Here is a 230,686-nt window from a genome sequence, read left to right on the forward strand (position 1 = left end):
AGATATGCGGATAGCCCGAACCGGGATTTGCTGATTAATAGTTGTTTGGAATTTTTACTTAAAAATGTCAAATATAAACCCGTTTTTCCCCTCAGCCGGGAAAATCAGACCCCAAAATCTGATAGATTTGCCTTCGCTATCCAAGCAAAAAATAAATGATTATCTAATCGCACAATTTATACAAACAAGTATACGTTTGGGGGGTTAGTTAATATATAATACTACTTAATAATATAATTGTAATTAAGAATCAAAACCCCATGAAAACATTAAAATTTTTGAAATTCCCGCTCATATTAAGCCTTTTTTTTGTGCTGATATCGGCCAAGTCGGCGGATAAAGAAACCGAGCGAGTGCACAATGCTGCCAATGTGTTAAAAGAATTCAGTAAAATGAAGGAGAGTATCCCGCGCCAGTTACTGGAAGAGTACGAAGGAATTGTGATCATTCCTAAGCTGATTAACGCCGGCTTTGGTATTGGCGGCAAACGCGGCCGGGGAGTGGCCATGGTGAAATTAGCCAGCGGTAAATGGAGCGACCCGGTATTTGTAACTTTAACCGGTGGTAGCTTTGGCTTGCAAATAGGCGTACAATCTGTTGATCTGGTATTGGTATTCCGCCATAAAGGTGTATTAACCAAGGTTAAAAACGGCGATTTTACTATTGGTGGCGATATATCGGCCGCTGCGGGCCCGGTTGGGCGCAGCTCAACGGCAAGTACTGATTATAAACTACAGGCCGAAGTTTATTCCTACTCACGCAGCCGCGGTTTATTTGCAGGTATTACTATTAACGGCTCAAACCTGGCTATTGATAAAACGGCGAATGCTAATTTTTATGGTGATGCATCTTCATCGCAGGATATTTTTGCCTCATCAAAAAGCGATAAAGAGGCAGTTACTGTGTTAAAGGAATCTTTAAAGGCTTTTTAAAGTAATAGCTCTGATTAAAAATGCCCGTATGAAGAAACGTACGGGCATTTTTATTTTTTTACTTTTCGAACGCCCGTTTTAACAGCAAACCCGAAAGAGCCGCTAAGCCGCTTACCAAACCGCCAATAATGCCCGTGATAAGCAATAGATAACCCCAGCCGGGCAAGTGAAATAATAGTGCTACCTTTTTCGCCAGGATATGGTCATTAGGGATACTTTTGAACAGGGCTAATACGATCCATACAATAAATACCGATGAAAAGCCCGACCAAAACGCCTGCCCCGAAGTTTTGCCAACAAAAAAGGCGGCCGAAAACGCTGCTATGGCAACAACCCACCAGGGTAAAAAGAAACCACTTGCAAACGATAGTATAAGTATGATGAGAAATAACATGATATGCTTAATTATTTACTGCCTATAGTTAATGTGCTTTTGATACGGTCAGACATTTCATCGCCTGATTGCAGGAACAATAGTTCTTTTAGCTGCCCCTGCTGCCATGTTTTAAGCATATCGCTGTAAAAAAAGCTGCCGGGGTTGCCTGATTCGCCGCCGGGTAAAATACCAAAGCCTTTTACCGTAGGCCCCATCTGTACCACCATACGCCATGAAGGGCCATGGCCGTTATTGAGCGCGTTAACCGTTGATCCTGTACCGCCTGTTGGAAAATTACCCGAACTGAATGCTTCCTGACGGGTAAGGTGCTTGATCTCCAATTTTTTTACTTGTCCCCATTGCCAGCTTTTACCTGGTTTACCAAATTGCTTAACCAGATCATTTATCGCGGCTTTAAAGGATTGGTTTATGACATAGGCACAGGTTTCTTTTGCAGGCGTGTTGATATCATCAAACCATTTTGAACCGGGCTCTTTTAACAAAAGCTGCTCGGTCCTGTCAACCGAGGGATAGTTTTCCTGCAGATCTTTGGCTGCAAAATCATCACTCCAGATCATGTTGTACATTTTTTGCCACCAGGTATTTAATATGGTTGACCCGGTGGAGTTTACGGTGAAATCCTTATTCCAGGTTTTTATCATGTTAAGGGCGGTCAACTGGGTTTTGTTGAGCTTTGACCCATCGATGTATTTTAACATAGTTGGCAAAATATCCTGCGCGCGGATGCTGTACGTATCTGTTTGCAGGATGCGCATACTATCTATGGTAGCATGTTGCATTGCGGTTAGCCTGTCGTTGATCCGTTTGCCGCGCTCATAAGGCGCAAATGACCAATTGATATAGTACGGATAAGACGGATCTGTTGAGGATTGATTAGCCGAGCTTACAAAGCCGCGGGGCGGATTTTTAACCGTGGGGTTCTGATCAAAAGGGATCCAGCCATGCCAGTCGTCGGCAGGGTCTGTACCGTCCAGTATAAATTTACCCTGGTCTTTATATTTTAAAGGATATTTTCCGTTGGGTGTAATAGCTATATCATTGTTCTTGCTGGCAAACACAAAGTTTGATGCCGGGGCGTTAAAATAGGTTAGGGCTTTGCGGTAATCGTCGTAATTTTTGCCCTTGTTTAATATATACATAGCCATCAACTCGTCCGATTCATCATGTGCTATCCATCTTAATGCATCGCCAACAGGTACAAAATCGGGCCCGTCGCCTTTTTTTGCCTTGCTTTCATAAACAACCGGGCCATGGTGGGTGTAAATAACGGTATCATACAAAGGCGCCCGTCCGCGTATATTGATCACCTCAACCCTGCGGTTGGTTTTGTTCCATTGGTTATTGTACCAGTACTCGTCTTTTTTATTGTTCTTGAATTTTATCTGGTACCAGTCAAGCACGTCGGCATCAACATTGGTAATGCCCCAGCTAATGTTATTGTTAAAGCCCAATATTACGCAGGGCGAACCCGGCAATGATACCCCGTAAACATTTACGGATGGAGCGGTAAGCTGTACCTGGTACCATATTGACGGGAAAGTGAGGTCCAGATGCGGGTCGTTAGCCAGAATAGGATAACCATTGGCCGTTTTACTGCCTGATACCGCCCAGTTATTACTGCCTATGCCTTCGGCTTTTATAACGCGTTTGGCGCTGTCATTCATCTGTGCCATAAACCCGGCAGATGGGCTGGGGATAGGCAGCGGTTTAAAATCCCATTTGGTACCGGCGGGGATAATAGGATCCTCGTGCATTGGATAATCAGGGAACAGATCATTTGTGGTAGCGGGGCCAAAGCGTTTTAAAATATTGCTCATGGCAAACTCGTTTGAGCCGCCGGCCAGCGTTTCGCTCATGAGTTTAAGCAGGAACGCGCAGTTGATGGGTTGCCACTCTTCGGGGGCATAATCAAGCATTTTAAACTCAATGGGGTATTGCCGGGGGTGTAAGCGGTGAATGTACGCGTTAATGCCATCGGTATAAGCCAGGATCATTTTGCGTACGGCAGGCTCCTGCATCATAGCCTTTAAGGTTTTCTCGGCGCCGTAAACCATGCCCATGCGGCGGTGGTAACGGTCAACTTCCAGCAACTGCGGACCCAGCACTTCGGCCAGCCTGCCCGCGGCCTGCCGGGTTTGTATATCCATTTGCCAAAGGCGGTCGGTAGCGGTGATATAGCCCTGTGCGTAATACAGGTCATGCTCGTTATCGGCAAAAATATGCGGGATGCGGTTTTCGTCATACTTAACGGTAACCTTGCCAGTAAGGCCTGGCAGCATTAAGTGCGTAGTAGTTAAAATGTTTTTACTTTCTGCATTTTGCCAAAAACCATCTGCCGGACTTAAAAACCGGCCTATAGGCGGCACGGGACCAAATTTGGTTTGCAGCGCCCAGATCAGCAGGAGTGTAAGAGCTATGGATAAGAAGGCTTTGATAAACTTCATAGTATGTTATTGCTATAAAGTTAGTATTTTAAAAGGTATACTCAAGTTTTGGTTTGCGCTTCCTGTAATGTTTTTTAGCAGGCTTATTTTCCTGGCCAGCTGGTTTCTTTTCCCGGCGAAACTCCCAGGGTGGGGTGGGGTTGGCATCCTGCCAAAGGCCCAGTTTATTTTCACGGGCCTGTTGTTCCAGTCTGGCCAACTCCTCGTTGTTTGAGTAAGCCTTATATTGCCAGGCATAACCGCTTTTTACCAGCTGGTAATTTACGTTGGTACCATCGGTTAATATAACAAGGGCCACGGTGCGGCCATACCGGTCTTTTGTATTGCCATCCAGCTTAACATCTTTGCCAAAGCACAGATCTGATGTGAATTTTTTAGCGGCTTGTCCAAAAGCCTGTGTTTTTTCGGGGCAATCAACCTCGGCCAGGCGAACGGTGATCTGCTGGTTATCATTGGTGAGCAGGCCCAAAGTATCGCCGTCTTTTATTTTTACTACTTTATAAAGATTATCGGGCCTGGGGTTACATCCCCATATTGTAAAAAGAAGGATAAGGAGTAGAGCAGAATACTTTTTGTACATTTTTCAAATGTGCAGATTTTTTTTGTCTGAACCACGATTAAACGGATTTATCAGATTTTTTGGATTTGATTTGCAGTCGTGAAAGTCAACTCAATCTGTTTAATCGTGGTTCAGGCAATTTTTAATCAGCATGCAGGCTTACTGTATTGCCATCCGGGTCTTTAACAGCAAGGAATTTACCCCAGGGTGTGGTATCAATATTGCCAACTTCAATTCCCTTAGCGATAAGGTCTTTAATGTCTGCCTCCAGGTCATCGGTTTTAACCACAAAGCCGCGCATGCTTCCCGGCGTCATTTCTGGAAACCAGTTAACCAGCGTAATGGAAACCGCTGAACCGGGGAAGGCCAGTTGCACCCATTGCTGGTTTGGGCCAAAAGGGGCATCAACCAGCACCTTGAAGCCCAGTTTCTGATAAAACTCTTTGGCCAGGGTTTGGTCGGTAACCGGGATTGAAATAATTTCGATCGCTTTCATATTTATTTGGTTTTATGTTGTTGATTTAAAAGGTCTTCCAGGTTCTGCAGTTTGGTTCGCCAGAACTGATCGAAATAGTCGAGCCATTTTTTAACCTCGTTAAACCCATCAGGGTTAAGTTCGCAGTAACGTTCACGCCCGCTATCTTTTATCTGTACAAGTCCTGCTTCGTAAAGCACCTTTATATGTTTGGACACCGCGGGTCTGCTGATATCAAAATTGCCGGCAATGGTATTAATAGATTGCCTGTTTTGCGACAACATCATTAATATAGCCCGCCTGCCCGGATCGGCAAGCGCCTGAAAGGGGTCTGTATTTGTCCTCATTGCATTTCATTTAATAGTTCATTCAGTCTGCGGGTAATGCCCTTTTTCCATCCGCTTTCCATAAATATGCTGGATATAATATTTTTAAATCCTTTAAAGCCACTGTGTTCCAATACCATCCGGGTGCCTCCATCTTCGGCGGTTAGGGCCCAGGTAAGCAGGGTATCCAATCCAATAACACCAGGCCGCGGGCCGCCCTTCCAGGTGTACACCAGCTTTTGGTTTGGGATAACCTCCAGCACTTCGCAGTAAACAATGCCATCCCAGCCCATTTTTGGCAAAGGTTTGCTATGAAACTGGAATTTATGGCCAACAATGGGCTTAAAATCATTTTTCATTAGCCATTGGCTCACCAACTGCGGGCTGGTTAAGCATTCCCATACTTTTTCGGGAGGGTGGGGGAAATGCCATTTAATAACAAGGTCTCTTTTCATAAACGTGTAACTGTTGGGTTACGCAAATGTATATGTAACGTTTGGGTTACGCAAATAAAATTTTATTTTTTTGAAAAACGATGAATTATTAACTATATATTTAGTTTAAAAATATCTGATGAAATCATTAATATCCAAAGCAATCTTCATTGCTATCCTGCTTTTAGGCTATTTTATCACTGTGCCCTACGCCCAATCTGGCAAAATGAATACAGTCCTGATCAAACAAATTGATTCTATGTTTAAGAGCGACCAGTTTTGGCGTAAAGAGTTTGTTAAAGTGCAGCATAAAGAGAGATCGGTTTATAGCGATGAAACTATCCAGAGTAAATGGTCGGAAACCGACAGCATAAATGAATTGAAGGCTAAAGCCATCATAAAAAAATATGGATATCCTGGCTATGACCTGGTGGGTGAGTCAAGTGACAATTTTTGGGCTATAATACAGCATTGTGATGATGATATAGCTTTTCAGGAACACGTGGTTGCCTTAATGAAAAAGCAAGTGGATAAAAATAATGCCAGTAAAAGAAATTATGCCTACCTGACGGACAGGATCTTAGTTAACAAAAATCAAAAGCAAATTTATGGTACGCAACTGTCAAGAGATAACAAGACCGGTAAGTTTTCAGCTTTCCCGCTAAAATATCCCAAATTGGTTGATAAGTTACGCGAGCAGGTGGGATTGGAGCCGTTAGCTGATTATATTAAAGGTTTTGACAGATAGGCATATAGCGCAAAAGGAATTTTATTGTTATAACTTTGTGCAGTTAATGTTAACAATAAATAAATATCCTTATGAGTAAATTTACCATACCGGATAAAGTACTGTATGTATGTACCGGCAGCAAATGTGGCAAAAGAGGTGGCAAGGATATGTACAAGCTGGCCAAATCATACGCCAAGCATCATCACGGACCAGAGGAAATTGAAATAATTGAAACAGAATGCACCGACAGGTGTAAATATGCCCCCGTTTGCAGTATACAACCGGGCAACACCTGGCTAAAGGAATATCATGCTAAAGATGTGTTGAAATTATTGGATCTGATATAAGCGTTATTTATTGTACCTGGCTCTCTTTGGAGGAAATGTGTTTAAATGAAAAAGTCCCTTTATAATGTAAAGAGACTTTTTATAGTTGTTTATAAACTTTTAGTTTTTTGGCAGCGGTTATTACGCTTCGCTATCGTATTTGATCTGGCCAACGTGTTTGTCTATCTGCCACCTGCCGGTACCTTCTTCGCCAATAACGTCAAACAGTTCAAGGGCACGACGGGCTTTGTATTCTTCTTCACGTTGTTCTTTCAGGAACCAGTTTAAAAATTCCATGGTTACAAAGTCCTGCTCTTTCATGCAGCGGGCATAAATATTTTTAATGGAGTTGGTAACGCTGATCTCCTGGTCCAGGGCCTCTTCAAAAACCTCGCGGAACGAGTTATATTCGTGTTTAATGCCGGTTATCTCCGGAGATACCGAATTGCCGCCCATATCCAGTACATATTTATAAAATTTAAGTTGGTGGTGTCTTTCTTCTTCGGCTTGTTTAAAAAAGTATTCAGACGAAAAATCGTAACCATTGCGGTTACACCACGATGCCATTGATAAATATACGGATGATGAGTAGGCCTCTTTTTTTATTTGCTGGTTTAAAAGCATTTCAATTTCACTTGAAATTAAGCTTTTTATGCGGATCAGGTCTTTCATGGTTGCGTTAATTGAATGTGTAAATAAACTTACAGTCAAGTTTATATACAATAATAACGCTATATGTTAACATTAGTTCAATTTAAAAACAATATGAATTTAATCTAAATAACTACGCGGTGATGCTGCAAAGGCGGTCGTGCAGAATATGGTTCAGTTCCAGCATTACAAATGTACCTTCCAGCAATTCTTTCAGGGCAATAATTTGAAGCAGGGATAGTACGTAGCAATGGTCGCAGGCGCAAATGAATATGATCTCCACATCGGGGTCTTTAGTGGTGTTCAGCAGGGCGTGCTCAATATCAATATGATAAACCGCTTTACGTAATTTTAACAGACAGCGATAATCAAATTTGGCAATTTTACCGGCAAAATCAACATACCAGCAGCGTTCAGCATCACTTTGGTAAATGGCACCTGCCGATGTACTAAAAACATCTGTCCATTGATTTATTTCGGTAACGGTGGTAATCATATAGTGGCACAAAGATTATTATTATTTATAATTAATCCAAATAAAGGACAAAAATTTTTTCTCAAATAATCTTACCGGCCAAAATTGGGTGGTCTATGTTATAATTATGGGGCAGTGCGCGAGTTTAGAATTTATTTTTCACTTGTAGCCTCAACCCCGTATCGAATTGCTGCTTCAAGCACTTTAGTGTTTATGTCTTTTAATTTATTGAACCTGATGCAATACCCGGTTACGCTCGCCTTGCCTAATTCTTTCCCGAATGTTTGGGCCAGGTATGTTTTATCCTTAATGCCGAGGACATAAACCGAGATTCCTGTTTTGTTTGCGCTCATACCAATCTGAAAAAACTCCCTGGTTTTTCCACCCGCATATTTTATGGTGTAAAGCCCGTATCCAACAGTAGGGTTGGTAACAGTTTTGTTTTCGTTGTTTTTACCATCATCAAACCATAATTTACATCCTGGCAGTGTTTGAAGTATATGCGTATGCAGCTCCTGCATTTCACTACGTTTTGGTTCGGGTTGGCTGGTAATATAGGCTGTGATTTGTTCTTGTACGTTCATATGAAGTATAAATTATAGGTTGCTTGCTCTGCCTTGTTAAATTTCGCTTTATTTTTGATCATACCCTAATTCACCGCTTTTCTTTAGCTCATCATTAAAATTTCAACCGCTATATTATCATTGTTTGTTGTGAGTGCATTGTAACGAGTTTTTAATACTTTAGGCTCCGCATACAAGATATAAAAATGGATCATATAAAAGCCTGTATTTTTGACCTCGACGGTGTAATTGTTGATACGGCTGTTTATCACTATAAAGCCTGGAAACGCCTGGCCAATGAGCTTGGGTTTGAATTTACCGAACTTGATAACGAGCAATTGAAGGGGGTAAGCCGCATGCGCTCGCTTGAAATTGTGCTCCAATGCGGCGGCATAACCAAAACCGAAGCCGAACAGAAATTGCTTGCGGCTCAAAAAAATACCTGGTATATGGATATGGTGAACCAGATGACGCCAGCCGAAATATTGCCCGGGGCAAAGGAATTTGTGGAAAGCTGCCGCGATGCCGGTATTAAAACTGCTTTAGGATCGGCCAGTAAAAATTCCATGACCATTTTAAATAAGTTAAACATAGCCAACCTGTTTGACGTCATTATTGACGGCAATAAGGTAAGTAAGGCCAAGCCCGATCCGGAGGTGTTTTTAAAGGGTGCCGCTGAGCTTGGCATTGAACCCAAATACTGCGTGGTGTTTGAGGACGCCATTGCCGGCGTTGAGGCAGCCAAAGCGGGCGGCATGAAAGCCATTGGAATTGGCGACCCCGTGTTGCTGCATGAGGCGGATATGGTAATAAGCGGGTTGGATAAAGCCCCCCGTCCCCCTAAAGAGGGAGCGGGAGATTGGGCGCTTAATAAAATATAAATTTAAAATCACTCCTCCTTTACGGGGGGCCGGGAGGCAAATGAAAAACTATATAAAAGCAGACGAATGGAGCATCATTGAAGAAGGCTTTGACGCGCATCATCATCAAATATCTGAAAGCATATTTAGTTTAGGCAATGGCCGCATGGGCCAGCGTGCCAACTTTGAAGAAGCCTATAGCGGTCAATCGCTGTTGGGCAACTATATTGCCGGGGTATATTACCCCGATAAAACCCGCGTAGGCTGGTGGAAGAACGGTTATCCCGAATACTTTGCCAAAGTGCTGAACGCAGCCAACTGGACAACTATTGACGTTAGCCTTGAAGGCGAACAGCTTGACCTGGCCAAATGTGCCGTAAGCAGCTTTACCCGTCAGCTGAACATGAAGGAGGGGTACCTGAAAAGAAACTTCCGTGCACGCACTGAAGGCGGCAGGGAGGTGGAGGTTGAGGCCATCCGCTTTTGCAGCATGGCCGATGACGAAACTGCAGCTATTAAATATACCATAACCCCACTTAATTTTAGCGGAACTATTACCCTGGCCCCAGCTATTGACGGCGACGTAGTGAACAAAGATTCAAACTACGACGAAAAATTTTGGGATGAAGTAAGCAAGGCAAGCCGGCCCGATGGCGGCTACGTGGTAATGCGTACCAAAAAGACCGGATTTGAGGTGGCTACCGGCATGAAGTTTAGCATTGTGCAAAATGGTAAGGCTGTACAGCCGCCGGCTGAAGCCGTTGTTAAAGAAAAATACATAGCATCGCTTATTAAACTGCAGGTGCAGCAGGGGCAAAGCGTTAGCATTGTAAAATATGTAGCAAACCTGTCTTCACAAAATCACCCGGTACAAAAATTAACTGAGAATTTAGAGTTGACCCTTGCCCGCGTCAGTGCCAAAGGCTTTGATACCATGCTGGCCGAACAGGCCGCCGCGTGGGCCAAAAAATGGGAGCGTAACGATATTATTATCGAAGGCGACGTATCAGCGCAACAGGCCATCCGGTTCAATATTTTTCAGCTTAACCAAACTTACACCGGCGAAGACGACCGCCTGAACATTGGCCCCAAAGGTTTCACCGGCGAAAAATATGGTGGCTCAACCTATTGGGATACCGAGGCTTACTGTGTGCCCTTTTACCTGGCAACAGCCCACCCAAAGGTGACCCGTAACCTGCTTTTATATCGCTATAAACAGTTAGGCAAGGCTATAGAGAACGCGGCCCTGCTGGGCTTTAAAAACGGCGCCGCGCTGTACCCAATGGTTACTATGGATGGTACCGAATGCCATAATGAGTGGGAAATCACTTTTGAGGAGATACACCGTAATGGCGCCATTGCTTATGCCATTTTTAATTATGTACGCTACACAGCCGATGAAACTTACCTGGCCGATTATGGCCTGGAGGTGCTGATAGCCATAGCCCGTTTCTGGTCGCAGAGGGTTAACTGGTCGGCCAACAAGGGTAAATACGTGATGCTGGGTGTAACCGGGCCTAACGAATACGAAAATAACATTAACAATAACTGGTATACCAATACGCTGGCTGCCTGGTGTATGGGCTATGCCATGGAGGTAGCCGAAAAGGTAAAGGCGCTGGCGCCAGAAAAGTACGAAGCGCTTATAGCCAAAATAAACTTTGATGAAGGTACCGAAACCGCGAAGTTTAAGGACATCATCGAAAAAATGCACTATCCGTATGATGATGACCTGCAGGTATTTTTGCAGCAGGACGGCTACTTGGATAAGGAGCAGATATTAGTAAAAGACCTGCCGGCTGCCGACAGGCCGCTGAACCAAAAATGGAGCTGGGACAGGATATTGCGCTCCTGCTATATTAAGCAGGCTGATGTGTTGCAGGGCATCTATTTTTTTGAAGACCGGTTTGATACCGAAACCATCCGCCGCAACTTTGATTTTTATGAACCGCGCACGGTGCATGAATCATCCCTGTCGCCCTGCGTGCACGCCATATTAGCCGCCAGGCTTGGCGATGAGGCCCGGGCCTATGAGTTTTATTTGCGTACCGCGCGCCTCGATCTGGACGATTATAATAATGATACGGAAGATGGCTGCCATATTACCTCAATGGCCGGTACGTGGATGTCGGTAATAGAAGGTTTCGCCGGAATGCGCGTACGCGATGGTAAGCTGTCGTTCCAGCCGTTTATTCCCGAAAAATGGGCGTCGTTCTCCTTTCACATTGGTTTCCGCGGGGCGCTGCTGCATATTAAAGTAAGTAAGCACGGCGTACAGATCAGCAACATTTCGGATAAACCGGCTGATGTGGTAGTTTACGGCAAAGGACAGGTGGTTGGCCCAAATAGTGAATTAACTATTAATAAGGATTAAAAGCATGAACCGTTATCAGCGTATTGTGCTGAGCTCAAGCGTTGTCCGAAGTTTCTGATGCGCTGTCCGAAGTCTCTGACTTCGGACGACTATGCCTGTAGTTTGCAACTACAGTAACGCTTTGTTACATTTAACCAAGCTCATTAAATGACACGAAAAGGCTATATTATTCACGATCAGCAGGCAATTTATTACATGACATTCACCGTGGTAGGATGGATAGATGTATTTTCCAGACAGCAATATCGCGACATTATGATCGAATCGTTCAAATACTGCCAGTTGCACAAGGGACTGCATTTACATGCTTATGTGGTTATGTCCAATCATATACATCTTATAGTTTCAGTAGATGAAGGATTTGCAATAAGCGATTTTGTAAGGGACTGCAAAAAATTTACGGCTAAACGTATTCTGGATGATATAGAAGGAAATGATGGCGAAAGTCGTCGTGAATGGATGTTGCATCAGTTTAAATACTACGCTTCAAGACATAGTCGTAACGAGCGATATCAGTTATGGGAGCATGATAACCATTTTATTGAACTTAACTCGCCGGCTTTTATGCAACAAAAGATCGATTACATTCATCAGAACCCTGTTAAGGCCGGTTTGGTTTATCGTGCCGAGGATTTTGTTTATTCAAGCGCGTCAAATTATGCGGGCGTTGATCAGATTATTGATGTTGATTGTTTGTACTTGAATATATTGTAGTCTGAAGACTACAGGCATAGTCTGTTCGAAGTCAGAGACTTCGAACAGCGCTGAATTTAGAAAAGCGCAGCATACGGTAGTCTGAAGACTACGAGCATAGTCGTTCGAAGTCAGAGACTTCGAACAGCGCGAGTCAGAGACTTCGGACAACGCGCTTTTGAACAGCTCAGCGTGGATTTCAAACAATACCGGAAAAAATCTCGATACATGATACTAACAACTTGATACTAACAACATGGAAACAGATCATAAGCTTATTATATACCAGTTACTGCCCCGGCTGTTTGGCAATACCCAAACGCTTAACAAGCCCAACGGCGCTATTGAAGAGAACGGGGTGGGCAAACTGAATGATATAACCGATAAGGCGTTGCAGGAAATTAAGCGCATGGGTTTTACCCATATCTGGTACACGGGCGTGATTGAACATGCCACCATGACCGATTATACGGCGTTCGGCATTGCTAATGATGATCCTGATGTTGTTAAGGGCAGGGCGGGTTCCCCGTATGCTATAAAGGATTATTACGATGTGGCGCCCGATCTGGCCGTTGATGTCAACAACCGTATTGGCGAGTATGAGGCACTGATACAACGCACCCATAACAACGGTCTTAAAGTATTGATGGACCTGGTACCCAACCATGTGGCCCGCACTTACGCGTCTGACGTGAAACCTGCCGGTGTGCGCGATTTTGGGCAGGACGATGACACCGGCAAAGCCTTTGACCCCAAAAACGATTTTTACTATATCCCCGGGCAACATTTTACAGTGCCACCCGGGTACAACCCGGGCGGGGATGAGTTTGTAAGCGAGCAGAAAGACGGCCGCTTTGATGAGTACCCCGCACGTGCCACAGGCAATGATGTGTTTAGCGCCACTCCTTCCATAAATGATTGGTTTGAGACCGTAAAGCTTAATTACGGCGTTGATTATATGGACAACCGCCGCGGCCACTTTGACCCCGTACCGCCGCTGTGGAACAAGGTATATGATATTTTAAACTACTGGAGCCAAAAGGGGATAGATGGTTTTCGCTGCGATATGGTGGAGATGGTGCCTATTGAGTTTTGGGCCTGGGTAATCCCCCGGTTAAAAGCTGCTTATCCGGGTACGGTGTTCATCGGCGAAGCCTATGACAAAAATAAATATTATGACTATATTTTTAAAGGACAATTTGATTACCTGTATGATAAGGTGGGTCTTTATGATGCCGTGAGGCGTTTAACCTGTGCCGAATACGGCGCCAGCACCTGGGAGATCAATAGCGTTTGGAACCACCATTGTCATGATATTGACCAGCACATGCTGCGCTTTATGGAAAACCATGACGAGCAGCGTATAGCCTCCGGTTATTTTGCCGGCAACCCATGGCTGGCCGTGCCCGGCATGATCGTGACCGCCACTTTAAACACGGGCCCGGTGATGATTTATTTTGGGCAGGAGGTTGGCGAACCCGCCGTGGGCAGCCAGGGTTTTAGCGGCGATGACGGGCGCACTTCCATATTTGACTACAGCGCGGTGCCCGAACATCAGAAATGGCTTAATAATGGCGCTTTCAACGACGAAAAGCTATCGGACAGTCAAAAAAACCTGCGCGGGTTTTATCAAACGCTGTTAAATAGTGTACTTAATAATGAGGCATTAAAAAGCGGCAGCTTTTATGAGCTGATGATAGCAAATGAGCGCGAGCCTGGTTTTGATCAGCTGTTGTATATGTATATGCGATACACTAATGACCAGCAAATACTCGTCATAGCTAATTTTAACCGGAGCGAACGGTATATGCGTGTAAAACTGCCGGAAGACCTGCTGACCAAATTAAACCTCACAGGCGAAAAACAGTTTACCGACCTGTTAAGCGGGACTAAATTTAGTACAAATGATATTAAAGAGGGCATTGATGTAAAATTGCAGGCTTCGGGAGGACTGGTATTAAAGATGGATTGAGTGTTATATTGACAATTGTTAATAAAAAATTTTCATCAATGTAATAAATTGAGCTTTAATGGCATGGTTAATGATTTTTCATTAATTCAATTGTTGTATATTGCGTAATAAGTACACATTGTACATATTTGCAAAGAACCCCTAATTAATTTGAATGGAAAGTAATATACCAAATCAGGAACTGATTACCAGCAAGTTAGCCGAAGCTGAAAATTTACTTGAAGAGGAAGAAGAGTTTCACCACTTAAATAATCCTGCTGATGGTATTAAGCCGATCATCAAAAAATACCTTGGCACGCCCAATCATGCCGATCAATTGGGCAATAAATTCTACTTTACCGATGGTGATGCAAAGGTAGAAGTAGTTGTTGTAACTGATGAGATCATTAGGATAAGATTGGCCCCGCATGGTGTTTTTTTAGAAGAATTTTCATACGCCGTACCTAAACTGGAGCATAAAGCCACGGCGTTTACCCTATATGAAGACGAAATTGAATTTCGTGTAGCCACTAAATCGATAAACTGTCATATCCGTAAACAGGATTTCTTTATTTCCTTTTCTGACAATAACAACCACATCACCAGTACCGACGCGGTGCCTATGCACTGGGAAGAGAACGTGAAGTTTGGCGGCTACTATGTTTTTTGTACCAAAACCTGCCATACCGACGAAAGCTTTTTTGGTCTGGGCGATAAACCTACAGAGTTTAACCTGCGCGGAAAAAGATTAAAAAACTGGAATACCGACGCTTACTCGTTTGCCTGGAACCAGGATCCGCTTTATCGCAGCATACCTTTTTATATCAGTGTGAACGAGGGCATAGCCCATGGTATTTTCTTTGATAATACCTTTAAAGCGCAGTTTGATTTCGGAGCCGAGGATAGTACCAAAACAAGTTTCTGGGCCGATGGGGGCGAACTGCAGTATTACTACATACACGGGCCGCATATGATGGATGTGGTAAAAAGCTACCATATTTTAACCGGTACCCACCCCATGCCCCCGCTGTGGGCGCTGGGTTATCACCAATGCCGCTGGAGCTACTATCCCGAAGCTAAAGTGAAAAAAATCACCCGTGGGTTCCGTGAAAACAAGATCCCCTGCGATGGTATTTACCTGGATATTGACTACATGGATGGCTACCGCTGTTTTACCTGGAACCGCAAGTATTTCCCTGACCCTAAAAAGATGATCAGTGAACTGGCTGCCGATGGCTTTAAAACGGTAGTAATTATTGACCCCGGTATACGTGTTGACGATAATTACGAGGTATTTAAGCAGGGTAAAGAGAACAGGTACTTTTGCCGCCGCTGCGATGATTATTTTATGGAGGGCCATGTATGGCCGGGCCGTTGCCAGTTTCCTGATTTTACCAACCCCGAGGTACGTACCTGGTGGGGTGGTTTATTTGATGAGCTGGTGCAGATGGGCGTGGCCGGGGTTTGGAACGATATGAACGAACCGGCAGTGTTTGGCGCAGGCACCTTCCCTGATGATGTACGTCACCAGTACGATGGTTTCCGCGGATCGCACCGCAAGGCGCACAATATATACGGAATGCAAATGGTGCGCTCAACCTATGAAGGCCTGCGCAACATCATGAAAAATAAACGCCCTTTTACAATAACCAGGGCCGGATACTCAGGGGTGCAGCGTTTTTCGTCGGTATGGACGGGCGATAATGTGGCCTCGTGGGAGCATCTTAAATTAGGCAATATCCAATGCCAGCGCTTATCCATATCAGGCATCCCGTTTTGCGGTACAGACATAGGCGGTTTTAGCGGCGAGCCCGATGGCGAACTGTTTACCCGCTGGATACAGATGGGGGCGTTTTCGCCTTTTATGCGTGCGCATTCGGCAGGTGATACCAAGGAGCGCGAGCCCTGGAGCTTTGGCGAGCCGTTTACGGCCATCAACCGTAAATTTATTGAGCTGCGGTACCGTTTGCTGCCTTACCTGTATTCTACCTTCTGGGAACACCACCGTTATGGTTTCCCTATTTTAAGGCCGATAGTGATGCATGAGCAGGATGTGAAGCTAAACCACTTCAGGCAGGATGAATATACCTATGGCGATAAAATACTGGTATGCCCCGTAATGGAAGCCGGCCAAATTCAGCGTAACGTATATTTACCAAAAGGCAAATGGTTCAATTTCTGGACTTATGAAATTATTGAAGGCGGTAAAGAGGTAACCGTGCCAACTCCGCTGGATACGCTGCCTGTATTTATCAAAGCCGGTTCGGTAATACCCGAATACCCCGTAATGCAGTACGTAGGCCAGCATGAGATAGAAGAAGTTAAACTGAATATATATTACACCGATTACGAAGTTAACTCCTTCCTGTTTGAAGATTACGGCGAAACTTTTGCCTATGAGCAGGACATCTACCTTGAAAAAAAGTTTGTGGTTGACGGAAACCTAAGAAAACTAACTATAAGCCAAAGCATGGAAGGTTTATACACGCCGCGCTATGAAGGTTATCACCTTAACCTTATTGGTTTGCCATTTAAGCCGGCAAAAATAATTGCCGATGGCAAAGCGGTGAACGATTTCACCATTAATACCGATGGTACCGTGGAGTTTAAGTTCAGCAAGAATTTTAAATACATCGAGATTCTAAAATAATAAAACAGGCCCCGCTAAACGGGGCCTGTTTTGTTTTAATTGGTGAGAGTTACTCCAATAGCTTACTCGGTTCTTAAGCTTTTTATAGGATTAACAATAGCGGCCTTTACAGATTCATAGCTCACCGTAAGCCAGGCAATGCCCAAAGCTGCCAGGGATACCGTAAAAAATACCAGCCAGCTAACATTGATATGATAGGCAAAACCGGCCAGCCAGCTGTTTACCGCGTACCATGAAAGCGGTATGGCAATAACTATCGCGATCAGGATGAGCCTGGTAATACCGGAGGATAGCAGATAAACAAGGTTTAATACCGATGCCCCTAATACTTTACGCACACCAATCTCTTTGGTACGCTGCTCAGCCATAAATGCGGATAGGCCGTATAAGCCCAGGCATGATATAAAAATACCCAAAATAGCAAACAGGTTAAAAATATTGCCCATCTGCTGTTCCCCTTTATATAAATGAGCCAGATCCTGATCAATAAAATCAAACTGGAAGGGGTAGGCCGGGTTAAGCTCCTGGCTTATTTTTGACAGCGCTTGTATGGTTGCACTGGTTTTGCCGGGCAATGTTCTGACCACTATAAAACGACCTTTCTGATTAAAGGGCATAACCAATGGTTCTATGGTTTGCTGAACAGGTTTAAAATTAAAATCTTTCACAACGCCAATGATAGTACCCTTATTACCCCAAAGCCTTAACGTTTTACCTACAGCAGTGGCGGCATTTAAACCCATAATGGTCAGCATTTTTTCGTTAACCAAGTAATTATTTGAATCAGCTTTAAATGCGCTTGAAAAACTCCGGCCTGCCACTAACTTCATTCTAAATGTATGGATAAAATCCTCGTCAACACCCATTACCGGGATGGTTGTTTGCGAGCGGGGATCTTTACCATCCCACTTAACATTAAAGGTCCAGCTCTCCAGGTTGGTGGGCAGGTCAGTAATAATAGAAAAATCGCTGGTAAGCGGGCTTCCTTTTAACTCGTTTTTTAAAGCCTGCTGTTTGTTCCAGATATCCCCGGTCATCGGTATATACAGCAGATTGGCCTTCTCAAAGCCGGGGTTCCGTTCTCTGATAAATTTAAGCTGGTTGTAAATAACCAGGGTGCCTACCAGCAATACGATGGAGACCGTAAACTGAATGACAACCAAAGTATTGCGAAACAGCAAATTGCCGCCCATTGATCTTACATTCCCCTTGAGTACTTTAACCGGGTTAAAGCCGGATAGAAATAAGGCCGGGTAGCTGCCGGAGATCAATCCGGTTAACAAGGCAATACCAAAAAGGCTTAGCCAAAGATTGATGTCTGATATATCGATGGTGAGTTTCCTGTTAGCCAGTTCATTAAATACCGGCAAAAATAAATACACCAACACAAACGCGAACAACAACGACAGAAAAGAGATAAACACCGACTCACTTAAAAACTGGAGGACCAGCTGCGCGCGTACAGCTCCCGCTACTTTGCGTAAGCCAATTTCTTTGGCCCTGCGGGCCGAACGCGCGGTAGCCAGGTTCATGAAATTGATACAGGCTACTACCAGTATCAATATAGCGATAATAAAAAAGATGTTTACGTATAGCGCATTCCCGTGACCCGGCAAATCTCCTACTCTTTCGGGCGCCAGGTGAATTTTGGTTAAGGGCTGCAATTGAAACGTAGCCTTTGTTCCGGGGCTATGTTTCTGAAATATCTGGTCAATTTGCCTTTCCAGCTTTAATAAATTGGGAGCAGAAAGGTCAAAGCTTTTATCTAACTGAATATAATCGTAAAAATTAAAGTTGTTCCATATATTATTTTTCAAATCGTTATTTGTTGCTGCTATGGAAGCCATTGGTAGGATAAAGTCAAATTGCAGCTCTGAATTTGCCGGTATATTGGCCAAAACGCCGGTTATTACCACATTTTCTTTATTGTCTTTTCGTAACACCTTGCCAATAGGATCTTCGTTTCCGAAGTATTTTGTTGCCATATCCTGCGTTATTAAAACGCAGTCTGCCTGTTTTAATGCTGTAGAGCGGTCGCCTTTCACCAACGGAAATGAAAATATATCCATAAAACCCGCGTCGGCGTAAAACACGCGTTTTTCTTCAAATTTCCTGTTACCTGTTTCAAGCAGGACAGCAGCCGGGGCTAACCGAACGGTATTTTTAATGACCGGCATTTCTGCTTTTAACCCGGCGGGCATGCCTGCCGAATTTGCCGCGGTTTTTGAATCAGCGAATTCACTGTTTATGCGATATATCTGACCGGCATTTTTATGGAACTTGTCATAGCTTAGTTCATTTTGCACCCAAAGCAAGATCAGGATGCTTGCTGCCAGGCCTATTGCCAGGCCTGATATATTGATCAGTGAATAGGCTTTATCCTTGATGATATTCCTGTAGGCGAGTTTAAAATAGGTCTTGAACATGGTGATTCTATTTTTAAAGAGTTCAGTAACTTTAATTTAGGTTGCCATTTTTGTAATTGAGACACGGTTTGCCGATTTGGCTATCCTGGCTGTAGCTGATGCGCTCTATTATTTTTACATGCTGCTTATTTATACCGTTTGCTGATGAATCATACACGGGGCTTGAAATAAATTTCATCTCTGCTATAATACGCAATATCTCCTCCGCGTCGGGATCATTACTGAGCAATTCCTGCAGCTCGTTTAATTCGGCTGTGGTGGCGCCTTTAGCCATTTTCTTTGCAGCAAGCTTTAGGATGCGATGGTCCATGTCATACACGCTTTAAGATCAAACGGATAGCTTATTTTAAGCCCATGTCAAATATGGTTGTGTATTGTTCAAATCTGTGCCAAATGGATAATTCATTAATAGTGAGATTCTTACATATTGTAATATCCCGGTATCGTTCGAAAACGTTACAACGGGTGTGCGGTTTTGCGCGGTTGGTCAATACAAACAATTATAAAAGTTTTGTAGGGATAATTATTGCACTGCTCCGCATGGCGGGCCAAAAAAATCTGCAATGCCGGGGTCTCACAAATATTTTGTATATTTATGCAGAACAGCCCGGTTTTCTCAAAAAGGAGAGTACCGGGCTGTTTGATTAAAGGACCCGATTGTTCCAAAAATGAAGTGTTGGAATATTAGGTTTTGAGTTTCAATAAAGTAATGCTTTTTAAGTTTTCAAAATGGCGTTCAAAATCCATTAAAAAGTGTTAAAATGGATTGCTTTGAAAAGTTTTTGAACGTTTTTTGATCTGTACGTACTTTATTTTAAACCAAAAAGTGTTAAAATAAAGGTTTAAAAAGTTTTTCAGTTGTGTATAGGGTATAAAGCACCTGCAAAAATAAATGTTAAAAACACCCGGTAAATGATACAAAATAATTGATCGAAGTATAATCTTTAAAATCAAATCAAAATCAGTCAAATCCTGTTATATTTGATTATATATAAACCAAACTCATTTCCGTAAATTGGGTTATCCTAACATATATCATGGCCAAACAAACAAAGAAAACCGAAACCCAGTTACCGGAAGCTAAACCCGTAAAAGAGAAGATAAAGGCTGTAAAAGCTGCTGATAAAGAAGTGGTTAGCCCGGAAGAAAAGGCTACATCGGCAAATAAAGCCGCAGCCAAAACCCGGGCTAAAGCTGCAGAACCGGTTACCGGAGCAGCATCGCCTGCTACAAAAGCAGCCAAAGCAAAGCCATCCGCAGTTAAAACACACGTAATGCTAAACGCCGTTGAACCTTATAGCCGGTTTACCGATTTTGATATAAGTTTATTCAGATCGGGCAAACATTATAAGTTATATGAGAAGTTTGGTTCGCACGTGGTGGAGTTTAAGGGTGTGGTTGGTACTTATTTCTCGGTTTGGGCCCCAAATGCGCAGCATGTATCAGTAATAGGTAATTTTAACGGCTGGAACCGCGCTTCACATGGTTTATTGTGCCGATGGGATTCGTCGGGTATTTGGGAAGGTTTTATTCCGAATGTGGGCGTTGGCGAAACCTATAAATATTATATTAAAGCTTCAACTGGCGAGGACCTGGAAAAAAGCGACCCGTTTGCGCTGCGCTGGGAAGTACCACCCCACACGGCATCTATCGTTGCCGATACTTATTATGAATGGAAGGATAGCGGCTGGATGGCCAGTCGTCATGAACATAATTCACTTGACAGGCCATACAGTGTTTATGAAGTGCATTTAGGTTCGTGGGCGCGCAGTTTGGAAAGCCCGGATGAGTTCCTCACTTATACCCAACTGGCCGATAAAATGGTGCCCTATGTAAAGGAAATGGGTTTTACGCACGTAGAGTTTATGCCTATCATGGAGCACCCTTTTTATCCAAGCTGGGGATATCAGATATCAGGTTATTTTGCTGCAGCGTCGCGTTATGGCACACCACAGCAGTTAATGTACCTGATTGAAAAATTTCATGAAGCCGGTATAGGGGTGATCCTGGATTGGGTGCCGTCGCACTTCCCGGGAGATATACACGCCTTGTACAAGTTTGACGGCACACACCTGTATGAACATGCCGATGCCCGGAAAGGCTTTCATCCAGATTGGAAGTCGTTTATATTTAACTATGGCCGCAATGAAGTACGTGCTTTTCTGATCAGTAACGCCCTGTTCTGGCTTGATCGTTATCATGCTGATGGCCTGCGTGTTGATGCTGTAGCCTCTATGCTATACCTTGATTACTCACGCAAGTTTGGAGAATGGGAAGCCAATATTTACGGCGGTAATGAAAACCTGGAGGCTATATCGTTTCTGAAAGAGTTTAATGAGGCTGTTTATAGCTATTTCCCTGATGTACAAACCATTGCGGAGGAATCTACCTCGTTTACAGGTGTTAGTCGCCCGGTTTATATGGGTGGATTGGGTTTTGGTATGAAATGGATGATGGGTTGGATGCACGATACTTTAGGTTATTTTAAGGAGGATCCCATCCATCGTAAATATCACCACAACGAGATCACTTTTAGCACCATATATGCCTTTACTGAAAATTTTATGCTGCCGTTTTCGCATGATGAAGTGGTATATGGTAAGGGCTCTATGCTGCGCAAAATGCCCGGCGATGAGTGGCAGCAGTTTGCCAACCTGCGTTTAATGTATAGCTATATGTTTACGCACCCGGGTACCAAATTGCTGTTTATGGGCGCCGAGTTTGGGCAGGGCGACGAGTGGAACTTTGGCCAGTCGTTACAATGGCATGTGCTTGAGTATGCCAATCACCAGGGTATATCAGAAACGGTAAAAGCACTGAACCACCTTTATCGTGATGAACCGGCCCTGTACGAGAAAGCCTTTGATTTTAGCGGTTTTGAATGGATAGACGGGGGTAACGCCAATGATTCCATACTGGTTTATGGTCGTAAGGGGTTAGATGAGAAGGATGATCTTGTTATTATTTTGAATATGACACCCGTTCCCCGGCATAATTACCGTATAGGCGTGCCTGCGGCCGGAAAATGGAAAGAAATATTTAACTCTGATGCCAAAAAATTCTGGGGCAGCGGCCTCCTTAATACGGAACTTATAACTGCCGAAGCGGAAGCCTGGCACGGCAAGAGTTACTCGGTAAGCATCACTATACCGCCGTTGGGTGCAACCATATTAAAAAGGTTTACTGACGTACCGGCAAAATATGAACTGAAACGTTAACAGGTTAACAATCCAATTAATAATGTAACTATTAACCTGATATAACCGTTTAGTTTACTAATTACATTGTTAATTGGATACCTTATGAATCCTAAATTCCGCTCCCTGTACATCGTTATCGGCATATTATTGTTAGTATCCCTGATAGTGCAGGTGTTTTTAACTTATCCGGATGTGAGCCCTAAGGGCGTTTTGCTGAATGCCGTGCCGGCATTGCTGTTTTTTTACCTGGCTTATAAAACCTATCATGAAAAAAAGGATAGTGAGTTAATGTAGTGCGTTCAATTTGTTTGATATAAAAAAATAGAAATCTTTTCGCACGTTCACTTGCGAACAGCCATTGTAACGAATCCGAACAGCTATTTGGTGTGTTTGTTATATAACTATTTGATTAACAATACCTTAAAATTTAGGCACATTCTTAGTCATACAACGGCATAAACCGATTGTTATGCTTAAAAATTACCTGCTGGTTGCTTTCAGAAACCTTGCTAAAAGCAAAGCCTTTTCGTTCATCAATATAGTTGGACTGGCAATTGGCATGGCTGCATGCCTGTTAATTTTGCAATATGTTAGTTTTGAGTTAAGTTTTGATAATTTTCATGCTAAAAAGGATCGTATTTACCGGATAAACCAGGATAGGTATAATAAAGGTAAGTTAAGTACCCAGTGGGCAGGTGGTGCATTTGCGCCGGGCAGCGCTTTTAAGGCGGTATTGCCTGATATAGAAGACTTTGTAAAAATTGTAAATGCCGGACAAGCTTTGGCCACCTATAAAGATCAAAAAATAGTGATCAAAGATGATTATTACGCAAGTTCTTCATTTTTTAACATTTTTTCGTTCCCATTGATCAGTGGCGATCCTAAAACAGCACTAAAAGAGCCAAATACCGCTGTAATATCAGAGCAGGTAGCCCAAACACTTTTTCATAATATCAACCCGGTTGGGCAAACCCTGTACATTAACACTGATAAACCATTGAAAATTACCGGTGTAATGAAAAATATCCCCGGCAATACACATTTCAAATTTGATTTTTTACAATCGTATAGTACCCTGTTAAAAGAAAACCCACCTAATAAAGATTATAACCTTGATAATGCCTGGTTATCTGATGGTTGTACAACTTACCTTCTGTTGAAACCAGGTGTTGACCCTAAGGTTTTAGAAGCCAAATTTGTACCTATCGTAAAAAAAGTATATGATGCCTATAAAGACGCCGGCGAAGGAGGCGTTTATACACTACAGCCCGTTCAAAGCATCCATCTATACTCCAATCGCATGCTGGAGTTTCAGCCTAATGGCGACGGAAAATCCGTTTATTTGTTATTGGGCATAGCCATATTTGTAATCATCATCGCCTGGATAAATTATATTAACCTGGCTACTGCACGCGGTATTGGCCGGGCCAAAGAGGTTGGCGTACGTAAAACGCTGGGTTCTGCAAAGGCGCAACTGGTTACCCAGTTTATGCTCGAAGCTATGCTGCTTAACGCCCTGGCCATTTTAGTGGCCGTGTTGCTCATTGTTATTTGTATACCGGTTTTTGCCAGTATATCAGGCTTACAAATGGGCTTTTCCTTGTTTGCTAAACCAGCTTTCTGGATAGCGGTTTTGGGGATCTTCCTGTTAGGCTCGTTCTTCTCAGGCTTCTACCCGGCAATAGTACTGTCTGCGTTCAGGCCTGTTGAAGTAATGAAGGGAAAAATACTGGCATCGCCCAGAGGGGTAATTTTGCGCAAAGGCATGGTGGTATTCCAGTTCGCCGCATCTATATTTTTGCTCATTGGTTCGCTTACTGTTTTCAGGCAGCTGCAGTATATGCAAAACCAAAAGCTGGGTATAAAAATTGATCAGACGCTGGTGATTAAAGCACCACTGGTTAAAGTAGATTCATTTTACCGGAGCATGAGTACCTTCAAACAGGAATGTTTAACCCAGCCGTCGGTAAAAAGCGTTACGGTATCTACCAACATTCCGGGCGAACCGGTATTTTGGAACGCGGGTGGTATAAAGTTAACTTCGGCCGACCAAAGTCAGGGTAAACAATACCGTATCATTGGTACTGACTATGATTATCTGACGGCGTATGACATGAAGCTGGTAGCCGGCAGAAAATTCTCTAAAGATTTTGGCGACGAACCGCACAGTGTGGTTTTTAACCGGAAAGCCGTTGAACAGATAGGTTTTAACAAGCCGGAAGAAGCGCTTGGGAAACGAATTGACTTTTGGGGGCAGGTTTATACTATAGTTGGCGTGGTTGATAATTTTCATCAACAATCATTGCGTGATTCTTATGACGCGCTTATTTTCAGGTGTATACCCGATGTAAGAGGGCCCGTGTCCATCAAAATAAGCTCCGCAAATATCACTCAAACCATTGCCGGTCTTAAAAAGACATGGGCCGCGTTTTTTCCCGGCGATCAGTTTGATTATTTCTTTCTTGATCAGCATTTTAATGAACAATACAAGGCCGACCAGCATTTTGGGCAGGTATTTGGCGTGTTTACCGGTATTGCCATATTTGTAGCCTGCCTGGGCCTGTTTGGCCTGGTGTCATACACCATTGTTCAGCGCAACAAAGAAATAGGTATCCGTAAGGTTTTAGGCGCCACAGTGAACAGTATATTAGGCTTGCTGTATAAGGATTTTGCAGTGTTGGTATTGGTTTCATTTATTGTATCGGCACCGCTGGCCTGGTATGCTATAAACAAATGGCTGCAAACCTATGCTTTTCGGATTGATATTAGCCTGTTGCTTTTTATTGTGCCGTTTTTTATAGTGATGGTCATTGCATTTGCTACAGTGTCTTTTTTAAGCGTAAAGGCTGCTTTAACCAACCCGGTTAAGAGTTTAAAAACAGAATAATAACTTAAAGATTCGTGGAGTTTAAAAACTTCCTGAATTTGAAAGTTTGGTTTAACAATTGTTATACTACCTGCAGATGACAGGCTTTGATTGACTATTTTCTTATTTTGGTGTATGGATACTTTAACCGCACCCGAAAAATCAGCAATACCAACCTACTCCCTACAGCAAAACAGTACCACAGGGAGCAGTATGATCGAGGTACGCGAGGCCGTTCCGGGTAGTATGGAGTTTGTGCTCGACCCTGCTTTCCTGATACCTCATCGCAAAGATTATTACCTGTTTGTATTGGTGAAAAAAGGCAATAACCGGCATTGGATTGATTTTATGCCTTATACACTTAAACCCGATACTTTTTACTTTACCGTACCCCAACAAGTGCACCTTAAAGAATATGCAGAGCCGGTGGAAGGTATTATAACCTGCTTTACCGATGAGTTTTTGCAATTGGAAGAGAATCAGACATTAAAGCGGCTTCCCATTATTCAGAACCCCGCCGGAGCTCATGAACTCTTACTTAAAGAGCAGGATGTAAGTTTTGTGGAAGACGTAATGCGTAAAATGCTGGTCGAATTTAATACTGATGGCAGTTGGCGCAACCAGATGCTTAGCTCATGGCTGCGGGTGCTGGTCATATACCTGAGCAGATTATATACGGAGCAGTTCAGTGAAACCTGCTTTACCTTAAATTATTGCCTGCTTAAAAGCTTCCAGGCGCTTATTGGCGAGCATTATGCCACTCAGCATGATGTTGCCGCCTACGCCGAAAAGCTCAATATAACACCAGGACATCTTACGGAGGTTATTAAACAGCAAAGCGGCAAAACAGCCATCGCCCATATTCATAACCGACTTATTGTAGAAGCCAAACGCCTCCTGCTGCATACCGATCTGTCGGCAAAGCAAATTGCCAATGAGTTGGGTTTTGAGGATGCTGCCTACTTTAACCGTTTTTTTAAACGGATTGCCGGTATTACACCTGTAAGCTTCAGAGCCCAAATCCGGGAAATGTACAAGTAATACCCCGCTAAGTGCAGTAGCATTTAAAATGTATTACCCGAGCTTTGCTTTATGAATAAACAAACAGTCTTAATAACCGGCGCCAATAAAGGTATTGGTCTGGAAACCGCTCGCCAGCTGGCAAAAGCGGGCTATTATATTTTTTTAGGAAGCAGGGATCAGGATAGAGGACAAATAGCTGTAGCTCAACTACAATCAGAGGGATATACAGATATTGAGCTACTGCTGATAGATGTTGCTGACGAACAATCGGTGCAACAAGCCCATGATGAACTGGCCAAACGTATTGATCATTTAGATGTATTGATCAATAATGCCGGCATTCCGGGTACTTTTCCGCAAACACCCACAACTGTTAGTGATGATGTCATGAAACAGGTTTTTGAAGTAAATTTCTTTGGCGTTATACGCACGGTACGAATATTTATTGACCTGCTTAAGAAAGCAGAAAACCCAAGAATAGTAAACGTAACCTCAGATCTGGGTTCGTTAACCTACCACAACGATCCTAACTGGGAGTATTACCATTTTAAATCAGCGGCTTATGGGCCGTCAAAAACAGCTTTGAATGCTTACACGGTTGCTTTGGCTTTTGAGCTTAAAGACCAGGTTAAAGTAAACATGGTAAACCCAGGCTATACCAATACCGAATTTAACCATAACCAGGGACCGAAAAAGGTAGAAGATGGCGCGGCGCCTATTGTAGAATATGCAATGTTGGATAAGGATGGGCCTACAGGTAAGTACATTAGTGATTATGGTGAAACACCATGGTAATGTTCTTTGGACAAAGGGTGGAAGAGATAGAAGACTTAATGGCCGTTCTTATCATAAATATCAACGGCTCAAAAGCAATAAAACCCCGACAAAAGCCGGGGTTTTGATATAAATTAAAGATTGGTTACGGTTAATTAAACTTTACCGATTTCCTGAACCAGGTCGATAAGTTTGTTTGAATAACCCCATTCGTTATCGTACCATGATACCACTTTTACGAAGTTATCATTTAAAGCGATACCTGCTTTAGCATCAAAAATTGATGTACGTGCATCACCTTTAAAATCTTCAGATACTACATCATCTTCAGTATAACCTAAGATTCCTTTAAGGTCGCCTTCTGAAGCTGTTTTCATGGCTGCTTTAATATCCTCATAAGTAGCACCTTTTTTAAGGCGTACAGTTAAGTCAACAACAGATACGTCGGCAACCGGAACGCGGAATGACATACCGGTTAATTTACCTTTTAGCTCCGGAATAACCAAAGTAACCGCTTTAGCAGCACCAGTTGATGAAGGGATGATGTTTTGGTAAGCACCACGGCCGCCTCTCCAATCTTTAGCCGATGGGCTATCAACAGTTTTTTGAGTGGCTGTAACAGCGTGTACAGTGCTCATTAAGCCTTCTTCAATACCAAAGCTATCATTCAATACCTTAGCGATAGGAGCAAGGCAGTTGGTAGTACATGAAGCGTTTGATACGATAGTATGCTCAGCAGATAATTTTTTATTGTTTACACCCATTACAAAAGTAGGGGTATCATCTTTAGCGGGCGCGCTCATTACTACTTTTTTAGCACCAGCATCAATATGTTTTTGAGCAGTTTCCTGAGTTAGGAATAAGCCGGTAGATTCAATAATAACTTCGGCACCCACTTCGCCCCATTTAAGGTTAGCAGGATCTTTTTCAGCAGTAACGCGTATGGTTTTACCGTTTACAACCAAATGTCCGCCTTCAACAGCAATAGTGCCTTTGAATGGTCCGTGAGTTGAGTCGTATTTTAACATGTAAGCCATGTAATCAGGCTCAACAAGGTCATTAATACCAACAACTTCAATGTCGGGTCTTTCAATTGCGGCTCTGAATGCCAGACGTCCAATACGGCCGAAACCGTTAATTCCTATTTTCATGATTTTTAATTTTTATTTGAATAGTAGGTTAATAAATTATTTATGGGTTCTTTTATGATATTTTCAATTTGTAGGTTAGCCTCGGCGGCAACTTCAATTAAATGTTCCTGAAAGTTTGAAGCTACAGTGCCTGCGAAATGTATAGAGGCCCCCGGATATTGTTTAGATAAAGGTAGCAAATATGTTGAAATTAGCTTGCTAAAACCTTTTTTTATGACGTTTTGCAGATGATGGTCTTCCCGGTTTTCCAGGTAAAATTCGGTGAATGAACTTAAAAACAAGGCAGGTTGTTTTTGGCGGTAAACTTTTTCAAGCAGTGTTTTGCGGTCGGCTTCATATTTATGAACAAACTTTTTACGGAGGTTTGCCGGCAAGGTTTCATTCATAAACCCTTTGATTAACTGCCTGCCCAGCCAGTTGCCCGAGCCCTCATCTGCCAGTATGTAGCCAAGGCCATAGTTATTGGGTAATACCTTTTTACCATCGTACCAGCCTGCGTTTGAGCCGCTGCCGCAAATACTGATGATACCAGGTGAATTTTTGCAGCAGGCTATTGCAGCCGCAGTAATATCATGCTCAACCGTTACTTTGCCGAATTTAAAAAACGCAGACAGTGCATTATGCACAATTTGCTTACGTTCATTAGATGAGGCACCTGCACCAAAAAAGTAAATGCGCCTTATTTGTTCGGCATGGTGTATCAGGTTTATATTTTTATTAAGCAGTTGCAATATATGCTTCTCGTCGTTAAAATAGGGGTTAATGCCGTTGGTTTTAAAGGAAGCCACAGTTCTGCCTTTATCGGCCAGCCGCCAATGTGCAAAATAAGACCCACTATATACAACTGCAATCATTTACTATATTGATAATATATCAACCATTTCCAGCAAATCAGCCTCCAGTTTAAATTCATGATGGTTCAACGCTTCTTCTAAACTGGTAAGCAAAATGTGGTTGGCCTGCAAACCTACCATTTTTTGTGTTTCGCCCGCAATTAACGCATTTACGGCGGCATAGCCAAGCCTGCTGCCCAAAATACGATCAAAGCTTGATGGACTGCCCCCTCTTTGCAAGTGGCCTAATATAGTTACTTTAATGTCGTAGTCTTTAACTTCCTTTTGTACCGCTTTGGCCACATCATACACGCCGCCATTTTTATCGCCCTCGGCAACAATAACAATACTTGACGACTTTTTGTTAGATGAACCATCTTTCAGGTTCCTGATCAGATCATCAATAGCCGTTTGTTTTTCGGGCAATAAAATAGCCTCTGCGCCGCATGAAATACCAGCACGCAGTGCGATAGCTCCTGAGTCGCGTCCCATTACTTCAATAAAAAATAAGCGGTCATGCGCATCGGCAGTGTCGCGTATCTTATCAATAGCTTCAATTACAGTATTGGTGGCCGTATCAAAACCCAGGGTATAGGTTGATCCGCAAAGGTCATTATCAATGGTGCCGGGCACACCAATAACAGCAATGTCAGGATATTTTTTTGAAAAACGCAATGCTCCGGTAAATGTACCGTCGCCTCCAATAACCACCAGTGCATCAATACCATGCTCCTTTAAATGTTGGTAGGCAGTGACCATACCTTCATCTTCCTTAAAAGGTAAGCAACGTGCAGTTTTTAAGATAGTACCGCCCAAATTAAGTATATTACTTACGGAACGTTTGTCCATTTCGTACATATCGTTCTCAATAAGCCCTTTGTAACCCTGCCGCACACCAACAACCTTAAGGCCGTTATATATCGCTGTTCTAACTACTGCCCTTATACAAGGATTCATTCCGGGAGCATCGCCACCTGAAGTTAAAACCGCTATTTTTGAAATTTTCTGCATCTTTACGTCACTTAAATTTGTGCTACGAAGATACTGTGTGTAAATTACACCATTAAATTTTATTTATTTTTTTTTGGATTAGGAATTAAGGCCATATATTTAACAATTAAACTTAAATCCCTGTATAGTTTTGGAAGTAATGCTACCCAAGTTTGATTCCGTATTCTCTATTGACTGCGTAATTTTTGGATTTGAAGCCGGAGAGCTTAAAATTTTGCTTATAGAACGTAACGAAGAGCCATATAAAGACTGGTTGGCGTTGCCTGGCTACATTGTAGAGCAAGATGAAAGTATTGACGATGCCGCTGAGCGTATATTGTACGAACTTACCGGTTTGCGCGATTTGCATATGCAACAGTTCCATACTTTTGGTGAAGTGAACAGGCACCCGCAAGGCCGGGTTATCACCGTGGCCTATTATGCATTGATACGTATAAACGGGCAAAAGGAAGTAAGACCGGTTACCCAGTATGCAAAAAAGGCATTCTGGCATCCGGTGAGCGAATTGCCAAAACTTGCATTTGACCACAGCGAAATATTTAACACCGGGTTTAACAAGATCCGCAGACGCCTGCATTACCAGCCGATAGCTTTTGAGCTGCTGCCCGAAAAATTTACGCTCACACAACTTCAATCGCTTTACGAGGCTGTATTAAATAAAAAGCTGGATAAAAGGAACTTCAGAAAAAAAATGCTTAGCTATGGATTTTTAAAGGAACTTGATGAAAAGCAAAAAGGGGTGTCATATCGTGCTGCCAAACTATATAAGTTTGATAAACGTAAGTATGGCAAGATATTCCAGGGCGAAATGAATATTGGATAGGGAATTTGGGACTATAAGAGTTTGAGACTTTAGACTATGGGATAAAGGATCATTGGAATAAAAATAAGAGTTTATAAAAAAGCAAGGGCCGGAAGTATTTCCGGCCCTTGCTTTTTTTATCTGATAGTCCTAGTCCAAAAATCTTATAAGGAGCTTGGAGCCAGGTCAAGGTGATATTTTACCAGGTTATCTATAGGCGAGCGGATAATGTTACCAACCACCATTCCGTTTTCGGTAACTACTTCTTCAAGCACGTTCCTGAAGTTATAACCTACTGAACCTATACAGTTAAAGCTGTATTTTTGATAATCAGGATAGTGAGTTACCAGGTTGCGAAAAAAATCTTCAAACGAAGTGCGCACCAGGTTACGGGAGTATTCAATATGTACGTTATTGTCATAAACAAATTTGCTGAAGCTGGCGCAAAAACGGTTTGCGCGGGGCTGGGTGTAAACCTGTTCGTTGATATCATCGGGCGTAAGCTTAAATGTTTCCCAAAACAGGTTGCGTACAGGCTCGGGCATGTACCCGCGCAAATAATCAACTAGCAATTTTTTACCAATATAGCAACCGCTGCCTTCATCGCCCAGGATATAAGCTCCTGAGTCAATGTTGTTTATAACTTCTTTACCATCATAAATACAGGTATTGGTACCAGTGCCTAAAATGGCGGCAAAACCTTCGTTGTTGCCTAAAAGAGCACGTGCGGCAGCAAGCAAGTCATGACCAATATTCACTTTTGCTTTGCTGAAAACCACCTTCATGGCTTCTTCAACAATTTTACGCATTTCAGGTGTTGAGCAGCCTGCACCGTAGTAATTTACTTCAGTTATTTCATCCTTTTCGAGGTCGGTAGGCAAGCTCTCATTTAAAGATTGTATGATATATTCCGTACCAGAAAAATAGGGGTTATAACCCTCAGTGTTAAAATACACTTTTTTACCTTCTTCGGTAACCAGACACCAGTTTGTTTTAGTTGAGCCACCGTCAGCAATTATGATCATAAATTAAGTTTTGTTAAAAAAAATTGGGTTAAAAGTATGATTAACTTATTGTAAAAAAAACACTTTCTATTTTAAAAAACAAAAATGGCGATTTTAAAGCTAATAATACGTTGTTTTTATATAAAAAGAACATTTAAAAGATACTAATTACCGATGCTGGCACCTGTTTATCAAAAATTGTAAAATAATAACAACTGTATGATTTACATGTAATTAGCACGCGTGCAATTAAAGCACAGTAATTTGCAATTGTACGTAATGTTAAATTATTTAACAACAAATATGTTTAGTTGTGTCATATAATCAGGTACAACTGCATTACAAAAACGATAGGGAATTGTTAGCTGGTATATGCGTTGTTTTAATGCCTGGTACTTTTTCATGGAGCCAGGTTGCCATAAATTCTGAGCCTGGTTCTTCGCTGGCAATATGCCCTAATACAATCAGGGATAGTTTTTCGCCTTTTGACTGCGCATCCCGCACATATTCCGCAGTTTCCCATTCCTGTATTTCCCCGCATATCAAAACGTCGGGTTTTTCTTTGCTCATTGCTTGTATTTGTCTTGTACCACCCGCGGCGCCGGGCATCAGTAATATCTTTTTACAACTTTGTTCAGGGCTGCCTATGTACCTCACCTTATTGATAGTCAGTTTTTGCTTTAAGTACCCGATCAATGAACTTAGCGATGTAGCCGGGAGCATTAGTATGCTGCCTGCATCGGAGTTGTAATAACTTAACCAGTTAAGTTGCTTAAGTAGCCCCATTCGTACACCATCAGGGTTAAGGCGATGTATATAATCATGGTTGCGCCATACGGCTATGTTGTGTTGTTTGAGCAGGTTTGCTTTATATTGGTAAACCTCATCGTCGGCCAGCCATGAGGTTTCGTCCGCGTGATTATAAAAAGTAGGCTCATGTGCTATAATGAAGTTGGCTCCTAATGCGATGGTTTTTTTGATCACCTCAATGGTAGCAAACATGGTGGTAACAATACCCGTCACTTTTATATCTCTGCTTCCGGCTTTTAACGTATCAACAGTGCTGCTTAAAGGGCCGCCGGGTACCTGATTGATAAACAGATCCATAATATCGCCTACCGTCAGATCGGTATTTATATCCAAAAAGCTACCGGCCCTACCTATGGCCGGCGCTGTTAACAGTGCTGTAGCACCTGCTACTTTGGTGAGATTACAGATAAATTTACGCCGGTTAGTGTCCTGACTTAGCAGAAACAAGTTTTTTGATGTGCTCATAATTTATACGGATTGATCAAATATAAAAAATGCATTGAATGTGTTTGTGGTGATATTGATTAATATAATGCCTTGGGGGGGTTAGTGATGATTATTTTTCTATTGTTTTTTATCCACCGCTGTAACTTTATGTTTTACTGTGAAAAATACTATAGTTTTGCAATAAACTTGATTGATATTTCAGCATTATTTTGCATCTTTGCACCGCGAAAAAATCGCGATGGTCCCATAGCTCAGCTGGATAGAGCAACTGATTTCTAATCAGTAGGTCTCAGGTTCGAATCCTGATGGGATCACCTGGAAAGCTTCTCAGATAAGATTTGAGGAGCTTTTTCATTTTTAGTTTGGGTATTAATGGGCTGATTAATGCTATTTGCTGGTTTTACTGGGTTTTGAATAACTGACGCTGAAGGGTATGTTTACCGGTGCATTCCATTTGGTATCTAAAGTAATTGTAAATTGTGCTGCCTTTGTAAAAAAGGCTCCGGTATATATATAGTTTGTGTTTCTTTCAATCCAAACTTCATCACCACCCTTACTTGGCAAAACCTTATGATTTATAACATTCCCTATCTTATCTACGCAATCTAAACGTATCTCACTTTCATAGAAAGACCGGTAAGGGAGAACGATTGTACTAAATTCAAAATTAGATTTTCCAATTTGGGAGGTACTAATATTGTAACTAAAGAGCGCGCTATCAAATAGGTCCTCTGTTCCGTGGAATCTTCCATTTCCATTTAATAGATCAAAAGCAGGCGGGTAATCGGTCAGCGTCAAAATAAACTTTGACGCATTAGCGGGTATTGCGTCTGTAATGCGAATAGTGAGTTTGCTTACCATACGCTTAAGCTTGATCACTTTATTGATAGGCGCCTTTATTAGGGTATCGAACCCGCCGAAATATATACCCGAAGTTAAAAGCGCGTTATCAAGGTGGTAAAAGGGAAGCGTCCAGTAACCGCCGTGACCATTTGTCCTTTCCTCATTTATTTTACCTGCTAACTGATCGCCAACTATAAAAAACCAATATTGCCCATCACTTAGAGATTCTTTAAAGGTTCCGAAATTGGCATCTGTCGACTTCTGAATAACTTCTTTAACGGGGCCTGCTGCGAATTGAGGATATTGTTCAAATTGCGGATCTGTTACAATTCCGCTATCCTTATAAATAACCAAATGCAAGTATTTTATTTGATTCTTTAACAATGCGCTTCCCCCGGCGCTGTTAGTGTTTAAACCTTCTGTTGTGCTCTCGAAACCAGGAACCGTAAAGCTGACTGCGTGGAGCCCGGTATTCACTTCAGTAGAAATTGGCTTTTGTGTCGAATCTTTTTTACAGGATAAAGCCACTATGCATACAGCAATGCATGACAGGTAAATATTTTTCATGATAATTGGATATTTCTTTAAAGTTAATTAAAAGAATATTGTAAAGTTATAATATCATGATTATGGGCAGATAATGTATAAATTGGCAGAGAGTTACATACTTTATGATCAATGTTTTATTAATTTTAACGAAAATTCAGTTAAGGAAACAGATTTCATTACAAAAAAAAAGTTCAAATTGGGCGCGAGTGATACAAAGATTTCCGTAGATGCTATGGATGAGCTTTTAGGGAACCGCATATAACATCGTTATATCGTTAGAACAGCATCTATTCAACCGCCAGGCTTAATTAACCTGGCGGTTGGTTTCGTGTTTTATGCGGGATGTTGCACTATAACAGTAGTTACAAGACGGTCAAGAAAAGTAAAAGAGTACTCAGAATCGATTCCTGATTTCATGGCCGTTCAGTTTATTTTAACGACAATTTGCGAATGGTGTTTGTGAATGTGTCTGTGAAATAAATAGTGTTCTCGCCCTCGTTTTTCGCTAACACCAAGCTATTGGCGTGTACATCGGCTTGTAACCCAACACCATCTCTGCCGTCCGGAGTATTCGCATTCGGGCCTGCCAAAATGGTCAGTTTGTTGTCGGTTATTTTTTTGATGTAACCATCAGCTGCGATATATATGGTACGACTGTCTTTATTTGTAATAATGCAGCTTATATTGCCTAATGGTAAATCCGCGTAAATTCTTGCAAAAACGCCGGATGGCGTAAGCTTATACATATGATTGTTTACCCCAAGGTATTTTACCTTATTATATCCCACAAACATGGCACGGTAAGCAGTGCCCCGGTGGTAATCATTTTCGGGTAGTATGCTCGTATCATACGTCACTGGATCTTTACCTATGTATTCACTGGTTACCGCCTGGTGCTTTAATATCTGCATGTGAACGCTGGTCCAGAAAAAATCGCCGTAAGGGTCTTTAGCCAAACTGCTTCGGGTTATATAAACGTCCGATTGGCTGGCTACAAATTCACCGGTAGGGCCAAATATCCATGACTGGCTGTAGGGGTCGCCGTCCTGGTTGACAGCGCATATTACGTGAATAGTACCTATCCGCTGCAAACCTACATAAATTGGTTCATGTATAGTTTCCCCGTAATTGTTGGGTGCCAGGGTTAGGGTAGTTACCTGGCCATTAAGGATTTGACGGATTGCGTTATTACGCGTATCGGCAACATACAGTATTCCGCTTTCGGTAGAAAATAATCCGGTGGGAAAGTTGAAACGCGCAGACAATGCAGGCCCGTCCAGTTTAGTAGAGCCCGATGTATACCGTTGGCCTGCAATTGTGCTAATTGTATTTGGAACAGGTGCATTTGCAGTTGTGGCCAGGGCCACGCGCTGGTCTGTACCGGTTTCCGGAGTTGGTTGTTCGGTTTTTGTACAGCTGGTTACAGCAAATGCCAGTGCCAGTAAATTAATATAGGCAAATTTATTTTTCATAACTGGTTAAATTGATAGATAAATGTAGCGAATTGCGTATACGACAGTTTTACGAAGTATCGAATTGATACGAATTTGAGCAAATTGTGGTATCATTTTGTAAAGGAGGCATACGTGGATAGAAATGGCACATCAGATATCAGCCTGTTTACAGGATTTTATAAAAATATATAGGGTAGTTACAAGTATTTCGTCATTTACCACACTTGACCAATAGCAGGGCTAAGAACCCCATTTTAGAAAAAGTGTCGCAATCGAAACCATCAAATCCTCAAGCTGAGATTGCAAATCATATTTTAAGTGATTATCTTTCGTCTGTAATTCTTTCTGAATGGCTGAACCTGCATCACTTTCGCTGAACAACAAAAAATGGCCTTTTAGGCTTATAATATTGTTTACAGTTGTAATGCTACTCGGGTTTATTCCATGGGAACATATATTCTCAATTCAAATAAATAATAGTACACTGGCTTGGTTCACAGATTTTCCAATGGGCTTATTTGGTCATAACCTATGAAGGCAAAACCTGGCGAGAAGAATCAAAGAAAGAGTGAGATAATAATTTATTGAGCAAAGTTAAGTAGGAGCCTGAGATTAAATGAATTCACAAGAGAAAGTACTAAGCTGTTACAACCAGGTGGCCGACGACTATGCGGCTGACCGCTGGGACGAACTCTTCAAAAAACATTTTGACCGATTGTTATTGAAGGAATTTGCATCTGTCAATAAAGACAAAGGACTATGCGCCGACTTTGGCTGCGGGCCCGGACAAACAACAAAATTTCTATACGATAATGGTTTGGAAAATATCATCGGCATTGATTTATCGCCGGCGATGATTAGCGTTGCACAAAGGCTTTCTCCTCATATTAAATTTGAAACCGGGAACTTGTTGGATATCGTTTATTCGCCAGAGTATCTTGGAAGTGCAATTGCATTTTATGCGATAGTGCATTTTACAAGTGACCAAATCAGGCAGTGTTTCGGAGAAATAAACAGGGTATTGAAAACAGGAGGCGATTTTTTATTTTCGTTTCACGCTGGTGATGAAGTAGTTCATTTCGACAAAGCTCATGACAAAGAAATAGATATTGATTTATTCTTTTTTAAGACAGATCACATAATAAAATTGCTTGATGAAACGGGTTTTAATATAATTGACGCCATAGAGAGGCGTCCGTATGAAGATGTGGAATATCCAAGCCGGCGGGCCTATATTTGGGCCAGAAAAAAATGAAGGACATATACTATGGGGCTTTCCCGGTTTGAAAGCGGGCGCTCAACAAGGCGGTCACTTCTCCGTTTTGGTTAATAATATTATTTCCTGATCACTATTTATTCGTGCTGTTTTTCTCAACTCCTCCATAAGCCGGTTTAAAAAGTGTACAATAACGATTAATTATTAAAATCCTGCTAAAAGCTTCAGAGCAGAATAGGCTTAAAAGCAGGGACGTTTTATGGTAATTATTAAAGCAAGCGGATGAAACTTCTTTATTGCTCTTTAAAGATGTTTTTATCCCATTTTCTGAACTCATAATACTTGCTTTTGGGTTCGCCGGTTAATCCGTTGATGCCCTTTTTTCGGGGTAGATAGTAGGCATGGATATATAGAACCGGCAAGATAAAAACGCTGAGAGTAATCATAGCAACCGCTCTGCCAAAGAAAAAAGAAATTGAAGTAATAATAACAAGTGTAAGTATATATTTTCCAATCCGGCGGGCCTTGGGAGTGCGCTCTTCAAAATGCCCGAAAATAATATTGCCAAGCGCGTAGATGATGCTGACTATGGCTATTTCGAACCAGATTGATGATGTTAACCACATAATTTTGAGGTGATTGATCAATATAAAAATACGATATTTAAAAACCAATCCAAGCTAAAAATCGTTATTGTTCATTCTGTTGCAATGCGTTTTTTTATTTGGTTTGTTATCAGAAATAGGATTATTAACGAAGCGCTGAAAATAGTTTGGAATGGGCGTTTGTTAAGCAAAATTATCATGTATTTATAAAACACAAAAGCCTTTAAGTAGTTATAAATGGTATTTCTGGCTGACTGTGGTCAGATTGACTAAAATATTTTTTTGAATTTATGGAAGCAAATACTCCTCTTAATCCTGCTGATGACCAATTCAGGTTTATTTCAGACCAAACGCCTTTATTGATATGGGCATCAGGTACGGACAAAATTTGTTGCTTTTTTAACACAGCATGGCTAACATTTACCGGCCGGCTTATAGAACAGGACTATGAGGATGGCTGGAAAGATAGTGTTCATCCCGACGATTTGCAGTATTGTCTTTCTGTTTACGATAAGGCGTTTGAAGCGCGGAAAGAATTTACAAGGACATACCGGTTAAAGAGAAATGGCGGTGAGTTCCGGCATGTAACAGAGCGTGCCACCCCGCGGTTCCGTGCCGATGGTACGTTTACCGGCTATGCCGGCTATGGAATTGACATGAACGAATTACTTGAGGACGCTCAGATCCGGCGGGATTTGTTTGCTGCGGAAGCGTGGCGAAAAGAACAAAACCTGAATGAAGAACTTGCATCCACAAACGAAGAGTTGAGTGCGGCAAATGAAGAACTTACTTCAATTAATGAAGAACTGGGGCAGACTCAGGAAGATTTGGCTTCATTGAACCGCGAACTGGAAAATATTGTTGCTGTCCGGACAAAAGCATTAATGGCAAGTGAGGCTGCAGCACAAAAGCTGAACAAGGAATTGGCTGCCACCAATGAAGAACTGGCTGCTGCCAATGAAGAGCTGGTAACCATTAATGAAGAACTGGCTGAAAGCCGGGAAGAGCTTCAAAGGAGCGAAAAGCTCTTTAGAACTATAGCGTTAAATATCCCTAAATCTTTGGTCATGGTGATTGGAAGCAATCGTAGGTTTATGGCCATTGAAGGTGCCCTGATGACAAAAATGGGCTATGATAATAGCAATTACATAGGGAAACACCTTGCAGAAGCTGATCCGGAAAGATATCAGACCAGCAAGCACCTATATGATCGTGTTTTGGCAGGTGAGCAATTTACGGTTGACCGCAAAGGTAGCGATGATGAAGATTTCAGGATGGAATTTGTGCCACTCAGGAACGAATTTCATGAGGTATACGCGGCTTTGATCATAACCCTGGATATAACCGATATTAAGCAGGCAGAAGAAAAAAGCGCTAAATTGGCTGCTATCGTAGCGTCGTCTGATGATGCCATTGTGAGCAAAACGCTGAATGGTATTGTCACGAGCTGGAATGCGTCGGCAGAAAGAATGTTCGGTTATTCAGAAAGCGAGATGATAGGCCAACCTATTTTAAAGATCATTCCGTTAGACCGGCAGGAAGAAGAGCCGCGTATTCTTGAACGGCTAAGAAGAGGAGAACGGGTAAAACATTTTGAAACCAAACGAATAAGCAAAGACAATAAAATATTGGATGTTTCTTTGACAATCTCACCAGTCAGAGACAACGAAGGCCGTATTGTAGGTATTTCAAAGATAGCCCGCGATATATCCGAAAAGAAGCGGGATGAACAACGGAAAAATGATTTCATTGGGATGGTTAGCCATGAATTAAAAACACCGCTTACCTCGGTTAATATACTCATCCAGGTACTGCAAGCTAAGCTCAGCAATAGTAATGATACCTTTGTTCCCGGCGCTTTGAATAACGCTGGTAAACAGATTAAAAAAATGACCGGCATGATCAATGGCTTTCTTAATCTTTCCAGTCTTGAATCGGGCAAAATGCCAATGGTTAAACAGGAATTTATGCTTGATGAATTGCTGAAAGAAGCTGTTAGCGAAACGGAACTTACAATGAACGATCACCACATCCGTTTGAGCTATACACCGGTGAAAGTAAACGCCGATTGGGACAAAGTAGGCTCTGTAATTCTGAACTTATTAAGTAACGCAATTAAATACTCTTCAAAATCCAGCGTTATTGATGTGGATTGTCGCATTACAGATGGAAAGGCACGGGTCACTGTAAAAGATCAGGGGATAGGCATCAAAGCGGAGGACGCAAAGAAGCTATTCGATCGTTATTACCGCGTGGAGAACGATCACACCAGGCACATTTCCGGCTTCGGCATAGGTCTTTATTTAAGCGCGGAGATCATTCGCCAACATCATGGCGAAATCGGCGTGGAAACTGAATTTGGAAAAGGTTCAACTTTTTATTTCACTTTGCCACTTAGCCAATCCTAAAGCTTTTACAATGTCTTAATTTGACAGTATATCCTTTAGATTTATGAGTATATCCTCCGGGCTTTGAAGGTTATTTATTATCGTAACTCCGGCGCATAAGCCCTACTAAAACAATACCTGTAACGATCACAATTCCCCAAACAACATTGTGGTTCCTGGTCGAAAAGTTATTTGTCTTGTCGTGGTTTTGCCCGGTAGCTTTATCAGCGTCCGCTTTTCCAATACCCGATACGCCGCTCTTTCCACCGGTATCCTGTAACATTTTCCTGGTACCTTGAGTTGCGCCGGGCGATGCCTGATCTGCTGTACCTGACTCACTTCGTGACCGCGCACGTTCGGCTGCGGAATCTTGTGGTGTTTGTCCCCATGCGGGCGCGCTGCCTAATAGCAGAACCAAAAGTAAGATCTTAACCATTTTTTCAAAATTTTTCATGATGAAGTGTATTATATAACATAATTAACAAATACTCCTCCATAAGAAATCATAGCCGAAAAAACAGGTACTAATTTAAAAGTACAGGTATTTAACGCCACTTTGTGGTTTTACTACCTGCTATCAATTGCGTTGGTTACCTGCTATTTAAAAGCAAAAAGTGCGAGGTTATCTCACACTTTTGCTTACCTTCCGGGCGGCAGCGCAACCCAGAATGTTAAGAATTATATAATTTATTTTTGAGGAAGCTGATAAGTAAAGGCATTGCTGGCAGTCATCCAATTTTTAGTGACCGGCGTACTGCTGGTTTAACCAGGTTTAGTCGATTATAAAGTTTGAGGTAAAGTACTGTTTCACATACAAAGTGTCTTTGAAATTGGCATTGCCTATTGATTGCAGCATTATTTTTCCTTCCAGCAGCCATTTGGCTTTATCGGCAGGCTGCCCGGGTGTTACGTTGATACCCTTCACATACCCATCAACCATTTTAACCGCGACCATTGAACACGCCGGACATACCTGAGCATATACTACTTTTCCTGTAAGTATGTCTTCCTTGCCAAGTTCAAAGCTTGTGCCCTCCATGGGCGCTTTTATATATATAGTATTCGTTCCACCCGAAAAATTTTCCCTACTCCAGAACAGGCGGTAAATTCCGCTTTTAAACCGGATCGTGCTATCTATATCGGCTTGTTCCGTAAACCTAAATTCGCAGGTATTATTTATGCGGCAGGAAGTTAAATTATTAGGGTCAATCTCCACTTTCTTTTTCACTTCATTTTTTTTGCCACATGATAATAATGCTACCATAAAGCACATTAATAATTGCAGGGTGTAAAGGTTCTTTTTCATATTTTAATTTGTTTAAAAATATTACGGCCGATTTGAATGATACGCTACAAAGGTCATGTTATCAATATGTTAAGTTTTAATATCTGCCAATACAACACAATAAAGCCCGCTGGTTTATCAGCAGGCTTTTATAAGGCTGAGGTTAGGATGTCTTAATAGTAAAAAGCGTTGGTTTGTATATCAGCGCTAAGCTTTTTCAGGCCGGTAGCCGAGGAGAGGCCATGCAGCCACACCGTATAAACCGAGTTGCTGTTCAGCCTGATATCCGATAAGGTAACCAACACAGTGGAGGTGCCTTTTTTGCGGATCTCCAGGGTATAGGAACTGGCGCTTTCTATCGGTACAAAAGGCGAAGCGCCTTTATAGGTTTTGTTGCTTGCCAATACATTTCCGCCCTTTACCGCCAAGTCAACTGCTCCAGCATCCGGACTAACATTTACCAAACGGATAGTAGCTTTTCCAGCATCCGGACGGGTAATCGAATCGGTTAGCAATATTATGTCGGGTTTGCTCGCCAGGTTTGATAAATAGATAGAATAATACTTTTTAGCAGTAAGCGTAATAGTGTCTGATATGATCTTTTGCCCTGAACCTGCAACATAAAAGCTGGCCGTCCTTTTACCGGGGTAAGCCGCTATATAATCCAACCCATGACCGTAGCGAATTGGGGCATTATTAGCCCGGTTCTGATCTAAAAAGAAACTTACCGACTGTGAATCAGGCGATGCATTGATCACCGAAAGTAATGCTACCGGAGGCTCAACATAGTCATTGTCATGATTCTTTAAACAGGAGGTTAGTAGCCCTGTCAGCAAACACATCATCCCGACTATGCCTGCCCGCCTTTTTAAATTTTGTTGAACGTGTTTCATAAACTGAAATAGTATTAGAGTGCCTGATTATTTGAATAAACTATACTTGCTTTACGCAATCAAGCGGTGCTTTGCTACAGTACTTAAAAATTTATGAATGCTAACGTTATTTCTGCAGACGTAATACCATAAGCATAATCATAATTTCATCTGCTGTATATGGGTTTTATCGCTATCTTCATGGCGCCTTACCCGCAATTATTAGTATGCCGATGCCGATAAAAAAAATATTGGTTAAAACGCTTAAAATAAGCGCTATAACAATTGTAAGTTTGTTACTGCTGATGTTTTTGTTACCGTATCTTTTTCCAGAAACGGTAACAAATAAAATAAAGCAATGGGCAGGTGGCAGCATTAACGGCAAACTAAGCTTTACCAGTACGCGACTATCCTTCTTTAAAAGGTTTCCTGCACTTACGCTTACATTAAATGATTTTTCGCTCGGTGGCAGCGCCCCATTTCAAAATGACACACTGGTTGCGGCTAAGGAGGTTTCGCTGGCTATTGATCTTTCGTCGATATTTAAAAGCAAGATCAACATCAATAAAATTTATTTAAGTCAGGCCTTTATCAATATACAGGTAGACAGCAGCGGTCAGGCCAATTATAACGTTTATAGGTCAAAGGATAATAAGCCGGCAAATGCGGCTGATACCAGTAGTGCATCATTAGGGATTGAACAGATACTGGTAGAAAATACCTGTTTGGTTTATAATGACAAATCGCTGCCGATGCTCATTAATGCACGTGGTTTTAGTTATAAGGGCAGCGGCGACCTGAGCAAGGACATTTTTGATCTGTACAGTCATGTTGAGTCTACATCTGTTGATTTTTATTACGGTAATAAGGCTTATGTGGTTAATAAAAAGGTAAACGCCGATTTGGTAACCAGCATCAATACCAAATCGCTGGCCTTTGCTTTCCAAAAAAACGACCTGCTTATTAACCGGTTGCCGGTTAAGTTCAAAGGCCGCTTTGAGTTCCTGAAAGATGGTTATGATATGGATTTTCGCATCACATCAGATCAGAACGACTTGAGTGATATTTTTACAGCTCTGCCTGTTGAGTACACTAAATATGTTGATGATACCGAAATAAACGGCGCGGGAAACATACAAGTGGCCCTGACCGGAAAATACATCGCTTCAAAAAACGTAATGCCTGATCTTAGCTTTAGCATGAAAGTTCGTGATGGTTATGTAGCCAACAGAAAAGCTCCTGCACCGGTAAAAAATCTGTACATCAACATGGATGCCAGGCTACCTGGCCTTAACCCCGATAGCCTGAACCTGAATGTTGATTCGATATACTTTAACATTGATAAGGATTATTTTGGTTCGGTGATAAAGGTAAAAGGGATAAAAGAACCGCAAATATTCGCAAAGATCAATACCGAAATAGACCTTGAAAAATGGAACAGGGCCTTTGGTGTTAAAACGGTTGATCTTAAAGGCCGGTATTCGCTGCACCTGCTGGCCGAAGGCAAATATGCAAAAGGGATAAAAAGGAGCGGGGGCCTGAGGCCGAAGGTTGATACCGTAATTACCAGTATACCTAAGTTTACGCTGCATTCTGTGTTCAGGGATGGATATATCAAATATGCAAGCCTGCCCGAAGCGGTTAAAAGCCTTAGTTTTAATCTGAATGCAAACTGCCCCGACCATGATATAGCACATGCCACCATGCAGGTTTACAATTTAAATATGGTTGCTCTTAACAACTATTTAAAAGGGTATTTAAAGTTTAGTAATACCGCTGGTGCATTAATAGATGCGGGCATTAAAGCTCAATTCCATCTGGCTGATATTAAACGGTTTTTGCCTGCAGATAGCAGTATGGATATCAGGGGCGATCTGAACGCTGATATCCAAACCCGTGGCCGGTTTATCCCGACACGCCGAATATTCCCGGTTACCAACGCCAAACTTGAACTGAAAAATGGTTACGTACAAACCAGCTATTACCCGCATCCGTTACAGGATATACAAGTGAGCGCCGATATTTTCAATAACACGGGCACGTTAAAAGGTTTAAAGGTTAACATAAAGCCGGTATCATTTAAGTTTGAAGGGCAACCTTTTCTGCTCAGGGCCAATCTGCGCAATTTTGACGACCTGGATTATCATATAGCCTCACATGGCCGCCTGGACATCGGCAAAATTTACAAGGTATTTGCCGTCAGGGGATATGACGTAAAAGGGTTCATCAGCACTAATTTTTCGTTGAAAGGGAAACAAAGCGACGCCGCTGCTGGCCGTTATGATCAACTGGCCAATTCCGGCACTATGAAGGTAAGAGATATTGCTCTCAGCTCTGAGTTGTTTCCCAAGCCGTTCCTTATTAAAACGGGTGTGTTTAGCTTTAATCAGGATAAAATGAAGTTTGACCAGTTTACAGCTAATTATGGTAAATCAGTAATTGTATTGAATGGCGCCCTATCTAACGTGATTGATTATGCCATCAAACCAAATTCGCCACTGAAAGGCGATTTTAACCTGACAAGCGGTTTAATTGTTGCCGACGATTTTATGGCCTTTGCCGGTACGCCTGCTTCGGCCAGGCCAACCAAATCAACGGGTGTTATCCTGGTACCCTCTAACCTGAACCTTAATTTTACTGCCGATGTGAAGAAGGTACAATATATGGGGCTTAACATTAGTGACGCCAAAGGGCAAATGAGCATCAGCAACGGGCAGATACTGCTTAAACAAACTGGCTTTAACCTTATAGGCGCACCCGTAGTAATGGATGCCACTTATGGTAGCACCACCCCGCAAAAGGCATATTTTGATTATCATATCAATGCCAAAGAGTTTGATATACAAAGAGCCTATAAAGAGGTGAAAATGTTTCATGACATGGCATCATCGGCCGCGCATGTGCAAGGCATTGTATCGCTGGATTATAAGCTTAACGGTAAGCTCAACGGCGATATGCGACCCATATATCCCTCAATAAAAGGCGGAGGTGTATTATCTGTAAAGAAAGTGAAATTGTATGGCTTTAAATTGTTCACCGCGGTAGGTAAGCAAACAGGCCACGATAGCCTGGCTAAAGGCGATGTTACCAAAGTTGATATTAAAAGCACCATAGCAAATAACATCATGACCATTGAACGCACAAAAATGCGTATGGCAGGGTTCAGACCAAGATTTGAAGGGCAGGTTGGTCTTGACGGGAGGCTCAATCTGCAGTTCAGGCTGGGATTGCCGCCATTTGGCATATTTGGCATCCCGATGACCATTACCGGTACACAGGAAAACCCCAAAATAAAGTTGGGCAAGGCGAAGAAAGAAGATGAACTAAAGGAAACGGCGGACGAAGGGAAGTAGAGAGATATAGCTCTAAGCTGATCGTTAACATCAAGGCTGAATATTCCTGACCTTCAACAGCAAATTATTGAGCGGTAAAATCAAGGTAATTTCTAAATCCGCTTCATCCCGGTTCAGACAATTTAATACTCAAATGTTTCATAATGCTCTACCTGTTCTTCAAAATCAAGCAGGTAATCTTTGTCATCTGGATAGTAGCGGGCTTTCTCATAATCTCTACCGGCAAATTTTTTTATGCTATTGTATGAGTCCCATTTGGTAACAGTCCAAAAATGACAAACATCACCCGTTATCTGTCGCCAAACCTCTGCCGATAAATTACCGTCGATGTTTTTGTAATCGGGGATACCGCTTTTCTCGAGATAGTCTAAATAAATGTCGGCATGTTCAGCCCTTGTTGTACCATGCCATATACGGGTGATAATTGGTTTCATGTGTTTATCTTTATCTTAATAAACAATACTTAAAGCTAAGATAAGTTTGCTTAAAAATCAAGAGGCAGGTGTTGCCATTATTACCTGATACACCCAAGCTTCCGATGGGATTTAAGGGCCAGTGGCCATTTTGCATTAATCAATTATAAACAGGCGTTCCGTTCAGTTCAATGCAATAATCGGTTATCCAGGCACCTGCCGCGTCAATATATAAAATGTTGGGTTTGTTAGCTTTGTTAATAGTGCCGTTGCTTATCCATTCATTAACTTTGGCCGGTAGGTATTTATTGCCGGATATGGCAAGGTCTGTTATACTTTGGTTCTTTTTGATCACGTTGGTAAGTAGCATCATTCCATTAATTACCGGGCTTACTTTCTCGTTTTGAAAATCATTACATATGAGTGCAGCTTCGTCGCCACTTTGGGTAAGCTGCCAGTCTAACCGTACCAAGTCGTTGTTGTTTACACCGTTTTTCATCGATTTAAAGAAAAGTTCTTCCCGAGCCAGCAACTTATTAATCAGGTTGGTAGCAGCATAGGCGCGGCGGAAATTAAGAAAGGTTTTTGCTTTATCAGCAATCGTGTTTGAATCGATCAGTTTATCAGCACGGGCATATTGCTCAAAAGTTACGATCACCTTACCCGCCAGGTCATTCAGTTTAATCTGATCAATACTTTTTGACTGGTTATTGTAAATATGCTCTTTACCAAGCACGCGAATAATGGTATCGGCTACATGCCCTGCGGACGCCTCTGTGGGGCAAAAATGACTGAATGTTAAAATAATGAACTCTTTTTTATGACGATCAAGAAAAGTTTTAACAGAATCAAGTATATCCTTGAAACGTTCACCATAACCACCGCCAACAGCATCGGCCATACAGTCAGACGAACTGTGTTTGGTATAGATCGCATTATGAAATAAACCTACCCGCAGATCAAACATCCGGATACCGGCGTTTAATTGTTTGCCTATATTTTGTGTTTGAGTGAGGGTATTGCAAGGATTGATAGAGCTGCCTTGTGTGCCACCTGTGCCGTTTAAGGCCGACATGCCTGCATCGTGAGAACCGGGAATCACAATATCCTTCAAAGTAAAGTTTCCCTTAGCCGGGAACAGCGTATCTTCCATCCAATTGGCGGGGTTATAATTGGTAAAATAGCTCAGGTAAAACTTTTGGTCTTCGCCAATAAAAGCCATGATGAACTTTTTGGCGTCTACATTACAAATAGATACCGGTACCGCTGTTTTAAAATAATCGGGTAAAGCAGAATCATTTACAGGCTTGTTTTGCTCATTATCGGTAGCGTAATAAATGCGATTGTCTTTTTTATTGCCTTTCCATATATAAAACAGGCGGGTTGTATTAAACGCATGATAAACGGCGGGAGATACTTTTGTTTTTGACCCCGAAACCGGCGCCTGATTAGTCCATACCCCGGTATCTATGTTCAGATCAGCAAAGTAAATGCCCTGGTCGCTATAATCTTTATAGCATATTCTGACCATATTATTATTCAGGGTAACTATAAAAGGATATTCATCGCTTTTTTTATCAGGTACGATTTGCAAAACTGATGGTTTAAGCATGCCGTTGTCATCGGCATCAATTAAAGCTACTACCATTTCATTTTTATTGTCAGCATGTGATGCAATCATAAGTCGGCCATGTATGGTTGTTGCCGTAATGCCCGATCTTAGCCTTTGTGGATTTTTAAAAGCTGCAGTATTGATGTTTTGTGTATTAAAGGTAGTATCGCTGTTATTAACTATATATTTCAATGTACCATCAATACCGATCCATAAAGCGTAGATACGGTTGTTGATCACTCTTAAAACAGGTGCAAAAGCACTTTTTTCTGTACCGGCAGTCGCTTCATTCTGTGAAAACCTGGTATCATACTGCTTGCCTAAATAACACACGTTAATACCTCCCGTAACACCGGCATCTTTCCAGGTGACAAAATATCCGCCTTTGAAATTGGTGATATCAATGGCTTTATCGGTATGGGCTGCCGGTAAAAAATTAAGCGGCTGACTAAAGCTCAGGCTTTGAGCCCCAAGACGGTTAATACCTGATATAAGCAATAAGCAAATAATTATTGTAATGGCGGTAAAAAATTTCATAGCAAGAGGTTAATATCAATAATAGTTTACATAAGTGACTGTAGATTAAAAAAATATGAACGAAATATTTTTTCCTTGTGTGAAATTATAATATTTTTATGTGGAAAAATAAGCCTATGTCAAAAATTTTTATCACTTTTTTGTGCCTCGTAGCGCTCCTGCAGGGCGTAAAGGCACAGGATGCAAACTATTGGTCGTCGAGTTATAACCCCGCCGGTTTCTTAACTCCGGGAGCGGTGATCGCTTTTAACCGCGACAGCGGGGTAATGTTTTTAAACCCGGCTTTGCTGGCCTACAGCACTAAAAGTTCGGCCTCCATCAGCGGGTCCATTTATCAGTATGGCAATATCAAAATCAAGAATGGTGTAGGTACAGGGCTCAATCTTAAATCAACATCTGCAAGTGTTATTCCGCAAATGATATCGGCAACTATAACTTTGAAGGGCAAACATCCTTTTACTGTTGGGTACGCCCTTACTCATAACCCGGTGATGAGCTACCAGGCCACACAGCAGCGTGATGGCAGGTTCAACGTGCTTGATGATTCATATAGTCCGGGTAATGAATCTTTTCTGGGACAGTTTAAAAGACTGAATAGTATCAATGAAACTTCGGGCATTATAAGCGGGGGTTTTAAAGTATCAGATCATTTTGCAGCAGGAGTATCTGCTGAGGGGCAGTTGCGCAAACAAAGTTTCAATTCTGATTTCAGTTCAAGGGCATTATATAACACCAACTCTGGTGGTTTAAGTTTGCCATCAATTGCCAATGCAGAAGAATCATACCTCGCATCTTATTTTCACGCGGGAGTGAGGTTTAAAGGCGGTTTATCATATGACGCAGGCAGGAGCCACGTGGGGCTCACCATTTCATCACCGCTGTTGCACGTAGCTGGTAACGCCAACATACTGAGTGATATTGTGGCCAATAATATAAGATTTGCCAGCGATACGCTTAATGTTTTAGCCAACACCAGACAAGAAAAACTTAAGGCCACTTTTAAAATGCCCGTGAGCTTAGGCTTTGGCTATGCCTATGATTTAAAAAACGGACAAATTTATTTGGCCGCAGAGTATTTTAATAAGATGAATGAATATAACCTGATAACCCCGCGCGATGAAAGTTTTATAAGAGGGGATATTCCCGATCTTGCTACTTCATCGTCACTAAAGTTTAAGGATGCAAGGAAATCGGTGTTCAATTTTGGTATTGGGGCAAGTTATTTGCTGCAGCCTGATGTAACCGGCTTTCTGTCATTACATACCAATTTTAGTTATGCCGACAATAGTTTGTATAAGGATAGTGACGGCCACGCCAGTAATACAGCCTATTACAACATTTACCACTGCCAGGTAGGCGCTAATCTTAAAAAAAGAAAATTTAACTTCCGTACCGGCCTGTTACTGTCTTACGGCGCAACCAATAAATACAAACAGTATATTAATTTTGATGATCCGAACGAGAATAATGTTTTGGGCGGCAATCCAATAAATACCAATGCCTCATATTTCTCAGTTGGGTTAATGCTTTCTTATATTCATAATTTGTAGGCACGCAGGTACAACCCCAGTATTACACCTACACCTTGGGCTCCTTTACACTGCAGATCAGGCAGGTTAGTACGGAGTAGTCAATTTTGCAGCCATTATAGTTTGCTTCACCGGTTTAAGAGGCTTAGTAGCAAACAAAGGACTGTTCCTCTAAAACATTTTACGGATCTCAGGGTTTAAAATGTGCCTTGTTTGTTAAATAGGCAAGTAATTAAATTACAAATTAAATATTTACCGTTCTGAAAACGCAGCATATATCATCATACAGAAAGTTTTATATATTATTGAGGGTTTCATTGTTCCTTTTGATAGTCAATACCCATTATTTTACCTATGCCCAGGTTACTACTCCTACCGATTCCCTGAAGGCCGATTCTTTGCATAACAACGTTAAAATTCAAAAAGGCCCCACGGATACCCTATACAAACAGTACGATATAGGCGATTTGAGCAGGAACATTTTTCATCCGAGCAAAAAGCCCGACTCGCTTCACAAAAAATCAGGGATCACTGTTATACCTAATGTGGCTTCAAACCCAACCATAGGTGCGCAGATTGGAATTAAAGCGGTAGCGGGTAAAAAATTGGGGACCGACCCCAACACGCTGTTATCTGTTGCTGCTACATCGGCTTCTATAACAACAAAGGGCATTATTTATTTTTATGTGAATCATAATGTATATACCCCGGGCAACAAGTGGAACTTTCAGGGTAGCCTGGTAGCCGCCAAAACCGTTACCCCGGACTTTGGCATAGGCATAGGCCACGCGGCTGGTGAAGGCACGGAGGACCGGATATTGACTAATCCCGCTCGCAAAGGCTATGTGCTGCGTTCGCTGTATTTTAATTTCAGAGAAAAGGTATACAAAGAAGTGCAAAAAAACCTTTTTGTAGGTGCCGGAGTATCATTTGATATCAGGAGGAATATTAAAGCTAAGGATACCACCAATAAATTAACCCCATCCCGTATCTATAATGAGCGGTACGGGTTTCCACAAGATCGCTACTCTGCTAATGGCCTGCTTTTTAATGTACAATACACCACCCGCGATAATCAGAACCGCGCTTATAAAGGTATTTATGCTGATGCCGGCGTGCGGGTTAATCAAACATGGATGGGAAGCACTAAAAGTGCCGTACAATTCACTACCGATTTTAGGAAATATTTCAGCCTGTCTGAACATAGTCCTGAGCACGTTATCGCGTTCTGGAACTGGGGCTCCTATTTAGTTAGCGGCGCCCTGCCATACCTGGAGTTGCCGGGTACCGGGCGTGACGGAAGCTTCCGTAGTGGCCGGGGATATACCTCTACCTACTTTAAGGGCACAAAGTATAATTATTCGGAAGTTGAATACCGTTTCCCGATATTAAGGAACAAGTTTATAAGCGGTGTTACTTTTTTTAACCTGCAAACCGCTAATGACGAACTGGGTACCAAGCTGTTCCAGGTGTGGCAGCCAGGCGGGGGAGCCGGCTTACGTGTGCTTTTTAACAAAGTTACGCGCACTAATTTATGCCTTGATTACGCTTTTGGCAAATACGGCTCCAAAGGATTTTTCCTGGGCCTAAATGAGGCTTTTTAAGGGACAGATACCGGATTTAATTCGCCTTTTGGTGGCAGCCCAATTTAATTTTCATACATCTTAGGCTATAAGCGTTTTAAAATCTTATTTTTAGCGCCTCAAATATTGATACATGGTTATCAATTACTTTATGGCTAACAGTAACAAAAAATGAAAGTTTTAAAATTTGGCGGAACATCAGTGGGAAGCCCCGCCCGTATGAAAAACCTGCTCGACATTATCAAACCCACCGAAAGGCAGATCGTTGTGCTGTCGGCAGTATCAGGCACCACAAACAGCCTGGTTGAGATTGGACAAGCCTATTTAACCGGCGATAAGACCAGGGCCATTACACTGATCAATATCTTGAAGGATAAGTATGAACTGTTTATAAAAGAACTGTTTGCTACCGATGAATTTTTAAAACAAGGCAAGGAAGTAATTGACTATCATTTTGCATTGCTTAGTAACCTCGCTAATGACCTGTTTACATCTATTGAAGAAAAGATCATACTGGCACAAGGCGAACTGCTAAGTACCACGCTGTATCACGTATATCTGAAAGAGATTGGTGTGCCATCGGTTTTGTTACCCGCGCTTGATTTTATGAAGATAGATGAGGACAACGAACCTATTGTTGACTACATTACCGAAAAGATAACTCCGCTGCTGGATAAACATCCTGAGGTTAATTTATTTATTACCCAGGGATTCATCTGCCGCAACGCTTTTGGCGAAATTGACAATCTGCGGCGCGGCGGCAGCGATTATACCGCTTCATTAATAGGAGCAGGCATCCGGAGCGAAGAAGTGCAGATATGGACAGATATTGATGGTATGCACAACAACGATCCGCGGATTGTTAAAGGCACGCAGCCTATTGCGCAGCTGTCATTTGATGAAGCTGCTGAGCTTGCCTATTTCGGGGCAAAAATACTTCACCCGCAAAGCGTGTTCCCGGCTCAAAAATATAAGATCCCGGTACGCCTGCTAAATACGATGGATCCGGAGGCCAAGGGTACCCTGATCACCAATACCAGCGAAAAGGATAAGATCAAATCTATTGCTGCAAAAGACGGTATTACCGCCATTAAGATTCAATCAAGCCGCATGTTATTAGCTCATGGCTTCCTGAGGAAAGTATTCGAAGTATTTGAGCGTTATAAAACATCTATTGATATGATCACTACATCAGAAGTGGCGGTATCATTAACCATTGACGACACTACCTACCTGGGCGAGATAACTACAGAACTCACCGCTTTTGGCTCTGTTGACCTGGATGTTAATCATACCATCATTTGTGTTGTTGGGGATTTTGGTGCCGAAAAACATGGTTACGCGGCACGTGTATTGGAAGCGGTGAAACACATTCCATTAAGGATGATATCATATGGCGGCAGCGACCACAACTTATCAATATTGGTAAAAACCGAAGATAAGATAGAGATCCTGAGGAGCCTGCATAACAGGTTATTTTAAGAGATTGGGGATTTCGGAATTTCGATTTCGGATTTTTCCGGGTACAGGCAGGCCTTTACCTTAGAAAAAAACAAATACCGATGGCGGCCAATAAAACCGCGATGCCGGTGTTTAAAATCAGGAGTTTTAAAGTAAGTTTTCTGTCGTGGTACAATTTATAGCAGGACAAAAGTCCGGCAAGTAAAGAAACGGACACGCATAATATAATAAACGGATTATTAATCATTACAATGTTCAGTACAGCTAATATAAATAAATTTAAGCAGTTAGAAACCCCATTTTATTATTATGATATGGAGGTCTTGCGTCACACACTTGACGCTTGCCGCGACGCCTCGGCTAAACATGGCTTTCATGTACATTATGCCATGAAGGCAAACTTTAACCCCAAAGTGCTTGATATGATACAATCCTTTGGATTTGGTGCCGATTGTGTAAGCGGTAACGAAGTAAAGGCGGCTATTGACCATGGTTTTGAGAAAACGAAGGTTGTATTTGCCGGCGTAGGCAAATCAGACAGGGAAATAAACCTTGCCCTTGATGCTGATATTTTTTGCTTTAATGTGGAGTCGGTACAAGAGCTGAACATTATTGATGGACTGGCAGCAGCCAAAGGTAAAAAGGCCAATGTAGCTATCCGCATCAACCCTAACGTTGACGCGCATACCCATCATTTTATTACTACTGGGCTTGACGAGAATAAGTTCGGTATTAATATCTGGCAATTGCCAGATGTGGCCGCTGCTTTGCGCCAATGCCGCAATTTACAGTTTTTAGGTATCCATTTTCATATTGGGTCGCAAATTACCGATCTGGAAGTGTATAAAAGCCTGTGCACCCGTATTAACGAAATGCAGGATTGGTTTGAAGATCATGGCTTTCAGGTTAAGGTATTAAATACCGGCGGAGGCCTTGGGGTTGATTATCATAGCCCTGATAATAACGTTGCCGATTTTGAAAACTACTTCCAGGTGTTTAAAAGCTTTTTAAATATTAAACCGGGTCAGGAAGTACATTTTGAACTTGGCCGTGCCCTGGTAGCTCAAAGCGCTTCGCTTATATCAAGGGTATTGTATGTTAAAAATGGACTTAAGAAGAATTTTTTAATACTGGATGCAGGCATGACCGAACTGATACGGCCTATGCTTTACCAGGCTTATCACCAGATCGAAAATTTAAGCCGGGATTCAAAAATGAATACTCATAGCTTAAAATACGATGTTGTTGGCCCTATTTGTGAAAGCACTGACTGTTTTCAAAAAGATGTTGACCTGCCCGAGTCATTCCGCGGAGACCTGATAGCAGTACGTACGGCCGGAGCCTATGGCGAAGTAATGGCATCGGGCTACAACCTGCGCGATATGGTAGGGAGCGTATATTCGGAATAAGGATTTAAAAATTCAATTTGTCTGAGCGGAGCGAAGAATCTATTGACAAATAGACCTTCTATTCGCTCAGGATAAACTTTTACGTTTATAACTTACCTTGTTAGATAAGAACGGAGCGGAGATTCTGTTATGCGACAAGCATGTTGAAAAAAACATTCGTTTGACAGATCATTTGCCAGATAAATCACAAATACATTTCCAGTTCGCCTTTGCCTTCACGAATGATCTCAAAATCGCCTGATGTACAGTCGACAACGGTGGACGCGATGTTATCACCGTAACCTCCGTCGATCACAATATCTACCAGGTCTTCGTATTTCTCATGTATCAGTTCAGGGTCAGTAGAATATTCTATTATATCATCATCATCTTTAATTGAGGTTGATAGGATGGGGTTACCCAGCACCCTTACAATTTCGCGGGCTATATTGTTATCCGGCACCCTGATACCCACCGTTTTTTTATTGGAGCTCAATAATTTAGGTACCATATGGCTGGCGTTGAATATAAAGGTAAATGGCCCTGGCAAAGCTTTTTTGAGCACACGAAAGGTGGTATTGTCAATCGGCTTAATATAATCAGATATATGGCTCAGATCATAACATATAAAAGAGAAATTAGCCTTTTCGGGTTTGATATTCCTGATCTGACAAATGGCTTCAATAGCCTTGTGATTGGTAATGTCGCAGCCTAAACCATAAACGGTATCAGTGGGGTAGATAATAAGGCCGCCTTTACGCAATACATCAACCACCTGTTCAATAGCTTTGGAATTGGGGTTTTCTGGATATATTTTAATAAGCATAATAAATTAAGACAAATATACCTATAAGTTGGTTTAGAAAAATGACATTTAAATACTAAGTAAAAACGTCAATACAGCGTATAATACAAAAGTCACCTGCCGGTGGCAAGTGACTTTTGTATTTAATGTGTTTAAATATGTTGAGGTTTCAATAATGCCGTGTTGTTACGTAAATAACAACACCGGCATTTTAAATGTTAAAACACAGCAACAGTATTAAAACAATTAAGCTTGTTTAGCAAATTGTACGTTGATCAATAGCTTTATATCTTCGCCTACCACAACTGAACCGGCTTCGGTTACGCCATCCCAGGTTAATCCAAAATCTTTTCGGTTAATTTTTCCTGAAATTTCAAAACCTGCTTTAGTATTGCCATAAAAATCAGTAGCCGAACCGCCAAACTCCGCCTTAAGTGTTACCGGTTTGGTTACATCTTTAATAGTCAGGTTGCCTTTTAATTCATACTCATCATCGTCAGTGTTAGTTAATGACGTTGATTTGAAACTGATCTTTGGATATTTTTCCGCGTCAAAAAATTCAGCCGATTTTAAATGCTCATCGCGCTGGCTTTGGTTGGTGTCAATGCTGTTAATATCAAGCGAAAAATCAATTTCCGCATTTTCAAAATTATCATTATCGGTGATCAGCTCGCCTTCAAAGCTTTTAAAAAAGCCGCTTACTGTTGAAATAACTAAATGTTTTACTTTAAATTGTACTTCGGAATGCATAGGGTCAATAACCCATTTTGTTGCTGTTTCTGTTGCCATGATTTTTTTTGTTTTGTTTGTTGATACAAATATAATAAGAAAATACATGTTTAAACATGTATTTTTATTTAATTACAATTCTCCGACATTGAGTTATAAGTTTAACCATACAATTGTGCTATTGTTTACCTTTAAAGGTTATTTTTATATTAAGTAATCATTTTATGAAAAAGCTTTTCATCACCTCATTTGTTATCGTTTTTGCCCTGCTCATTGCATGGACTATGATATGGAAGCCTGCCGCATGGTCGTTCCTTATTGTAGTACCTATATATGCTGTAGGTTTTTATGACCTGGTTCAAAAAAAGCATAGCATTGTGCGTAATTATCCTGTATTTGGTCACCTTCGGTTTCTGATGGAAGAGCTTCGTCCTAAAATATATCAGTATTTTATTGAGAGCGATACCAATGGGACTCCATTTAACAGGCAAAACCGCAGTGTTATATACCAGCGTGCAAAAAAGGTTGATGATACCCGCCCGTTTGGAACCGAACTGGATGTATATGAAGACGGTTATGAATGGTTAAACCATAGTATTGCAGCCATCGATCATCATAAGCTTGATCTTTCGCCACGAGTAAAAGTAGGCGGCCCCGATTGCAGTCAACCTTATATGGCAAGTGTCTATAACATATCTGCCATGAGTTTCGGATCATTGAGCGAGAATGCTATCCTTGCTTTAAATGGAGGTGCTAAACTTGATAATTTTGCACATAATACAGGCGAAGGCGGTTTAAGCGATTACCATTTACAGCCCGGTGGCGACATCATTTGGCAGATAGGTACCGGTTACTTTAGTTGCCGCCACACTGATGGCACTATTGATTATGAAGCCTTTGCACAACGGGCCATTTTACCGCAGGTGAAAATGATCGAGATAAAGCTTTCGCAAGGTGCGAAGCCCGGTCATGGAGGCATTTTGCCTGCCGCCAAGGTTACGCCTGAAATTGCCCGGATCAGACTGGTGGAAATGGGGCAGGACGTAGTATCGCCGCCATATCATACCGCCTTCAACAATCCTATTGGCTTAATGCATTTTATTAAGAAGCTGCGTGATCTGTCTGGCGGTAAGCCAATAGGGTTTAAGCTTTGTGTTGGTCATAAGAGCGAGTTTTTAGCTATATGCAAGGCTATGGTTAAAACCGGTATCTATCCTGACTTTATTACGGTTGACGGTGGCGAGGGTGGTACGGGTGCAGCTCCTTTAGAGTTTTCGAACTCGGTTGGAATGCCTTTGCGTGAAGCACTCGCTTTTATTTATGACGCATTAACAGGTTTCGATATAAAAAAATACATTAAGCTTATTGCTTCGGGTAAGGTAGCTACAGGATTTGACCTGGTAAAGAACTTTGCCCTGGGTGCAGATATGTGCAATAGCGCCCGTGGAATGATGTTTGCACTTGGCTGCATACAGGCACTGGAATGCAACATGAATACCTGCCCTACAGGCGTTGCCACCCAAGACAAAAGCCTGATGCGTGGCCTGGTGGTTGAGGATAAAAAGGTCCGGGTAGCCAATTTTCACAAACAAACAGTTAGCAGCGCCATACAAATGATAGGAGCGGCGGGCTTAACCAAACCCTGTGACTTGCATCGGATGTTCATATATCGGCGTATAAACCATAGCCAGATACAAACCTATGGTGAGTTATTTCCTTATATTCCCAAAGGGAGTTTACTAAATACACCTTACCCCTCAAGTTTTGAGCTTGATATGGCTATCAGCAGTGAGGATACCTTTATACCTGATTATAGTACCGTAACCAATATTGATTACAGCAACGTGAGTTCGTACATGAGTTGATATTTGTTTGAGCCGGGTTGAACAGACTTTTGAGATTAAAGGATTTTAACAACTTCTTTGATATTATCGTAGTAATCTTTAACCCCAAAAATCCTGGCTCATACAAATTAACCAAGGTTTCAGGCAAAAAACGCGATAAAAGAAAAGGGGAAGTGAAAACTTCCCCTTTTGCAATATATAACGTTGTTATTTACAAAGCCAATACTTCTTTTACTCTCTCGGCAGCTTCTTTTAATAAGATGGCCGAGTATACTTTTAATCCTGAGTGATCAATCAGTTCTTTAGCTTCTTCGGCGTTTGTGCCTTGTAAGCGTACAATAATAGGCACAGGGATGTTGCCAATTTCTTTGTAGGCATCAATAACACCTTGAGCTACACGGTCGCAGCGTACTATACCACCAAAAATATTGATCAGAATAGCTTTTACGTTAGGATCTGACAGGATTATATTGAAACCGGCTTTAACTGTTTGCGCGTTAGCAGTACCGCCAACGTCTAAGAAGTTAGCAGGCTCGCCACCAGCAAGTTTAATGATATCCATGGTAGCCATAGCCAGACCAGCACCGTTAACCATACAACCTACGTTACCGTCAAGCTTCACATAGTTTAAGTTTGATTTACCTGCTTCAACTTCGGTAGGGTCTTCCTCATCAGTATCGCGCATGGCCGCATAATCCGGATGGCGGTATAACGCGTTATCATCAAGATTCACTTTGGCATCAACAGCCAAAATTTTGTTATCAGATGTTTTTAATACAGGGTTAATTTCAAATTGTGAAGAGTCTGTAGCCTCATATGCTTTATATAATGCAGCTATAAATTTGGTCATATCCTTAAACGCCTCACCAGATAAGCCTAAATTAAACGCGATCTTACGGCTTTGAAAAGCTTGTAAGCCAACTTTAGGGTCAATTTCCTCTTTAAATATCAACTCAGGGGTTGAGTGTGCAACCTCCTCAATATCCATACCGCCTTCTGTGCTGTACATAATGATATTGCGGCCTTTAGCACGATCAAGCAAAACACTCATGTAAAATTCTTTGGTTTCACTTTCGCCCGGATAATAAACGTCTTGTGCTACCAAAATCTTCTTTACCTTTTTACCTTCTGGTCCGGTTTGGGGGGTAACTAATTGCATGCCGATAATGTTGCCAGCATGTTCTTTAACCTGATCAAGATTTTTAGCAAGCTTTACACCACCGCCCTTACCACGGCCACCAGCGTGTATCTGCGCTTTTATTACTACCCAGCTTGATCCCAGGTCTTCTTTCAATTTTAAGGCAGCCTCTGCCGCCTGCTCAACAGTATCGGCAACAATGCCTTCCTGAACTCTAACGCCAAAGCTCTTTAATATGGCTTTGCCCTGATATTCGTGAATATTCATGTTATTTGAAGAATTTGCGGTAAATCTACAATTTTGTTTTAAAGGTTCACGAGGTAATTGGAGTTTATTTGACGGTATCTTGATTATTAACATTGTCTTTACAATACAAATAGCACATATCAGTATCAAGATTTTTAATAAACGGCTTTAACAATCAATTGCAGTTGTCTAGTACCTGGTGCCAGTTACTTATACTGGTTTAACTCGCTACTTGATACTAAAAAAACTAACTTTGTAAAATGCTAAAAGCCACTTCTATTCATAAATCATACGGGCAGCTGCAAATATTAAAAGGCGTTGATCTTGAGGTACAGCAGGGCGAAATTGTAACCATTGTTGGTGCATCAGGTGCCGGAAAAAGCTCCTTACTTAACATCTTAGGTACTTTGGACAGGCCCGATTCAGGGCAACTGATTATTAATAATATAGAGTTGAGCAAGCTTAATAACAGGAGTTTAAGCGATTTTCGTAACCGTAAAATTGGTTTTATATTTCAGTTTCACCATTTACTGGCCGAATTTAATGCTGTTGAAAACGTGTGCATTCCCGCGTTTATAGCAGGAACGGCACGTGTTGATGCTGAAAAAAGAGCAACGGAATTACTGGAACTGCTTGGTTTAAAGGATAGGGTCAATCATAAACCCAATGAATTATCCGGAGGTGAACAGCAAAGGGTAGCGGTAGCTCGCGCGCTTATAAATAAACCTTCGTTAATATTTGCCGATGAGCCATCGGGTAACCTTGATTCGGTTAACGCCCTGGAACTTCATGAATTATTTATTAAGTTGAGGAATGACTTTAACCAAACGTTTGTAATTGTTACGCATAATGAAGATCTTGCTAATCTTTCGGACCGTACAGTTTTAATGAAAGATGGTTTAATTGTTCAACAAACTGCACTGTAAAATAACGTGAATGTACTGATAACTGCGGCAAACTCCGCGCCGGCCTATAAATTGAAAAGCCGGTTAAATAATGAAAATATTGTTATGGGCGATTATATGGATCTGCCCGATTTTATGCTAAAACCAGGTAAAATGATCCGCCTGCCTGACCCAAAGTCAGTAAGCTATACTCACGAAATGCTAACATTGTGTTTAGATATGAATATTGAAGTAGTTTATGTATTCAGGTTAGAGGAAAAAGAGCTCATACTGCAGTCCGAAACCTTGTTTAATGAATATAATATAAAAATTGTGGCCGAAGGAAATGAATTATAGGGATATTGATAAGCGTAAGAACGCCTTCATCTTTGAGTTGGATGATGTTCTTTATCCTCAAAAGGATTATTTATATCAGGTTTATTACCTGTTTGCCAATTTATTGGAATATACCGAGCTTGTTGACGCCAAACAAACAACCAATTTGATGACAGCTACGTATGTATCAGAAGGAGAACAGTTTGTTTTTGACCGTGTAGCCGAAAAATTTCCTATAGCCGACAAATACAGAGCTAATTTTGAAAGCCTGCTGATAACTGCCAAGCTGCCGTTAAAGTTGTTGTTGTATCAAAATATACTTACCTTATTACAAGAAATTGTTATTGACCGGAAGAAGTTATTTATTGTAACAAACGGAAATGTAGAGCAGCAGGTAAATAAAATTAAACAGGTGGAATGGCATGGCCTTGAAAAATACCTTATATGCTATTTTGCTGAAGAAACAACTCCCAAACCGGAACCGGATGTGATACATCTGCTAATGAAAGAGCACGATTTACAGCGAAGGGATATCATGATGATAGAAAATTCAGAAACTGACAGGCTATGCGCCGAGGCTGTTGGTTTAGATTTTGTTAACATTGATAATTTTTTGTAATCGGCTTGTAACATAGTTATTTATATGGCGTTAACTAATTAAATTGATCTTATATGAAAAAATTATTTTACTTCATATTCATTTTTTCAGTTGCTGCTATATCGGCTTGTAAAAAAGACAAAGGGCCGGATAAGACAGACACTAAACCTACAAAGCTGCAATTAACAGAAGATTCTGTATACATGTTTGCCAAGGAGGATTATTATTGGAACAGCGTTATACCTGATTATAATGCATTTAATCCCAGACAATATACCGGAAGTTCAGATCTTGACGCCCTTACAAGTGAAATTTATGGATATACCAAACTTACAAAAAACCCACTGAACGGAAACAGATCATATGAATATGATGATTTCAATCCTGGCACCTCAAAATATTCATTTATTGATGATGGTACAATAAATGATGAATTAAACGGCGTCAAAGGCGATTTTGGTTTTAACTATTTTTATAGGGATTATACAGACATCAGGGTAAGTTTGGTATACGCCGGTTCGCCTGCCGCCGCCGCAGGCCTGGTACGCGGGGATGAAATCGTTGCTATCAACGGAAGCTCAGGCAGTGCTATCTACATTACCAATAAAAACGATCCGGCAAATGATGCCGGTTATAAATTTGTTAGTAATGCTGTGGATAATGGTAGTACAATCACTTTAAAAATACAAAAGGCCGATGGTACAACGGTAACCAAAGAACTTACGGCCAAATCTTACACTACCAATCCGGTTATTACTTATAAAACCTATAAGCTTAGCAATGGTAAAATTGCGGGTTATGTGGTTTTTAGCAGCTTTACTTCGTTAGCCAACGCGCAGCCCAAGCTCGACGCGGTATTCACTTCATTTGCGAGCGCGGGAGTTACTGATGTAATTGTTGACCTGCGTTACAACGGTGGTGGTTATGTAGAAACAAGCGCTTATTTATCAAATCTCCTTGTTCCGTCAGGAGCGAGCGGTAGTGTAATGAATACCACCTATTGGACTGCTAATATGCAAAATGACAAGTATCCGTTATTGAAAGCAAAGCTGGGTAATTTGCCAACCGGCTACTTTAAATCAACCAATGCTGACCAGATAGAAAAATTTTCAAAAAAGGGAAGTTTAAATGTTAACCGCGTTTTCTTTATTGTAACCGGTAATACCGCATCGGCCAGCGAACTCACCATAAATAATTTACGGCCCAAAATGGATGTGCAACTAATTGGTGAAACCACCTATGGTAAACCAGTTGGATTTATATCTGACCTGGTTATAAATGGTTATTATTTGTTTACACCTGAGTTTGAGACGAAAAACTCTGCGGGTGAAGGTGGTTACTATGTTGGAATGACCCCCGAAGGTTCAACCCCTAACGGCGGTGTATATGCCGGAAAACATGACTCTGACGATTTAACTAAAAACTTTGGAGATGAGGAAGAAGGGTTGTTACATGATGCATTAACCTATATTGAATCAAATAAATATCCTGCAAGTTCTACAGTGAAGATCCAAAGTTTATCTGCCGGTATAACCATGTCTGCAGCACAAAAGAATGCCTTGGCGGTAAAAACAAACGAGCGTAAATTTCACGGTATGCTTATTAAACTGCCTGGGAGAAATTAAAAGAGTGATCCAATAGGAAAAAATCTTTAATCCGCAAGTTCTCGTAAATCAACCGGCACAACGCGCGATATACCTTGTTCAACCATAGTTACACCATAAATTACATCGGTGCTGGCTATGGTTCTTTTATTGTGTGATACGATGATGAATTGCGAGTCTTTGGAGAAAGTGCGGATAATGTTATTGAATTTATCAATATTGGTATCATCCAGCGGAGCGTCAACCTCGTCAAAAATACAGAATGGCGCGGGTTTAAGCAGGTAAAGCGAAAACAGGATAGCTGTAGCGGTAAGCGTTTTTTCGCCCCCTGATAGCTGGTTGATTGATAGCGGACGCTTGCCTTTTGGCTTAGCTATAATATCTATATCCGACTCCAACGGATGGTTTGGATCGGTTAATACCAGATCGCAGGAATCCTCTTCGTTAAACAGCGACCGGAAAACTTTAATGAAATTTTCACGTACCATAATAAACGCGGTCATAAATTTTTCTTTCGCGGTATCATCAATCTCCTGTATGGTGGCCAGTAACGATGCTTTGGCTTCACTAAGGTCTTTCTTTTGTCCTTGTATAAAGGTGTAGCGCTCATTCATTTCATTATAGGCTTCAACCGCCATAGGATTAATGGCCCCAAAATCTTCCAGTTGTTTTTTTAGCTTTTCAGCTTTTTCGCGCAGGTCATGTTCGCTTTCGCCAAGTGGTGTTTCGGTTTCGGGTAGTTCTTCAATATCAATATTAAACTCAACAGATAATCGTTCTTTTAAGGCATTCAATTCCAGCTTAAGGTTATTGCGCTCTTCTCTTAGTTCATTTTCAATAACTTCACTGTTGTCTTTCTTTCGGCGTAAGGCGGTTATTTCATTTTCGTTCTCGGTTATAGTACCGCGCCATTGGTAATATTCCTGTTCTGCCTGTTGGGTGGCCTTTTCCAGATTTTCCTTTTGTTCGTACATTTCCAACAACCCTTCATCGGAGTTGTCAGCTTGTTTCAGGTTTTCCTGTATGGCTATTTTTACCTTTTCAAATTCAATAGTGTTCTGTTTTATCCGGGTTTCCAGGCTTTCCAGCTGGGTATCTCTATAGTCGAGATCTTTAACCAGGCCCGATACTTTATTTTGTTGTTGATGAAAACGGATATTCTCCTGATTATAGGTATTTGATTGTACGGATACATACTCATTAAGCTCATTAAAAGCTGCCTGCTTTTCTGTCAGCAAATCATTTTGTATCTCTTTTTGCGTTTTCAGCTCGGCCAACATCGGTTGCAGGGCCAATATTTCATCTGTAATGGTTGCAATTTTACGGGCAATATCTTCTTTGCGATTCAGGCTGTTTTCAATAAAGGTCTGATATTGCTCTTGTCTGGTTTTAACAGTGATCAGCTCGGTATTTAAGCGATTAAGGATCTGCTGTCGTTCATTCAGCTCACCTGCCTTGGTTGATGCTTTCAAAGCAGTAAGCTGGTTTTGCAACTCGTCCGACCGGTTTTTTAAGGTACTGATCAAGGTTTCAACAGCCCTGATCTCTTTAGCTAAATTCTCCAGGTTTTTGGCCCTGCCGATCCTTTTACCCTCAAACAAGCCAACCGAGCCGCCAGCCATGGTATGCTTCGATTTATTGAACTTGCCGCTTTTACCAATCAGTACCACATCCTCAGGTAGGGCAGCATTGTTTATTTGCTGGTCGTTATTGTCATCAATCAGGTAAACATTTCTCAAAAGATGATTACAGAGCCTGGCGTAACGTTTATCAACCTCTATCACTTTTAATGCAGAAACAGCTCCGGCATTTTCAAAAGCCGGATTGGCAGGGACTACCTCATCATAATTATCCAGGATAAAGAAATGTGCGCGGCCCCTGGCAGCATTGCTGAGTAAATTAATGGCCTTTATAGCTTCATCATAGTTTTCAACCACATAATGGTTCATGAGGGGCTCTAAATAATTTTCAATGGCCACGCGAAACTCTTCACGACAAAAAAGCACATCGCTAAATAATGGGGCATTTTTGGCCCAGTCGGTATTTTTTTTCAAAAAACGTATCGACTCAGGAAAACCCTCTAGGTTGTCAACCATACTTTTAGTAAGGTTATATTCGTTTTGTTTAGCATCGAGCTTGCGGCTCTCTTTAATAATGGTATCCTTAACCGAGGTGAGTTCTGTATCTGTATCGGTGATTTGCTCTTTTAGTTTATTTTCGGCCTCCAACGATTGCTGGTATTCGTCGTCAAGCGTTTCCTTTCGGGCCTGCAGTTCGGCAACCACCTGGTTAAAGTGCGAAAGCTCTACCTCTTTGTTGGTAGTATCTTCCATGTTACGCTGGCTTTCCTGTTCCAGGGCTTGTTGCTGTATCTGTAATATATCTATATCCCTTTCGGCTTTATAGGCTTGATTTTGCAGGCGGGTGTTGATGGTGGTAAGTTCACTGAGTTCGTTGCGAGCTTCGGATTGTTGTTGCCTTAATTCATCAACGGCTTCTTTTAAGTCGGCTACCCGGCTTTGGATGGTTTGAAGGTTCTCATCTTCCAATGCTTTCTCTTCCGACAGGCGCTTGATATTATAGAGTACGTGATTTAGCTGATTTTTGTCGCGCTCCAGCTCTTCGGTCAGACGGGCTTCTTTATCCTGCTGGAATTTCAACTGTTCGTTCTTGATCTTTTTCTCACTTTCATAAGCCCTGATCTTTGCAACAAACTCGTTGGTGGTTTTTTGCTGAACCGAAAGATTCTTCTCTTTGGTAATGCTATCCAGTTTTTGCTGCTGCAGGGTAGCTTCTAAGGTATCAATCTGGGCTACAATGCCACCTTTTTCGGCCTTTTGCTTTTGCTCCTGTTCCTCAATTTTTTTTAGCGATTCACTGAACGATACGATACGGAAGGAGGCCAGCATAATGCTGAGTGTTTTGTATTGCTCCTTGACGCGGTAATAACGTTCGGTTTTTTTTGCCTGGTTTTCAAGCGTTTTTAGGTTCTTTTCAATTTCAAACAGCAGGTCTTCCACGCGTTCAAGATCGGCTTCGGTATCTTTTAGCTTACTGAATGTTTGTTTTTTACGAAGCTTATATTTGGAGATGCCCGATGCCTCTTCAAATAAATTACGGCGCGAGCCCTCTTTATTAGTAATGATCTCATCAATCATGCGGAGCTCAATAATAGAGTAGGAGTCGGACCCGATACCGGTATCCAAAAAAAGGTCGGTAATATCTTTAAGCCGGCATTGCACGTCATTAAGACGGTACTCGCTTTCGCCGGTACGGTAAAGTTTACGGGTTAAAGTAACCTGCGAGTAATCAGTTGGCAGTACATTTTTGGTGTTATCAAATGTAAGGGAAACCTCTGCCAGGTTGGCTGATTTGCGGCTTTTGGTACCGTTAAAAATAACGTTATCCATTTTCTCCGAACGGAGCATGCGGGTACTCTGCTCGCCCAATACCCAGCGAATGGAGTCGACTACATTTGATTTTCCGCAGCCATTTGGCCCCACAATAGCAGTTACGCCCTCATTAAAATTAATGGTGATCTTATCTCCAAAACTCTTAAAGCCCTTGATTTCTAAGCGGGTAAGCTGCATTTATATTGTTGTGTCCTTGCAAAAATTTAACCTTCAAAGTAATCATAAAAAAATGATTTTATTAAACTTTTTTTGAAGGCTAAGCTTAAGGAAAAGGTTTGAAAAGCCATTAATTAAACAAATATCTCGCCCTTGAGATAAGTGACGGCTTTGCCGCTCATCAGTACGCGTTCGCCTTTGAGCTCGCACCACAGCTCGCCGCGGCGAGCTGAGATCTGATACGCATGTAGCTCATTTTTGCCAAGTATTTTTGCCCAGTAGGGTATAAGGTTGCAATGTGCCGAACCTGTAACCGGGTCTTCGGGGATACCCGCACCCGGAGCAAAAAAACGCGATACAAAATCTGAATTATCACCACGGGCAGTCACAATTACGCCAACGGTGTCCATTTTAGAGAGTGCGAAAAAATCGGGAGTAATGTCTTTTATTTCCTGTTCAGTTTCGTAAACCAGGAAATAATCCCTTGAACGTAAAAAGGCCACCGGTTCTTTTTCGCCAAGTGCTTCTTTTAATCCCATAGGCGGTTCAATAGGAATAGGAGGCCTTGACGGGAAGTCCATGGTATATTTATCACCATTCCTTTTTACTATCAGGGTTCCAGCTTTTACGGTTTCAAAATGAATGGCATCTCCGTCAAAACCCAGTTCGGTAAATAGTATATGTGCAGATGCCAGGGTGGCGTGGCCGCATAAGTCAATTTCGTATTCGGGGGTAAACCAACGTAATTTATATCCGCTGCCTGTTTTTACCAGGAACGCGGTTTCGGCGAGGTTATTTTCTACTGCTATTTTTTGCATAACCTCGTCAGGGAGCCATTCGGTAAGCGGGCAAATAGCAGCCGGATTGCCGCCAAAAAGTTTATCGGTAAAAGCGTCTGCCTGATAGATAGGTATTGTCATAGGAAATGATGTTCTTGATAAAGCTAAATTACTTTTTTATTACGTGAATATTAAATACCTATAACGGATTGTAAGTAATTATATTAGCCCCGGTGCCATTATTATGGGTTAAAACTAATCCAAATGGTTCACATAACCCCAGGTAATGAGATCATCGGTGGTTTTAATGTGTTTGGTACTTCCGTTGCTGATTAATACAATCCTGTCGCTTATATCAATAATATTCCTGTACTGGTGGTCAGTAATAATAAAACCCTTACGCTGAGCACATCTTCTGATGATGGGTTTAAAAAGATCAGCTTGTACGGGTGAAATATGAGTAAAGGGTTCATCCAGTAAAATGAAATCCGCTTTATTGTATACAATCATCAGGGTTTCGAGTTGCCTAAGTTCGCCGCCTGACAGTTGACCAACGGTTTTATTAAAATGATCTTTATAAATGTTAAGGCTGGTAAATTCATCCCAAAACTGAGGGTCAATAAAGTTTTCTGCCAAATGTTTTAACCTGATGCCGTAAGGCAAATAATTGTGCTGGGGTAAATAAGCTATCCTGGCATCATGATAGCCCTTGATTATAAACTTATCATTAATGCTTACATGCTTAAAATCGGGTTTAAGAGTGCCGAAGATAATACGCAATAACGATGACTTTCCGCAGCCGTTGCGCCCCAGCAGGCCCACAATTTCACCTTGTTTACAGTCCAAATAGATATCCTGCAAGATCTTGCGGCCATCAAATTCAAGCTGGACGCTATCAGTTTTTAAGTTTAATGGCCACATAGAGTAATATTTTAAAAATGGTGATCAATAATGCACAGATAGTTATGTCAATTACAAATGCGTTGATAACCATGCGTTTCATTCCAAAACCAGTGTTGCGGAAATAAAAGTAATTTTCTTTGGCAGAAAAATGATGGAGGCTTACCGCGGCAATAAATCCAATTACTTTGGCAAATAAGAATATTTGGGTGTTAATAGCTGCTTTATCAAAAATTAAAATCAACAAAGCCAAAATGGTGAATGCTATATTATATAGCAAAAGCAACCGGTAGTATTGGAGTGTGAGGATGCCTAAACGTTTCAATTGGTAATTGTGACAATTAATCAAACAGATTAATCTGGCGATTATTGTTATCACCATCCTCAATTCTGATTTTATTAACAAGCAGATGTGCCTGCCGGGTAGGCTCGGGGATGCGGTAGCCACGCACGCAGCTTTTAATAACTTCAACACTTTGCTCCATACTTATGCGGTGCCCGGGTGATATATAGATGGGTTTACAATTTTTTTTACTGCGGAGGGCTGTCCCAATAACTTCGCCTTTATCATACATGGGGCTTTGGTTAAACGGTTGATTGCCGGGTTCATCATACCGGCCGGTGAGCCTGCTTTTGGCGCTGCCTATAGAAGGTGTATCAGTAATGAGGCCAAAATGTGTGGCAATACCAGTACGGCGCTCATGGGCGATGCCTTGCCCGTCTAAAACCATCAGGTGGGGTTTAATAGTTAATTTATCCCAGGCATTGAGCAAGGCTGGCACTTCCCTGAAAGCCAGCAGGCCCGATATATAAGGGAATTTAGTTTTACTGATTGCTGTGGCCTGACCTATGATCTTTAACTCCGGATAACTAAATAGCACGATGCCTGCATATACCACCTCTGAATATTTATTGAACGAGATATCAGCTCCGCCAATAATACTGATAGGGCTTAAGAGTGGGGTGATATTGATTTGCCTGCGCAACTCATGCTGGTAAGCAATAGCCTGAGCAGGAGTGAGGTCCTCATAATCGGATGGCTGCATGGTTTATAAAACGGACAGCTGATGTGCTTGTTTGAATTGCCCCAACAAAAAAGCCATTGGTGGTCACCAATGGCTTTTAAATATTTTTTGTTAAGATTAACCTAAATATGATTTCAGGATTTTGCTTCTTGATGTATGACGAAGACGTTGCAGGGCCTTGTCCTTGATCTGGCGTACGCGCTCACGGGTGAGATTGAATTTTTCGCCGATCTCTTCTAATGATAGCGGGTGATTGGTTCCCAAACCAAAGAACAACACAATAATTTCACGCTCACGCTCGGTTAGGGTTGATAACGAACGTTTGATCTCTTCAGACAGTGATTCGTTGATCAGTATAGAATCAGTATTAGGCTCCTGATTTTCCAGTACATCAAGCAGGGTGTTCTCTTCACCTTGAACAAACGGTGCATCCATTGATACATGACGACCGGAGTTGCTTAAGGTATCAGAGATTTTGTCGACAGTGGTTTCCAGTATATCGGCAAGTTCTTCTGGTGAAGGCTCACGCTCATATTCCTGCTCTAATTTTGAAAACGCTTTGCTGATCTTGCTTAATGACCCCACCTGGTTTAAAGGTAAACGCACAATACGCGACTGCTCGGCAATAGCCTGCAGGATAGACTGGCGGATCCACCATACCGCGTATGATATGAACTTAAAGCCTTTAGTTTCGTCAAAACGTTTGGCAGCTTTAATTAAACCAAGGTTGCCCTCGTTAATTAAATCGCCAAGTGTTAAACCCTGGTTCTGATATTGTTTAGCAACAGATACCACAAAGCGTAAGTTGGTTTTGGTTAAACGTTCCAAAGCAGCCTGGTCACCTTCGCGTATTTTTTGTGCTAATATTACTTCTTCTTCAGCAGTTATCAGATCAACTTTACCAATCTCGTGAAGATATTTGTCCAGCGATTGTGACTCGCGATTGGTAATGGATTGCGTTATTTTGAGTTGTCTCATTTATTTATAAACCTTCAGTACTTTCTATTGAGTACAGAACGTGCAAAGTTATAAAATTGTTCTAAAAAAATAGAATTGAGTAATCTATTTTCAAAAAAAATACACGGCAATTTGTGTTTATAAATTATTGATTACGAGGCGCTAATAAAGTAGATATTAAGGAATTGTTCTATTTTTTAATATTAATTGTGTAAACTGCCAAGCGGTATGGTTTTTGTGGTGTTCTTAAAACACCATCTAAATTTCACTTAATTTAAATACATCTTTTGATCGGATGCCTTTCTCGATTTGTTGTAGTGTACAACATTCATTAACAGGGTCATGTTCAAAATACAGGATGTAATCCTTCTCAATCGCCTCGGTTAAAATAAGTTTTTTTTCACCCAGCGTTTTTAGCGGGAACATATCATAAGCCATTACATAAGGCAAAGGTAGATGCCCTATTGATGGTAACAGGTCGGCCATGTATAGGATAGTTTGGTTCTTATAATTGATGAGCGGTAGCATCATGGCATCAGTATGTCCGTAAACAAACCGGATGTTAAAGTTATCTGTAAACCTTACACCATCAGTATTGTCGATAAATTTAAGTTGTCCGCTTTGTTGTATGGGCAATATATTTTCTTTTAAAAAAGATGCTTTTTCACGCTCGTTAGGGTTTACAGCCCAATCCCAGTGTTGTGCGTTGCTCCAATAAGTGGCATTCTTAAATGCAGGGGTCAGGCTATCACCGTTTCTCAGTACTGCACCGCCAACGTGATCAAAATGCAAATGGGTCAAAAATACATCGGTTATATCATCCCTATTAAAGCCAAGATTAGCAAGTGAACTATCTAATGTAGCGTTTCCATGTAAATAGTAATAACTAAAAAAACGTTCATCCTGTTTGTTTCCTATACCTGTATCAATTAATATCAACCGGTTTGCATCCTCAACTAACAGACAGCGCATAGCCCATGTACACAGATTGTTTTCGTCAGCCGGATTGGTCTTGTTCCAAATAGTTTTGGGCACTACGCCAAACATCGCCCCGCCATCTAATTTAAAAAAGCCTGTATCTATGGTATGTAATTTCATGGTAAGTTAAATAGTAAGGTAAAATTAAAAAATCAAAACGAGGTTCTAATGAAGAAAAACAAGTGAATCTGTCAGGTCAAAATACTGTTATGATAGACAGAAAACTAAAAAGCCGGTTACTTATAACAGCGACCGGCTTTTTAGTTTTTTACTTGTGAATTAATTAAAGATGTATTACCTCATCATAAGCGGCAGCAGCAGCTTCCATCACCGCTTCACTCATGGTTGGGTGAGGATGTACCGATTTAATGATCTCATGACCAGTAGCTTCCAGCTTACGTGCGGTAACTACTTCAGCAATCATTTCGGTGACATTGTATCCTAACATGTGAGCTCCCAGGAACTCGCCATATTTTGCATCAAAGATCAGTTTTACAAAACCATCTTTAGCGCCGGCGGCACTGGCTTTACCCGATGCTGAGAACGGAAATTTACCCACTTTAATTTCATAGCCTGCTTCTTTGGCAGCTTTTTCTGTATAGCCAACTGACGCAATTTCTGGTGAGCAATAAGTACAGCCCGGAATATTGTTATAGTTTAAAGGCTCGGGGTGATGCCCTGCAATTTTCTCTACACATATAATACCTTCGGCCGATGCAACATGCGCCAGGGCTTGTCCCTTAACAATATCGCCAATTGCGTATACGCCTTCAATATTGGTGCGGTAGAAATCATCAACAAGTACTTTGCCTTTATCCGTTTTAACGCCGTTTTCTTCAAGGCCTATACCTTCAATATTGGTAGATATACCAACAGCCGATAAAACGATCTCCGCTTCCAGTACTTCGGTACCATTGGCGGTTTTAACGTTTACTTTGCATAGGTCGCCGCTTGTGTCAACAGATTCCACATTAGCGCTTGTCATAATATTGATACCTTGTTTTTTTAGGATACGGTTGAGCCCTTTTGAAACTTCCTCATCCTCTAACGGAACGATATCTCCCAAATATTCTACAACTGTAACCTTGGTGCCTATTGAATTGTAGAAGTAAGCAAACTCAATACCTATAGCCCCAGAGCCTACAACTACCATTGACTTTGGCTGCTTGGGTAATATCATAGCCTCACGGTAACCAATTACCTTTTTACCATCCTGTTTAAGATTAGGTAATTCGCGTGAGCGGCCACCGGTAGCTAATATAATATGTTTAGCAGAAATATCTTTGGTTGTGCCATCGGTGCCTTTTACTTCAACAACGCCTTTTGATTTTAATTTTCCAAAACCAACAACAACGTCGATCTTGTTTTTCTTCATTAAAAACTGTACGCCTTTGCTCATGCCATCGGCTACACCGCGGCTTCTCTTTATAACGGCTTCAAAATTAACCTCACCGGCGCCCACATTAATACCGTAATCGGTGGCGTGGTTAATGTATTCAAACACCTGGGCGCTTTTTAATAAGGCTTTGGTAGGGATACAGCCCCAGTTAAGGCAAATACCGCCTAATGATTCTTTTTCAATAATGGCAGTTTTTAAACCGAGCTGGGAAGCGCGGATAGCAGCAACATAGCCGCCCGGGCCTGATCCTATAACAATTAAATCGTAGTCCATATTTTTAATGATGATACTTTATAATTTGAAATTTTGTTTTGTACCCATTAAAGCTATCCTGTGTGGTATAGTACGGAGGATAATTTTAATGGCCCAAAGCTAAGTAAAACGGGTGAAACGAGAAAATGGAACATGTGCTTAAGCGCATGGATAAATATTATTTACAATAATATGCCATTTATTCAATCAAGTTGAGAGGTAATTGCGAATATTATATTAAATCTACCTGTTTACTTGTAATTAAAGATGTTATTGTTGTGAAATGTTGAAAAATATATAATAATTGTTAACATTAATTTAATATTGACAATCAGGCTATTAGTTATCTTTGCGGCTAATCAACTTAAAAGTATAATTAAAAAAGCAATTTATGAGGAAGCATTTACTTCTTTTATTATTATTAACCGGTTTTACGTTCCTTATTAATAGGAATTCTTTTGCCCAGGGCGTTACCACGGCGAGTACAAATGGTATCGTTACTGACGCGAAAGGAGCAATCCCCGGTGCAACGGTAACTATTACACATATACCTACAGGTACTGTGTACTCAACAGTAACCCGCGCAGATGGCCGTTTTAACATCCCTAACTTAAGAGTAGGTGGCCCATATACCTTTAAAGTAAGTTTTATTGGGTACAAGAATTTTGTTCAGGAGGGTATCAATTTATCAATTGGTCAGGATCAAAAGATCAATGCTAAGCTTGAGGACAATACAACCGCGTTAAGTGAGGTTGTAATTACCGGCTCTCAAGGTAAAGTGATCAACTCGTCACGTACCGGCGCGCGCGAAACCATCAACCGTCAGCAAATTGAAAACCTGCCTACCATTTCCCGTTCGTTACAGGATTTTACCAAATTAACTCCGTCTGCCAATGGTTTAGCTTTTGGTGGTCGTAGCAGTAACTTCAACAATATCACTGTTGACGGTGCATTGTTTAATAACTCTTTTGGTTTATCAGGTACTTTGGGCGGCCAGGCCAGTTCACAGCCTATTTCATTAGACGCGATTGACCAGATACAGGTTGATATTGCTCCTTATGACGTTCGTCAGGGTAACTTTACCGGTGCCGGTGTTAATACTGTAGTGAAATCAGGTACCAACCAGGTAAAAGGTACAGCTTATTATTATGGTCGTGGTGTAAGGTTAACAGGCTACCATGCCGGTTCAACAAACCTGCCCATTACCCCATTTAATTACCATACCAATGGCGTTGCCGTTGGTGGACCGATCATCAAAAACAAATTATTCTTATTTGTATCGGGCGAGCAGGAAAGAATCAGCCAGCCGCCTGCAACTGCTTACGTAGCAGGCCGTACCGGCTTAAGCGGTTCAAACGTTTCAGGTGTGCAGGCCAGCACTCTTGATGCTATCAAAACTAAATTAGCGAGCTATGGCTATGATCCGAAAGGTTATGAAAACTATGTTTACAGAACTTCAAGTGATAAATTAACCGCGAAATTAGACTGGAACATTGATAAGAACAATACCTTAAGTGCTAAATACTTTTACTTAAAATCATTTAAAGATCAGCCTGCAAGTAACTCAGGCATAGGTAATGGCTCATTCCTTGACCCAACAGATCCGACTGGTAAAAAAACTATTCCGGTAGGTTATGGTACAACACGTACTCCTGGTCCAAACACACTACCTTTCTATGGTTCGGGCTATACGATTAATAACAACTTTAATATTGGTATTGTAGAGTTAAATACCCGTATCAGCAATTCGATGTCAAACAAACTGACTGTAGGATACTCAGCATTAAGAGATTTTCGTAATTTCTTAGGTAGCAGCTCATTGCCAATGGTTGACATTGGTAACGGTACATCTGATGATCAGGGTAACATCACCTCTCCAGCATCTGCAACCATGACCAGTTTCGGTTCTGAGCTTTATACTGCCGGTAACTTATTAAATACTAACATTTGGCAGTTTGCTGATGATTTTACCATTTATTCAGGTAAGCATGAGTTTACTATCGGTACAAGCAACCAGATACAAAGCTATACTAACGGTTTTGCCCCTAATTATAACGGTTTATATACTTATAACTCAGCTTCTGACTTTTTGAATGACAGACCGGCTAATGGTTATACCTTACGTTATTCAGCTGTAGGTAGCGGGTTTCCGTTGGCTAAGATCAAAGCATCTATTTATAGCGTATATGTACAAGATAAATACCATGTTACCGATAACTTTAGGTTAACTTATGGTTTAAGAGCCGATTATAATGTATTCCCAACTTCATTAGCTCCTAATGCTAATGCTGCAGCCCTAACCTTCCAGGGTGGTACACATGTTGACGTTTCTAAATTACCAAAAAACAGGGTGCAACTTTCACCACGTGTAGGTTTTAACTGGGATGTGAATGGTGATCAGTCTACCCAGGTACGTGGTGGTTCTGGTTTATTTACCGGCCCGGTACCATTTGTATGGATATCTAACCAAGCCTCAAACAACGGTTTATTATTCGGAGCTTATACCATCAACTCAGATCCTAAAAAGGCCCTTGCGGATCAGGATCCTCGTTTGATATTCAATCCAAACCCAAATGCTAACCGTCCGGCTGCAGGAGCGGCCAGTACAACTTATGAGCTGGACGTTGCCGATCCAAACCTGAAATATCCAAAGATCTGGAGAACAAACTTAGCAATTGACCAGAAATTACCTGGCGGTATCATTGGTACTATCGAAGGTGCTTACACCAAAGATATTCGTGCTATCTATCACCAAAATTTAGTATTGTCTGATGGTTTTTCCACACTTCCGGGTGTTGAAGGTCAAATTCAGTATGACTTAAAAAATACTACACCGTCAGCTGCTAATTCAACTGCTGCCAACCCATCGATCAGTGGGTTATATTATATGAGAAATACCAATAAAGGCTTTTCATACTTTATTACCGGTCAGTTACAAAAAAGCTTTACCAACGGTTTTGCTGCCAGCGTAGCTTATACTTACACCAAATCAAAAGATGTTAATGATGGTGGTTCAACAGCATCTACCATTTGGAGCACTCGTTACGTTGCAGGTAATCCAAATGCAGATAACCTGTCAAATAGCTCTTATGTACAGCCAAACCGTATCATTGCGACTGTATCATATCGTAAAGAGTATGCTAAAAACTACGCTACTACTGTAGGTTTAGTATTTGAAGCATCAAACAACGGCGCTCAATCATACATTACTGCCAATGATCCTAACAATGATGGTGCCACCAATGATCTAATGTACATTCCTAAGAATAAAAGTGATCTTATTCTTGTTGCTGCTCCGAAAGCACAAAACGGAACTGTTGATACACGTACACCAGATCAGATCTGGACTCAGTTAAACAACTTTATTAACCAGGATTCGTACTTGAGCCAGCACAGAGGTCAGTATGCTCAAAGAAATGGTGCTATATTGCCTACTTATAAAAGGCTTGACTTACACTTTGCACAAGACTTTTTTGTAAAAGCAGGCAAGACTAAAAATACCATTGAAGTTACTTTTGATGTAATTAACTTCACTAACCTGTTGAACCGCAATTGGGGTAACTACCAGGTATCGTCAGTAACTGGCAATAACTTTGGAGCGACAACTGTGTTAAGGTACATGGGTAAAGATGCAACAACTGGCAAAGCAACATACGCATTTCCTTATCTTGATGCTAACAACATGGTGCCTGTTACCAATTCATACAAAACAGATATCAGCCAATTTTCACGTTTCCAGGCACAGATCGGTGTTAGATATATATTTAACTAATCGTTTCTGCTGAAACTGAGCTATAAAACAAGAAAGCCCCGGCCAATTTGGCCGGGGCTTTCTTGTTACAAATGATTTTTTTTTAATATTCAAATATCCCAAACTCCGACTGTACAGTTACCTTTTTGGTTTCGTTTTTTTCAACACGACCTATGATTTGCGCATCAACACCAAAACTTTGAGATATAGCGATGAGTTCTGATGCAATTTCCTGTGGTACATATAGTTCCATCCGGTGCCCCATGTTAAAAACTTTATACATTTCCTGCCAGCTGGTTTTTGATTCTTCCTGGATCAGCCTGAACAGCGGAGGAGCCGGGAAAAGATTATCCTTTATAATATGCAGGTTGTCAATAAAGTGAAGTACTTTGGTTTGAGCGCCGCCACTGCAATGCACCATGCCATGTACCTGATTACGATAAGCATCCAGTATTTTTTTAATGATCGGGGCATAAGTACGGGTAGGGCTCAGCACCAGTTTGCCAGCCGTTACCGATTGGCCGTTGCCAATATCAATTTGATCAGTAAGGTTTTTACTCCCGCTGAATATGAGCTCGTAGGGGATGGCAGCATCATAACTTTCCGAGTACTTACTGGCAATAGTTTTGTTAAATACGTCATGACGGGCAGATGTAAGGCCATTTGAACCCATACCACCGTTGTATTCCTTTTCATAACTGGCCTGACCATAAGAGGCCAAACCAACTATTACATCACCTGGCTGAATGCGATGATTGGAAATTACCTCATCGCGTTTCATGCGGCAGGTAACAGTAGAGTCGACTATAATAGTGCGTACCAGGTCGCCAACATCGGCGGTTTCGCCACCTGTGGAGTATATACCGATACCTGCATCGCGCAATTCGCTTAGTATTTCTTCGGTGCCATTTATAATCGCAGCAATTACTTCGCTGGGTATCAGGTTTTTATTGCGGCCAATGGTTGATGACAGCAGGATATTATCAATTGCTCCCACACATAGCAGGTCGTCAAGGTTCATGATAATAGCATCCTGGGCAATACCCTTCCATACCGAAATATCGCCGGTTTCTTTCCAGTAAGTGTATGCTAATGAGGACTTTGTGCCAGCGCCATCGGCATGCATAATGTTACAGTATGCGGCGTCGCCGGTTAAAATATCGGGTATAATTTTGCAGAAAGCTTGCGGAAAAATTCCCTTATCAATGTTTTTTATTGCATTATGTACATCATCTTTTGATGCAGATACGCCACGTTGATCATATCGTTGCGAAGAAATCATGGGCAAAACTAACTAATTTTAACACTATTTGCATCAATTTAAGCCGCCTGACAGGTAAAAAGTGTACGAATTTTGAAAAAAAAGAACAAAAATGGCACTAATTATTAATTAGTGCCATTCCGATAAATTAATGTAATTGAAACGAAATTATTTTATAAATAACAGCTCCCTGAATTTTGGTAACGGCCATAAGGTGTCATCAATCAGTTGCTCCAATTTGTCAACCTGGTAGCGGATTGGCTGAAAGAACGATTTTACCTTTTCGTCATAATCAATAGCACGCTGACGGATATCGTCAATAGCATTGGCTTTTTTGCGCTCGTTAACCATTTGCTCAACATTGCTCTTGATAAAGTTTACATGTTCCGCAATTTTATTGATAATGTCTAATTGGGCAGCGTAAGTGGTATCGGCCAGGCCAAGGTCTTTTAAGCCTTTAACATTTTCAATTAACCTCGACTGATAAGTTATCGCGGCCGGGATGATCACGTTCATAACCAGTTCGCCAATAACGCGGGCTTCTATCTGGAGTTTTTTGTAAAAACTATCCAGCAAAATCTCATGGCGCGCATGGGCTTCGCGCGGGCTGAATACACCGGTTTCGGCAAAGAGTATATCTGATTTTTCTGATAACAGGGCGTCAAGCGCTTTAGGCGTGGTTTTTACATTAGATAAGCCTCTTTCTGCCGCTTCTTTTTCCCAGGCCTCGCTGTACCCGTTGCCTTCAAAGCGGATGTTCTTTGATTCCTTAATGTATTTTTTAATCACCATTAATAAGGCAAGGTCTTTTTTCTCGCCTTTTTTAATGAGTTTGTCAACATCGTATTTGAATTTTTTAAGCTGATCGGCCACTATCATATTCAATATGGTCATGGGGCTTGCCGAATTTGCTGATGAGCCAACAGCCCGCAGCTCAAACTTATTGCCGGTAAATGCAAAAGGCGAGGTACGGTTACGATCGGTATTATCAGGTAAAATTTGCGGTATTTTGGGGATGCCCTGCCATAACAGGTTATCTTCCTTGATTTTTTTGCTGATCCTTGAGGTCTCTATCTCATCAAGCACATCATTAAGCTGGCTACCCAGGAATATCGAAATAATGGCTGGCGGCGCTTCATTGGCGCCCAAACGATGGTCGTTATTTACCGAGGCTATAGATGCCCTTAACAGGTCGGCATGTTCATAAACCGCTTTGATGGTATTTACAAAGAAAGTAAGGAACATGAGGTTATTTTTAGGCGTTTTGCCGGGCGATAACAGGTTTTTGCCTGTATTGGTTATCAGCGACCAGTTATTGTGCTTGCCCGAGCCATTAATACCCGCGTAAGGTTTTTCATGCAACAGCACTTTAAAGTTGTGGCGTTTGGCAACCCTGTCCATCAGGTCCATTAACAGTTGGTTATGGTCAATTGCCAGGTTTATTTCTTCATAAATAGGAGCGCACTCAAATTGCGATGGTGCAACCTCATTGTGCCGTGTTTTTAATGGTATACCTAATAATAAGGCTTCGGCCTCCATATCCTGCATATAAGCATATACACGTTCAGGTATCGATCCAAAATAGTGGTCTTCCAGCTGCTGGTTTTTGGCCGATATATGGCCAAACAGCGTGCGGCCTGTCAGGTACAGGTCGGGCCGGGCATTAAATAAGGCAATATCAACCAAAAAATACTCCTGCTCAATACCCAATGAGGCGTTTACCTTTTCAATACCTTTATCAAAATAGTGGCAAACATCAACCGCTGCCTTATCCAAAACATTAAGGGCCTTTAATAAAGGTACTTTATAATCAAGCGCTTCGCCTGTATAGGATACAAATACGGTTGGTATACATAAGGTACGGGCCATTAAAAATGCCGGCGATGAGGGGTCCCAGGCGGTATAGCCGCGGGCCTCAAAAGTATTGCGAATACCGCCGCTTGGAAAGCTGGAAGCATCTGGCTCCTGTTGCGCCAGGGCATCGCCCGAAAAACGTTCAATCGACCCTCCGTCGGCAGTAGGTTCAAAAAAAGCATCATGCTTTTCGGCTGTAGTGCCGGTAAGCGGTTGGAACCAGTGTGTATAATGTGTTGCCCCTTTACCCAAAGCCCATGATTTCATGGCGGCGGCAATTTGCTCGGCAAGGTCGCGCGGAATTGGCTCTCCTTTTTCAATTGAATTGACAATACCCTCATAAGCTTCGGTTGAAAGGTATTCCTTCATTTTCTTTTTATCGAAAACGTTAGAGCCAAAATAATCTGAAATTTTTGAAGAAGGCGGTTTCACTTCAGGTATGGATCTGCTCAGAACGTCCTGCAGTGCTTTAAATCGGATGTTAGACATAAGATATGCGGTTTAATAAAAGGCAAATTCAAAAATAGAACTATCATTTAAATAACCCATAAAAATTGAAGGAAATATGATGTAAATAACAAATCATCTTCATTGCCCGGGTTTATGCTTTAAATAAATTATTGTTGTTTAAACTGATTGAAAAGTGCTAATTGGATGGTTTTTTATTGGTTTTTTTCGATTTAGCCTGTTTAAAGTGTGGTTTTTTGGATAAAAGATGTGTTTTTGTTAAAATTATTGATGGTAATTTCAATTAATACGCTTTAAGTATTCAAAAGACATTAAAATTAATTCCAATTTTGTGTTTTGATTTACAATTTTCGTAAATGTTTAATAAAATGTTGTTATTTTTTTGTTAAAAATTTGTTATTGTTAAAATAACTACATAATTTCAGAAAATAATTTACAGAAACATGATAATTATTGTGTTTTTAATAAAATTTAAGAAGATTATAGCCTTGAGTTCGGTAATTATGATTTTTTGGGAGACTTTGAGGAGGATTTTTTGCAGTGCAATCAAACAAAATTTATATACACAACAATCAAACTAAATTAATTTAAAAAAACAATCAAACTAAATTAAAAAACAAATGAAAGTAAGTTCAACAAAACACAACCTCCTGAGTGCAGTCCGACAACTGTCACGTGAGAAATGGGCGCTGGGAGCTACCATTCTAACAGGAAAGATGATTGGTTTATTGCTGGTACTTGTGGCAATGGTTAGTTTACCCGGTATATTGGGTACATCGGCCCATGCTGCCGATACCTATACCGCTCATGAAACAGCACTGATCAATACCGTAAACACGGTATGGACCCTGGTTGCGGCCTTTTTAGTATTTGGTATGCAGGCGGGTTTTGTTATGCTTGAAGCTGGCTTTGCCCGCAAAAGAGAAACGGTGAACGTTTTAATGGAATGTATTTTTGATACATGCCTTTGCGGGTTATTGTTTTATGCAATAGGTTATGCCTTTATGTTTGGTAATGGCAATGGTTTTATTGGTTGGGGCGGACTTGGTGCTGACGGAAAAACCATTACTAACTGGTTCTTTTTACAAAACACCCCTGCTACTTATGGCGCAACAGGTATCCCAATTTTGGCACACTGGATATTTCAGTACGCTTTTGCCGATACCTGTTCAACCATAGTTTCGGGTGCAATGATAGGCCGTACAAGTTTCCGCGGCGACATTTTATACAGTATAGGTATTACAGGTTTTATTTATCCAATAATTGGTCACTGGGCGTGGGGTCCGGATGGTTTCCTTGCATTAATGGGAACTTCAGGTATCTTCCAATCTATAAGTGCACAACCTTTCCGTGATTTTGCAGGTTCAACTGTGGTGCATACCATAGGCGGTGTAGCTTCATTGGCTGGCGCTATGGTATTAGGGCCACGTTTAGGACGCATATTTGCCCGCGATGATAAAGAAAAAGGAGGCTTACCTCCGGGTCATAACTTATTAGTAGCCGCCGTGGGTGGTTTCTTACTATGGTTTGGCTGGTATGGTTTTAACCCGGGTAGTACACTGTCTGCAATGGACGGAGCCGGTATAGGCCGTGTTGCTGCCAACACTACGCTTGCTGCCTGCGCCGGTGGTTTTACCGCCATGCTTGCCGCGCTTTGGTGGGGCCCTACAAAAGGCAAATTTGATTTGGCCTTTACTATAAACGGCTTTCTTGCCGGGTTGGTTGCAATTACCTGTCCATGTTACTGGGTAAGCCCGCTGGGTTCAATTTTGCTTGGCGGTGTTGCCGGTTTCATCATATTTGCCGGTGTTTATATTGTTGAGTGGTTCCGTATAGATGATCCGGTTGGCGCATTTTCTGTTCACGGCTTAAATGGCATTTGGGGTACTTTATCTTTAGGTTTATTTGCATCTGGTCAGTTTGGCGCTACAGGCCCAACCGGTGCCGATAACTCAGCTCCCGTTACAGGCTTATTTTATGGTGGAGGTTTTGGTGTACTTAAAGCGCAGGCTATCGGCAGCTTTACCATCACTGCCGCGGTGTTTATAGTAACATTTGCTATGATGTACATCATTAACAAATTGCCTAACCCATGGAGACTGCGTGTTGAAGAGCATGGTGAGGTAGGTGTTGGTGGTCTTGACATATTTGACCACGGTATTGAAGTTTACCCGGCCCAGGAAGAAGAGGTTAGCTTAAGCGGTCTTTTTGACAAAGGAGTAAAATCAACTTCAGAAGTTTAAAAAGAATAGATAACAGTATTCTGTATAAGATAAGTAAAACCTTGTGCGGTTGGTTAGCGGCTTTTTATGATAGCCAGCTGCACAGGGATTTTTTATGCCGACGATAAAAGATCCCTAAATCAATTAAGTTACTGTTCTGTAGTATTTTATCAATCAAAATCAATTAACAATTAAAGTTTATTCACAATTAAATCGTTATCATGAAAAAAACAGCTTTACTTTTATGTTTGTTTTCTATCGCGGCTTTTACAGTTAAAGCCCAGGACAGTACCAAAACAGATCCACCGTTGGTAATAACGGGATCTGTTGACGCGTACTATAAATATGACTTTTCCAAGCACGCTAATATACCTACCAGCTTTGCAACGGACCATAACTCCATGTCGATAGGTATGGTAGATCTTGGACTGAAGAAAAAGGTGGGCAAAGCAGCCTTTGTAGGCGAGCTGTCGTTTGGTCCCAGGGGGCAGTCACAATCAATCCCTAACGCGGGTGACAATGGCGATTCATTCCATATCCAGAACCTGTACATGTCATACGATGTGACCGATAAGTTTGTACTGACCGGTGGTTACATGGCAACCTTTATTGGTTATGAAGTGATAAGCCCGGTAGGTAACTTTAACTACTCTACCTCGTACATGTTTACCAATGGTCCGTTCCAGAATGCAGGTTTCAAAGCCACCTATACCTTCTCAGACAAAGTAAGCCTGATGGCGGGTATCTTTAATGATCAATGGAATGCGTATAAGGCCAATACAGGCTTAAATAACTTTGGCGCCCAGCTGATGATAGCCCCGGTAAAAGGCTGGACAGCATACCTGAACGTGATAACCGGCGGAACAGCAGGTACCGAGTTTGACCTGACCACCGCTTACCAGATCACTGACGCATTTAAGCTGGGATTGAATGCTGCTGATTACAAAGCTACCAATGGCACCAAGGGCGGGTTTACCGGCGTGGCGCTGTACCCTCAGCTGGCCGTATCAAAAGATGTGACCTTGGGTTTAAGGGGTGAGTATTTTAAAACCAAGAGCGGCGACTTTTTGCTGGCAGGCCCAACACCTGGCGAGCATGTAACGGCAGTAACATTTACCGCCAACATCAAGGCCGGTCCGCTATCATTGATCCCTGAGTTCAGGTTAGATAACAACTCGGCCGAAGCGTTTACCAAGAGCTCGGGCGAGCCTTCAAAAAATGCTTCACAGTTTGTTATAGCAGCTGTATATGCGTTTTAAAAAATAAATGATATCTTTTTACCAAAAGCCGTTCCGATTAACCGGAGCGGCTTTTATCTTTATAGCAAAAAACGGAGTAAAAAAAACAACCGGTTCAGGTTTGCTTCGATACTAAAAATAACCCATGCTGATGAAAAATATATTGATGGCCCTTATTGGGATCCTGTTTGCCCAGGCTGCGGCCGCGCAAAAGGATTCACTGTCTTTTGATGAAAATGATAAATACATCTATTATCAAACAGCCAGTCAGCCCGGTTTAAATAAGGATACCTTATATAACAGGGCGCTGTATTTTATGAAAACGGCGGCTCTTAAAAATAAACTCACCCTGGTTACAGCCGATAAGGAACAAGGGGTGGTAACGGGTAAGGGGAGTTTCCCGGTATCAAAAAAAGCATTTATAACGGCCCATGAAGATGGCGCCATAAGCTACACCGCAAGGATTGAGGTTAAAGACTCCAAATATCGCTACTGGTTTACCGACTTTGTGTACACGCCATACCAGCGTAACCGTTACAACGCCTATGAGCCTGTACCTGGCATTAATATAGCCATGGAACACACGCAGGGTAAAATTGAAAAGGACGACTTTAATGAATACCTGAAAAGGATGCTGCTCAACAGTAAACAGGTAGGTGGCGTTTTAAAGGCTTATATGCTTAAAACATCATCCCTGCCTAAGGAAGATAAAAAAATCAAGAAAATATCGACAAAGGAGTGGTGAGATAGTGAGTGGTGAGTTGGTGAGTGGTGAGTCGTGAATAGTGAGTTGCAGTAATGAATGGTGATTCGGTGAGCCTTTATTAAACAATGAAGTCATGCCGAACTTGTTTCGGCATCCCATCATTAAGGCTGTATAATAGAAATGCTAACCGGCCTGAGAGTTCCTGAAACAAGTTTAGGATAACCTGTTCTCTTTTCTGCGAAGGTAGACACCTCATGGCAGCGGAACCAAAGATCTTCGCACGGCTGAGTCCTGGCGGTTCTATCGAAGAAGATGCTTCACTCTGTTCAGCATGACAAACTTCTTTTTATGTCAATTGTGAGCTATGGTGTGGTACTCGCACTCATACAGGGCTAATATGCACCGCTCGCGATTGCCCGGTACCAGCAATGACGGCCTTGTTGACAAACGCTTTTTGCAACACATCACGTGTAAGAAGGAATAAAACCAATCGGGTTTATGAAATAAAAAAGCCGCATTTTTAAAAATGCGGCTTTAGTTTTTTTAGTTATTGGTTTGATTTTGTAAAGAAAGATTAAAGTCCTTCATCGTGCTGACTTGCGTCAAGACCTGCCAGTTCTTCTTCAGGTGTTACGCGCAGCTTGCTGATCATATCGGTAATTTTTAACAATATTAATGAGCCAAAGAATGCAAAGGCGGAAACGCCTATTAAAGTTACGAGGTGAATAAAAAATAAATGGGTTTCGCCGTAATATAATCCATTGCCGGTGGTATTGGCTGAGTTTACATTTTGATGTGCAAATACACCGGTTAATAACATACCAACCATACCGCCTACACCATGGCAGGGGAATACGTCAAGGGTGTCATCAATGCTGGTTGATGTTCTCCAGATCACAACCAGGTTACTTACCACTGCGGCAACAATACCTATAATTAGTGAATGGGGTATGGTTACAAAACCGGCCGCGGGTGTAATGGCTACAAGGCCTACAACTGCACCTATACATGCGCCCATAACGCCTGGCTTTTTACCACGCAGTATGTCAAAGAATATCCAGGCCATTGCAGCGGCTGCCGATGCGGTAGTGGTGGTAGCCAGGGCTGTTGCAGCCAGCGTGCCCGAACCTAATGCCGAGCCGGCGTTAAAGCCAAACCAACCAAACCATAATAAACCTGTACCTAATAGTACATAGCTTATACGGGCAGGAGAGTGTGCCTGGTCGTTACGTTGTTTTAAATACAATGCCGACGCAAGGGCCGCCCAGCCTGCAGACATGTGTACAACAGTACCCCCTGCAAAATCAAGTACACCTTTACCAAAAAGGAAACCGTCCGGGTGCCAGGTGGAGTGGGCAAGGGGGGCATAAATAAATACCATGAACAGGCAAAGGAATATTACATAAGAGTTAAAGCGGATACGCTCGGCAAACGCGCCGGTGATAAGGGCCGGGGTAATTACCGCAAACTTTAACTGGAACATGGCAAACAGCACCAACGGTATGGTTGGGGCCAGTTTCCAGGTAGCATTGCCCAGGGTGCCTTTCATCATAAAAAAGGTACGCGGATCGCCAATGAAACCGCCAATGGAGTCGCCAAAGGCAAGGCTAAATCCAAAAATAACCCATATTACAGTAATAACGCCCATACAAACAAAGCTTTGCAGCATGGTTGAGAGCACATTTTTTTTACTAACCATACCGCCATAAAAAAACGCGAGGCCAGGGGTCATAATCAGTACAAGTGCAGTACTTACCAATAACCAGGCTGTGTCGCCGGTATCAATTTTACTGTCTTTAATGGTTGTAAGGGTAACGGATGGATTTATAAGAGCAAGTATAATTACAATTATAAGTACGCCAAAGGGTATGAATTTTTTCATGTTTCGGGTTTTAGGGAAAGTTATAAAGTTTATTAATACTGCCTGGTACCCAATCAAAATACCAGGCAGTATTAAAGTTAATAAATTACCGGCACCCAATCAAAATGCCGCAAAGTATTAAAACTAAATTTTAAAAAAACAATAAAATCCAGGTGCTTAATCAGGGCATCCGGATGAAATTGTTTTTCTACTACCAAAAAGCGTGAAACGGAAAAAGAATGAGTTTGCGAAACCGTGATAATTCACTTGTGCCGAAGCCGCAAATGAAATTTAAATATTTAATTCCTACCGCATGAAAAGCAGGATCGTGGTAAAAAGCGTGCAGTGAATGCGTTCCGCGATGTTGTTGCTGAATATTAATTATCTGTACGGGTATATTATCAATGCTATACTCGTAATTAAAAGGCTTATGATTTGGATTTGCTGCTCTTATTGCTGCTTTTTTTTGGTCTTTATGATTAAAATGGAAGTTAACTCCCCTTGCGGACGTCGAAAAGCCCGAAAAAAGGAGAAAAATAAAGGCAGTAAATTGGTAAAGCCTGTTAATCATGTTTAAAAGTAATAAAAAATTAAAATAAATACATGTTTTTTATAAATATTTTAACTTTTTATATGTTTGAATGATAAATATGCAGGTAATTGTGCTTTAAATCCTCGTAAATCACAGTAAATGTTAAAAAAAAATAATCTTTTTGGATTTATTTCATCTGAAATAATCATTTATATGAAAAACCGCAAAATGATGAAATTTTGATGAAATTTATTTTAAAATAAATGTTGTTTTATAAAATATTATATATGTATATTCGTTTTATAAGAAATTTAATTCTGATAAATATGAATGTTGCCAAATTTGATTTGTACAACGCCGAGTGGCTCGACCTTGTATTTGACCATCGTAACAAAGCGTACGGTGCTTATGATTTAAGACGGCATTATAGCCGTAACATGGTAAAAGCCATGGGGTTCACCTTTGCGGGTGTGGCCGTATTGGTTGCGGCAAGCATTATTTTTAAGCCAAAGCCCACACCAGCCCTGCGGATAATTGACGTGCCGATAATCGATATGAAGCACATCAAAACAGAAAAGCTAATTGAGAAACCAAAAGTCGCGCCGGCTAAACCGGCCGCTCCGCCAAAGCCAGCGCCTGCATTGAAAACGGTTCAGAATTTGCCGCCTGTTGTTGTGCCTGCCGACCCGCCGGTACAACCCCACACCACCGCTGAATTATTGAAAAGCACAATAAGTAATGTTGACAGCAAAGGTGTAGATAAGCCCGGCAATGTTTTGGGCGACAAGGCTGATAAGGGTGATGGCCCTGGCGTTGCCCAGACTGACAATAAAGTGTATTCTCCCGGAGAATTACTCGAAGTAATGCCCGAACCAATTGGCGGTGCGGCTGCCTGGGCCAAATTCCTGCAAAAAAACTTAAGGTTCCCGGCAGTTGCGCAGGAGCAGGGTGTTTCGGGTAAGGTTTTTCTGAGCTTTATTGTTGAAAAAGACGGTCATTTATCAAACATAGTGGTTGAACGCGGCGCAGGATATGGGTTTGATGAGGAGGCCTTGCGTGTGCTCAAACTGGCCAAAGCCTGGAGGCCCGGCGTTCAAAACGGGCAACCGGTACGTGTTAAATATGAAATTCCAATTAATTTTCAGTTAAGCGAATAACAAGGCAGAGGTATTTATATGATCAAGATAACGTGGTTTTATAGCGCTTCAAAGGGGGAAACAGAAATCGTTACATAACCACAAGGGCAAGCGGATTATTTTTCGCTTGCCCTGTTTATAATATAGAATATGTTATAAAGTGTCATAATGCTTTTTTGAAACAGATGCTATCCGGCAGATCAACATATGGTCCGTATTTAGGGATAGGCTTATAGCCGGCTTTTGGATATAAGCCCAATGCCTCTACTTGTTTAGCACCGGTTTCTAACACGGTATGCTTAAATCCTAAACTGCGCGCCCAGTCTTCCAGCTCGTTCAATATCATCTTGCTGATGTTATTTCCCCGCGCTTCCGGCCTAACAAACATTCTTTTAATTTCCACGGCTTCGGTATCGTACAGTTTAAAACATCCACAGCCTGCAGGTTTATTGTCTAAATAAGCTATAACAACGGTGTCAATTTTTTCAATTATGTTATGCTGATCATAAATGTCCATCATTTCGCCGTTGCGGCGGCGCAGGTCAGCATCAAGTTCACTGATCAGGGTTCTAAAATCGGGGTTATCACTGTTGGTTCTGATGAGGTGGATGGGGTTCATGCAGCAAAATTAGGGAATTGGGGACAAAAGGCACGAGGATAACGGCTTCAAAATGTTTCTCGGCAGTATATGCTTACTTAACCTTAAATCCCCGCTGTTCAAAGTGCCGCTGCGCGCTGTTCGAAGTCAAAGACTTCGGACAGCGGAACTTCAGATAGCGACCTGTAGTTTGCAACTACATTGAAAATCCGGTAGTCTGAAGACTATCTTCATAATGGCCCGAAGTCAGAGACTTCGGACAGCGGAACCGCGATAGAAGTAACTTTCAACATAGCGCACCTGTGCTCACTTACCCGCCCAAAACCTTTCGCCTTTTACCTTTCTCCTTTCACCCTTTTTTCTTAATTTTGCGCATCCTTTCAAATAAAACAATAGTACATTGGAGCACCTGGAATTAACCACCGTTGAAACCGCCAAAGATTTAGGCTTATTACCCGAAGAATTTGAACGTATTAAAGAAATATTAGGGCGAGTACCCAATTTTACCGAACTTTCTATTTTCGCCGTAATGTGGAGCGAGCACTGCTCATATAAAAACTCTATCACCTGGCTTAAAACTTTACCTAAGGATAGTCCGCGCATGCTGGCAAAAGCAGGTGAAGAAAATGCCGGCCTTGTTGATCTGGGCGATGGCATTGGCTGTGCTTTTAAAATAGAATCACATAACCATCCGTCGGCATTGGAGCCTTACCAAGGTGCTGCAACAGGTGTAGGTGGTATTAACCGCGATATATTCACCATGGGAGCCAGGCCCATTGCTCAGCTCAACTCGCTGCGTTTTGGCGATCTTACCCTTGATAAAACCAAATGGCTTGTTAAAGGTGTGGTAAAAGGCATTAGCCATTATGGTAATGCCTTTGGTATTCCAACGGTAGGCGGCGAATTGTTTTTTGACGATTGTTATAATGTAAACCCCCTGGTTAACGCTATGTCGGCGGGTATTGTTAAAGCGGGCGAAACCGTTTCGGCAACCTCATACGGCGTGGGCAATCCGGTATATATCGTTGGTTCTGCAACCGGTAAGGATGGCATTCACGGCGCGGCATTCGCGTCAAAAGATATCACCGCCGATTCTGTTAACGATTTGCCGGCCGTACAGGTAGGCGACCCGTTCCAGGAAAAGCTGCTGCTTGAGGCTACTTTAGAAGTAATAAAGACCGGCGCTGTAGTAGGCATGCAGGATATGGGCGCTGCCGGTATCATCTGCTCCAACTCCGAAATGTCGGCAAAGGGCGAGCATGGTATGCGTATTGATCTGGATAAAGTGCCAACCCGGCAGCCAAATATGAAGCCTTACGAAATTTTACTTTCCGAATCGCAGGAGCGTATGCTTATTGTGGTATACAAGGGACGTGAAAAAGAAGTAGAGGCTGTTTTTGATAAATGGGACCTGAACTGTGCCATCATTGGCGAAGTTACCGATACCCAACGTTTAGAATATTACATGCACGGCGAAAAAGTAGCCGATGTGCCTGCTGATGATCTGGTATTAGGTGGCGGTGCGCCTGTTTATCAGCGCGAATACCGCGAACCTGCTTATTATGCCGAAAATCAGAAATTCAATATAAACGATGTACCTGAACCGGCTAACCTGGTTGAAGTTGCCGAACATTTGGCAGCACACCCTAACCTGGCTTCAAAACGCTGGGTAACCGACCAGTATGACAGCATGGTGGGCGTACAAACCATGACCGCCAACCTGGCTTGCGATGCGGCGGTTGTTGCGGTTAAGGATACTGATAAAGCAATTGTATTAACAACAGACTGTAACTCACGCTACGTTTATGCCGATCCATATAAAGGTACGGCTATTGCCGTTGCCGAAGCAGCACGTAACATCACCTGCGCCGGTGGCGAACCTGTGGCCATAACCAATTGCTTAAACTTTGGCAACCCTTATAATCCTGAGGTTTACTGGCAGTTTGTAAGTGCCATAAAAGGTATGGGCGATGCCTGCCGTAAGTTTGAAACCCCGGTTACAGGTGGTAACGTAAGTTTTTATAACCAGTCGGCAGATGGTGGTTCAGTATTCCCTACGCCAACCATTGGTATGCTTGGGGTAATGGATAATGTAGATAATATCATGACCGCCGACTTTAAACAGCCCGGCGATTCCATATATTTAATTGGCGAATCGGTAAATGATATCGCGTCGTCGCAATACCTGGCCTCCTGGCATAAAATTTTAAAGGCGCCGGCTCCTTATTTTGATATTGATAAGGAATATGATATGCAGCAAACCATAAAAGGGCTTATCAAGCACCGCGTCATAGAATCGGCGCATGACGTGGCCGATGGCGGTTTGTACATTGCACTGTTAGAGGCAGCTATGCCAAACGGACTGGGCTTTGATATTGAAACAGACGACACTATCCGTAAAGACGCTTTCCTTTTTGGTGAGGCGCAGGGTAGGGTAATAGTAACTGTAGCCCCCGAAGAGCAGGAACGCTTTATTGAATTTATGGCTACCAGTGAGGTTGAATTTAGCTTGCTGGGTACCGTTAACAATGGTTTCCTGAATGTAGATCAGGAGTTATTTGGACATGTTACCGATTTGAAGATGGTTCACAGCAATGTGCTGCACACTATTTTAGGTGAATAATGCTGAAGCTGAACAAGATCCATCATATAGCTATCATTTGTTCTGACTATCAGAAGTCGAAGCATTTTTATAGTGAGATACTGGATTTTAAAATATTATTGGAAGCTTATCGTGAAGAGCGGCAATCATACAAGCTTGATCTGGAAGTGGGCAACCAATACCAGATCGAGCTTTTTTCATTTCCGGAGCCGCCGGCCCGCCCGTCGCGCCCCGAAGCTGCCGGGTTGCGTCATTTAGCTTTTGAGGTTGATGATATTGATGAGGCAATATCCCACATCAAAGCATTTGGAATAGTCATTGAACCTGTCCGCATTGATGAGTTTACCGGCAAACGCTTTACTTTTTTTGCCGATCCGGACGGTTTGCCGCTGGAGCTTTATGAAAAATAGCGATGGCGAATATTTTTCGCTTTAAACAATTCAGCGTTGACCAGGCCGGCTGCGCCATGAAGATCAATACAGATGGCGTTTTGTTGGGTGCGCTAACCGCTGCAGATAAACCATTATCCATATTAGACATTGGCACAGGTACCGGCGTAATTGCCCTGATGCTGGCCCAGCGTTTTGCCAATGCCCATATTGATGCCTGTGAGATTGATGAAAGCACCGCTACAACTGCCGCAAGCAATTTTAAGAACTCGCCATTTGCCGATAGGCTCACTTTGCATCCATCGGGTTTTGAGGCATTTTTTGATGCTTATCCCGAAAGGAAATATGATCTCATCGTTTCCAATCCGCCATTCTATATTAATTCGCTACAATCGCCAGGGGTAAAGAAAAATTTAGCCAAACACGCAGGTGCTCGTTTTTTTGACGAATTGATGCTGGGCATATCTGATCACCTTGCTACTGATGGTGTTTGCTGGCTGATATTGCCAGTGGGTACCGCCGCAATGGTTAAAAATTTAGCAGTACAACATCGGCTCTATCTGCAAAAAACGATAAGCATTTGCTCTTTTAAAGACGATGAACCCCACAGGGAAATATTGGCTTTTGGTTTTGGTGCAGATGGGGCAGATGAGGAGCGCTTAGTAATTTATGACGGGCTAAAGGTTTACAGCAAGGGATATCAGGAAATATTAAAAGAGTTCCTGACAATTTTTTGATCAATTTTTCTGCGCCCTTGTTTCCCGACTAATGTTTCTTGTCTCTATATTTACCCCCATGACCCGCATAGGCCTTATATCTGATACGCATAGTTACCTTGACGACGCAGTTTTTAAGCATTTTGAAAATTGCGATGAAATTTGGCATGCCGGCGATTTCGGTACCCTGGAGCTGGCCGATAAACTGGCTGCTTTTAAGCCGTTAAAAGGAGTATATGGCAATATTGATGGTAAAGACGTGAGGCAGGTTTACCCGGAAAACCTGCGTTTTAATTGTGAAGGAATTGATGTGTGGATGACCCATATTGGTGGTTATCCGGGTAAATACAGTCCCGCGGTAAAAAAGGAGATCTATTTAAATCCGCCAAAGCTGTTCATTTCCGGGCATTCGCACATATTAAAAGTAATGCCCGATAAGGCCATTGGTTGCCTGCATCTTAATCCGGGTGCCGCCGGCCAGCAGGGCTGGCATAAGGTACGTACCCTCATGCGTTTTAATATTGATGGTGATAAAATTCAGGACCTGCAGGTTATTGAACTGGCAGGCAGGTGGTGAGTATTAATTTTAGTTGAAGGGGCTGTTTTTATTTCCCGTTAACTACTGTATCGTTATCTCCTTTAAAGCAGTTCCAGTCCGCCATCATAATCAATATTGCATTTGATCATGATACGGCAGCCAATGGGTTCTCCGTTAAGGGTAGCAGGTATAAACACTTTATCCTCTTCGTTCGGCATATCCGTATTCATGTTAAACACTTTTTCATAATTGCCGCTGAATATATGTACCTTAAAATCAGCCAGGCGACCGCCCGGGCTCACCAGCAACTCAACAACCGCGTAGGATACTATCCTGCTAATGTCCATCAGGTTTGCGGGCAGTTTAAAGGCGTTTACATAGGGCAGATATCCAAAATACCTGCCGCCAGCCTTAACGGGTTTAGTGGTGTGGTCGGTATCGGTTAAAAGCTTATCAACAAAGTACCGCAGGTTTGAAGTGGTGTCCTCAACAGCTTCAAATAACAATGCTTTGTTGGTATAATCATAGTTTTGAAGCAGGTGCCCATGCCGGTCATAAAAATGCCATACACCCGTTTTTTTGTCGTTTAAGAAATTGCCGCTGGCTACAGCTATATTTTTATCGGTCACGGCCTGGTACAAGCCCTGGCGAATACCTTTATTGCTTTTTAATACCGATATTTTTTCAATTATCTGGTTGTTAAGCCTGTGCTTATGTATGGTGGTTTCCTGAGCAAAGCCGGCATTTAAATAAAACAGGGCGACAATTAATAAGGTAATACTTTTCAACAGAAATTAATTTGGGTAAATATAAAACAGCTTTTACATAATGTCAAAACATCGTCCCGTTTAAATCAGCCCCTGCCGCCGCCTCTTCTGCCGCCGCCAACGCCATTCCTTCTATTGCCACCGCCACCCCCGCCGGGCCTGCTGCCCGAAAATTTTTGAAGGCGCAGGGTAAACGAAAGCATAAAATACCTGCCCAACCGGTTGGTGCGGGTATCAATGATCTGGTTACCGGCAATGGTACGGCTTACACCTTTGTTTTCATCAAAAAGGTCAAACGCCTGGAAACGCAAAGAGGCAATATGTTTTTTCAGGAACTGGTATTCAAGATAAGTGCTCAGCAGGGTAGGGTTAGCCTTTACCGTGCTGCTAAACCCATGATTGATGGTTTGTGATAAGTTATAGCCCAGCACCCAGCTGTAAAAGAAGTAGTTGCGCCCATCTAAGCCTAATGTCCAGGTGCTAGCGTTGGTGTTTAATGACGAGGGAAGACTGTAACGCGTGGTGTTGATACTATAATTGCCGCTTATTTCAGTATCCATAATGCTGTCAATATCTGCCCTTATCCTGATGCCCTGGTTCAACACCCAGTTTTTGCCGGTATTACGCTGGTCTTCAATATATGATACATTATTACTATAACCGGCACCCCCGTTCAATGATACGGTGTATTTGCGTTCGGCAAAAGGTTTTGAAAAGGAGTAGTTACCATTTATATTGTAAAGGCCATTGGTATTCAGATAGCGTGTTTCCTGGATGGTAGTATTGTGCTGATTGGTGCCACCGCCCGCCGTTGAGGTGGGATTGACAACCGGCGAGGTATTGGTGACGATGGCATTCTGTGTTTCGGAGAATGATAAATTGGTAAACAGCGAATTGCCGCTGGCAATATCAAACTGGTTATAACGCAGGTTCAAATTATTAGTGAATGAAGGCTTAAGATCCGGGTTACCATAAATCCGGTTTTGCGGGTTTGAATAATCGGGCTGTACCTGCAACTGCGTAAATGACGGCTGGCTGTTTGAGCCGCTATAATTAACCGTGAAAGAATGATTGCGCGAAAAATTGTATATAAACCTTGCTGTAGGTATATAATTCATGGTATTGGTATTAAAGCGCTGATTGTGCGATTGGCCGTTGAGTGTTGACGGTTGCACGGCCATGCCTATCGTATAATTATATTTTTGGCCAATGCCCCTTAAGTTTAGGCCAAAGCGGTTAGTGATAAACTGGCTGTTATAAACAGTACTTAACGAGTCGACGTAAGTTTGGGCGCCGGTAACAGGGTCAAGCCGGTAATTATAACGGTTATTATCGGTGTTGGAGTAGTTGTAGCTGTAATTGGCCTCCAGGTAGGTTGTTTTGCCAATTGGCTCCATGTATGATAAACGGAAATTTACCCGTTGCGAACTGTTGTTGGAGTTTATCTGCTGAAAAAGCGGCGTAACAACAGAATCCTGTTTAGTGGTATATTCATCATGAAGGCTTTGATCGCCTTTGGAGAGATTGAGGCCGGCGCTTACGCTAAAATTACGTCCCTTTTTATGGAATTTATGATTGTATAGTACATTGATGCCGCCGCTTTGAGAGTTGGCATTGGTTAGGGCCAGCTCATTACCGGTAACCAGGGTGCCATTCCGGGTGTTGCTAAAAACATCGGTACTTATGTCGTTTGATGTATTGTACGAAAAGCTGGGGTTTATTTTTAAATAATTGGTAGTATCCATCTTATACTCCATATTAAAATCAAACCGGTGGTTTATGCCGTGGTTATGGTCTTTGCTGTCATCTGTATTTATCAGTGTGCCCGATTGGAAAAGGTTTTGCTGTACCGTAGTTGTGTTTTGATCCCTGTCTTTATCAGCAAAACTGTAACTGCCATAAACAGTCATCTTTTTGCTCCAGTCGTCGCGGTAATTGGTGCCCACGGAGCGGTTGGTGGTAATGCCGTTTGCCGTACTTACCTGCGACCCTCCTCCGCCGCCCCCTCGACCCGCGCGACCGCCCCCGCCGCCACCGCCTCCAAGATTAAATGAGTTGGTGTTGTTATTGTTTAACGTGCCGATAAGAGCTATCTGGCGCGCATCCAAAAAAGTATTGGCCGACAGGCGTGCCTGATAACGGTCGTCATTGCCGGCACCAACGCTGCCCTGGCCAAAGTTGCCCCTGCTTTTTCCCTTTTGTATGGTAATGTTCAATACTTTATCGGGGTCGCCGGTTTTTACACCGGTTAAATTGGCCTGGTCGCCATAGTCATCAATCACCTGGATATTCTCAACAATATCGGCAGGCAAATTTTGCGTGGCGGTTTGTACGTCACCGGTAAAATAATCCTTACCGTTTACCCTCACCTTGCTTACCTGTTTGCCATGGGCAGTAACATTGCCATCTTTATCAACCGTTACACCGGGCAGCTTTTTAAGCAGGTCTTCCACCGGTGATCCTTCCCGAACCTTATAAGCGCTTGCCTTGTATTCAACAGTATCTTCTTTTATGGTGATGGGATTGGCGGCTGCAACAATGGTAACCGTTTTTAAAAAGTTGGTTTGGATCTTTATTTTAATAGGATCAAGCTTTACAGGCCGGGTATCATCGTCTATAGTATAACGGCGCACAAGCGTTTGGTAACCTATACCGCTTATGGTTATTTTAAAGCTTTTTGATACTACAACCGGAAAATTGAATGTGCCTGTAGTGCTGGTGGCAACAACAATACTATCTTTTTCAGATGTTAACTTTACATTGATGCCCGGTACCGAGCCTATGCTGTCAACCACCCAGCCGTTAACCTCGCGGCTTTGCTGTGCAAAAGCTTGAGTAAAAAAAGTGAAGCAAATAAAAGTAAGTAGTAGGTGTCTGGTCATAGCTTAGGTTTAACTTAGGCAATAGACCACAAAGGTTTAATTAAGTTTAACAGATTAACTGTATGTAATACAATTGTTGCAATTATTACCTGTTGATGCTTAAACTTGTAACAAAATATATATCACATGACAGCCCTCACCGATCAAGCCGATTATAAAACGGTTGGTTTTTCACAAACCACTATTACTGAACTGATGATACCTTCATACTCCAATTTTGGAGGAAAGATACATGGGGGCATCCTGCTGTCGCTTATGGATAAAGTGGCCTACGTGTGTGCTGCTAAACACGCGGGTAATTATTGCGTAACCGCCTCAATTGATACCGTTGATTTTTTGCACCCCGTTGAGGTGGGCGAACTGGTGTCATTGATGGCGTCGGTTAATTATGTAGGTAAAACATCATTGGTGGTAGGTATCAGGGTAGTATCAGAAAATATCAAGAACAATTCGGTATTGCATACCAATACCAGTTACTTTACCATGGTTGCCAAAGATGACAATAACAAACCGGTAAAGGTGCCCGGCCTTATACTGGAAAACCGCGAACAGGTAAGGAGGTTTATTGAAGCCCGCAGACGTAAAGAGATTAAACAAAGCTATATGAAAGAGGTGGAGCAAATACAAATGCCGGATAATTATGAGCATTGTATTGCCATGCTTTTAGGTGAACGCTGCCTGGTGGCGGGAGAGTGAAGGGAACGCTTGAATTCGTGGTAAAAGAAGTCGCATCCCTCTCCGGTAGGGCGGGCTAAAGCAAAATCTCCTCTTATACCGAGGAGATTTAGCGGGAGCATTCGTACCTTATAGTAATGAAATTTTTTATCTTGAAGATTACTTACAATAATCCGGCTTTTGCGTTCTCCACCTCAAAAACAGAATCTATTAATAATCCCTTTTGTTTACCGGCAGCTACAGCCAGCTCGTCGCAACGCTCATTTTCTGGGTGCCCGTTGTGACCGCGTACCCAGGTGAATTTGATCTGGTGCTGTTTACTGATATCAAGATAACGCAGCCAAAGATCCTTGTTCTTTTTACCTGCAAAACCTTTTTGCAGCCAGCCATTTACCCAGCGTTTTTCAATGGCATCTATCACATATTTAGAATCAGAAAATATCATAACCTGCTGGTTGGGCGTTTTTATTGCCTCGAGGCCTTTAATTACAGCCATGAGCTCCATGCGGTTGTTGGTGGTTTTGCGGAAACCCTCAGACAGTTCTTTATAATGCTTGCCTGAGCGCAAGATTACTCCATATCCCCCCGGTCCCGGATTTCCGCTTGATGCCCCGTCTGTAAAAATTTCGATCATGATGCAAATATAGTAAGCCCCCCGGCCCTCTAAAGGGCAAGTGAACTTTTTTATTAATATATTAATCAAAAACGCGCGCTTTATGGAGCAGGAGGGGTAATCTTCTTCACCTTCAACCTTAACGAATTACCAATTACCACTACATCAGAAAAAGCCATGGTAAAGGCGCCGATCATGGGATTTAACAAACCTAATGCTGCTACGGGTATAGCTATAATATTGTAGGCAAAGGCCCAAAAAAGATTTTGTTTAATAGTGAGCAAGGTGTGTTTACTAATCTGTAAAAACTGAATGACTGAATGCAGGTCGGTATTTAACAGCACCACCCCGGCCGACTGTATGGCCACGTGGCTGGCATCATTCATTGATACGCCTACATCGGCCCTGGTAAGGGCGGGGGCATCGTTTATGCCATCGCCTATCATAATGGTTTTGCCTTTTTGTCTGTAGATGTCAATAACTTTCAGCTTTTCGTCGGGCAGCTTTTCGGCATGTATATCTTTAATACCTATCGCAGCGGCAACTTTTATACAACGGTCTTTTTTATCGCCGCTTAACAATACCGGTTTTATACCCAATTTTTTAAGTTGGGCTATAAGCGCTGTTGTTTCGGGTTTTATCTCATCGTCAATAGCTATTTGTGCCAATAGCTTCTGATTTTTATAAAGTGCGAGGTTAAAATGGTCGTCTTTGTGGAGCCTGGCCGTTCCCAGGAAATAATTATTGCCCTCTACATCTTCGGCACGCATGCCCAGGCCTTTCTCTTCACGGGCAACCTTTAACACTAAATTTTTTTTCGGTAAGTTTTTAAGGCCATTAACCAACGATCGCGCTATCGGGTGGTTTGATCTTTCTTCTATAGCGATAATGACACCCCGTATCAGCTCCATATCAACACCCGCTTCGGCCCTGATTTCATTAATGCGGAACTTGCCTGTAGTTAAGGTGCCTGTTTTGTCAAACACAACATATTTGGTATTCGCCACGGCTTCAATTGTATCACCGCCTTTGATCAATATACCGTTTTTGGCTGCACGACCTAAACCAACCATTACCGCGGTAGGTGTGGCTAATCCCATAGCGCACGGGCATGATATTACCAGCACCGCTATGGCATTCATAAGCGAATGCTGTAAACCGACATGACCAGCATAGTAAGTTATGATAAAGGTAAGCAAGGCTATCCCGAGTACAGCAGGTACAAATACGGCAGCAACTTTGTCGCCCAGTTTTTGTATAGGGGGTTTGGCGGCCTGGGCTTTTTTCATCAGGTCAATGATTTGTGACAGGACGGTATTGGAGCCTACTTTGGTAGCCAGCATGTGTATATTACCGTTGAGCAGCAAAGTGCCGCCGATAACGGTATCATATTTTTCTTTTTCAACAGGTAAACTTTCGCCTGTCAGCATAGCTTCATCAACCGATGCGCTGCCTGACAGTATTTCGCCATCAACAGGTATTTTATCGCCCTGGTTAACCAGTAGGGTATCGCCCGGGCGCACATCTTTAGCGCTGATCACTTCAATCCCCCCGTTGATAACCCTGTTGGCGTTAACCTGCTGAAATTTGATCAGGTCTTTTACCGCCGACGTAGTTTGGGTAACTGAACGTTTCTCAAACAGGTTACCCAACAACACAAGTGTAATGATGGTGGCGCAGGTTTCATAAAACTGATATTGTTCGCCTAAATTTTGAATGGTGCCAACCAAGCTGTAAATAAATGCCGATGTTGACCCAATAAATATCAATACGTCCATATTAGGCACGCCGCTTTTAACCGAACCCCAGGCGCTCTTGCCAAAGTGTAAACAGCCAACCATAAATACCGGCAGGCATAGCAGCAATTGCACCACAGGCTGATGCAAAAAATGCCAGGGTAATATCATGTGCAGCAGGAGCGGGGCGGTAAACAGGGCGCAGAAGATAAATTTATTCTCCACCTTTTCATAAAATAGAGGAGGATGTTGCGAAATATCATCAACAACTTTAAATCCCAAGTTTTCTATTCCTTTTATTACTTTGGGGAGTTTTGTATTGTCGCTGGTTGAAAACTTCACCTCTTCGCTGGCAAAATCAACCAAAATATTATGTAAACCTTTTTTTTCGAGCAGTTTATGTACAGATAGGGCGCAATTATTACAATGCATTCCTGTAACGTTCAGTTCAATTAATTGCTCAGCCATAGACAACAAATTTAGCGATTAATTAAAATCGTTCTAAATTAAACACGTAAGCCAAATGTAATTTTAAAAAGAGTTTGCAAATAGGCATAAGATTTCTATTTTTGCACTCTCCAAACGGTAGATGTAGCTCAGTTGGTTAGAGCATCGGTTTGTGGTACCGAGGGTCGTGGGTTCGAGCCCCATCATTTACCCATTTCTAAAAAGCCTTTTTACAGCAGTAAAAGGGCTTTTTTTATGCCCTAAGGGCGGTTTTTCGATAAAAATAAAATTCGTCAGTTGAAAGCTGATGCGCTGTGTTTAACACGAAAAACTGCCCAACTTGACGAAAATGTTTTACAAATGTTTTACAACGGATTTCGTCAGGATGGCTACAATCAAGGAAGTGGTACTCAAACACCACAAAAAAGAAGACGGTACTTACAACATTAAGTTTCGATTGACTCACAATCGAAAAGTTACTTACATTAACACAAACCATTTTGCTGGGGAAAAGCAGCTTAAAAAAGACTTTACGATAAAAGATAGGTTTTTGCTTTCCGTGATTTCCACCGAAATCGCAAAATACCGAATGAGGTTGCTGGAGTTGGATTGTATGCTGATGCATTTGGACGTAAAGCAATTGGCAAATCGTTTAGTTCAACCCGATGAAAACGCCGTAATTGATATTATCGCTTTTGCAAGGCAATATGTGAGCGAACTAAAAGAGCAAGGCAGGAATGGGACTGCGTATCCGATATTAACAGTTATAAATAGCTTGTGTGATTATTTCGGAAGTCAAAAGGTGGAGATAGAAAGAATAAATTCGATAATGTTGCCCGACTATGAAAGGTACCTAAGAAAGGAAAGAAGGTTCAAACGTAAAAATCAATTCGGCAAAGATGTTTATTATGTTAGCAAGGGGCTTTCTGATTCTGGTCTCCATAATCACATGCGTGACCTGAGAACCCTTTTCAACGCTGCAAGGGACAGGTTTAACGATGAAGATCTGGGCTTGATCAGCATCAAGCGCTATCCCTTTAAAAAGCATAAAGTAATTGAGGCTCCGATGACGGCCAAAAGAGCGTTAACTGTCAAACAAATAGTTAAAATCATCGGGTTTAAATGTAATCCAGGTTCACGTGCAGAATTAGCAAAGGAGATTTTTCTTCTGTCATTCTATATGTGCGGCATGAACGCTAAAGATATTTATGACCTTAGCCAATCGTCCATCTCGAATAAAAGGGTTAATTATAATAGATCTAAAACCAGAAGCCGAAGGAAGGATAGCGCGTTTATAAGCATAAATTTAATTCCAGAGGCATCTCCGCTACTGTTCAAATATATAAACCGACTCCGCGAGAGATATGCGGATTCCAGTAACTTTAATAAAGCACTGAATAAGGGGTTGAAGGAAATCGGTGAGGCAATAGATATTTCATCATTGACGGCGTATTGTGCTCGTCATTCATTTGGTAGTATAGCTCGGAATGAATGCCGGTTTTCAAAGGACGATGTTGCATTTGCACTAAATCACATTGATCATAGCACAAGAACTACAGATATTTACATTAAGCCTGATTGGAGGATAATTGATGATGTGCAGTTTAAGGTCGTGTCATTGTTAAAGAAATGCAGAGATAAACACTAACAGCTTGTTCGACATTTAGTAATATAGTTCTTCTAATGGGTGCGGTTCACGAGTTCAGAACCATGTGTCTCTACGCTTTAATGGCGCTGTTTTGGCTATTTTTTTCGAATCTTCTCTACGAATTACCCTGTTTCCATCGTTTTACCTTGAGGCGGATAGCTAGGGTTCTGAACCATATGCGTTTCCGCTTCACTGAGGCGTTTTTTGATGATTTTTGAACTTGAGCGATACGAATAACGCATTTTTTTCATTTTCACCTTTTGGCGGAGAGTTAGGGTTCAGAACCTATGCGCTCTACGCTTTACTGATGCTGTTTTTGGCAAGTTTTTCTATGCCTGTATTATACCAACATTCGTTACTAGGTAACAAAATGAAGAATATACTTTATCGTCAGCTTTACTAAAAGGGCTGCACTTATAAACTATGCGTCCATCTTTATTCATATCAACTGATAAATCACCTCTGGTTAGCATAGAAGAGATAATTAGTTTTGTAGATAAGGCGATTGCGAGTAATAAGAAAATAAAGGAAATTATCGCCCTTATCAATCTACCTGTAGAAGAAAGGATAGATTCCATAAATGAAGTAGTTGTTTCCATGTGAAAATGTTTAGATTAAAAATATATTTTTTAACGGTGATAGAAAATTACCCGTAGGTGATCATAAACCTCCTTTTTTAAACTTTAGAACTAATTTTTTTTTCGGAAAAGAAGTTGATCAAATGAAAGCTTGCAAGAAAATGATGAGACCTGGGATCATCATTTTTTATAAATAATTGATAAATAGTAATGACGTCTGAAGTTGACAGAATCAAAATCAATTCTGTTCCTATCTTACTGCCTCGCTATTTTCCGAATGGCTGAATGGACTTGGTCTGCTACGAATATACCATTCGGATTTACGGTTATCCCTGTAGGAGTATTGAAGCTGGCCATTGCCGCAGGTCCATCCTTCAAAGGATCATTCTCAGATATGTTTCCGGTTATAGGTGTTAGAACTTTATTATACGAAAGATGGAACAATTGGTTTGACACCACTTTATTTCCGTTACTAAAAGACCTGACAAAGAAAATGACATTTTCATGTGGGGAAAGATTAAAGTCTTTGTCCCGTTTGGTTACGGCAAAAGCTACTATGTAATGAAGATTCTTATAATCAGGTTTCAATCTATACAAAGTGGTTACTAGGCCGGCCTGGCTAACTTTCCGGATGCTTTGTCCTACATCGCTACCTGCGCCATCTACAACCCAAAGGTTACCGTCTTCTCCAAATTTAACATAAGTTGGATAAGTGAAATGTGCGTTTTCCCCTTGTCCGTCTGCATAGCCACTGACACCCTTTTTCCCTGCCAGTATGCTGGTAACCCCTTGTTTTGTGAGTTTAATAATCCGTTGATTTTGATAATCAGGAATGTAAATGCTGCTGTCAGGTGCTATGGCTAGATCAAGAATTTGGGTAAGTTTTTCGTTAACCTTCAAAACGGTGATCTTTTTGTTTCGGTCTACTTTTACGATCGCATTGGTATCAATATGGCCATCGTTACTCAAAAACCGGCTGATAAAATAAAGACTTCCGTTCGCCCCGGCCTTGATACCGGAAGGACTGTTATAATTTAAGTATTTTCTATAGATTCCCTGTGGACTGACTTTGTAGATTACGTTGCTGAAAGGCAAAGTAACAAACATTGACCCGCTAACCTCACTGCATATATAAAAAGGATATGGCAAAACTGCCAAGCCGCTACTGGTATTGCCTCCAACTACTGTGCTCACCATGTAAGATGTCGTTGATGAACTTACGATAGCATTGGCATAACTCAACTCGTTTTTGTCGGATGTATTAGACTGTAGAGCGTCCTTTTTACAACTTTGGAAAGATAACATCCCCAATATGCATATGCTTAGTGGAAACCGTTTAATAACGTTTGCTTTCATGGCTTATTGAATTGGTTCTACAAATTTATTTGAATTAGGCATTAAAATATATGTGAAAGAAACTTGTGCAAAAGTTGTGGAGATCTGGCCTTGTTTTATGATAGCCCAAGCTAATTCGACATTGCTGCCACTCGATTGCAAAACAAAGACCAGCAAGGATCGCTGAACCAAAAGGCTGGTAGGCATAATACCGGAAATGTGAGTTGATGAATCTCTTATCGTCCGATTTTATAACCAATTTAGGGTTCGTTAAGAGGCGGTTGGAGCAGCCAGCAATGCGCTACAGCCAATTTTCAATATGTACGTCTGCTCTTCCGTAAAACCCTTGGTGAGGCTTAATGTCTTAAGCAAATAATTCAAAAATTGTCAGGTGTGGCTCAAGTGACATGAGCCCCAATCGGATTAAACTTGAATCATTTCGCTGATAAGTTAACGATTTTAACGAGTACTTATTAGGTTCGATTCTCTTTGGAACTCACATTCAGACGATAAGCCTCAAGTCGGTAACTCCAGGCTTTTTAGTTAATGGACTTCGAACAACAGCAATCGCATAAGCCGCTGAATTATGCTTACCGTCACCAAGATAGATAGCATTGCCATTTTTTCAATATTTCGCTACATCGCAATGACCATTATTTTCTTCACCTGCAATATAAACGTTGCCACCTGAGACAGTGATCGCTTCGGCGTAACCATTTCGTTTACGCGTCTCCGAACTAAGTATTATCTCTTTTCCGTTTTTCCAATATGTAGGAACCAGGTTATAGTCACTTCCTTTTTTGGCTCCTGTTACATATACATCATTGCCCATTACAGCAATAGCACGTGAGCAGGCGCCTGTTCCCGCTATGTCACTAAGGTTGATCTCTTTCCCATTTTTCCAATATTTAACCATAAAACTGAATTTTCCAGTCTGCTGACCTGCCACATAAACATTATTATCTACTACAGCAATGCCACTTGCCGTTGCTTCTTTGTCGACTGGAGCAAGCAACACCGCTTTACCATTTCTCCAATATTTAGCTATATTGGAGCGTAAATTTTGCGTGTCTTGTTGAAAACCTGCTACATAGACATCGTTACCTGAAACAGCAATTGCTGTTGTTGGCTCATGGTGGCTTCCATCACTCAAACGAATTGGCACTCCATTTTTCCAGTACATTGCAACATATGATGCATTCTTGCCGGCCTCATAGCCTGACACATAAATATCTTTACCAAAAACAGCTATACCCGTAGCTGAAGCTGTATTATTTCCATCAGTTAGACTTACTGCTATTCCATTCTTCCAATAAGTGGCAATACTATGTCTTTCGTTATTCACTTCACCCGATACATATACGTCATTTCCGATAACAACTATGCCGGTCGCTTTTCCTTGATGCTTCCCGTTCGTAAGATATACTGGCTTTCCGTTTTTCCAATAGGTAGCGACATAATTGTATTTATCATTATTTGAGTAACCTGCAACGTAAACATCAGTTTTTTTAGAAATACCAACTGTTACAGGCAAGATAGTCGCATCTGCCGCTAATGAATTACCACCTGATTTTATCATTATGGCTAATAGAGTAAGCAAATAGAATTTGTTTTTTTTTAAGATCATTATTAAAGTGTTTTTACCAACGCTGTCCGATGTTTATAATGTCGGACGAACATCTCTGTAGTCTCCACCATCGAATATAAATAAAAAGCCTCAAATCTTTTAACCTGAGGCTTTTTTCCTTTGCATGATTCTGATAGGTATTGATCAAAATCCGGGTTATCGTAAGCGAGCATATATCATTTGTCTTATTCCTATGGGTAAATTCATATTACATTGCCATTATACGGATTGGTATCGATGGTTATCAAGAGCTGGAGAAAAGAATAAGTATATGAATAAGCGTTCGCATCATTTCATTCCTGCATAAGTTTGTTTTGGTACTTTCATCCACCAAACTTTCAAAAATTTCCTTTACACGCCATTCCTGATGCCGGCTAATAAGAAACATCACTGGAACTTCAGATTTGAACAACTCCAACTTCTCAGATAACCTGATGGCTTCTTTGTCAAGAAGTTCTTTTGCAACAGAGTTCATAACCCGCAGGATTTTTAGTGGTTGCGGACTTTTGAACGGTATTTGAAAAACTTAAGATAGCATTAGCTTTACCTTTGGTAAAACTAATGCTATAAAGGGTATTGGATTTTACACCGGGTGAAACCCTAATTTCTGATTTATGTCAGGACTGATACGAAACACATCAAGATCGAAATCGTCTTTTTTCGTCACGGAAATTTAGATTACACTGATAAATATAAATTGAGACCTGGTTTACGGGCGAACCCGGACAATCGTCTTACCCTTAGCCCGACCGGGCGAGTTATATGCGGCCACCGCCTCCTCAAGCGTAACAATGTTACCGGTATTCGTTTTTAAACGTCCATCCCGGAATCGTTTCACGATCTCATTTAATTGAGCGCGGTCTGCTTCCATGACGAAATCAATATTCAAGACTCCGTTGGCCTGTTCCTCATTCCAGCCGGTAATAGACACGAACTTTCCGCCGGGACGAATTACACCCAAAGAACGCTTCCCGATATTGCCGCCGAGGACATTAACGGAGAAATCTTAGATACTTATCAGTTAGAAATACATTCGACTGATCAGTATCCATCCGTGTTTCCCTGGGTTTTTGAAACAGGCGGCAAATTGCCCGTAAATATTGATTGGCATGTATACGATGATACCGGTAGATGTTGCATTAAAGTGCCTCCGGAAGAAGAGGTTATTTGCAAAAAAGGGATAACACTTCATGCTTTTATAAAAGATGAGCTTACCCCATACTTATTTAATCAAACTTTCAGGAGGGAAAATGGATATTATATTAACGAAAGATCACATGGTGTTAAAGGCTTGATTGAATATTACTGCGAAAAGCTTAAATGTAATGATTTACCAACCAGGTTAAAACTACTTCCTACATATACAAAAACCCTGAGCCAAATAGAGTTGCTATGTGTTTTTGTGGCAGTAAAGAGAAATATCGTCGCTGTCACCGGGATGCGCCGACGATAGGCTCGAACCTTATTTTTGCGATACACCCAGGTTAGGGAGAGGAGAGTCCAGAACCGTTATTATTGTGTATTGATTATACGTGATTATGTTTCCGGTTGACAAGCTCAAGTTTCACGCTTAACCTTTATGATCTTCCTTAAAGTCCGGTAGCGCCGAAAATAGCCAGCTGCTAATCGCCCGGCGAAGGGTCAGTATCATTTTCACGTACGCCCCCTGCTACTAAATGTTCGGCGTCGGATAAAATGACCTTCAGCTAATACACTCTCGATGCCGATCCGTTTTTATGAAGTTATTTGTTTTGTATCTGTAGCTGCTGCAATAATCAGCTGAGCTACTTCTTTAGCATGCGAGATGTAGATGGAATGGCTGGCTCCTTCTATTTCTACAACATGGCTTTTTGCACGTTTTGCATACATCCTTTCCAGTTCCGGATTGATGATCAGGTCTGACTTAGCTACCATATACCAGCTTGGCTTCGTTTTCCAGGCGGGATTGCTGATAATGGCATGAAATACGGAATCTGCTGTTGGCGGTTGCGAGTTAGCCATAAAATCAGCTTTTGAAGCTGGTAGATCCGCTGAAAAGTCAGCTGCGAAAAATTTCGGATCGATATAATCCCAGCCGTCTGAGCCCTTGATCAGCGACCTGTAAGCGGAAGGATGCATCTTACCGTTATTTGCCTCCGACTCCCCATCATCAGGGGCATGCGCAGCGATATATACTAAGCCGGCCACTTTGGGGTCATTGCCGGCTGCAGTGATAACGGCTCCTCCGTAGCTATGGCCAACCAGGATGCAAGGTCCATCCTGCTGATCAATTATCCGCTTTACAGCCGATACATCCCCGTCAAAAGAAGTAAGAGTATGTTGTGTCACGCTTACCTTATAACCTTTTTTAGTGAGCAACTCATAAACCGGCTGCCAGCCTGACCCGTCTGCAAAAGCACCGTGAACCAGTACCACATTGCGGACGTGCGCTGTATCCTGCGCTTTTACCGGAATGGAAAACAGGAACGACAGGAACAGCATCATCAGGCAAATTGCTTTTGTTGGATAAGAAATATTTAATTTTTTCATGGTTTTTGCTTTATGGCCGACGTTGCCGTCCTCAATTCAGGTTCCTGAATTCTTTCGGAGACTGTCCGACCTTGTTTTTAAAAATCTTGGTGAAATGCGAGGGGTGCTCAAAGCCGAGTTCATAAGCGATCTCGCTGATCGACCTTTCTGTACTCCATAACAAATGCTTTGCTTTATCAATTAATTTCAAATGGATATGCTCCTGGGTAGACTTGCCGGTGTATCTGCTTAACAGGTCGGAAAGGTAATTGGCTGATAAATTTAACTGCGAAGCGAAATACTTTACATCCGGAACACCCGTGTCAATCAGCGAGTTCTGGGCAAAATGATCATTCAAAAGTCTTTCAAATTTTTCAACAATATCATTTCCTGCTTTTACCCTTGTCAAAAACTGCCGGTCGTAAAACCGTGAACAGTAAGACAAAAGCAATTCAAGGTTTGTCAGGATCAGATTATGCGAATGTTTGTCGAGGTTATTTCCGATCTCTTTACCGACGTTACGCAAACAATCTTCCAGGACGTTCTTTTCAGCGTCTGAAATATGCAGGCACTCATTAGCGTCATAACCGAAGAATGAGTACTCGGATAGCTTGCGACCTCTGCTGGTCGCATTTAAAAAATCAGGATGTACATAAATGGCCCAGCCCTCTACCTTGTTTTCGATTCCCGGGGTGAGCACCTGGTTAGGGGCTGTAAACATTAATGAACCCTCTGCAAAATCGTAACTGGTCCGGCCGTATTTGAAGATACCTTCGATCTTTTTACAGGCAATGGAGTACAGGTCAAGCCGGTAGGACGCTCCCGGTTTTCTCTGTGAGCGGTCAACCCTGGCCAGGTCTATGATGGAGATAAGCGGGTGCAACGGTTTATCGTAATGAAAAAAACCGTGCAGTTCAGCAATTGATTTGATATCTATATACTCCATGCGACCGGTGTCTAACCCTGATTCAAATTTAGTAAACATAGCTGGTACTTATTCTGTTAAATATGAAATTATGATCATGCCGATGCGCCGCCACTAACCAGCAGTTGCTGGCCGCTAACGAAAGATGCCAGTTCTCCGGCAAAGAATTCAGCCACATTCGCAACATCTTCAGGCGTGCCCATACGCCCCATCGGGTAAAAGTTTGGTATCATCTGCCGGATCGGCGCATCTACTTTCACACGGGTATGAATTCCGGCTCCTTCCGTCGCTGTCGGAAGTATGGCATTGACGGTGATGCCTTTTTTGCCGAGTTCCTTAGCCATTACCTGCACCAGGTATAAAGGGGCTATCTTGCTGCCGCCGTGAAGGGCATAACCGGGGTTTGGTAATCCCGTGGTGCTGAAACTGATATAGATGATCCTGCCGTTGTCTGCGATCTGCCTTGCAGCTGCCTGCATGGTAAAAAATGCGCCTTTGGTATTCGTGTTGAATAAACGGTCGAATTGATCCTCGCTATAATCGGTAACCGGTACACCAGTGAGTTCCAAACCTGCGTTTACCACGACAATGTCGATCTTGCCGAACACACTCATGGCGGAAGCGAACATTTCATTGATCTCATTGGTTTTTGATATGTCTGCTTTTAGTGCAACTGCTTTAACACCGTAATTTTCTATCTGGCTAACTACATCTTCAGCTGCTGCTTTGTCGCTATGGTAATTGACCAAAATATCTGCGCCGAGCTTGGCGAATCTCAGCGCTATGGCTTTTCCTATGCCTCTTGAAGCGTCCGTGATCAAGGCTACTTTGTTTTTTAACTGTTTCATGTTTCATTGCTTGTTTTAATAAGGACAGGTTTAAAGCCTGTCCTTAACAGTTGATTATATCATTATTCCACCGGCTATCTCGATACCCAGGGCAATTGCTGATGCAAGCTGTTGTTTGTGGTCCTCATCACCCTTTCCGCCACCAAACTCGGTGTCAATCGCACCCGGCGCAACAGTGTTCACACGAATCTTCCGGTCAGCATATTCCTTTGCAAAGTATCTGGTTAGACCTTCGGTTGCAGCTTTTAGCGCACCATAAACGGCCACGCCGGGAAATGCAAATCGTGCGAGGCCAGAAGAGATATTGATGATCTGGCCGCCGTCGGCGATTAAAGGCAGCAGCTTTTGCGTCAGGAAGAATACGCCTTTGAAGTTAACGTTTACCAGTTGGTCGAAAAGCTCCTCGGTCGTATCTTTAATCAGGGTTCGCTGGGCTATCCCCGCATTGTTTACAAGATAGTCGAAGTTTTCCCGGCCCCATTCTGTTCCAAGCACTTGCAAGATCTGCTTGCCGAAATTGCTGAATGATTGCGTATCCGCCGAGTCGAGTTGCAACGCGACCGCCTTACCACCGTTACCCTTGATCTCATCAGCCACCGCTTGTCCCTGTTCGGGCTGACTGTTATAAGTGAGGATTACGCCAAGTCCGCGTTTTGCGGCATTCAGGGCAATGCTTTTTCCTATTCCCCGGCTACCGCCGGTTACCAGGACGATTTTCGATTGTTGATCTGTTGTGTTCATCATTTTTATTTTTTTGTTACCACAAAGTTCCATCATCCCATCGCCGCCCACTTATACATTTAAGGGTAATAATTATACATTTAATAATAGATAGCTATACTAAGGTAAATACCATTTCCCGTACGGCGGGATTAAAGAGCTTGGAGGCATTAAAGCGCAGTCTTATACTGCGGTCATTAAGCGGTTCTACCCCTCTAATGCCCGGTACTATCTTTATCCATATGGCATTTGTTTCTTGCAAGATTCGCAAAGGTATGACTTGCCCAATAAAATGTAATTTCCGAGGTGCCGGTTAACGTACGGGCGGTTGTAATGAAGTTTTTTAGAGGATTGAATAAACCGAAACCAGCCAAGCCACAGAAATCTAAAATAAAGGAAAAAAGTGACCCGATAGAACACCGTAAAACCATAAGTCTTGTAAGCGCATAATATGATCGATTATGAGAAACATTCATTTTATTATGAATTACCTATATTATTGGTACGGGGGCTTTTTTACCAGCGCTTTCAGCACAAAATAAATTGCCGTCGTTTATAGCCGGCTTTGGGGTTTGGATATTGTTCATTTGGCATTTCGTACGGAAAATAAGCAAATGATAACAGAACCTACCACTAGGAAGCACGGTGCATTTAGGTAGTTTACCGTCCCGTAACGTAAACAGGCGGCAAACTTAGCAGGCGTACCAGGTAATTGCGGAGCGAACTGGTGAAGGATCCCTTTTACCAGCTAAATGATAGTTCAACCATTTATTAAAGCAATTTATATGGCAAGGACCGGGCTGACAAAGTGCAGAAATAGCAACGAGATATTAAATATCAAAGGAACTGGTTTAAGCCAATTCCTTTAATACACCTGACGAACGATCAGTCATCGTTAAGATCACCGGGAGGCTGGTTACTGGATTTTCGGCTTCCGATACATCGGTGCTGTCAGCGTCAGCAAGGTCGATTAAATCTGCTCCAGATATGCCTGCGGACGCAAAACTTGTGCTTCCTCAGCTATCTTAAAGTCAAGGGTTTTCAACCTATTTTCTCTTTGTATATTCGTATCTATGAGCAAGCCAGCTTTTGCCGCTGCCGTCGGCCAAAATAAAATGTTGCTCTTTGACAACGTGGTCAGGGTCTTCAAAGTTGATGGTTTCGTCCATTCGTAACATTTGACCAGTAACTGACGATCCCTTACCTGCGATTGGGAACGGGTCAAATATTAACCTGATTTTACTTTCTTGCCCCCGGTCGAAACTTGCGGCAGGCATTAGCCCAACCGGAACCCTGATATCCATAGAAACTGATCTCCAGCGACCCTCGATCCTATTAAAACTAATGTATTCTATTCTTTCTACGGGTGAGTTGGCCGTTCCTGGCGCTGCATACATAAACTCCTGTAAAACAGAACCTATCATTTGTCTCCGGGCAATTAACTTAGTATTGTAAACAGGTTTTGATGTGGGTGAACTCCATATGGTTTCCTTTACATCGAAATTTCCCTCTTGCCGTATACGTTCCAGCAAAGCATCGGCTTCCTTGCGTTTTTCACCCGCATAAATTTCCAGCTGTCGCCAAATACCCTTGCCCTGGGAAGCGTCTGCCATCCGCCAGCGCAGCAGCGGATGGCAGTCAACCGGTAGAATTGATGCTTCATGACCCCAATACTCAAAATAGCGTCTTGGTCTTTCCGCTATAAGTGCATCCAGGGTAGCATGGTCGTAAATACCGAGGCGCGAAAAGACGAGAACGTACTGCGCACGGACCAGAACGTTCACGCTGTCGACCTGTAACAGCCCCAGCTTGTCTATCACTTTTCGGATCTGTAGTGGGCTTACCTGCTTATTCCGTGATAAGGCATTGAAGCCTTGGGCGGTTAGGGCGATGCGTCGCGCCTCGGAAGCGAGGATCTCTTCCTTCACGCCTTACTTCCTCCTGATACAGTTTCAACAAATTTCCGGAGATCTGCCAGCATAAGTTCTGGCTCTTCCAGCGCGGCGAAGTGCCCCCCCCGCATCCAAGTCTGTCCAGTGAACGACATTGTAGGTCTTTTTTACGAAGGAGCGTGGTTTGGGCAGGAAAACCGGATCTGGAAAAGCGGCGACACCTGTGGGTACGCTGATATATGTTCCTTGAGGGAAATGATCTGAACCTTCCAAGCGCTTGCCCCGATAAATCCATGTTGCAGTAACCACTGAGGCGTAGCGATATATAGCATAATATTGGTCAGCAATTGTTTCTCGGTGAATTTGCTCCATTAATCCGGGCATCCATCGGCCCGTTTAGGCAAGTCCGCCCAGTTCCCAAACTTTTCCAGGATCCATCCGGCGGCCCCGACCGGGGCTGCAATAAGTTTGAGATAGCCTGTCAGCTTAAGCAAAAAGCTAATAACTTTACACCGTCACCTTCAGGAGTATACAATATCCTGAAGCGGTATGCTAAGAACCGTTTAACCACTGCGGATAAAGAAATAAAGCGGAAGATCATAAAGGAACGTATGGGCCAATTAGGGCATATTGATTGTCATCACCTGAGTAAAAGTGTGATCCGGGGGCAAAACAGGAAGCTTTACCTGCTTTGTGTGCTGGACGATTATTCCCGCCTGGCCTGGGCACAGGTAATGGAAGATATCACCGCACTTACGACCATGTTCACTGCCTTGCATTGTATGCAGGCGTTTAAACGCGAGTTCGATATCCAGTTCGAGGAGGTCATCGCTGATAACGGACCGGAATTCGGCACCTCCACCAGCCTGCAGAAACGCAACCATCCTTTTGAAAGAATGTTGATAGAGACGGGCATTAAACGGCGTTATATGCAACCTTACCGCCCGCAGACCAACGGAAAGGTGGAACGCTTCTGGCGAACGTTAAAAGAAGACCTTATCGAAGATACTGACTTCGACAGCCTTCAGGAACTTGAGGATGAACTCTTAAAATACCTGGTTTACTATAACTGGGAGCGCCCGCATCAAGGCATTAATGGAAAAAAACCTATCGATATGGTCTCCCTAAACAACAAATAAAAAATACCTGATTCTGTTACCGATTTACTAAACCTTTACAATTGCGAGGAACGAAGCAATCTCTATGCTATACAGAGCGAATAAAAGAATTTCTCCTGCATCACCCGCCCATAGCTATCGCGTTTTCTGAATAAAATCATCCCCAACTTTATTTCTTATCCTACATCAAGTGTAAACCTTGTTTTGCGCGGTAAATTTGAATCATCAATTAAAACAATTATTAATTTTTGAATAGAAAAGGAAAACAATGGAAAACACAATAAACGGCATACACCACATTACTGCTATTGCAGGGGGCGCCAAAAAGAACTATGATTTTTATACCCGCGTATTAGGTTTAAGACTGGTGAAAAAAACGGTGAACTTTGATGATCCGCAAACTTACCATTTATATTACGGCGATAAAGTTGGGACACCAGGCACAATTCTTACATTTTTCCCATGGCAGGGCATTACTGCAGGCAGGAGAGGCGCACGTCAGGCTACAGAAATTGGTTACAGCGCACCCGAAGGCAGCCTGGACTTTTGGTTGAAAAGATTTGAGGATAATAATGTACTGTATAACAAACCTGCAGAAAAGTTTGGCGAACAATATCTTACATTTCTTGATCCTGATGGTTTAAAACTGGAACTGATCGTGCCAAAAACTGCCGATAACAGGTTGCCTTGGGAAACCACAGAAGTTAAGGCAGAAAACGCCACCCGTGGTTTTCATAACATAACCATTACCACCAATAAAATGGATGCAACCGCCAGGATACTGACCGATGTATTTGGTTACAAATTATTGGAACAGCATGTGAACCGTTTCCGTTTTGTAACCGATGCGGTAGAAAACGCAGCGATAGTTGACCTCGTTGAGGTTGCCGGGGAAGTTGCAGGTCATGTAGCAGGTGGATCTGTACATCACGTAGCATTTCGTGTTAAAAACGAAGAAATATTGATGAATTATCGTCAAAAAATAGCTGATTTAGGCCTGAATATTACCGGAAAAATAGATAGAAACTACTTTTATTCTTTGTACTTCCGCGAACCGGGTGGTGTACTGTTTGAACTGGCAACCGATAATCCCGGCTTCTCAGTTGACGAACCGGTAGAAGAATTGGGCAACAGCCTGAAACTGCCTGCACAATATGAAAATATACGCGAAGATCTTGAACGTTCACTGCCATCATTAATATAAAGCAATGTACACGCATCATAAACAGATAGTAACAGCGGGGAAACCCATTGAGCAAGCCACAAAGGCCATTATTATGCTGCATGGGCGGGGCGCCTCGGCATCAGGCATAATAGCACTGAAAGATCATTTAGAATTGAATGATTATGCCATTTTCGCCCCGCAGGCCACCGAGCACAGCTGGTATCCATATAGTTTTATGGCCCCGGTGAGTAATAACCAACCGGCGCTGGATTCGGCACTGGGCATAATTGGCGACCTGGTTGCCGATATAATGGGGAAAGGGATATCCCAGGAAAATATTTATTTCCTGGGCTTTTCACAAGGCGCATGTTTAACACTTGAATACATAACCCGCAATGCGGGCAGGTATGGTGGCGCAATAGCTTTTACGGGTGGCCTAATTGGCGAAAAACTAAATATGGCTAATTATACAGGTGATTTTAACCAAACTCCGGTGCTGATCACCACCGGCGACCCTGATCCGCACGTGCCGGTAAGCCGGGTGAACGAAAGTGTAGGTATTATAAAAGGGATGAATGCCAACGTTACCTTAGAAATTTATAATCTCCGGCCGCATACCATTACAGCCCCGGAATTAGCTATGGCTAACGAAATATTATCAAGATAATAGCTTATATTTAACAAAAAAGGCCGTTTTTAGCGGCCTTTTTTGTTAAATAATATAAATACCTATCATATTTTACGTCGATTTAGTAAAATTTACAACACAATTACTGCATAAATTGTTACAACCTATAACTGATTGTTATACAGGTTGATTTTCGGGCAAGGATTTACATAAATATTCAGTTAATAATTAATTGGCATCAGCTTATGGTTTGATAATTAGTCCCCCGTTGTAAATATGCCCGAAAGAGTAGCTTTAAGTGATATACAGCTAATTGACCGCTTGAAACTGGATGATGAAACTGCGCTTACGGCTGTTTATAAAAAATACTGGGCCCCGCTTTATATTGCTGCTTATCAGGTTTTAAAGAATAAAGAAGCCTGCGAAGATATAATTCAGGAATTATTTATAAAACTCTGGAACAACAGGCGCAGTATCATGATCATGGTATCGTTAAAAGCATATTTGTATGCTGCTATACGCTACGAGGTTTACCGGCAAATACGAACAGGCCCGGTGAGGGCTGATATTTTTGATGAGGTATCAGAGCGTATACATACTCCTTCTGTTTATAACAACATTGAATATAAAGAACTAACCGCCCGGGTAAGCTCTGTTGTGGATACATTGCCCGAAAAATGCAGGGAAGTGTACAAACTAAGCCGTGAGGAATGTTTAAGCCATAAAGAAATTGCTTCGCAATTGAACATATCCACTAAAACGGTCGAAAATCATTTAACCAGGGCTTTACGGCAGCTTCGCACTTTCATCGGCAGCAGCTTCCTGCTGTATATCATTTGTTTCTTTATTATAAATTAAACAACAACCCGGCAATTAATAAATTTTTTAATTATTAAGTAGGGGATAGGTGGCTTTTTATACTCTCACCTTATAAAACCCTCAGTTGTGCAAAAACAGGAATTTTTAAAGCTAGTAGATAAATACTTAAACGGATCGGCATCTGCTGATGATGAACAGCTGTTGCTTGACTTTTTTGAGAGTTTTCAATCAGATGCCGATTGGGACGAATCACTGCTTGGGGTAAAAGAGCAGCTGGAGCATAAAATGTTAAAGCGTCTGCAGCAGGCTGTTCAGGAGTCAAAAGAACCGAGAGAGCCACGGGTGATTGGCTTTTTTACATTAAGAAATGTTGCAGCCGCAATGGTATTGATCGTTATAAGCATAGGGGTTTATCAGTACTTGAAAAAAGCACCCCAATCATTTACAGCCAGCCATAAGCCGGTTAAGCATGACGTTGATCCGGGAAATAATAAAGCCATACTCACACTTGAAAACGGAACAAAACTGGTGCTTGATTCTGTTAAGGTAGGTAACCTTGCAAAAAAGGGAAAGGTCAACATCAAAAAATCAGCGAATGGGCAGCTTATTTATATTATAGATCAGGATAATACCGCAATAACTAATGATCCAATAGTATACAATACCATCAGTACACCAAGAGGGGGCCAGTACCAGGTAATACTGCCCGATGGTACTAAAGTTTGGCTGAATGCGGCATCGTCATTAAAATTTCCAACTGTTTTTGCCCGTAATCAACGCAATGTCGAACTAACTGGCGAGGCATACTTTGAGGTAAAAAAGAATACAGCAAGCCCTTTTGTGGTGAAAGTTAACAGCATGCAGGTAAGGGTTTTAGGTACCCATTTTAATATCATGGCCTATAATGATGAACCGGCTGTAAAAACCACCTTATTGCAGGGGGCTGTGAAGTTAAATGTTGACGGCCAAAGTAATTTGTTAAAGCCTGGCCAACAGGGTGTTGTTAAAAAAGGCGCCATACAGGTTATTGATGCCGACACCGATCAGGCTATTGCCTGGAAGAATGGGTTCTTTGAATTTAAGCGGGCCAGCATTCAGGATATCATGAAGCAGCTTAGCCGCTGGTATGATACTGAAGTTGTTTATGAAGGGAAAATACCTGATGATGAATTTGTAGGAAAAATTGAGCGCAATGTAAAGCTTTCGCAAGTGCTGCACATATTGGAGTTAAACAATGTCCACTTTAAAATTGAAAACAAAAAAATAACTGTTATTCCATAATTAACTGAATTTGAAACAAATAAAATACATGTTATGACTAAACGCCGACGAAGCCACTAACCACCATGCCCAAACTAATCCATAAAAAAGCCGGAAGTGCTGCAACACCTCCGGACTAAAGTACTTGGATCAAGTTTACTGAGTTTCCTTAACAGACACATTAACCCAAACATGACTAAGTTATGCAATTAAACTTTAGGGGTAAAGTATTTTACATTCCCCGTACATCAACCTCAAAACTGTTTTTGACCATGAAATTAACGGTCTTATTAGTTATCATCGGCTGTTTGCAGCTTAGTGCTAGAAGTTTTTCGCAAACGATCACGCTAAGTACTAAGGATGCTGCTATTGAAAAGGTATTCTCTGCTATTGAGAAACAGAGCGGATATTATTTTTTTTATAAGTATAATGACATTAAGCAGGCTAAGCCTATTACCCTGTCATTAAAAAACGCATCGCTTGATGAGGCGCTGAAACAGTGTTTTAAAAATGAACCTTTTACCTATACTATTGATAATAAAACTATCATAGTTAATAAAAAAGATGCTGTGGCAGCGGTTGGTGAGGCGCCGGCGCCTATAACTGTAGCCGGCCAGGTAAAGGATGCTCAAAATAACCCGCTGCCCGGTGTTAATGTAAAAATAAAAGGGACGAGCACAGGAGTAACAACCGATGTTGATGGCAAGTTTACGCTGCAGGCTGATGATAACGCGGTGCTTGTATTTACGTTTGTGGGTTTTAAAACTAAAGAAGAACCTGTAAACAAACGTACCACACTTACCATTGTGTTGGAAGAGAATAAGACGCAGCTTAATGAGGTGGTGGTGATAGGTTATGGTAACCAGGAAAGAAAAGATGTTACAGGCGCGGTAGGGACAGTGAAAATGAGTAACATTAAAGAGATCAAAGCAGCCAGCGCCGATCTGAAACTTGCGGGGCAGCTTGCCGGTGTTACTGTTAACCAGGTAACGGGCACACCTGGCGGCGGGGTTTCGGTTAACATCCGTGGAGCGGGCTCGGTAGGCGCGGGTGATGATCCGCTGTATGTTATTGATGGCTTTCCTATTTCGCCGGGATTTGATCAGTATTCCAACCCATTGAGCACCATCAACCCCGATGATATCGAAAATATAAGCGTGCTCAAAGATGCTGCTTCTACTGCCATTTATGGCTCAAGGGGATCCAACGGCGTTATTCTGATCACTACCAAGAGAGCGAAAAAAGGGGAGTCGACAGTTACGGTGAACACATCTACCGGCATACAAACCGTATTGCCAAAAACCAAACTTAAAATGATGACCGCCTCTGAATTTGCCCAGTGGCGCACCGAGGCCATACAGGATAAAAATAAGGCTAACGGAACAAATGAGCCGATACCTGACGAATACAAAAACCCACAGTCGCTTGGCAGGGGTACCGATTGGTTTGATGAGGTTACACGTGCTGCGCCTATGCAAAATTATGATGTTACCGTATCAAATGGTACAGAAAAAATACGCTCTTTATTTTCAATGGGTTATTTTAACCAGCAGGGTACTGTATTGAACACTGGCTTTCAGCGCTATTCCTTAAAAGCAAATATGGATGCCAATGTATTTAAAAATGTAAGTGTTGGCCTTAGCATAGCGCCTACCTACAGCTTGCGCAGGTTACAGGAAACAGATGGTCACTTTCAATCAGCGGTGTTGAGTCAGGCCTATCTGGAGAGCCCGCTGGTACCGGTAAAACAGCCCGATGGTTCGTTTACCAATGTGATTGGTTCGCCCGGGACATTTCAGAATGCCAACCCGGTAAGCGAGCTGGTGAATACCACCAATAAGCGTAATGAGTTTCGTACCCTTGCAAATTCCTATGCAGAATGGGTTATTATACCCGGCCTTACCCTGCGTTCAACCTTTGGGGTTGACTATCAAACCAAGTCGCAGGATTATTTCAGGCCCTCGTTCCTCGGCGGCTTCAATGTGCCCAACCGTGATGGCACACAGCAAAAAGCTATTGCCTCGGCCACATCTGCAAGCTCATTTAACTGGCTTAACGAAAATTCCATTAATTATAAGAAAACATGGGGAAACCATACTTTAGCGGTATTGGGCGACTATTCCATTCAACAGGAAACATCTCGTAACCGTTTTACCTTTGCAACAGGTTTTCCTGATGATGCCGTTCATTCGGTAGGGGCCGGTACTATTATAACGGCGCCAAAGGATAATAACCTTGACGAAGACTGGCGCCTGCTGTCGTTAATAGCCCGGGTAAACTATGCCTATAAAGATAAATATCTGTTAAGCGGCTCTATCCGCCGCGATGGTTCGTCAAGGTTTGCACCAGGTCACAGGTGGGGTACTTTCCCTTCGGTGTCAGGCGGCTGGCGTATTTCTGATGAATCTTTCTTCCCCAAAGTATCCGCTATTGACCAGTTGAAGTTTACAGCAAGTTATGGTCTGGCAGGTAACAACAATGTAGGCAACTATGATTACATACCAGGTGTTGACCAAACCAACTACACATTTGGCGGCAACCTGGTTCCGGGCGCTTCCATAACCACGCTGGGAAATAAAGAACTGGGCTGGGAAACAACCCGCCAGCTTGATATTGGCATGGACCTTTCCCTGTTCAAGGGCCGTATCTATTTAATTGCGGAGTATTATAATCGCTATACACGTGATATGTTGCAAATTATACCAGTACCCATTGTATCGGGCTATGGTTATGCCTCGTCAAATGTAGGCAATGTGCGTAACCGTGGCTGGGAGTTTACCCTTACTACCAAAAATATTGTTGGCAGCGGGTTTAACTGGTCAACAGATCTTAATATGTCCTTTAACCGCAATAAAGTGCTTGATCTGGGGCCAACACCACAAATATATGACGCCCCCGCCAATGATAACCCAACCAACATAACCAAGGTAGGTTTGCCAATGGGGCAGTTTTACGGATACGTATTTGAGGGTATATTCCAAAATCAGGCCGAACTGGATAAATACCCGCATTTTGATGGGCAGGGTATTGGTACCATCAGGTATAAGGATATCAATGGCGATGGTGTTATTAACGGCGACGACCAGGGACCTATAGGTAATCCCTTTCCTAAATTTACCTTTGGTTTTAATAACCACTTCTCGTACAGAAACTTTGATATGAATATCATTTCTGCCGGCTCGGTAGGCGGGCACGTGTTTGATATGTACAAGCAGTTCACCACCAATCTGGATGGGGTTTTCAATGTAGAAAAGTCGGTGGCGCAGCGCTGGCGGTCAGAGCAGCAGCCCGGCGCGGGCCTGTTGCCTACAACGGTGGTTAATACCGACCTGGCCCGTGACTACTATCCATCTTACTGGGTTAAGAGTAACTCCTACCTTATGGTTAAGAACATTGATCTGGGATATAACTTTAAAACCAAATTCAGTAAAAACCTCCGGGTTTATTTCAGCGCGCAAAACGCTATCCTCATCACCGGCTATAAGGGCGGCAACCCCGAGGTGGGTATAGAGGGGCAACAGGGTAACAGGTCGCTTTCGCCAAATGTGAACTTTACGGGCTATCCTGTTTCTGCTATTTACACAGTAGGTTGTAATGTAACATTTTAACGGAGGTGCCAAATGAAAACTCAAATCATAATAACAGAAGTCATGAAAAAATATATATACATGTTTTTGGTGCTTGCCGCTATAGGTATGGCCGGCTGCAAAAAGGATTACCTGGACCGCAAGCCTACATCCACACAAAACACAGGGAATTTTTATAAAACACCCGCACAGTTTACTCAAGCCGTTAATGGCGCCTACGCGCCGCTGCAGGGTTTATACAACGGCTCTTTTTGGGCTATGGGCGAAATGCGATCTGATAATACATCCTATGAATATAACCCTAATGACCGCTCAGGCATCAATAAAGAGCAGATAGATGAATTCAGGGAACTGAATAACAACGATATGGTTGGAGCATTTTTTGAGGCCAGTTATACAGGTATAGGTCGTTGTAATGTAATACTGGGCCGTTTACCCGCAGCCAAATTGGATACTGCAACCGCTAACGCTGTTTCGGGCCAAGCTAATTTTTTGCGGGCCTTTAATTATTTTAACCTGGTACGCATGTTTGGCCCCGTTCCGTTGGTGCTTACCGAAGTACAGTCAGTAGGTGATGCCTATAAGGTAGCTACAAAGGCTGATGTGAACGCGGTTTACAATTCCATTATAACGGATGCTAAGAATGCCATAGCCCAGTTGCCGCTGAAATATTCGGGCGGATCTGATTCTGGCAGGGTAACCAAAGGCACAGCAGAAACCCTGTTGGCCGAGGTATACATGACCCAGAAAAAATTTGATCTGGCTATACCATTGCTGCGCAGCGTAATAGCTTCAAATGTTTATATGCTGAATGCCAACTATGCCGATAACTTTGACATGACGAAGGAAAATGGTCACGAATCCATCTTTGAGATACAATATATTGAGGGGTCTAATGGCCTGGGCAGCGACTTTATTGACACCTTTGTACCCTGGGATGTGTATGATGATTCGGTAACAGGATGGGAAATAGCCAACGGCGCGCAAAACGGCTGGAATATACCCACCCAGGACCTGCTTAACGCTTTTGAGCCCGGCGATAAAAGACGGGCCGCTGCCATTGACGAAACCTTTACCTCCGATGAGTATGGCATCACGATGCCGTTTATAAAAAAATATCAGAGCAAAGCCGCGGTTCAGGGCATTACCGGCAATAATTTTCCGGTATACCGTTACGCCGACGTTTATTTAATGTTGGCCGAATGCCTCAACGAACAGGGCTTTTCTGGTGGCGGGGATGCATTCAGGTATTTGAATCTGGTGAGGAGACGTGCGGGGTTAAAGGATAAAACAGCCGGGAATGCAAACCCTGCGCTGAACGTGGCAAGCCAGGAAGATTTTAGGGCGGCCATCGCTCATGAACGGCAAATTGAACTATGCTTTGAAAACCATCGCTGGTTTGATCTGTTACGAACAGGAAAAGCGGCCGCGGTAATGGCGGCACATGGTGTGCGCGAAAAGGCATTAAAAAAACCATATTGGGAGGTTAATTCTGCTGCCTATACCAATATCAGGCTGCTTTTCCAATATCCGTTAAATGAAGGGAATCTGGAACATTAAGTACAGTATTTGCGGCCTCATAAAACTTTTATGGGGCCATTATACGTTTACATGTTATTATCATAACAAAGGCATCATAATTGAATTATCAAAACAAAAAATGTGCAGTATGTACAAACAAAATCGTTCTAAAGCTATATTTTAATAGCATGAATTATATCGCTAAAAAGGGTGTGCTCAAAAGGGTATGCTTAAGTATATTAATATTATTTTCTTTACACCATGCCGGCTTTTCTCAGGCTCAGAATATACCGGTTAATTTCAGGGTAGACAATCTGATATGCGAGTATAAAGTTAATCCTATCGCCGTAGATGTGGCCAACCCGCGCTTAAGCTGGAAACTGATAACTCCCGACAGGAACATTCAGCAAACCGCATATGAAATAAGGGTAGGCAGCAACGCGGTTTCATTAACAAAGGGAAAAGACATCTTATGGACATCAGGTAAAGTACTGTCAGATCAGTCGGTACTTGTATATTACGGCGGAACGATGCTGCAATCCCGTCAAAAGTGCTACTGGCAGGTTAGGGTTTGGAACAACAAGAACCAGGTAACCCCCTGGAGCATGGTAAATTTCTGGAAAATGGGTTTACTTAAGCCCGAAGACTGGACCGCCAAATGGATACAGAACAATTATCAGTCAGATACTACCGGCGGCCCAAGCCCCATGTTCCGTAAAACCTTTAAGCTCGATCATAAAATACGTGCCGCTCATTTATATATAACCGCCCACGGGGTGTTTGAAGCGCAGATCAATGGCAAAAGAGTTGGAAACGATTATTTTACACCCGGATGGACCAGTTATAATAAAAGGATACAATACCAGGTGTATGATGTTACCTCCATGCTACAAAAAGGCGATAACGCTACTGGGGTAACCATTGGCGATGGCTGGTACCGGGGGTATACTTATAATCGTAAAAAAAATGTTTACGGTAAAAAACTGGCGCTGCTTTACCAGCTTGAGGTGGTTTATACCAATGGCAAGCGGCAGCTTATTACATCTGATAAAAGCTGGAAAGTGGCTTATGGGCCCATCCGTTCCTCATCATTTTTTGACGGGGAAGTTTATGACTCACGGAAAGAAAAGCCCGGCTGGACAACCCCCGCTTTTCGCGACCTTACCTGGGACACTGTAAAAACAGATGAAACCATAAAGGATAACCTGATAGCCACAGCTGGCCCAACGGTAAAAAAACATGAGAAATTTTTACCGCTCAAAGTTTTTACCACGCCCGAAGGCGACAGGGTGGTTGATTTTGGACAAAACCTGGTAGGCTGGGTGCAGTTTAAACTGAAGGCAAATGCGGGTGATACCATGAAACTTTTCCATGCCGAGGTGCTTGACCAGAAGGGTAATTTTTATACCAAGAACCTGCGCACCGCCAAGCAGGAGATCACTTATGTTTTTAAGGATGACAGTGTGGAAACCTTTGAGCCTCATTTTACCTTTCAGGGATTTCGTTTCCTTAAGGTTGTTGGTTATAAAGGGCCGCTTGATTCAACAAACCTGGCGGCATACGCGGTATATTCTGACATGGCCCAAACGGGGCATTTCTCTACCTCAAATCCGCTTATAAACCAGCTGCAGCATAACATACAATGGGGGCAAAAAGGTAACTTTATTGATATCCCTACTGATTGCCCGCAGCGCGATGAACGCATGGGCTGGACCGGTGACGCGCAGGCTTTTTGCCGTACTGCCACTTTTAATATGGACGTTGCTGGTTTTTTCACCAAATGGTTAAAAGACCTCTCGGCCGATCAGCATAAAGATGGGGCCGTACCATATGTGGTACCTAACGTTTTGGATAGTGTTTCGGCGGCGGCATCGGGTTGGAGCGATGTGGCCACTATTGCCCCATGGAACATTTACCTGGCCTATGGCGACAGGCAGGTACTGCAACAGCAATATGAAAGCATGAAGGCCTGGGTAGGTTATATACAGCAGCACAGCCGTAATTATCTTTGGGATACCGGTAACCACTTTGGCGACTGGCTGTTTTACGCCGGTACCAATTATGAGGATGGCGCCGCCCTTACCGATAAAAACCTGATAGCACAGGCGTTTTATGCTCATTCAACACAATTGCTGATCAATGCGGCAAAAATTTTGGGTAAAAACGAGGATGTTCAAAAATACACACAATTGCTGGTGAATGTTAAACAGGCGTTCCAAAGCGAATATGTTACCCCTAACGGGCGCATGATATCGGGTACTCAAACCTCCTATGTGCTGGCGCTTAATTTTGACCTGCTCCCCGTAAATTTACGGCTGTCGGCGGCTAAGAGGCTGGTACATAATATTGAAGACTATGATGAGCATATCACCACCGGTTTTTTAGGTACACCTTACATCTGCCATGTATTAAGCCGTTTTGGATATACTGACATCGCTTATGATCTGCTGATGAAAGAATCATACCCCTCATGGTTGTATCCGGTAAAAAATGGCGCAACTACCATTTGGGAACGCTGGGACGGCATTAAACCCGACAAAAGCTTTGAAGACCCTGAAATGAACTCATTTAACCATTATGCCTATGGCGCCATTGGCGACTGGATGTATCGGGTAATTGCAGGTATCAATACTGACGAAAGCGGCCCCGGTTTTCATAAGATAATTATTGCCCCCCATCCGGGCGGAAAGCTTACCAGCGCACAGGCCGAGCTGGAAACCATGTACGGCAAGGTAAAATCTGCCTGGAGCATTGATAATGGCATATTTACGCTTGATGTTATTGTACCGCCCAATACCTCGGCCCAGATAGTGTTACCGGCGGTAACAGATCAGATCACAGAGAGTGGTTTGGATATCAATACCGAAAAAGAAATCACCGGAATTCAAAAAGTAGGCGACAATGAACAATTGTACGTTGGCTCAGGTACTTATCATTTTGTTTACACTTTAAAAACTTACGGGAAGGCGAATTAAGAAAGTTATCATTTGCAGGGCATATCAATATAAATAACACCTATGGGAATCACGATAGTTGGTAATAAGAACATGAACACCAGTCCCGCGCGTCTATCCTTATCCACTCTTTTACCCAGGTTTGTGGTATCTGCCCTGGTATTTGTTATTTCCTGTTTAACCTTATTCATAACTTCTGCACAGGCGCAGATACACGTCATTCCGCAGCCCTTGCATTTAACTGCGCAAAAAGGCGGGTTTATTTTAAGCAACAAAACAGTTATAGGGGTTGATCAGCAAAGTGAAACCGTAGGCAAATATCTGCAGGCCTATTTGAACAGGTATTATAAACTTAATTTAAAGGTTAAGGTTTACAAACACATTCCAGCCAATAATGCTATAAAACTAATTACCGGAAATAATAACAGTATTGAAGGCGCCTATACACTAAGTGTAGTTCCCGGCGGAATAAAAATTACGGGCAATGGCGCCGGGGTGTTTTATGGCGTACAATCACTTATACAACTGCTGCCTGCTAAAGTAGCTAAGCCGCTGCGGGTAGCTGCCTGTAAAATTGCCGACGAGCCGCGTTTTCAGTGGCGGGGACTTAGCTTGGATGTAAGCCGTCATTTTTTTACGGTTGATGAGGTTAAGAAATATATTGATGTAATGGCCCATTATAAGCTGAATGTATTTCATTGGCATTTAACTGATGATGAGGGCTGGCGCATCCAGATTGATAAGTATCCGCGTTTAACAGAGGTTGGTTCAAAGATCAGTTATTATGCAAAGCAAGGTAAGTTCCGTAAGCTGGATAACCTGATAGATGATGGCCGGGACGGCTTTTACACCAAAGCCGAAATACGCGACGTGATCAAATACGCGCAGGACCGGTTTGTAACCATCTTGCCCGAAATTGAAATGCCCGGCCACAGTGAAGCCGCCATATTTGCGTACCCTGAACTGGGCTGTCAGGATTCAACAGGTGCTAAACACCGTGTGCGCATGCTTGACCCCAGCGAGGATACCTTTAAGTTTATGGAAGATGTTTTAACCGAAGTGATCGGGCTGTTCCCAAATCAATACATCCATATTGGGGGCGATGAAGCTGAAATGGCCGATTGGCTGAAAAGCCCGGTTGCCGTGGCCCTGATGAAAAAAGAAGGTTTGAAGAACGAAAAGGAAGTACAAAGTTATTTCGTTAAACGGATTGAGAGATTCCTGGTGTCAAAAAACAAAAAACTGGTGGGCTGGGACGAGATACTACAAGGCGGGCTTGCCGAATCTGCTACGGTAATGAGCTGGCAGGGCGAAGCCGGGGGCATAACAGCGGCCAAAATGCACCATCATGTGGTCATGACGCCATTGCCCTATATGTATTTTGATGCCCCGCAGGCTAATGAGGACCTGGAACCGATTGGCTGGAACCCGCCGGTTACCTGGCAAATGGTTTACAATTATGAGCCGCGTTCAAGCCAGCTTACACCTGCCGAGGCCGAATACATATTAGGCGCCCAGGGTAATATCTGGACCGAAAAAGTGCCCAATCTTCGCCATCTGGAATATATGGTTTACCCGCGGGCGCTGGCCGTTGCTGAGCTTACGTGGAGTTTAAAGGAAAATAAGAACATCAGCCGTTTTGAATACAAAATAAAGCAACAATACGGCTTATTTAAATTGTGGAACCTAAACGCCCGCCTGCCCGATATTGTTGGGGTTGATAATATAACTACTAACGCAGATCTTTTTAAAACAACCCTCAAATACCCCCTGCTGGGCGCCCATGTACGATATTCGCTTGACAATAACATGCCCGACAGTACAGCGAAAGCGATTGCCTTTCCTGTAAATATCAATGTCCCGCTTAAAGACAGCCTGGTGTTAAAAACATATACCACTTGGACATTGAACAAACAGCGCATACTGCAAACCGCTACCATAAAGCGTGTAGTTATTGCTGCAGGGGCCATCAACACTGCAGGCTTAAAAGCCGGTCTTGATTATAAATTAATAAAAACCAAAGAAACAAACTACGCCAAACTGGATACCATTCCGCCGGTTACCATTGCCGTAGTAAATATGGCAAACCCAGAGGTATTGCCCGTAACGGATGGCAACCTTACCTGGGTTAAATTTAATGGCTATATAAAAATTGATCAGGAAGGCGATTATGAACTCACCTCGGGCTTTGAGGTAAGTCCGGCTTTGTTTATAGGCAGCCAACTGCTTATTATGCCCGATAAAAACACCTACGCAGAACCTCAAAAGGCTCTGTTGCATCTTAAAAAAGGTGTTTACGAGTTCAGCGGGTATTACATTGCCAATAATATTAACAGTAAGCAAACCTTGTTGCAGCTTAAAACAGCCGCAGGCAAATTACTTGATCCGCGGGCATATTTGTTCCACTTATAAATTTGTTAATGGCATGGTGCACAAAAAATGGAGTTTAGTGGTAGCAGCATTTTTCATAGTTTCAGCAGGCAGTGCCCAGGTTTATAAAGATTCCCGCGCCCCCGTTGAACAGCGTGTTAAAGACTTGCTCGGCCGGATGACACTGGAAGAAAAAATTGGCCAGATGAGCATGAACTCATTAAAAGGGTCACTGAATAGTACCATTGCTTACGGGGTTTGCGAAAGTCCGTTCGTTACTATCCAAGAAATAGCCGCGTTATCCATAAAAGCAAAAAAATACGCCCGGGAGCAAACCCGTTTGGGTATCCCGCCCATACAAATAGGCGAGTGCCTGCACGGGCAACTGGCATCCGGGGCTACCATTTTTCCCCAGGCTATAGCACAGGGAAGCAGCTGGAACCCGGCGCTCATCAAACAAATGGGTTCGGTTATCGCTTATGAGGCGTCATCATCAGGGGTTGACCAGGCGTTATCGCCCTTGTTCGATCTTATCCGCGATCCGCGTTTTGGCAGGGTAGAGGAATGCTATGCCGAAGACCCTTACCTGGTGGGCCGGTTAGGTGCCGCCTTTGTAACCGGGATGCAGGGTGATGCCACTCAAAGTATAACAGGTATAGGCAAAAATAAGGTAATGTGTACCGCCAAACATTTTGCAGCATATAGCATTCCTGTTGCGGGCATTAACCTGGCACCGGCGTTTATCGGCGAGCGCGAGCTCCGGTCTATGTTCCTGCCACCTTTTCGTGATGCGGTACAAAAGGCTAATATTTATTCGGTAATGCCGTCATACAACGAAATGGATGGCGTGCCCGCCCATGCCAACCGTTTTTTACTGGAGCAGGTATTGCGCAGGGAGTGGGGTTTTAAAGGTTACGTTTTTTCTGACTATGAAGGCCTGAAAATGTTATATACCTTTCAGCATATTGCAAAAGGAGCGGTGGATGCGGCACCTATGGCGCTAAACGCGGGTGTCGACCTGGAAGCACCCAGCGCTGATGTATATAGCAAGCTCATTGAACTGGTAAAAACCGGCAAAGTAAAGGAGGCACAAATAGATACCGCCGTGGCACGCATCCTTACTGTTAAATTTAAGGCCGGGTTATTTGAAAAACCATTGGTTGATACCTTGCAGTTAAAAAAGCGGGTGCACACTCCTGCACACGTGGCCCTGTCGCAGCAAATAGCCGAAGAATCTATCATCCTGCTCAAAAATGATAAGCAACTGTTGCCTTTACATATCAACACCCTCAAATCATTGGCAGTTGTAGGCCCCAATGCAAATCAGGTACAATACGGTGATTACAGTTCAACCCGCGATAACCGCTCCGGAACAACGGTGCTTGACGGCATAAAACAATTGGCGGGCAATAAAGTAAGGATCAACTACGCCAAAGGCTGCAGCCTGTCGGGGCAGGATACAAGCGGTTTTGCCGAAGCAGTAACCGCAGCCAAAAACAGCGACGCAGTGGTAGTTGTGCTGGGTACTACCAGTGTGGTATTCTCAGGCATTGGATGGAACGGGCATGCGCCCGAAAGCGAGCCCAAAGACCCGTTTACCTGCGGAGAAGGTTATGATGTTACCGATATAAACCCCCAGGGGGTACAGCGCCAGCTGCTGCAGGCAATTTATAAAACCGGTAAACCGGTGATACTTGTACTGGTACATGGCCGGCCCTGGAGTATTGCCTGGGAAAAAGAACATATCCCCGCCATACTGGAAACCTGGTACCCCGGTGAAAAAGGTGGTGCTGCGGTGGCCAACATCTTGTTTGGCAATGTAAATCCATCGGGCAGGTTAAATGTGTCTATACCGCAATCGGTAGGGCATATCCCGGTATTTTATAATCATGTAAGTTCCGGCAGGGGCTTTTATCATAACCCGGGTTCGCCAGGCAAACCGGGACAGGACTATGTTTTTTCATCAACTGAGCCGCTTTTTCCGTTTGGCTTTGGCTTAAGTTATACGTCGTTTCAATACAGTAACATGCAAGTCTCGGCAACATCGTTCGGCAAAAATGAGCAGGTGCAGGTGTCTGTAAATGTAACCAACAGCGGTAAAACAGAGGGAAAAGAAGTGGTGCAAATGTACCTCGGCAATAAAGTAAATACGGTAACTACGCCGGTAATGGCGCTTAAAGGTTTTGATAAGATAACACTTAAACCTGGCGAAACTAAAACGGTAAGGTTCACGATAAAGCCGGAGGATATTGCCATCTGGAATACGGATATGCAACTGGTTACGGAGCCGGGAACTTTTGATGTGATGATAGCCCGCTCGGCTGATGATGTGGTACTTAAAAAAACACTGGAATATAAATGATAACGAGCGTATGGGCACGCCTCTGCTAAACAACCCGGGTTAAATCAATTTGCTGAAATGATAGCCTAAAATTGGTTCAGTATTAACACTCTTTACAATTTTCCATTCTTTTAGTTCCGGGATAAACTGTGGCGGTTCCAGGCCCGAACTGATGGATGCCTGTGTATAAAAAGTCGACCGGGTAGGGTGGCCCGGCGAACAACCATTGAACAAATATCCAAATGCCTGTTTGTTAATAACAGCCAGGCTTAAACCAATACAGTCGTCCAGATGGATGAGGTTAACGGTGGCATTGCCGTTGGGTATATTCTTTTTCCCGGCAAAGAACCTGCCCGGGTCGCGGCCGGGGCCAATCAGCCCCGCAAAACGGATAATGGTTGTTTTAAACGCGGTTTCATTTTTAAAAAGGTTCTCGGCTTGCAGCAATATCCTGCCAGCATCTGAAACAGGTTGCGGATCGCTAAGCTCATCCACTTCGGCATTTAAATCTGCATAAACGGCTGTTGAGCTGATAAATATGATGTTTTTGATTCCGGATTGCCTGATAGCTGCAATGATGCGCTGCATTTTATAAATATAGCCTGCCGCTTCGCCCGCCCTGCTTTTGGGGGGGATACAAACAAACAACACATCGCAATTAAAAAAATCAGCATCATAGCTTTCACTGCCGGGCAAAAAATTTGCCAGGTATGGCTCGATGCCATCAGCGGCTAAAACATCTTTTTTGTGCGGCGAAGTAGTTGAGCCTTTTACATGTTCGCCCTGGTTAATAAGTGCTTTTGCCAGCGCGGTGCCATACCAGCCGCAACCTAAAATACTAATGTCCATTTGCCGGTATATTGCTTGCCTGTAACTTAATTTTAATGAATTGGCGCAAAGGTAATTAAATATCCGCTTGTGTGCCCGCGGGTAATTATGTACTTATCGCTTAAACTTTTTACACCCTATGATCGTTGTTGTTGTATGAAAAAGGAGATTTTAGCAACATCTGTACTTTTAGGTTTAACCGCTTTGGCATTGCATGCAAGGAACAAACCTTTAGAAACGGTAAAATACGTAGAACTAAAAAAATATCTGGGCACCTGGTTTGAAATAGCCGCCATTCCGCAAATTTTTGAAAAAGGCTGCATTTGCACATCTGCAACTTACGGGTTAGACACTGATGGTACTTTAATTGTGAAAAACCGTTGTATTAAAGACGATAAATTAAAGATAACCGAAGGCCGGGCCTTTATAGCCGATAATAGTAACGCGAAATTAAATGTGCAGTTCTTTTGGCCTTTTAAAGCTAAATACTGGATCATTGACCTGGCGAAAGATTATAGCTATGCTGTGGTTGGTCACCCCGACCGCAAATCACTCTGGATATTGAGCCGCCGGCCAACTCTTGACGAGCATATATATGATCATCTGGTGGTACGTGCCGCCAATAAAGGTTTTGATGTACGGCAACTGGTAAAAACCGAACAGATAGCCGATGTATCGGGTATATAAAAGATAATAGCTGTGTTCCTCGGGGTACTCTTTGAGGGAGCCCTGAGGAATAATCGTTCCCTCGAGTTCAGTCGTGTCGTGTCCTCACGGTCAGCACCTGGCAGATAATATACAAGCCAATGTGCCGATATTCGTTTGTAACGCTTTACAGATTAAATACACCCCAAACGGGGTGCATACCCATTGTATTAAAAACGATAGCCTAAAGTGAGGAAGCCATTATTGTTGGTTTTCTTAAAGTTGGCTGTAGGGTTTCCGCTGTTAATCAAATAAGGCGAAAATGCTTCAGAGCCGGTAACATGTGCATAAGTGGCATCAACATAATAAGGGCCAAACCTAAGACCAATACCACCGGTAACCGTTTTAATGTCGCTGGTTACATCTGTGGCGCCCGTATTGTTTTTAAAGGGACTGCCTTGCTGGCTATAGCCCCCGCGTAAATAAAACATATTGGTTACCCGGGCCTCAGCACCGGCATGTATATTAATGGCCGATTTGTAGTTAGCTTTAATAGCGGCAATATCATCGCTATTATCATAGCTGTCATTACTGCTGATATGAGTTGTTGAATAGTCGATGTATTCCACATCGCCCGATATAAAGCCATATTTGCCAATAAATACCGCAGCGCCGCCAGCTAATTTGAGCGGGGTGCGCATATTATAGCTGAGCGCGTAATCGCCGGAGCCGTTAGGCTGATTAGCTTTTCCGTTAATAGACGTTGCAAGCCCTTCGTTATAAATATCATTAATGCTGTAAAAGGTAGGGGAGGTAAAAGTAAACCCTAAACGTACAGCTTCAACGGGTTTATAAATAGCACCTAACTTAACGTTGGCACCAGATCCTCTGGTTGATTGGTTTTGCGAATAGTTGGAATTGAAAGGGGTTGGTGTACCGGTTGTACCACCGTTTGTAACTATTGAGGCGGAGCCATCTTCAATAAATTGCCGGTAATAATCATATCTCAGGTCGGTTACAGCAACCCCCAGGCCCAGGTATAATTTGTTGCTGTAGTTAGCGCCAAAAGCAAAATTAAGCTCTGACTGACCGCCTGTACGCGAAATTACCCCGGTTTGGTTTACGGGTGTGTAAACCGTACTGGCAAAATCAGGCTTTGCGTTTGTGCCAAAATTGTCAATCAGTTTATCATCATAGGCCCATTGCCCCAGTGCGTCATCGGGATAGTTATTCGCTGTGCCGGCGTAGTAGTCAGATATGGAGTTGGCCGTATTTTTGCCGCCATAAACTATGTTTTCATAAAAATTATTGGTACGGCTATAACCCGCGCCATAGTTGATGCTGAGCCAGCCTTTGCTTTTATCGCGCCCTCGTTTTGTATTAAGCTGCTGATAAATTACCACAGCGGCGTTACTGAAATTAACATTATTCTTGCTGGTGCTGCTGGCCTGCCCAAAATAACTCGAGTTTACTTTTGATCCATTATATTCTGGTGTTACACTAAACTCTGAGTGGGTAAAAAAGCCCAGGCCTGCAGGATTGCCGCTAATAGCACTCAGATCGCCGCCTATGGCTGTACCGGCATTGCCAATTGCTTTAATACGCGAAGTAGAGCCATTTTGAAAGGTGGAGAAACGCACCGCATCCTGCGAGTACTGCGCAAAACTATCTTTGGCAATTGCTACTATAACAATTACGCTTAGTAAATATTTAATTTTCATAGAATCTTAGCAAATAAAGTTATGGTCTGCCAGGTCTGCCGCCGCCACCGCCACCACCACCGCCAGAACTTCTGGAGCCACCTCCTGAATTGTTGGAAGGCGCTGAAGGTGCACGGTCAACTGTAGGTTGCTGCATAACAGGCCGGGCATTTTCGGTACGGGCCGGATAATTTGTATTTGTACGTGACGGCCGTGCATCAGTACGTGCCGGTCGCGAATAGCTGTTGTTGGTACCCCTGCCGCCGGGTATATAACCAATACCGCTGCCGGCCGGTACGCGCGTACCATAGCCAGGCCTGCCGTTGCCTGTACCTGTGCCACGGCTGCCAAATGGAATACCCGATCCGCGATTGGGACGGGGTGTACCGGACGCGTAATATCCGCCTCCATAATAACCTCCGCCGTAGTAACCACCGCCATAATAGCCACCATATCCCCAGTAAGGACCTCCCCAGCCGTAACCATAGCCAAGACCTAAGCCCCAGCCACCATAGCCATATCCAAAGCCCAAACCCCAGCCGCCATAACCGTAAGGTGTATAACCATAGCCAAAGGGGCCATAATTAAAGCCTAAGCTAAAGCCGCCGTTGTAGTACGGGTTACTATAGCCGTAATACAGGTTATCATAATAACTAAAAGGCGAAAAATAACTGAAACGGTTTATGCGCGATGTATAATCGTCGTAATAAAAATAGTCGTCATCGTCGTCGGTGTAGCCTTGCTCCTGGCCCGCGTTTGGATTGTAGTTGTCTGCAGCGGCATAAGTAGGCTCATCACCGGCCTTTGCATTTGAAAAATAAACATCATCACTGCTTTCGGTATTTGCGAGTTTTGTAGTGGAGCAGGAACTCAACGCCAGGGCGCCGATCAGAAAAATTCCTATAGCAATGTTCCGTTTCATTTCAGGTATATAAAAAGTTCGAGTTCAAATAACTTTTAAATTTATAAATTTGGCGGCAATATACAATAATTGCACAGTCAAATTCTATTTCCAAACTATATGAGCAAAGGTGTTATCAGTAAAGACGAAGATTATTCGCAATGGTTTAACGACTTAGTAATTAAATCTGACATGGCCGAATATTCGCCGGTGAGGGGCTGCATGATCATTAAACCCTATGGATATTCCATCTGGGAAAAAATGCAGGCCGTGCTCGATCAGATGTTTAAAGATACCGGGCATAGCAATGCCTATTTCCCGCTTTTTATACCCAAGTCGTTTTTCTCAAAAGAGGCCAGTCACGTTGATGGTTTTGCTAAAGAATGCGCCGTAGTAACACATTACCGCTTAAAGAATGATGGAAATGGTAATATTGTGGTTGATGAAGAAGCAAAACTGGAGGAAGAACTGATCGTTCGCCCTACATCCGAAACCATTATATGGAACACCTACAAAGGCTGGATACAATCATACCGCGACCTGCCCATACTGGTTAACCAATGGGCCAATGTGGTACGCTGGGAAATGCGCACCCGGTTGTTTTTGCGTACCAGCGAATTTTTGTGGCAGGAAGGCCATACCGCCCATGCTACATCAGAAGAAGCCATTGCCGAAACCGAGCAGATGCTGGAAGTTTATGCCAACTTTGCCGAAAACTGGATGGGATTGCCTGTAATAAAAGGCCGTAAAACACCTAATGAACGTTTTGCCGGTGCATTGGATACGTATTGCATTGAGGCGCTGATGCAGGATGGTAAAGCCCTGCAAGCGGGTACATCGCACTTTTTGGGACAAAATTTTGCAAAGGCTTTTGATGTGAAATTTACCGGCAAGGATAATAAGCTCGATTATGTTTGGGCTACCTCATGGGGTGTATCAACCCGTTTAATCGGCGCCCTTATCATGGCCCACTCTGACGATGCCGGACTGGTATTGCCGCCAAAACTGGCGCCTATACAGGTTGTTGTAGTTCCGATTTATAAACACCAGGAAGAGCTGGATAATATATCGGCTTATGTAGCTGCATTAAGCAAGGAGCTGAAGGTCAAAGGTATATCTGTAAAATTTGATAACCGCGACACTCATCGCCCGGGAGCAAAATTTGCCGAGTATGAGCTTAAAGGGGTGCCTTTGCGCGTTGCCATTGGCAGTCGCGATATGCAGAACGGAACAGTTGAACTTGCCCGCCGCGATACCAAAACCAAAGAGACCGTTAATCAGGAAGGTTTGGCACAGCATATTGAAAGCCTGCTGGAGCAAATTCAAAATAACATTTATAAAAAAGCGTTCGATTTTAGGGCTGCAAACACTACCGAGGTAGATACTTACGAGGAATTTAAACGTATGCTTGATGAGCAGCCGGGTTTCCTGAGCGCACACTGGGATGGCACGCCAGAAACAGAACAGCGCATAAAGGACGAAACCAAGGCTACCATCCGTTGTATACCTTTAGACGCCAAACAGGAAGAAGGCAAATGTATTTTGACAGGGAAACCGTCGACACAAAGGGTACTTTTCGCAAGGGCATATTAATCGGTGGCGTGTTGCGGGGGTGCGTGTGGCGTGTTAAATACGCAGCAGGATACCCGCAACCCGCAACACAAAACACGAAACTGAACAAAATGAAATTCGCAACTAAAGCTATACACGCAGGGCAGGAGCCCGATCCAACAACCGGCGCTATCATGACGCCAATATACCAGACATCAACCTATTGGCAAAAATCGCCGGGCGACAATAAGGGGTATGAGTACTCGCGTGGTACAAACCCTACGCGCAAGGCACTCGAAGACTGTTTGGCGGCGTTGGAAAACGCTAAATTCGGCTTGGCATTTTCGAGCGGAATGGGCGCTACCGACGCGGTAATGAAACTGCTTGCCCCAGGCGATGAGGTGATTACCGGGAACGACCTGTACGGCGGCTCATACCGTATTTTTACCAAAATTTTTACCAACTACGGCATCAAATTTCATTTCCTTGATCTGTCTGACCCGGAGATCATCCGCCAGTACACCAATGAAAAAACAAAACTGATCTGGATTGAAACGCCAACAAACCCCACCATGCAAATTGTGGATATTGAGGCAATAGGTAAAATAGCGAAAGAGAAGAACCTGCTATTTGCTGTTGATAATACTTTTGCCTCGCCATACCTGCAAAACCCGATTGATTTGGGTGCCGATATTGTAATGCACTCGGTAACCAAATACATTGGCGGCCACAGTGACGTGGTAATGGGTGCACTGATGTTAAATGATGAAGAGCTTTATAAAAAACTTTGGTTTATTTATAATGCCTGCGGCGCTACTCCCGGTCCAATGGATAGCTTTTTGGTGCTGCGCGGCATAAAAACCCTGCACCTGCGCATGAAAGCCCACTGTGAAAACGGCAGACAGGTGGCGGAATTTTTGAAAACGCATCCCAAGGTTGAAAAAATTTACTGGCCGGGTTTTACCGACCATCCTAACCATAACATCGCCAAAAAGCAAATGCTTGATTTTGGCGGCATGATCTCTATTGTTTTAAAAGGTGCCGATCTGCAGGAAACTTTCCGTATCGCGTCGTCATTTAAAGTATTTTCGCTGGCCGAATCATTGGGCGGTGTGGAATCACTGATTAATCACCCTGTAAGCATGACCCACGGCTCAATCCCTAAGGCCGAGCGCGAAAAAGCAGGCGTGGTTGACAACCTGCTGCGCCTGAGCGTAGGGGTTGAGGATATTGAAGACCTGCTGGAAGATTTGAAACAGGCATTAAGTACCCCGACCCTCTAAAAGGGAAGGGGTAAGCATAATTATGCCAATCCGGTATGCCAATCAAAAGCATCCCCTTCAAGGGGCAGGGGGCACCGAGCTCCAAACCTTCCTTGATGCTAAGGTAGCTCAATACAACCAACCCGGTTTTATTGAAAACGACCCGGTATCCATTCCGCATATGTTCAGCAAAAAGCAAGACATCGAGATCATGGGTTTCTGGGCCGCTACCTTGTCATGGGGCCAACGGGTCACCATTATTAAAAAGTGCAGGGAGCTCATTACCCTGATGGATGGCGCTCCGTACGATTTTATAATCAATCACCAGGAACCCGACCTTAAAAAGCTGCTTACTTTTAAGCACCGTACTTTTAATGATATTGATACGCTGTATTTCATAGCGTTTTTCAGATATCATTATGAACGGTTTGAGTCGCTTGAGGATGCCTTTATTCCGGCTGAGGGCGATTATTCTCCCTTTAAGGGGCTGGGTGGCTTTCGTTCGTATTTCTTTTCCCTGCCCGATTACCCGCACCGTACGATGAAGCACGTGTCGTCGCCGTCGCAAAAATCCACCTGTAAGCGGCTTAATATGTTTTTGCGCTGGATGGTACGGAAAGATGATTGTGGTGTTGATTTCGGTATCTGGAATCGTATTAAGCCTGCCGACCTTATTTGTCCGCTCGATTTGCATGTTGACAGGGTAGCCCGCAAATTACTGCTTATTACGCGTAAGCAAACCGACTGGCAAACCGCCGAAGAACTCACCGCGCGTTTGCGCCAGTTTGATCCTCTTGACCCCGTGAAATATGATTTTGCCCTGTTTGGTTTGGGCATTGAAGAGCGTTGGGGTGTGCAGTTTTAAAATAACAAGTAGCTTGTTATGTTGGTGGGGAAAAAATCTGTGCGCCGGCTTTTCTGTTGAAGAAGATGCTTCACTATGTTCAGCATGACAATGGAGGATGTAAAAAAGGGATGTAAAAAATAAAAGCTTGTCATCCTGAGCGATAGCGAAGGATCTTCTTCGCCCTGCTGCGCGCCGGCTTTTCAATGGAAGAAGATGCTTCACTCCGTTCAGCATGACAAGGAGAATGTAAAAAAAGGGGATGTAAAACATAAAAGTGTTGTCATCCTGAGCGATAGCGAAGGATCTTCTTCGCCTTGCTGCGCGCCGGCTTTTCTGTTGAAGAAGATGCTTCACTCCGTTCAGCATGACAAGGAGAATGTAAAAAAGGGATGTAAAACATAAAAGTTTGTCATCCTGAGCGATAGCGAAGGATCTTCTTCGCCTTGCTGCGCGCATACTTTTCTGTTGAAGAAGATGCTTCACTACGTTCAGCATGACAAGGGAAATCTGACCCTGTTAAACGCAGCAATCTTTTCCTCGCTATCAATATGATAAAACCTATCAAAATGATAGGTTTTAAAATCATGAGTTTCTGACTGTATTACTGCGTAAATAGTTGTGATAAAGTGTTTTAATAATATTTTAGCAGCGGCGGCGTATATATTGTAACAGGGTTTTTCACTAACAAAATCAAAGTATATGGTATTTCCCCCTGTTGCTGTAAGCTCAATTTTTAATTTGCTTGGCAAAAACTTCAAAGCAGCAACAATGCCATTTTTAAAATCCCCTATTAGTTTATCTTATTAAATGAATTCGCACGTTAAGCAGCTCAGTTTCGCGGGTATGATCGTTACCCTCGGTATTATTTTTGGCGACATCGGTACATCTCCCCTTTATGTTTTTCAAACTTTACTGGTTGAAGGCGGAAAAGTTGACCCCGCCCTGGTATTAGGTTCAATATCCTGTATATTCTGGACACTTACCATTCAAACCACTTTCAAATACATTGTGATCACCTTGCAGGCCGATAACAAGGGCGAGGGCGGCATATTCTCCTTGTACGCCCTGGTTAGGCGTTACGGCAAATGGCTGGCCATTCCCGCCATTATAGGCGCGGGAACTTTGCTTGCCGATGGGATAATTACCCCGCCTATATCTGTTACATCGGCTATTGAAGGCCTAAACCTGGTACCCGTTTTTTCAAATGTTATTGTGCCGGGCAACAACCTTATTCTAATTGTTGTGATCAGCATTATCATACTGCTTTTCTTTTTTCAGCAGTTTGGTACCAAAGTAGTAGGTTCGGCATTTGGGCCGGTTATGCTCATGTGGTTTTTAATGCTGGGTATTTTAGGGACTATGCAAATTGTTCACTATCCAACCATATTTAAAGCGCTTAATCCGTATTATGGCGCAAGGCTGCTTATGGATCACCCCAAAGGTTTCTGGTTGTTAGGTGCCGTATTTTTGTGCACTACGGGTGCCGAAGCCCTGTATTCGGACCTGGGCCATTGCGGTCGTAAAAACATACAGGTAAGCTGGATATTTGTAAAAACCACGCTCATATTAAATTACCTGGGGCAGGGTGCCTGGGTATTGTCGCAAGGGCCATCAAAGGATTTTACCGGCGTAAACCCTTTTTTTGAAATAGTACCGCACCAGTTCCTCATCCCCAGTATAGCCCTGGCTACCCTTGCAACCATAATTGCCAGTCAGGCGCTTATCAGCGGTTCATTCACCCTCATCAGCGAAGCGGTGAGCATGAACTTTTGGCCGCGCATCACCATAAAATACCCGTCAAACATTCGCGGGCAAATTTATATCCCCAGCATCAACTGGATATTATGCGTTGGCTGTATCCTGGTATCGTTATATTTTAAAACATCGGCCGCTATGACAGCCGCCTACGGTTTCAGCATCACCATAGCCATGCTAAGCACCACCGTTTTAATGTATTTTTTTATGCGGTATGTAAAGCACTGGCCGGTTTGGCTGGTGACCATTATACTATGTGTTTTTTTAACGGTAGAGTTCTCGTTTTTTGTAGCCAATGCGGTTAAAATATTAAAACGGTTGTTTTTTGTAGGCTTTGAGGTTGGGCTGATATTTACCATGTACATTTGGTTTAAAGCGCGTAAGATCAATAACCGTTTCCTGAATTTTATTGATATAAAAGAGCAGCTTCCGTTACTGAATGCGCTTAGTGCCGACACCACGGTTAATAAATATGCTACGCACTTAATTTACCTTACCAAAGCCAATAACGGTAAGCAGATAGAAGAGAAGATCATTTACTCCATTATGAGCCGCAGGCCTAAGCGTGCCGATACTTACTGGTTTGTACATATTGAACGTACCGACGAGCCTTATACCATGGAGTACAGTGTTGATCAGATTGAACCAGGTAAGGTGATCCGCATTGAATACCGTTTGGGTTTCAGGATACAACCCCGGGTAAATGTGCTGTTCCGCAAGGTGGTGGAGGATATGGTAAAACGCAAAGAGATTGATATTACCAGCCAGTACGACTCGCTGAAAAAATACAAAGTAGCTGCCGATTTCAGGTTTGTGATCATGGAGAAATTCCTGTCGTACAATAACCTGTTTAGTGTGAGTGAAGCTTTTATTTTGAACAGCTATTTCGCCATTAAAAAACTGGCCCAGTCAGAAGCTAAGGCCTTTGGTTTGGATACCAGCGAAACCCGGATAGAAAAAATACCGCTGGTGGTAAAGCCGGTAAGTAATATTCATTTAAAAAGGATTGAACCGGTTACTTTTGGAGTGGGTAGTTTGGTTGAGGTGGATTAAGGGGGGTTAACAGCTCCCTCTCGCTTCATTAAATGGAAGTTTAACAAATCTCTAAGCGTCATTGAAAGCACGGAGACAACAACTCTCCACGCGTCATTGCGAAGAACGAAGCAATCTCTAAGCTGTACAGGGCGAATAGCCTATCGCAGAGCGCTCAATTGGCGCTGTTGCCTTGCCTCCCAAAAGCAGCAACTCTCCACGCGTCATTGCGAGGAACGAAGCAATCTCTATGCTATACAGAGCAAATAAACCTATTGCAGAACGCTCAATTGCCGCTAAGGCTGTTACTTTGTCTTGATACAAAGTAACCAAAGATCAAGTCACCAGAGAGGCTTCTTTGCCGCACATGGCCTTTGCCCGGCAAACCAGGCAGAACCACGGGCTGCTAAATTTTGCCGCTACTGCGCTCACTTATTACCCCGCGCTTCAGGCAAAATTGCTAATGCCCTTCCAGCCGCACCGGCCACCATGTTCTGCCCGCTTTTGGCCGAAGCTGTTCTGCTGACGAGAGGAAAGGGCAGCGTTTTCTTCACATGTTATTGCTGTAGAGGTTAGATAATCAGACGTCGTGGGTTTATTAATACTATAAAACAAACGCGTCATTGCGAGGAACGAAGCAATCTCTATGCTTTACAGGGCGAATATCAAACCTGTTACTTATGCGGTTGGTAAATGGTTGAGGTAGATTAAAGGGAAATATATCGTTAACCTGCTAAATGATAATTTATAAGAAAAATTGTAATTTAGTACCTAATGGCAAAGCAAAATAACAAACACCACAGGAAGCATCAAACATATTTCATAGTATTATGAAAGCAAGTGTTAGCAAGGCGGCGACTGAAAAGAAAGAGAAGAAAGACGCTAAGCCGAAGCCGAAAAATAAATGAGGTTCATAGGTATTTTATTAATATCACTGTCTATTATATGGGCGATAATAGTTCTTATGGTCTATTCCGATAGCTTAATGAGTGAAGATCATGCTATGTGGTATTATTTCGGTTGTTTGGCATTTATTGGAGTTGGAGTATTCTGTATCATTGTTCCTAAAAATAAAAAATCAAATTAGTTTGGTCTAACTGGTATATAGTCTCCTCTTGATACAAAGTAACCAAAGATCAAGTCACCAGAAATGCTTCTTTGCCGCACATGGCCTTTGCCCGGCAAACCAGGCAGAACCACGGGCTGCTAAATTTTGCCGCTACTGCGTTCACTCACATCCTGCGCTTCAGGCAAAATTGCTGATGCCCTTCCAACCGCACAAGCCCACTATGTTCTGCCCGCTTTCACCCGAAGCTTATCTGCTGACGGGAAAAAGGACAGCATCATCTTCACGCGTCATTGCGAGGTGCGAAGCAATCTCTAAGCCATACAGAGCGAATAAACCCATCGCAGAAAGCCCAATTTGCACTGGGGCTGTTATTTTTGTCCTGATATAAAGTAATCGAAAATAATTTCACTCACTATTCACCGCTCACCATTCACCACACCACTCACCACTCAACCGCCCTACGCTTCTTCCTTAAAATAAACCTTATAATAATTCATCGACCGGCCATCATCAAAGCCTTTTTCAATCAGCTCCTTGTCGCCGTGGATATAAATGTGGAAGTTTTTATCAAGCTTTAACACGCTTTTATAAACCCGGGCCTGTTTTTTAACGGCATTGTCAGATATCTCGAAGGTGTTGGCAATGGGGCTGTCAAATTCCTGCTCGTACTGGTTTTTAAAGTTTTTGAACGACTCAATGGCCTGCGGATTGCCAATCACTTCGCCGGTAAACTCGTCCATATCAAAGGTTTCCTTTTCCTTAAAATACTTCATGGAGCGGTTAAGCAGATCGATCTTATCGGCCTTGCTCATTTCAAATTCGTCATCCAGCTTTTGGGTGACAAAGTTTTTGTAGATGCCCAGGGTATTGCTGGTCTGGTTAAAACTATCGTTACGGATGCGGAGCTGTAAAAAATCATCCTTCCAGTAAACGGCGGCATCCTGTCCGCCATTGGTTTTATCAACCACCACCACTTTATAGCCGTTCTCTTTTTCAATGTTAAAGATCAAAACACCTTTGTCCAGCTTATTGATATTGATGGCGTCCTGTTCATAATCAACCTGGAACCCCCCTTTATCGGGATAAACTTTCAGGTAGGTTTCTTTATTTTCTGATTTAAAAATGCCGATGGCATCAAGCGGGTTGCCCTCAATTTGAACCTTGTTAAAATAAACCACGTAAAGCTCGCCGCCCTTAATGTTGGGGTGGGTGGTGGTTTTATAAAGGTGTTTGGCTATCTGTTCAGATGCTTCATGGAACTGCTCCTTATCGTCAAAAACCTGCGTGGCAAAATGGTGAACCTCGTTCAGGTTAAGGTTACCGCTGCTGTGCATCAGGTGGTAAACCTCATTTACTTTTTCAAAGGGTTTCAAAAAATACTGCATCAGTAGGTTGGGGATAATATCGTCCTTCAGTTCAAGCGGATGATCAGACAGGGCGTACATTTCTTCCTGCGATTGGTTACCCACATGATGTACCGAAATAGTATCGAGCGAAGCTTCAAAAAAAGTTACCATAATTGTTGCGAAGGTAGGGGTTTTGTTCATTGGGCAATGTTATTTTTTAAACAACGACTGGTTTTTATTATAATATTTTGCCTGCAATTTTGTATATTTAACCTAAGTAATCAGCCCGGCTCCTGTAACAGGAGGCCGGGCTGTTGTGTAAAACACTGAACAGGTGCAGAAACAAAGCGGTTTTATTTGAATTAGCTAACAGCCAATTACATAAAACTTTTTAAAAATTTGAAAGCCGGCAGCAATTAGCAGTTTATTTGTTAAAATGTAATAAAGTGAATGTTTTTTGAACGGTTTTTGATGTAAACAAGCTTTTTTGCAGCCATTTTTTGTTAAAATAAAGGTTTAAAAAGTTTGGAACACCGACGACCGATCGGGCAGGGCAGTACAAAGTAATTTGTATTACTTTTGTGTTTTGGTTAAACCATGGACAAAGAAAACGAATCGCTTACCACTCATTACTCGCAACAGGAAACCATAGTAGCCCTTGCCACACCCAACGGTATAGGCGCCATTGCCGTGATCCGTCTTTCGGGTCATGATGCCATTGCCATTGCTAACAGTGTTTGGAAAGGGAAGGACCTCACCAAACAGGAATCGCATACCATTCATTTTGGTCATATTGTTGATAATGAGCTTGTTCTGGATGAGGTGCTGGCCTCATTGTTCATAGCGCCCAAATCATACACTCGCGAAAATGTGGTAGAAATATCATGTCATGCCTCGGGATATATTATTGAGTCGATCATTAAATTATTTATTAAAAAAGGCGCTCGCTCGGCCAAGCCCGGCGAATTTACCCTGAGGGCATTTTTAAACGGTCAGCTCGATCTCTCGCAGGCCGAAGCCGTAGCCGATCTGATAGCTTCAAACTCTAAAGCATCGCAACAGGTGGCTTTACAGCAACTGCGTGGCGGGTTCAGCAGCCAATTGCAGGTTTTGCGCGAGCAATTAGTGAATTTTGCCTCGCTTATTGAGCTGGAGCTTGATTTTGCCGAGGAAGATGTGGAGTTTGCCAACCGTGATCAGTTAAAGCAATTAATAATTGATATTACACGGATAATTGGCCGCTTAATACAGTCATTTGAGTTGGGAAACGCTATTAAACAGGGTGTTAATACCGTAATTGCAGGCAGGCCAAATGCCGGGAAGTCAACCTTATTGAATGCGCTTTTGAACGAAGAACGCGCCATTGTGAGCCATATTCCAGGTACTACCCGTGATACTATTGAAGAAATACTCAATATTCAAGGTGTAAATTTCAGACTGATAGATACAGCAGGTATACGCGAAGCTACAGATGCCATAGAACAAATAGGGGTACAGCGTACTATGGAAAAGATCAGCCAATCGGCCCTGCTCATTTATGTTTTTGATGCAGACCAAATAAGCCCGGCGGAACTTAGAAATGACATAGAAAGCCTGCAAGCTCCCGGTATTGCTATGCTATTGGTAGCCAACAAAATAGATCTTTTAAACCAGGAAGAAAAAACAGCGCGCATCAGCGGTTTTTTCCAAAATTCAGGACTTTCTGATACTCAGACCGTTTTCGTTTCGGCCAAAGAGAAATTGCATATTGACGACTTAAAAAACAGGATATACAGCACGGCGATCAAAGGAAAATTAAGCGGCGATGAAACATTGGTAACCAATATAAGACACCTGGAAGCCCTTCAAAAAACGGAGGAAGCTTTGGTTAGGGTGCTTGGTGGTATTGACGGGAGCATAACATCTGATTTCTTATCAATGGACATTAAACAGGCCCTGCATTATCTTGGTGAAATAACCGGCGTCGTTACTACAGATGACCTGCTGGATAATATTTTCAGTAAGTTCTGTATCGGAAAGTGATTAAAGTAAATATTGGTCTCTAAAAATAGCTATAAGGATGCGTACGAAATATTAGACCATAGGCTAAAACAACCATTTGATATTGACATAAATAATAAGACTGAAAAAGTTGACTTTCCAAAGGCTTTAAATCTTTTACTTAACAATAAAGTTGAATAACCCGAATAAGAATACCATCACGGTTTTTGAGCATGAAACCATTCGTACCACCAATAAGGGGGAATGCAAAATCTCGAAACCTCAACTTGAAGCTTTACAAAAATTTAACGGCAATGAAGATGTACCTTACTTTAACTTAATTCACAACGGTGTTAAGTTTTGCGAGTATGTGGGTGTATTGCAAGTTGGGCAATTAACTATTGAAGTATTGCCAAAGATTGATAGAGGAGGCGATGAAAACAAAGGCCATTGGAAAAAGATATTGATCGATATGCTGAGAAAGGTCAGTACATTCGATGTGTCTGTAAGTAGCGAAACCAACCTCAAAATCAAAAAAAACAGTATTCTCGATCTATACATTGAGGCTTTCCTTATTCAAGTTGAAAAGTTAATTCATCAGGGACTAATAAAAAATACCGTAAGAATAAATCAAACTGTACGGCCTTAAAAGGTAAGATCGTATTCTCAAAACATATATCGAAAAACATCATTCACAAAGAGCGATTTTTCGTAAAATACACGGTTTATGACCATCAACATGCTTTAAATCAAATACTTTATAAAACACTTCAATTAATTAGAACTATTACTACTACTACAATTTTACAAAGCAAAGTAAATAGGCACATTTCAAACCTTTACCGATAAAACCTACCAACCTTTAACAGACGAACATTTAATTAAGCATCTAAAAGGCGAGCATATAGTAGGGCTTTACCCATTATTACAAGATAATACATCCTGGTTCATTGCGGCTGATTTTGATGAAACATCTGGATTGAGGAATGCAGGAAATTTATCAAAATCTGTGAGGAGTATGATATACCCCGCCTATTTAGAGCGATCTCGTTCCGGTAAAGGCGGCCATGTATGGGTATTTTTGAAGAACCCTATGAAGCATTCAGGAGCAGAAAAATAATGATGTCCATGCTTCAAAATTCAGGTTTAATTTCCGTAGCTCTGGTTTATGGATTGAATTTAGTAGGCATCCATGGTAAAAATACTTTCGTCGATCGTACTTTAATTTTGTTATGGCCGAAGGTATGATGAGCCTCAGCACATTCGGATTAAAGAAAGTAACACACCGATTACGACCAGATGGTCCAATTATTATTCTTTGCCGTCGGGCCATACGGCCAATGCCTTTCTTGGGACCGAGTTTATGGCGCAGGAGTTGGGCGATAAATCTATTGATTACAGCGTAGTGGGCAATGGCTTTGCTACTGCTACTGGCATTTTACGCATTTACAACCGCGACCATTGCGATGTAGTAGCCGGCGACAACTTGGTATTTTATCGGCAAAGGCTGCCTACCTGCTTTATCCCAACATACGCAACAGGCTTTTAAAGCTGACCGCGAAAAAGAGAATAACAGGGACGTACCTGCCGAGTTAAAGAAAGAGCCAAAGAGTAGTTCTATTGTACTGCGTTCTTATCAGGATGGGGTATTAGGTTTACATTTTGCCATGCAATTTTAAGCATCGGTATTCCTTTCACATATCGCCCTAAAACTTACAAATAAACGCAATATTTAAGTTGTAGCGTACCGCTCATAGTCGCTGTTTTATAAAAAATAGCTACTTATAGCTATTGTAATATTTTGGTAAGATTTTCAACTTAGCTATTAGTTAATACTTGTCTTTTTGAATGCCGAGCGGCTATTTTTCTTAAATCATAAGTTAAAATATTGATCCAAATCCACAAATATTAATCCATCTATTTTATCTTCTTTCCGGGTCAAATAACTACTGTAACCCCAGACCGATTGTGACAATCCGATGGCGAAGCCATGCGTATCTACATTAACCGAACCTTAATATTTTGAATATGGAATATGAGCTTAAAGCCAATTGGTATGTGGTTTATACTGTTCCTAACCTCGAAAAGAGAATCCATCAGGAATTAGGTAAGAAAAACATAAAGGCATACCTACCCATGCAAAGGGTTATACGCCAATGGAGCGATCGCCGAAAGGAACTTAAGATTCCGTTATTTCCAAACTATGTTTTTATTAATACCACCGAGAAAAAGCGTTCAACGTTATATGATATAAATGGTGTGTTAAGATTTATAACATTTAATGGCAAACCGGCAGTAGTTTCAGATGATGAAATACTAAGCATTATGCGTTTTGAGAACACTGTATTTGATGTGGAACCCCACCTTGTACAGGGCGATAATGTAATTATAACTAACGGCCCCTTTACCGGTTTGCAAGGAAAACTTTTTTCGAAACGTGGTAAACAGCGATTTGGTATTAGGTTAAAATCAATTAACCAGTCATTATCCCTTGAGGTGCCCGTGTCCTGCCTGCGAAAAATTGAATAGCTTCTATTTAATAGTTTATTTATCTGTAAATCATTTTAATTAATTAGATATGTCAGTACAACCAACTTATCCAGGGGTATATGTACAAGAGATACCCAGTGGGGTACGTACAATTGTGGGTGTTGCTACCTCAATTACCGCCTTTATTGGTTCAGCTTTAAAAGGGCCTGCCAATCAGCCTGTCACCATTAACAGTTATTCAGACTTTGAACGAACTTTTGGTGGTTTGTGGGTTAAAAGTATGATGGGTTATGCAGTAAAGGATTTTTATTTGAACGGCGGTAGCCAGGCAATAATTGTACGTATTGAGAACGGTACAACGGCATCAACCATTAACCTGCCAACACTTGGTAGCCCTGTTGGCGCGCTGTCTTTAAGAGCGGCAAGCAACGGCATTTGGGGGAACAAGCTTAAAGCATCAGTAAATTATCAAACAAAAGATGCTGATAGTGCTGTACCGGATAATCACCTGTTTAATTTAATTGTATTTGAGGATACGGATGGTGGTGTTAAAGAAACATTTTTAAACGTATCTACCAATGCTAACGATCCGCGGTTTGTTACGCGGGTTTTATTGCAAAGCTCGGTATTGGTAAGGGTAAACGGTGTTGTACCTGCAGCCCGCCCCATTGCAAGTGTACCGTTAAACCCACCGGGCAGCGGGTTTACTTCGGTTGCGGCAGCAGGCGGGTCAGACGGGATTGATTTAACCTCACTTCAATACCTGGGCAGCGAGGTAAATAAGACTGGCATTTATGCATTAAAGAATGTGGACCTGTTTAATTTATTGAGTATACCACCGGCGGTAAGGGGTGGAGACACCGACATACAGGTATATAAACAGGCTATGAAACTTTGCGTAGCCAAGCGAGCTATGCTTTTAGTGGATTCGCCGGCAGCATGGGAAGCTAATGCAGCTAATGCACCCGCAAATGCAATAGCGGGTTTAGGCGCGCTTGGTTTAAACGGCCCCGATTCCCGCAATGCAGCGCTTTATTTCCCCAGAGTTAAACTATCCGACCAGTTACGTGATGGGCAAACAGATGTTTTTGTACCGAGCGGAATAATAGCAGGTGTTATTGCACGGACAGACACTACACGCGGGGCATGGAAATCGCCGGCGGGTATTGATGCCTCACTAAACGGTGTGCAGGGAGTAAACGTCGCGCTTTCTGACGAAGAGAACGGGCAACTGAATCCATTGGGTATAAACGTACTCAGGAATTTCCCCATAGTAGGCAGTGTGGTATGGGGTGCGCGCACCTTACGGGGTGCTGATCAGCTGGCAGATGACTATAAATATGTTGCCGTAAGGCGCACCGCTTTGCTAATCGAAGAAAGCTTGTACCGGGGTACACAATGGGTCGTTTTTGAACCCAATGATGAACCACTTTGGGCGCAAATAAGGCTAAATGTGGGCGCGTTTATGCATAACCTTTTCCGCCAGGGGGCTTTCCAGGGTACTACACCTAAGGATGCATACCTGGTGAAATGTGATAAGGAAACCACTACCCAGAACGATATAAATCTGGGTATAGTTAATATCCTGGTAGGCTTTGCTCCGTTAAAACCGGCAGAGTTCGTATTTATTAAAATTCAGCAATTAACCGGACAAATAGACACTTAATAAATAAGAGTAATATGGCACAGTTTACAGTTAATACCCAGCGCTTTGACCCTTACAAGAATTTTAAATTCCGTGTAAAATGGGATGGCCGTTATGTTTTAGGGGTGAGCAAGGTAGGCGGGTTAAAAAAAACAACAGAAGTAGTAAAACACCGTGAAGGCGGGGACCCAAGCAGTAGCCGAAAGTCGCCGGGCCGTACCGAGTATGATGCAATATCGCTTGAGCGTGGGGTTACCCATGATGTGAGCTTTGAACAGTGGGCCAACAAAGTTTGGAACTTTGGTTCGGGGCTTGGTTCGGAGGTATCACTAAAGGATTTTAGAAAAGATATCATTATAGAACTTTATAATGAAGCCGGCCAGCTGGCTATAACTTACAAAGTTTACCGTTGCTGGGTGTCTGAGTACCAGGCCATGCCTGATCTGGATGCCAATGCCAATGCTGTAGCTATACAGCACATTAAACTTGAAAATGAAGGCTGGGAACGCGATTATGAAGTTGTTGAACCTGCCGAACCTTCATTTACCGAACCATAAAGCATTTAATTGATGCAAGCCCTAACGCCCGCCGATCTATTGCAGCTTTGGGAGACAGGCAGTGAGCAAACACTGATTGAAAGATCGCTTTTGCTATTAGCTAAAGCATTACCCGAACAAACACTATCCTCGCTGGCAATGCTAAGCATTGGCGAACGCGACGAAATGTTGCTATCCCTGCGCGAATATCTTTTTGGTACAAAACTAAAAAACACAGCTGTCTGCCCAAAATGTGCCGATATTGTAGAATGGGAAAGCAGTAGTCGTGATATGCATCTGCAGCCCGTGCCGCCGTTATCGGCAAACAGTGTATTAGAGTTTGTTAGGGAGGATCTTAGTATCAAATACAGGCTTCCAAACAGCACAGATCTGTTAAGAGTTACTCGTAACGCCAATTTTTATATTGCTGATCCTAACAAATTGCTTACGGATTGTATAATTGATATTCAGCATAATAACCAGCAGGTGCAAGTAAAGAATTTGGATGCCGAAACCTTGCAGGCACTTGAAGTACAAATAAGTAATGATGACCCGCAGGCAGATATTGGAATGATGCTGAACTGCCCGGCATGTTCAAATGAGTGGGAGGCTAAGTTTGATATTTTAAGTTACTTATGGACAGAGATAGATGTTTGGGCAACACATCTTTTGCACGAGATCTATCTGTTGGCATCTGCTTTTGGATGGGCCGAAAAGGATATCTTAAATATGAGCCCGCAACGGCGCACAATGTATGTTAAACTTATACAAGTATGAGTTCTTTTATCAGCAGCCTTATTAACCGCCATACACTCAAGAGTGAAGTTGTAAAGCCAAGATTGCTGACCATGTTCGAGTCGGAAATCAGAGATACAGGCATGCCTGATGTAACCGAAAGTACCACTGATGTATTCGATGCTAACCCAGCACAGGGTAAGCCTACTTCGAAAAATGCAGCCGTAAGCGATTTGAAAGGTGGCGATATACCTGATGCACCCTTTAACACTATACCGAAACCTGCCACGCAATTAAAGAATGTTGATAAAGACCCAGAAGCGGTTGAGGCTGCAAAACCAAACTCTTTTGTGAAATTTAAACCGGTAGAAGAACTTAGGCCATCCAAACCTGTAAACGATTTTGATGAAAAGCCTAAGGTAACTGATCCGCATTTTCCTGTTGAAAACAACGGGAAACCTAACACGGATAAATCACACATGATAGCTAATGAGCCTATAAATCACTTAAATACTTTTTCTAATCCAAAAGAGGGGAATGTATTTGCCAAATCACAGCCGTCAACCTTAAAAAAAGCAATTGATGAGCCTATTCTGCAGAAACCGATCTTAAAGACTGATACTTATTCTAAGTCTGCATATTTTACAAAAAACCTCCCTTTAAAAGAAACGCTGCATGCTGAGGTAAAAAAGCCTTCTATTAAAGTTACAATAGGGCAAATTGATGTAAAGGCAATTCCGGATATCCAACCTGCCCGTACTAAAAGTAGAACCACAGAAGCACCCCGCATGACGCTGGATGATTATCTGAAAATGAGAAATTCAAACTAAATGAGCACAGCGCTGGCCATTGCTTCCGTAACACATGTTTTAAAAGATCTGTTGAACAACGGGGTTATTGATAGGGACATAACAGGCGTTGTTGGAGGTAACGTAGTAGTAACTGCCCTGGCACCTGATAAGATAGACACCAGTACAAACGAGCATACCCAGCTTAACCTGTTTATGTACCAGGTTTCGCCCAATGTAGGGTGGACTTCGCAGGAGCTGCCATCAAGAAACAGTAGTGGCGACCTGATAAGCAACCCGCCACTGGCGCTGGATCTTTATTACCTATTATCAGCTTACGGCACGGTAGAACTACATACCGAGATCTTGTTGGGATATGGCATGCAGCTATTTCATGAAAATCCTATACTAAGCAAAAGCGCTATTAAAAACTCGCTTTCGCCACCGTTGAATGTTACAGGGAATGATCTTCCTGCTAATTTAAAGGCACTATCAACCTCCGAGCTCGACCAGCAAACCGAGCTGATAAAAATTACACCGCAGGCATTAACGGTTGACGAGTTATCAAAACTGTGGACGGCCTTTCAGGCTAAATACAGGCCTACTGCCGCTTATAAAATAACGGTGGTACTTATTGAAAGTAAAAGATCGTTCAAGGCATCATTGCCGGTTAAAGACAGAAATATATATGTGCTGCCATTTAAGCACGCAACTATCTATAAACTACTATCGCAAAAAACAGATGTTGATGCAGCTGTTGAAGGGCAAAAAATACTCCCGGGCTATAACCTGGTGTTGCAGGGCGCATCGTTGTACGCGGATAATCTTACTGTTAAAGTAGACGAGTTTAACATTACGCCCGATAGTGCGAAAGTTACCGATTCGCTTATAACAGTGAAATTGCCAGCCGAACTTAAAGCGGGTGTACATGCGGCACAGGTAATGAACACTATAAACATGGGGACGCCAGAAATGCCGCACAAAGGGTTTACATCCAATTCGTTGGCATTTATACTTAGTCCGCAAATAGTGAGTGTAACAGCAAATAACATTACGGGTGCCGGCAATGCACCAAGGGCTGCAGATATTGTATTGAACATTGAACCTGCTTTGGATGAAACGCAGAAAGTCATTTTAATGCTGAATGAGATCCCTGCAGATCTGTCAAAAGATGCCGCTTTCTATAGCTTTTTAGACCCTGTACTTACAATAGCTTCGCCATTTGTTCCCATTAAAAAAATAACATTCAAAGTAAAGGGAGTAAAAGCCGGGAAATACCTGGTACGGTTACAGATAGATGGTGCAGAAAGCCCGTTAACGGTTAATGGAGCGGGGGTTTATGATACGCCTAATATTGTACTGCCATGAGCACGCAAATTTATGCCGATTGGACCGAAGCAAACCAACGCTACCTTGCAGCCTTATTGAGCGAAATAAAAGCGGAAATGAAGCCGCACATGCAGCAGCAACAGGAAAACGACGGCTTGTATAACGAGTGGGTAGCCGCAAAGAAGTTTACCTTAGATATTAGAGCGTCGTTACCAAGCCCTGCGGCTATTGATGAACTTTGCAGAGTGCTTAACCTGTCCATTTTTGAAAGGAAGATCATATTGTTATGCGCAGGTGTCGAACTTGATGAGGAGTTGAGCCAAATGGTTTTCGCGTTTACGCAAACATCAGTCCTGCCAACATTCAGGCTGGCCTTGCATACGCTTACAGATGCCCATTGGAGCGCGTTGTCCCCGGTATCACCATTACGTTATTGGCGATTGATAGAGTTAACATCCGGGGAGTTAATGGCCGGTAGCCCGTTGAAAATTGATGAGCAGGTGCTGCATTATCTAACAGGTGTAAATTACATGGACGAGCGGTTAACAGAATTGCTTGAATCTGTTGAGAACGATGATGAGCTTGTGCCCTCGCAGCAAACCCTGGCAAACCAGGTTACAGATGCATGGTCTCAAACAAACAATCTTGTCAGGTTAATACAATTGGTTGGTGCAGATAATTCAGATAAAAGAGCGATTGCCAAAACGGCGGCGGCAAAAGTTGGCTATCAGTTATACACGGTAAATGCAGGTTATCTGCCTTCGGGGAAAAATCTTAGCGAATTTATCCGCCTTTGGAACCGCGAATCGGCATTAAACAATTTCGCTTTGTTCATTGATTGTTTAGAAAGCGATCTAACAGATAAAAGCACCCTGCAGTCGGTAACAAATGTTGCAGAAAATATCAATGGACTTACCTTTATAAGTACAACAAATACATCGCTTGATTTAAAAAGGGAGCAGGTGGTGCTGAATGTTAATAAGCCTACCATTAAAGAACAGTTGATGCTATGGCAAATGTATTTGAAGCCCGAATTAAAATACACCGGGCAAGACCTTAACCGGTTGGTATCGCAGTTTAATATGAGTACCAAAACTATTCGTATGACTGCTTTAGAGGCTAACCATCAATCGCAGAATGGCAACCCCACAAAAAATGGAAAAAGCATTTGGAGTATGTGCTGTGCCGAAACCCGACCGCAACTAAACGAGCTGGCAGAAAGGGTTATCCCGGTTGCCAGGTGGGACGATCTGGTTATCCCTCAACAGCAAAAGGAAATATTAAAAGAGATAGCTATACATGTGCAGCACCGCATAACGGTTTATGATGACTGGGGCTTTGCTGCCAAAAGCGCGAGAGGCTTGGGTATAAGCGTACTTTTTTATGGTGAAAGCGGTACCGGTAAAACAATGGCTTCAGAGGTGCTCGCAAATGAATTACAGCTCGATCTGTACCGAATTGACCTAAGCCAGGTAGTTAATAAATATATAGGCGAAACAGAAAAAAACCTGAAGAAAATATTTGATGCCGCAGAAGATGGCGGTTCTATATTGCTGTTTGATGAAGCGGATGCTTTGTTTGGCCGCAGGAGCGAAGTAAAAGATAGTCATGACCGCTACGGAAATATCGAAGTCAGTTATCTGCTGCAGCGAATGGAATCGTACCGTGGTCTGGCCATTTTAACTACGAATATGAAAGGCGCCCTCGATAATGCATTTCTGCGCCGCCTGCGTTTTGTAGTTCAGTTCCCATTCCCTGATACCGCCCAGCGGAGTGAGATATGGAAGCGAGCCTTCCCAAAACAAACCCCGACAAAGGATCTGGATATGGAAAAACTTGCCCGGCTAAATGTAGCCGGTGGAAACATAAAAAATATTGCCATGAATGCATCTTTCATAGCAGCCAATGATGGCCAGCCGGTGCAAATGGCCCACATATCGCGCGCAGCAAGAAGCGAGTATACCAAGCTTGAAAAAATGCTGAGCAGCTCAGAAATTAACTACTGGTGATAAAACAAGATCAGGATATAGAGTTGGCTATTGATAAAATAGTGCTCCACGGTTTCTCACCCAAACAATCAAAAGGGTTAAAAGAGGCTGTTGAGTTTGAATTAAGCCGTATGATAAAAGAGCGTGGGTTACCTTCAGAAATAAGATCGGGTGGCAGCTTTGAGCAATTACCCGGCGGTAACTTTAACGCGCAAGCAGGGTCAAGCCTTAAAACGCTTGCCTCGGCCATATCAAATCACGTTTACAACGGGTTTAGCGAACCTAAAAGCCCAAAAAGGAATAAATTATGACATCATTCACCGGTTCGCCTTATCTGATAAAGGGAGGTATCGTATTGGTAGATCCGCAAACGTCGGCAATACAGAAGGTAATAGCCCTGCAATACAACCCTGATACACTAACCCGTACAATGCAGGTTCATGGTACAGGAGGCGAGGGTAACAGCCGTTCGGAGGCCTTGCGCCTTACCGGCCCCCCTACAGAAAATATAAAGCTCGAAGCAGAGATAGATGGAACAGACCAGTTGGAAGCTGCCGATAAGCTAACATCAAAAGTTGGTATCCAACCACAGCTGGCAGCGCTCGAAATGATGATCTATCCAACAAGCGGGCATCTTATAGCTAACAACAATATGGCAAAGGTTGGTACAATAGAAATTGCACCAATGGAGTCGTCACTTGCACTGTTCATCTGGAATGCCAATCGTATTATCCCGGTCCGTATAACTGAGTTTAGTATTACCGAAGAGGCTTTCGATGTAAACCTTAATCCGATTAGAGCCAAGGTGAGCCTTGGTATGCGTGTGTTAAATGTTGATGACCTTGGGTTTAACAACAAGGGCGGTAACCTGTATATGAGCTATCAGCAAAATAAAGAAAGCCTTGCTGCAATGTTCATTTCGGGGTCGTTAAGCAAACTGGGTATAAAAGCAATAGTATGAGTACATCAATACAATCTTTACTGCAGCAAAGTGGCTTAAAAACCAATACATTCTCATCTGCGAGCAGGTATTATAGTATTGATACCACCACAATAAAAGATGTGAATGGTAACAGTATTACTTATCTGCGCAGGAGGTTTTTACCTCAGCCTGATCAGTTTTTTAAATTGCAGGAACATACTGTTCTACAGGGCGAACGCCTTGATCAGGTTACCGTTGAATACCTGGGCGACCCCGAACGTTACTGGCAAATTTGTGATGCTAATAATGCCATGCGCCCAGAAGAATTGATAGAGGAGCCGGGCAGCAAAATAAAGATAACATTACCTGAGGGTATCCCCGGAAACAGCAATGCTTAAAGGAATATATCTTACCCTGTTAATTGGCCCGGGTGTACCCATCCCGGCTCCACAGATATTGGTAGATGCACTTAGTAATATCCAGGTTACAAATAGTAAAGACCGCAGCGGTTTTCAGATAAGTTTTTTAACCGGTAAAAATTCGAGCATTGTTACTACGATGTTGCCGGCCGGTTTTTTTGATCCCATTACCACAAGGGTAATTTTAATAGCCACGCTTAACGGCATACCCAATGTAATAATGGATGGGCTGGTTACCAATCATCAATTGGGCCCATCAAATGAACCAGGTAAATCAACATTGACCATTACCGGCGAAGATCTCAGTTTAGCTATGGACATTATTGATATGATAATTCCATACCCGGCCATGCCCGAGGTGGCAATAATAAACCTGATACTGGCAAAGTATGCATTTTTAGGCGTAGTGCCACTGGTTATACCGCCCATTATATCGCTGATACAATCGCCAACAGAAACCTGGCGCACCCAACCAAAAATGACCGACAGGGCGTATATTAAACAGTTGGCAAGTAAATGCGGGTATTTGTTTTTTGTTGAGGCCGGTCCATTCCCCGGGCAAAGTATAGCTTATTTTGGTCCGGATGTAAATGCGCCCGTTCCGCAACCAGCATTAACGGTAAATATGGATGGCGCCACTAATGTTGAAAGCATAAGCTTTTCGCTTGATGGCCTGGCCAAAAAGGTACGGATCTATACCATTATGGATCCTATCACTAAAAAGATTCCTATACCTATACCGGTGCCTAATATTAACCTGTTTAAACCGCCAATGGGTGCAAGGCCAACACCGCCATCAAAAATTGAGTTTGCTACTGATGTTGCACAGGCAGATGCAACAGAAGCAGCCCAGGGCATACTTGGGTTTTTATTAAACAATTCCGCAGCGGTAAGCGGTAGCGGCTCGATTGATGTTTTGCGGTATCAATATATACTTAGGTCAAGGATGATGGTAGGCGTAAGAGGGGCGGGGATAACTTATGATGGTATGTACTTTGTTGATAGTGTAACACATAATATTAAACCTGGCGAGTATAAACAAAGCTTTACCCTATCTCGCGATGGGGTAATATCAAACACACCTTTTGTATTAACATGAGTACAGGCGGCCCTTATTATGGAAAATTCCGTGGAACAGTAATAAACAACCTTGATCCGGACATGCGCGGGCGGCTGCTGCTATCCGTCCCCGATGTGCTGGATCTGATACCAAGCTCTTGGGCTGAACCCTGCGTTCCGCTTGCCGGCCCAACCGGCCCTCCAATGGGGGTTTACATGGTACCACCTATTGGAGCAGGTGTTTGGGTTGAATTTGAGCATGGAAGTGCCGACAGGCCTATTTGGGTGGGCTGCCGATGGGGGCTGGCTTCAGATGTGCCGCCCTTATCAAAAGCTGGGTTACCTGTATCTCCCAATATTGTGATGCAAACAGTAGGGCAAAACTCGTTCGTGATAAGTGATTTGCCAGGGCCTACCGGTGGTATAATGCTTAAAAGCGCTACCGGGTGCAGCCTAATAGTAAATGATACGGGAATTTATATTCAAAACGGGAAAGGGGCCAGCATCACTATGGTAGGCCCAACTATAACAGTCAATAATGGAGCTTTAACAATTATATAAATCTGATTATGCCTGGATTTTTACTTCATATGGGGGCAACAGTGCAATGTGCGCACGGCGGCCAGGCCCAGCCAACTGTTACCAGTACAAGGGTTATGGTTAGTGGCCAGCCAATTGTTACCCAGGCAGCACCATATACAATAGCCGGTTGTCCATTTAATGTTTCGGGGTCACCAGTACCATGTGTTACAGCGCAATGGGTAACGGGGGCTGTTCGCGTAACATCGGATGGGTTGCCGGTTTTGCTTTTAGATAGCCAGGCAGTTTGCGTGCCCAATGGTACCCCTGCACTCATTGTATCTACACAAACAAAAGTTACCGGCACCTAATAAAATGGACTTAAAATTCCCCTATCAGTTTAATAATCTCGGACAAACTGCCGAAACCAGCTACGAAGAACATATACGTACGCTGATAGAGCAGGTGCTTTTTACAAGCCCGGGCGAGCGCGTTAACCGTCCCGATTTTGGGAGCGGCCTGTTAAAGCTTGTGTTTGAACCCAATAGTACCGAAATGGCCGCAACAACGCAGTTTTTGGTACAAGGGTCATTACAACAATGGCTTGGGCATTTGATAGAAATAAACGCTGTACAGGTAAATACAATTGATTCGGTTTTAGAGGTGGTTGTAAGCTATACCATCCGTAGTACACAACAAAATTTCACCGTGCAATTTTCAAGTTAATTACAAATGCAATACCACTGCTGTAGCGAAATAAGAAGGAACGCGGTTAAAGCCCATGCCACTTTAAATGGCATCGACTTTTTAGAAGTTCTGGATAACCCTGCTGATGCTAACCAGGACAGGCAAACTACGCTGTTTATTCACTTTTTGAAACCAGTATTGCCGCTCACGCTTACAAAAGCAAACTTTAAGATAGAAGGTGGTGAACGGATAAAGGGTATAAAGGTTATTGAAGTTAAAGCAGTCGCGGTCACATCCCCCTTAGTTTCCGATCCGCGGGTTTTACAGATCAAAGTAAATAAATCGGGCGATTTTTCAACTTATAAGCTTCGCCTGATCAAAGATGAAGACCATCTGCAGCCGCCTGTGAATTTTGATCTGATACTTTCAGAGGTTGATTTTTCATTTAAGGTGCTTTGCCCGAGTGATTTTGATTGCCAGCAGGATACCTCATGTGAAAAACTCCCTGCGCCAATACCTGATATAAATTACCTGGCGAAAGATTATTCGAGTTTCAGGCAGTTAATGCTCGACAGGATGTCACTGTTAGCCCCGGGCTGGACAGAGCGTAACCCTGCCGACCCCGGTGTTGCTGTAATTGAACTGCTGGCCTATGTTGGCGATTATCTGAGCTATCAACAGGATGCCATCGCGACAGAAGCTTACCTGAACACTTCCCGCAAACGAGTTTCAGTGAAAAGGCATGCACGGTTGGTAGATTATTTTATAAACGATGGCTGCAACGCACGTGTCTGGGTACAAATAAGCGTAACTGATGACTTGAACGGTTATAATTATAAGGCTGGTAATGAGAATAATAAAACAAAATTTATAGCCCACATACCCGAATTACCTGCAGTTATACCAATAAATAGCACGCAGTTTGAGCAGGCGGTTTACGAGGGAGCGCAGGTATTTGAACTATTGCATGATACTGTTTTTTACAGTAAACACAATTCCATCAACTTTTATACCTGGGGCGAAGAAGAATGCTGTTTACCAAAAGGAACAACCTCCGCAACTTTGGCAGGTAGTTACCCCAACCTTAAGGTGGGGGATATATTGATACTGGCAGAAGTGCTTGGCTCAAAAACAGGCGCCTCCGGCGATGCCGACGCTAAACACAGGCATCCTGTAAGGTTAACGGCGGTAACTCCATCTCAGGACCCCTTGTTTAATGGCGGGCAGCCGGTTACCGAGATCAGTTGGAATACGCTCGACGCTTTACCTTTCTCGCTGTGTATTTCATCAAGGGTAAACAGCGATTATATACCCAATGTAAGCGTAGCACTTGGCAACATAGTTTTGGCAGATCATGGCCTCACTTATAAAGACGGACAGGAAAGTTCGCTTTATCCGCAAAGAGCGCCACTGGCCCGGGTTGCCACTACCAGTGAGCAAACGGACCATTGTAAACCCAAGGATACCGACTTGATATTACCACGTTACCGCCCCCGGTTAAAGCAAGGGCCATTAACCTTTGCCATTGAATACGATAACGGAGATATAACAACTCCTGCTACTTTGGTAACAGGGAAATTGAACGGATTTATTAAACCGGAAATTGTGCTTAGTGAATTTGAAGACCCGGATGCGCCGATAATTACCGGCCAATGGTTCCCGCAACGTGATCTGTTGGAAAGTAATTCGCAAATTAAAGAATTTGTAGTTGAGATGGAATCTGACGGTGCAGCCTATATACGGTTTGGCGATGGTATATTAGGTGCAAGGCCAAAAGCGGGTTCTAAGTTTACAGCAACATATCGCATAGGTAACGGTACAAACGGTAACATAGGGGGCGATGTGCTTGCCCATATTGCTACAAATGATAATGCTATCCTGAATAATAAAGCAGCCATATTAAAAATTACCAATCTTTTGCCTGCCACCGGCGGTACCGACCCCGAAAGTATGGAGGAAGTAAGGCTTAAGGCGCCTAAAACCTTCAGGGTGCAGGAAAGGGCGGTATTACCTGCCGATTATGAAGAAATGGCAAAACGCAGCATGCCCGATATTCAGCGCGCTGCAGCAACATCCCGGTGGACAGGCAGCTGGCATACCAACTTTATATCGGTTGACCGTATGGGAGGATATGATGTTGACCAGCAATATGAAACCGATTTGCGAAGCGGACTTGAAAAATACAGAATGGCCGGTGTTGACCTGGAGGTGAATGGCCCGGTATATGTTTCATTAGATATTGAAATAAACGTTTGTATACAAGATACCTATTTCGCATCCGACGTAAAAGCAGAGCTGCTGAAAGCCTTCAGTAACCGGATCTTGCCTAACGGGCAGAAAGGTATTTTTCACCCGGATAATTTCACATTTGGGCAAACTGTTTACCTGAGCAATATATATGCGACAGCACAGGAAATACCGGGCGTAGCATCGGTAAATGTTATTAAATTTCAACGCCAGGGCCAGCCGTTAACGGATGCCATTGATAGTGGCAAACTTTTCATTAACCGGCTCGAAATAGCACGAGTGGACAACAATCCTAATTTCCCGGAAAGGGGTGTATTTAACCTGATAATAAACGGAGGTAGAAGATGAGCGATACCTGCAATTGCTGTTCCGGCACATCGCCAGAAACACCGCTTACGGTTTATAACCGGCCCGGATTAAATGCCATTGCTTATCGTGCGGGTGTGCATGACGATTTTAAGAAAAGTCTGCTTGCTGCATTAACACTTTCGAGGCAGCCTGCCCTGCGTGACCTATCTACCAGAAATGATAGTGATTTTACTATAGCCTTGCTCGATTCATGGTCGGTTGTTTCAGATGTGCTTACCTTTTATCAAGAGCGCATTGCAAACGAATCCTATTTAAAAACGGCAACTGAGCGCCTATCCGTATTTGAACTTGCCCGTTTAATTGATTACGAGCTGCGGCCGGGTGTTGCTGCAAATACCTATTTGTCTTTTAAACTGGACGATCTGCCGGGCGCTTTAACCGCGGGCGTTATAACCGGTAATTCAGGGGTAGACCTGCCCCCCGTGTTAATTGAAAGCGGTACAAAGGTGCAAAGCGTACCCGGGCCTAATGAAACAGCCCAAACTTTTGAAACCATTGAAGAGATATATGCCCGCGCCGAATGGAATGCTTTAAAGCCCAGGCAAACACAAAAACAAAGCCCGGATAGAGATACAAATAGAATAGTTTTTAAAGGGCTAAGCAATGACCTTAAAGTAGGCGATATTTTATACATCAAGAATTCTAAAAAACCGGGGTTACGCAAAGTATTGAGTATTTATTTAGATATCAATACCCAAACTACGTGGGCCAATCTGAATACTACATCTGCTATGCCGCCATATGAGCAGCCGGAGCCGGTTGTAGATGGTTCAATAACTGATTTTCCGGATAAATTGACACTTGACGAAAATATTATCGAAAACATTATAAACAGTACCTGGAATAGAGAAGATCTGTCTGCCCTGCTCAAAACGCAGGGATGGCCAACAACCGATTTTTTGCTTGGCGTAAAAAAGATAACTGAAAGCAAAGCCGAGGAAAATGATGTTAGTGTATACGTATTTCGTAAACGGGTTTCGGTTTTCGGATACAATGCCCTAAAGCAAGTGGTGTATGATGGTACTCTTCCAAAAAAACCAGTTGAATGGAAAGAATGGCCTATTGACGCTGAGCAGCAGAACAGGATATTTTTAGATAACGCTTATGATGGCATATTGCCAAACAGCTTTATAGCGGTGCAGAAACCCGACGAGGCAATTGAAAATTTACAGGCATACCAGGTGAGCGAGGTTTATCAACGGTCCAGAACAGCTTATGGGTTAAGTTCTAAAACTACACTGGTGAAATTTCCATGGGACATAAACTGGTACGACCCTAATACCACAGGAGATATTGAGCCATTGCGCAACCTGGCTGTACATGCACAAAGCGAAAAGCTTGAGCTGGCCCAAACCCAGATAGACGAAGTTGTTACCGGCGATAAGCTAGAACTGCAAACCCTTGATATGAAACTGGCCATTGGCCAAACAATTTTACTTACAGGCAAGCGTGCCGATATACCTGGGATAACATCAACGGAGTTGCTGATCATCAAAAATATAATTATAGAAAACGGGCTTACGTTCCTTGTTTTTGAGCAATCTCTAAAAAATGAGTACTTGCGCAGCACCGTATATATAAATGCCAATGTAGCTTACGCAACAAATGGCGAAACAGTTAAAGAGGTGCTGGGCAGTGGTGATACATCTAAAGCTTTCCAAAAATTCACTTTAAAGCAAGCCCCGTTAACTTACATCAATGCTGATACCGCATCGGGTGCTAAATCAACCCTCGAAATAAGGGTAAATGATATTCTTTGGTTAAAAACAGACTCGTTTATTGGTTGCGCATCTACTGATAAAGTATACATTACCCAACTAAATGATGATGCTACAACAACCATTATATTTGGCGATGGTATAAACGGCTCTCGTTTACCAAGAGGACAAAATAACGTTAAGGCAACATACAGGAAAGGGATAGGTCTTGGCGGCTTGGTAAAAGCTAATCAGCTTTCGCAGTTAATTACCCGGCCTTTAGGGGTTAAAGAGGTTACCAATATGCTGGCACCAAGTGGTGCTGCCGATGCTGAGCAAATTGATGATGCGAAAGCCAATGCTACTTTAACCATACATACACTTGGCCGGATAGTATCCCTGCAGGATTATGAAGATTTTTCCCGCGCATTTTCCGGTATTGATAAAGCGTTGGCCACATGGGCATGGTTTGGGCAAAAAAGAGGTGTGAGCATCACTGTAGCCGGTTCAAATGGCCAGTTGGTGAGTGATAATCTTGTCAGTAGCTTAACAAATACCTTATTAAAATTAGGCGATGCTAATGTGCCTATTGCCGTAAGGTCGTACAAACCGGTTTTCTTCAGGCTCGAAGCAAAAGTTCAGATAGAGCCGGCATACATCGCCCAAAATGTATTAAATGCTGTTGATGCCTGCTTAAGGGACAGGTTCTCGTTTAAACAAAGGCAATTAGGGCAGCTGGTTTCGCAAAGCGAAGTAATTGCTGCTATGCAAAAGGTTGAGGGCGTTGTAGCTATTGACCTTGATAATTTATATAGAACAGAGAATAGCCTGGTTTTAAATAACCTACTTAAATCGGCCAGGCCCGAGCAAGGCGATGATGAAATTGTCCCTGCCGAGCTGCTCACCATTGATCCACGACCTATTCAATTAACACAAATGTTATGAGTTTTGATGTAAACAGGTTGTACCAACTTTTACCTGCCTTTTATAGAGTACGGGATACAAAATTTGGTGCCAAAATACTTACCGCAGATGACAAGGCAAGTATTGCGCAGTTAACACTGGAACTTAGTGGCATTATAAACCAGGACAGCCTTGAGGCCGACGACCTTCGCAGTTTGCTTGACGAAAAGCAGAGAGGGCCGTTAAAAGCGTTGCTTAGTATAATTGCCGACCAGATAGCCGTATTGGAAGATAATTTTGAACAACTTTATGATGATCAATTTATTGAAACCTGCGCAGAATGGGTTGTGCCTTATATTGGAGACCTTGTGGCTGCCCGTGGTTTATATGTTTACCCCGACGCCGATTTTAGTCAGCGGTCGCAGGTGGCTAATACGCTTTCATATCGCAGACGCAAAGGTACAGCCGCCGTTTTAGAACAATTAGCCCGGGATGTAACCGGATGGAATGCAAGCATTGTGGAATATTTTCAATTGCTTGCCACCACACAATACCTAAACCATTTACGCCCCGAAAATTTATCGGTGGCCAGTATCCGCGCATGGGATACGCATGAGAAAATTAATAAACCGTTTGATAAAACTGCGCATACCGCCGATGTAAGAAATATTACCAGCAAAAGGGGCAAATACAATATCCAGAACATAGGTGTTTGGTTGTGGCGAATAAATAGTTACGCGCATACCAAATCACCAGCTTATAAAATTGATAGTACCCGTTATAAGTTTAACAGACTGGGGCTTGATGTACCATTATACAATAGCCCGCAAACAGATGCTATAATTACTCATCTGGCCAATGAAAGTAATGTTGCTATGCCCATTGGGCGTAACATGCTAACCGACCTTGATGCCTTTTATGGCGATGGAAACGAAAGTATATTGGTTTATAAAAATGACACGGCTGTTTTACCCGGAGACGGCGTACCACCTGCTTTGGCAGATATTGTTAAAGTTTGTAACCTAAGTGACCTGCTTGATCCTGGTGGTAATGTGATAGGCTGGGCCAATACCCCTGTGGATAAAATTACTATCGATCCGGTTTTGGGTCGGTTGGCTTTCCCGGTAGCTAATGTGCCCACCAAGGTAGAAGTAAATTACTTTTCGGGTTTTAGCACTGCAATGGGAGGTGGTGAATACAGCCGGGGTAAAACCTTTGATGCGGAACTGAAAAACATTATAAAAGTACCATCCGAACAACCAACTATCCAGGCTGCCCTTACTGCTTTGACGTTAACAGGCGGCGTTGTTGAAGTACACAGTAACGCTTACTTTTTTGAAACACCGGTAGTTAAAATAGCTGCCGAGAAAAAAATAGAACTGCGGGCTGCCGATGGATTTAACCCGTTATTGGTACTGAGTGGAGATATTTCTATAGAAGGGGGGGGTGAGGCCATCTTCTCTGTAAATGGTATAACGTTTAGTGGCGGGGCCTTAAAAATTCCGCTTAAAAAAGCAGATGCAAGCGCTAATAAGCTGCATTCTTTAGTGATAGAGCATTGCACCATTGCACCCGGACCTGTCCCGGCAATTGGTGCAAGGGCATCAAAAGCCGCTGTACCGGCACTGATAATTGAGCTGCCGGATACGGTAATAAATGTTAAGTCATCTATTACCGGGTCTATCCGTTCTATTGATGGCGCGGATATAACACTGGAAAATAGCATTGCTGATGCTGCTGATCCAATAGGAGTTGTTTACAGCGGGCTGGCAGGATCAGGTTTCGGAGCGGCACTAAGTTTAATAAATGCAACAGTAACGGGTAAGGTTTATGCAATAGTTATAAACGCATCAAACTCCATATTCAATTCGGAGTTATTACCCGTAGATACTTGGGCAAGCCCGGTTATTGCTGAACGTCTGCAGCAAGGGTGTATCCGTTTCTCATACGTACCGCAGGGTTCAAAATTGTCGCGTTTGTACCATTGTCAGCCAGAAAAGGCCGAGTTTGCCGCTACAGTAAAGCCGGTATTTACCAGCGAGAAATACGGCGAGGCAGGCTATTGTCAATTAAGTAAATATTGTGCCCAACAAATAAAGCAAGGCGCTGATGACGGGGCAGAAATAGGTGTATTCCATAATTTGTATCAGCCGCAGCGAGAACAAAACCTTAGGGCCCGCTTAGATGAATATCTGCGTTTTGGGCTTGAGGCCGGGATATTATATGCATCATAAACCAATCTAAATCAGGAGGAATAACAATGCCAGGAGACTATTCTCGTAAAATCTTCAATAAGAAAAAGCATTACAGGGGAGTCCTGATGCAACAGGGGCGTGTACAGCTTGATTCTGACTGGAATGAGCAGCTTGACATAGAACAGTACCGCACGCATACCGATGCTATTGATGTGATAGGTACCTCGGGTGTACCTAAAAAAAATAACGGCTTTAATATAAGTATTGCTGCCAGTGGTACCGATATTGAAATTGCCCCGGGCAGGATATACGTGGAAGGCTTACTTTGTGAGCTGGAAGACAATGCACCCGAAGTAACTACCTATCTTAAGCAACCGTACTACCCCAATCCGGATACCTCATTTTTTATAAACAGCCCGTTAAGTAGTCCGATAGCATCTCCGGCAAGCCCTGTAGAAGGTATTAATTCTTTAAATCTGCCTAATGGGGCTTATATAATTTATTTGGATGCCTGGCAGCGGGAAATAAACCATCTGGATGACCCGCTGATACATGAAGTTGCTCTTGGCGAGGCCGATACAACTACCCGCCTGCAAAGCGTGTGGCAGGTAAAATATTTGAAGGTAGGGGTGACAGAAGATGCAGATGTTTCCTGCAAAACACCGTTTGAAGAGTGGTTAGCATTAACAGCACCGGTTACAGGCAAGCTAAATGTACAAACCAACAGAACATCTCCCGATGCAAACCCTTGTTTGTTGCCGCCAAGCTCGGGCTATCGCAGGTTAGAAAATCAGTTATATCGTGTCGAGGTGCAAAATGTTGACACCGCAGGTAATGTCACCTTTAAATGGTCACGTGATAATGCATCCGTAGAAAGTACCATTGATGATATTTCGGGAAGTTCTATAATCGTATCTTCGATAGGTAAGGATGCCATGCTTGGTTTTGCCATTGGGGATTGGATAGAAATTATTGATGATGAATCCACTCTTAAGGGTAAACCAAACCCTTTGATGCAAATAACCGACCTGGTACCATCTACACGTAAAATAACATTTGCAACATCGGTTGAATCCTATCGTTTTCGCACAAATAAAAAACTGCACCGGTGGGATCAATCAGGGCCTTCAGCATCAGCTAATGGAGTTGCGACTACCAATAATTGGATAGACCTTGAAGACGGTATACAGGTAAAATTTACTGGTGGTATCTATAAAGCAGGTAATTACTGGCTTATACCCGCCAGAACAGCTACCGGCGAGGTAGAATGGCCTCCGTATCAAATACCGAACCTAAACCCGGTTGAACAGCTGCCAATTGGCATCCACCATAAATATAGCAGGCTTGCCCTGCTGACCATAAATGGCAGCGCATCTGTTTTAGAGGATTGCCGTCACCTATTCCCATCGTTAACAGATATAAGCGCCGAGGATGTTAGCTTTAACAATAATAACTGCAACCTGGGCGATGCTGATAATGTACAGGAAGCGTTAGACCTGTTATGTGCTGCCAATGATTTGCGTCTGCATCATAAATTAATGCATGGGTACGGCGTTGTATGTGGCCTTAAGGTAAGCTGCGGGTTTAACAGGCAGCAGGTAAATATAAGTGGTGGTTATGCTATTGATTGCGAGGGGAATATTGTCCAAACCAAAAATAGTATTGCTTACGATCTGGTTGAGCAGGCCGCTGCAGCTAATCTTTTAGATGCCACCGGCAGCGGAACAGTGTGTTTATCTATATCGGCAAAAGGCGCAGAAGCACCGGTAATAGCGCTGGAAGCATATATACAAAAGAGTTTTTGGGAAGAGGTTTTAGAAAACTCGTTACTCAAAGATTTTTTTGACGATTATATACTCAACGTTATCACTTTCGCTAAAAAACAACTATCCTTCTCGTTAACAGAACAAGTACCTGTACCTGTAGAACAGCGTAGGCTTACCGCCATGATCAACTTATTTGCCCAGCTAATAAACTCGGCAAGTGGGTCTTACGCGTACATATCGGGACAAAAGGGTAAAAGGGATATCACTAAAAATTGCGGTGCCACCACCGATGAGAAAGTTTATGAAGACCAACTGATATGGTGTTTTTTTAACGAGCTAAGAGAATTGTTGTCCAGTTCAACTTTCTGCGCCATGTATGATCAGGATAACCAATTTCCGGATTATCCACTTGATGCCGGTTTAGATACTGTTTTTGGCACTCCGCTTAAGTTTTACAATAAAATAAAGCTCGACCCAAGCGGTAGCCTTGCCTACACCTGCGGCTTTGGTAATAGTATAACCGTATATGACCTGAAAACTAATGAAGTAGCACAGATACTTACTTTCCCCTCTACCACCAATGTGGTAGTTTCAGATATCGCCATCTCGGCAGATGGCAAATCGCTTTATGCCATTGGAGTAATTGATAATAACGATTCTTACTTCGCAATTGCTTCTATAGATGCAGCAGGCAAACATACATGGACCAGCACATCGCCAAAATGCGGTAGAAAGTTTGTAACGTTGGCCATAAGGCCTAACACCAACCAGATATATGCCGTATCAGTTAATGAAGGTTTATACGAGCTAACTAATATAGGCACAGCAGCCTTTGCTAGTACCCCCGTACGAGAGGGCTTCCACCCAACCGGTTTGCTTACCTTTTCTGATGATGGTGTGTTTGCATTTGCGGCAGCCAGCACCAGCGGGGGCACGGCGTTTAGTCGAGTAAACATCTTTAATATCAGTGTACCTGGAGTTGTTGTTAACGATTCGTTCTTCACTTTTACCGGTGAAAATGGGGATAATGATATATTATTTTTTAACAAAAAGATATACATTACCGGTACTAATGCCGCAGGCGCGGATGTACTGGGCGGTTTTGACCAAAATACCGGTGCACTGATCAGTCCATTGGTTTTAGAAGCCAGTTCGATTTTCCGGTTGGCGCTTTTACCGATAGCTAATTCTTTTGATCTGCTTATTACACTCGCAGATAAGTTTAAAGTGATAAGAGTATCATTAGATAACCCGGCTACTGGTGCTGGGCTGCAGCTTTACCCACAGTTCCGGATACCGGTGCAATTGTTCCCAATGGGTATTGTAGTGAATAATTTTAATAAAAAAGGTTATGTGCTTAATACTTTAGTGAACACTTTAACCGTATTTGATATACAGGCTACGTTTGCTGCACAAGTGCCAAATTATACAACCGAACCCCCTTTAGATCTTGCCTATTATCGTGATGATATACTTGCAGCTTATAAAGATATCTTTAAACACCTGATAGAGTACTTGAAAGACGGGTTCTGCGAAGAGTTCCTTATTGATTGCCCGCAATGTACCGAAGCCAATAAGGTTTACCTGGGAAGCGTAGAAATACGTAACAGGCAGGTATATCACATATGCAATTTTAGTAAACGTAAGTATGTGAAATCGTTCCCGTCTGTGGAGTATTGGATGTCAACTGTCCCTATACTACCAGTGTTAAAACAAGCCTTTATTAAATTCTGTTGTACAGTTGTATAAAATAGGATGTGTTTAATTATAATAAACTGTAATTATGAGTTCACTAAATATTACCGGGCAGGTTTTAGATGCCCAAACCAATACCGGTGTAACAGGTGTTACTATTGAGGTATGGGATAAATCACTGAGGTTCCAACGCGCCATGACCACCTTGAAAACGGATGACCACGGACGGTTTAGCACAGTGCTTGATCTGGGGCAGTTGGGTATTGAAAGCCCTCCTGCACTTATGTTTAAAGTGTTCAAAGAAGGTAAGCCCTTCACCAGTACAGATAATTCGGTTACCTGGAACACACAAAGCGAAGACGATGTAACTATCTATATCCGGCAGGAAGTGCGTACCGAACGACCGGTGGGTAAAGATCGCGTTAATGCAACACAGGTTTTAAGAGGTGCAAACTTTGTACAGCAGTCAGATTTTAAGGGGGTTTATAATCAAACCAAAGAACAAGCCTCCATGCCCTTTGGTTTTCTTACTGATATGCTATCCAATGCGTTTAAAAATGCAGACATAGCCCCTGTTAAGGTTAAACCAACAACAAGTACCGCCGGTGTTTTTGGGCAGGATGTTGCCGCCGCCACAACTAATTTGCAGGCTCAGCAGGTTGAGGTAAAAGAGGTATTACCTTATAACCCTACACTCAATTCAGATTCGTTTAAAATTCTTACCTCAGCGCCAATAAAGGTTGCGGCCGGGCAAAAAGTGAACCTATACCAGGAAAACGGAAAGGTTAAGTATTACACCATTGTGAAAGATACCGCACAAACTCCGTCAACCCAGGTGCCTTCAACGGGAGCACCACAAGTAAACGTGGTAACGCAGGAACAATTTGTAAAACTTAACGATGAACTAGCTGTAACAAAGCAAGAAGCTGCGGCAAAAGATGCGATGATAAACCAACTAAAAGTACAGATGGAAGCGCTGCAAAAAGATCATCTGGAAATGAAAAACATCATTACATCTGATTCATTTACAAAACTTATAAAAACACAAGGTATAACTGCAACACCAAACGTAACCGAAACACCAAACATAACTGAAACACCAAACATAAAGGGAACACCAAGCATAACGGGAAACCCAAATATAACCGGGTTGCAAAATCCCGACGAAGGAGGAATAAAATAAATATCATAATAAGATCTAAACATGGTAACCGAGAAAAACATCCCTTTGGTTTCCTGTATAATGCCCACTTATAACCGACGCGAATTTGTACCTCATGCTATTCAATACTTTTTGCGGCAAGACTACCCGAACAAGGAACTAATTATAATTGACGACGGTACAGATAAGATAAAAGATCTTGTACCCGATGCCGATAATATCTTTTACTACCAGCTTGATGAAAAGATAACCCTTGGTGCCAAGCTGAACATGGCTTGCGAATATTCGAAGGGAAATATTCTGATTAACTGGGATGATGATGACTGGTACGCCCCGCATCGCATTATTTATCAGGTAAATGCGCTTAACAATTATGCTGTTGATGTATGTGGTATAAACAGGTTGTTGTATTATGATATACGTAACCATGCGGCATATACTTATACCTATCCGTTAAATCAAAGGGTTTGGCTTTTAGGTAGCTCGTTATGTTATACGCGAGAGTTGTGGAACAAAAATAAATTTGCGGACATCGACGTTGGGATGGACGCTTATTTTGTTTGGGGCACAAGCGAAGATAAGATCACCGCACTGCCCGATAGCAGTATTGCTGTCCACTTGATACACGACAGTAACGTTAGCCCCAAACAAACGGACGGGCCATGGTGGCATAGCTCATCGGTAGATGAGATCAAAAATATAATGAATCATGATTTTGACCGGTATCATCATAACGGGCATTCAATAACACATCCTACCCAGCATCATAATATTAACATTACCGAATACGTTAACGGAACGGTAAAGCCACTTAAAAATATTTATGCCTGTTGTGTACACGAAAAAGAAGATTGTGTAATAGACCTTGTAAAAAATCTTCACTACCATGACCCCGACTCTGTTATATTGCTTTATAACGGAGGAGAAAACAAGCAACTGTTTTCAAGCGGATTTCCGTACGAAAAATATGGGGCTGTTACCTGTCCTAACTCAAGGGTAATAAAGTATGGCTACCTGCACAGTTTTGCGCTGGATTGCATGGAGTTCTGCTTGAAGAACTTTTCGTTCGATATTATAACCATAGTAGATTCTGACCAACTTTGCCTGCGGCCGAACCACAGCTGGCAAATAGCAAAATTTCTGCATCCTTTAAAAAATGTGGGTGTCCTGTCCAACCTGCCTAAACGCATCACACAACATGATATTCATATTTACACTTCTATACAAGCCTTTAAAGAATACGATCTGTGGAAACCACTTTTAAATCAGTTTAAAGATGGCGAAAGCAAATTCTTGCACTGGTCGTTCTGGCCGTCAACGGTTTTTACAGTCGATGCGGTAAAAGAGCTGGTAAAGATATTCAGACACAACAACCAGCTCCGGCAGATCATGCAAAAATCGGAGATATGGGCTACTGAAGAGGTGATACTGCCAACCTTAACAGCCTTGCTTGGTTTTAAGATAGAAGCAAATCCTAATAGCTATGATTTTGTACAATACAAAAAAGATTACTCCGCAGCCGAAATAATTGAAGCTTTTAACAGGCCGGATGCGTACTGGATCCATCCTGTTGTACGCGAGTATAATGATCCTATTCGCACACAAATAAGGCAGCAGTTTAACAATTACAATAAAAACATTTGCGAAAATAAACCCACAAACCATATGTTGTCTACACTGGAGTTATTTAAAAAAGTTAAAGATATAATGGGTTGGCTGGAAGAGGCCGAAGCAGATCTGCTATTGTCAGCAACCCTTAAAGCATGTATCGAGCTGCCACAGCCGCATTCAATTGTAGAGGTGGGGAGTTTCCAGGGGAAATCTACTGTGCTTTTTGGCAGTGTTGTAAAAGCTTATTTCCCGTCGGCTAAGGTTTACGCCATTGACCCGCATGAAGGGGTTGTTGGCGATGCCGATCAGGTAATAGAAGAGCTTGCGCCAACGCTTGAGTCATTCACAAAAAATATTGAGCAACAAGGCCTTACTACCCAGGTTGAATTAATAAAAGATTACTCTTTTAATGTTATATGGGATAAGCCAATATCGCTATTGTTTATTGATGGGATGCATGATTATATGAACGTTTCGCGCGACTTTAAACATTTTGCAAAGTGGGTAAGTCCCGGCGGTTATATAGCATTTCACGATTATGCAGATTACTTCCCAGGGGTGATGAGCTTTGTCAACGAGACACTTTCAACCGGCGATTACATAGAGATGGATAAAGCTGAAAGCCTGATTGTTGTAAAAAAGCTATAATTAGTAATCCCCATAATGGCAGATCGCGCATTACTCGAAAAACAAAAGGACACTGCAACGGCAGTTAAAGAAGCAGGAAAAGGTGCGCATCAGGCAAAAAAAGATGTTACTGTCCCTGACAGGATATGAAAGCTATGAATGTAGATGACTGCACCAATGTAGACCAGGTGGGAACCTCTCAGAATGCCTTTATAGCAACAGCTGCAGGTAAGGTGAGCGGTATAGTAAGCTGCAGATAACGGCTGTAGTTAAATTTAAACTGAAATGTCAACCCTCGCGCCAATTCAAAAAGCAGGTTTACAAAATAAAGCCGATACCCAAAAAGCGTCGGCCATTGAGCAAGAAAACGAAAAGAATAAAAATCAGTCAAAAAAAGGGGCCCCGGGTTCTGGTAAATTATTTAAGCCTTTAGCCTCCCGCCCGGCAGATGCTCCCCCTCCCGGAGATAATAAAAAGCCTGTAATTGCATTTAATAGCATTCCGCTATTCAGCACATCAAATCTTCCCGTTCAAACTAAATTATCTATTAACACACCTGGCGATAAATTTGAGCAGGAAGCGGATGCTATGGCCGAACGCGTTTTGCAAATGGATGGTAAAAATAAAATTGTTTCAAAAGCAATTACCCCCATAACGCCTGTTGTACAGCGTAAATGTTCCCATTGCGAAGAAGAGGAAGAGAATAAGTCTATACAAAGAAAAGAAAGCACTCCCAACCATCCGCAGGTAAACAATAACGTGCATGGTTATTTGAATGCTCTTTCTAATTCCGGCACTTCACTGCCACAAGAGGCCAGGAGTTATTTTGAACCAAAATTTGGGTATGATTTTTCAAAAGTGCGCATCCATACAGATACTGCGGCCAACAGATCTGCGCAATCAATTAATGCGTTAGCTTACACATCGGCAAATAATATTGTATTTAATAGCAACCAGTATTCTACCCAAACTATTGAGGGTAAACGCTTATTGGGCCACGAACTAACCCATGTTATACAACAATCGGAGACGGTACAAACCGATGGTTTTGTGCAGCGTAAAGGCAAAACCGCCGGAGGTTTTTTTAGTAACCTGGGCAGGGCGTTCCTAAGCATTTTTGGTAATGAGCCCGACTTTAGCGATGATGTGCTTGATAAATATTTGGAGGAGATTAACTCCGGGGAAATTGAAGATGATTATGATAGTGACGATAAAGCACGAATAATTGTCAGGAAATGGAAAGCGAAAAAAATAAATCTTACCCAGCAAAATAAGCTGATGCTGATAAAGGAAATGCTTTCGGGTCCTACGCTTGGAGATGACGAAGCCGCAATACTCGAATTGCTTAAAGGTTCTCCGGATAACGAAATTGGATTTTTGTTAAGTATGATAGACCCCGCAGAGCTGCTCGATAAAATAAATGGAGATAACCACAAAGAATTAGAAACTATACTTGCTGACGTAGCTAAAAAGAAAATTCAGATCGGTCCCGAGCCGGTTAATATTGTTAAAGCCGAGCGAAAGGATCATGATACCCTTTTGGGGGATGGAACGCCCTTGAAGAAAGGAATAACTGTTGATGAATTCCATAACTATATAACCAAGCAAGCTGATTGGTTTTTAGAGCCTTCTTTATCTGAGGCTGATAAGGATCTGTTATGGAAAGTAGCCGATACACTTCACCAGGGCGATTATGTTAATACAGCGCTTGGGTTAATTTTGCTAACAGAACTGGGCGCTGCAATAGGTACACCAGATATGCCTTTCATCATGGCCTACGCCGCCGGGGCAGACCTCGCCGCGCAAACCATCCGTATTACAGCGCCACATAACAAGCTTGCCCGTATAATAGAGTTGGGTAAAGCCATGACAGATCTTAAAGCATTTGTACCAGGCCTTGTATTGCGGATATGTATTGACCAGGCACATTTTGAAAAATTGGTCGACGGGAAACTGATAGGCGATTTTAAAGATTACTACACCAAGTTTAAGCCCACAATTGAAAATCCAAAAGAGGCCGACCCGCTTGTTGCTTTACTAAAAGAGGGCTTGGCTGTTTATATCACCCTTACAGATTGGGTACATGACCTGCATGTGTTTACACCAAATACCCGAAAACGGTTGGTTAAAAACATTACAGATAAAACCCGTAAACGGCCGGTGCTGCTCATATTAATGAGCGGATTGGATTGGAATGGCGCGTTCCTACAGGCAGAAAATTTGGAAAAAGTTGTGCTGAATATTAAAAACCTGGCATTGCTTATACAGGGCGCTTCAGACCTTAAAGGTGAAATTGCTAAGCTTGATAAAGTAACCGACGATTATGGACAGATACTAAAAGGCGCTCCGAAACCTGTTCTGGGGCAGGTAGTAATTGCGGGGCATGGGCAGGACGATTCTGTTGAACAAATTACACCCGGAACAAACGCAAAAACATCAAACGATAAAACGGTAAGTTATGACCAAAAGGATTTGAAATTTGGTGAAACTGATGGCGACTCAGAGAAACTTATTGATGAGGCATTGCAAAGGATGGATCCCAACCAGGCCCGCATTGTTTTTGCCGGCTGTTTAGTGGGTTCGCACAATGTTAAATCTGGTGTTATAACCAGTACCAAGACTGCAGCGGCAGAAATTAATGCGGCCATTAAGGCCAATCCTAACCTCAGAGATAAAGTAAATGCAAGGATGGCCATGTTAAAAATAAAAGGCAGGGTAGAGGCTGCAAATGCATCCACCCAGTTCAATGCCTTTACACTCGACGCAAGCGGTAAAGCAAAACTTGGTTTTAGTGGTGATCCTGATATCGGCGGTACCAAAGATGAATATGTTAAAACAGGTATTGAACCTGAAGGTGCTTTACGTGCTGCCCTCGAAACCTGGGCCGATCCTAATTTTGGTCCAGACTGGACCACTAAGGCCATGAAAAAGCACGTAGCTAAGGTGAAAAACGACAAAAACTGGTACGTAACACTTACGCGTATGGCATTTGAATTAGCGTTGCCTGCCGTTGGCGACGTTGATCCACAAGTTATAAATGATCTGGCACACAGGGTATCGTACTGGCTATTTGTTGGTTGGGAAGAGATGGCTAATGTAGATTATTTGGCTGTAACTGTAAGAGGGGCCGAAGCGCCCAAACTTTTCCCGGTAATGCTGGCGTCAGATTTTAAAAGCTCGCCGCATTTACCTGTTGTAGTGCAGGAGGCGTGGATGCATATAGATGCCACACACGAGCCCAATTTTATGAGTGTGTTACAAGCCACAGCCCTAAAACGTTTAAAGTTGTCGGCATTCTTGTCGAAAGCTCTGTTAGGTCCGCACTTACTCAATTTATTAAAATTCACCCCTCCAGCTTTGCCAACTAAGGGCCAAATGCTGCTTGCGCTATCCATGGCTGTAAAAGAGGGGGCTTCAATGCCGGTAGAAGTTAAGGATATGCTAATTAAAGCCGCCGGTGGGGTTAAAACAACTAAATTCCCGGCCGCATTAAATGTAAAGTCATTATTAGATGGTGCAAGCGAGCTTTCGATATTACAAAATATAGGGCTGGCTCCGGGATCTGTGCAAACATCAGGGCCACCTGTGCTTAACGATGCTAATCTTGATACTGATAATGACAAGAAAAACGACATTTTAGTTGATGTTGATGCACACCGGGCCACGTTGAAATTTCCGGTAGTTGTGCAATCACATCCAAACTTTACACCTCAATCAAAGGTAATTGCCAAGCTGGCAAAAGGCGATGTGGTGAATGTTGTAGGTACCACCAACGGCTGGACGGTGGTAGATTTAAAAACCAAAGTTGGATATGTTTTAAACGGATTGTAGTAAATCACCAATTTTATGCAGGCCTTCCAAAAACTTAATAACGTACCGCAGCAAAATAACGCTGAACCGGATAGTGTATCCTTTGCAAAAAAGGAAGGCCAAAAGGCAAAATCCGGCGCTGTCTACAAAGGGGTTAAGCCGATAAATCTGTTATTGGAGTCAGGAAGTAACAATCTGCAAGGTCAAAATATGAGGTCAACCGTTCAGCCTATAACATTACAACGAAAATGCAGTTGCGGTGGCGAATGCCAGGATTGTAAAAAAGATAAGGAAGAAAAAGAAGCGATCAACATTTCTCTTCAAAAGAAAGGCAATGGTGCTCCGGTAACAGGGCAAAGTAATATTCCCCGCGTTGTTCATGATGTCATACAGTCATCAGGTTCGCCACTGGATGCAACTTCGCGGGCTTATATGGAGACCCGGCTCAAGCACAATTTCGGTAACGTAAAAATACATTCAGATAGCAGAGCAGCTTTGTCTGCGAAAGCAGTTCACGCGAGGGCCTATACAGTAGGTAATAACATTGTTTTTGCAAATGGCAAAGCAGATATCTCGTCAATTGAAGGCAGGCGTTTAATGGCACACGAGCTAACGCATGTTGTGCAGCAATCAAAAGGAGGGGCGCCTCCCGGGATCGATCAGAATCCTGACCTTGAACGTGACGCAAATGATGCCGCCAATAAAGTAGCAAACGGCGATACTGCTGCCAGGATCAAAGGTTCTTCCGGTACAGGAATCGCCCGTGATCCTGCACCTGGTGAAGTATATTATGAAGTTAAATTTCCGGATGGGGTAAAGCGGCTTACGGCTGCGGAATTTGAGGCTCAAAAAGCTGCAGCTATCAGACGGCTGCGTATTGATTTAAAGCTGGTTGCAGACCTGGCCGAGAACGGGAGAAACAGCCAGGTAGATATGCTTAAAGATTACCATGGCGGCGTTGAAAGTTTTACTGATATCTTAAAAAAGCCAAAGGCCTTGATAGGTATTGCTGCCGATATGAAAGCGGGTGTCACGCCGCCCTATATTGGTATGTGGGCACACGCAAAAAATGCATCTGCACAAGGAATGGCTGCGCTTGACCGGGGAGACCTTGCAACCGGAGCCAGGATGTTGCGATTGGCAGATAGCCAGTATCGCAGCTCTATGCAAGAGTGGAATCAATACCGGGAAGCAACAATAGGAGGCGCCGAGGGGGTAGCAAGCAACCTTGAAACAATAAGGGATGTATCATTTGCAATTGCTTTAGTTGCCGGTGCAGTAGTTGCCGCACCGGTGATAGCTGCCGGTGTAGGTACTTTAGGCGCAACCGGCGCGTTGGCTACAGGGCTCACCGCTGTTGGTACTGCTACAACCACCGGAGCTTTAGGTGTTGGATTGGGTGGTGGCTCGGCTGCTATTGCAAGTTATGCCAATACAGGCAAGGTTGATAAAAAAGCGGTTGCACATGATGCTGCAAAATTTGGCAAGCAGGGTTTTGTGACAGGCCTTACCGTGGGATTAGGAACTGCGGTTGGTGCTACAGGAAAAGCGGCACAGCTTGCCCAGCCATTAGTGCAGCAATCACTAAGAAGATGTTTGACAGAGGCAGGCATCAATGTAACAGGCGAATTAACAACAGCGGCGCTTGATAAACTGATTCCGGAAGAGAAAGACAACAAAGCGGGAGCCGAACAGGCACCAAAACCTAAGGTGCCCCCTGTAGTAAGTGCTGCCATTACCGGTTGTGTTAGCGGCGCATTAGGTGTGCCAATTGGTAAAATTGGTGATGCCGCTGTAAAAAAGGGCACCGAGGTAGCAGTTGGTGCAGGTGTGGGTTATGCTGGTGCCCGCTTGTCGGGTCAGGATAACACACAAGCACTGATAGCGGCTGCGCAGGCTACCGGTACACATTTGGCCGTAAGCGGTGCACAACAAAAGGGCCGCCCGCCTGCACCGGGTAAAAAGCCGGTTGCTACTGAACCAAACGCTACCTTGCCTAAAGCTGGCGCAGTAGCAGAAGATGCTTTGCCGGGTAAAGCAACAGCTGTAAAACCAAAAGCAACAGGGGAAGCTCCTAAACCCGCTGCACACGCCGAAGAAAAAATACCCGGACAAAAGAAAGTTACAGGGCTTGAAGATGTAGCGCCTGCTATAATGAAAGAAGATGCTGTTGCAAAACAACCGTTAGAGAACGGCCACGAAGTGGTTGTAACTAAGCAAGGAGTTGGTATATGCAGCCCTTCTCCATGCCCGGTTATTCATCTGGAATATGCAAAAGAACTGGCTGATAATCCAAAACTAAAAGGTTATAATGACAAGCTACAGGCGTTAAGGAAAACAAATCCTAAGGAAGCCGCTAAAGCCGCTAAATTACTTATAACGCTGTTGGAAGAACAACGTGCAGGTGCTATAGCGGTAGCCAAACCAACATCAAAAAAAGGCGGCCGCTTTGCTAATGATCCGGATTTAGCAAAAGGCATTGCCGACGAACAAAAGGTAGCCGGTGTAGACGTTCCTGAATCGGACAAAAGTTTAAGTGATCTTGACAATGTTAAATCCAGGCGCGCGAAAAAACAAGAAAAAGTGACGCATTCAGCGGATCTTGGTGTAGCGGAAGGAAAAATAAAGGCAGAAGAGCATGGTTTGACACACTTGTTTGATAACCCAAGAGGGATGGAACATAATGTGCCGGGTTTAGATTCAATTTATAAAGACAAAGCCGGGAATATAGTTATTGTAGAATTTAAAGGAGGTGGCGCAAAACGTTCCGAAGGACAAATGAGCAAGGAATGGATAAAACGGAAAATAGAATTTTTAGAGAAGCACCCTGATCTAAAAGATCTTTCATTAACTAAAGATCTTAGAAAGGCATTTGATAGCGGAAAGATCGCAGGCAGAACTTACTCAACCCCACTTGATCCCATCACAGGGCAGGTGCTTGACACGGTAGTGGAAGATCATGGGTTTTATTGATAACAATAATAATGGTTAGATAAAGCATTGTTTATGAAAGATTATAAGTTGTTCAATACACCGGATAAGGTCAGTTTGCCGGGTAAAACCACCGAAGATACACCTCGCTTGAAAAAAAATCTGACCCCATCGCCTATAAGGGTACAAAATAAGCTAATTGTTAACATGCCCGGTGATAAACACGAGCAGGAGGCTGATAGCATGGCTAATAAAGTTACTGGATCCGCAACTCATCCGAGCGGTCTTTCTACGGCAACTTCGCTGTCAGCATCAGAGAAAGAAGAAAGGGATGGTTCCAATAAATTAGTGAACGATGTTCTGCAATCTGGCGGGCGCCCTTTAAAAAATGATACAAAAGGTTTTATGGAGTCGCGCTTTGGTTATGATTTTAGTAATGTGCGGATACATGACGATAGTAAAGCCGCACAATCAGCCGAATCATTAAACGCTAAAGCATATACCCACGGAAGTAATATAGTTTTTAATAAAAATGTCGACTATAATTCTACCGGGGGGCAGCATTTGCTTGCTCACGAACTTAGTCACGTTGTACAGCAATCCGGATCAGGTGCTTCAAACAATATGATACAGCGCCAGCCGCTATCGCCTGATAAGGATGCCGCAATGCCATCGGTTGACCTGCGGGATTCAGCTTCCCCGTTACTGGCAAGTGCTTTGGGCTCGGCCGAAATAAACCGTTTTAAACTTGGTAGTGCAGAGATACCCAAAAATGGCATGGATACGTTACGCTATTCAGCTAAACAGATCTTGTATTTTCTGCAAAAATTCTCCTTGTCTTCAGTAACCATTAAAGGGCATACCGATAAAGTTGGCACAGATGAAAAAAATGTGTCGCTTGGGCAGGAGCGGGCTGATGCCGTAAAGGCTTTTTTATTACAAGAAGGCGTGCCCGAAGCTATTATGAGCACCGAAAGCAAAGGCGAAACTTCGCCGGTTGTTCCAACAAAAGATAATGTGCAGGAGCCCCGGAACAGGCGGGTGGAGGTGAGGTTCAGCGTGCAAAAAAATCCGATCTCATCTGGGATGGACCTGAAATTACGGCCGCTTGAAAGGGATATTATCTTTACTAAACCACCCGAAAAACCAAAGATAAACATTGGGGATATCACAGACCCTGGACCGGTAGGGCCGGTACGCGACCCGGATAGCACCGCCTTATGGAAAAAGATGGAAGATGCCCGTAAACAGGTGGAAGAATTTGATAAAAATAATCCACGAAAAAGCACCAGTGTAAGCGACTTTATTATTGATGGTGTAATGGACAAAGCCATTAAGCCGCTATTAAAGAAGCTGCCTTTATCAGATAAGATAAGGGAGAAGGCAGAAGAATTAATACGGGACGGCATAGAGGCCGGTACCGAAAAAGCAATTGATGTTGCTGTTGATAGCCTGCCTGACGGCTTAGATAAAGATGCTATAAAAAAGGCTGCCAAGGCCGCATTAAAACAAAAAACTAACTAACGTTACTGTTGCCCTGTTGTATGTGTAAAGTGCACATTTACATTGTTTTATTTAAAATATGGCTATTGATAGCTATTGTAATTGATACACTTGTTTTGGAAATTTATAAGACATAAACCACTGCAGATACCAGGAACTCATATCTATCAATCTTAATACTTAAACCGTAATAATATGTTTGGATCAAACATGCTTGAGGTGGCTATTGGGGTCATCTTTGTATTTATACTGGTTAGTATAATTTGTACAGCAGTTCGCGAGGGGATAGAAAGTTGGCTAAAAACCAGGGCGGCCTATCTTGAACATGGTATAAGGCAATTGCTTGCAGATAATGCGGGGACAGGCCTGGCAAAAAACCTTTACAACCACCCGCTTGTTTTTGGATTATTTACCGAAGGGTATAAACCTGGCAAAACAAGTGGCCCACCCGCATTATTTGCCAAGGGCGGTAACCTGCCTTCCTATATCCCATCAAAAAACTTTGCTTTAGCGATAATGGATATAGCCGCGCGCGGCCCATTGACCAATGATGTGAATAGTGATCCAAATACACCGGTAATATCGCTTGATATTTTGAGGCAAAATGTGGCAAACCTGGGCAGCCCAACTGTACAAAGGCTTTTAATAAATGCTATTGATTCGGCTCAGGGCGATCTGAATAAGGCACAGGCAAACATCGAAGACTGGTATAACAGTGGTATGGACAGGGTATCCGGCTGGTACAAACGCTCTACACAGATCATTATTTTCTCTGTAGCGTTATTGATATCTATCGGGCTAAATGTTAACACGCTAACCATAGCAGATTATCTTACAAAAAATGAAACTGCCCGCGAAATGCTTGTTAAAAAAGCGGAGGCCATAAACAAACAAGGGCTGCCTGATACCCAAACCTATGACAGTGCTAAGGCCGAATTAAATAGCCTGGGCTTGCCAATAGGCTGGGCGCAATTAAACAGCAATGCCGATGCTAACTCATTAGTAGGTATTTTCTTTGGAGGAATAATCGGTTGGTTATTAACAGCACTCGCAGCTTCATTAGGCGCGCCATTTTGGTTTGATACCCTAAATAAAGTAATGGTTATCCGTTCAACAGTTAAGCCGCACGAAAAAAGCCTGGAAGAAGCTTCTGAAGACAGACAAGCGCCCGTAAATAAAGTACAAGTTGCGACACCTGATACTACGACTCCGGTAGTTACTACACCGGTAGTTGCATTTCCGGCTATTCAGCCGGCAGTTGTTGCCACCCCAACAATATCGCAGGGGCAGCAGCCCAGTGTTGCAGATGATGATACTGAAGTTGATGGATGTGATGTAGAGGCTACAGATAAAACTAACGACGAAGATTTACCACCAACGCGGGGAGGCGTTGTATAATATGCCAAAATCATTAATATGGCTACCCACTGTATTGGAGGAAGCCGGTTTAAAAGTATCACTTTGCCCGGGTTGGGAAGATAGGGGCCACGGTGACGTTGGCCGTATATTTGGTGTAATATGCCACCATACCGCAACACCCGGCAAGCATGGAAATATGCCAACGTTAAACACACTGATTAAAGGACGATCTGATCTGCCGGGGCCGTTATCACAGCTTGGGCTTGGCCGCGATGGTACTTATTATATTATTGCCGCAGGCAAATGTTTCCATGCCGGGCAGGGCATTTGGAATGGCGTAGTAAATGGCAATACAAATTTTATTGGCATTGAAGCCGAAAATACCGGTGGCGCTGATGATTTTCCGTGGCCCGAGATACAGCTTGATGCATATCACCGTGGGGTAGCTGCCATACTTAAACATGTTGGCCAAAGCCACGAATGGTGTGCAGGGCATAAAGAATATGCCTTACCCCAAGGCCGTAAAAGCGATCCGGTGTTTGATATGGTTGGGTTTAGGATATCTGTAAGAGATATATTGAATGGCAATGCGCCCCCGCCAAGGGTAATTCCAGCTGCCGAACCCGCACAAAATGGTAAAGCCGGCCGCGCCACAATTCGCCGGGGGGGTAATAATGATACTGGGCTTGTGAAGCAGATACAACAAAAGCTACGTTTAGAGCAAGACGGTAATTTTGGGCCAAAAACAGAAGCCGCAGTGCGCAACTTTCAATCAAAGAACGGCTTGGTGCCAGATGGTATAGTTGGCCCAAAATCATGGCTGATATTGGACAAAATATAATAGTTAATAATATATAGATCAGTTAAAATGCCGGGCTTATGACCCAGCATTTTTACTTTATAATATTTTTGATTGAGTTTACTATCAGGATATAAGCCCAAATCCTATAGTGTTATTTATTGCATCTTTCACTACATCTAAAGCTGCATTAATTGCCTGTTCTGCAGCTACAATACCAACAACCTCTACAGATAGTAAAGCTATTCTAGCGGTATTTTTATGCATACTTAATAATAATGCCGCCTGCTCTTTAGTTATAGTACCTTTAAGGGACATCTCTTCTATATCTATTAAACTTTGGGCCAATGTTTTTATAGATGATGTAGCCAGGCTTTCAACCGCAGGCCATTTATCGGCTAACTGCGATTTAGCGGCATCAAGCATATCGCCTAATATTTTTGAGAAATCAATTGTACTCATGTCGATAAGTTTTAAAGGTTAAATTAAACAGACTCTCGTTTAAGCGCATTTTGTGCAGTAAGCATGGCCTGCAACGATGTTTCCATTAACGTTTTTGTGGTTTCAATAAGCCGTTTGTCGGTGAACCCTGTTTTATGCAGCGCTTCCAGATCGTGTATGTTTTTGTTGAGCAGCACAACCATTTCAGTGATTTTAGAATACTTAGGCAGTGCCATTGTACGGATCTTGAGGTTTTCTACCTGTCCGTATAAATTAATATAAGTATCTCTGAATTTTTCGTACTTGTTTTCTGCCGGCTGATTATCATCAACGTTTTTTTCGAGTTTAACCAGCAGGGTAGATACTTCTGTCGAGATCTGTTGAATACTCTGATCAACATTTTGGTCATATGCGCCTATCAGCACAACATGGCAAGCGGTGAATAGTATGGGGGTAAGTAGACCCAAGAGCCAATACCTGGCTTTTGTTAGTTGCAAATACATGATACATGGGTTTATGTTAAACAAATATATTTATTGATAGCTCATATCTTGTGCGATAGTACACACTTAATATTAAGTTAAAAATACTTTTAACGACAATTAGGCTTATGGTACACTAAATTGATATTATATCCAGAAGTAAAAAATAGCTACTGGTGGTCATTTATATGCTTTTTAAATAAGGGCTTAAGCGTTAAACTGAGCTATTATTTGCAAAGATCTGCGCCGTGTAAATAGCTATAAGTAGTCATTGATGTTTTATCGTATTTAATCTAAATTTAAATATTTAACTTCTAAGTAAGGCGTGAAATGCTTTGAATTTTACGGTTTCCGCTAACCCAATATTATACATTAAACTTTATCATATGGCATACAAAATTCTTTCTCTTGACGGTGGTGGTTCATGGGCTGTGATACAGGCCAGGGTACTCAAAGATATATATGGCGATATACACGGACACGAACTTTTGAGGAGTTTTGATATGGCGATAGCTAATTCTGGCGGCAGCTTGGTGTTAGCTTGTTTGTGCAACAATATGCTGCTTAGCGAGATCATCTCGGTTTTTGAGGACGAAAGCAAACGCAAGCAAGTATTTTCAAAGCTGAATTTTTGGGAAAAGCTTAGTCTGCGAAATATTGCAAGTTTAACAAGTGTGCTTGGCCCTAAGTATAGTGCAAAAAGAAAAATGGAGGGCTTAAGAACTGTTTTTACAAAGTATGATTCATTGATAAAAGAGGGTAAAGCTACAAAGTCGATTGTTGACACCCCAATGCATGAATTACCTGCAATTATTGGCAAACCTGATTTGCAGATCATCGTAGTAGGGTTTGATTATTTTAAACAAAGGGCAAGCTTTTTCCGATCAAATACAAAAAGCCACACCGACGTTTTTAATAATGGAAAATATTACCAGATCACGCTTGGCCATGCTATACACTCATCAAGCAACGCGCCGGTAAATTATTTTGATTCTCCGGCCGAGGCAAATGTAAGCCTATTAGGTGGCAACGATTCCCGCAAGGCATGGTATTGGGATGGTGCGGTATCCGGCTTTAACAACCCCATTTTAGCAGGGGTTATAGAAGCCATGACAAATAACAATGGCATCCCATTAAGCGATTACAATATATTATCGTTAGGTACGGGCACGGGCGGCAGGGCAGTAATACCCGATTACCAAAATTCAACTGACCCGCGCATAGCATCCATTTATCAAAAAAATAAAGATAATAAGCTTGCTATGGCAAACAGCCGCACCTCGTTTATATCTGATATCCAAAAAATGTCTACAAGTATCTTGGGCGACCCACCAGATTCGGCAACATTCATTGCTTATTCCATTATTGATCCATCGCTAAGTAATAAGGCCTGCATTGTTCGCATAAACCCCTGCATTAAACCGGTACTAAATCCGGATAGTTTAATATTTGAGATACCAAAAGCCTACGCAAACAACCCCGACGATTTTGTTAAAGTGATGGACCTGGATATGGATGCTGTTGCTAACGACGAGGTAAGTTTAATTACGCAATTATGCAGCAAATTTATTGTGAGCAGCGATCCATGCTTGCCTAACCAATTTATAAGGGGCGATGGAAGTGGTATCCACCTGGGCTATGGCACTTATCGCGAAGCAAAAGCCAGATGGCTAAGTGCCACAGCTGTGCAGCCTTAAATAAACCAATATGAAAAGCTTTTTCTCCTTTAACAAAAACCAGGTTGTAGTATTGGTTACAGTACTGTTTGTAATAATATTGGGCAGTTTATATTTTTTCATTTATATACCCAACAATCAAAAACGTTTAGAAGAACAGCGTTTTAGGTGCCTGCAAAATATTGAGAAAAACATATATGCTAAAATTAATAATTCAATAGCATTATTGAACAACATACTAATTACCCATGAGAGAAATTCGCCGGCATATGATACCAGCAGGCTAAATAAATATATAGCCAATTATCCGCGTAAGAACTTTATACTACTCCCTGTAGAAAAAATGACGCCTGCTAAAAACGGTAAACCATTTTCGGATAGCATCAGTGTTATAAATTTTAACAGAAAGGAGCTAATTATATATTTAAGGAAGGGACAATACCAGGCTGGCCTTAAGTACACCATTAGCCAGTTTATTGAGCAATTGCTTGTGCGTAAAATATTTGACGAATATATTCTGTTAAAGGATGGCAAAATTATTTATCAAACTTTCCCCAGCGGCGTAACTGCCATAGCTATTGATTCTTTACAAACCGACAAAAGCACATTCTTAAAAAAGGGGCATGTTAAAGGTACCCACATGAGTGGTATAGATTATAAGCTTTTTGCTCAGCAACTAAGTCTTAACGAAGATTCTGTACTTACAATGGCCGGTTTGTTAACAAACAGCAATTACAAGTTTGAGCGTACAAAACTTCCCCAAAATATTGTGCTCCTGCTTTTAATATCGGCAATGGGGGTGATAGTGGCAATGCCCTGGATAAAACTCTACCAAATGGGTAACCAGGACAGGCTCACTGTAATGGATGGGATGTTTTCGTTCGCTGTTTCAATGCTTTTAATGTCGCTTATATTTTTTTCCTTTTTTAAGTACAATACTTTTTTTAAGCCGGTAATGAGCTATTCTGAAATAGTTAAAAAGAATTTGGCCGATAAAATTGAGGAACGATATACAGCTGAACTTAACAAAACGTATAATTTGCTGAATAAGCTTGACACCCTCAGGCGCGATTCAAAACTTACTTTTGATCTGAAGAACCTTGGTAAAAAAAATGTAGCCAAAACAGATTCTGATAGTCCCCGGCTTAATAATCAATATGGCAAAACATTAGATTCGGTTTTTCAAGTATTTGATCTCAATAAAGTTTATTGGATACAAGCAAACGGATTGGAAGTAAATAACTGGTCGGCGTTGTATGACAGTTCGCCATCGGGAAATTTCGGCGAAAGAGATTATTTTAAAAGCGTAGTTGCCGGCAAAACCTATTTCATGGCCAACCAACTAAACAAGCCATATTATGTAGACCAGATAGTATCATGGACAAGCGGTAAGTTTACCACAGTTATATCTATTCCATCTGTTAACAAGGATGCACTTGTGGCTGCCATAACGGTGAATCTTAAATGTCTTAAACAGCCGGTATTGCCAAAAGGCTTATTCTATTGTATTGTAAATGCGCAGGGTAGTGTGCTCTATCATTCTGATACAACTAAAAACCTTAACGAGAACTTTCTGAGTGAAGTTTTGGATAAACAAAAGTTAAATGGTTTGATTACGAGCCAAGGAAGCGATTTCTTTGAAGCCAGATATTCGGGAGATGATTATAACTTTTACGCCAGGCCTATTCAAAATCTGCCTTACTATGTGCTTGTATTTGAGAGCACATCGTTTAAAAACATGAGAGATATTAAAATATTCTCTTTTAGCTTTTATATGCTCATCGTGTTTTTTTTGATCCTCATTATTCAACTGCTGCTCATATTTATTCTTTGCAGAAAGCAATCTTTTTTTGAAAAACAGTATTTTGATATCTCCTGGATACGGCCAGATTCGAGATACCATCATCAATATAATTTGGCAATAGTTTTAAACAGTATAAACATACTACTGCTTATTATATTTTATAATATAACCAGCTTTTTGCAATTTTTCTTCATACTGTTATTCTCGGCAACGGCAGTTACCCTATTTTTAAATATTCTGTATTCAGACAGTTATAAAAAACTTGAGCCGTTGAAATATTCTGAAAAGAGAAAAGGGAATGCTGCCTTACTAACCATAATTATAGTTATAAACTTTATTGCTTTGATCATGATACAGAGTCAGGCGTTACTGTTTTTATTGTTTGAGGCAATATTGATTAGTATTTCATGGGCGTTTGTAAAAATATCAGTAAGGCTATTTGGGGGCTTAAGACGGATAAAGCACAGGCTTTCGGCAGGTTCCTGGGATTTCAGTTCCAGCTACTCCTTAATGATAGTTACCCGGTTAATTATTACGAGTGGCATACCTGTCGCACTATTTTATACTTCCTCATATAACTATAACGAAAGGTTAACATCCAGATATAGGCACACGTTTTTTATGCAAGAAGTTGTAAAAAAATTATCGACGCCAAATAACAGTTCGCTCATTAAATTAAAGAATGTTTATGCCGACGATGTTTGGATAAAAGATATAAGTATTAATTCGAAAGCCCTTCCAAAACAAGAACCGTCTTATGCCGGGATAAAAACTGCATGGTTATTTAATAATATGAGCTATAACAACCTTGATAAAAGTAGTATAGACGAATTTTATAATAACCATCCCGGAAACTCTTTAATATTCAACAGTTTGTTTGACAACAAACCTGCATCTACTTCTTATTTGTTGCCATCGGGCAGGTACCTTACGTTAACATCCGCCAGGCTAAATTATATGCTGCCACATATATTACCACTAACTAATTATGGTATAATGTATTGGTTTCTCTTTATCACATCGCTTTTTATTTTTTGGCGGATACTACATCTTATCATTCGTAAATTATTTGCCTTAAATCTTCCAAAAGAATCTGGCTGGCAAGATATTGATCAGGTTCTTATAACACACTCCAAGCTAAATTCATTGCTATTTATCATCGGCTCTCCCGGTTCAGGTAAATTGGAAAAAATTAAGCAGTTGATAGCGGATAAAAAGATTTACGGAAAGGATGGTAAAATAGCTGTACTTAATGAAAACGACAACTCGTTAGGGAATGTATTAATAGTAGATATGATATTTATTCCTGATAATGAAGAAGCCTTAAAAACCAATTGTGATTGGATCAATATCGCTAAATTAGCTTTAAATGGAGATTTTTCACTTATTATAGTTAACCACTTTGAATACGATATACAAAGCGCTTTAACCAACTCTATAAAGTTAAACTTCTTAGAAAACCTGTTGCAGAAGAACAGAGGCAAAATATTTATTACTTCTACTGTGCACCCGGTAAACTTTCTTGAATCGCTTAATGAAAGAACTTTACGACAATCTGATGGAAGAAAGCCCGAGCATGACCTGGAAAGATGGCATGTACTATTAGGGCATTTTAAGATAATTATAGATAGGCTCGTTACAAGTAACCTACCTATATCAGATGATCTGGCTGTCTGGAAAAAGGTATTGTTGCAAGAAACCAGTCATACGCACTTCTTAAACAAAATGCAGGAACCATTGGTAACTATGCTCGAAAAATTAGATGAAACTAAGCCCCACTACCTCGATGGCGATTCCCTTGCTTTTAAAATGCAGGTTACATCTCATTATTTTTACATGTACATATGGCAATCGTTAACAAAGGAAGAAAAGTTTTTGTTATATGACCTGGCTGAGGATAGCCTTGTAAACTCATATGACGATTATAACCTCACTATGCTGGTAAGCAAAGGGCTAATTATACGAAAAAACGGTGCGTTACATTTATTCAATAAAGGCTTCCGGAATTTTATTCTTACCGCTATCGGAACATCTGAAGCAATGCTGATACGGAAGCAAATAACAGATAACGGTAACTGGAACAAGCTTAAAACGCCGTTAATGATATTGATTGTTGCGGTTTTAGCGTTTCTCTTCGCATCTCAACAAGAAACCTATTCAACTATAATTACCTATTTAGGTGTTTTAACAGCAGCATTACCGGCTGTGCTTAAGTTTGTTACTATGTTTGAAAGTAACGGCCAAAAAGCGGCTTGATAAATTTATATTATACTGTAGGCGGCGGCAAACTTTATCAGATCAATTATACCTTTAATGTCCAGTTTGTTCAAAATGTTCTTCCTATGATTATTTACGGTATGTAACGATATAAAAAGAGTATCTGAAATATAACGGCTGTTATACCCACTGACAATCAGCTTTATTATCTCCTTTTCGCGTTTGGTGAGTAAAAGATATTTAAAGTAATTTTTCTGTGCAAATTCATTTTGCTCGCAAATAGAATTGATTTTTTTAGATGCATACGAGATATTATCAACTTCTATGGCAACATTTATTAGTTTGAGGTTTTCGCCGGGAGCGAAGGGCATGAAAAGACGGACATTGCTCAAATACCATTTATAATCGCTGTTTTTATCGGGCCTTACCCGTTGAAAGAATGAGTATATAAGTGACGGATCGCCAAGTTGTAGAAACTTTCTAACCTCGATCTTTAAAATCTCGATCTCTTCGGGCGGGAAAAACATATCAAAATAAGCAGGCCCCAGGCTGTTAAGCTCCTCCTTACAACGCTTTAGTATGCGACAGCCATTGTCATTCATATACAGGTTAGTAAGCTCGTCCAGATCCTGCACCATAACGCTGCCGGGAATTAAATTGCCTACGTCTTCTATGTCCAGTTCTTTGGTGTCTATTTTATTGTTTAACGAAAATAAAGCAGATTGACAAGCGATATCTTTAGGTAGATTTGCATGTAAACTAATACTCATAGCAATTAGAATTTACAGGTAAAAAAATAAAAAATCGCAAGTATTTGATCGGATACGCAGATGGTAGACTGCAAAGTCTAAGTTAATGAAAATTCCTTTAATTGTATCACGAATTTTACAAAAAAAATATTTTTATTTTTTTTTGTAATCCCAGATTGTGCTGTACTGTGAAAATTATGCTTCTAGCTGGTGATGAACACTTTAGTTTATATGAGCCCACAAGTATAAAATAGAATATAATATTATCTGTTTTTTAACGTATTTATTGCTGTATTAGAAACATTAGATGTTGATTTTTAACATTGAATTTACCTATGAAATACAGAATAAAATTAGCCGACGGTACTACCCAGTTAATACAGATCACTACCGACTTTTACAAAAGCTGGAAAGTATGGAAAGTACAATTAGCCGACGGTAAAGCAGCTATGCTTTTTAAATCGGGCAACGCATGGTTACAAAGAAATGAAGATATCCTGGATAATTATCTTTTAACCACTATAGGTAAATGTATTGACGAGGTCATACTTGGTAAGAACCGTTTAGCACTTTAGGATACTTTGATCACCATTCCTTTTACCGCCTGAAGCAATTCTTGTGTAATAGCCCGGGTATAGGTATTGATCTCTTGCTGAAATGCGCTAACCGAAGCCCGCTTCTTATCTCTTCGAGTCGCGTTTCCCAGTTACCGGCTAGTTCGGCTTGTGCAATTTGCCGGTGTTTAACAACTTCATAAGCCGCAAGGCCGGTTTCGGTAGGAACCAGGTTTTTCTTCTCTCTTGAAATGTAATTGCGTTTTAGCAAGGTTTCTATCATGGCCGCCCTTGTAGCCGGTGTACCCAGGCCGCTATCCTTCATAGCCTGCCGCAGTTCCTCGTCGTCAATTTCTTTTCTGGTATATTACATAGCGGCCTGGTTAACTTTTCCGTCCGTTTACTCATATCTGTTGCATAACTTGCCCTTCCCAAAAAGTATGATAGTTCAAAGTATTCGCTTTTAGCCGTTACTTCGTAAAGTACTACGCCAATATCCATATCTCGTTTGTTGATCGTAGCCTTAATTTCACCGCTAAACATTCCGTTTACAGCTGTTGGTTTATCAAAGGGCTGGCTGAAGAAAAAATAACCGCTGCTATGATCAAGTTCTTTTTTTATGATGGGATACGGATAATAATCATTATTAGTGCTGGTTTTGCGGTTGGTCAAGTCAACCTGTTGATCGAGTGCGCCCCGCGAATAATCATTTTGATAAGGCACCTGGTTTTGCCAGTATTTATCGTAATCCGGGTGTTTAAGCCAACATTGCAGCCATGAGTTAGGTGTGCCGTCAACACTGTCTATCTTACGGTAAGCGGCCCCGCTTGCGTACCAATTATCAGGCAGGGAGTGCCAGCGTTTTTGGTCGTAGTAAGTTTTATTGTCAAGGTATTTATTGTTTGTTGTATAAAATGCCCAGCCATAGTTTGCTTTTATAAATACGTTATTCTCCATGGGCAGCCCCAAGCCGGGGATAGCAGCTACGTAAGGCACAATGGTTTTAAGCGCCGGGTGATGGTATTTTGTGGCTGCCCACTGTGTAAAGCCATTATAACTGCCGCCATCTTTTTTAGTTAGACTGTTTTTTCACTTTTGGTGAGACTGTAAGAAAGGGCTTTTCTTGCCGTTAACTGTTCTGCAGATGGTAGTTTTATTTTGCTCGATGAACCGTTTACTCATGTCTCGGCGGTACAGGCAGAAATGTTTAAGGATGTTGTTCGTAAATGTACCAGGTAAAAGATATCATTGTTCCGACGGAAGCACTAAAGCTTATCAAAAACTCCGATGATCTGATCAGGTACGGGTTCATCAATCACATTATTTAATTATTAGACTGTGTAACTTAAAGCCTGAAATTAGGGTCTATTAGGTATAGTATTTAATGTGATGCCTAAGGTTTATCTGTTGGTCCTTTTCTTAATTTTCTGTAGCTTCGGTGCAGCGGGAAGTGAGAAAGTGACTATTGGCGGCATCACTTTTAAAAATGCAAGACCTGATCCTGATCCCTCACCAACCGGCGATTTCAAAACATTGGTCGTTCCGATAAAAAGAGCCGGAAACCTCATCATTATTGAAGCCCAGATCGATACCCTTGAAGGCAATTTTGTGTTAGACACCGGCGCGCCGTACCTGATTTTAAACGAAACCTATTTTAGATATCTGCCACACGTAGCTGAGCAGGAATCGGCAGGGGTTAACGGATATGCCAACAGTTCATTTACAACTTATATCCGTAATTTTAACATCCTCGAATTGCACTATCCAAAGCTCAGAGCCGATGTTACCGATCTGTCCTCTATCGAAAACAGTAAAGGGATCAAAATATTGGGGTTGCTGGGTACCCGGTTATTTTCAGATTTTGCCATTACGGTCGATCTGTTCCGTAATACGCTATATATCCAAAAGCTTGATGAAAACGGCAATATTCCCCCGGTTGAGAAAGTATTTCACGACCGGTTTATGATAAGCCCTTTCCGCATGCTTAATGATGTTATTTTAATGAAGGGTACTGTTGACGACAATTCGCTTTGGTTTGTCTTCGACAGTGCGGCCGAAACCAGTTTGCTCGATTACAGGCGTTCAAAAAAACTGATCCCCGATATGGAGGTCATCAGCCGTTCAAAGATTATGGGGATTGGCGGTACTTCTATCGAGGTGATCTATACCCGTTTTGATAACCTGGTTGTGGGCGACCGTAAGTACATGAAAAATCGTATCCTGATCACCAACCTCGAAAAAATGGGGAACGCTTACGGTTATACAATTGACGGTGTATTGGGTTACGATTTCTTTGTGAGGGGCATATTCACCATCAACTTTGTTAAAAAAGAATTTGAAATGTACATTTACAATAATCAGTAATGAAAAGAGGGGCCTATACAGTTATTGTTTTTTTTGCAATGGTTTGCATGGCTTTGTCTGCAAGCGCGCAAAAACGCGGTAAGCTGGTTATGGGCGGCGATAATCTAAGGCTGCTTATTGATATGCGCTCGTCAAAAGTGGAGGTCGATAGTCTGCTCAAAAAGGCGGGGTTAAAAGGTGCAAACGTCGCCGCGATTTTAAAAGGTGATTTCACTGCCTTGCAAAAAGACGGCTGGACAATTGCCGGAAAGCAGGGAAATGTTGTAGAATTTGACAGGCCGCTTGAAGCCCTCAATCAAAACCCGCAAACCAAACCTTACCTGATAACTACTAAAATAGATAACGAGGATGACGGATCGCCGGGATATCCCGCAGACGTTAATTTTGGCATCAACAATTTTGCTAAGGTTACCGTGCATGAATTACCATCGGGTTTAACCCGGTTCTTTTTGCCCGGTTATTTACAGAATAGACGGGCGTTGCTATCAGGCAATTTCAATAACTGGAGCACCCTTAAAGGTATCATGGCCAAAACCGACAGCGGCTGGATTGTCGATGTAAAATTAAAACCCGGCAAATATGAATATAAGTTTATTGTTGATGGCCATTGGATCAATGATCGTTATAATAACCTTGTAGCCGATCATGATGATAACTCCATCTATTTCAGGTATAACTACACTTTTAAACTGAATGGTTATGCAAATGCCCATAAGATAACGCTGGCCGGAAGCTTTAATAACTGGGATGCCAATAGTATTGTCATGGAAAAACGAGGTGGTGTTTGGCAGAAGCATCTGTATTTACATGAGGGTACCCAGGCTTATCGTTTTTTGGTTGATGGTAAATGGATCACCGACCCAACCAACCCAAATAAGGTACAAGGTGATGATGGGATCACAAACTCCATACTGAACCTGGGCGAAAAGGTAGTGTTTAAGCTTGACGGCTATACCGATGTAAAAAAAGTACAGGTAGCCGGAGGCTTTAATAATTGGGAGCATGGCAAAATTCCGCTTGTTAAAACCAAAACGGGCTGGGCCGTATCCCTCATCATCCCGCCTGGTAACTATGGGTATAAGTTTATTGTGGATGACAACTGGATGACCGACCCTAAAAATCCGCGTAACATGGAGGAGGGAGGCATTGTTAACTCATACATTTCGGTAAAACCCAATTATACATTTAAATTGAGCGGCTTTAATAACGCTAAAAGCGTGCGCCTGTCAGGCAGTTTTAACAATTTTGATGAATTGGGTTATACCATGGCTTTTAATGGCAGGGAGTGGACGGTGGATGTAAACCTAAAACCCGGCAAACAACTGTATAAGTTTATTGTAGATGGAAAGTGGATGATAGATCCGGCCAATAAACTTTATGAACCTAACCAATACAATTCGGGCAATTCCGTTTTATGGATCGAATAGAATGGAGCTTTACGTAGAGACGCATTACATGCGTCACCTATAGGACAGCCTCTTTGTAAGTCACTAACCATGAATTTGCACGCGGAAGACGCGTGTGATGCGTCTATTAAACAACTGTCTCATTAAACATGAGGAAAGTGTCTCATTAAAAAAGAAAAATCACATTGCCAATGCACCATTTTTTGCGATTTTTGATGCACCACGAGCAAGTATTATTTAATGCGTCCGAACGATGAATATTTAAGATGCTGCTTATATTTGGGTTATAAATTGCATTGTAAGCAGGAGCGCATTCAAAAAGAGTAATGATAAAATGGCAAAACCGGACCCTATAATAGCTGTAAAAGATATCCGGGCCAGTTCTCAATGGTATCAATCCGTATTTAACTGGAAAAGTTTGCATGGAGGCGACCACTTTGATGTTTTGGTTGCTGAAAATGATGAAATTGTCCTTTGTCTTCATCCATGGGGCCGGGATGGGCATCCCACCATGACAAATCCAGGTATCACCCCCGGAAACGGGCTGATCCTTTATTTCAGGACGGATAATATGCGCGCCATACGACAAAATGTTGAAAACATGGGTTACGCTGTTGAGGAGGACATTCACCTTAACCCTAACTCGTCGAAACTGGAATTTTCATTGCGAGACCCGGACGGATATTATCTGACGATCAGCGAATTTCACAAGTATGAAGGTTAGATTAAATAATACAGCGATAATTGGCCGGCAGGAATTTGGTTCAAAAAGCCCGTCCGTTCAACCTCCCGGGTTTCTTACTTGCGAAGTTTTCCATACCTCGGAAACAAGAGATTAGTAAAAATGACCAAAAACAGGTCGAAAAAAGTGCTACTCATTTGTTACTGAAAGTTCGTAACTAACTGATATTTTCCTTCAGTGTCAATGAAATGTGCCATAAATCCATTCGAACCGATCGATGTTTTGGGCAATGCCACTTTATCACCAGTTTATTTTACGTGATAGTGGTCCACTTAGATATTCACCGCCATTCAGGTAGATTAATGCTCGTCCATATTATGCATGATTTTTGCCAGTAGGGACGTCAGGCTCTTCAGTTCGGTTTTTGTGAGTGTTTTAGAAACCTTTTGCGCAACTGTTTCCCTAAAATTTTCTGAGTTGTCGACGATAAACCTGCCCTTGTCAGTAACTATCAAGTGAAAGACCCTGCGGTCTGCCAAGGACTGTTCCTGTTCGATGAGGCCGTTTCCAAGAAGAAATTTAAGCTGTCTGGAGATAGCCGGGGGACTTATACTAAACGCCTTTGCTACCTGTTTGCCCGTACACTTGTCGTGCCGGTAAACGTATTCGATTATGTTGTAGTGAGTTGCCGTTACGCCGTTTATGTCACCCTTTTGCATATTCGCCAAAATAAAGCACTGCAAATCCGTAAATACGTTATAAAATTCTCTTTGATCTTGATCCATGCAATAAAAGTAGTTAACTTTGTTAACTATTAGCAAAATTAACGAAAATGAAGCAGATTACCATATCCAATGCAAGACAAAATAATCTGAAAAATATTTCTGTTGCGATACCTAAAAACAAGATTGTCGTTTTTACGGGGGTTTCCGGTTCGGGAAAATCCTCGCTGGTTTTTGAAACAGTAGGCGCTGAGGCCCAACGCCAGTTTAACGAAACGCAGGGCAGCTTTCTTAGGAATCGCCTCCGGCATATTGGAGTGCCGGATGTAGATAAAATCGAAAACCTGAACGTTCCCATTATAATCAACCAGAAAAGGCTTGGTGGGAATGCAAGGTCGACTGTAGGAACAGCTACGGATGTTTATGCATCTCTAAGGCTTCTTTTTTCCAGGATAGGAAAACCCTTCGTGGGGTACTCAAATGCGTTTTCGTTCAACAATCCTCTGGGGATGTGCCCCGAATGCGAAGGGCTTGGTTTTGTACAGACTGTCAATGTTGATGCTTTGATTGACGGGCAGAAGTCTTTGAACGAGGGCGCAATCCTGTTTCCAACTTTCCAGCCAGGCGGCTGGCGTCTAACCAGATATACGCAGTCAGGCTATTTCGATAACGACAGGAAGCTGGAAAAGTATTCTCCGGAAGAACTGAATATGCTATTAAACGCTCCTGAGCATAAACCCAGGAAACCACATAAGGAATGGAGAAAGACTGTGAAATACGAAGGTATAATACCCCGGATCGAAAAAGCCTTCCTAAAAAAGGAATCAAAGGAATACATCTCCCGGAAAGAGGCCTTGAAAAACATCGTTATAACTAAGCCCTGCCCTGTCTGCGCTGGCAAGAGGCTGAATGATAAGATCCTGTCCTGCAAAATCGGCAACAAAGACATCGCTGACTGCACGAGGCTTTCGATAGACGAGTTGCTGGAGTTTGTTAATTCGCTGGAATCCGGTACTTATGAAACCATACTTGCAGAACTTAGAAATAAGCTCAAAAACATCATCGATATAGGGCTGCAATACCTAACGCTGGACAGGAGGACAGATACGCTTTCGGGCGGCGAAAGCCAGCGGATAAAAATGGTCAAAAATCTTGGCAACAACCTTACGGACCTGCTCTATATCTTTGACGAACCCAGCATCGGGCTACACCCTAAAGACCTGCAGAATATCGCCTCGATCATCAGGCAGATAAAGGACAAAGGAAATACGGTCATGATTGTAGAGCATGATCCCGATCTTATCAAAATCGCCGATTGGGTTATCGACATGGGCCCACAGTCGGGCAAAAGCGGAGGACAAATCGTCTACGAAGGTTCCTTTGAGGGATTAAAGAAGTCAACAGGAAAAACAGGCCTGTATTTTGCAAAAAAGCCACATTCCAATTACAGCCAAAGAAAGGCAAAGGGATACCTGGAAATAAAAAATGGTAATCTGCATAACCTCAAAAACGTCAGCGTAAAAATTCCCCAAAATGTATTGACGGTAGTTACCGGAGTTGCCGGTTCAGGCAAGAGTACCCTGATCAACAAGGTATTGCCCAGGTTTTATCCCCAAATAACTGTTATTGACCAGTCCTTATTTGCCACCGGCATACGATCCAACTTGCTTACGTACCTCGACCTCTCTGATGATTTAAGAGAACGATTCTCCAAAGCGAACCAGGTCTCCTCAAAACTTTTTAGCAGAAACAGCGAAGGAGCTTGTGAAAACTGCAAAGGAATAGGAGTAGAAAAAATCGATCTGGCATTTATGGACGATATAGAACAGCCTTGTGAAGTTTGCGGAGGTTCGGGTTTTAAGCCAGAGGTCCTTAAGTACCTTTACAGAGACAAAAATATCGTAGAGGTAATGGAAATGACCGTTGAGGAGGCGATTGTTTTCTTTCCGGACGAATTATACGCCGGCTCGTTTGAAATGTTGTCCAAATTGGGGTTGAGTTACCTAAGCCTGGGGCAGCGTCTGGATAGTTTTTCCGGCGGAGAAAGGCAGCGTCTGAAATTGACAAGAGAACTGAAGAACTCCAACAAAATCATTGTTCTTGACGAACCAAGTACAGGGCTGCATCCCAGCGATACCCAAAAGCTTTTGGATTTTATGGATGCCCTGGTCGATCAGGGCAATACCCTTATCGTGATCGAACATAACCTGGACGTTATAGCCCATGCCGACTGGATCATCGACATTGGTCCAGGGGCGGGAAAATACGGAGGTTATGTTTTATTCACGGGAACCGTCTCCGCCTTGTTGGAGGATGGCGTCTCGGCTACCGCAGAATATTTAAGGCAGCATCTTAGCATTGACGCTGATTAGAAAAATGCACGCGAATTACGAAATTAAGTATGCGGGACGGTAAATGCTGGATGAATACTTGACGCTCATTGTTCTAATTCCGAGTAATATTAGCATTACACGGGCTATGGTGGATGGTCTTTGCGCTATGCGTAGCGTATAACCTCTTATACTAAGATAACGTTAATCAAGTTTACTACTGCATAACCCAATATGCCAATTCTAGCAGGATCTCCTTCGTTTTTTTTGACAATACCGCCCACCAGGCAAATCTTTAACTGCCCGATGAACAGGAATGTTATTTAGTGAACAAATCGTCTGCAGACCAGGTTGGATTTTTGGCATATGACCTCCAGAATATCTGGTCCAAATCATAGCCAAACTTAGTTTTCCAGCTGCGGGTGTTGGTCAAAATCACAAAATTAAACCCATTATCGAGACGGGCCTGTTCGGTCGCGGTACCGGGCAGACTTCCCGTATGAGCATAGTTATTGCCTGCAATGGCCCAGCCGCACCCATAAGCTGTATTGGCTGTTGAGCCGGTATACATAACGTTTAAGGTTGATGGTGTAAGGATATCCTTACGCACCGGAAATTTATCAATATAAACCAGGAACCTGGCCAGATCGGCAGCTGTAGCGATCCACCCTCCGTGCGAATCCATCCGGGTGATATTGTAAGCATAAGGATCTTCACTATCCTGGCCGTAGTAAGTAACTTCCTTCGGTAGTTTTTGAGCAAGTGTGTTACCGCCAATGGTCATATCTGTAATGCCGATAGGTGTCAATACCAATGTTTTCACCGCTTCTTCATAGGTTTGTCCGGTAATTTTTTCTATCACCCGTCCTAATATACAGTAACCAAAATTCGAGTAGGCGTAGCTGGTTCCCGGTATGTGGTCAAGCGGACGGTTATCTAAAGTCCAGGTGATGAGTTGTGCAGCTGTCATAGTTGGGTTGGTAAACATCGGGTCGTTAACTTCGTTATTCCAACCTCCGGATGTATGATGCAGCAGTTCGTCAACCGTAATATCAGTAATATGCGGGCCGTAGGTTTTAGTACCGTAGGTTTTACCTAGTATACCGCCATCGCCAAATACTTTGTCTTCTAACTTTATCTTACCCCCATCAAGCAGTCTCATAATGGCAACGGCAGTAATCTGTTTTGAAAGGCTCGCTATGCGGTACCTATCGCTGATAGCAGCTTTAACACCCCTGGATTGATCACTTGTGCCATAGGCTTTCAGATAAACCAGCTTTTCGCCTTTGGTAATTGCTACAGATACAGCCGGAACGTTATAGGTAGTCATAAAAGCATTCACCTCATCATCTAAAGCGGCTACAGCAACTTTGCTGGCTGTAAGGGTATCAGTGGTGGTACCTGTTCTCGTGCCGGTGCCAGTTCCTGTATCCGTACCAGTGTCAGTTTTGGTTATTGAAGGTGAGTCCTTCTTGCTGCAGCTGGCAAAAAGCAACAAGCCGGTAACAGCAATTAATTTGGTAAATTTTAATGCATTCGCCGCAAAGCAGCAAATCCCGGCTTTATAAGTTTTTTTCATAGGTAGTAAGTATTTTGTTGTTTAATTATTACGCTTTTCATATGTTATAATGACTTTCAATACTGCTTATCATTTTTATTGATAAGCTTTTTCTTTTTTCTGCTGTCCATAATCAGGGTTACTACGGCATATATGAATACGGCCAACATGGCCAGGATCTCCTGGGTGTTTTTTTTGACAATGCCGTCCACCACGCAAATGGGGCCCAGCACTGTCAGGCAAATAAGGGTCGGTTTTCGCGGCAATAAAATGGCCATGGTAAATAATTTAAATGGTTAGCAAATTTTGATGTGTATAATAACTTATTGTACAACCAGGTCTGCTTCAATATTTAATTCATTACCTGCTTTCACCTTGTCCCAAATGTGTACTTTTATGTGATAGGTCTCCCCGGTTACCATCGGCCTTGCAATGGTGATATCACCACGCAGTTCGGTAGCGTTTGCCGGCGGATAGCCCTGATCACCTGCAAACAGGTCGGCAGCGTTAAGCACCGGAGTTCCGTTTTTATCAGTCACCAAAAGCATCATCCCTGGGAAAACCTTGCCATCTTTAATCCCATAATTGTTTAAGCCAAGCGCTACTATAGCTATTTGGGTATTCAATTGTACTTTATTATCGGTCATTCGTTTATTGGCCGGGTCAATCAATAAAACATCACGCACGATAAAGCCATTGTAGCTGAAAGATAAACCGGTGCGGAAGTCTTTTTTGCGCCTTTGCTATAGTTGCATCCGGCAAATATCAGACAGCTTAATAGCATGAGAAGCGGTATCGCTAAGGTTGTTTTTAGGTTTTTCATTGAAGATAAAAATGTTGTTTTGAAACCAGCCAAGCATGATCACTACAGATTGTAACGCCAGCAAAATTTCTTCACAAATAAACATAGCTCACCCAAAAATTACTTTCGCGTATGTTGCAAATGCTTTTGAATTTGTTGCATTGTAAACCTGCCGTTTCTGAACCTGGCATCTTATTTAGATCTGGCCGCCAGGATGTGCAAGCTGATAAGCACGTCAGGGTAAATGTAAAGCGGTTTTGATGGGTCGTTATAGATGTTCATACCCCACTTGGTACGGTCAAGTTTAAACTTTGCCTCGGTCTTTAGGCTGTCGGCCGTTTGGTCGATCCTTACCGGAAAAGAAACCCCGTGTGTTTCTCCTGTCATGGTAAAATCTCCGGTCATCAGGTAATTGGCACCTTGAACAGCGCTGGTGTCTGTACCCTTATAGGGCGCGACAGCGGTGATGTGGAATTTAGTATCCGGGTAGGTAGCCATCTTAAAGAAGTTAGCGCTCTTAAGGTCATCAAGCAATTGCTGTTTGGCCGGATCGGTCAGGTCATAGTCCATGATAGAGGCAACAGGTATGGTAAAATCCCCGTTCTTAACTGTTCCGTTAGGATTGGTGATTACCGTTCCATTCAGGTCAAAAGACCCGACATGGGAGTGATCGCTTGCTGACCCTTTCCACCCGATCTTTGAGATACTGCTATTAACCACATAGGTCAGCGGTTGCGGCTTGTCTTTAGTACAGGCTGATAACGCGATCAGCAGCAGAATTGATGATGTTTTTTTCATGGTGTTGGTGATTTGATGTTTAAAAGATGTGACAGATATATGATATGCTAAAGGTCAGGCAGCAAAAGAACGCCAAGGTCCCTATTGGCCCTGGTCATCAATTCAAAGAAGGAGGCATCCGGTTTTTCGCCCGCAACCGTGGGGAGCGCGAATGTTGTTGCGGGTCTGCTGCATTGCCTGAACATTTCTTCAAATCCGCCCGGCGTGATCAGCAGGAGCAAGGTTACGGTATCGGTGATTGGCTTAAAAGTATGCGGCACCAGTTTAGGGAGATGTACGAAGTCGCCAGCCTTCGCATGGATATCTCTTTCCCCGGCTTGATATTGGATTTCGCCATCGAGGATAAATGAGCTTTCATCTTCATTACTATGAATATGAAGCGGCGGTTCAAAACCTTTTTTCAAGACACACCTGATCAGCGCAAAAGCGCCCTTCGTCTCTGCCGATGTGATCAGGAAAGTAATCAGGTTTGGACCGAACCAGTGCGAGCGTTCCAGCATTTGTTCGCTGCAAATATGGAAAGGAAGCTGATTTGAAAAGGTGTTCATAAAACTTATTGTCTGTTTATGAACCAAAATTAAAGACGATTATTCAGCGAAAAATCCACCAAATGGTGGATTTTATCCGATCAATCCATAAGCTTTTGCTTTAATGATAGCTTCAGTACGGTTGCCGGCTTCCAATTTTTGATAGATATTTAACGTATGTGTTTTCACCGTGCTCGGCGATATGAAAAGGTCATTTGCTATGATCCGGTTAGTGAGCCCTTTTGACAATAGCCCCAAGACATCAAGCTCCCTGGCTGAGAGCGGATTCAAAAGATAGCGTTCAGGGACCTGACTGATGGCTGGTTTGTTGCCGTTTGATACCCTGGTGTTCTCGATCGCTTTTGCGATAAATACAGCAAGTGTTTTAAGGATTTCCATAGATTGTGGGTCATAGGCATTCTTTTCCAGGGTTCGTACAGAAAGTAATCCGATGACCTCTTTATTGATGAATAAAGGAATATACATCAGCGAAGCAGGATTGATCCCCTGCATTGGTGTAATGGCATGGGGCAGGTATAAATGGTACTCATTTTCATAATCATTGATCAATAATTCCTTTTTATGAGAAAATACCCATCCTGAAAACCGTTCCTCACTATGTGCGTAAATAGAAAAAGCAGGCAATTTCTGGTTGTTTTCCCGTGCCCCAATGTATTCAATGCGCTCAGATACCGGATTATAGATCCCTATGGCAAATGAATAGGCATCCATGAGCTTATTAACATGCTCATAAACGGTATCAATCATCTGCTCAATGGTAAACTCAGAAAGAATGGATGCGCCTATCTGGTTAAGTATCCTCAAACTCACCAATAAAGCAGCCGACTTTTTCTTTTTGCTATTCATTGATTTAGTATCTGCTGCAAGATACGAAAGAGACTTTACCAATTATATTGTACCTGTTTGATGTTCCACCCGAATGTCTTTTTGAACGAATTCTGCGCATAGCGTATGGTTAAAAATGGTTCTTCAGGGAAGACAAAGACACCTAATTTTACTTGAATACCGTTATATTCGTTACACCGCCGTCTGAAAGGATCTCGGTGCCTACCACAAAAGACGATTCGTCGGATGCAAGGAATACCGCGGCTTTCCCAATGTCTGACGGCTGGCCAATTCGTCCTATTGGTATCAATCGAGGGTGTCATCATATTAGGCGTTCAAAGGATGCCGACCCGTGTTAAGAATGGATTTACGCCAGTTTTTATTGCCTTGTAATTGTAGTCGTCGCATTCACTGTATGTAGGCCGGTAATTGATTTCAGGCTTCAATTACAAACGCTTTCAACTCAGCCATCTTGCCATCTTTAAATCTCCATACATCACAATATTTATAATGAACCATTTTACCCGACTTGTCTTTCATGCTTATTTCGCCAACAGCGGTTACAAAATCTCCTTCAGCTATTAAATATTCTACCGCAAATTTCGGGGGCTCTACATATGTTGTTGACATGTACGCTCTTACAGCATTCTTGCCGTCCAAAATAGTGTCGCCAACAAACGTCCATACCGTATCATCTGTACAGTAAGCCAGAAAGTCTTCATACTTTTCGGCGGTAATGGCGGCATTGGCCTTCAATAAGATCTCTTTGTTAGTTAAGTTCATGTGTTGATTTATGAAAAAATCAAAGGTAAAAACCGAAACAAAAAAAACGAGAAAGAGATTGAAACCAATTCACAAGCTGACCAAAAAGATTGGAAAAAGTTCAAAGAAGCTGGCGAAAATAATACCTGCGAAAGATATGGGACGGAGGGAAGTGTTGCGTTCCATGTTGCATATCGGCAAACCAGATGGGGATGATCTCACTCGGGGATGGCCTCTATTTGCTGAGCCGGGTGCCAACCTACCGTAGCCACGGATAGATTGGCCATTTAGAAATATTTCAGAAGTTCCCTCATGGTTGACCCCGTTATCAGCTAACTATTCAGATTTTAAACTGTTAACTGGGTTGGCTACAGCAGCTTTAACCGCCTGGAAACTAACCGTTAATAATGCAATTAGCATAGCTGCTGCCGCGGCTGAAAGAAACATCCACCAACTTAAGCTTACACGGTAAACAAAGCCCTGCAACCATTGGCCCATTGCCCACCATGCCAACGGCACGGCGATGATAAAGGCAATGACAACCAGCCTCATAAAATCCTTTGACAGTAGCCCAACTATACCCGACACACTTGCTCCCAGCACTTTTCTGATGCCAATTTCCTTGTTACGCTGTTCAGCGCTGAAAGCAGATAACCCAAACAAGCCCAGGCATGAAATTAAAATGGCGACCAGGGTAAATGAATTGATGATCTGCGATAATATGATGTCGTTTTCATAGGCGCCCTGCATCCGATCATTCATAAAGGTGTAGTCAAACGGTGTTTGCGGCAGGGTCTTTCGCCATATTTGCTGCACCTTTGCTAAAAACGAGCTGTAATTTTTGGTGTTTGTGTTTATAATCAAATTATTTACTTCGCCAGCCCTGGGTGCATACATGATCATAAAAGGATGTATGTCATCGTGTAGTGATTTATAATTAAAATCCTTTACTACTCCAGCTACCTGGAACTTTCGGTTACCCTCAGAAAATAGCGTTGTGCCCATCGCTTTGCTGGGTTCCAAGTGCAACCTGTGAGCCAGGGATTCATTGATCAATACCTTATTTGAATCGCCTTGCATCAATTCCCTGCCGCTGATGAGTTTGATACCCATCGTTTTTATAAAATGTTCATCGGTATACAAGTTTTGCTGATCAATGGCGTCGGCCGGGTTCATGCCTGATAAGTAAACTCCCCAGTCGAAATAATTTTCGGCACCGAAAGTGTTACTTGCCCTGGATACTGATCTTACACCGGCCAATTGCTGCAGGTCAGTAGCAAGCGCGTCCATTTTCTTCCGGGTATCATTGGTATGAAAAGTTAAAATAATCTGCTGGTCTTTTACAAACCCGAGATCGCGGTTTTTAATATAATTTAACTGACTGTAGATAACGATTACGCCGGTGATAAGAATGATGGATATGACGAACTGGAATACCACCAGCGAACGTCTCAAAACTTGCGTCGAAATTTGGTTGGTGAAGTTCCCCTTGATCACTTTAATGGCCATAAAGGCCGACATATAAAACGCAGGATAGCTCCCGGCTGCCAAACCGGTCACAACAGTTAAGCCACCCAGCATCAGCCATAAACGGTAATCGTTAAAAAATGATAGCGGGATGTTGGCCTGGGTGATTTGATTTAAATAAGGCAGCGCCAGAACTAACAGCGGCAAGGCAATGATAATCCCGATGAAAGACAACAAAAAGGATTCGCCCAAAAATTGGATAACCAAGTCATATTTTCCGGCACCAATTACCTTTCTTACGCCCACTTCTTTCGCCCGTTTAGAAGCTTTGGCGGTAGAGAGATTCATGAAATTAATACAGGCTATAATTTGTATTAATATGGCTATTAAGATTAATACCCACAGAAAAGACGCGCTAACAATTTTACCGCTTTCCGCGTCGTACCCAGAACTGGTATGGATTGATGTTAGCGGTTGGAGGCTTAACGATTTGTCCATCCCTGAGCTCTTCAGTTGATCTGCTCCGTATTTGTTAAGGAATGAGGGGAGCTTTCGTTCCAGGGCGCTCACATTAGCATCTGCACGTAATTTTATAAAAGTGTATGTGAAATTGTTTCCTGCCCATGAGTTGTTGGAAAGTATGCCGCTGCCGTAGCCGTTTTTGTTCAGCCTGATAAATATTTTGGCCGAAATTTGCGATTTTCCCGCGCTTTCATCCACCACTCCCGTCACTTTAAAAACATTTTTCCCATCGGCATCTTCCATCGTAATCACTTTACCGATCGGGTCAGCGGTTCCGAAGAGTTTATCAGCAACGGTTTTTATCAACACGATGCTGCTCGTCTCTGTTAAAACATTTACAGGCGAACCATTTGTGAAATGATAGGTAAATAGCTCAAAAAAGGTGGAATCAACCATCACGGCATCCTGCTCATAAAACGTTTTCTCTCCATAACTGAGTAAATGTTCTTTAATGCCCAGTGTAGGTACCACCCGGGTATATTGTACAATTTCAGGAAAATCATTTTTCATAGCCGGCGCTATTGGCGGCGATGCAGTAGCCATATGGACTACGTCGCCGGTATGTGCCAATGCGGTGGTTACCCGGTAAATGTTTTTCGCGCCCCGGTGATGCTTGTCATAACCGTACTGATCCTTTACATAAAACAATATATACAAGCAGCATAATGTCCCTGCAGCAAGACCCACAATGTTGATCAGGCTGAAAAAGCGATTTTTCAATAAAAACCGAAACGAGACCTTGAGATAATTTTTAAACATAAAATTGCGGGTTAATTTTTCACGAGACCACCTGGTATTGGTTTCCCGATTCGAAATTACCGCTGCAAACTGTGCATGGCGTCCTAAATTATAATATAGGACCTGTTTTCTGAGGTCGGTTTTATATTCAACAGGAGGTTTACCTGTCATTTTTTTAAAAATAAGGTTAAAGGTGCTTTTCGAGTTAAATCCGGAATCATACGCAATACCCAGCAACGTTATTCGGTCATAAGCCGGATCCTGCATTCTTTTGATCACCTCCGCCACCCGATATTCATTTATAAAGTCATTGAAATTTTTTTTGATCGCAGTGTTAATGATACGGGATAATTCATGAGTAGTCAGCCCAAGCTTTTCAGCAAGTGAGGTTAAACTTAATTCAGGGTCTCTGTAGTAATAATTGGACTTTACGGCTCTTTTCAGCCAGATGCCCTTGTCCCTGATCTCAGACGGCGGCGGTAACCTTAAAAAAATACTCTCATCCGCAGGCGAGCCGATTTCGGGTTTTAGGATAACCGTGGCGGCCATTCCGATGGCTGGCACTGCTAACAGCGGGTATAATAGGTAAAAAATTAGACCAGATTGATTGTCGTAATACAGATAATCTATTGCTGTAAATGACGCCCACAATAGCAATAAAAAGGCAAAAGCAATCAGAAAATTATGCAGCCACCGCAATTTGATCCTGTACCGGTCGCCGTCGTTAAATGCCTGGTTCCGGTAAAAGCGTTCTATCAGCCTGTGGGATGCAAACAAATAAACGCAAACCGAAATAAATACTGACAATTGTAATATGAAGTTCGTTCTATGGAATGCCGACGTATCATAAGCGGATGCACCGGTCTTTACACTTTCCCGCACTTTTAATATCCACACGCAAATCTCCGCCAGCAACGGAATGAGGTGAAGCAGAGCATTGAGACGCAATTTATATTTCGGTTTGGTTAATTTAAGGACGTAAAAATAGATGAGCGGGCCTAAGGCCAGCGAATATTGAAGTGGTATCCGGCTCCAGTAGGGGAAATAAGTATCTAAACGAATGTCAATACCTAAGGTCTGGACGATCTGTAAGACGATAATACCTAAAATCAGGCCAAGAATCCGGTTTGCTGCCGTGTTGCCTTTTTTAGTTTTGATCAGCACCAGGCTGAAAGCCAGCCCGACAAATATCGCACCCAGGAAAGCCAGGTCATAAAGGTTGATATGGATAGTATAAGTGCTCAATTGATTTCAATGCTTCAATCATTGTTCCAAAGTGTTAACTTACTTATAGTAAGTTAATTATCTATTGCTTTTACTTAATTAATGTAACGATAGCGAACATGGGTCGTACGCTTTTGAATTTATATGTCTCATAAAAACTCGCAGACCTTCGGCGTAAGTCTCAAGGGAATAAACAAAAAGTTTATTTTAGTTGACAAAGTCAACTAAAATTCTGTAATTTGTAATCATGTCTTAAATATGTAATGGAAACAATGTTTAAACCTGATCTGTCGGAAATCACCTTTCGAAACCAGCTGCTTCCAGGAGACCTGGGGTATATTGCTTATATTCATGGAGACCTGTACGCCAAAGAATGCGGTTATGGGATTAATTTTGAGGCGTATGTACTCCAAGGCTTAAATGAATTTGCACATGAGTACGACCCTGCTAAAGATAAAATATGGATGGCCGAACATGACGGAAGAATTATCGGATTTTTAGTTGCCCAGCACCGGCTGGCAGCATTACAGCTTCGCTATTTTATCTTTCTTCCTGAATATCGTGGGATTGGCTTAGGCAATAAATTAATGAATGGATTTCTTGATTTCATGAAAGAAGGCGGCTATCGGCGCGCTTATTTATGGACCACCAATGAGCAACATGCCGCAATTGCATTATATACCAAGTCCGGCTTCAAACTAACGGAAGAGAAACCATCAAATACATTCGGTAAAGAACTCATGGAAAGAAGATACGAGCTGAACTTATAACATGGATAGAAAGGAACAGATTCAAAAGATACGGGCATTTAATCGCTTTTACACAGATTTGATCGGCCTGCTTGACAATCAGCTGCTACATAGCGACTATTCACTGGCAGAAGCGCGTATATTTTATGAGATTGTTATGGGCAAGTCGATCAGCGCATCTGACATTATTGCTAAATTGAATATTGACAAGGGGTATTTAAGCCGGATCCTGAAAAAATTTGAAAAACAAGGGCTCCTTTGCAAAGAACCGTCCAAATCCGATGCTCGTATAGCTTATCTTTCTCTTACGGCTGCCGGACTACAGGTTTTTAAGGGGCTGGATCGCGCTTCGGATGAACAGATCAGGCACTTAGTTGACCGGTTGGACGAGCAAAAAGTGATAGAATTGGTCGGACATATGAAATCGATCTTCACTATTTTATCGCCATCCGAGGTTTGATAATACTATTAAGCAGAAGCGGTGCTTATATGTAATACCATTTAACTAATCCGGTTAAGAGCTTGGGCGGAGTGATTTTCTTTTTGTTTATCACTGTTGCGGTATGTTCAGGTAAAAAACAAATTTTAATGAAAGTTCCTGCCTTTATGAAACACATGCTTTTGCACGGCACCGCGTTGCTGTTCAGGCGCAGGTTCTGTTGTTTCGTCCCCTCTGGACAGGCTTGTCAAGGATTGCTCTTCTATGGGAACGACAGTCAGCTTTTTGAGCAGACCGTTCATATTGTAGCAGCGCGATACTACCACGTGGATCACTTCACCCTCAACCTGTAATCTGCCATCTGCCATCAGTAACTGCGACTGGATAATGGCTGCGCGGTACTCATCAAAAAATTTACCCCAAACCACCAGGTTTGAAAAGCCTGTTTCGTCTTTGATCGTCACAAATACTACGCCTTTGGCAGTGCCCGGCCGCTGGCGTACGGTGATCATGCCCGCTACTTTCACCCGGTCGCCATTCTTCATTGATTGTAACTGTTTCAGCGGGATCACCCCCAATTGTTCCAGTTCATAACGTACAAAGCTCACGGGGTGCGCTTTAACGGATAAGCCTGTAGCTGCAAAATCCTGTACCACGTGCTCGGCGGCTGTCATTAATGGCAGCGTGATCTGCTCGCCCGCGGTTTCAGATGGCAGATTTTCAAGTAAGGCAACGGGACGGTCGGCCAGGGCGGTTACCTCCCAGAGCGCCTGCCTGCGATCAAGCCCTATGGAACGGAATGCATCAGCATCCGCCAGTTTTTCGAGCGCCGCCTGTGATACACCTGCGTTCATCAGTTCAGGAATATAATGGTAAGGTGCATTTGCAACTAATAGCTGCATTTCGTCTTCACGTAACCCTTTAACCAGGCGAAAGCCCAGCCGTAAGGCATGATACCGGCCTGATTTTTCTTCCAGCGAATGATCCCATCGCGAATGATTAATATCAACTGCCCTTACTACAACATCATGATTGCGTGCATCATCTACTATCTCGGCGGGCTGGTAAAATCCCATTGGCTGGCTGTTGAGTAGCGCTGCCGCAAACACATCCGGATAATGATATTTGAGCCAGCAGGAAATATATACCAAATGCGCAAATGATGCCGCATGGCTTTCGGGGAAGCCATAAGAGCCAAAACCCTCTAATTGTTTAAAGATACGCCCGGCAAATTCCTCAGTATAGCCTTTAGCGGTCATCCCGTCCACCAGCTTTTTTCGAAACTGGCTTACCAGTCCTTTGGCCTTGAACGTGGCCATGCTGCGTCTAAGCTGGTCGGCCTCCGTGGGCGTAAAATTAGCAGCAACAATAGCAATTTCCATAGCTTGTTCCTGAAAAAGCGGGACTCCTTTGGTACGGTCAAGTATGGGTCTGAGCTCTTCATTAGGATATTCAATAGGATCGATGCCATCGCGGCGGCGCAGATAAGGATGCACCATGTCACCCTGGATAGGGCCGGGACGAACGATGGCCACCTCAATCACCAAATCATAAAAGCACCTGGGCTTCAGGCGCGGCAGCATAGACATCTGTGCCCGGCTCTCTATCTGGAACACACCCAGCGTATCCGCATGGCAGATCATCTCATAAACATCAGGGTCATCCTGCGGTACGTTTTCTAAGGTCAGTTCCAAACCATAATGTTGTTTAACCAGCGAATACGCTTTACGGATACAGGTGAGCATCCCTAAACCAAGCACATCCACTTTTAAGATTCCTAATGCTTCCAGATCGTCTTTATTCCATTCCAACTGCGTACGGTTTTCCATACGCGCATTCATTACCGGGCATATATCCGACAATTTGCATTGGGTGATAACAAAGCCGCCCGTATGCTGTCCAAGTTGCCGCGGAAAGCCCATCAGTTGCTCCGTTAGCTCCAGCACCTTGAATAAATGCGGATCGTCCGGGTTGAGGCCCTGGCTGATGATCCGCTCCCGGTCAAAGCCTTCTTCAGACCAGCTCCAGATTGTACCGCCCAGCCGTTTGATGGAATCTTCGGATAATCCCATGGCTTTACCCACATCGCGCAAGGCCCCTTTATGCCGTTCCTGCGTAACCGTAGCAACAATAGCCGCATGTTCGCGTCCGTAAGTTTCATAAATCCATTGAATTATTTCTTCGCGGCGCTCATGCTCAAAATCTACATCTACATCAGGCCATTCATCCCGCGCATCAGACATAAACCTGGAAAACAGCAGCCGCGACTTGGTAGGGTTGACCGGAGTAATGCCTAAACAAAAACATACCGTACAGTTGGCCGCCGAACCGCGGCCCTGGTGCAGAATTTTTAATTCCTCAGCTTTTTGGGTATATGCATAAATACGCAGGAAATAGGGGGCCAGCTTACGTTTAGCGAAAAAAGCCAGTTCTAAATCAATTTGTGCCAGCACTGTTTGTGGAACATGTTCACCAAAAAATTTCCTGGCGCCGGCTAAAGTGTACTCCCGCAAATGCTCATCCGAAGTACGCCCGTCAGGGCTTTTCCATTCCGGCTCCAGGTACTTTAATTCATCCAGGGAAAAATGACAGGCATCCGCGATTTCTTGCGTGCGGGTTAAAGCATCGGGATACCCGCGGTATAGTCGCTCCAGTTCATCTAAAGGCTTTAGATAACGCTCCGCATTGATATGCAATTTGAAGCCGGCATTCTGGATGGTGCATTTTTCGTGTACGCAGGTTTGTACATCCTGCAATTCCCGTCGTTCCGGGGCGTGGTAATACACATTATTAGTAGCAACCATAGGTACGCCCAGTTGCGACAACCGGTGAAAGCGTTTGGCATCATCGCCGGTATAGGAACGGCTGGCGGCAATATAAAGTTCAGCACCAAATTGTACCTGGTATTCCTTCAGCGCGTTTTTAAATTCATCGTCAAAGTCAAAGTGTTTGTTCAGCGTATCAGGAGGCACCACAATGAATTTGATACCCTGCTTATACTCATAAACATCTTGCTTATACAGGTCGCATTCACCTTTTTCTGTTCGAAGGTTACCCCGGGTCAGTAAAGCGCACAGGCGCCCCCACGCAATGACATCGGTAGGATACGCCAGTAGGTCTGGCCCGTCCAGCAGGTCCAGGCGGCAGGCCGGGATAAATTTGATCTCCTTTAATTTAGCCGCCTGGTGAGCCCGCACCACACCCGCCATGCTATTACGGTCGGTAATAGCGATATGTGTATAACCGAGATCTGCCGCACGTTCTGCCAGTTCATCAGGGTAGGAGCCGCCCTGCATGAACGTAAAATTGCTGGTAACCTGTAATTCAGCATATTTCATATTACCTTATGAAAAAAATCCATGAATATACCATTGTGAGTCCTCGTCCCAATAATGTCCTGAACGAAACAGCCAGTATCGCCGTCCCTGGTCATCTTCTACTACATAATAATCGCGGTGCGGGCGCTTTCGCCGCCACCATTCCGGTTCAATGCGTTCGGCGTCATCCGCCTTTTTGATGACATGTTTTTCGCCTTTATAAATAAAAAGCATAGGCGGGTTATCGGGCAATAAGGCAGTAACTTCAATACGCTCCGGCTTTTTGAGCAGCAGGGAAGGCCGTGGCCGTCCGCTACGCCAGCTAATGACCGGTTTTTCTGTCAACGAGCGGGCAGTCCGGAACGAACGCTCGGGCCAGTAGCTTTCATGAGGCAGATAGCGGTTAATGTTTTTAGCGCCAATACGGCCAGCCAGCCGGTCCAGCAGTTCTGCAAGGTCTGCATTATCCAAGCCGCAGCCCCCCGATGACCATAATACTTCCTGCCCCGGCGATACATCCTCCACATTGGGCGCTTCCAGCGTGAACAGTTCGATACCCAGGGCAGGTTCAATGGTATTGATCTTCAGTTCAAACAGCTTACATAAATGGCTCACCGAATGCGAAGCCCGGTTGGTGCCAATATCCGCACCAACTGTCTCACCATCTATCCTATAGCATTTAAGAATAGCGGTACGCAATCCCTTACCCTCGCTTTGCAAGCGTTTGCATAGTTTCTCCAGCAGTGTTTGAATGGCTATCGCGATGCCCTCTGCCGTGCGTATCGGTTCCAGGCAAGGCAGGCGTTCGGCGTAAACCGTGGCCGGCTGCAAAAATTGTAAAGGCTCATCCGCATTTCCCAATGCCTGGCCCAGCCGCAATAAGAAACCCTCGCCAAAGCGCCGCCGTAAGGCCGAGCGCCTGATACCAATAAGGTGCCTGATCTGATAAAAACCCAGCCTGTGCAGCCGTTCCGGCATAAGCGGTTCCAAACGTAAAGCAGCAGGGGGCAGTTTTAACAAAGCCTCAACCTGCCCACCGGGGTCAATAATGGGTTTGTCTTTACCGAAACGGGCAATTGCCCATGCTGCGCCGGGTGTGTCGGCAATAGCTGCACGTACGTCATAGCCTTTGTCCTTTAGCCGTCTTACAATTTCTTTTAAATATTCATATTCGCCACCCCAAAGATGCGCGCAACCGGATATATCAAGGATCAGGCCGTCGGGCAGGTCAATGGAAATGAACGGTGTATAACGGATGCACCATTCACCTAAAGCCACGAGCAATTTTTCTGCTTTACCAGGCAGATCATCGATCACTTTCAAGCTGGTAATAATAGCTTTGGCATCGGCAGCTGCCATGCCTTTGCTGATGCCCTGCTTTTTAGCAAGTTCATTGGTTGCGGTAATTATCATACGGTTACGCTCAGGCGCTACTAAAACAAAAGGCACCTGTTTGAGTTCCGGTTGGCGGAGGGTCAGCCAGTCAGTCAGCAGGTGACGGAACCAAATGGAAGCATATCGTTTTTTCATGATCAACCAACTTGCCTTGTTGTAATTATTTCAGTTACTGTTTCTTCCAGTGAAGTAAAGCCATCTGCCGTCCATTCCAGCTGCCAGCTGCCGGGGTTTCCGTTACGTACCCTTAGCAGATCTACCTGCCAGCGCGGATAGCCTACGCCGGGCAGGCCATCCTTCAGCTTGCTTGGTAATGGCACAATTTGCCAGCGGGCGGCGCAAAGACTGGTGCTTAATTTTTTGAGGTTGTTACGCATAACAAAGCCGGTTACTTTACTTCTTTCAACCACCAATTGCAAACGTTGCGATTGGGCAAAGCTAATCTCACTTACTTCGGCCACTACCGCTGCCAGACCTTCACATTTCAGGGCTTCTTCCATCGCCCAGAGGATATCTTTTTCACGTGGCACATCTATAAAAACCAGGCGGTCGGCGGCTACCTCAAAACCTTCCATTGCAGCCGGAAACAGCCTGCGGCCGGTACTTATCCAAATACAAACCCCGCCCTGCCGCATCAGTATAGCCAGTAAGCCCGAAAGCAGACCACTGGTCGCGGCGGCCTGTTCCTGCGTTGGGCAAAGCATTTCATGAATAGTGCCAGTTGGAAAAACACCGTTTGGAAAAGCATCCTCTAAAGGGCCAAGCCCGATACGTTTAGCCCCGCCGGTGGCTGGCAGGGCAAAGCCTTGCCAGCGTAGGATATCCTGCTGTAAACGGCTGATCGTTTCCTTTTTGGCTTCGGGCATAAACTTCTGTTTGGAACAACAAAATTGCTAATAATTTTAGTATTTATACAAATAATTTTTCATCTTTGTTTTGATGTTGACAAAAAGCACCCGTTTAGTGAAAGAGGCGAATGCCTGGATTAAAAGGACTTACGGCCCTGATGAAATTATCAGGGTAGTGCCTGCGCCGGAAGACCATGGCGAAGTGCCGGCTTATTATTTGTATACCGCCTTTGCAAAAGATCCCGATTTTTTGGGCCGTATCCTGTTTGATGCCCAGGGTTACTGGATTTATGACGGAGAAATATTCACCATACCAGAGCAGGAGCAACTGGCGCATTTTATTATAACTTACATAGAGAGGGTTTGAGCGATGGAGCAACTGGCATTATTTGGCGAAGCCGGTCAGAGCAAGGGATTGCCTAAAGAATTGCTGGAGTATTATCCAGGATTTATTGACCAAAAGACAAGCGATGCGCTGCTGAAAAAGTTTATTGCCGAAGCGTACTGGAAACAAACAACCCAAAAACTATGGGATAAGGAATACCTGACGCCGAGGTTAACTGCCTGGTATGGCGACCTGGGCACTGATTATTCGCATCCCGGGAGAGTAACCAACCCGATACCCTGGACACAAGAATTACTGTTTTTGAAGGAGAAGGTAGAACCATTGGCTGGTGTTCAATTTAACAGCGTATTATTAAATTATTATCGAGATGGCAACGATTCAGTGGCCTGGCACAGCGACCGGGAAAGCGTATTGGGCAAAAATCCGATCATTGCTTCGGTGAGTTTCGGCCAGGTACGCAGCTTTGATATCCGCAACAAGGCTGATCATAAAGAACATTATTCCATTAAATTGGAACATGGTTCTTTCCTGCTGATGAAGGCGGGTTTGCAGGAGCATTGGGAACACCGGATCGCCAAGTCGGCCAGGCCGATGAAAGCCCGTGTTAACCTTACGTTCCGGGTGGTGATCTAAACAATATAAATAGTTATTTAATTTTTTGATTATTAGGTATTTAGTTATATATTTAATGTAACAAACCAGTTACAAACAACTAAATTCTCAAACCATGAAAAAGCTTTTTATTTTAGTTTTACTGGCCATGCCATTTGCGGCAATGAGCCAGGCACACAGTGGTTACACCCCGAGTTATTCATCAAGTTTTACCATTGCTGATCCAAGTTATTCAGAAAAGATACTGATGCTTTGGAAAGATTTTGAAAACAACACGTTAGATAATCACCTGGATATGTTTACGGATACGGTAAGTATGATGCTTGCAAACGGTGCAATGATAAAAGGTAAAGCACAAAATTTAACCAGCGTAAAGGAATTCAGAAATTCAATAAAAAACTATAAGGTTATTGTAGATGCCTGGGTAAGCTTAAAAAGTACAGACAAGAATGAAAATGTGGTTTGCATTTGGGGGACTGAGGAATTTACTGATAAGGATGGGAAACAAGTTAAACAGCGCACCCAGGAAGTGTGGAAATTTAACAAGGACGGAAAAATTGACTTAATGTTGCAGTACGCCGGTGGCGGAACCATGTAATTGCTTATAATATTTAAAAGCTGCTTAAAATGGTCTGTATTGTAAAGAAAAGGGATTGCTCCTGATTATGATACGGACCTCTTTGCACTGTGAGCTTTAATCTTATGGTTTCGTTTCATTATAGAAAATAGTTTATTATGATGATCTGATCATCTACTTATATATTCTTCTTTTTGTTTATTTCTTTCTGAGCCTTAGCAGGCCATTGGCAGTGGTTGCATAAATAACGCCTTTGGAGTCCTGCACCAATTGATAAATTGTATGACCCGGCATCGCCGAATTGTTATTATGATAATTTTCCCAACCGTCTTTCATATCAAATCTTACAATGCCCGACTGATCTGTACCGATCCACAACAGATGTTCATTTTTGTCATACAACATGTCGTTTACCCGGTTTGAAGGCATCCCCGAGTTTTTGTCATTATAGTGAAGCCACCTGCCATTTGTTTTCAATACGGCTATACCTTCTTTGTCATTATCGCCGGCAGTTTCGTTGCAGTCAACCAGTGAGAAATAAAGATTACCCTTTTCATCTTCGGCAGCACCAGAAATATAAACGTTTTTTAAAGGCGTATCAGATGTGTTAAAGTTAGTTATCACTTCTTTGTCAATCATAATGGTGCCTTTTGAGGTTCCTATCCACAAACGTTTTTGGCTATCATCAAAAGCATAATAAATATTGTTTGAGGGTAACTTGGGGATTCTTTTTTTATTCAGTAAAACAACTTTGTCCTTTCTTAATACTACCAGGCCGTCTTTAGTTGTAAAAAGAAGTTCGCCATGCCGGCTGTGTAAAATACGCGTAACACCCGAGGCCAAAAACTTCTTAAAATCATATATCTGCCATCCGGCATCATTATACCTGTACATTTTGTTGTTGGCATAAACCCATGTGTTGTTGTCTTTGTCAACCGTGATATCACTTACAGCTGTCTCACTGGTAAAGGGGGAATTAAATTCATTAACTGCGTTAAAGTTTTCGCCATCAAACCGGGTTATTCCTTTGGCGGAGGCATACCACAAAATATCAGATTTGTCTATTGCGCATGACCTGCTTACATTATCAGGAAGCGGTGAATTATACTTAGTCCACGTGGTAAATTCATAGGTTTTTAAAGATGGGTTAGCGTAAACAGTTTTTTTGTTATAAATAACAGGATCGCCTGGAGGCTTTAATTCGGTGAGGTCAACTCTTTGCATCTGGGCTGATATCCTGCCATAAGCAAAACGAAAAACAACAACAACGGACGAAAATACCGGTTTGCCGTTTTCAATGGCAGGTCTCCATATGTTGCCATTCAGGTACCTGATCAACTCAACTGTTATGGGTGTATTAGTAACGTCTGTATGGCTAAGCACACAGCTAAAGCCGGTTGGCTCAACCAAAACCTGAAAAGATATTGAGCCATACGCATCCTTTAAAATGTATTTACGATTAATTTTATCACATATATAATCGAGCGTAAACTGATCGCAGGTTGCCTTTGGGTTGCCGCAGTCTATACAAAAGTTTAAAGTATTGCAAATATTTATCTTTTCTGGAAAAATATTTTGTGCCGAAAGCACCATGGGTAAAAAGAAAACGAACAAACCGATAAGTAAAAACTTACAAATTTTGGTCGGGGATAACAGTGTTAGCATTACGTTATAAAATAAAGAAAGCAAACTCAAAACACCAAATGAATGATAGTTAAATAATGTTAAGTATCGCTATTGATACTTAATTATACCATTTTGGATACGAAGGCCCACTGTTTTTAATAATATGGACATGATTTAATATGCCATATACATTTGAATTATGAAAAATGGTTAATATTAACCGCGAATATAAACTGAACAAAATAACAACTATGAAACATTTATTAATGTTATTAATTGGCTGCGGTAGCTTTTTTACCCTTAATGCCCAGGTGTTTGACACGGAGGCGCATCGCGGAGGCCGGGGATTAATGCCTGAGAACACCATTCCGGCCATGATAAATGGCGTTAATTTGGGGGTGCGTACGTTAGAGCTGGATTGCCATATAACTGCCGACGGAAAGGTTGTTGTTTCGCACGACGCGGTTATGTCGGCTGCTATTATGCTTAAACCCGATGGAACGGAAATTACCAAAACCGAAGAAAAAAACTATGTTTTATATAAAATGCCCTATGATAGTATCCGTTTGTTTCAGGAAGGTGTAAAACAACACCCTGATTTTCATGATCAGAAAATGATTAAAACGTATAAGCCTTTGCTGGCCGCACTTATTGATAGTGTAGAAAGTTATGTTAAAGCAAATCATTTAAAGCCGGTAAATTACAACATCGAAACCAAAAGCAGCCCTGCGGGCGACAATATCACTAACCCGGTTCCGGATGTGTTTGTAAGTTTATTGATGGCTGTAATTAAACAAAAGAATATAACCGACAGGGTTATTATACAATCATTTGATCCGCGTACCTTACGGGTATTACATCAGCAATGGCCGGCGATAAACACAGCTTTTTTAACTCAGGCGGGCAGCTATGATGATAATATAAAAAAATTGGGGTTTGTTCCGACGATTATAAGTCCGGAGTATAAAAGTGTAAACGAACTCATGGTAAAGATGGCCCACGAAAATAACGTTAAAGTTATACCATGGACAGTAAATAACGAGGCTGATATGAAAGCGCTCGCCAATTTAAAAGTTGATGGAATAATATCAGATTATCCTGATAAACTGGTGCGCGTATTTGGAAATTACCAAAAAAGATAAGCAGCGAGTTGTGAGTACAATATTGCGTCAAATCTCCTTTTTTATCGCCCGGGTGGTTAAAATGTATTAGTAGTATTAATATTATTGAAGCGCGCCTTAAGGGGCGCTTTTTTGCATGGCGGTTTATGCACTTTGGGTAACCCTGTCAAAAATTTAATTCAGAAGTGTATGCAATAATTTAATATAACTTATGTCTTTTACACCAAAGTATCCGTTATCCAATACATTTTAATATAATTACGATAAATAAGCCCAGCACCCCCTAATTAACAAGCCATGTTAAAAGAAGAAAGACAAAATTTTATCATGAAGCAGATAAACCTGCATAACAAAGTGTTATCATCAGACCTGTGCGTTAAGCTAAATGTGTCTGAAGATACTATACGGCGGGATCTGAATGAATTGGCAGGCAATGCAAAGATAAAAAAGGTATATGGGGGAGCTATGTCAAAATCCTTTTCGCATACTACGGGGATAAAAGAAACCTATGCCCAGGAAGCAAAAAAACAAATAGCCAAAAAAGCCTTAACGCTTGTTAACGACGGAATGATAGTGCTTTTGGGCGGAGGCACAACTATAATTGAAATGGCCCGCCTTGTGTCTAAAGATCGTCGGTGTACTTTTTTTACGGTAAGCCCGGTTGTGGCCATGGAACTTATTGAATATTCAGAGTGTGAGGTTATTTTGCTGGGCGGGAGTTTATTACATGATTCTTATATTGTTACGGGTTCTATGGTGATCAATCAGCTTGCTGATATAAAAGTTGACCTGTGTTTTTTAGGCACCAATGCAATTTCTCTGGAAAACGGCATCACAGATTCTGTATGGGAAGTGGTTCAGGTTAAAAAAGCGATGATAAAATCTGCCAACAAAACGGCCATTGTAAGCATTGCCGAAAAGCTTAATTCAGATGAGAAAATGAAAATATGCAATTTAAACGCGATCAATTATTTAATCACAGATATTGATCCTGCAGAAGAAACATTATCTCCGTATACTAACGTTTTAACAGTACTTTAATCCCTCTGGCGTAGCCAAAATCTTCCCGATTTTTCATTAACAAAAATGTTACAAATGCGCTCTTTATGTGTTTACGCGTGAACAGGTGCTTTTTTTATAATCTAATATGCGGTTTTATGCGTTATTTAATTTAATAACGCACAAGTTTGGTATTTTAATTTTGCTATTACTTATATTTGAGCACAGGTGCTTATGAGTTTGCGGTTTTGTGCGTTATTAAGCATTGTAAATTATTGTTCTAAACCTTTAACTATAGTAGTATGCGGTTATCCACAATATTCCTGGTGTTCATGCTTAATACAGGAGTTGTATTTGCGCAAACTGATTCCATAAATTTCAAAAGGGCCGAGTGGTCAACAAAGCGTGTAGCTCCCGGCATTCATTTAAGGCAAGTGTGGTTTAGAGGCCATTCTTTATTTAAATCCAATCAATATATATCCGTTCTTGAAGTTAAGGTTAAACCTAAAAATAAGTTCAGCTTGGCCTACGAAGTCCAAATAAAAAGAACGACCAGCGATTTTGGCAGCCGTAACCAGGCCCTTGCCGCCATTAACGGGACCTTTTTTGATGTAAAAAACGGTGGGTCTGTTGATTTCATCAGGGCAGAGGGGGAAATAGTTAATGAGAACCGGCTCGAAAAAAACAACACACGAGCCAGACATCAGCAGGCGGCATTGGTGATAAAAGACGGCGTACTGCACATTGATGAATGGGACGGCAGCCCTGATTGGGAAAAAAAACTGGATGGACAGGATGTGATGTTAACCGGGCCGCTGCTGTATCATGATGACCGGCAGATTAAGCTTGATTCCAGCAGCTTTAATATTACCCGCCATCCCAGATCAGCCATAGCTATAACGGAAAATAACCGGGTTTTAATGATCACCGTTGACGGGCGGGATGCAAATTCGGCAGGGATGAGCTTGTTTGAGCTCAGCCGGGTATTGCACTGGCTGCATTGCCGGGATGGGATAAATCTTGACGGGGGCGGCTCAACAACGTTGTGGACAAAAAAGCAGGGTGTGATAAACTATCCGTCAGACAATGGAAAGTGGGATCATATGGGACAGCGCAAAGTGGCTAATGTGGTATTGATTAAAAGAACCTAAGATAATAATTAACACCAAATGAAAATAGCGGTACTCTCCTTATTGATGATAACATTAACCGGAAGGGGAGAGGTACAGTATCAGCCAGGCAATGTGTCTGATTTATCAGGAGCCTATCAAAAGGAGATCATTACCGGGGCTGATCAAACTGAAAAATACCTCCCTTATTTAAAAGGAAAAAGAATAGGCATGGTGGTTAACCCATCCTCTCAAATAGCCGGCAAAGCAAGTGTTGATAGTTTACAATCACTGGACGTAAACATTGTAAAGATATTCGGGCCCGAGCATGGCTTCAGGGGCGACGCCAGTAACGGGGCGAAAATTAATGACAGTGTTGATCCCAAAACCGGGATACAGGTAATTTCATTATATGGCAAAACAGGTAAGCCGGAGTCAAAAGACCTCGCGGAAATTGACCTGATGATATATGACCTGCAGGACGTTGGTGCAAGGTATTACACTTACCTGGCTACGCTGCATCGTGTTATGGAAGCTTGTGCCGAGAACAACAAAGAATTGCTGATCCTTGACCGGCCCAATCCAAACGGATATATGGTTGACGGACCTGTGCTTGATATGAAACTAAAGTCGGGGATAGGTTTTCATCCGGTGCCCATTGCACATGGGATGACGGTAGGTGAATACGCGCGGATGATCAACGGCGAAGGCTGGCTGGCCGGCGGTATAAAATGCCGGCTTAAAATTGTTTCGGTAGCTAATTACAGGCACGCCATGCCTTATACTTTACCTGTACACCCTTCGCCTAATTTAAATACACAGCAATCCGTTTTGCTATACCCATCACTTTGCTTGTTTGAGGGCACCATTATAAGCCAGGGCAGGGGAACTTATTTTCCGTTTTGTGTATTGGGCAACCCTGATCTGAAAGAGAAATACGAGTTCAGCTTTACCCCGGTTGGAATTAAAGGAATGAGCGAGACCCCTTTGTTTGAAAATGAAACTTGCTATGGCCTTGACTTGAGAGACTACGATACCCAAAAACTGGTTAAGAGCAAACACATTAACCTGAGCTGGTTAATTGAAATGTATAAGGCTTACCCCTTTAAGGAGCGCTTTTTCGACTTTAAGCAGAGCAAACAGATCGGGAATTTTGATAAGCTGGCAGGCACAACAGACCTCAAAGAACAAATTATTGCCGGCAAAACCGAAGCTGAAATACGGAAAAGCTGGGAGCCAAAATTATCGCAATTTAAAAAAATGCGCCAACAATACCTGCTTTATCTCTAACTGCACCGGCTTCAAGCATACTATCTAAAATATATCTAATTAATAAGGTTTAACTGAACATTTAAAAGAACAATTATGAAAAAAAAGCTACTTAATGCATTTCTGGCTTTTTTGTTTTTGTCGGTACAGGTTATGGCCCAGCAAAAAACAATTACCGGAAAAGTAACCTCTGCAGATGATGGAAACGCGCTGCCCGGGGTTTCAATTAAAATCAAAGGATCTTCGGAGGGTACAATTACCGACGTCAATGGATCGTACACCATTAAGGCCGCGCAGGGTGAGGTACTGGTATTCAGTTTTATAAGCTTTGCCACACAAGAAGTAACCGTAAAAAATACGGGTACTATTAATGTAAAGCTGGGCGCTGATACTAAATCACTCAACGAGGTAGTAGTAGTAGGTTACGGAACGCAGAAACGAGCCAATTTAACGGGCGCTGTGGCTACTGTAGATACTAAAGTACTGCAATCCAGGCCGATCACTGACGTGGCCCGCGGCCTTCAGGGGGTGGTTCCGGGTTTAACAATTACTACAGCTACAGGCGATTTAGGAACTGATCCTAAGATAAGGTTACGGGGATTGGTGGGATCTATTAATACGGGTGCAGCTGGTGCAGCGCCTTTAATATTGGTTGACAACGTGGAGATACCGAGCCTTCAATTAGTTAACCCGGATGATATCGAATCCATATCGGTATTGAAGGATGCGGCATCGGCGTCTATATATGGCACCCGGGCAGCGTTTGGAGTAATATTAGTCACCACCAAAACCGGCAAACGGAATGGAACCAATCGTATTACCTATTCCAATAATTTTGCATGGTCGGCGCCAACAAATCAACTTAAGCTTGCTTCTGCTGCTGATAACTCCCAGGCTTCATTACTTGCCTTGCAACGTTTTAATCCTAATACTTCATCTTACAGTATCATCGGTTATTCGGTTGATGCTGCTTCCATACAAAAGATGCGCGATTGGGAAACGCAGTATGGGGGACAAAATCTTGGCCCTGAAATGGTACAGGGACGCGATTTTGATATTATTGGTGGTAAATTATACTTCTACCGCTCATGGGATGCCGGCAAAATGTATTTAAAAGACTGGACGCCGCAACAATCGCATAATGTAGGTATAAGTGGTGGCAGCGAAAAAATAAACTATAACCTGGGCTTAGGTTATTTGGGCCAAAAGGGTGTGCTCAAAGTAAACCCCGATGAATTTGACCGGTATAACTTTTCATTGGGCGTAGGTGCAAGCCCAACCAAATGGCTTGACGCCCGTGGCAAAGTAATATTTGCAAATACAGTAACCAAAACGCCTTTTATTTTTTCGGGTTCACAATATGGCCCGTATTATTATCTGTATCGCTGGCCTGCAAATTATCCTTATGGTACTTATAATGGCTTGCCATTCAGGAGTGCGGTAACGGAGGTTCAGCAGGCAAAGTTAGACGAAGATAAAAATAACCTTACCCGGATTTCGGTAGGTGGTACATTCAAAATATTGCCAGGCTTTACTGTCGATGCTGATTATACGTATTCTGGTACAAATGAGCATTTTCATCAAACGGGCGGTAATACTTCTGCTTATGATTTCTGGTCGTTTAATGGCACTGCGTTAAATTACACGCCTTATCAAAGCGCGTCATATAATAAAGCAAGATACTATTCTTATTGGAACACGGTAAGTACGGGCAAATTGTTTGCTACTTACAATAAAAATATAAAAGACCATTCCTTTAAAGCAATTTTGGGTAGCGATATAGAACTGAATCAATACACAAGCCAATCGTCTGAACGCAGGAATTTGCTTGATCCAAACTTTGGTGAAGTAAATCTGGCTACCGGCGATCAGTTTGCAACGTCAAGCGACGGTCACTACTCAACACTGGGATATTTTGGCCGTATTAATTATGCCTATAAAGACAAATACTTACTGGAGTTAAATGGCCGTGTAGATGGGTCGTCCCGTTTTCCTGTTAAGGATCTGTATGGTTTCTTCCCGTCTGCCTCTGCCGGTTATGTGCTCACCAAAGAACCATATATGGACTGGAGTAAAGGATTCCTTTCCTTCCTGAAAATAAGGGGCTCTTATGGCTCAGTAGGTAACCAGGCTGTAGGTAATTATCGTTTCCTGTCATTATTATCCGCTCAAACATCAGGATGGTTATTGCCAAGCGGGAATGCCGTTACCTTAACCACCCCCACACCGCTTTCTCCCATTCTGACCTGGGAAACCATCAGAACAGCTGACCTTGGACTTGACGCCCGCTTTTTAAACGACGAGCTGGGGTTAACATTTGATGTTTTTAACAGAACCACCAGTAATATGATCAGCGCGGGTATACCACTTCCAAGTTCATTTGGCGCATCTTCGCCGGTACGTAATTATGGCGAATTACAAGGTAAGGGCTGGGAATTGGCTATAGATTATAACCATACTTTTAGCGGGGGCTTTCATTTTAGCGCTACCGCTACTTTGTCTGATGCGCAAGAAACAATAACCAAATTCGCAAGTCCTACCAGGCAACTTCCAGCTCCTATTGCCGCCTTGAATTCAAACTATTATGAAGGTATGAAACTGGGCGAAATATGGGGTTATGTTTCCGATCGTTTATTTACCGCGAGTGATTTTGCCGGTAAGGACGCCGCGGGACATTATATATATGCGCAGGGTGTACCATCGCAAACTCAAATGGAAAGTGGTTCATTTTACTTTGGCCCCGGGGATGTTAAATATAAAGATCTTAACGGCGACGGTGTGGTTTACCAGGGCAGCAATACCGTTGATGACCATGGCGATAAAAAGATCATTGGTAATTCAACTCCGCGTTATCAATATGGCTTAAGGTTAGGTGGCGACTGGAAAGGCTTTGACCTGAATGTTTATTTTCAAGGGGTAGGCAAGCGCCAGCTATGGGCCAGCGGGCCTGTAGTGTTTCCGGGATTCAGGGCAGCCGAAGGATGGTATTCCTACCAAATGAATTATTGGACAGAAAGTAACCCTAACGCTTTTTATCCCAGGCCAACCGATTACGGCTCAACTGTAGACAGGTGGGATTATCAACCTCAAACCCGCTATCTGCTTAACATGGCTTATCTGCGCCTCAAAAATCTAAACCTGGGTTATTCGTTCTCCAGGGGCGTTACCAAAAAATTAGGGATTGAAAGATTGCGCTTGTTTTTCAGTGGGGAAAATATATTAACGTTTGATCATTTAGGAGATATCCCGGTTGATCCTGAAACTGATTTTTCACAAACCCAGATTGACAATGACCGCGCCGGCTTCGGCCGTGTTTACCCGTACAGAAAAACATATTCATTAGGATTACAGGTGACATTTTAATTATTAAAGAAGATATTATGAAAACGCTAAAATATTTAATGTTCGGTTTGATCCTCATCTCATGGGGATGCAAAAAAACTGATGATTTTTTGAACAAACAGCCTCTTGACCAATTTACCGATGATACTTACTGGACAAGCGAAGGCAACGTACGCACATTTGCCTTTGGGTTTTACCCAACGTATTTTGTTGGGTACGCCTCTGGTTTTGATTTAAGTTGGGGCGGATATTTTTCGGGTGAAAGCTTAAATGACGATTTTGCGCCTACAACACCTACAACGTTCACTAAAAATGTGCCGGCAACAGGTGGTGGTTGGTCATTCACCAATATCCGGCGGGAAAATATTTTTCTTGACCGTATTAAAAAGGTACCCATGTCTGACGAAGCTATGAAACATTGGACAGGTGTGGGTCGATTTTTTCGCGCGCTTGAATTTGCCGCTAAGGTAAAATCATTCGGGGATTTTCCTTGGTATGGAAAAGTGCTGTCAGAAACCGATACCAAAGAGCTTTACCGGCCGCGCGACCCACGCACTACGGTAATGGATAGTGTACTGGCCGATTTTAACTATGCGGCCGCCAATGTAAGGGTTTCTGATGCCGCAACTGGTCCGCAAGGCCTTGTAGTGAACAGGAACGTGGTATTGGCGTTCATGTCAAGAGTGTTCTTGTTTGAAGGCGCCTGGCAAAAATATCAGGCCAATAATGCGGCAAAAGCTACTGAATATTTAACCGCGGCCAAATGGGCTGCAAATGAGGTGATCACCAAAGGGGGGTATTCAGTGGCTCCTGATTACAGGAAGCTATTTAACTCGCTCGACCTTTCAACCAACCCGGAAATCATTTTATACAGGAAATATTTAACAGGTCAGCTTACACACAGCCTCCAAAGTTATGTGAATAAGGAACCGCAAACGGGTGCCTCAAAAAATGCTATTGAATCCTATTTATGTAAAGATGGTTTACCGATTGGCGTATCTCCTTTATACCATGGAGATAAAGCCATTGCCGATGTAATGACGGATAGGGACCCGCGTATTAACGCTACTTTTGTACCTGCACTAAGGTTAAATGGAGTGGTTTCAAATTACTCATCATCCGGGTATGCTGTCCTCAAGTTTTTTAACGAGGATATCAAAGATCTTACCAATGGAAACAGTAACCTCAATGATACCCAGGCCCCTGTAATACGCTATGGCGAGGTGTTAATAAACTATGCGGAAGCCTGTGCCGAATTGGGAACTTTAACACAGAACGATCTTGACATATCCATTAATAAATTGCGGAGGCGAAATGGCATCGGCATACCTGATTTACAAGTAATAGGCGGACAACCGGCTGTAAATAACGTTATTTATGATGATCCTAAAAGAGATCCGTCAGTATCGTCTTTGTTATGGGAGATCCGCCGTGAACGCCGTACTGAGTTGATGATGGAGGGCTTTAGAAATGACGACCTTAAGAAATGGAAAAAATATGAATACCTGGATACGCAGGGAAATCCGGATATTAATTTAGGTGCCTGGATAAAACGGGCAGATTATCCAAATACCTTATCAGTAGCTATACAAAATAATGCACCTGAGGGCTATATTGTGCCAGCCACAAAACCCGAAACCCAAAGGATATTCAATGACCCTAAAGTTTACTTAAGTCCGTTACCTTTAGATCAGATAAAGCTGTATAAAGACCAGGGCGTAGACCTGAAACAAAACCCCGGCTGGCAATAAGGATATCAGAAAACCCTTCCTGTTTTATCGGAAGGGTTTTCTATATAATTTTTAATTAGATGGTTTTAAAACTGATATCCATGAAGCATAAGAAGTTGGTTGCTTTTTTTACAGTACTGTTGCTTACAATAAATATTGTTTGTGCCCAATCTTTCAAATTTGCGTTTGTTTCTGACACCCATATTAATATTGGCAACCCAACCGCGGCCGACGACCTGCGCAGAACGGTAAAAGACATCAACGCCAATAATGAGCTTAAGTTTGTGGTAATTACCGGCGACATTACCGAGTTTGGCGCCGATGACGAGCTGAGACTGGCCAAACAAATTTTAGATAGCCTCAATAAAAAGTGGTATATCATTCCGGGTAATCATGATGCAAACTGGTCCGAAAGCGGAAGCAATACCTTTAAAAAGGTTTTTGGGGCCGAAACTTTTGCCTTTAATTATGGCGGCTATCTTTTTGCCGCCACCAGTTCGGGGCCAAATATGCGCATGGGGCCCGGACAGGTACCGAGAGAAAACATCGTATGGCTTGATTCTGTGCTTGATCATACCCGGCCCGAAACCCCGATAGTTTATCTGAACCATTACCCGCAGGATTCCGCCCAAAACAACTGGTATACGGTTATCAATAAACTCAAAACTAAAAATATCCAGCTCATCATGTGCGGGCATGGTCATAACAATCATACTTATACTTTTGATGGTATTCCCGGTATAATGGGGCGTTCCAATCTGCGGGCGAAGGACAGTATTGGTGGCTACAACATTGTTACTTTTGAAAACGGTAAAGCTACTTTTGAAGAACGCAAACCGGTTATACAAACCAACAGAAAATGGGCCGAAACAGCGCTTTTCAACCATCATTTTAATACGGACACCACCCATTATTACCGTCCATCTTATGCGGTTAATAAAAATCCGGGGGCAAAGGTTTTATGGACTTACCAGGATCAGAGCGATATTGGAGCCGGAATGGCCATGGCCGGGAATAAACTTATTTTAACCGACACCAGGGGACTAATATATGCCTTAAATAAAAATACAGGCAAACGGGTTTGGGCTTATGCCACAGGCGGCAAAATATACTCTACCCCGTTTGTGTCGGGTAATTACGTAGTTGCGGGGTCATCTGATAACTATATCTATTGTCTTTCGGCAACAACCGGCAGGCTTATCTGGAAAACGGCTGCTGAAAAAGCAATTGTAGCCTCGCCGGTAATTAAAGATAACACCGTTTATATTGGCGCTTCCGATGGGCATTTTCGCGCTTTAAATTTAAGCACCGGAAAGTTAATTTGGGATTTTGACCAGGTAAAGGGTTTTGTGGTAACCAAACCGCTCATCTATCAGGGCAAAATTTATTTTGGATGTTGGGCAAATGACTTTTATGCGCTTGACCTTGCCAGCGGTAAGCTTGTCTGGAAATGGAGCAACGGCTCATCTAACCGCATGTTTTCGCCGGCCGCGTGTTATCCGGTAGCCGCTAACAATCGCGTATTTATTGTAGCACCAGACCAGTATATGACCTCTTTAGATGCTTTGACAGGTAAAGTGTTATGGCGCGAGAAAATGCAAGGCATAAGGGTAAGAGAGTCTATGGGTTTGTCAGCTGATAGCTCGCTGGTGTATGTAAAGATCATGGACGGGCAGTTGTTAGGAATATCAACCAAAGCCAATACCATGCAAATTGACTGGAAAGCCGCATTGCAATTACCGTATGAACTTTGCCCATCAGCTATAGTTGAGCATGAAGGCATTATTTACGTGCCAACACACTCAGGCATAGCCTATGCTGTTAGTCGTAAAAGCGGCGTTGTGTTATGGAAATACAAAGTATCCAATTGCCTGGTAAATCCTATACTTCCAGCTGGCTATAGTGTTTATGTGAGTACAATGGACGGTAAGGTTATGAGCCTGCGCGGTATAAAGAACCAATAGAGATCCCTATCTTATTTGTTTTTATCCGGTTATTGCGGCAATTTTACTTATCAAATTAACCTCAGCTATGAAAAAGTGTTTTTTTATAATCCTGTTATGTTATTCATCGGTATGTTTTGCACAGCAAGGTACGCAGGGCATTGCATTCATAAATCCGGCGTCGGTAAATGTGCCCAAAGGATATTCTCAGGCAGTTACCATTGATCTTGGAAAAAATACCATGCTCATTATGTCGGGCCAGGTTGCTTTAAACAAAAGCGGAAACTTAGTGGGTAAAGGCGATCTCGCGCAGCAAACCCAACAGGTATTTACCAACATAAAAAGTATAGTCGAAGATGCCGGAGGATCAATGAATGATGTTGTCAAATTAAATTATTATATATTGGATGTATCCCAGGTTCAGGCGCTTCGCAACGTCAGGGACAAGTTTGTCAATATCAGCCATCCGCCTGCCAGTACCCTGGTACAGGTTAGTAAGCTTTTCAGAGATGATATTTTAATTGAAATAGAAGCCACTGCAATTATTCAAAAGAAGTAAAGCATATCACATCTTCATAATTCTTCTTTGCCGGCACAGGTTTCTGTCCGTTTTGCCTTGCTGTAATAATCCGTTGATACAGACGGGCTCGCTGTAATTGCTTCATATTGAGCCAACAGAAACATATTGTTAATAGTTTAATCGGCAGTAGCTTATCCTTTTATTTTTAACACGTTGAAACATTAGGTGGTTTTTTTTATTATTCATAATATGAGTTGCCTATGATATAAGCATATTATGAAAAATAATACAGATAAGCAACCGGCAAAAGAGGTAGTACTGGCTTTTATAGATGCACTTAATAAGGAGGATTTTACAGCAGCCGGCAATTATTTAACAGATGACATGACCTTTAAGGGGGTGCTGGGTTCGCGGGATGGTGCACATGCTTATATGAAAGATATGCAGCAAATGAAACTTAAGTACGACGTGAAAAAGGTAATTGCCGAAGACAGTGACGTATGCCTGTTTTATGACCTCGACATGTCGGGCACTAACATATTTGGCTGTGGTTGGTATCATGTAAAGGACGGTAAAATAAACTCGCTGAATGTATTGTTTGACCCGCGGCCAATACTTGAAAAGGCAAAGTAAAAATAGGATAGACGGTATGTAAATTTAAGAAGATGAAAAATGTATTGGTAACAGGAGGTACGGGCCTGCTGGGCAAAGAAGTTGTTGATCAGTTACTTGCACTTAATTATGACGTTACTGTATTAACTTCAAAGAAAAACACATCGGTTCCTGCCGGGGTAAAACTGGTAAAAGGGGACATGGCATCAGACACCGGACTGGCAGAGGCAACCCGCGACGCCGATGTTGTTATACATTGTGCAAGCAATCCTAAGGACACTCAAAGTGTTGACATTAAAGGTACCTGCAATTTATTGGATGCTATTGATAAAGATAAGACCCTGCATTTTATTTATATATCAATTATTAATGTAGATAAAAGCGATTACGCCTATTATCAAACAAAAATAAAAGTGGAACGAATGATAGCCGGAAGCGGGATCCCGTTTTCTGTTTTACGCACCACGCAATTTCATAATTATGTGTTGTCTATGCTTAAAACATTTGACAAAAAGAATGGCGCTATCATCGTACCCGACGGTATGCATTTTCAATCGATAGAAGTAAAGGAGGCCGCGGCACTTTTGGTAGACCTGGCGCAAAAGGAGCCCGTAGGTTTATTGCGGGGTGTAGGCGGGCCTGAATTGCTTAAGTTTGAGGAAATGGCAAAAACTTACCTTAAGGTACTTGGCCGAAACGATGAACTAAAAATAAAATCTATTCAGGACGAAGAATATGACCGTTACCGTTCTGAAAACAATATCTGGCCAACAAATAGTTACGGCCATGTAACATGGGAAGCCTTTTTACGCCACAAACTTGCAAGCTGATTTTGGCTGTTAACCCATTTATATTTTAGCATTGACGATAAACCGGGTGCTTTACAAAAAATTGATGTAGTGGCCTGGTTAAATTTTAGCCAACGCTTGCTGCAGGTCATTTATTAAATATTGAGGGTCCTCTAAACCCACATACATCCTGATGAGCTGATGGCGTTCATCAATGGCACCGTATTCATGTTCTGTAATTGAAGCGATGGATGGCAATATCAAACTTTCATGCCCGCCCCATGAAACAGCCAGCAATATATGCTGCAATCCATTGCAAAAAGCCTCAATTTTTTTAAATGACGAATTGTTTAAAGTAAAGCTGAACAACCCGCCACAGCCCTGCATTTGTTCATGGGCCAGCTCGGCTTGTTTAAAGCCGGCGCAATAAGGCCATATTACATGCTGTACCGCTTCGTGGTCATTTAGCCATTGGGTAATAAGCCTGGTGCTTTCAAAACTGCGGTGCAGACGTAAGGGCAATGTTCTTAACCCCCGTAATAACAACCAGGCGGAGTGTGGTGAAATGGCGGGGCCAATGTTCATAAATTCATGATCAAATATCTGTTTTATCAATTCTTTACTGCCGGTAAGCACACCTGCCACTATATCTGAATGCCCGCCAATGTATTTGGTGGCCGACTGTGCAACCAGGTCGACCCCCATACTTATTGGTTGCTGATACAAAGGACTGCAATAGCTGTTATCAATCATCGTAATAATGCCGCGCAGCTTGGCAAAACCTGCTACTTTTTTTATATCCTGCAGCTCGTA

At 42.6% G+C, this 230,686-nt stretch carries 180 protein-coding genes, 2 tRNA genes and 2 pseudogenes (1 of these 184 cut by a window edge); 109 read left to right on the top strand and 75 right to left on the bottom strand.

The annotated features are described in order from the left end of the window. The first annotated feature begins 260 nt into the window (after positions 1–260). Positions 261–932: a lipid-binding SYLF domain-containing protein gene (locus J2W55_RS02935; protein WP_310091755.1), complete on the top strand. Its 672-nt coding sequence runs from the start codon at positions 261–263 to the stop codon at positions 930–932. Positions 933–990: 58 nt separating this feature from the next. Here the strand turns inward: J2W55_RS02935 and J2W55_RS02940 are convergent, their stop codons facing one another. The 6 genes from J2W55_RS02940 to J2W55_RS02965 all read right to left on the bottom strand — a co-directional run bounded on the left by J2W55_RS02940 (position 991) and on the right by J2W55_RS02965 (position 5,588). Next, positions 991–1,326, bottom strand: coding sequence for a hypothetical protein (locus J2W55_RS02940; protein WP_310091757.1), 336 nt, complete (start codon positions 1,324–1,326; stop codon positions 991–993). Between the two features lie 11 nt (positions 1,327–1,337). Continuing rightward, on the bottom strand, positions 1,338–3,773 hold the full coding sequence (locus J2W55_RS02945) for a penicillin acylase family protein (protein WP_310091759.1): 2,436 nt from the start codon (positions 3,771–3,773) through the stop codon (positions 1,338–1,340). Between the two features lie 28 nt (positions 3,774–3,801). After that, positions 3,802–4,353, bottom strand: a complete 552-nt coding sequence (locus J2W55_RS02950; protein ID WP_310091761.1) for a thermonuclease family protein — start codon at positions 4,351–4,353, stop codon at positions 3,802–3,804. Positions 4,354–4,474: 121 nt separating this feature from the next. Further along, positions 4,475–4,828, bottom strand: coding sequence for a VOC family protein (locus J2W55_RS02955; protein ID WP_310091763.1), 354 nt, complete (start codon positions 4,826–4,828; stop codon positions 4,475–4,477). Positions 4,829–4,830: 2 nt separating this feature from the next. Beyond that, positions 4,831–5,154: an ArsR/SmtB family transcription factor gene (locus J2W55_RS02960; protein WP_310091766.1), complete on the bottom strand. Its 324-nt coding sequence runs from the start codon at positions 5,152–5,154 to the stop codon at positions 4,831–4,833. Then, entirely contained in the window at positions 5,151–5,588 is a 438-nt protein-coding gene (locus J2W55_RS02965; RefSeq protein ID WP_310091768.1) for an SRPBCC family protein, read from the bottom strand. The genes J2W55_RS02960 and J2W55_RS02965 overlap by 4 nt, the downstream gene beginning before the upstream one ends. 118 nt (positions 5,589–5,706) lie before the next feature. On the opposite strand from J2W55_RS02965, the gene J2W55_RS02970 reads away from it, so the two are divergent. Continuing rightward, the gene (locus J2W55_RS02970) at positions 5,707–6,315 is read left to right on the top strand and encodes a DUF6624 domain-containing protein (protein WP_310091770.1); all 609 of its coding nucleotides are present in this window, start codon (positions 5,707–5,709) and stop codon (positions 6,313–6,315) included. 71 nt (positions 6,316–6,386) lie between these two features. Further along, positions 6,387–6,644 carry a (2Fe-2S) ferredoxin domain-containing protein gene (locus J2W55_RS02975; RefSeq protein ID WP_310091773.1) on the top strand — a complete coding sequence of 86 codons (258 nt, stop codon included), beginning with the start codon at positions 6,387–6,389 and terminating at the stop codon, positions 6,642–6,644. 120 nt (positions 6,645–6,764) lie between these two features. On the opposite strand, the gene J2W55_RS02980 is transcribed toward J2W55_RS02975, so the two are convergent. The 3 genes from J2W55_RS02980 to J2W55_RS02990 all read right to left on the bottom strand — a co-directional run bounded on the left by J2W55_RS02980 (position 6,765) and on the right by J2W55_RS02990 (position 8,333). Continuing rightward, the gene (locus tag J2W55_RS02980; RefSeq protein WP_310091776.1) at positions 6,765–7,295 is read right to left on the bottom strand and encodes a ferritin; all 531 of its coding nucleotides are present in this window, start codon (positions 7,293–7,295) and stop codon (positions 6,765–6,767) included. A gap of 112 nt (positions 7,296–7,407) precedes the next feature. After that, positions 7,408–7,770 carry a hypothetical protein gene (locus J2W55_RS02985; protein ID WP_310091782.1) on the bottom strand — a complete coding sequence of 121 codons (363 nt, stop codon included), beginning with the start codon at positions 7,768–7,770 and terminating at the stop codon, positions 7,408–7,410. Between the two features lie 131 nt (positions 7,771–7,901). Next, positions 7,902–8,333, bottom strand: coding sequence for a DUF1801 domain-containing protein (locus J2W55_RS02990; protein WP_310091785.1), 432 nt, complete (start codon positions 8,331–8,333; stop codon positions 7,902–7,904). A gap of 185 nt (positions 8,334–8,518) precedes the next feature. On the opposite strand from J2W55_RS02990, the gene pgmB reads away from it, so the two are divergent. The 5 genes from pgmB to J2W55_RS03015 all read left to right on the top strand — a co-directional run bounded on the left by pgmB (position 8,519) and on the right by J2W55_RS03015 (position 16,840). After that, the gene (gene pgmB, locus J2W55_RS02995) at positions 8,519–9,193 is read left to right on the top strand and encodes a beta-phosphoglucomutase (protein WP_310091788.1); all 675 of its coding nucleotides are present in this window, start codon (positions 8,519–8,521) and stop codon (positions 9,191–9,193) included. A gap of 40 nt (positions 9,194–9,233) precedes the next feature. Beyond that, on the top strand, positions 9,234–11,546 hold the full coding sequence (locus tag J2W55_RS03000) for a glycoside hydrolase family 65 protein (protein ID WP_310091791.1): 2,313 nt from the start codon (positions 9,234–9,236) through the stop codon (positions 11,544–11,546). 147 nt (positions 11,547–11,693) lie between these two features. After that, on the top strand, positions 11,694–12,260 hold the full coding sequence (locus J2W55_RS03005) for an REP-associated tyrosine transposase (protein ID WP_310091793.1): 567 nt from the start codon (positions 11,694–11,696) through the stop codon (positions 12,258–12,260). A 235-nt stretch (positions 12,261–12,495) separates the two neighbouring features. Beyond that, positions 12,496–14,211 carry an alpha-amylase family glycosyl hydrolase gene (locus J2W55_RS03010; protein WP_310091795.1) on the top strand — a complete coding sequence of 572 codons (1,716 nt, stop codon included), beginning with the start codon at positions 12,496–12,498 and terminating at the stop codon, positions 14,209–14,211. Positions 14,212–14,365: 154 nt separating this feature from the next. Then, positions 14,366–16,840 carry a glycoside hydrolase family 31 protein gene (locus tag J2W55_RS03015; RefSeq protein WP_310091797.1) on the top strand — a complete coding sequence of 825 codons (2,475 nt, stop codon included), beginning with the start codon at positions 14,366–14,368 and terminating at the stop codon, positions 16,838–16,840. A 62-nt stretch (positions 16,841–16,902) separates the two neighbouring features. On the opposite strand, the gene J2W55_RS03020 is transcribed toward J2W55_RS03015, so the two are convergent. Together J2W55_RS03020 and J2W55_RS03025 are read right to left on the bottom strand one after the other, a co-directional pair. Next, positions 16,903–19,266 (bottom strand): ABC transporter permease, encoded by a 2,364-nt coding sequence (locus J2W55_RS03020; RefSeq protein WP_310091799.1) that lies wholly within the window; start codon positions 19,264–19,266, stop codon positions 16,903–16,905. Positions 19,267–19,297: 31 nt separating this feature from the next. Further along, positions 19,298–19,576, bottom strand: a complete 279-nt coding sequence (locus J2W55_RS03025; protein ID WP_310091801.1) for a hypothetical protein — start codon at positions 19,574–19,576, stop codon at positions 19,298–19,300. Between the two features lie 964 nt (positions 19,577–20,540). On the opposite strand from J2W55_RS03025, the gene glgB reads away from it, so the two are divergent. The 5 genes from glgB (at position 20,541) to J2W55_RS03050 (ending at position 27,150) form a co-directional block, all read left to right on the top strand. Beyond that, positions 20,541–22,484 (top strand): 1,4-alpha-glucan branching protein GlgB, encoded by a 1,944-nt coding sequence (gene glgB, locus J2W55_RS03030; RefSeq protein ID WP_310093463.1) that lies wholly within the window; start codon positions 20,541–20,543, stop codon positions 22,482–22,484. A gap of 84 nt (positions 22,485–22,568) precedes the next feature. Further along, positions 22,569–22,760 (top strand): hypothetical protein, encoded by a 192-nt coding sequence (locus tag J2W55_RS03035; protein ID WP_310091803.1) that lies wholly within the window; start codon positions 22,569–22,571, stop codon positions 22,758–22,760. Positions 22,761–22,935: 175 nt separating this feature from the next. Further along, positions 22,936–25,353, top strand: coding sequence for an ABC transporter permease (locus J2W55_RS03040; protein ID WP_310091805.1), 2,418 nt, complete (start codon positions 22,936–22,938; stop codon positions 25,351–25,353). A 114-nt stretch (positions 25,354–25,467) separates the two neighbouring features. Beyond that, positions 25,468–26,373, top strand: coding sequence for a helix-turn-helix domain-containing protein (locus J2W55_RS03045; protein WP_310091807.1), 906 nt, complete (start codon positions 25,468–25,470; stop codon positions 26,371–26,373). A 51-nt stretch (positions 26,374–26,424) separates the two neighbouring features. Next, positions 26,425–27,150: an SDR family oxidoreductase gene (locus J2W55_RS03050; RefSeq protein WP_310091809.1), complete on the top strand. Its 726-nt coding sequence runs from the start codon at positions 26,425–26,427 to the stop codon at positions 27,148–27,150. Between the two features lie 134 nt (positions 27,151–27,284). Here J2W55_RS03050 and gap read toward each other — a convergent pair whose 3' ends face one another. Genes gap through pfkA form a run of 3 tightly spaced genes read right to left on the bottom strand, consistent with a single transcriptional unit; the run spans position 27,285 to position 30,124 of the window. Further along, positions 27,285–28,280 carry a type I glyceraldehyde-3-phosphate dehydrogenase gene (gap, locus tag J2W55_RS03055; protein ID WP_310091812.1) on the bottom strand — a complete coding sequence of 332 codons (996 nt, stop codon included), beginning with the start codon at positions 28,278–28,280 and terminating at the stop codon, positions 27,285–27,287. Between the two features lie 5 nt (positions 28,281–28,285). Continuing rightward, positions 28,286–29,134, bottom strand: a complete 849-nt coding sequence (locus J2W55_RS03060; RefSeq protein WP_310091814.1) for a hypothetical protein — start codon at positions 29,132–29,134, stop codon at positions 28,286–28,288. 3 nt (positions 29,135–29,137) lie between these two features. Continuing rightward, positions 29,138–30,124: a 6-phosphofructokinase gene (gene pfkA, locus J2W55_RS03065; protein WP_310091815.1), complete on the bottom strand. Its 987-nt coding sequence runs from the start codon at positions 30,122–30,124 to the stop codon at positions 29,138–29,140. Positions 30,125–30,254: 130 nt separating this feature from the next. Between pfkA and J2W55_RS03070 the strand changes: the two genes are divergently transcribed. Then, positions 30,255–30,947, top strand: a complete 693-nt coding sequence (locus J2W55_RS03070; protein WP_374726351.1) for an NUDIX hydrolase — start codon at positions 30,255–30,257, stop codon at positions 30,945–30,947. Positions 30,948–31,090: 143 nt separating this feature from the next. On the opposite strand, the gene J2W55_RS03075 is transcribed toward J2W55_RS03070, so the two are convergent. Both J2W55_RS03075 and J2W55_RS03080 read right to left on the bottom strand, forming a co-directional pair. Further along, positions 31,091–31,951, bottom strand: coding sequence for an N-acetylglucosamine kinase (locus J2W55_RS03075; RefSeq protein ID WP_310091819.1), 861 nt, complete (start codon positions 31,949–31,951; stop codon positions 31,091–31,093). A 318-nt stretch (positions 31,952–32,269) separates the two neighbouring features. Then, positions 32,270–33,205, bottom strand: a complete 936-nt coding sequence (locus J2W55_RS03080) for a Nif3-like dinuclear metal center hexameric protein (RefSeq protein WP_310091820.1) — start codon at positions 33,203–33,205, stop codon at positions 32,270–32,272. Positions 33,206–33,427: 222 nt separating this feature from the next. Here J2W55_RS03080 and J2W55_RS03085 point away from each other — a divergent pair. Continuing rightward, positions 33,428–33,501, top strand: a tRNA-Arg gene (locus J2W55_RS03085). A gap of 73 nt (positions 33,502–33,574) precedes the next feature. On the opposite strand, the gene J2W55_RS03090 is transcribed toward J2W55_RS03085, so the two are convergent. Then, the gene (locus J2W55_RS03090) at positions 33,575–34,597 is read right to left on the bottom strand and encodes a hypothetical protein (protein ID WP_310091822.1); all 1,023 of its coding nucleotides are present in this window, start codon (positions 34,595–34,597) and stop codon (positions 33,575–33,577) included. A 410-nt stretch (positions 34,598–35,007) separates the two neighbouring features. Further along, entirely contained in the window at positions 35,008–36,051 is a 1,044-nt protein-coding gene (locus J2W55_RS03095) for a hypothetical protein (protein ID WP_310091824.1), read from the bottom strand. Between the two features lie 637 nt (positions 36,052–36,688). On the opposite strand from J2W55_RS03095, the gene J2W55_RS03100 reads away from it, so the two are divergent. Then, positions 36,689–37,288 carry a class I SAM-dependent methyltransferase gene (locus J2W55_RS03100; protein ID WP_310091826.1) on the top strand — a complete coding sequence of 200 codons (600 nt, stop codon included), beginning with the start codon at positions 36,689–36,691 and terminating at the stop codon, positions 37,286–37,288. Between the two features lie 254 nt (positions 37,289–37,542). Here J2W55_RS03100 and J2W55_RS03105 read toward each other — a convergent pair whose 3' ends face one another. Further along, on the bottom strand, positions 37,543–37,875 hold the full coding sequence (locus tag J2W55_RS03105) for a hypothetical protein (protein WP_310091828.1): 333 nt from the start codon (positions 37,873–37,875) through the stop codon (positions 37,543–37,545). 269 nt (positions 37,876–38,144) lie between these two features. On the opposite strand from J2W55_RS03105, the gene J2W55_RS03110 reads away from it, so the two are divergent. Beyond that, positions 38,145–40,262 (top strand): PAS domain S-box protein, encoded by a 2,118-nt coding sequence (locus J2W55_RS03110; protein ID WP_310091831.1) that lies wholly within the window; start codon positions 38,145–38,147, stop codon positions 40,260–40,262. A gap of 70 nt (positions 40,263–40,332) precedes the next feature. Here J2W55_RS03110 and J2W55_RS03115 read toward each other — a convergent pair whose 3' ends face one another. From J2W55_RS03115 to J2W55_RS03125, 3 genes are all read right to left on the bottom strand, one after another. Further along, positions 40,333–40,695 carry a hypothetical protein gene (locus tag J2W55_RS03115; RefSeq protein ID WP_310091832.1) on the bottom strand — a complete coding sequence of 121 codons (363 nt, stop codon included), beginning with the start codon at positions 40,693–40,695 and terminating at the stop codon, positions 40,333–40,335. Between the two features lie 318 nt (positions 40,696–41,013). After that, a complete protein-coding gene (locus J2W55_RS03120) occupies positions 41,014–41,547 on the bottom strand; it encodes a hypothetical protein (RefSeq protein WP_310091834.1) in 534 nt (177 codons plus the stop codon). Positions 41,548–41,699: 152 nt separating this feature from the next. Next, positions 41,700–42,419 carry a DUF4397 domain-containing protein gene (locus tag J2W55_RS03125; protein WP_310091836.1) on the bottom strand — a complete coding sequence of 240 codons (720 nt, stop codon included), beginning with the start codon at positions 42,417–42,419 and terminating at the stop codon, positions 41,700–41,702. A 212-nt stretch (positions 42,420–42,631) separates the two neighbouring features. On the opposite strand from J2W55_RS03125, the gene J2W55_RS03130 reads away from it, so the two are divergent. Continuing rightward, a complete protein-coding gene (locus tag J2W55_RS03130) occupies positions 42,632–45,751 on the top strand; it encodes an AsmA family protein (RefSeq protein ID WP_310091838.1) in 3,120 nt (1,039 codons plus the stop codon). 122 nt (positions 45,752–45,873) lie between these two features. On the opposite strand, the gene J2W55_RS03135 is transcribed toward J2W55_RS03130, so the two are convergent. Further along, the gene (locus J2W55_RS03135) at positions 45,874–46,185 is read right to left on the bottom strand and encodes a hypothetical protein (protein WP_310091840.1); all 312 of its coding nucleotides are present in this window, start codon (positions 46,183–46,185) and stop codon (positions 45,874–45,876) included. Between the two features lie 139 nt (positions 46,186–46,324). Next, entirely contained in the window at positions 46,325–48,313 is a 1,989-nt protein-coding gene (locus J2W55_RS03140) for a phosphatidylinositol-specific phospholipase C domain-containing protein (RefSeq protein WP_310091843.1), read from the bottom strand. A gap of 116 nt (positions 48,314–48,429) precedes the next feature. On the opposite strand from J2W55_RS03140, the gene J2W55_RS03145 reads away from it, so the two are divergent. The 4 genes from J2W55_RS03145 to lysA all read left to right on the top strand — a co-directional run bounded on the left by J2W55_RS03145 (position 48,430) and on the right by lysA (position 54,295). Then, the gene (locus J2W55_RS03145; RefSeq protein WP_310091845.1) at positions 48,430–49,863 is read left to right on the top strand and encodes a hypothetical protein; all 1,434 of its coding nucleotides are present in this window, start codon (positions 48,430–48,432) and stop codon (positions 49,861–49,863) included. Between the two features lie 305 nt (positions 49,864–50,168). Then, a complete protein-coding gene (locus J2W55_RS03150; protein ID WP_310091847.1) occupies positions 50,169–51,446 on the top strand; it encodes a BamA/TamA family outer membrane protein in 1,278 nt (425 codons plus the stop codon). Between the two features lie 150 nt (positions 51,447–51,596). Then, positions 51,597–52,907: an aspartate kinase gene (locus J2W55_RS03155; RefSeq protein ID WP_310091849.1), complete on the top strand. Its 1,311-nt coding sequence runs from the start codon at positions 51,597–51,599 to the stop codon at positions 52,905–52,907. Between the two features lie 221 nt (positions 52,908–53,128). Further along, complete coding sequence (gene lysA, locus J2W55_RS03160; protein ID WP_310093467.1) at positions 53,129–54,295, top strand: diaminopimelate decarboxylase; 1,167 nt, start codon at positions 53,129–53,131, stop codon at positions 54,293–54,295. Positions 54,296–54,479: 184 nt separating this feature from the next. On the opposite strand, the gene J2W55_RS03165 is transcribed toward lysA, so the two are convergent. Both J2W55_RS03165 and J2W55_RS03170 read right to left on the bottom strand, forming a co-directional pair. Beyond that, on the bottom strand, positions 54,480–55,100 hold the full coding sequence (locus tag J2W55_RS03165; RefSeq protein WP_310091851.1) for an L-threonylcarbamoyladenylate synthase: 621 nt from the start codon (positions 55,098–55,100) through the stop codon (positions 54,480–54,482). A gap of 225 nt (positions 55,101–55,325) precedes the next feature. After that, a complete protein-coding gene (locus tag J2W55_RS03170) occupies positions 55,326–55,868 on the bottom strand; it encodes a YceI family protein (protein ID WP_310091853.1) in 543 nt (180 codons plus the stop codon). A 164-nt stretch (positions 55,869–56,032) separates the two neighbouring features. Between J2W55_RS03170 and J2W55_RS03175 the strand changes: the two genes are divergently transcribed. Continuing rightward, positions 56,033–57,673: an FMN-binding glutamate synthase family protein gene (locus J2W55_RS03175; RefSeq protein WP_310091855.1), complete on the top strand. Its 1,641-nt coding sequence runs from the start codon at positions 56,033–56,035 to the stop codon at positions 57,671–57,673. A gap of 190 nt (positions 57,674–57,863) precedes the next feature. Here the strand turns inward: J2W55_RS03175 and sucC are convergent, their stop codons facing one another. Beyond that, positions 57,864–59,057, bottom strand: coding sequence for an ADP-forming succinate--CoA ligase subunit beta (gene sucC / locus J2W55_RS03180; protein ID WP_310091858.1), 1,194 nt, complete (start codon positions 59,055–59,057; stop codon positions 57,864–57,866). Between the two features lie 239 nt (positions 59,058–59,296). Here sucC and J2W55_RS03185 point away from each other — a divergent pair, with 239 nt between their 5' ends. The 4 genes from J2W55_RS03185 to J2W55_RS03200 are packed head-to-tail and all read left to right on the top strand — an operon-like array spanning position 59,297 to position 62,479. Further along, a complete protein-coding gene (locus tag J2W55_RS03185) occupies positions 59,297–59,962 on the top strand; it encodes an ABC transporter ATP-binding protein (RefSeq protein WP_310091860.1) in 666 nt (221 codons plus the stop codon). Between the two features lie 6 nt (positions 59,963–59,968). Beyond that, positions 59,969–60,277, top strand: a complete 309-nt coding sequence (locus J2W55_RS03190; protein ID WP_310091862.1) for a hypothetical protein — start codon at positions 59,969–59,971, stop codon at positions 60,275–60,277. After that, on the top strand, positions 60,267–60,875 hold the full coding sequence (locus J2W55_RS03195) for an HAD family hydrolase (RefSeq protein WP_310091865.1): 609 nt from the start codon (positions 60,267–60,269) through the stop codon (positions 60,873–60,875). The genes J2W55_RS03190 and J2W55_RS03195 overlap by 11 nt, the downstream gene beginning before the upstream one ends. Before the next feature lie 53 nt (positions 60,876–60,928). Beyond that, positions 60,929–62,479 carry a S41 family peptidase gene (locus tag J2W55_RS03200; RefSeq protein ID WP_310091867.1) on the top strand — a complete coding sequence of 517 codons (1,551 nt, stop codon included), beginning with the start codon at positions 60,929–60,931 and terminating at the stop codon, positions 62,477–62,479. A gap of 26 nt (positions 62,480–62,505) precedes the next feature. Here the strand turns inward: J2W55_RS03200 and smc are convergent, their stop codons facing one another. The 8 genes from smc to lpdA all read right to left on the bottom strand — a co-directional run bounded on the left by smc (position 62,506) and on the right by lpdA (position 72,338). Then, the gene (gene smc, locus J2W55_RS03205) at positions 62,506–66,048 is read right to left on the bottom strand and encodes a chromosome segregation protein SMC (RefSeq protein ID WP_310091869.1); all 3,543 of its coding nucleotides are present in this window, start codon (positions 66,046–66,048) and stop codon (positions 62,506–62,508) included. Positions 66,049–66,161: 113 nt separating this feature from the next. Next, entirely contained in the window at positions 66,162–66,947 is a 786-nt protein-coding gene (locus J2W55_RS03210) for a PhzF family protein (RefSeq protein WP_310091871.1), read from the bottom strand. Positions 66,948–67,061: 114 nt separating this feature from the next. Then, on the bottom strand, positions 67,062–67,727 hold the full coding sequence (locus tag J2W55_RS03215; RefSeq protein ID WP_310091873.1) for an ATP-binding cassette domain-containing protein: 666 nt from the start codon (positions 67,725–67,727) through the stop codon (positions 67,062–67,064). Beyond that, positions 67,702–68,031 (bottom strand): hypothetical protein, encoded by a 330-nt coding sequence (locus J2W55_RS03220; protein ID WP_310091875.1) that lies wholly within the window; start codon positions 68,029–68,031, stop codon positions 67,702–67,704. Before J2W55_RS03220 ends, J2W55_RS03215 begins: the two co-directional genes overlap by 26 nt. Positions 68,032–68,047: 16 nt before the next feature. Beyond that, positions 68,048–68,752 carry a deoxyribonuclease V gene (gene nfi, locus J2W55_RS03225; protein ID WP_310091877.1) on the bottom strand — a complete coding sequence of 235 codons (705 nt, stop codon included), beginning with the start codon at positions 68,750–68,752 and terminating at the stop codon, positions 68,048–68,050. Between the two features lie 96 nt (positions 68,753–68,848). Then, positions 68,849–69,709, bottom strand: coding sequence for a sigma-70 family RNA polymerase sigma factor (locus tag J2W55_RS03230; protein ID WP_090466905.1), 861 nt, complete (start codon positions 69,707–69,709; stop codon positions 68,849–68,851). 237 nt (positions 69,710–69,946) lie between these two features. Continuing rightward, on the bottom strand, positions 69,947–70,786 hold the full coding sequence (locus tag J2W55_RS03235) for an MBL fold metallo-hydrolase (protein WP_310091925.1): 840 nt from the start codon (positions 70,784–70,786) through the stop codon (positions 69,947–69,949). 163 nt (positions 70,787–70,949) lie between these two features. Beyond that, entirely contained in the window at positions 70,950–72,338 is a 1,389-nt protein-coding gene (gene lpdA / locus J2W55_RS03240; protein WP_310091927.1) for a dihydrolipoyl dehydrogenase, read from the bottom strand. A gap of 370 nt (positions 72,339–72,708) precedes the next feature. On the opposite strand from lpdA, the gene J2W55_RS03245 reads away from it, so the two are divergent. Beyond that, positions 72,709–76,089, top strand: coding sequence for a TonB-dependent receptor (locus tag J2W55_RS03245; RefSeq protein WP_310091930.1), 3,381 nt, complete (start codon positions 72,709–72,711; stop codon positions 76,087–76,089). An 82-nt stretch (positions 76,090–76,171) separates the two neighbouring features. Here J2W55_RS03245 and J2W55_RS03250 read toward each other — a convergent pair whose 3' ends face one another. After that, positions 76,172–77,350 carry an AIR synthase-related protein gene (locus tag J2W55_RS03250; protein WP_310093468.1) on the bottom strand — a complete coding sequence of 393 codons (1,179 nt, stop codon included), beginning with the start codon at positions 77,348–77,350 and terminating at the stop codon, positions 76,172–76,174. 147 nt (positions 77,351–77,497) lie between these two features. Continuing rightward, positions 77,498–79,672: a glutamine synthetase III family protein gene (locus J2W55_RS03255; RefSeq protein WP_310091933.1), complete on the bottom strand. Its 2,175-nt coding sequence runs from the start codon at positions 79,670–79,672 to the stop codon at positions 77,498–77,500. A gap of 599 nt (positions 79,673–80,271) precedes the next feature. Between J2W55_RS03255 and J2W55_RS03260 the strand changes: the two genes are divergently transcribed. The 3 genes from J2W55_RS03260 (at position 80,272) to J2W55_RS03270 (ending at position 83,856) form a co-directional block, all read left to right on the top strand. Continuing rightward, complete coding sequence (locus J2W55_RS03260) at positions 80,272–81,894, top strand: ammonium transporter (protein ID WP_310091934.1); 1,623 nt, start codon at positions 80,272–80,274, stop codon at positions 81,892–81,894. 200 nt (positions 81,895–82,094) lie between these two features. Further along, positions 82,095–83,132 (top strand): outer membrane beta-barrel protein, encoded by a 1,038-nt coding sequence (locus J2W55_RS03265; protein ID WP_310091936.1) that lies wholly within the window; start codon positions 82,095–82,097, stop codon positions 83,130–83,132. Positions 83,133–83,262: 130 nt separating this feature from the next. Then, entirely contained in the window at positions 83,263–83,856 is a 594-nt protein-coding gene (locus J2W55_RS03270) for a DUF4468 domain-containing protein (protein ID WP_310091938.1), read from the top strand. A 535-nt stretch (positions 83,857–84,391) separates the two neighbouring features. Here J2W55_RS03270 and J2W55_RS03275 read toward each other — a convergent pair. Beyond that, positions 84,392–85,699 (bottom strand): ammonium transporter, encoded by a 1,308-nt coding sequence (locus J2W55_RS03275; protein ID WP_310091939.1) that lies wholly within the window; start codon positions 85,697–85,699, stop codon positions 84,392–84,394. A gap of 837 nt (positions 85,700–86,536) precedes the next feature. Between J2W55_RS03275 and J2W55_RS03280 the strand changes: the two genes are divergently transcribed. Beyond that, positions 86,537–87,367, top strand: a complete 831-nt coding sequence (locus J2W55_RS03280; protein WP_310091941.1) for an energy transducer TonB — start codon at positions 86,537–86,539, stop codon at positions 87,365–87,367. Positions 87,368–87,509: 142 nt separating this feature from the next. Here J2W55_RS03280 and J2W55_RS03285 read toward each other — a convergent pair whose 3' ends face one another. Next, positions 87,510–87,965 carry a GNAT family N-acetyltransferase gene (locus J2W55_RS03285; RefSeq protein WP_310091942.1) on the bottom strand — a complete coding sequence of 152 codons (456 nt, stop codon included), beginning with the start codon at positions 87,963–87,965 and terminating at the stop codon, positions 87,510–87,512. A gap of 379 nt (positions 87,966–88,344) precedes the next feature. Here J2W55_RS03285 and purL point away from each other — a divergent pair, with 379 nt between their 5' ends. Genes purL through J2W55_RS03305 form a run of 4 tightly spaced genes read left to right on the top strand, consistent with a single transcriptional unit; the run spans position 88,345 to position 92,228 of the window. Beyond that, positions 88,345–90,567, top strand: a complete 2,223-nt coding sequence (gene purL, locus J2W55_RS03290) for a phosphoribosylformylglycinamidine synthase subunit PurL (protein WP_310091944.1) — start codon at positions 88,345–88,347, stop codon at positions 90,565–90,567. Further along, positions 90,567–90,956: an SMU1112c/YaeR family gloxylase I-like metalloprotein gene (gene gloA2, locus J2W55_RS03295; protein WP_310091946.1), complete on the top strand. Its 390-nt coding sequence runs from the start codon at positions 90,567–90,569 to the stop codon at positions 90,954–90,956. The genes purL and gloA2 overlap by 1 nt, the downstream gene beginning before the upstream one ends. A 2-nt stretch (positions 90,957–90,958) precedes the next feature. Then, complete coding sequence (locus J2W55_RS03300; protein ID WP_310091950.1) at positions 90,959–91,672, top strand: tRNA1(Val) (adenine(37)-N6)-methyltransferase; 714 nt, start codon at positions 90,959–90,961, stop codon at positions 91,670–91,672. Between the two features lie 58 nt (positions 91,673–91,730). After that, positions 91,731–92,228, top strand: a complete 498-nt coding sequence (locus J2W55_RS03305) for a metallophosphoesterase family protein (RefSeq protein ID WP_310091952.1) — start codon at positions 91,731–91,733, stop codon at positions 92,226–92,228. 62 nt (positions 92,229–92,290) lie between these two features. On the opposite strand, the gene J2W55_RS03310 is transcribed toward J2W55_RS03305, so the two are convergent. After that, a complete protein-coding gene (locus J2W55_RS03310) occupies positions 92,291–92,977 on the bottom strand; it encodes a hypothetical protein (protein WP_310091954.1) in 687 nt (228 codons plus the stop codon). 65 nt (positions 92,978–93,042) lie between these two features. Continuing rightward, the gene (locus tag J2W55_RS03315; protein WP_310091955.1) at positions 93,043–95,838 is read right to left on the bottom strand and encodes a TonB-dependent receptor; all 2,796 of its coding nucleotides are present in this window, start codon (positions 95,836–95,838) and stop codon (positions 93,043–93,045) included. 126 nt (positions 95,839–95,964) lie between these two features. Between J2W55_RS03315 and J2W55_RS03320 the strand changes: the two genes are divergently transcribed. Continuing rightward, entirely contained in the window at positions 95,965–96,534 is a 570-nt protein-coding gene (locus J2W55_RS03320) for an acyl-CoA thioesterase (protein ID WP_310091956.1), read from the top strand. A gap of 142 nt (positions 96,535–96,676) precedes the next feature. Here J2W55_RS03320 and rnhA read toward each other — a convergent pair whose 3' ends face one another. Beyond that, complete coding sequence (gene rnhA, locus J2W55_RS03325; RefSeq protein ID WP_310091958.1) at positions 96,677–97,147, bottom strand: ribonuclease HI; 471 nt, start codon at positions 97,145–97,147, stop codon at positions 96,677–96,679. Between the two features lie 80 nt (positions 97,148–97,227). Further along, positions 97,228–99,330 (bottom strand): heavy metal translocating P-type ATPase, encoded by a 2,103-nt coding sequence (locus J2W55_RS03330; RefSeq protein WP_310091962.1) that lies wholly within the window; start codon positions 99,328–99,330, stop codon positions 97,228–97,230. Between the two features lie 117 nt (positions 99,331–99,447). Here J2W55_RS03330 and J2W55_RS03335 point away from each other — a divergent pair. The 3 genes from J2W55_RS03335 (at position 99,448) to J2W55_RS03345 (ending at position 101,560) form a co-directional block, all read left to right on the top strand. After that, a tRNA-His gene (locus J2W55_RS03335) sits at positions 99,448–99,521 on the top strand. Between the two features lie 173 nt (positions 99,522–99,694). Continuing rightward, entirely contained in the window at positions 99,695–100,957 is a 1,263-nt protein-coding gene (locus J2W55_RS03340) for a phage integrase SAM-like domain-containing protein (protein WP_310091964.1), read from the top strand. A 423-nt stretch (positions 100,958–101,380) separates the two neighbouring features. Further along, on the top strand, positions 101,381–101,560 hold the full coding sequence (locus tag J2W55_RS03345; protein ID WP_310091966.1) for a hypothetical protein: 180 nt from the start codon (positions 101,381–101,383) through the stop codon (positions 101,558–101,560). Positions 101,561–101,790: 230 nt separating this feature from the next. Here the strand turns inward: J2W55_RS03345 and J2W55_RS03350 are convergent, their stop codons facing one another. The 3 genes from J2W55_RS03350 to J2W55_RS25720 form a co-directional block, all read right to left on the bottom strand. Next, positions 101,791–102,891, bottom strand: coding sequence for an NHL repeat-containing protein (locus J2W55_RS03350; protein WP_310091969.1), 1,101 nt, complete (start codon positions 102,889–102,891; stop codon positions 101,791–101,793). A gap of 604 nt (positions 102,892–103,495) precedes the next feature. Further along, positions 103,496–104,497, bottom strand: a complete 1,002-nt coding sequence (locus J2W55_RS03355; protein WP_310091971.1) for a hypothetical protein — start codon at positions 104,495–104,497, stop codon at positions 103,496–103,498. A gap of 709 nt (positions 104,498–105,206) precedes the next feature. After that, the gene (locus tag J2W55_RS25720; RefSeq protein ID WP_374726352.1) at positions 105,207–105,458 is read right to left on the bottom strand and encodes an MDR/zinc-dependent alcohol dehydrogenase-like family protein; all 252 of its coding nucleotides are present in this window, start codon (positions 105,456–105,458) and stop codon (positions 105,207–105,209) included. Positions 105,459–105,889: 431 nt separating this feature from the next. Between J2W55_RS25720 and J2W55_RS25725 the strand changes: the two genes are divergently transcribed. Then, positions 105,890–105,985 (top strand): SEC-C metal-binding domain-containing protein, encoded by a 96-nt coding sequence (locus J2W55_RS25725; RefSeq protein WP_374726353.1) that lies wholly within the window; start codon positions 105,890–105,892, stop codon positions 105,983–105,985. Between the two features lie 246 nt (positions 105,986–106,231). Here J2W55_RS25725 and J2W55_RS03365 read toward each other — a convergent pair whose 3' ends face one another. From J2W55_RS03365 to J2W55_RS03385, 5 genes are all read right to left on the bottom strand, one after another. Next, positions 106,232–107,026, bottom strand: a complete 795-nt coding sequence (locus J2W55_RS03365) for an alpha/beta hydrolase (protein ID WP_310091974.1) — start codon at positions 107,024–107,026, stop codon at positions 106,232–106,234. Positions 107,027–107,057: 31 nt separating this feature from the next. Further along, positions 107,058–107,990, bottom strand: a complete 933-nt coding sequence (locus J2W55_RS03370; protein ID WP_310091976.1) for a helix-turn-helix domain-containing protein — start codon at positions 107,988–107,990, stop codon at positions 107,058–107,060. Positions 107,991–108,025: 35 nt separating this feature from the next. After that, the gene (locus J2W55_RS03375; protein ID WP_310091979.1) at positions 108,026–108,778 is read right to left on the bottom strand and encodes an SDR family NAD(P)-dependent oxidoreductase; all 753 of its coding nucleotides are present in this window, start codon (positions 108,776–108,778) and stop codon (positions 108,026–108,028) included. A gap of 54 nt (positions 108,779–108,832) precedes the next feature. Next, entirely contained in the window at positions 108,833–109,570 is a 738-nt protein-coding gene (locus tag J2W55_RS03380) for an SDR family NAD(P)-dependent oxidoreductase (RefSeq protein ID WP_310091981.1), read from the bottom strand. A 974-nt stretch (positions 109,571–110,544) separates the two neighbouring features. Then, positions 110,545–111,426, bottom strand: a complete 882-nt coding sequence (locus tag J2W55_RS03385; RefSeq protein WP_310091982.1) for a DNA glycosylase AlkZ-like family protein — start codon at positions 111,424–111,426, stop codon at positions 110,545–110,547. Between the two features lie 311 nt (positions 111,427–111,737). On the opposite strand from J2W55_RS03385, the gene J2W55_RS03390 reads away from it, so the two are divergent. The 10 genes from J2W55_RS03390 to J2W55_RS03435 all read left to right on the top strand — a co-directional run bounded on the left by J2W55_RS03390 (position 111,738) and on the right by J2W55_RS03435 (position 129,174). After that, positions 111,738–112,529, top strand: coding sequence for an integrase core domain-containing protein (locus J2W55_RS03390; protein WP_310091984.1), 792 nt, complete (start codon positions 111,738–111,740; stop codon positions 112,527–112,529). A 247-nt stretch (positions 112,530–112,776) separates the two neighbouring features. Next, positions 112,777–113,712, top strand: a complete 936-nt coding sequence (locus J2W55_RS03395) for a ring-cleaving dioxygenase (protein WP_310091987.1) — start codon at positions 112,777–112,779, stop codon at positions 113,710–113,712. Positions 113,713–113,716: 4 nt separating this feature from the next. Beyond that, positions 113,717–114,340 (top strand): alpha/beta hydrolase, encoded by a 624-nt coding sequence (locus J2W55_RS03400; protein ID WP_310091989.1) that lies wholly within the window; start codon positions 113,717–113,719, stop codon positions 114,338–114,340. Between the two features lie 237 nt (positions 114,341–114,577). After that, a complete protein-coding gene (locus tag J2W55_RS03405; protein ID WP_310091991.1) occupies positions 114,578–115,159 on the top strand; it encodes an RNA polymerase sigma-70 factor in 582 nt (193 codons plus the stop codon). A gap of 87 nt (positions 115,160–115,246) precedes the next feature. Beyond that, a complete protein-coding gene (locus J2W55_RS03410; RefSeq protein WP_310091994.1) occupies positions 115,247–116,401 on the top strand; it encodes a FecR family protein in 1,155 nt (384 codons plus the stop codon). A 251-nt stretch (positions 116,402–116,652) separates the two neighbouring features. Further along, a complete protein-coding gene (locus J2W55_RS03415; RefSeq protein ID WP_310091996.1) occupies positions 116,653–119,988 on the top strand; it encodes a TonB-dependent receptor in 3,336 nt (1,111 codons plus the stop codon). Between the two features lie 42 nt (positions 119,989–120,030). Further along, positions 120,031–121,527 carry a RagB/SusD family nutrient uptake outer membrane protein gene (locus tag J2W55_RS03420; RefSeq protein WP_310091998.1) on the top strand — a complete coding sequence of 499 codons (1,497 nt, stop codon included), beginning with the start codon at positions 120,031–120,033 and terminating at the stop codon, positions 121,525–121,527. A 149-nt stretch (positions 121,528–121,676) separates the two neighbouring features. Then, positions 121,677–124,463, top strand: a complete 2,787-nt coding sequence (locus J2W55_RS03425) for a family 78 glycoside hydrolase catalytic domain (protein WP_310092001.1) — start codon at positions 121,677–121,679, stop codon at positions 124,461–124,463. Positions 124,464–124,505: 42 nt separating this feature from the next. After that, the gene (locus tag J2W55_RS03430; protein ID WP_310092004.1) at positions 124,506–126,854 is read left to right on the top strand and encodes a beta-N-acetylhexosaminidase; all 2,349 of its coding nucleotides are present in this window, start codon (positions 124,506–124,508) and stop codon (positions 126,852–126,854) included. Positions 126,855–126,867: 13 nt separating this feature from the next. Further along, positions 126,868–129,174, top strand: coding sequence for a glycoside hydrolase family 3 N-terminal domain-containing protein (locus tag J2W55_RS03435; protein ID WP_310092006.1), 2,307 nt, complete (start codon positions 126,868–126,870; stop codon positions 129,172–129,174). A 39-nt stretch (positions 129,175–129,213) separates the two neighbouring features. Here the strand turns inward: J2W55_RS03435 and J2W55_RS03440 are convergent, their stop codons facing one another. After that, positions 129,214–130,002 carry an SDR family oxidoreductase gene (locus J2W55_RS03440; protein WP_310092008.1) on the bottom strand — a complete coding sequence of 263 codons (789 nt, stop codon included), beginning with the start codon at positions 130,000–130,002 and terminating at the stop codon, positions 129,214–129,216. A 135-nt stretch (positions 130,003–130,137) separates the two neighbouring features. Here J2W55_RS03440 and J2W55_RS03445 point away from each other — a divergent pair, with 135 nt between their 5' ends. After that, on the top strand, positions 130,138–130,668 hold the full coding sequence (locus J2W55_RS03445) for a lipocalin family protein (protein WP_310092009.1): 531 nt from the start codon (positions 130,138–130,140) through the stop codon (positions 130,666–130,668). A gap of 188 nt (positions 130,669–130,856) precedes the next feature. Here the strand turns inward: J2W55_RS03445 and J2W55_RS03450 are convergent, their stop codons facing one another. After that, positions 130,857–132,347: an OmpP1/FadL family transporter gene (locus tag J2W55_RS03450; RefSeq protein ID WP_310092011.1), complete on the bottom strand. Its 1,491-nt coding sequence runs from the start codon at positions 132,345–132,347 to the stop codon at positions 130,857–130,859. A gap of 19 nt (positions 132,348–132,366) precedes the next feature. Continuing rightward, positions 132,367–133,248, bottom strand: coding sequence for a hypothetical protein (locus J2W55_RS03455; protein WP_310092013.1), 882 nt, complete (start codon positions 133,246–133,248; stop codon positions 132,367–132,369). Between the two features lie 99 nt (positions 133,249–133,347). On the opposite strand from J2W55_RS03455, the gene proS reads away from it, so the two are divergent. The 5 genes from proS to J2W55_RS03480 all read left to right on the top strand — a co-directional run bounded on the left by proS (position 133,348) and on the right by J2W55_RS03480 (position 139,695). Then, positions 133,348–134,820, top strand: coding sequence for a proline--tRNA ligase (gene proS, locus J2W55_RS03460; protein WP_310092016.1), 1,473 nt, complete (start codon positions 133,348–133,350; stop codon positions 134,818–134,820). Continuing rightward, a complete protein-coding gene (locus J2W55_RS03465; RefSeq protein WP_310092018.1) occupies positions 134,763–136,061 on the top strand; it encodes a cystathionine gamma-synthase in 1,299 nt (432 codons plus the stop codon). The genes proS and J2W55_RS03465 overlap by 58 nt, the downstream gene beginning before the upstream one ends. Before the next feature lie 22 nt (positions 136,062–136,083). Beyond that, entirely contained in the window at positions 136,084–136,905 is an 822-nt protein-coding gene (locus tag J2W55_RS03470; RefSeq protein WP_310092020.1) for a TIGR02757 family protein, read from the top strand. Between the two features lie 195 nt (positions 136,906–137,100). Next, the gene (locus tag J2W55_RS03475) at positions 137,101–137,289 is read left to right on the top strand and encodes a hypothetical protein (protein ID WP_310092022.1); all 189 of its coding nucleotides are present in this window, start codon (positions 137,101–137,103) and stop codon (positions 137,287–137,289) included. A gap of 405 nt (positions 137,290–137,694) precedes the next feature. Next, a complete protein-coding gene (locus J2W55_RS03480; protein WP_310092024.1) occupies positions 137,695–139,695 on the top strand; it encodes a KUP/HAK/KT family potassium transporter in 2,001 nt (666 codons plus the stop codon). Positions 139,696–141,201: 1,506 nt separating this feature from the next. Here J2W55_RS03480 and J2W55_RS03485 read toward each other — a convergent pair. Beyond that, positions 141,202–142,260, bottom strand: a complete 1,059-nt coding sequence (locus tag J2W55_RS03485) for a nucleoid-associated protein (protein WP_310093470.1) — start codon at positions 142,258–142,260, stop codon at positions 141,202–141,204. Positions 142,261–142,686: 426 nt separating this feature from the next. Here J2W55_RS03485 and mnmE point away from each other — a divergent pair, with 426 nt between their 5' ends. From mnmE to J2W55_RS03625, 29 genes and pseudogenes are all read left to right on the top strand, one after another. Further along, the gene (mnmE, locus tag J2W55_RS03490) at positions 142,687–144,111 is read left to right on the top strand and encodes a tRNA uridine-5-carboxymethylaminomethyl(34) synthesis GTPase MnmE (protein WP_310092026.1); all 1,425 of its coding nucleotides are present in this window, start codon (positions 142,687–142,689) and stop codon (positions 144,109–144,111) included. A 328-nt stretch (positions 144,112–144,439) separates the two neighbouring features. Further along, positions 144,440–144,918 (top strand): annotated as a pseudogene (locus J2W55_RS25730) (5-methylcytosine restriction system specificity protein McrC). After that, a complete protein-coding gene (locus tag J2W55_RS25735; protein WP_374726360.1) occupies positions 144,890–145,189 on the top strand; it encodes a TOTE conflict system archaeo-eukaryotic primase domain-containing protein in 300 nt (99 codons plus the stop codon). Before J2W55_RS25730 ends, J2W55_RS25735 begins: the two are co-directional and overlap by 29 nt. Before the next feature lie 198 nt (positions 145,190–145,387). Next, positions 145,388–145,618, top strand: coding sequence for a phosphatase PAP2 family protein (locus tag J2W55_RS03500; protein WP_310092030.1), 231 nt, complete (start codon positions 145,388–145,390; stop codon positions 145,616–145,618). 479 nt (positions 145,619–146,097) lie between these two features. Next, the gene (locus J2W55_RS03505) at positions 146,098–146,598 is read left to right on the top strand and encodes a UpxY family transcription antiterminator (protein ID WP_310092032.1); all 501 of its coding nucleotides are present in this window, start codon (positions 146,098–146,100) and stop codon (positions 146,596–146,598) included. A gap of 49 nt (positions 146,599–146,647) precedes the next feature. Next, positions 146,648–148,225, top strand: coding sequence for a phage tail sheath family protein (locus J2W55_RS03510; protein WP_310092034.1), 1,578 nt, complete (start codon positions 146,648–146,650; stop codon positions 148,223–148,225). Between the two features lie 14 nt (positions 148,226–148,239). Then, entirely contained in the window at positions 148,240–148,761 is a 522-nt protein-coding gene (locus J2W55_RS03515; protein ID WP_256537736.1) for a phage tail protein, read from the top strand. A gap of 12 nt (positions 148,762–148,773) precedes the next feature. Then, entirely contained in the window at positions 148,774–149,517 is a 744-nt protein-coding gene (locus tag J2W55_RS03520) for a T4 family baseplate hub assembly chaperone (protein WP_310092037.1), read from the top strand. Then, a complete protein-coding gene (locus J2W55_RS03525) occupies positions 149,514–150,305 on the top strand; it encodes a hypothetical protein (protein WP_310092038.1) in 792 nt (263 codons plus the stop codon). The genes J2W55_RS03520 and J2W55_RS03525 overlap by 4 nt, the downstream gene beginning before the upstream one ends. Next, entirely contained in the window at positions 150,306–151,631 is a 1,326-nt protein-coding gene (locus J2W55_RS03530; protein ID WP_310092040.1) for a Pvc16 family protein, read from the top strand. It abuts the gene before it with no gap. Continuing rightward, positions 151,628–153,601, top strand: coding sequence for an ATP-binding protein (locus J2W55_RS03535; protein WP_310092042.1), 1,974 nt, complete (start codon positions 151,628–151,630; stop codon positions 153,599–153,601). Before J2W55_RS03530 ends, J2W55_RS03535 begins: the two co-directional genes overlap by 4 nt. Further along, the gene (locus J2W55_RS03540; protein WP_310092044.1) at positions 153,598–153,891 is read left to right on the top strand and encodes a hypothetical protein; all 294 of its coding nucleotides are present in this window, start codon (positions 153,598–153,600) and stop codon (positions 153,889–153,891) included. The genes J2W55_RS03535 and J2W55_RS03540 overlap by 4 nt, the downstream gene beginning before the upstream one ends. Beyond that, complete coding sequence (locus J2W55_RS03545; protein ID WP_310092046.1) at positions 153,888–154,541, top strand: hypothetical protein; 654 nt, start codon at positions 153,888–153,890, stop codon at positions 154,539–154,541. The genes J2W55_RS03540 and J2W55_RS03545 overlap by 4 nt, the downstream gene beginning before the upstream one ends. After that, positions 154,538–154,900, top strand: a complete 363-nt coding sequence (locus J2W55_RS03550; protein ID WP_310092049.1) for a LysM peptidoglycan-binding domain-containing protein — start codon at positions 154,538–154,540, stop codon at positions 154,898–154,900. The genes J2W55_RS03545 and J2W55_RS03550 overlap by 4 nt, the downstream gene beginning before the upstream one ends. Further along, on the top strand, positions 154,893–156,020 hold the full coding sequence (locus J2W55_RS03555; RefSeq protein ID WP_310092051.1) for a hypothetical protein: 1,128 nt from the start codon (positions 154,893–154,895) through the stop codon (positions 156,018–156,020). Before J2W55_RS03550 ends, J2W55_RS03555 begins: the two co-directional genes overlap by 8 nt. Next, entirely contained in the window at positions 156,017–156,541 is a 525-nt protein-coding gene (locus J2W55_RS03560; RefSeq protein WP_310092054.1) for a phage baseplate assembly protein V, read from the top strand. Before J2W55_RS03555 ends, J2W55_RS03560 begins: the two co-directional genes overlap by 4 nt. Before the next feature lie 8 nt (positions 156,542–156,549). After that, positions 156,550–156,870, top strand: a complete 321-nt coding sequence (locus J2W55_RS03565) for a hypothetical protein (protein WP_310092055.1) — start codon at positions 156,550–156,552, stop codon at positions 156,868–156,870. A gap of 4 nt (positions 156,871–156,874) precedes the next feature. Then, on the top strand, positions 156,875–157,225 hold the full coding sequence (locus tag J2W55_RS03570; protein WP_310092057.1) for a GPW/gp25 family protein: 351 nt from the start codon (positions 156,875–156,877) through the stop codon (positions 157,223–157,225). A 6-nt stretch (positions 157,226–157,231) separates the two neighbouring features. Continuing rightward, the gene (locus J2W55_RS03575; protein WP_310092059.1) at positions 157,232–159,781 is read left to right on the top strand and encodes a putative baseplate assembly protein; all 2,550 of its coding nucleotides are present in this window, start codon (positions 157,232–157,234) and stop codon (positions 159,779–159,781) included. Then, the gene (locus J2W55_RS03580) at positions 159,778–162,444 is read left to right on the top strand and encodes a putative baseplate assembly protein (protein WP_310092061.1); all 2,667 of its coding nucleotides are present in this window, start codon (positions 159,778–159,780) and stop codon (positions 162,442–162,444) included. The genes J2W55_RS03575 and J2W55_RS03580 overlap by 4 nt, the downstream gene beginning before the upstream one ends. Further along, the gene (locus J2W55_RS03585; protein WP_310092063.1) at positions 162,441–164,636 is read left to right on the top strand and encodes a hypothetical protein; all 2,196 of its coding nucleotides are present in this window, start codon (positions 162,441–162,443) and stop codon (positions 164,634–164,636) included. The genes J2W55_RS03580 and J2W55_RS03585 overlap by 4 nt, the downstream gene beginning before the upstream one ends. A 26-nt stretch (positions 164,637–164,662) precedes the next feature. Then, positions 164,663–168,112 carry a DUF6519 domain-containing protein gene (locus J2W55_RS03590; RefSeq protein WP_310092067.1) on the top strand — a complete coding sequence of 1,150 codons (3,450 nt, stop codon included), beginning with the start codon at positions 164,663–164,665 and terminating at the stop codon, positions 168,110–168,112. 34 nt (positions 168,113–168,146) lie between these two features. Continuing rightward, complete coding sequence (locus J2W55_RS03595) at positions 168,147–169,241, top strand: hypothetical protein (protein WP_310092068.1); 1,095 nt, start codon at positions 168,147–168,149, stop codon at positions 169,239–169,241. Positions 169,242–169,262: 21 nt separating this feature from the next. Beyond that, a complete protein-coding gene (locus tag J2W55_RS03600; RefSeq protein WP_310092069.1) occupies positions 169,263–171,479 on the top strand; it encodes a glycosyltransferase in 2,217 nt (738 codons plus the stop codon). A gap of 264 nt (positions 171,480–171,743) precedes the next feature. Then, positions 171,744–175,289, top strand: coding sequence for an eCIS core domain-containing protein (locus J2W55_RS03605; RefSeq protein ID WP_310092070.1), 3,546 nt, complete (start codon positions 171,744–171,746; stop codon positions 175,287–175,289). Positions 175,290–175,304: 15 nt separating this feature from the next. Then, positions 175,305–178,241: an eCIS core domain-containing protein gene (locus J2W55_RS03610; protein WP_310092072.1), complete on the top strand. Its 2,937-nt coding sequence runs from the start codon at positions 175,305–175,307 to the stop codon at positions 178,239–178,241. Positions 178,242–178,274: 33 nt separating this feature from the next. Further along, positions 178,275–179,723: an eCIS core domain-containing protein gene (locus J2W55_RS03615; protein ID WP_310092075.1), complete on the top strand. Its 1,449-nt coding sequence runs from the start codon at positions 178,275–178,277 to the stop codon at positions 179,721–179,723. A 174-nt stretch (positions 179,724–179,897) separates the two neighbouring features. Then, positions 179,898–181,100, top strand: coding sequence for a hypothetical protein (locus tag J2W55_RS03620; RefSeq protein WP_310092076.1), 1,203 nt, complete (start codon positions 179,898–179,900; stop codon positions 181,098–181,100). A 1-nt stretch (position 181,101) separates the two neighbouring features. Then, positions 181,102–181,902 (top strand): peptidoglycan recognition protein family protein, encoded by an 801-nt coding sequence (locus J2W55_RS03625; RefSeq protein WP_310092079.1) that lies wholly within the window; start codon positions 181,102–181,104, stop codon positions 181,900–181,902. An 84-nt stretch (positions 181,903–181,986) separates the two neighbouring features. Here J2W55_RS03625 and J2W55_RS03630 read toward each other — a convergent pair whose 3' ends face one another. Together J2W55_RS03630 and J2W55_RS03635 are read right to left on the bottom strand one after the other, a co-directional pair. Continuing rightward, complete coding sequence (locus J2W55_RS03630) at positions 181,987–182,322, bottom strand: hypothetical protein (protein ID WP_310092081.1); 336 nt, start codon at positions 182,320–182,322, stop codon at positions 181,987–181,989. 23 nt (positions 182,323–182,345) lie between these two features. Next, positions 182,346–182,804, bottom strand: a complete 459-nt coding sequence (locus J2W55_RS03635) for a hypothetical protein (RefSeq protein ID WP_310092082.1) — start codon at positions 182,802–182,804, stop codon at positions 182,346–182,348. A gap of 365 nt (positions 182,805–183,169) precedes the next feature. On the opposite strand from J2W55_RS03635, the gene J2W55_RS03640 reads away from it, so the two are divergent. Further along, on the top strand, positions 183,170–184,480 hold the full coding sequence (locus J2W55_RS03640; protein ID WP_310092084.1) for a patatin-like phospholipase family protein: 1,311 nt from the start codon (positions 183,170–183,172) through the stop codon (positions 184,478–184,480). Positions 184,481–184,490: 10 nt separating this feature from the next. After that, positions 184,491–188,519 carry a cache domain-containing protein gene (locus J2W55_RS03645; RefSeq protein WP_310092086.1) on the top strand — a complete coding sequence of 1,343 codons (4,029 nt, stop codon included), beginning with the start codon at positions 184,491–184,493 and terminating at the stop codon, positions 188,517–188,519. Between the two features lie 5 nt (positions 188,520–188,524). Here the strand turns inward: J2W55_RS03645 and J2W55_RS03650 are convergent, their stop codons facing one another. Further along, positions 188,525–189,250 (bottom strand): response regulator transcription factor, encoded by a 726-nt coding sequence (locus J2W55_RS03650; RefSeq protein WP_310092088.1) that lies wholly within the window; start codon positions 189,248–189,250, stop codon positions 188,525–188,527. 314 nt (positions 189,251–189,564) lie between these two features. Here J2W55_RS03650 and J2W55_RS03655 point away from each other — a divergent pair, with 314 nt between their 5' ends. Further along, entirely contained in the window at positions 189,565–189,804 is a 240-nt protein-coding gene (locus tag J2W55_RS03655; RefSeq protein WP_310092090.1) for a hypothetical protein, read from the top strand. Positions 189,805–189,826: 22 nt separating this feature from the next. Here J2W55_RS03655 and J2W55_RS03660 read toward each other — a convergent pair whose 3' ends face one another. Both J2W55_RS03660 and J2W55_RS03665 read right to left on the bottom strand, forming a co-directional pair. Further along, complete coding sequence (locus tag J2W55_RS03660) at positions 189,827–190,108, bottom strand: DNA topoisomerase (protein WP_310092092.1); 282 nt, start codon at positions 190,106–190,108, stop codon at positions 189,827–189,829. After that, positions 190,105–190,836: pseudogene (locus tag J2W55_RS03665) on the bottom strand (CocE/NonD family hydrolase); the annotation flags it as partial. The pseudogene J2W55_RS03665 and the gene J2W55_RS03660, both read right to left, overlap by 4 nt. 336 nt (positions 190,837–191,172) lie before the next feature. Between J2W55_RS03665 and J2W55_RS03670 the strand changes: the two are divergent. The 3 genes from J2W55_RS03670 to J2W55_RS03680 all read left to right on the top strand — a co-directional run bounded on the left by J2W55_RS03670 (position 191,173) and on the right by J2W55_RS03680 (position 194,277). Beyond that, the gene (locus tag J2W55_RS03670; RefSeq protein WP_310092094.1) at positions 191,173–192,147 is read left to right on the top strand and encodes an aspartyl protease family protein; all 975 of its coding nucleotides are present in this window, start codon (positions 191,173–191,175) and stop codon (positions 192,145–192,147) included. Further along, positions 192,147–193,574 (top strand): glycogen-binding domain-containing protein, encoded by a 1,428-nt coding sequence (locus J2W55_RS03675; protein ID WP_310092096.1) that lies wholly within the window; start codon positions 192,147–192,149, stop codon positions 193,572–193,574. The genes J2W55_RS03670 and J2W55_RS03675 overlap by 1 nt, the downstream gene beginning before the upstream one ends. 313 nt (positions 193,575–193,887) lie before the next feature. After that, positions 193,888–194,277 carry a VOC family protein gene (locus tag J2W55_RS03680; protein ID WP_310092098.1) on the top strand — a complete coding sequence of 130 codons (390 nt, stop codon included), beginning with the start codon at positions 193,888–193,890 and terminating at the stop codon, positions 194,275–194,277. 317 nt (positions 194,278–194,594) lie between these two features. Here J2W55_RS03680 and J2W55_RS03685 read toward each other — a convergent pair whose 3' ends face one another. After that, positions 194,595–195,020 carry a MarR family winged helix-turn-helix transcriptional regulator gene (locus tag J2W55_RS03685; protein WP_310092102.1) on the bottom strand — a complete coding sequence of 142 codons (426 nt, stop codon included), beginning with the start codon at positions 195,018–195,020 and terminating at the stop codon, positions 194,595–194,597. Between the two features lie 47 nt (positions 195,021–195,067). Here J2W55_RS03685 and J2W55_RS03690 point away from each other — a divergent pair, with 47 nt between their 5' ends. Then, a complete protein-coding gene (locus tag J2W55_RS03690) occupies positions 195,068–197,329 on the top strand; it encodes an ATP-binding cassette domain-containing protein (protein ID WP_310092103.1) in 2,262 nt (753 codons plus the stop codon). A gap of 277 nt (positions 197,330–197,606) precedes the next feature. Here the strand turns inward: J2W55_RS03690 and J2W55_RS03695 are convergent, their stop codons facing one another. The 8 genes from J2W55_RS03695 to J2W55_RS03730 form a co-directional block, all read right to left on the bottom strand. After that, positions 197,607–198,866, bottom strand: a complete 1,260-nt coding sequence (locus J2W55_RS03695; protein ID WP_310092105.1) for a serine hydrolase domain-containing protein — start codon at positions 198,864–198,866, stop codon at positions 197,607–197,609. A gap of 56 nt (positions 198,867–198,922) precedes the next feature. Then, a complete protein-coding gene (locus J2W55_RS03700) occupies positions 198,923–199,123 on the bottom strand; it encodes a hypothetical protein (RefSeq protein WP_310092107.1) in 201 nt (66 codons plus the stop codon). A 45-nt stretch (positions 199,124–199,168) separates the two neighbouring features. Continuing rightward, the gene (locus tag J2W55_RS03705) at positions 199,169–199,492 is read right to left on the bottom strand and encodes a hypothetical protein (RefSeq protein WP_310092110.1); all 324 of its coding nucleotides are present in this window, start codon (positions 199,490–199,492) and stop codon (positions 199,169–199,171) included. A gap of 347 nt (positions 199,493–199,839) precedes the next feature. Next, positions 199,840–200,445, bottom strand: coding sequence for a YceI family protein (locus J2W55_RS03710; RefSeq protein WP_310092112.1), 606 nt, complete (start codon positions 200,443–200,445; stop codon positions 199,840–199,842). A gap of 47 nt (positions 200,446–200,492) precedes the next feature. After that, on the bottom strand, positions 200,493–200,993 hold the full coding sequence (locus tag J2W55_RS03715) for a cupin domain-containing protein (protein ID WP_310092114.1): 501 nt from the start codon (positions 200,991–200,993) through the stop codon (positions 200,493–200,495). Positions 200,994–201,065: 72 nt separating this feature from the next. Beyond that, positions 201,066–201,839: a LuxR C-terminal-related transcriptional regulator gene (locus J2W55_RS03720; protein WP_310092115.1), complete on the bottom strand. Its 774-nt coding sequence runs from the start codon at positions 201,837–201,839 to the stop codon at positions 201,066–201,068. 148 nt (positions 201,840–201,987) lie between these two features. Beyond that, positions 201,988–202,128 carry an SDR family oxidoreductase gene (locus J2W55_RS03725; RefSeq protein WP_310092117.1) on the bottom strand — a complete coding sequence of 47 codons (141 nt, stop codon included), beginning with the start codon at positions 202,126–202,128 and terminating at the stop codon, positions 201,988–201,990. A 125-nt stretch (positions 202,129–202,253) separates the two neighbouring features. Continuing rightward, positions 202,254–202,601: a nuclear transport factor 2 family protein gene (locus J2W55_RS03730; RefSeq protein WP_310092119.1), complete on the bottom strand. Its 348-nt coding sequence runs from the start codon at positions 202,599–202,601 to the stop codon at positions 202,254–202,256. A 10-nt stretch (positions 202,602–202,611) separates the two neighbouring features. On the opposite strand from J2W55_RS03730, the gene J2W55_RS03735 reads away from it, so the two are divergent. After that, on the top strand, positions 202,612–202,848 hold the full coding sequence (locus tag J2W55_RS03735; protein ID WP_310092121.1) for a hypothetical protein: 237 nt from the start codon (positions 202,612–202,614) through the stop codon (positions 202,846–202,848). Positions 202,849–202,916: 68 nt separating this feature from the next. On the opposite strand, the gene J2W55_RS03740 is transcribed toward J2W55_RS03735, so the two are convergent. Continuing rightward, positions 202,917–206,552 (bottom strand): ABC transporter permease, encoded by a 3,636-nt coding sequence (locus J2W55_RS03740; RefSeq protein ID WP_310092123.1) that lies wholly within the window; start codon positions 206,550–206,552, stop codon positions 202,917–202,919. Between the two features lie 242 nt (positions 206,553–206,794). Between J2W55_RS03740 and J2W55_RS03745 the strand changes: the two genes are divergently transcribed. Further along, complete coding sequence (locus tag J2W55_RS03745; RefSeq protein WP_310092125.1) at positions 206,795–207,301, top strand: GNAT family N-acetyltransferase; 507 nt, start codon at positions 206,795–206,797, stop codon at positions 207,299–207,301. Position 207,302: 1 nt separating this feature from the next. After that, positions 207,303–207,740 (top strand): MarR family winged helix-turn-helix transcriptional regulator, encoded by a 438-nt coding sequence (locus tag J2W55_RS03750; protein WP_310092127.1) that lies wholly within the window; start codon positions 207,303–207,305, stop codon positions 207,738–207,740. Between the two features lie 125 nt (positions 207,741–207,865). Here J2W55_RS03750 and J2W55_RS03755 read toward each other — a convergent pair whose 3' ends face one another. Genes J2W55_RS03755 through J2W55_RS03765 form a run of 3 tightly spaced genes read right to left on the bottom strand, consistent with a single transcriptional unit; the run spans position 207,866 to position 213,297 of the window. Beyond that, positions 207,866–211,057, bottom strand: coding sequence for an error-prone DNA polymerase (locus tag J2W55_RS03755; RefSeq protein WP_310092129.1), 3,192 nt, complete (start codon positions 211,055–211,057; stop codon positions 207,866–207,868). Between the two features lie 6 nt (positions 211,058–211,063). Continuing rightward, positions 211,064–212,566 (bottom strand): Y-family DNA polymerase, encoded by a 1,503-nt coding sequence (locus J2W55_RS03760; protein ID WP_310092131.1) that lies wholly within the window; start codon positions 212,564–212,566, stop codon positions 211,064–211,066. A 2-nt stretch (positions 212,567–212,568) separates the two neighbouring features. Further along, the gene (locus J2W55_RS03765; protein ID WP_310092133.1) at positions 212,569–213,297 is read right to left on the bottom strand and encodes an ImuA family protein; all 729 of its coding nucleotides are present in this window, start codon (positions 213,295–213,297) and stop codon (positions 212,569–212,571) included. Between the two features lie 73 nt (positions 213,298–213,370). On the opposite strand from J2W55_RS03765, the gene J2W55_RS03770 reads away from it, so the two are divergent. From J2W55_RS03770 to J2W55_RS03780, 3 genes are all read left to right on the top strand, one after another. Then, positions 213,371–213,646: a hypothetical protein gene (locus J2W55_RS03770; RefSeq protein WP_310092136.1), complete on the top strand. Its 276-nt coding sequence runs from the start codon at positions 213,371–213,373 to the stop codon at positions 213,644–213,646. Between the two features lie 3 nt (positions 213,647–213,649). Continuing rightward, positions 213,650–214,258 (top strand): alpha-ketoglutarate-dependent dioxygenase AlkB family protein, encoded by a 609-nt coding sequence (locus J2W55_RS03775; protein WP_310092138.1) that lies wholly within the window; start codon positions 213,650–213,652, stop codon positions 214,256–214,258. A gap of 94 nt (positions 214,259–214,352) precedes the next feature. Beyond that, positions 214,353–214,835 (top strand): hypothetical protein, encoded by a 483-nt coding sequence (locus J2W55_RS03780; protein ID WP_310092140.1) that lies wholly within the window; start codon positions 214,353–214,355, stop codon positions 214,833–214,835. Between the two features lie 177 nt (positions 214,836–215,012). Here the strand turns inward: J2W55_RS03780 and J2W55_RS03785 are convergent, their stop codons facing one another. Next, on the bottom strand, positions 215,013–216,479 hold the full coding sequence (locus J2W55_RS03785; protein ID WP_310092143.1) for a ligand-binding sensor domain-containing protein: 1,467 nt from the start codon (positions 216,477–216,479) through the stop codon (positions 215,013–215,015). Positions 216,480–216,691: 212 nt separating this feature from the next. Between J2W55_RS03785 and J2W55_RS03790 the strand changes: the two genes are divergently transcribed. The 10 genes from J2W55_RS03790 (at position 216,692) to J2W55_RS03835 (ending at position 229,915) form a co-directional block, all read left to right on the top strand. Further along, entirely contained in the window at positions 216,692–217,582 is an 891-nt protein-coding gene (locus J2W55_RS03790; RefSeq protein ID WP_310092144.1) for a glycerophosphodiester phosphodiesterase family protein, read from the top strand. Between the two features lie 276 nt (positions 217,583–217,858). Beyond that, the gene (locus J2W55_RS03795) at positions 217,859–218,602 is read left to right on the top strand and encodes a DeoR/GlpR family DNA-binding transcription regulator (RefSeq protein WP_310092145.1); all 744 of its coding nucleotides are present in this window, start codon (positions 217,859–217,861) and stop codon (positions 218,600–218,602) included. A gap of 260 nt (positions 218,603–218,862) precedes the next feature. Next, entirely contained in the window at positions 218,863–219,711 is an 849-nt protein-coding gene (locus J2W55_RS03800) for a phosphodiester glycosidase family protein (RefSeq protein WP_310092147.1), read from the top strand. A gap of 18 nt (positions 219,712–219,729) precedes the next feature. Then, on the top strand, positions 219,730–220,959 hold the full coding sequence (locus tag J2W55_RS03805) for an exo-beta-N-acetylmuramidase NamZ family protein (RefSeq protein ID WP_310092149.1): 1,230 nt from the start codon (positions 219,730–219,732) through the stop codon (positions 220,957–220,959). A 75-nt stretch (positions 220,960–221,034) separates the two neighbouring features. Then, positions 221,035–224,301 (top strand): SusC/RagA family TonB-linked outer membrane protein, encoded by a 3,267-nt coding sequence (locus tag J2W55_RS03810; protein ID WP_310092151.1) that lies wholly within the window; start codon positions 221,035–221,037, stop codon positions 224,299–224,301. A 17-nt stretch (positions 224,302–224,318) separates the two neighbouring features. Next, positions 224,319–226,031 (top strand): RagB/SusD family nutrient uptake outer membrane protein, encoded by a 1,713-nt coding sequence (locus tag J2W55_RS03815; protein WP_310092153.1) that lies wholly within the window; start codon positions 224,319–224,321, stop codon positions 226,029–226,031. An 80-nt stretch (positions 226,032–226,111) separates the two neighbouring features. After that, on the top strand, positions 226,112–227,974 hold the full coding sequence (locus tag J2W55_RS03820) for an outer membrane protein assembly factor BamB family protein (protein WP_310092155.1): 1,863 nt from the start codon (positions 226,112–226,114) through the stop codon (positions 227,972–227,974). Positions 227,975–228,041: 67 nt separating this feature from the next. Further along, complete coding sequence (locus tag J2W55_RS03825) at positions 228,042–228,512, top strand: RidA family protein (RefSeq protein ID WP_310092158.1); 471 nt, start codon at positions 228,042–228,044, stop codon at positions 228,510–228,512. A 237-nt stretch (positions 228,513–228,749) separates the two neighbouring features. Next, entirely contained in the window at positions 228,750–229,106 is a 357-nt protein-coding gene (locus tag J2W55_RS03830) for a nuclear transport factor 2 family protein (RefSeq protein ID WP_310092160.1), read from the top strand. A gap of 32 nt (positions 229,107–229,138) precedes the next feature. After that, entirely contained in the window at positions 229,139–229,915 is a 777-nt protein-coding gene (locus J2W55_RS03835) for an SDR family oxidoreductase (protein ID WP_310092162.1), read from the top strand. A gap of 78 nt (positions 229,916–229,993) precedes the next feature. On the opposite strand, the gene J2W55_RS03840 is transcribed toward J2W55_RS03835, so the two are convergent. Next, a protein-coding gene (locus J2W55_RS03840; protein WP_310092163.1) for a trans-sulfuration enzyme family protein crosses the window boundary here: on the bottom strand, positions 229,994–230,686 show its 3' portion. It continues 468 nt past the right edge of the window; 693 of the gene's 1,161 nt are visible here — the last part of the coding sequence; its start codon lies beyond the right edge, outside the window — the gene reads right to left on this strand; it ends in the stop codon at positions 229,994–229,996.

Origin of the sequence: Mucilaginibacter pocheonensis, from assembly GCF_031456535.1 — a bacterium.
Lineage (GTDB): Bacteria > Bacteroidota > Bacteroidia > Sphingobacteriales > Sphingobacteriaceae > Mucilaginibacter > Mucilaginibacter pocheonensis.

What these genes read in the sequence shown, in the direction of transcription:
- J2W55_RS03270 (WP_310091938.1), top strand. Translation starts at nt 83,263, where the DNA reads ATGAAAAATATATTGATGGCCCTTATTGGGATCCTGTTTGCCCAGGCT.
- J2W55_RS03230 (WP_090466905.1), bottom strand. Translation starts at nt 69,709, where the DNA reads ATGAGACAACTCAAAATAACGCAATCCATTACCAATCGCGAGTCACAA.
- J2W55_RS03695 (WP_310092105.1), bottom strand. Translation starts at nt 198,866, where the DNA reads ATGAAAAAAACTTATAAAGCCGGGATTTGCTGCTTTGCGGCGAATGCA.
- J2W55_RS03730 (WP_310092119.1), bottom strand. Translation starts at nt 202,601, where the DNA reads ATGAACTTAACTAACAAAGAGATCTTATTGAAGGCCAATGCCGCCATT.
- lpdA (WP_310091927.1), bottom strand. Translation starts at nt 72,338, where the DNA reads ATGGACTACGATTTAATTGTTATAGGATCAGGCCCGGGCGGCTATGTT.
- J2W55_RS02990 (WP_310091785.1), bottom strand. Translation starts at nt 8,333, where the DNA reads ATGAACGTACAAGAACAAATCACAGCCTATATTACCAGCCAACCCGAA.
- J2W55_RS03790 (WP_310092144.1), top strand. Translation starts at nt 216,692, where the DNA reads ATGAAACATTTATTAATGTTATTAATTGGCTGCGGTAGCTTTTTTACC.
- J2W55_RS03585 (WP_310092063.1), top strand. Translation starts at nt 162,441, where the DNA reads ATGAGTTTTGATGTAAACAGGTTGTACCAACTTTTACCTGCCTTTTAT.
- J2W55_RS03035 (WP_310091803.1), top strand. Translation starts at nt 22,569, where the DNA reads ATGAATCCTAAATTCCGCTCCCTGTACATCGTTATCGGCATATTATTG.
- J2W55_RS03080 (WP_310091820.1), bottom strand. Translation starts at nt 33,205, where the DNA reads ATGAGCACATCAAAAAACTTGTTTCTGCTAAGTCAGGACACTAACCGG.
- pgmB (WP_310091788.1), top strand. Translation starts at nt 8,519, where the DNA reads ATGGATCATATAAAAGCCTGTATTTTTGACCTCGACGGTGTAATTGTT.
- J2W55_RS03555 (WP_310092051.1), top strand. Translation starts at nt 154,893, where the DNA reads ATGCTTAAAGGAATATATCTTACCCTGTTAATTGGCCCGGGTGTACCC.
- J2W55_RS03625 (WP_310092079.1), top strand. Translation starts at nt 181,102, where the DNA reads ATGCCAAAATCATTAATATGGCTACCCACTGTATTGGAGGAAGCCGGT.
- J2W55_RS03605 (WP_310092070.1), top strand. Translation starts at nt 171,744, where the DNA reads ATGTCAACCCTCGCGCCAATTCAAAAAGCAGGTTTACAAAATAAAGCC.
- J2W55_RS03155 (WP_310091849.1), top strand. Translation starts at nt 51,597, where the DNA reads ATGAAAGTTTTAAAATTTGGCGGAACATCAGTGGGAAGCCCCGCCCGT.
- J2W55_RS03330 (WP_310091962.1), bottom strand. Translation starts at nt 99,330, where the DNA reads ATGGCTGAGCAATTAATTGAACTGAACGTTACAGGAATGCATTGTAAT.
- J2W55_RS02980 (WP_310091776.1), bottom strand. Translation starts at nt 7,295, where the DNA reads ATGAAAGACCTGATCCGCATAAAAAGCTTAATTTCAAGTGAAATTGAA.
- J2W55_RS03675 (WP_310092096.1), top strand. Translation starts at nt 192,147, where the DNA reads ATGAAAAGAGGGGCCTATACAGTTATTGTTTTTTTTGCAATGGTTTGC.
- J2W55_RS03305 (WP_310091952.1), top strand. Translation starts at nt 91,731, where the DNA reads ATGACCCGCATAGGCCTTATATCTGATACGCATAGTTACCTTGACGAC.
- J2W55_RS03040 (WP_310091805.1), top strand. Translation starts at nt 22,936, where the DNA reads ATGCTTAAAAATTACCTGCTGGTTGCTTTCAGAAACCTTGCTAAAAGC.
- J2W55_RS03405 (WP_310091991.1), top strand. Translation starts at nt 114,578, where the DNA reads ATGCCCGAAAGAGTAGCTTTAAGTGATATACAGCTAATTGACCGCTTG.
- J2W55_RS03590 (WP_310092067.1), top strand. Translation starts at nt 164,663, where the DNA reads ATGCCAGGAGACTATTCTCGTAAAATCTTCAATAAGAAAAAGCATTAC.
- J2W55_RS03255 (WP_310091933.1), bottom strand. Translation starts at nt 79,672, where the DNA reads ATGTCTAACATCCGATTTAAAGCACTGCAGGACGTTCTGAGCAGATCC.
- J2W55_RS03215 (WP_310091873.1), bottom strand. Translation starts at nt 67,727, where the DNA reads ATGTGGCCATTAAACTTAAAAACTGATAGCGTCCAGCTTGAATTTGAT.
- J2W55_RS03820 (WP_310092155.1), top strand. Translation starts at nt 226,112, where the DNA reads ATGAAGCATAAGAAGTTGGTTGCTTTTTTTACAGTACTGTTGCTTACA.
- J2W55_RS03135 (WP_310091840.1), bottom strand. Translation starts at nt 46,185, where the DNA reads ATGAAACCAATTATCACCCGTATATGGCATGGTACAACAAGGGCTGAA.
- J2W55_RS03550 (WP_310092049.1), top strand. Translation starts at nt 154,538, where the DNA reads ATGAGTACATCAATACAATCTTTACTGCAGCAAAGTGGCTTAAAAACC.
- J2W55_RS03265 (WP_310091936.1), top strand. Translation starts at nt 82,095, where the DNA reads ATGAAAAAAACAGCTTTACTTTTATGTTTGTTTTCTATCGCGGCTTTT.
- sucC (WP_310091858.1), bottom strand. Translation starts at nt 59,057, where the DNA reads ATGAATATTCACGAATATCAGGGCAAAGCCATATTAAAGAGCTTTGGC.
- J2W55_RS03005 (WP_310091793.1), top strand. Translation starts at nt 11,694, where the DNA reads ATGACACGAAAAGGCTATATTATTCACGATCAGCAGGCAATTTATTAC.
- J2W55_RS03425 (WP_310092001.1), top strand. Translation starts at nt 121,677, where the DNA reads ATGAATTATATCGCTAAAAAGGGTGTGCTCAAAAGGGTATGCTTAAGT.
- J2W55_RS03120 (WP_310091834.1), bottom strand. Translation starts at nt 41,547, where the DNA reads ATGAAAAAGAACCTTTACACCCTGCAATTATTAATGTGCTTTATGGTA.
- J2W55_RS03075 (WP_310091819.1), bottom strand. Translation starts at nt 31,951, where the DNA reads ATGATCATAATTGCTGACGGTGGCTCAACTAAAACAAACTGGTGTCTG.
- J2W55_RS02975 (WP_310091773.1), top strand. Translation starts at nt 6,387, where the DNA reads ATGAGTAAATTTACCATACCGGATAAAGTACTGTATGTATGTACCGGC.
- J2W55_RS03770 (WP_310092136.1), top strand. Translation starts at nt 213,371, where the DNA reads ATGTTGACAAAAAGCACCCGTTTAGTGAAAGAGGCGAATGCCTGGATT.
- J2W55_RS03720 (WP_310092115.1), bottom strand. Translation starts at nt 201,839, where the DNA reads ATGAATAGCAAAAAGAAAAAGTCGGCTGCTTTATTGGTGAGTTTGAGG.
- J2W55_RS03660 (WP_310092092.1), bottom strand. Translation starts at nt 190,108, where the DNA reads ATGAAGGATAGCGGCCTGGGTACACCGGCTACAAGGGCGGCCATGATA.
- J2W55_RS03485 (WP_310093470.1), bottom strand. Translation starts at nt 142,260, where the DNA reads ATGGTAACTTTTTTTGAAGCTTCGCTCGATACTATTTCGGTACATCAT.
- J2W55_RS03195 (WP_310091865.1), top strand. Translation starts at nt 60,267, where the DNA reads ATGAATTATAGGGATATTGATAAGCGTAAGAACGCCTTCATCTTTGAG.
- J2W55_RS03700 (WP_310092107.1), bottom strand. Translation starts at nt 199,123, where the DNA reads ATGGCCATTTTATTGCCGCGAAAACCGACCCTTATTTGCCTGACAGTG.
- J2W55_RS03765 (WP_310092133.1), bottom strand. Translation starts at nt 213,297, where the DNA reads ATGCCCGAAGCCAAAAAGGAAACGATCAGCCGTTTACAGCAGGATATC.
- J2W55_RS03835 (WP_310092162.1), top strand. Translation starts at nt 229,139, where the DNA reads ATGAAAAATGTATTGGTAACAGGAGGTACGGGCCTGCTGGGCAAAGAA.
- J2W55_RS03745 (WP_310092125.1), top strand. Translation starts at nt 206,795, where the DNA reads ATGGAAACAATGTTTAAACCTGATCTGTCGGAAATCACCTTTCGAAAC.
- J2W55_RS03685 (WP_310092102.1), bottom strand. Translation starts at nt 195,020, where the DNA reads ATGGATCAAGATCAAAGAGAATTTTATAACGTATTTACGGATTTGCAG.
- proS (WP_310092016.1), top strand. Translation starts at nt 133,348, where the DNA reads ATGAGCAAAGGTGTTATCAGTAAAGACGAAGATTATTCGCAATGGTTT.
- J2W55_RS03480 (WP_310092024.1), top strand. Translation starts at nt 137,695, where the DNA reads ATGAATTCGCACGTTAAGCAGCTCAGTTTCGCGGGTATGATCGTTACC.
- J2W55_RS03600 (WP_310092069.1), top strand. Translation starts at nt 169,263, where the DNA reads ATGGTAACCGAGAAAAACATCCCTTTGGTTTCCTGTATAATGCCCACT.
- J2W55_RS02950 (WP_310091761.1), bottom strand. Translation starts at nt 4,353, where the DNA reads ATGTACAAAAAGTATTCTGCTCTACTCCTTATCCTTCTTTTTACAATA.
- J2W55_RS03115 (WP_310091832.1), bottom strand. Translation starts at nt 40,695, where the DNA reads ATGAAAAATTTTGAAAAAATGGTTAAGATCTTACTTTTGGTTCTGCTA.
- J2W55_RS03430 (WP_310092004.1), top strand. Translation starts at nt 124,506, where the DNA reads ATGGGAATCACGATAGTTGGTAATAAGAACATGAACACCAGTCCCGCG.
- J2W55_RS03800 (WP_310092147.1), top strand. Translation starts at nt 218,863, where the DNA reads ATGCGGTTATCCACAATATTCCTGGTGTTCATGCTTAATACAGGAGTT.
- J2W55_RS03060 (WP_310091814.1), bottom strand. Translation starts at nt 29,134, where the DNA reads ATGATTGCAGTTGTATATAGTGGGTCTTATTTTGCACATTGGCGGCTG.
- J2W55_RS03020 (WP_310091799.1), bottom strand. Translation starts at nt 19,266, where the DNA reads ATGTTCAAGACCTATTTTAAACTCGCCTACAGGAATATCATCAAGGAT.
- J2W55_RS03455 (WP_310092013.1), bottom strand. Translation starts at nt 133,248, where the DNA reads ATGAAACGGAACATTGCTATAGGAATTTTTCTGATCGGCGCCCTGGCG.
- J2W55_RS03705 (WP_310092110.1), bottom strand. Translation starts at nt 199,492, where the DNA reads ATGACCGATAATAAAGTACAATTGAATACCCAAATAGCTATAGTAGCG.
- J2W55_RS03250 (WP_310093468.1), bottom strand. Translation starts at nt 77,350, where the DNA reads ATGATTTCTTCGCAACGATATGATCAACGTGGCGTATCTGCATCAAAA.
- J2W55_RS03510 (WP_310092034.1), top strand. Translation starts at nt 146,648, where the DNA reads ATGTCAGTACAACCAACTTATCCAGGGGTATATGTACAAGAGATACCC.
- J2W55_RS03670 (WP_310092094.1), top strand. Translation starts at nt 191,173, where the DNA reads ATGCCTAAGGTTTATCTGTTGGTCCTTTTCTTAATTTTCTGTAGCTTC.
- J2W55_RS03615 (WP_310092075.1), top strand. Translation starts at nt 178,275, where the DNA reads ATGAAAGATTATAAGTTGTTCAATACACCGGATAAGGTCAGTTTGCCG.
- J2W55_RS02970 (WP_310091770.1), top strand. Translation starts at nt 5,707, where the DNA reads ATGAAATCATTAATATCCAAAGCAATCTTCATTGCTATCCTGCTTTTA.
- pfkA (WP_310091815.1), bottom strand. Translation starts at nt 30,124, where the DNA reads ATGCAGAAAATTTCAAAAATAGCGGTTTTAACTTCAGGTGGCGATGCT.
- J2W55_RS03535 (WP_310092042.1), top strand. Translation starts at nt 151,628, where the DNA reads ATGAGCACGCAAATTTATGCCGATTGGACCGAAGCAAACCAACGCTAC.
- J2W55_RS03570 (WP_310092057.1), top strand. Translation starts at nt 156,875, where the DNA reads ATGGACTTAAAATTCCCCTATCAGTTTAATAATCTCGGACAAACTGCC.
- J2W55_RS03560 (WP_310092054.1), top strand. Translation starts at nt 156,017, where the DNA reads ATGAGTACAGGCGGCCCTTATTATGGAAAATTCCGTGGAACAGTAATA.
- J2W55_RS03375 (WP_310091979.1), bottom strand. Translation starts at nt 108,778, where the DNA reads ATGAAACAGTTAAAAAACAAAGTAGCCTTGATCACGGACGCTTCAAGA.
- J2W55_RS03365 (WP_310091974.1), bottom strand. Translation starts at nt 107,026, where the DNA reads ATGAAAAAATTAAATATTTCTTATCCAACAAAAGCAATTTGCCTGATG.
- J2W55_RS03640 (WP_310092084.1), top strand. Translation starts at nt 183,170, where the DNA reads ATGGCATACAAAATTCTTTCTCTTGACGGTGGTGGTTCATGGGCTGTG.
- J2W55_RS03245 (WP_310091930.1), top strand. Translation starts at nt 72,709, where the DNA reads ATGAGGAAGCATTTACTTCTTTTATTATTATTAACCGGTTTTACGTTC.
- J2W55_RS03795 (WP_310092145.1), top strand. Translation starts at nt 217,859, where the DNA reads ATGTTAAAAGAAGAAAGACAAAATTTTATCATGAAGCAGATAAACCTG.
- J2W55_RS25725 (WP_374726353.1), top strand. Translation starts at nt 105,890, where the DNA reads ATGTGTTTTTGTGGCAGTAAAGAGAAATATCGTCGCTGTCACCGGGAT.
- J2W55_RS03015 (WP_310091797.1), top strand. Translation starts at nt 14,366, where the DNA reads ATGGAAAGTAATATACCAAATCAGGAACTGATTACCAGCAAGTTAGCC.
- J2W55_RS03175 (WP_310091855.1), top strand. Translation starts at nt 56,033, where the DNA reads ATGAAAAAGCTTTTCATCACCTCATTTGTTATCGTTTTTGCCCTGCTC.
- rnhA (WP_310091958.1), bottom strand. Translation starts at nt 97,147, where the DNA reads ATGATCGAAATTTTTACAGACGGGGCATCAAGCGGAAATCCGGGACCG.
- gloA2 (WP_310091946.1), top strand. Translation starts at nt 90,567, where the DNA reads ATGCTGAAGCTGAACAAGATCCATCATATAGCTATCATTTGTTCTGAC.
- J2W55_RS02965 (WP_310091768.1), bottom strand. Translation starts at nt 5,588, where the DNA reads ATGAAAAGAGACCTTGTTATTAAATGGCATTTCCCCCACCCTCCCGAA.
- J2W55_RS03545 (WP_310092046.1), top strand. Translation starts at nt 153,888, where the DNA reads ATGACATCATTCACCGGTTCGCCTTATCTGATAAAGGGAGGTATCGTA.
- J2W55_RS02960 (WP_310091766.1), bottom strand. Translation starts at nt 5,154, where the DNA reads ATGAGGACAAATACAGACCCCTTTCAGGCGCTTGCCGATCCGGGCAGG.
- J2W55_RS03505 (WP_310092032.1), top strand. Translation starts at nt 146,098, where the DNA reads ATGGAATATGAGCTTAAAGCCAATTGGTATGTGGTTTATACTGTTCCT.
- J2W55_RS03170 (WP_310091853.1), bottom strand. Translation starts at nt 55,868, where the DNA reads ATGGCAACAGAAACAGCAACAAAATGGGTTATTGACCCTATGCATTCC.
- J2W55_RS03275 (WP_310091939.1), bottom strand. Translation starts at nt 85,699, where the DNA reads ATGAAAAAATTCATACCCTTTGGCGTACTTATAATTGTAATTATACTT.
- J2W55_RS03110 (WP_310091831.1), top strand. Translation starts at nt 38,145, where the DNA reads ATGGAAGCAAATACTCCTCTTAATCCTGCTGATGACCAATTCAGGTTT.
- nfi (WP_310091877.1), bottom strand. Translation starts at nt 68,752, where the DNA reads ATGCAGCCATCCGATTATGAGGACCTCACTCCTGCTCAGGCTATTGCT.
- J2W55_RS03320 (WP_310091956.1), top strand. Translation starts at nt 95,965, where the DNA reads ATGACAGCCCTCACCGATCAAGCCGATTATAAAACGGTTGGTTTTTCA.
- J2W55_RS03780 (WP_310092140.1), top strand. Translation starts at nt 214,353, where the DNA reads ATGAAAAAGCTTTTTATTTTAGTTTTACTGGCCATGCCATTTGCGGCA.
- J2W55_RS03830 (WP_310092160.1), top strand. Translation starts at nt 228,750, where the DNA reads ATGAAAAATAATACAGATAAGCAACCGGCAAAAGAGGTAGTACTGGCT.
- J2W55_RS03710 (WP_310092112.1), bottom strand. Translation starts at nt 200,445, where the DNA reads ATGAAAAAAACATCATCAATTCTGCTGCTGATCGCGTTATCAGCCTGT.
- J2W55_RS03750 (WP_310092127.1), top strand. Translation starts at nt 207,303, where the DNA reads ATGGATAGAAAGGAACAGATTCAAAAGATACGGGCATTTAATCGCTTT.
- J2W55_RS03595 (WP_310092068.1), top strand. Translation starts at nt 168,147, where the DNA reads ATGAGTTCACTAAATATTACCGGGCAGGTTTTAGATGCCCAAACCAAT.
- J2W55_RS03635 (WP_310092082.1), bottom strand. Translation starts at nt 182,804, where the DNA reads ATGTATTTGCAACTAACAAAAGCCAGGTATTGGCTCTTGGGTCTACTT.
- gap (WP_310091812.1), bottom strand. Translation starts at nt 28,280, where the DNA reads ATGAAAATAGGAATTAACGGTTTCGGCCGTATTGGACGTCTGGCATTC.
- J2W55_RS03515 (WP_256537736.1), top strand. Translation starts at nt 148,240, where the DNA reads ATGGCACAGTTTACAGTTAATACCCAGCGCTTTGACCCTTACAAGAAT.
- smc (WP_310091869.1), bottom strand. Translation starts at nt 66,048, where the DNA reads ATGCAGCTTACCCGCTTAGAAATCAAGGGCTTTAAGAGTTTTGGAGAT.
- J2W55_RS03645 (WP_310092086.1), top strand. Translation starts at nt 184,491, where the DNA reads ATGAAAAGCTTTTTCTCCTTTAACAAAAACCAGGTTGTAGTATTGGTT.
- J2W55_RS03715 (WP_310092114.1), bottom strand. Translation starts at nt 200,993, where the DNA reads ATGAACACCTTTTCAAATCAGCTTCCTTTCCATATTTGCAGCGAACAA.
- J2W55_RS03400 (WP_310091989.1), top strand. Translation starts at nt 113,717, where the DNA reads ATGTACACGCATCATAAACAGATAGTAACAGCGGGGAAACCCATTGAG.
- J2W55_RS03090 (WP_310091822.1), bottom strand. Translation starts at nt 34,597, where the DNA reads ATGAAAAATATTTACCTGTCATGCATTGCTGTATGCATAGTGGCTTTA.
- J2W55_RS03415 (WP_310091996.1), top strand. Translation starts at nt 116,653, where the DNA reads ATGAAATTAACGGTCTTATTAGTTATCATCGGCTGTTTGCAGCTTAGT.
- J2W55_RS03130 (WP_310091838.1), top strand. Translation starts at nt 42,632, where the DNA reads ATGCCGATAAAAAAAATATTGGTTAAAACGCTTAAAATAAGCGCTATA.
- J2W55_RS03010 (WP_310091795.1), top strand. Translation starts at nt 12,496, where the DNA reads ATGGAAACAGATCATAAGCTTATTATATACCAGTTACTGCCCCGGCTG.
- J2W55_RS03000 (WP_310091791.1), top strand. Translation starts at nt 9,234, where the DNA reads ATGAAAAACTATATAAAAGCAGACGAATGGAGCATCATTGAAGAAGGC.
- mnmE (WP_310092026.1), top strand. Translation starts at nt 142,687, where the DNA reads ATGGACAAAGAAAACGAATCGCTTACCACTCATTACTCGCAACAGGAA.
- J2W55_RS03025 (WP_310091801.1), bottom strand. Translation starts at nt 19,576, where the DNA reads ATGGACCATCGCATCCTAAAGCTTGCTGCAAAGAAAATGGCTAAAGGC.
- J2W55_RS03105 (WP_310091828.1), bottom strand. Translation starts at nt 37,875, where the DNA reads ATGTGGTTAACATCATCAATCTGGTTCGAAATAGCCATAGTCAGCATC.
- J2W55_RS03775 (WP_310092138.1), top strand. Translation starts at nt 213,650, where the DNA reads ATGGAGCAACTGGCATTATTTGGCGAAGCCGGTCAGAGCAAGGGATTG.
- J2W55_RS03520 (WP_310092037.1), top strand. Translation starts at nt 148,774, where the DNA reads ATGCAAGCCCTAACGCCCGCCGATCTATTGCAGCTTTGGGAGACAGGC.
- J2W55_RS03810 (WP_310092151.1), top strand. Translation starts at nt 221,035, where the DNA reads ATGAAAAAAAAGCTACTTAATGCATTTCTGGCTTTTTTGTTTTTGTCG.
- J2W55_RS03125 (WP_310091836.1), bottom strand. Translation starts at nt 42,419, where the DNA reads ATGAAACACGTTCAACAAAATTTAAAAAGGCGGGCAGGCATAGTCGGG.
- J2W55_RS03280 (WP_310091941.1), top strand. Translation starts at nt 86,537, where the DNA reads ATGAATGTTGCCAAATTTGATTTGTACAACGCCGAGTGGCTCGACCTT.
- J2W55_RS03735 (WP_310092121.1), top strand. Translation starts at nt 202,612, where the DNA reads ATGAAAAAATCAAAGGTAAAAACCGAAACAAAAAAAACGAGAAAGAGA.
- J2W55_RS03565 (WP_310092055.1), top strand. Translation starts at nt 156,550, where the DNA reads ATGCCTGGATTTTTACTTCATATGGGGGCAACAGTGCAATGTGCGCAC.
- J2W55_RS03420 (WP_310091998.1), top strand. Translation starts at nt 120,031, where the DNA reads ATGAAAAAATATATATACATGTTTTTGGTGCTTGCCGCTATAGGTATG.
- J2W55_RS03345 (WP_310091966.1), top strand. Translation starts at nt 101,381, where the DNA reads ATGCGTCCATCTTTATTCATATCAACTGATAAATCACCTCTGGTTAGC.
- J2W55_RS03315 (WP_310091955.1), bottom strand. Translation starts at nt 95,838, where the DNA reads ATGACCAGACACCTACTACTTACTTTTATTTGCTTCACTTTTTTTACT.
- J2W55_RS03440 (WP_310092008.1), bottom strand. Translation starts at nt 130,002, where the DNA reads ATGGACATTAGTATTTTAGGTTGCGGCTGGTATGGCACCGCGCTGGCA.
- J2W55_RS03045 (WP_310091807.1), top strand. Translation starts at nt 25,468, where the DNA reads ATGGATACTTTAACCGCACCCGAAAAATCAGCAATACCAACCTACTCC.
- J2W55_RS03340 (WP_310091964.1), top strand. Translation starts at nt 99,695, where the DNA reads ATGGCTACAATCAAGGAAGTGGTACTCAAACACCACAAAAAAGAAGAC.
- J2W55_RS03235 (WP_310091925.1), bottom strand. Translation starts at nt 70,786, where the DNA reads ATGAAATTACATACCATAGATACAGGCTTTTTTAAATTAGATGGCGGG.
- J2W55_RS03760 (WP_310092131.1), bottom strand. Translation starts at nt 212,566, where the DNA reads ATGAAAAAACGATATGCTTCCATTTGGTTCCGTCACCTGCTGACTGAC.
- J2W55_RS03445 (WP_310092009.1), top strand. Translation starts at nt 130,138, where the DNA reads ATGAAAAAGGAGATTTTAGCAACATCTGTACTTTTAGGTTTAACCGCT.
- J2W55_RS03785 (WP_310092143.1), bottom strand. Translation starts at nt 216,479, where the DNA reads ATGCTAACACTGTTATCCCCGACCAAAATTTGTAAGTTTTTACTTATC.
- J2W55_RS03355 (WP_310091971.1), bottom strand. Translation starts at nt 104,497, where the DNA reads ATGATCTTAAAAAAAAACAAATTCTATTTGCTTACTCTATTAGCCATA.
- J2W55_RS03370 (WP_310091976.1), bottom strand. Translation starts at nt 107,990, where the DNA reads ATGTTTACTAAATTTGAATCAGGGTTAGACACCGGTCGCATGGAGTAT.
- J2W55_RS03620 (WP_310092076.1), top strand. Translation starts at nt 179,898, where the DNA reads ATGTTTGGATCAAACATGCTTGAGGTGGCTATTGGGGTCATCTTTGTA.
- J2W55_RS03285 (WP_310091942.1), bottom strand. Translation starts at nt 87,965, where the DNA reads ATGAACCCCATCCACCTCATCAGAACCAACAGTGATAACCCCGATTTT.
- J2W55_RS03450 (WP_310092011.1), bottom strand. Translation starts at nt 132,347, where the DNA reads ATGAAAATTAAATATTTACTAAGCGTAATTGTTATAGTAGCAATTGCC.
- J2W55_RS03630 (WP_310092081.1), bottom strand. Translation starts at nt 182,322, where the DNA reads ATGAGTACAATTGATTTCTCAAAAATATTAGGCGATATGCTTGATGCC.
- J2W55_RS03475 (WP_310092022.1), top strand. Translation starts at nt 137,101, where the DNA reads ATGCTTCACTCCGTTCAGCATGACAAGGAGAATGTAAAAAAAGGGGAT.
- J2W55_RS03350 (WP_310091969.1), bottom strand. Translation starts at nt 102,891, where the DNA reads ATGAAAGCAAACGTTATTAAACGGTTTCCACTAAGCATATGCATATTG.
- J2W55_RS03470 (WP_310092020.1), top strand. Translation starts at nt 136,084, where the DNA reads ATGCCAATCCGGTATGCCAATCAAAAGCATCCCCTTCAAGGGGCAGGG.
- J2W55_RS03300 (WP_310091950.1), top strand. Translation starts at nt 90,959, where the DNA reads ATGGCGAATATTTTTCGCTTTAAACAATTCAGCGTTGACCAGGCCGGC.
- J2W55_RS03095 (WP_310091824.1), bottom strand. Translation starts at nt 36,051, where the DNA reads ATGAAAAATAAATTTGCCTATATTAATTTACTGGCACTGGCATTTGCT.
- J2W55_RS03805 (WP_310092149.1), top strand. Translation starts at nt 219,730, where the DNA reads ATGAAAATAGCGGTACTCTCCTTATTGATGATAACATTAACCGGAAGG.
- J2W55_RS03815 (WP_310092153.1), top strand. Translation starts at nt 224,319, where the DNA reads ATGAAAACGCTAAAATATTTAATGTTCGGTTTGATCCTCATCTCATGG.
- J2W55_RS03525 (WP_310092038.1), top strand. Translation starts at nt 149,514, where the DNA reads ATGAGTTCTTTTATCAGCAGCCTTATTAACCGCCATACACTCAAGAGT.
- J2W55_RS03260 (WP_310091934.1), top strand. Translation starts at nt 80,272, where the DNA reads ATGAAAGTAAGTTCAACAAAACACAACCTCCTGAGTGCAGTCCGACAA.
- J2W55_RS03435 (WP_310092006.1), top strand. Translation starts at nt 126,868, where the DNA reads ATGGTGCACAAAAAATGGAGTTTAGTGGTAGCAGCATTTTTCATAGTT.
- J2W55_RS02945 (WP_310091759.1), bottom strand. Translation starts at nt 3,773, where the DNA reads ATGAAGTTTATCAAAGCCTTCTTATCCATAGCTCTTACACTCCTGCTG.
- J2W55_RS03145 (WP_310091845.1), top strand. Translation starts at nt 48,430, where the DNA reads ATGTCAAAAATTTTTATCACTTTTTTGTGCCTCGTAGCGCTCCTGCAG.
- J2W55_RS03165 (WP_310091851.1), bottom strand. Translation starts at nt 55,100, where the DNA reads ATGCTTATTAAAATATATCCAGAAAACCCCAATTCCAAAGCTATTGAA.
- J2W55_RS02935 (WP_310091755.1), top strand. Translation starts at nt 261, where the DNA reads ATGAAAACATTAAAATTTTTGAAATTCCCGCTCATATTAAGCCTTTTT.
- J2W55_RS03575 (WP_310092059.1), top strand. Translation starts at nt 157,232, where the DNA reads ATGCAATACCACTGCTGTAGCGAAATAAGAAGGAACGCGGTTAAAGCC.
- J2W55_RS03395 (WP_310091987.1), top strand. Translation starts at nt 112,777, where the DNA reads ATGGAAAACACAATAAACGGCATACACCACATTACTGCTATTGCAGGG.
- J2W55_RS03530 (WP_310092040.1), top strand. Translation starts at nt 150,306, where the DNA reads ATGAGCACAGCGCTGGCCATTGCTTCCGTAACACATGTTTTAAAAGAT.
- J2W55_RS03185 (WP_310091860.1), top strand. Translation starts at nt 59,297, where the DNA reads ATGCTAAAAGCCACTTCTATTCATAAATCATACGGGCAGCTGCAAATA.
- J2W55_RS02985 (WP_310091782.1), bottom strand. Translation starts at nt 7,770, where the DNA reads ATGATTACCACCGTTACCGAAATAAATCAATGGACAGATGTTTTTAGT.
- J2W55_RS03650 (WP_310092088.1), bottom strand. Translation starts at nt 189,250, where the DNA reads ATGAGTATTAGTTTACATGCAAATCTACCTAAAGATATCGCTTGTCAA.
- J2W55_RS03610 (WP_310092072.1), top strand. Translation starts at nt 175,305, where the DNA reads ATGCAGGCCTTCCAAAAACTTAATAACGTACCGCAGCAAAATAACGCT.
- J2W55_RS03580 (WP_310092061.1), top strand. Translation starts at nt 159,778, where the DNA reads ATGAGCGATACCTGCAATTGCTGTTCCGGCACATCGCCAGAAACACCG.
- J2W55_RS03690 (WP_310092103.1), top strand. Translation starts at nt 195,068, where the DNA reads ATGAAGCAGATTACCATATCCAATGCAAGACAAAATAATCTGAAAAAT.
- J2W55_RS03655 (WP_310092090.1), top strand. Translation starts at nt 189,565, where the DNA reads ATGAAATACAGAATAAAATTAGCCGACGGTACTACCCAGTTAATACAG.
- J2W55_RS02940 (WP_310091757.1), bottom strand. Translation starts at nt 1,326, where the DNA reads ATGTTATTTCTCATCATACTTATACTATCGTTTGCAAGTGGTTTCTTT.
- glgB (WP_310093463.1), top strand. Translation starts at nt 20,541, where the DNA reads ATGCTAAACGCCGTTGAACCTTATAGCCGGTTTACCGATTTTGATATA.
- J2W55_RS03755 (WP_310092129.1), bottom strand. Translation starts at nt 211,057, where the DNA reads ATGAAATATGCTGAATTACAGGTTACCAGCAATTTTACGTTCATGCAG.
- J2W55_RS03210 (WP_310091871.1), bottom strand. Translation starts at nt 66,947, where the DNA reads ATGACAATACCTATCTATCAGGCAGACGCTTTTACCGATAAACTTTTT.
- J2W55_RS03680 (WP_310092098.1), top strand. Translation starts at nt 193,888, where the DNA reads ATGGCAAAACCGGACCCTATAATAGCTGTAAAAGATATCCGGGCCAGT.
- J2W55_RS03825 (WP_310092158.1), top strand. Translation starts at nt 228,042, where the DNA reads ATGAAAAAGTGTTTTTTTATAATCCTGTTATGTTATTCATCGGTATGT.
- J2W55_RS03050 (WP_310091809.1), top strand. Translation starts at nt 26,425, where the DNA reads ATGAATAAACAAACAGTCTTAATAACCGGCGCCAATAAAGGTATTGGT.
- J2W55_RS03140 (WP_310091843.1), bottom strand. Translation starts at nt 48,313, where the DNA reads ATGAAATTTTTTACCGCCATTACAATAATTATTTGCTTATTGCTTATA.
- J2W55_RS02955 (WP_310091763.1), bottom strand. Translation starts at nt 4,828, where the DNA reads ATGAAAGCGATCGAAATTATTTCAATCCCGGTTACCGACCAAACCCTG.
- J2W55_RS03200 (WP_310091867.1), top strand. Translation starts at nt 60,929, where the DNA reads ATGAAAAAATTATTTTACTTCATATTCATTTTTTCAGTTGCTGCTATA.
- J2W55_RS03465 (WP_310092018.1), top strand. Translation starts at nt 134,763, where the DNA reads ATGTATTTTGACAGGGAAACCGTCGACACAAAGGGTACTTTTCGCAAG.